The organism is Saccharothrix sp. NBAS 001, from assembly GCF_056640475.1.
Genome location: NZ_CM153251.1, coordinates 8,442,454 through 8,662,638, shown reverse-complemented (window position 1 = coordinate 8,662,638; position 220,185 = coordinate 8,442,454). Strand labels below are relative to the sequence as shown.

Annotated in this window: 236 protein-coding genes, 2 tRNA genes and 1 pseudogene (1 of these 239 only partly in view); 114 read left to right on the top strand and 125 right to left on the bottom strand. The window is 71.7% G+C overall.

The annotated features are described in order from the left end of the window. The 4 genes and pseudogenes from AC0HI0_RS38590 to AC0HI0_RS38575 form a co-directional block, all read left to right on the top strand. Positions 1–182, top strand: the final stretch of a protein-coding gene (locus AC0HI0_RS38590) for a hypothetical protein (protein ID WP_480928402.1). The gene continues 229 nt to the left of window position 1, outside the view; the window shows 182 of its 411 coding nt (coding positions 230–411); the start codon falls outside the window, past its left edge; its stop codon occupies positions 180–182. A 53-nt stretch (positions 183–235) separates the two neighbouring features. Beyond that, complete coding sequence (locus AC0HI0_RS38585) at positions 236–949, top strand: GP88 family protein (RefSeq protein ID WP_480928401.1); 714 nt, start codon at positions 236–238, stop codon at positions 947–949. 366 nt (positions 950–1,315) lie between these two features. Further along, a complete protein-coding gene (locus AC0HI0_RS38580; RefSeq protein WP_480928400.1) occupies positions 1,316–1,711 on the top strand; it encodes a recombinase family protein in 396 nt (131 codons plus the stop codon). 67 nt (positions 1,712–1,778) lie between these two features. Then, positions 1,779–2,705: pseudogene (locus AC0HI0_RS38575) on the top strand (recombinase family protein); the annotation flags it as partial. 592 nt (positions 2,706–3,297) lie between these two features. On the opposite strand, the gene AC0HI0_RS38570 reads toward AC0HI0_RS38575, so the two are convergent. The 5 genes from AC0HI0_RS38570 to AC0HI0_RS38550 all read right to left on the bottom strand — a co-directional run bounded on the left by AC0HI0_RS38570 (position 3,298) and on the right by AC0HI0_RS38550 (position 7,137). Continuing rightward, positions 3,298–3,373 (bottom strand) — tRNA-Ala (locus AC0HI0_RS38570). A gap of 74 nt (positions 3,374–3,447) precedes the next feature. Then, positions 3,448–4,113 carry a divisome protein SepX/GlpR gene (gene sepX, locus AC0HI0_RS38565; protein WP_480928399.1) on the bottom strand — a complete coding sequence of 222 codons (666 nt, stop codon included), beginning with the start codon at positions 4,111–4,113 and terminating at the stop codon, positions 3,448–3,450. A 158-nt stretch (positions 4,114–4,271) separates the two neighbouring features. After that, on the bottom strand, positions 4,272–4,934 hold the full coding sequence (locus AC0HI0_RS38560) for a GNAT family N-acetyltransferase (protein ID WP_480928398.1): 663 nt from the start codon (positions 4,932–4,934) through the stop codon (positions 4,272–4,274). An 83-nt stretch (positions 4,935–5,017) separates the two neighbouring features. Next, entirely contained in the window at positions 5,018–6,241 is a 1,224-nt protein-coding gene (glp, locus tag AC0HI0_RS38555) for a molybdotransferase-like divisome protein Glp (RefSeq protein WP_480928397.1), read from the bottom strand. 14 nt (positions 6,242–6,255) lie between these two features. Continuing rightward, the gene (locus tag AC0HI0_RS38550) at positions 6,256–7,137 is read right to left on the bottom strand and encodes a UTP--glucose-1-phosphate uridylyltransferase (protein ID WP_480928396.1); all 882 of its coding nucleotides are present in this window, start codon (positions 7,135–7,137) and stop codon (positions 6,256–6,258) included. A gap of 38 nt (positions 7,138–7,175) precedes the next feature. Between AC0HI0_RS38550 and AC0HI0_RS38545 the strand changes: the two genes are divergently transcribed. The 6 genes from AC0HI0_RS38545 (at position 7,176) to mscL (ending at position 11,517) form a co-directional block, all read left to right on the top strand. Continuing rightward, positions 7,176–7,742 (top strand): 5-formyltetrahydrofolate cyclo-ligase, encoded by a 567-nt coding sequence (locus tag AC0HI0_RS38545; RefSeq protein ID WP_480928395.1) that lies wholly within the window; start codon positions 7,176–7,178, stop codon positions 7,740–7,742. A 104-nt stretch (positions 7,743–7,846) separates the two neighbouring features. Continuing rightward, positions 7,847–8,158: an FmdB family zinc ribbon protein gene (locus AC0HI0_RS38540; RefSeq protein WP_480928394.1), complete on the top strand. Its 312-nt coding sequence runs from the start codon at positions 7,847–7,849 to the stop codon at positions 8,156–8,158. Positions 8,159–8,247: 89 nt separating this feature from the next. Then, positions 8,248–8,754 (top strand): SAF domain-containing protein, encoded by a 507-nt coding sequence (locus AC0HI0_RS38535; RefSeq protein ID WP_480928393.1) that lies wholly within the window; start codon positions 8,248–8,250, stop codon positions 8,752–8,754. A gap of 881 nt (positions 8,755–9,635) precedes the next feature. Next, positions 9,636–10,052 (top strand): glyoxalase superfamily protein, encoded by a 417-nt coding sequence (locus AC0HI0_RS38530; RefSeq protein WP_480928392.1) that lies wholly within the window; start codon positions 9,636–9,638, stop codon positions 10,050–10,052. Then, on the top strand, positions 10,052–10,996 hold the full coding sequence (locus AC0HI0_RS38525) for an RNA polymerase subunit sigma-70 (RefSeq protein WP_480928391.1): 945 nt from the start codon (positions 10,052–10,054) through the stop codon (positions 10,994–10,996). The genes AC0HI0_RS38530 and AC0HI0_RS38525 overlap by 1 nt, the downstream gene beginning before the upstream one ends. A gap of 125 nt (positions 10,997–11,121) precedes the next feature. After that, positions 11,122–11,517, top strand: coding sequence for a large-conductance mechanosensitive channel protein MscL (mscL, locus tag AC0HI0_RS38520; RefSeq protein WP_480934486.1), 396 nt, complete (start codon positions 11,122–11,124; stop codon positions 11,515–11,517). A gap of 102 nt (positions 11,518–11,619) precedes the next feature. On the opposite strand, the gene AC0HI0_RS38515 is transcribed toward mscL, so the two are convergent. The 15 genes from AC0HI0_RS38515 to AC0HI0_RS38445 form a co-directional block, all read right to left on the bottom strand. Beyond that, entirely contained in the window at positions 11,620–11,802 is a 183-nt protein-coding gene (locus tag AC0HI0_RS38515; RefSeq protein ID WP_480928390.1) for a hypothetical protein, read from the bottom strand. Next, on the bottom strand, positions 11,799–12,299 hold the full coding sequence (locus AC0HI0_RS38510; RefSeq protein WP_480928389.1) for a MogA/MoaB family molybdenum cofactor biosynthesis protein: 501 nt from the start codon (positions 12,297–12,299) through the stop codon (positions 11,799–11,801). Before AC0HI0_RS38510 ends, AC0HI0_RS38515 begins: the two co-directional genes overlap by 4 nt. A gap of 233 nt (positions 12,300–12,532) precedes the next feature. Beyond that, a complete protein-coding gene (locus AC0HI0_RS38505; protein ID WP_480928388.1) occupies positions 12,533–13,273 on the bottom strand; it encodes an OmpA family protein in 741 nt (246 codons plus the stop codon). Next, positions 13,270–13,767: an RNA polymerase sigma factor gene (locus AC0HI0_RS38500; RefSeq protein WP_480928387.1), complete on the bottom strand. Its 498-nt coding sequence runs from the start codon at positions 13,765–13,767 to the stop codon at positions 13,270–13,272. The genes AC0HI0_RS38505 and AC0HI0_RS38500 overlap by 4 nt, the downstream gene beginning before the upstream one ends. Before the next feature lie 70 nt (positions 13,768–13,837). Beyond that, the gene (locus tag AC0HI0_RS38495; protein ID WP_480928386.1) at positions 13,838–14,014 is read right to left on the bottom strand and encodes a hypothetical protein; all 177 of its coding nucleotides are present in this window, start codon (positions 14,012–14,014) and stop codon (positions 13,838–13,840) included. Between the two features lie 213 nt (positions 14,015–14,227). Beyond that, complete coding sequence (locus AC0HI0_RS38490; protein ID WP_480928385.1) at positions 14,228–15,256, bottom strand: S1C family serine protease; 1,029 nt, start codon at positions 15,254–15,256, stop codon at positions 14,228–14,230. Positions 15,257–15,839: 583 nt separating this feature from the next. Next, complete coding sequence (gene galT, locus AC0HI0_RS38485; protein WP_480928384.1) at positions 15,840–16,928, bottom strand: galactose-1-phosphate uridylyltransferase; 1,089 nt, start codon at positions 16,926–16,928, stop codon at positions 15,840–15,842. Then, positions 16,925–17,722 (bottom strand): DeoR/GlpR family DNA-binding transcription regulator, encoded by a 798-nt coding sequence (locus tag AC0HI0_RS38480; protein ID WP_480928383.1) that lies wholly within the window; start codon positions 17,720–17,722, stop codon positions 16,925–16,927. The genes galT and AC0HI0_RS38480 overlap by 4 nt, the downstream gene beginning before the upstream one ends. 400 nt (positions 17,723–18,122) lie before the next feature. Continuing rightward, positions 18,123–18,974, bottom strand: coding sequence for a GNAT family N-acetyltransferase (locus tag AC0HI0_RS38475; protein ID WP_480928382.1), 852 nt, complete (start codon positions 18,972–18,974; stop codon positions 18,123–18,125). 64 nt (positions 18,975–19,038) lie between these two features. Beyond that, a complete protein-coding gene (locus AC0HI0_RS38470; RefSeq protein ID WP_480928381.1) occupies positions 19,039–20,433 on the bottom strand; it encodes an ATP-binding protein in 1,395 nt (464 codons plus the stop codon). After that, on the bottom strand, positions 20,430–21,119 hold the full coding sequence (locus tag AC0HI0_RS38465; RefSeq protein WP_041311805.1) for a response regulator transcription factor: 690 nt from the start codon (positions 21,117–21,119) through the stop codon (positions 20,430–20,432). The genes AC0HI0_RS38470 and AC0HI0_RS38465 overlap by 4 nt, the downstream gene beginning before the upstream one ends. 52 nt (positions 21,120–21,171) lie before the next feature. Then, the gene (locus tag AC0HI0_RS38460; RefSeq protein ID WP_480928380.1) at positions 21,172–21,780 is read right to left on the bottom strand and encodes a trimeric intracellular cation channel family protein; all 609 of its coding nucleotides are present in this window, start codon (positions 21,778–21,780) and stop codon (positions 21,172–21,174) included. Between the two features lie 54 nt (positions 21,781–21,834). Beyond that, on the bottom strand, positions 21,835–22,968 hold the full coding sequence (locus AC0HI0_RS38455) for a GNAT family N-acetyltransferase (RefSeq protein WP_480928379.1): 1,134 nt from the start codon (positions 22,966–22,968) through the stop codon (positions 21,835–21,837). A 10-nt stretch (positions 22,969–22,978) separates the two neighbouring features. After that, entirely contained in the window at positions 22,979–23,803 is an 825-nt protein-coding gene (locus AC0HI0_RS38450) for a 3-hydroxyacyl-CoA dehydrogenase family protein (RefSeq protein WP_480928378.1), read from the bottom strand. Beyond that, a complete protein-coding gene (locus tag AC0HI0_RS38445; RefSeq protein ID WP_480928377.1) occupies positions 23,800–24,120 on the bottom strand; it encodes an EthD family reductase in 321 nt (106 codons plus the stop codon). Before AC0HI0_RS38445 ends, AC0HI0_RS38450 begins: the two co-directional genes overlap by 4 nt. Positions 24,121–24,175: 55 nt before the next feature. Between AC0HI0_RS38445 and AC0HI0_RS38440 the strand changes: the two genes are divergently transcribed. Then, positions 24,176–24,820 carry a histidine phosphatase family protein gene (locus tag AC0HI0_RS38440; RefSeq protein WP_480928376.1) on the top strand — a complete coding sequence of 215 codons (645 nt, stop codon included), beginning with the start codon at positions 24,176–24,178 and terminating at the stop codon, positions 24,818–24,820. A 94-nt stretch (positions 24,821–24,914) separates the two neighbouring features. On the opposite strand, the gene AC0HI0_RS38435 is transcribed toward AC0HI0_RS38440, so the two are convergent. Both AC0HI0_RS38435 and mrf read right to left on the bottom strand, forming a co-directional pair. Next, entirely contained in the window at positions 24,915–25,160 is a 246-nt protein-coding gene (locus tag AC0HI0_RS38435; protein ID WP_480928375.1) for a type B 50S ribosomal protein L31, read from the bottom strand. Beyond that, a complete protein-coding gene (gene mrf, locus AC0HI0_RS38430) occupies positions 25,157–26,209 on the bottom strand; it encodes a ribosome hibernation factor-recruiting GTPase MRF (protein ID WP_480928374.1) in 1,053 nt (350 codons plus the stop codon). The genes AC0HI0_RS38435 and mrf overlap by 4 nt, the downstream gene beginning before the upstream one ends. Positions 26,210–26,258: 49 nt before the next feature. Here mrf and rpmB point away from each other — a divergent pair, with 49 nt between their 5' ends. Genes rpmB through rpsR form a run of 4 tightly spaced genes read left to right on the top strand, consistent with a single transcriptional unit; the run spans position 26,259 to position 27,204 of the window. Next, on the top strand, positions 26,259–26,498 hold the full coding sequence (rpmB, locus tag AC0HI0_RS38425) for a 50S ribosomal protein L28 (RefSeq protein ID WP_480928373.1): 240 nt from the start codon (positions 26,259–26,261) through the stop codon (positions 26,496–26,498). After that, positions 26,498–26,665 carry a 50S ribosomal protein L33 gene (gene rpmG / locus AC0HI0_RS38420; RefSeq protein ID WP_480928372.1) on the top strand — a complete coding sequence of 56 codons (168 nt, stop codon included), beginning with the start codon at positions 26,498–26,500 and terminating at the stop codon, positions 26,663–26,665. The genes rpmB and rpmG overlap by 1 nt, the downstream gene beginning before the upstream one ends. After that, a complete protein-coding gene (gene rpsN, locus AC0HI0_RS38415; protein WP_480928371.1) occupies positions 26,665–26,961 on the top strand; it encodes a 30S ribosomal protein S14 in 297 nt (98 codons plus the stop codon). Before rpmG ends, rpsN begins: the two co-directional genes overlap by 1 nt. Positions 26,962–26,970: 9 nt before the next feature. Beyond that, entirely contained in the window at positions 26,971–27,204 is a 234-nt protein-coding gene (gene rpsR, locus AC0HI0_RS38410) for a 30S ribosomal protein S18 (protein WP_480928370.1), read from the top strand. Here rpsR and AC0HI0_RS38405 read toward each other — a convergent pair. After that, on the bottom strand, positions 27,152–27,475 hold the full coding sequence (locus tag AC0HI0_RS38405; RefSeq protein WP_480928369.1) for a hypothetical protein: 324 nt from the start codon (positions 27,473–27,475) through the stop codon (positions 27,152–27,154). The two genes, rpsR and AC0HI0_RS38405, sit on opposite strands and share 53 nt — an antisense overlap. 84 nt (positions 27,476–27,559) lie before the next feature. Here AC0HI0_RS38405 and bluB point away from each other — a divergent pair, with 84 nt between their 5' ends. Next, a complete protein-coding gene (gene bluB / locus AC0HI0_RS38400) occupies positions 27,560–28,192 on the top strand; it encodes a 5,6-dimethylbenzimidazole synthase (protein WP_480928368.1) in 633 nt (210 codons plus the stop codon). A 101-nt stretch (positions 28,193–28,293) separates the two neighbouring features. Further along, positions 28,294–29,760: a GGDEF domain-containing protein gene (locus AC0HI0_RS38395; protein WP_480928367.1), complete on the top strand. Its 1,467-nt coding sequence runs from the start codon at positions 28,294–28,296 to the stop codon at positions 29,758–29,760. 266 nt (positions 29,761–30,026) lie between these two features. Here the strand turns inward: AC0HI0_RS38395 and AC0HI0_RS38390 are convergent, their stop codons facing one another. Continuing rightward, positions 30,027–30,620 carry a response regulator gene (locus AC0HI0_RS38390; protein ID WP_480934485.1) on the bottom strand — a complete coding sequence of 198 codons (594 nt, stop codon included), beginning with the start codon at positions 30,618–30,620 and terminating at the stop codon, positions 30,027–30,029. On the opposite strand from AC0HI0_RS38390, the gene AC0HI0_RS38385 reads away from it, so the two are divergent. Together AC0HI0_RS38385 and AC0HI0_RS38380 are read left to right on the top strand one after the other, a co-directional pair. Continuing rightward, positions 30,528–31,058 (top strand): hypothetical protein, encoded by a 531-nt coding sequence (locus tag AC0HI0_RS38385; RefSeq protein WP_480934562.1) that lies wholly within the window; start codon positions 30,528–30,530, stop codon positions 31,056–31,058. The two genes, AC0HI0_RS38390 and AC0HI0_RS38385, sit on opposite strands and share 93 nt — an antisense overlap. A 166-nt stretch (positions 31,059–31,224) precedes the next feature. After that, positions 31,225–34,434 (top strand): penicillin acylase family protein, encoded by a 3,210-nt coding sequence (locus AC0HI0_RS38380; RefSeq protein WP_480928366.1) that lies wholly within the window; start codon positions 31,225–31,227, stop codon positions 34,432–34,434. Between the two features lie 195 nt (positions 34,435–34,629). Here the strand turns inward: AC0HI0_RS38380 and AC0HI0_RS38375 are convergent, their stop codons facing one another. Then, positions 34,630–35,466 carry a hypothetical protein gene (locus AC0HI0_RS38375; RefSeq protein WP_480928365.1) on the bottom strand — a complete coding sequence of 279 codons (837 nt, stop codon included), beginning with the start codon at positions 35,464–35,466 and terminating at the stop codon, positions 34,630–34,632. Between the two features lie 209 nt (positions 35,467–35,675). On the opposite strand from AC0HI0_RS38375, the gene AC0HI0_RS38370 reads away from it, so the two are divergent. Next, positions 35,676–35,748 (top strand) — tRNA-Arg (locus AC0HI0_RS38370). Positions 35,749–35,887: 139 nt separating this feature from the next. Further along, on the top strand, positions 35,888–37,453 hold the full coding sequence (locus AC0HI0_RS38365) for a tyrosine-type recombinase/integrase (RefSeq protein WP_480928364.1): 1,566 nt from the start codon (positions 35,888–35,890) through the stop codon (positions 37,451–37,453). Positions 37,454–37,460: 7 nt separating this feature from the next. Here the strand turns inward: AC0HI0_RS38365 and AC0HI0_RS38360 are convergent, their stop codons facing one another. Next, a complete protein-coding gene (locus tag AC0HI0_RS38360; RefSeq protein WP_480934484.1) occupies positions 37,461–38,156 on the bottom strand; it encodes an NUDIX hydrolase in 696 nt (231 codons plus the stop codon). 203 nt (positions 38,157–38,359) lie between these two features. On the opposite strand from AC0HI0_RS38360, the gene AC0HI0_RS38355 reads away from it, so the two are divergent. From AC0HI0_RS38355 to AC0HI0_RS38340, 4 genes are read left to right on the top strand one after another with little or no spacing between them, the layout of a single operon-like run. Next, positions 38,360–38,737 (top strand): recombinase family protein, encoded by a 378-nt coding sequence (locus tag AC0HI0_RS38355; RefSeq protein ID WP_480928363.1) that lies wholly within the window; start codon positions 38,360–38,362, stop codon positions 38,735–38,737. A gap of 30 nt (positions 38,738–38,767) precedes the next feature. Then, on the top strand, positions 38,768–39,004 hold the full coding sequence (locus AC0HI0_RS38350) for a hypothetical protein (protein WP_480928362.1): 237 nt from the start codon (positions 38,768–38,770) through the stop codon (positions 39,002–39,004). Between the two features lie 54 nt (positions 39,005–39,058). Further along, entirely contained in the window at positions 39,059–39,394 is a 336-nt protein-coding gene (locus tag AC0HI0_RS38345) for a hypothetical protein (RefSeq protein ID WP_480928361.1), read from the top strand. Continuing rightward, positions 39,391–39,909, top strand: a complete 519-nt coding sequence (locus AC0HI0_RS38340) for a bifunctional DNA primase/polymerase (RefSeq protein ID WP_480928360.1) — start codon at positions 39,391–39,393, stop codon at positions 39,907–39,909. Before AC0HI0_RS38345 ends, AC0HI0_RS38340 begins: the two co-directional genes overlap by 4 nt. 207 nt (positions 39,910–40,116) lie before the next feature. Here the strand turns inward: AC0HI0_RS38340 and AC0HI0_RS38335 are convergent, their stop codons facing one another. From AC0HI0_RS38335 to AC0HI0_RS38320, 4 genes are all read right to left on the bottom strand, one after another. Further along, complete coding sequence (locus tag AC0HI0_RS38335; RefSeq protein ID WP_480934483.1) at positions 40,117–42,231, bottom strand: cell division protein FtsK; 2,115 nt, start codon at positions 42,229–42,231, stop codon at positions 40,117–40,119. A gap of 35 nt (positions 42,232–42,266) precedes the next feature. After that, positions 42,267–43,088 (bottom strand): hypothetical protein, encoded by an 822-nt coding sequence (locus AC0HI0_RS38330; RefSeq protein WP_480934482.1) that lies wholly within the window; start codon positions 43,086–43,088, stop codon positions 42,267–42,269. A 14-nt stretch (positions 43,089–43,102) separates the two neighbouring features. Further along, positions 43,103–43,429, bottom strand: coding sequence for a hypothetical protein (locus AC0HI0_RS38325; RefSeq protein ID WP_480928359.1), 327 nt, complete (start codon positions 43,427–43,429; stop codon positions 43,103–43,105). Positions 43,430–43,757: 328 nt separating this feature from the next. Next, a complete protein-coding gene (locus tag AC0HI0_RS38320) occupies positions 43,758–44,027 on the bottom strand; it encodes a helix-turn-helix domain-containing protein (RefSeq protein ID WP_480934481.1) in 270 nt (89 codons plus the stop codon). A 182-nt stretch (positions 44,028–44,209) separates the two neighbouring features. Between AC0HI0_RS38320 and AC0HI0_RS38315 the strand changes: the two genes are divergently transcribed. From AC0HI0_RS38315 to AC0HI0_RS38305, 3 genes are all read left to right on the top strand, one after another. Beyond that, positions 44,210–44,638, top strand: coding sequence for a helix-turn-helix domain-containing protein (locus tag AC0HI0_RS38315; RefSeq protein WP_480928358.1), 429 nt, complete (start codon positions 44,210–44,212; stop codon positions 44,636–44,638). 138 nt (positions 44,639–44,776) lie between these two features. After that, positions 44,777–45,451 (top strand): NUDIX hydrolase, encoded by a 675-nt coding sequence (locus AC0HI0_RS38310; RefSeq protein ID WP_480928357.1) that lies wholly within the window; start codon positions 44,777–44,779, stop codon positions 45,449–45,451. Next, on the top strand, positions 45,444–45,866 hold the full coding sequence (locus AC0HI0_RS38305) for an NUDIX hydrolase (RefSeq protein ID WP_480928356.1): 423 nt from the start codon (positions 45,444–45,446) through the stop codon (positions 45,864–45,866). Before AC0HI0_RS38310 ends, AC0HI0_RS38305 begins: the two co-directional genes overlap by 8 nt. A 31-nt stretch (positions 45,867–45,897) precedes the next feature. Here AC0HI0_RS38305 and AC0HI0_RS38300 read toward each other — a convergent pair whose 3' ends face one another. Then, positions 45,898–46,206: a hypothetical protein gene (locus tag AC0HI0_RS38300; RefSeq protein ID WP_480928355.1), complete on the bottom strand. Its 309-nt coding sequence runs from the start codon at positions 46,204–46,206 to the stop codon at positions 45,898–45,900. Between the two features lie 26 nt (positions 46,207–46,232). Next, on the bottom strand, positions 46,233–46,742 hold the full coding sequence (locus AC0HI0_RS38295) for a nucleoside-diphosphate kinase (RefSeq protein WP_480928354.1): 510 nt from the start codon (positions 46,740–46,742) through the stop codon (positions 46,233–46,235). A gap of 1,236 nt (positions 46,743–47,978) precedes the next feature. On the opposite strand from AC0HI0_RS38295, the gene AC0HI0_RS38290 reads away from it, so the two are divergent. The 4 genes from AC0HI0_RS38290 (at position 47,979) to AC0HI0_RS38275 (ending at position 50,949) form a co-directional block, all read left to right on the top strand. Continuing rightward, positions 47,979–48,254 (top strand): hypothetical protein, encoded by a 276-nt coding sequence (locus tag AC0HI0_RS38290; protein ID WP_480928353.1) that lies wholly within the window; start codon positions 47,979–47,981, stop codon positions 48,252–48,254. A gap of 90 nt (positions 48,255–48,344) precedes the next feature. Beyond that, positions 48,345–49,061 (top strand): ATP-binding cassette domain-containing protein, encoded by a 717-nt coding sequence (locus AC0HI0_RS38285; protein ID WP_480928352.1) that lies wholly within the window; start codon positions 48,345–48,347, stop codon positions 49,059–49,061. Next, positions 49,058–50,341, top strand: coding sequence for a hypothetical protein (locus AC0HI0_RS38280; RefSeq protein WP_480928351.1), 1,284 nt, complete (start codon positions 49,058–49,060; stop codon positions 50,339–50,341). The genes AC0HI0_RS38285 and AC0HI0_RS38280 overlap by 4 nt, the downstream gene beginning before the upstream one ends. Next, on the top strand, positions 50,341–50,949 hold the full coding sequence (locus AC0HI0_RS38275; protein ID WP_480928350.1) for a hypothetical protein: 609 nt from the start codon (positions 50,341–50,343) through the stop codon (positions 50,947–50,949). The genes AC0HI0_RS38280 and AC0HI0_RS38275 overlap by 1 nt, the downstream gene beginning before the upstream one ends. 153 nt (positions 50,950–51,102) lie before the next feature. Here AC0HI0_RS38275 and AC0HI0_RS38270 read toward each other — a convergent pair whose 3' ends face one another. The 4 genes from AC0HI0_RS38270 to AC0HI0_RS38255 all read right to left on the bottom strand — a co-directional run bounded on the left by AC0HI0_RS38270 (position 51,103) and on the right by AC0HI0_RS38255 (position 54,925). Beyond that, the gene (locus AC0HI0_RS38270; RefSeq protein ID WP_480928349.1) at positions 51,103–52,062 is read right to left on the bottom strand and encodes a hypothetical protein; all 960 of its coding nucleotides are present in this window, start codon (positions 52,060–52,062) and stop codon (positions 51,103–51,105) included. Between the two features lie 399 nt (positions 52,063–52,461). Next, positions 52,462–53,364 (bottom strand): dioxygenase family protein, encoded by a 903-nt coding sequence (locus AC0HI0_RS38265; RefSeq protein WP_480928348.1) that lies wholly within the window; start codon positions 53,362–53,364, stop codon positions 52,462–52,464. 36 nt (positions 53,365–53,400) lie between these two features. Then, positions 53,401–54,402: a helix-turn-helix transcriptional regulator gene (locus tag AC0HI0_RS38260; RefSeq protein ID WP_480928347.1), complete on the bottom strand. Its 1,002-nt coding sequence runs from the start codon at positions 54,400–54,402 to the stop codon at positions 53,401–53,403. A gap of 199 nt (positions 54,403–54,601) precedes the next feature. Further along, positions 54,602–54,925, bottom strand: coding sequence for an XRE family transcriptional regulator (locus AC0HI0_RS38255; RefSeq protein ID WP_480928346.1), 324 nt, complete (start codon positions 54,923–54,925; stop codon positions 54,602–54,604). A gap of 160 nt (positions 54,926–55,085) precedes the next feature. Between AC0HI0_RS38255 and AC0HI0_RS38250 the strand changes: the two genes are divergently transcribed. Together AC0HI0_RS38250 and AC0HI0_RS38245 are read left to right on the top strand one after the other, a co-directional pair. Then, a complete protein-coding gene (locus AC0HI0_RS38250; RefSeq protein ID WP_480928345.1) occupies positions 55,086–55,325 on the top strand; it encodes a transcriptional regulator in 240 nt (79 codons plus the stop codon). A 139-nt stretch (positions 55,326–55,464) separates the two neighbouring features. Further along, the gene (locus tag AC0HI0_RS38245) at positions 55,465–56,358 is read left to right on the top strand and encodes a tetratricopeptide repeat protein (RefSeq protein ID WP_480928344.1); all 894 of its coding nucleotides are present in this window, start codon (positions 55,465–55,467) and stop codon (positions 56,356–56,358) included. 66 nt (positions 56,359–56,424) lie between these two features. Here AC0HI0_RS38245 and AC0HI0_RS38240 read toward each other — a convergent pair whose 3' ends face one another. Further along, entirely contained in the window at positions 56,425–57,612 is a 1,188-nt protein-coding gene (locus AC0HI0_RS38240) for a Fic family protein (RefSeq protein ID WP_480928343.1), read from the bottom strand. Positions 57,613–58,121: 509 nt separating this feature from the next. Beyond that, positions 58,122–59,084: a trypsin-like serine protease gene (locus AC0HI0_RS38235; protein WP_480928342.1), complete on the bottom strand. Its 963-nt coding sequence runs from the start codon at positions 59,082–59,084 to the stop codon at positions 58,122–58,124. Between the two features lie 123 nt (positions 59,085–59,207). Between AC0HI0_RS38235 and AC0HI0_RS38230 the strand changes: the two genes are divergently transcribed. Next, the gene (locus AC0HI0_RS38230) at positions 59,208–60,188 is read left to right on the top strand and encodes a LysR family transcriptional regulator (protein ID WP_480928341.1); all 981 of its coding nucleotides are present in this window, start codon (positions 59,208–59,210) and stop codon (positions 60,186–60,188) included. Between the two features lie 40 nt (positions 60,189–60,228). Here the strand turns inward: AC0HI0_RS38230 and AC0HI0_RS38225 are convergent, their stop codons facing one another. Further along, positions 60,229–61,182, bottom strand: a complete 954-nt coding sequence (locus AC0HI0_RS38225) for a LysR family transcriptional regulator (RefSeq protein ID WP_480928340.1) — start codon at positions 61,180–61,182, stop codon at positions 60,229–60,231. 297 nt (positions 61,183–61,479) lie between these two features. Between AC0HI0_RS38225 and AC0HI0_RS38220 the strand changes: the two genes are divergently transcribed. Further along, positions 61,480–61,851 (top strand): hypothetical protein, encoded by a 372-nt coding sequence (locus AC0HI0_RS38220; RefSeq protein WP_480928339.1) that lies wholly within the window; start codon positions 61,480–61,482, stop codon positions 61,849–61,851. 275 nt (positions 61,852–62,126) lie between these two features. On the opposite strand, the gene AC0HI0_RS38215 is transcribed toward AC0HI0_RS38220, so the two are convergent. After that, positions 62,127–62,648 (bottom strand): peroxiredoxin-like family protein, encoded by a 522-nt coding sequence (locus tag AC0HI0_RS38215; RefSeq protein WP_480928338.1) that lies wholly within the window; start codon positions 62,646–62,648, stop codon positions 62,127–62,129. A gap of 73 nt (positions 62,649–62,721) precedes the next feature. Between AC0HI0_RS38215 and AC0HI0_RS38210 the strand changes: the two genes are divergently transcribed. Next, complete coding sequence (locus AC0HI0_RS38210) at positions 62,722–63,387, top strand: TetR/AcrR family transcriptional regulator C-terminal domain-containing protein (RefSeq protein ID WP_480928337.1); 666 nt, start codon at positions 62,722–62,724, stop codon at positions 63,385–63,387. Positions 63,388–63,504: 117 nt separating this feature from the next. Here AC0HI0_RS38210 and AC0HI0_RS38205 read toward each other — a convergent pair whose 3' ends face one another. The 3 genes from AC0HI0_RS38205 to AC0HI0_RS38195 all read right to left on the bottom strand — a co-directional run bounded on the left by AC0HI0_RS38205 (position 63,505) and on the right by AC0HI0_RS38195 (position 65,051). Next, on the bottom strand, positions 63,505–63,810 hold the full coding sequence (locus AC0HI0_RS38205; RefSeq protein WP_480928336.1) for a hypothetical protein: 306 nt from the start codon (positions 63,808–63,810) through the stop codon (positions 63,505–63,507). Beyond that, positions 63,794–64,039 (bottom strand): DUF397 domain-containing protein, encoded by a 246-nt coding sequence (locus AC0HI0_RS38200; protein WP_480934480.1) that lies wholly within the window; start codon positions 64,037–64,039, stop codon positions 63,794–63,796. The genes AC0HI0_RS38205 and AC0HI0_RS38200 overlap by 17 nt, the downstream gene beginning before the upstream one ends. Positions 64,040–64,166: 127 nt before the next feature. Continuing rightward, positions 64,167–65,051, bottom strand: a complete 885-nt coding sequence (locus AC0HI0_RS38195; protein WP_480928335.1) for a helix-turn-helix domain-containing protein — start codon at positions 65,049–65,051, stop codon at positions 64,167–64,169. Positions 65,052–65,272: 221 nt separating this feature from the next. Here AC0HI0_RS38195 and AC0HI0_RS38190 point away from each other — a divergent pair, with 221 nt between their 5' ends. After that, positions 65,273–66,106, top strand: coding sequence for an SAM-dependent methyltransferase (locus AC0HI0_RS38190; protein WP_480928334.1), 834 nt, complete (start codon positions 65,273–65,275; stop codon positions 66,104–66,106). A 156-nt stretch (positions 66,107–66,262) separates the two neighbouring features. On the opposite strand, the gene AC0HI0_RS38185 is transcribed toward AC0HI0_RS38190, so the two are convergent. The 4 genes from AC0HI0_RS38185 to AC0HI0_RS38170 are packed head-to-tail and all read right to left on the bottom strand — an operon-like array spanning position 66,263 to position 69,040. Beyond that, on the bottom strand, positions 66,263–67,057 hold the full coding sequence (locus tag AC0HI0_RS38185) for an alpha/beta fold hydrolase (RefSeq protein WP_480928333.1): 795 nt from the start codon (positions 67,055–67,057) through the stop codon (positions 66,263–66,265). 14 nt (positions 67,058–67,071) lie between these two features. Next, a complete protein-coding gene (locus AC0HI0_RS38180; RefSeq protein WP_480928332.1) occupies positions 67,072–67,743 on the bottom strand; it encodes a DUF998 domain-containing protein in 672 nt (223 codons plus the stop codon). Beyond that, the gene (locus AC0HI0_RS38175) at positions 67,740–68,453 is read right to left on the bottom strand and encodes an SRPBCC family protein (RefSeq protein WP_480928331.1); all 714 of its coding nucleotides are present in this window, start codon (positions 68,451–68,453) and stop codon (positions 67,740–67,742) included. The genes AC0HI0_RS38180 and AC0HI0_RS38175 overlap by 4 nt, the downstream gene beginning before the upstream one ends. Next, the gene (locus tag AC0HI0_RS38170) at positions 68,453–69,040 is read right to left on the bottom strand and encodes an ArsR/SmtB family transcription factor (protein WP_480928330.1); all 588 of its coding nucleotides are present in this window, start codon (positions 69,038–69,040) and stop codon (positions 68,453–68,455) included. The genes AC0HI0_RS38175 and AC0HI0_RS38170 overlap by 1 nt, the downstream gene beginning before the upstream one ends. 146 nt (positions 69,041–69,186) lie before the next feature. Here AC0HI0_RS38170 and AC0HI0_RS38165 point away from each other — a divergent pair, with 146 nt between their 5' ends. Continuing rightward, entirely contained in the window at positions 69,187–69,900 is a 714-nt protein-coding gene (locus tag AC0HI0_RS38165) for a DUF2306 domain-containing protein (RefSeq protein ID WP_480928329.1), read from the top strand. Here AC0HI0_RS38165 and AC0HI0_RS38160 read toward each other — a convergent pair. From AC0HI0_RS38160 to AC0HI0_RS38150, 3 genes are all read right to left on the bottom strand, one after another. Then, positions 69,858–70,364 (bottom strand): methylated-DNA--[protein]-cysteine S-methyltransferase, encoded by a 507-nt coding sequence (locus AC0HI0_RS38160; protein ID WP_480928328.1) that lies wholly within the window; start codon positions 70,362–70,364, stop codon positions 69,858–69,860. The genes AC0HI0_RS38165 and AC0HI0_RS38160 overlap by 43 nt on opposite strands. 14 nt (positions 70,365–70,378) lie before the next feature. After that, on the bottom strand, positions 70,379–71,836 hold the full coding sequence (locus AC0HI0_RS38155) for a DNA-3-methyladenine glycosylase 2 family protein (protein ID WP_480934479.1): 1,458 nt from the start codon (positions 71,834–71,836) through the stop codon (positions 70,379–70,381). 67 nt (positions 71,837–71,903) lie between these two features. Next, positions 71,904–72,110 (bottom strand): hypothetical protein, encoded by a 207-nt coding sequence (locus AC0HI0_RS38150; protein WP_480928327.1) that lies wholly within the window; start codon positions 72,108–72,110, stop codon positions 71,904–71,906. A 301-nt stretch (positions 72,111–72,411) separates the two neighbouring features. Here AC0HI0_RS38150 and AC0HI0_RS38145 point away from each other — a divergent pair, with 301 nt between their 5' ends. From AC0HI0_RS38145 to AC0HI0_RS38130, 4 genes are all read left to right on the top strand, one after another. After that, positions 72,412–76,464, top strand: coding sequence for an nSTAND1 domain-containing NTPase (locus AC0HI0_RS38145; protein WP_480928326.1), 4,053 nt, complete (start codon positions 72,412–72,414; stop codon positions 76,462–76,464). Positions 76,465–76,560: 96 nt separating this feature from the next. Continuing rightward, complete coding sequence (locus AC0HI0_RS38140) at positions 76,561–77,058, top strand: DUF2165 domain-containing protein (RefSeq protein ID WP_480928325.1); 498 nt, start codon at positions 76,561–76,563, stop codon at positions 77,056–77,058. 88 nt (positions 77,059–77,146) lie between these two features. Next, complete coding sequence (locus tag AC0HI0_RS38135) at positions 77,147–77,656, top strand: RNA polymerase sigma factor (protein WP_480928324.1); 510 nt, start codon at positions 77,147–77,149, stop codon at positions 77,654–77,656. Further along, complete coding sequence (locus AC0HI0_RS38130; RefSeq protein ID WP_480928323.1) at positions 77,649–78,566, top strand: VOC family protein; 918 nt, start codon at positions 77,649–77,651, stop codon at positions 78,564–78,566. The genes AC0HI0_RS38135 and AC0HI0_RS38130 overlap by 8 nt, the downstream gene beginning before the upstream one ends. Before the next feature lie 22 nt (positions 78,567–78,588). On the opposite strand, the gene AC0HI0_RS38125 is transcribed toward AC0HI0_RS38130, so the two are convergent. Further along, positions 78,589–80,994: a helix-turn-helix transcriptional regulator gene (locus AC0HI0_RS38125; protein WP_480928322.1), complete on the bottom strand. Its 2,406-nt coding sequence runs from the start codon at positions 80,992–80,994 to the stop codon at positions 78,589–78,591. Between the two features lie 8 nt (positions 80,995–81,002). Beyond that, complete coding sequence (locus AC0HI0_RS38120; RefSeq protein ID WP_480928321.1) at positions 81,003–82,253, bottom strand: Hsp70 family protein; 1,251 nt, start codon at positions 82,251–82,253, stop codon at positions 81,003–81,005. A gap of 269 nt (positions 82,254–82,522) precedes the next feature. Here AC0HI0_RS38120 and AC0HI0_RS38115 point away from each other — a divergent pair, with 269 nt between their 5' ends. The 4 genes from AC0HI0_RS38115 to AC0HI0_RS38100 all read left to right on the top strand — a co-directional run bounded on the left by AC0HI0_RS38115 (position 82,523) and on the right by AC0HI0_RS38100 (position 87,115). Then, entirely contained in the window at positions 82,523–83,464 is a 942-nt protein-coding gene (locus AC0HI0_RS38115; RefSeq protein ID WP_480928320.1) for an IniB N-terminal domain-containing protein, read from the top strand. A 107-nt stretch (positions 83,465–83,571) separates the two neighbouring features. Further along, positions 83,572–85,359, top strand: a complete 1,788-nt coding sequence (locus AC0HI0_RS38110) for a dynamin family protein (RefSeq protein WP_480928319.1) — start codon at positions 83,572–83,574, stop codon at positions 85,357–85,359. A 41-nt stretch (positions 85,360–85,400) separates the two neighbouring features. After that, positions 85,401–85,748, top strand: a complete 348-nt coding sequence (locus tag AC0HI0_RS38105; protein WP_480928318.1) for a hypothetical protein — start codon at positions 85,401–85,403, stop codon at positions 85,746–85,748. Continuing rightward, positions 85,745–87,115: a P-loop NTPase family protein gene (locus AC0HI0_RS38100; protein WP_480928317.1), complete on the top strand. Its 1,371-nt coding sequence runs from the start codon at positions 85,745–85,747 to the stop codon at positions 87,113–87,115. Before AC0HI0_RS38105 ends, AC0HI0_RS38100 begins: the two co-directional genes overlap by 4 nt. A gap of 336 nt (positions 87,116–87,451) precedes the next feature. Here AC0HI0_RS38100 and AC0HI0_RS38095 read toward each other — a convergent pair whose 3' ends face one another. Beyond that, on the bottom strand, positions 87,452–88,267 hold the full coding sequence (locus AC0HI0_RS38095; RefSeq protein ID WP_480928316.1) for a LysR family transcriptional regulator: 816 nt from the start codon (positions 88,265–88,267) through the stop codon (positions 87,452–87,454). A gap of 75 nt (positions 88,268–88,342) precedes the next feature. Here AC0HI0_RS38095 and AC0HI0_RS38090 point away from each other — a divergent pair, with 75 nt between their 5' ends. Continuing rightward, on the top strand, positions 88,343–89,167 hold the full coding sequence (locus AC0HI0_RS38090; protein ID WP_480928315.1) for a PhzF family phenazine biosynthesis protein: 825 nt from the start codon (positions 88,343–88,345) through the stop codon (positions 89,165–89,167). A 126-nt stretch (positions 89,168–89,293) separates the two neighbouring features. Here AC0HI0_RS38090 and AC0HI0_RS38085 read toward each other — a convergent pair whose 3' ends face one another. Beyond that, entirely contained in the window at positions 89,294–89,728 is a 435-nt protein-coding gene (locus AC0HI0_RS38085) for a nitroreductase family deazaflavin-dependent oxidoreductase (RefSeq protein WP_480928314.1), read from the bottom strand. Positions 89,729–90,069: 341 nt separating this feature from the next. Between AC0HI0_RS38085 and AC0HI0_RS38080 the strand changes: the two genes are divergently transcribed. Continuing rightward, entirely contained in the window at positions 90,070–91,062 is a 993-nt protein-coding gene (locus AC0HI0_RS38080; RefSeq protein WP_480928313.1) for a LysR family transcriptional regulator, read from the top strand. A 226-nt stretch (positions 91,063–91,288) separates the two neighbouring features. Here AC0HI0_RS38080 and AC0HI0_RS38075 read toward each other — a convergent pair whose 3' ends face one another. Continuing rightward, positions 91,289–92,104 carry an NAD(P)H-binding protein gene (locus AC0HI0_RS38075; RefSeq protein ID WP_480928312.1) on the bottom strand — a complete coding sequence of 272 codons (816 nt, stop codon included), beginning with the start codon at positions 92,102–92,104 and terminating at the stop codon, positions 91,289–91,291. A 95-nt stretch (positions 92,105–92,199) separates the two neighbouring features. On the opposite strand from AC0HI0_RS38075, the gene AC0HI0_RS38070 reads away from it, so the two are divergent. The 5 genes from AC0HI0_RS38070 (at position 92,200) to AC0HI0_RS38050 (ending at position 96,235) form a co-directional block, all read left to right on the top strand. Continuing rightward, positions 92,200–92,574, top strand: coding sequence for a winged helix-turn-helix transcriptional regulator (locus AC0HI0_RS38070; protein WP_480928311.1), 375 nt, complete (start codon positions 92,200–92,202; stop codon positions 92,572–92,574). Between the two features lie 151 nt (positions 92,575–92,725). After that, positions 92,726–93,787 carry a gamma-glutamylcyclotransferase gene (locus AC0HI0_RS38065; RefSeq protein ID WP_480928310.1) on the top strand — a complete coding sequence of 354 codons (1,062 nt, stop codon included), beginning with the start codon at positions 92,726–92,728 and terminating at the stop codon, positions 93,785–93,787. Between the two features lie 92 nt (positions 93,788–93,879). Next, positions 93,880–94,479, top strand: coding sequence for a DUF4232 domain-containing protein (locus AC0HI0_RS38060; RefSeq protein ID WP_480928309.1), 600 nt, complete (start codon positions 93,880–93,882; stop codon positions 94,477–94,479). Continuing rightward, a complete protein-coding gene (locus tag AC0HI0_RS38055; RefSeq protein WP_480928308.1) occupies positions 94,480–95,262 on the top strand; it encodes an alpha/beta hydrolase in 783 nt (260 codons plus the stop codon). Positions 95,263–95,392: 130 nt separating this feature from the next. Then, positions 95,393–96,235 (top strand): helix-turn-helix domain-containing protein, encoded by an 843-nt coding sequence (locus tag AC0HI0_RS38050; protein ID WP_480928307.1) that lies wholly within the window; start codon positions 95,393–95,395, stop codon positions 96,233–96,235. Between the two features lie 23 nt (positions 96,236–96,258). Here AC0HI0_RS38050 and AC0HI0_RS38045 read toward each other — a convergent pair whose 3' ends face one another. After that, on the bottom strand, positions 96,259–97,005 hold the full coding sequence (locus AC0HI0_RS38045; RefSeq protein ID WP_480928306.1) for an SDR family NAD(P)-dependent oxidoreductase: 747 nt from the start codon (positions 97,003–97,005) through the stop codon (positions 96,259–96,261). 127 nt (positions 97,006–97,132) lie between these two features. Here AC0HI0_RS38045 and AC0HI0_RS38040 point away from each other — a divergent pair, with 127 nt between their 5' ends. The 5 genes from AC0HI0_RS38040 (at position 97,133) to AC0HI0_RS38020 (ending at position 101,767) form a co-directional block, all read left to right on the top strand. Further along, positions 97,133–97,927, top strand: coding sequence for a hypothetical protein (locus AC0HI0_RS38040; protein ID WP_480928305.1), 795 nt, complete (start codon positions 97,133–97,135; stop codon positions 97,925–97,927). Positions 97,928–98,061: 134 nt separating this feature from the next. Then, positions 98,062–98,322 carry a hypothetical protein gene (locus AC0HI0_RS38035; protein WP_480928304.1) on the top strand — a complete coding sequence of 87 codons (261 nt, stop codon included), beginning with the start codon at positions 98,062–98,064 and terminating at the stop codon, positions 98,320–98,322. A gap of 4 nt (positions 98,323–98,326) precedes the next feature. Next, the gene (locus AC0HI0_RS38030) at positions 98,327–98,578 is read left to right on the top strand and encodes a hypothetical protein (protein WP_480928303.1); all 252 of its coding nucleotides are present in this window, start codon (positions 98,327–98,329) and stop codon (positions 98,576–98,578) included. A gap of 1 nt (position 98,579) precedes the next feature. After that, positions 98,580–101,342, top strand: a complete 2,763-nt coding sequence (locus AC0HI0_RS38025; RefSeq protein WP_480928302.1) for an FtsK/SpoIIIE domain-containing protein — start codon at positions 98,580–98,582, stop codon at positions 101,340–101,342. Further along, the gene (locus tag AC0HI0_RS38020) at positions 101,339–101,767 is read left to right on the top strand and encodes a hypothetical protein (RefSeq protein ID WP_480928301.1); all 429 of its coding nucleotides are present in this window, start codon (positions 101,339–101,341) and stop codon (positions 101,765–101,767) included. Before AC0HI0_RS38025 ends, AC0HI0_RS38020 begins: the two co-directional genes overlap by 4 nt. Before the next feature lie 239 nt (positions 101,768–102,006). Here the strand turns inward: AC0HI0_RS38020 and AC0HI0_RS38015 are convergent, their stop codons facing one another. Beyond that, on the bottom strand, positions 102,007–102,411 hold the full coding sequence (locus tag AC0HI0_RS38015; RefSeq protein ID WP_480928300.1) for a GNAT family N-acetyltransferase: 405 nt from the start codon (positions 102,409–102,411) through the stop codon (positions 102,007–102,009). A gap of 35 nt (positions 102,412–102,446) precedes the next feature. Here AC0HI0_RS38015 and AC0HI0_RS38010 point away from each other — a divergent pair, with 35 nt between their 5' ends. The 3 genes from AC0HI0_RS38010 to AC0HI0_RS38000 are packed head-to-tail and all read left to right on the top strand — an operon-like array spanning position 102,447 to position 104,774. Then, positions 102,447–103,208 carry a GNAT family N-acetyltransferase gene (locus AC0HI0_RS38010; RefSeq protein ID WP_480928299.1) on the top strand — a complete coding sequence of 254 codons (762 nt, stop codon included), beginning with the start codon at positions 102,447–102,449 and terminating at the stop codon, positions 103,206–103,208. Next, complete coding sequence (locus AC0HI0_RS38005) at positions 103,205–104,224, top strand: NADP-dependent oxidoreductase (protein WP_480928298.1); 1,020 nt, start codon at positions 103,205–103,207, stop codon at positions 104,222–104,224. Before AC0HI0_RS38010 ends, AC0HI0_RS38005 begins: the two co-directional genes overlap by 4 nt. A gap of 31 nt (positions 104,225–104,255) precedes the next feature. Further along, positions 104,256–104,774, top strand: coding sequence for a hypothetical protein (locus AC0HI0_RS38000; RefSeq protein WP_480928297.1), 519 nt, complete (start codon positions 104,256–104,258; stop codon positions 104,772–104,774). Here AC0HI0_RS38000 and AC0HI0_RS37995 read toward each other — a convergent pair. Both AC0HI0_RS37995 and AC0HI0_RS37990 read right to left on the bottom strand, forming a co-directional pair. Continuing rightward, on the bottom strand, positions 104,771–105,967 hold the full coding sequence (locus AC0HI0_RS37995; RefSeq protein WP_480928296.1) for an amidohydrolase: 1,197 nt from the start codon (positions 105,965–105,967) through the stop codon (positions 104,771–104,773). The two genes, AC0HI0_RS38000 and AC0HI0_RS37995, sit on opposite strands and share 4 nt — an antisense overlap. Beyond that, positions 105,964–107,580 carry an FAD-binding protein gene (locus tag AC0HI0_RS37990; RefSeq protein WP_480928295.1) on the bottom strand — a complete coding sequence of 539 codons (1,617 nt, stop codon included), beginning with the start codon at positions 107,578–107,580 and terminating at the stop codon, positions 105,964–105,966. Before AC0HI0_RS37990 ends, AC0HI0_RS37995 begins: the two co-directional genes overlap by 4 nt. 16 nt (positions 107,581–107,596) lie before the next feature. Here AC0HI0_RS37990 and AC0HI0_RS37985 point away from each other — a divergent pair, with 16 nt between their 5' ends. After that, the gene (locus AC0HI0_RS37985; protein ID WP_480928294.1) at positions 107,597–108,172 is read left to right on the top strand and encodes a TetR/AcrR family transcriptional regulator; all 576 of its coding nucleotides are present in this window, start codon (positions 107,597–107,599) and stop codon (positions 108,170–108,172) included. Beyond that, positions 108,169–109,602 (top strand): glycerol-3-phosphate dehydrogenase/oxidase, encoded by a 1,434-nt coding sequence (locus tag AC0HI0_RS37980; RefSeq protein ID WP_480928293.1) that lies wholly within the window; start codon positions 108,169–108,171, stop codon positions 109,600–109,602. Before AC0HI0_RS37985 ends, AC0HI0_RS37980 begins: the two co-directional genes overlap by 4 nt. A 61-nt stretch (positions 109,603–109,663) precedes the next feature. Here the strand turns inward: AC0HI0_RS37980 and AC0HI0_RS37975 are convergent, their stop codons facing one another. From AC0HI0_RS37975 to AC0HI0_RS37965, 3 genes are read right to left on the bottom strand one after another with little or no spacing between them, the layout of a single operon-like run. After that, positions 109,664–111,316: a WXG100 family type VII secretion target gene (locus tag AC0HI0_RS37975; RefSeq protein WP_480928292.1), complete on the bottom strand. Its 1,653-nt coding sequence runs from the start codon at positions 111,314–111,316 to the stop codon at positions 109,664–109,666. Further along, positions 111,313–111,627: a type VII secretion target gene (locus tag AC0HI0_RS37970; protein WP_360938166.1), complete on the bottom strand. Its 315-nt coding sequence runs from the start codon at positions 111,625–111,627 to the stop codon at positions 111,313–111,315. The genes AC0HI0_RS37975 and AC0HI0_RS37970 overlap by 4 nt, the downstream gene beginning before the upstream one ends. 11 nt (positions 111,628–111,638) lie before the next feature. Beyond that, positions 111,639–112,091, bottom strand: coding sequence for a YbaB/EbfC family nucleoid-associated protein (locus tag AC0HI0_RS37965; RefSeq protein ID WP_480928291.1), 453 nt, complete (start codon positions 112,089–112,091; stop codon positions 111,639–111,641). Positions 112,092–112,286: 195 nt separating this feature from the next. Here AC0HI0_RS37965 and AC0HI0_RS37960 point away from each other — a divergent pair, with 195 nt between their 5' ends. The 3 genes from AC0HI0_RS37960 to AC0HI0_RS37950 are packed head-to-tail and all read left to right on the top strand — an operon-like array spanning position 112,287 to position 114,690. Beyond that, positions 112,287–112,547, top strand: a complete 261-nt coding sequence (locus tag AC0HI0_RS37960; protein ID WP_480928290.1) for a helix-turn-helix transcriptional regulator — start codon at positions 112,287–112,289, stop codon at positions 112,545–112,547. Between the two features lie 47 nt (positions 112,548–112,594). Then, positions 112,595–113,506, top strand: a complete 912-nt coding sequence (locus AC0HI0_RS37955; RefSeq protein WP_480928289.1) for an ABC transporter ATP-binding protein — start codon at positions 112,595–112,597, stop codon at positions 113,504–113,506. Continuing rightward, on the top strand, positions 113,503–114,690 hold the full coding sequence (locus AC0HI0_RS37950) for an ABC transporter permease (protein WP_480928288.1): 1,188 nt from the start codon (positions 113,503–113,505) through the stop codon (positions 114,688–114,690). The genes AC0HI0_RS37955 and AC0HI0_RS37950 overlap by 4 nt, the downstream gene beginning before the upstream one ends. Before the next feature lie 1,335 nt (positions 114,691–116,025). Here the strand turns inward: AC0HI0_RS37950 and AC0HI0_RS37945 are convergent. The 4 genes from AC0HI0_RS37945 to AC0HI0_RS37930 all read right to left on the bottom strand — a co-directional run bounded on the left by AC0HI0_RS37945 (position 116,026) and on the right by AC0HI0_RS37930 (position 120,662). Continuing rightward, positions 116,026–117,321, bottom strand: a complete 1,296-nt coding sequence (locus AC0HI0_RS37945; RefSeq protein ID WP_480928287.1) for a cryptochrome/photolyase family protein — start codon at positions 117,319–117,321, stop codon at positions 116,026–116,028. Positions 117,322–117,545: 224 nt separating this feature from the next. Continuing rightward, positions 117,546–118,859, bottom strand: a complete 1,314-nt coding sequence (locus tag AC0HI0_RS37940; protein WP_360938187.1) for a citrate synthase — start codon at positions 118,857–118,859, stop codon at positions 117,546–117,548. Positions 118,860–119,130: 271 nt separating this feature from the next. Next, the gene (locus AC0HI0_RS37935) at positions 119,131–120,069 is read right to left on the bottom strand and encodes a carbohydrate kinase family protein (RefSeq protein WP_480928286.1); all 939 of its coding nucleotides are present in this window, start codon (positions 120,067–120,069) and stop codon (positions 119,131–119,133) included. Further along, positions 120,066–120,662, bottom strand: a complete 597-nt coding sequence (locus tag AC0HI0_RS37930) for a TetR/AcrR family transcriptional regulator (RefSeq protein ID WP_480928285.1) — start codon at positions 120,660–120,662, stop codon at positions 120,066–120,068. The genes AC0HI0_RS37935 and AC0HI0_RS37930 overlap by 4 nt, the downstream gene beginning before the upstream one ends. 91 nt (positions 120,663–120,753) lie before the next feature. Between AC0HI0_RS37930 and AC0HI0_RS37925 the strand changes: the two genes are divergently transcribed. Both AC0HI0_RS37925 and AC0HI0_RS37920 read left to right on the top strand, forming a co-directional pair. Further along, positions 120,754–121,896, top strand: coding sequence for an acyl-CoA dehydrogenase family protein (locus tag AC0HI0_RS37925; protein ID WP_480928284.1), 1,143 nt, complete (start codon positions 120,754–120,756; stop codon positions 121,894–121,896). Further along, a complete protein-coding gene (locus AC0HI0_RS37920; RefSeq protein ID WP_480928283.1) occupies positions 121,893–122,030 on the top strand; it encodes a hypothetical protein in 138 nt (45 codons plus the stop codon). The genes AC0HI0_RS37925 and AC0HI0_RS37920 overlap by 4 nt, the downstream gene beginning before the upstream one ends. On the opposite strand, the gene AC0HI0_RS37915 is transcribed toward AC0HI0_RS37920, so the two are convergent. Further along, positions 122,027–123,217 (bottom strand): amidohydrolase, encoded by a 1,191-nt coding sequence (locus AC0HI0_RS37915; protein WP_480928282.1) that lies wholly within the window; start codon positions 123,215–123,217, stop codon positions 122,027–122,029. The genes AC0HI0_RS37920 and AC0HI0_RS37915 overlap by 4 nt on opposite strands. 19 nt (positions 123,218–123,236) lie before the next feature. Continuing rightward, positions 123,237–124,109, bottom strand: a complete 873-nt coding sequence (locus AC0HI0_RS37910; RefSeq protein ID WP_480928281.1) for an aldose 1-epimerase family protein — start codon at positions 124,107–124,109, stop codon at positions 123,237–123,239. Between the two features lie 83 nt (positions 124,110–124,192). On the opposite strand from AC0HI0_RS37910, the gene AC0HI0_RS37905 reads away from it, so the two are divergent. The 3 genes from AC0HI0_RS37905 to AC0HI0_RS37895 are packed head-to-tail and all read left to right on the top strand — an operon-like array spanning position 124,193 to position 126,389. After that, a complete protein-coding gene (locus AC0HI0_RS37905; protein WP_480928280.1) occupies positions 124,193–124,762 on the top strand; it encodes a TetR/AcrR family transcriptional regulator in 570 nt (189 codons plus the stop codon). Then, on the top strand, positions 124,759–125,556 hold the full coding sequence (locus AC0HI0_RS37900; protein WP_480928279.1) for an MBL fold metallo-hydrolase: 798 nt from the start codon (positions 124,759–124,761) through the stop codon (positions 125,554–125,556). Before AC0HI0_RS37905 ends, AC0HI0_RS37900 begins: the two co-directional genes overlap by 4 nt. Then, positions 125,553–126,389, top strand: a complete 837-nt coding sequence (locus AC0HI0_RS37895) for an MBL fold metallo-hydrolase (RefSeq protein ID WP_480928278.1) — start codon at positions 125,553–125,555, stop codon at positions 126,387–126,389. The genes AC0HI0_RS37900 and AC0HI0_RS37895 overlap by 4 nt, the downstream gene beginning before the upstream one ends. Here the strand turns inward: AC0HI0_RS37895 and AC0HI0_RS37890 are convergent. Both AC0HI0_RS37890 and AC0HI0_RS37885 read right to left on the bottom strand, forming a co-directional pair. Continuing rightward, positions 126,386–127,768, bottom strand: coding sequence for an APC family permease (locus AC0HI0_RS37890; RefSeq protein WP_480928277.1), 1,383 nt, complete (start codon positions 127,766–127,768; stop codon positions 126,386–126,388). The genes AC0HI0_RS37895 and AC0HI0_RS37890 overlap by 4 nt on opposite strands. A 19-nt stretch (positions 127,769–127,787) precedes the next feature. Next, positions 127,788–128,024 (bottom strand): hypothetical protein, encoded by a 237-nt coding sequence (locus tag AC0HI0_RS37885; RefSeq protein ID WP_480928276.1) that lies wholly within the window; start codon positions 128,022–128,024, stop codon positions 127,788–127,790. Between AC0HI0_RS37885 and AC0HI0_RS37880 the strand changes: the two genes are divergently transcribed. The 3 genes from AC0HI0_RS37880 to AC0HI0_RS37870 are packed head-to-tail and all read left to right on the top strand — an operon-like array spanning position 128,017 to position 129,056. Beyond that, positions 128,017–128,706 (top strand): DUF5753 domain-containing protein, encoded by a 690-nt coding sequence (locus AC0HI0_RS37880; RefSeq protein WP_480928275.1) that lies wholly within the window; start codon positions 128,017–128,019, stop codon positions 128,704–128,706. The genes AC0HI0_RS37885 and AC0HI0_RS37880 overlap by 8 nt on opposite strands. Positions 128,707–128,718: 12 nt before the next feature. Beyond that, positions 128,719–128,883, top strand: coding sequence for a DUF397 domain-containing protein (locus AC0HI0_RS37875; RefSeq protein ID WP_480928274.1), 165 nt, complete (start codon positions 128,719–128,721; stop codon positions 128,881–128,883). Next, positions 128,850–129,056: a DUF397 domain-containing protein gene (locus AC0HI0_RS37870; RefSeq protein WP_480928273.1), complete on the top strand. Its 207-nt coding sequence runs from the start codon at positions 128,850–128,852 to the stop codon at positions 129,054–129,056. Before AC0HI0_RS37875 ends, AC0HI0_RS37870 begins: the two co-directional genes overlap by 34 nt. Here AC0HI0_RS37870 and AC0HI0_RS37865 read toward each other — a convergent pair. From AC0HI0_RS37865 to AC0HI0_RS37855, 3 genes are all read right to left on the bottom strand, one after another. Further along, positions 129,016–130,290: an MFS transporter gene (locus tag AC0HI0_RS37865; protein WP_480928272.1), complete on the bottom strand. Its 1,275-nt coding sequence runs from the start codon at positions 130,288–130,290 to the stop codon at positions 129,016–129,018. The genes AC0HI0_RS37870 and AC0HI0_RS37865 overlap by 41 nt on opposite strands. 420 nt (positions 130,291–130,710) lie before the next feature. Continuing rightward, entirely contained in the window at positions 130,711–131,367 is a 657-nt protein-coding gene (gene pdxH / locus AC0HI0_RS37860) for a pyridoxamine 5'-phosphate oxidase (RefSeq protein WP_480928271.1), read from the bottom strand. Between the two features lie 45 nt (positions 131,368–131,412). Next, entirely contained in the window at positions 131,413–132,267 is an 855-nt protein-coding gene (locus AC0HI0_RS37855) for an urease accessory protein UreD (protein ID WP_480928270.1), read from the bottom strand. Between the two features lie 77 nt (positions 132,268–132,344). On the opposite strand from AC0HI0_RS37855, the gene AC0HI0_RS37850 reads away from it, so the two are divergent. Next, positions 132,345–132,878 carry a DUF4232 domain-containing protein gene (locus AC0HI0_RS37850; protein ID WP_480928269.1) on the top strand — a complete coding sequence of 178 codons (534 nt, stop codon included), beginning with the start codon at positions 132,345–132,347 and terminating at the stop codon, positions 132,876–132,878. On the opposite strand, the gene ureG is transcribed toward AC0HI0_RS37850, so the two are convergent. The 5 genes from ureG to AC0HI0_RS37825 form a co-directional block, all read right to left on the bottom strand. Next, positions 132,851–133,567 carry an urease accessory protein UreG gene (gene ureG, locus AC0HI0_RS37845; protein WP_480928268.1) on the bottom strand — a complete coding sequence of 239 codons (717 nt, stop codon included), beginning with the start codon at positions 133,565–133,567 and terminating at the stop codon, positions 132,851–132,853. The genes AC0HI0_RS37850 and ureG overlap by 28 nt on opposite strands. Next, positions 133,557–134,207, bottom strand: coding sequence for an urease accessory protein UreF (locus AC0HI0_RS37840; protein ID WP_480928267.1), 651 nt, complete (start codon positions 134,205–134,207; stop codon positions 133,557–133,559). Before AC0HI0_RS37840 ends, ureG begins: the two co-directional genes overlap by 11 nt. After that, positions 134,207–135,895 (bottom strand): urease subunit alpha, encoded by a 1,689-nt coding sequence (locus AC0HI0_RS37835; RefSeq protein ID WP_480934478.1) that lies wholly within the window; start codon positions 135,893–135,895, stop codon positions 134,207–134,209. The genes AC0HI0_RS37840 and AC0HI0_RS37835 overlap by 1 nt, the downstream gene beginning before the upstream one ends. After that, the gene (locus AC0HI0_RS37830; RefSeq protein WP_480928266.1) at positions 135,895–136,200 is read right to left on the bottom strand and encodes an urease subunit beta; all 306 of its coding nucleotides are present in this window, start codon (positions 136,198–136,200) and stop codon (positions 135,895–135,897) included. Before AC0HI0_RS37830 ends, AC0HI0_RS37835 begins: the two co-directional genes overlap by 1 nt. Positions 136,201–136,264: 64 nt before the next feature. After that, on the bottom strand, positions 136,265–136,567 hold the full coding sequence (locus tag AC0HI0_RS37825) for an urease subunit gamma (RefSeq protein WP_480928265.1): 303 nt from the start codon (positions 136,565–136,567) through the stop codon (positions 136,265–136,267). A gap of 185 nt (positions 136,568–136,752) precedes the next feature. On the opposite strand from AC0HI0_RS37825, the gene AC0HI0_RS37820 reads away from it, so the two are divergent. The 9 genes from AC0HI0_RS37820 (at position 136,753) to AC0HI0_RS37780 (ending at position 144,574) form a co-directional block, all read left to right on the top strand. Further along, positions 136,753–137,868, top strand: a complete 1,116-nt coding sequence (locus AC0HI0_RS37820) for a citrate synthase 2 (protein ID WP_480928264.1) — start codon at positions 136,753–136,755, stop codon at positions 137,866–137,868. 95 nt (positions 137,869–137,963) lie between these two features. Further along, the gene (locus tag AC0HI0_RS37815; RefSeq protein ID WP_480928263.1) at positions 137,964–138,782 is read left to right on the top strand and encodes an ABC transporter ATP-binding protein; all 819 of its coding nucleotides are present in this window, start codon (positions 137,964–137,966) and stop codon (positions 138,780–138,782) included. Continuing rightward, positions 138,779–139,576 (top strand): ABC transporter permease, encoded by a 798-nt coding sequence (locus tag AC0HI0_RS37810; RefSeq protein ID WP_480928262.1) that lies wholly within the window; start codon positions 138,779–138,781, stop codon positions 139,574–139,576. Before AC0HI0_RS37815 ends, AC0HI0_RS37810 begins: the two co-directional genes overlap by 4 nt. Further along, positions 139,531–140,571, top strand: a complete 1,041-nt coding sequence (locus AC0HI0_RS37805; RefSeq protein ID WP_480928261.1) for a sensor histidine kinase — start codon at positions 139,531–139,533, stop codon at positions 140,569–140,571. Before AC0HI0_RS37810 ends, AC0HI0_RS37805 begins: the two co-directional genes overlap by 46 nt. Positions 140,572–140,597: 26 nt before the next feature. After that, positions 140,598–141,197, top strand: coding sequence for a response regulator (locus AC0HI0_RS37800; protein ID WP_480934477.1), 600 nt, complete (start codon positions 140,598–140,600; stop codon positions 141,195–141,197). Between the two features lie 154 nt (positions 141,198–141,351). Then, positions 141,352–142,485 carry a phosphoserine transaminase gene (gene serC, locus AC0HI0_RS37795; protein WP_480928260.1) on the top strand — a complete coding sequence of 378 codons (1,134 nt, stop codon included), beginning with the start codon at positions 141,352–141,354 and terminating at the stop codon, positions 142,483–142,485. A 255-nt stretch (positions 142,486–142,740) separates the two neighbouring features. Next, on the top strand, positions 142,741–143,643 hold the full coding sequence (sepH, locus tag AC0HI0_RS37790; RefSeq protein ID WP_480934476.1) for a septation protein SepH: 903 nt from the start codon (positions 142,741–142,743) through the stop codon (positions 143,641–143,643). 138 nt (positions 143,644–143,781) lie between these two features. Next, entirely contained in the window at positions 143,782–144,153 is a 372-nt protein-coding gene (locus AC0HI0_RS37785; protein ID WP_480928259.1) for a hypothetical protein, read from the top strand. Then, a complete protein-coding gene (locus AC0HI0_RS37780) occupies positions 144,146–144,574 on the top strand; it encodes a hypothetical protein (protein ID WP_480928258.1) in 429 nt (142 codons plus the stop codon). Before AC0HI0_RS37785 ends, AC0HI0_RS37780 begins: the two co-directional genes overlap by 8 nt. Before the next feature lie 22 nt (positions 144,575–144,596). Here AC0HI0_RS37780 and AC0HI0_RS37775 read toward each other — a convergent pair whose 3' ends face one another. After that, positions 144,597–144,830, bottom strand: coding sequence for a hypothetical protein (locus tag AC0HI0_RS37775; RefSeq protein WP_480928257.1), 234 nt, complete (start codon positions 144,828–144,830; stop codon positions 144,597–144,599). Between the two features lie 158 nt (positions 144,831–144,988). Between AC0HI0_RS37775 and AC0HI0_RS37770 the strand changes: the two genes are divergently transcribed. Then, the gene (locus AC0HI0_RS37770; RefSeq protein ID WP_480928256.1) at positions 144,989–146,719 is read left to right on the top strand and encodes an ABC transporter ATP-binding protein; all 1,731 of its coding nucleotides are present in this window, start codon (positions 144,989–144,991) and stop codon (positions 146,717–146,719) included. Beyond that, on the top strand, positions 146,716–148,683 hold the full coding sequence (locus AC0HI0_RS37765) for an ABC transporter ATP-binding protein (RefSeq protein WP_480928255.1): 1,968 nt from the start codon (positions 146,716–146,718) through the stop codon (positions 148,681–148,683). Before AC0HI0_RS37770 ends, AC0HI0_RS37765 begins: the two co-directional genes overlap by 4 nt. Before the next feature lie 72 nt (positions 148,684–148,755). Here the strand turns inward: AC0HI0_RS37765 and AC0HI0_RS37760 are convergent, their stop codons facing one another. Both AC0HI0_RS37760 and AC0HI0_RS37755 read right to left on the bottom strand, forming a co-directional pair. Next, positions 148,756–149,367: a DUF2537 domain-containing protein gene (locus tag AC0HI0_RS37760; protein WP_480928254.1), complete on the bottom strand. Its 612-nt coding sequence runs from the start codon at positions 149,365–149,367 to the stop codon at positions 148,756–148,758. Between the two features lie 97 nt (positions 149,368–149,464). Then, complete coding sequence (locus AC0HI0_RS37755) at positions 149,465–150,241, bottom strand: TrmH family RNA methyltransferase (protein WP_480928253.1); 777 nt, start codon at positions 150,239–150,241, stop codon at positions 149,465–149,467. Between the two features lie 204 nt (positions 150,242–150,445). On the opposite strand from AC0HI0_RS37755, the gene AC0HI0_RS37750 reads away from it, so the two are divergent. Further along, complete coding sequence (locus AC0HI0_RS37750; RefSeq protein ID WP_480928252.1) at positions 150,446–151,945, top strand: glutamate-cysteine ligase family protein; 1,500 nt, start codon at positions 150,446–150,448, stop codon at positions 151,943–151,945. Between the two features lie 435 nt (positions 151,946–152,380). Here AC0HI0_RS37750 and AC0HI0_RS37745 read toward each other — a convergent pair whose 3' ends face one another. After that, positions 152,381–152,791 carry a hypothetical protein gene (locus AC0HI0_RS37745; RefSeq protein WP_015097984.1) on the bottom strand — a complete coding sequence of 137 codons (411 nt, stop codon included), beginning with the start codon at positions 152,789–152,791 and terminating at the stop codon, positions 152,381–152,383. 4 nt (positions 152,792–152,795) lie between these two features. Further along, a complete protein-coding gene (locus AC0HI0_RS37740; protein ID WP_480928251.1) occupies positions 152,796–154,406 on the bottom strand; it encodes an ABC-F family ATP-binding cassette domain-containing protein in 1,611 nt (536 codons plus the stop codon). Positions 154,407–154,510: 104 nt separating this feature from the next. Between AC0HI0_RS37740 and AC0HI0_RS37735 the strand changes: the two genes are divergently transcribed. After that, positions 154,511–155,140 carry a superoxide dismutase gene (locus AC0HI0_RS37735; RefSeq protein ID WP_480928250.1) on the top strand — a complete coding sequence of 210 codons (630 nt, stop codon included), beginning with the start codon at positions 154,511–154,513 and terminating at the stop codon, positions 155,138–155,140. Between the two features lie 144 nt (positions 155,141–155,284). On the opposite strand, the gene AC0HI0_RS37730 is transcribed toward AC0HI0_RS37735, so the two are convergent. The 4 genes from AC0HI0_RS37730 to AC0HI0_RS37715 are packed head-to-tail and all read right to left on the bottom strand — an operon-like array spanning position 155,285 to position 159,341. Next, on the bottom strand, positions 155,285–156,049 hold the full coding sequence (locus AC0HI0_RS37730; RefSeq protein WP_480928249.1) for an ABC transporter permease: 765 nt from the start codon (positions 156,047–156,049) through the stop codon (positions 155,285–155,287). A gap of 35 nt (positions 156,050–156,084) precedes the next feature. After that, the gene (locus AC0HI0_RS37725) at positions 156,085–157,410 is read right to left on the bottom strand and encodes an MFS transporter (RefSeq protein ID WP_480928248.1); all 1,326 of its coding nucleotides are present in this window, start codon (positions 157,408–157,410) and stop codon (positions 156,085–156,087) included. Positions 157,411–157,413: 3 nt separating this feature from the next. Continuing rightward, the gene (locus tag AC0HI0_RS37720) at positions 157,414–157,878 is read right to left on the bottom strand and encodes a MarR family winged helix-turn-helix transcriptional regulator (protein ID WP_480928247.1); all 465 of its coding nucleotides are present in this window, start codon (positions 157,876–157,878) and stop codon (positions 157,414–157,416) included. 17 nt (positions 157,879–157,895) lie between these two features. Then, positions 157,896–159,341: an NCS2 family permease gene (locus AC0HI0_RS37715; protein ID WP_480934475.1), complete on the bottom strand. Its 1,446-nt coding sequence runs from the start codon at positions 159,339–159,341 to the stop codon at positions 157,896–157,898. Positions 159,342–159,419: 78 nt separating this feature from the next. On the opposite strand from AC0HI0_RS37715, the gene AC0HI0_RS37710 reads away from it, so the two are divergent. Next, positions 159,420–159,683 (top strand): DUF2530 domain-containing protein, encoded by a 264-nt coding sequence (locus AC0HI0_RS37710; RefSeq protein ID WP_480928246.1) that lies wholly within the window; start codon positions 159,420–159,422, stop codon positions 159,681–159,683. Between the two features lie 17 nt (positions 159,684–159,700). Here AC0HI0_RS37710 and AC0HI0_RS37705 read toward each other — a convergent pair whose 3' ends face one another. Then, positions 159,701–160,174: a hypothetical protein gene (locus AC0HI0_RS37705; protein ID WP_480928245.1), complete on the bottom strand. Its 474-nt coding sequence runs from the start codon at positions 160,172–160,174 to the stop codon at positions 159,701–159,703. Between the two features lie 45 nt (positions 160,175–160,219). Then, a complete protein-coding gene (locus AC0HI0_RS37700; RefSeq protein ID WP_480928244.1) occupies positions 160,220–161,347 on the bottom strand; it encodes a helix-turn-helix domain-containing protein in 1,128 nt (375 codons plus the stop codon). A 14-nt stretch (positions 161,348–161,361) separates the two neighbouring features. On the opposite strand from AC0HI0_RS37700, the gene AC0HI0_RS37695 reads away from it, so the two are divergent. Then, on the top strand, positions 161,362–162,066 hold the full coding sequence (locus AC0HI0_RS37695; protein WP_480928243.1) for a tetratricopeptide repeat protein: 705 nt from the start codon (positions 161,362–161,364) through the stop codon (positions 162,064–162,066). A gap of 62 nt (positions 162,067–162,128) precedes the next feature. Here the strand turns inward: AC0HI0_RS37695 and AC0HI0_RS37690 are convergent, their stop codons facing one another. Next, positions 162,129–164,957: a sacsin N-terminal ATP-binding-like domain-containing protein gene (locus AC0HI0_RS37690; protein WP_480928242.1), complete on the bottom strand. Its 2,829-nt coding sequence runs from the start codon at positions 164,955–164,957 to the stop codon at positions 162,129–162,131. Beyond that, on the bottom strand, positions 164,954–165,754 hold the full coding sequence (locus AC0HI0_RS37685; protein WP_480928241.1) for a DUF3027 domain-containing protein: 801 nt from the start codon (positions 165,752–165,754) through the stop codon (positions 164,954–164,956). The genes AC0HI0_RS37690 and AC0HI0_RS37685 overlap by 4 nt, the downstream gene beginning before the upstream one ends. A 57-nt stretch (positions 165,755–165,811) precedes the next feature. Between AC0HI0_RS37685 and AC0HI0_RS37680 the strand changes: the two genes are divergently transcribed. Beyond that, a complete protein-coding gene (locus AC0HI0_RS37680; RefSeq protein WP_480928240.1) occupies positions 165,812–166,582 on the top strand; it encodes a glutaminyl-peptide cyclotransferase in 771 nt (256 codons plus the stop codon). Here AC0HI0_RS37680 and AC0HI0_RS37675 read toward each other — a convergent pair. Further along, the gene (locus AC0HI0_RS37675) at positions 166,569–167,021 is read right to left on the bottom strand and encodes an Lrp/AsnC family transcriptional regulator (protein ID WP_480928239.1); all 453 of its coding nucleotides are present in this window, start codon (positions 167,019–167,021) and stop codon (positions 166,569–166,571) included. The genes AC0HI0_RS37680 and AC0HI0_RS37675 overlap by 14 nt on opposite strands. 69 nt (positions 167,022–167,090) lie before the next feature. Between AC0HI0_RS37675 and AC0HI0_RS37670 the strand changes: the two genes are divergently transcribed. The 5 genes from AC0HI0_RS37670 to AC0HI0_RS37650 all read left to right on the top strand — a co-directional run bounded on the left by AC0HI0_RS37670 (position 167,091) and on the right by AC0HI0_RS37650 (position 172,020). Beyond that, positions 167,091–167,993 carry a threonine ammonia-lyase gene (locus AC0HI0_RS37670; RefSeq protein ID WP_480928238.1) on the top strand — a complete coding sequence of 301 codons (903 nt, stop codon included), beginning with the start codon at positions 167,091–167,093 and terminating at the stop codon, positions 167,991–167,993. Between the two features lie 252 nt (positions 167,994–168,245). After that, positions 168,246–169,559, top strand: a complete 1,314-nt coding sequence (locus AC0HI0_RS37665) for an MFS transporter (RefSeq protein WP_480928237.1) — start codon at positions 168,246–168,248, stop codon at positions 169,557–169,559. Positions 169,560–169,570: 11 nt separating this feature from the next. Next, entirely contained in the window at positions 169,571–170,044 is a 474-nt protein-coding gene (locus AC0HI0_RS37660) for a DUF2771 family protein (RefSeq protein ID WP_480928236.1), read from the top strand. Between the two features lie 360 nt (positions 170,045–170,404). Next, complete coding sequence (locus AC0HI0_RS37655; protein WP_480934474.1) at positions 170,405–170,812, top strand: YciI family protein; 408 nt, start codon at positions 170,405–170,407, stop codon at positions 170,810–170,812. A 68-nt stretch (positions 170,813–170,880) separates the two neighbouring features. Next, entirely contained in the window at positions 170,881–172,020 is a 1,140-nt protein-coding gene (locus AC0HI0_RS37650) for an RNA polymerase sigma factor (RefSeq protein ID WP_480928235.1), read from the top strand. 139 nt (positions 172,021–172,159) lie between these two features. On the opposite strand, the gene AC0HI0_RS37645 is transcribed toward AC0HI0_RS37650, so the two are convergent. After that, positions 172,160–172,546: a cold-shock protein gene (locus AC0HI0_RS37645; RefSeq protein WP_433843757.1), complete on the bottom strand. Its 387-nt coding sequence runs from the start codon at positions 172,544–172,546 to the stop codon at positions 172,160–172,162. A 137-nt stretch (positions 172,547–172,683) separates the two neighbouring features. On the opposite strand from AC0HI0_RS37645, the gene AC0HI0_RS37640 reads away from it, so the two are divergent. Next, positions 172,684–172,875 carry a hypothetical protein gene (locus AC0HI0_RS37640; protein WP_480928234.1) on the top strand — a complete coding sequence of 64 codons (192 nt, stop codon included), beginning with the start codon at positions 172,684–172,686 and terminating at the stop codon, positions 172,873–172,875. On the opposite strand, the gene AC0HI0_RS37635 is transcribed toward AC0HI0_RS37640, so the two are convergent. Further along, complete coding sequence (locus tag AC0HI0_RS37635; RefSeq protein ID WP_480928233.1) at positions 172,841–173,479, bottom strand: HAD family hydrolase; 639 nt, start codon at positions 173,477–173,479, stop codon at positions 172,841–172,843. The genes AC0HI0_RS37640 and AC0HI0_RS37635 overlap by 35 nt on opposite strands. A gap of 60 nt (positions 173,480–173,539) precedes the next feature. Between AC0HI0_RS37635 and AC0HI0_RS37630 the strand changes: the two genes are divergently transcribed. From AC0HI0_RS37630 to AC0HI0_RS37620, 3 genes are all read left to right on the top strand, one after another. Then, complete coding sequence (locus tag AC0HI0_RS37630; RefSeq protein ID WP_480928232.1) at positions 173,540–174,088, top strand: TetR/AcrR family transcriptional regulator; 549 nt, start codon at positions 173,540–173,542, stop codon at positions 174,086–174,088. 37 nt (positions 174,089–174,125) lie between these two features. After that, entirely contained in the window at positions 174,126–175,319 is a 1,194-nt protein-coding gene (locus AC0HI0_RS37625; protein ID WP_480928231.1) for an Nramp family divalent metal transporter, read from the top strand. A gap of 81 nt (positions 175,320–175,400) precedes the next feature. Then, positions 175,401–175,772 (top strand): YccF domain-containing protein, encoded by a 372-nt coding sequence (locus AC0HI0_RS37620; protein WP_480928230.1) that lies wholly within the window; start codon positions 175,401–175,403, stop codon positions 175,770–175,772. 57 nt (positions 175,773–175,829) lie between these two features. On the opposite strand, the gene AC0HI0_RS37615 is transcribed toward AC0HI0_RS37620, so the two are convergent. Next, on the bottom strand, positions 175,830–176,621 hold the full coding sequence (locus AC0HI0_RS37615; RefSeq protein WP_480928229.1) for a metallophosphoesterase: 792 nt from the start codon (positions 176,619–176,621) through the stop codon (positions 175,830–175,832). A 176-nt stretch (positions 176,622–176,797) separates the two neighbouring features. On the opposite strand from AC0HI0_RS37615, the gene AC0HI0_RS37610 reads away from it, so the two are divergent. Continuing rightward, positions 176,798–177,121, top strand: a complete 324-nt coding sequence (locus AC0HI0_RS37610; protein WP_480928228.1) for a hypothetical protein — start codon at positions 176,798–176,800, stop codon at positions 177,119–177,121. Here AC0HI0_RS37610 and AC0HI0_RS37605 read toward each other — a convergent pair. The 3 genes from AC0HI0_RS37605 to AC0HI0_RS37595 all read right to left on the bottom strand — a co-directional run bounded on the left by AC0HI0_RS37605 (position 177,026) and on the right by AC0HI0_RS37595 (position 179,157). After that, complete coding sequence (locus tag AC0HI0_RS37605; protein WP_480928227.1) at positions 177,026–177,745, bottom strand: maleylpyruvate isomerase family mycothiol-dependent enzyme; 720 nt, start codon at positions 177,743–177,745, stop codon at positions 177,026–177,028. The two genes, AC0HI0_RS37610 and AC0HI0_RS37605, sit on opposite strands and share 96 nt — an antisense overlap. A gap of 73 nt (positions 177,746–177,818) precedes the next feature. Next, positions 177,819–178,607, bottom strand: a complete 789-nt coding sequence (locus AC0HI0_RS37600; protein WP_480928226.1) for an HAD-IIA family hydrolase — start codon at positions 178,605–178,607, stop codon at positions 177,819–177,821. Between the two features lie 88 nt (positions 178,608–178,695). Beyond that, positions 178,696–179,157 carry a MarR family winged helix-turn-helix transcriptional regulator gene (locus AC0HI0_RS37595; protein WP_480928225.1) on the bottom strand — a complete coding sequence of 154 codons (462 nt, stop codon included), beginning with the start codon at positions 179,155–179,157 and terminating at the stop codon, positions 178,696–178,698. A gap of 116 nt (positions 179,158–179,273) precedes the next feature. Here AC0HI0_RS37595 and moaA point away from each other — a divergent pair, with 116 nt between their 5' ends. The 3 genes from moaA (at position 179,274) to AC0HI0_RS37580 (ending at position 181,729) form a co-directional block, all read left to right on the top strand. Beyond that, complete coding sequence (moaA, locus tag AC0HI0_RS37590) at positions 179,274–180,332, top strand: GTP 3',8-cyclase MoaA (RefSeq protein ID WP_480928224.1); 1,059 nt, start codon at positions 179,274–179,276, stop codon at positions 180,330–180,332. A 90-nt stretch (positions 180,333–180,422) separates the two neighbouring features. After that, positions 180,423–180,674 carry a MoaD/ThiS family protein gene (locus AC0HI0_RS37585; protein ID WP_480928223.1) on the top strand — a complete coding sequence of 84 codons (252 nt, stop codon included), beginning with the start codon at positions 180,423–180,425 and terminating at the stop codon, positions 180,672–180,674. Between the two features lie 377 nt (positions 180,675–181,051). Next, a complete protein-coding gene (locus AC0HI0_RS37580) occupies positions 181,052–181,729 on the top strand; it encodes a transglycosylase family protein (protein ID WP_480928222.1) in 678 nt (225 codons plus the stop codon). 162 nt (positions 181,730–181,891) lie between these two features. On the opposite strand, the gene AC0HI0_RS37575 is transcribed toward AC0HI0_RS37580, so the two are convergent. The 5 genes from AC0HI0_RS37575 to AC0HI0_RS37555 form a co-directional block, all read right to left on the bottom strand. Continuing rightward, positions 181,892–182,317, bottom strand: a complete 426-nt coding sequence (locus AC0HI0_RS37575) for a molybdenum cofactor biosynthesis protein MoaE (protein WP_480928221.1) — start codon at positions 182,315–182,317, stop codon at positions 181,892–181,894. Further along, the gene (locus tag AC0HI0_RS37570; RefSeq protein WP_480928220.1) at positions 182,314–182,769 is read right to left on the bottom strand and encodes a MogA/MoaB family molybdenum cofactor biosynthesis protein; all 456 of its coding nucleotides are present in this window, start codon (positions 182,767–182,769) and stop codon (positions 182,314–182,316) included. Before AC0HI0_RS37570 ends, AC0HI0_RS37575 begins: the two co-directional genes overlap by 4 nt. Before the next feature lie 86 nt (positions 182,770–182,855). Next, positions 182,856–183,329, bottom strand: coding sequence for a cyclic pyranopterin monophosphate synthase MoaC (gene moaC, locus AC0HI0_RS37565; RefSeq protein ID WP_480928219.1), 474 nt, complete (start codon positions 183,327–183,329; stop codon positions 182,856–182,858). A gap of 83 nt (positions 183,330–183,412) precedes the next feature. Beyond that, positions 183,413–184,801 carry an NAD-dependent malic enzyme gene (locus AC0HI0_RS37560; protein ID WP_480928218.1) on the bottom strand — a complete coding sequence of 463 codons (1,389 nt, stop codon included), beginning with the start codon at positions 184,799–184,801 and terminating at the stop codon, positions 183,413–183,415. 184 nt (positions 184,802–184,985) lie between these two features. Beyond that, positions 184,986–185,171: a hypothetical protein gene (locus tag AC0HI0_RS37555; protein WP_480928217.1), complete on the bottom strand. Its 186-nt coding sequence runs from the start codon at positions 185,169–185,171 to the stop codon at positions 184,986–184,988. An 85-nt stretch (positions 185,172–185,256) separates the two neighbouring features. Here AC0HI0_RS37555 and AC0HI0_RS37550 point away from each other — a divergent pair, with 85 nt between their 5' ends. Beyond that, positions 185,257–187,500 carry a helicase-associated domain-containing protein gene (locus tag AC0HI0_RS37550; protein ID WP_480928216.1) on the top strand — a complete coding sequence of 748 codons (2,244 nt, stop codon included), beginning with the start codon at positions 185,257–185,259 and terminating at the stop codon, positions 187,498–187,500. Between the two features lie 101 nt (positions 187,501–187,601). Next, positions 187,602–187,859: a hypothetical protein gene (locus AC0HI0_RS37545; protein WP_480928215.1), complete on the top strand. Its 258-nt coding sequence runs from the start codon at positions 187,602–187,604 to the stop codon at positions 187,857–187,859. Between the two features lie 888 nt (positions 187,860–188,747). Here AC0HI0_RS37545 and AC0HI0_RS37540 read toward each other — a convergent pair. The 4 genes from AC0HI0_RS37540 to AC0HI0_RS37525 are packed head-to-tail and all read right to left on the bottom strand — an operon-like array spanning position 188,748 to position 193,917. Next, entirely contained in the window at positions 188,748–189,353 is a 606-nt protein-coding gene (locus tag AC0HI0_RS37540) for a GTP-binding protein (RefSeq protein ID WP_015097948.1), read from the bottom strand. Next, positions 189,334–190,086 (bottom strand): DUF742 domain-containing protein, encoded by a 753-nt coding sequence (locus AC0HI0_RS37535; RefSeq protein WP_480928214.1) that lies wholly within the window; start codon positions 190,084–190,086, stop codon positions 189,334–189,336. Before AC0HI0_RS37535 ends, AC0HI0_RS37540 begins: the two co-directional genes overlap by 20 nt. A 31-nt stretch (positions 190,087–190,117) precedes the next feature. Next, positions 190,118–190,537, bottom strand: a complete 420-nt coding sequence (locus AC0HI0_RS37530; RefSeq protein WP_033442969.1) for a roadblock/LC7 domain-containing protein — start codon at positions 190,535–190,537, stop codon at positions 190,118–190,120. Next, positions 190,534–193,917 carry a nitrate- and nitrite sensing domain-containing protein gene (locus AC0HI0_RS37525; protein ID WP_480928213.1) on the bottom strand — a complete coding sequence of 1,128 codons (3,384 nt, stop codon included), beginning with the start codon at positions 193,915–193,917 and terminating at the stop codon, positions 190,534–190,536. Before AC0HI0_RS37525 ends, AC0HI0_RS37530 begins: the two co-directional genes overlap by 4 nt. Positions 193,918–194,367: 450 nt before the next feature. Here AC0HI0_RS37525 and AC0HI0_RS37520 point away from each other — a divergent pair, with 450 nt between their 5' ends. Further along, the gene (locus AC0HI0_RS37520; protein WP_480928212.1) at positions 194,368–195,306 is read left to right on the top strand and encodes an ABC transporter substrate-binding protein; all 939 of its coding nucleotides are present in this window, start codon (positions 194,368–194,370) and stop codon (positions 195,304–195,306) included. A gap of 129 nt (positions 195,307–195,435) precedes the next feature. On the opposite strand, the gene AC0HI0_RS37515 is transcribed toward AC0HI0_RS37520, so the two are convergent. The 4 genes from AC0HI0_RS37515 to AC0HI0_RS37500 form a co-directional block, all read right to left on the bottom strand. Further along, a complete protein-coding gene (locus tag AC0HI0_RS37515; RefSeq protein ID WP_480928211.1) occupies positions 195,436–196,185 on the bottom strand; it encodes an LppU/SCO3897 family protein in 750 nt (249 codons plus the stop codon). A gap of 108 nt (positions 196,186–196,293) precedes the next feature. Then, on the bottom strand, positions 196,294–196,761 hold the full coding sequence (locus tag AC0HI0_RS37510) for an LppU/SCO3897 family protein (protein ID WP_480928210.1): 468 nt from the start codon (positions 196,759–196,761) through the stop codon (positions 196,294–196,296). A 108-nt stretch (positions 196,762–196,869) separates the two neighbouring features. Then, on the bottom strand, positions 196,870–197,637 hold the full coding sequence (locus AC0HI0_RS37505; protein WP_480928209.1) for an LppU/SCO3897 family protein: 768 nt from the start codon (positions 197,635–197,637) through the stop codon (positions 196,870–196,872). Positions 197,638–197,800: 163 nt separating this feature from the next. Next, positions 197,801–198,391, bottom strand: a complete 591-nt coding sequence (locus AC0HI0_RS37500) for an LppU/SCO3897 family protein (RefSeq protein ID WP_480928208.1) — start codon at positions 198,389–198,391, stop codon at positions 197,801–197,803. Positions 198,392–198,603: 212 nt separating this feature from the next. Between AC0HI0_RS37500 and AC0HI0_RS37495 the strand changes: the two genes are divergently transcribed. The 3 genes from AC0HI0_RS37495 (at position 198,604) to AC0HI0_RS37485 (ending at position 201,992) form a co-directional block, all read left to right on the top strand. Then, positions 198,604–200,265: a DNA repair helicase XPB gene (locus tag AC0HI0_RS37495; RefSeq protein ID WP_480928207.1), complete on the top strand. Its 1,662-nt coding sequence runs from the start codon at positions 198,604–198,606 to the stop codon at positions 200,263–200,265. Positions 200,266–200,332: 67 nt separating this feature from the next. Continuing rightward, positions 200,333–200,962 carry a hypothetical protein gene (locus AC0HI0_RS37490; protein WP_480928206.1) on the top strand — a complete coding sequence of 210 codons (630 nt, stop codon included), beginning with the start codon at positions 200,333–200,335 and terminating at the stop codon, positions 200,960–200,962. 79 nt (positions 200,963–201,041) lie between these two features. Then, positions 201,042–201,992, top strand: a complete 951-nt coding sequence (locus tag AC0HI0_RS37485) for an o-succinylbenzoate synthase (RefSeq protein ID WP_480928205.1) — start codon at positions 201,042–201,044, stop codon at positions 201,990–201,992. Between the two features lie 37 nt (positions 201,993–202,029). Here AC0HI0_RS37485 and AC0HI0_RS37480 read toward each other — a convergent pair whose 3' ends face one another. Genes AC0HI0_RS37480 through AC0HI0_RS37445 form a run of 8 tightly spaced genes read right to left on the bottom strand, consistent with a single transcriptional unit; the run spans position 202,030 to position 211,586 of the window. Continuing rightward, the gene (locus AC0HI0_RS37480; protein WP_480928204.1) at positions 202,030–203,103 is read right to left on the bottom strand and encodes a CapA family protein; all 1,074 of its coding nucleotides are present in this window, start codon (positions 203,101–203,103) and stop codon (positions 202,030–202,032) included. A 26-nt stretch (positions 203,104–203,129) separates the two neighbouring features. Further along, entirely contained in the window at positions 203,130–204,644 is a 1,515-nt protein-coding gene (locus AC0HI0_RS37475) for an SRPBCC family protein (protein WP_480928203.1), read from the bottom strand. Beyond that, positions 204,641–205,495: an FAD binding domain-containing protein gene (locus AC0HI0_RS37470; protein ID WP_480928202.1), complete on the bottom strand. Its 855-nt coding sequence runs from the start codon at positions 205,493–205,495 to the stop codon at positions 204,641–204,643. Before AC0HI0_RS37470 ends, AC0HI0_RS37475 begins: the two co-directional genes overlap by 4 nt. Continuing rightward, positions 205,492–207,924 carry a xanthine dehydrogenase family protein molybdopterin-binding subunit gene (locus tag AC0HI0_RS37465; RefSeq protein WP_480928201.1) on the bottom strand — a complete coding sequence of 811 codons (2,433 nt, stop codon included), beginning with the start codon at positions 207,922–207,924 and terminating at the stop codon, positions 205,492–205,494. Before AC0HI0_RS37465 ends, AC0HI0_RS37470 begins: the two co-directional genes overlap by 4 nt. Continuing rightward, a complete protein-coding gene (locus AC0HI0_RS37460) occupies positions 207,921–208,454 on the bottom strand; it encodes a (2Fe-2S)-binding protein (RefSeq protein WP_480928200.1) in 534 nt (177 codons plus the stop codon). The genes AC0HI0_RS37465 and AC0HI0_RS37460 overlap by 4 nt, the downstream gene beginning before the upstream one ends. A gap of 60 nt (positions 208,455–208,514) precedes the next feature. After that, on the bottom strand, positions 208,515–209,636 hold the full coding sequence (locus AC0HI0_RS37455; RefSeq protein ID WP_480928199.1) for an XdhC family protein: 1,122 nt from the start codon (positions 209,634–209,636) through the stop codon (positions 208,515–208,517). Continuing rightward, a complete protein-coding gene (locus tag AC0HI0_RS37450; RefSeq protein WP_480928198.1) occupies positions 209,629–210,711 on the bottom strand; it encodes a vWA domain-containing protein in 1,083 nt (360 codons plus the stop codon). Before AC0HI0_RS37450 ends, AC0HI0_RS37455 begins: the two co-directional genes overlap by 8 nt. Then, positions 210,708–211,586 (bottom strand): AAA family ATPase, encoded by an 879-nt coding sequence (locus tag AC0HI0_RS37445; protein WP_480928197.1) that lies wholly within the window; start codon positions 211,584–211,586, stop codon positions 210,708–210,710. Before AC0HI0_RS37445 ends, AC0HI0_RS37450 begins: the two co-directional genes overlap by 4 nt. A gap of 113 nt (positions 211,587–211,699) precedes the next feature. Between AC0HI0_RS37445 and AC0HI0_RS37440 the strand changes: the two genes are divergently transcribed. Continuing rightward, positions 211,700–211,942 (top strand): PspC domain-containing protein, encoded by a 243-nt coding sequence (locus tag AC0HI0_RS37440; protein ID WP_480928196.1) that lies wholly within the window; start codon positions 211,700–211,702, stop codon positions 211,940–211,942. A 3-nt stretch (positions 211,943–211,945) separates the two neighbouring features. Here the strand turns inward: AC0HI0_RS37440 and AC0HI0_RS37435 are convergent, their stop codons facing one another. The 6 genes from AC0HI0_RS37435 to AC0HI0_RS37410 all read right to left on the bottom strand — a co-directional run bounded on the left by AC0HI0_RS37435 (position 211,946) and on the right by AC0HI0_RS37410 (position 218,402). After that, entirely contained in the window at positions 211,946–213,283 is a 1,338-nt protein-coding gene (locus tag AC0HI0_RS37435; RefSeq protein WP_480928195.1) for a beta-N-acetylhexosaminidase, read from the bottom strand. Positions 213,284–213,297: 14 nt separating this feature from the next. After that, positions 213,298–214,131, bottom strand: a complete 834-nt coding sequence (locus AC0HI0_RS37430; RefSeq protein ID WP_480928194.1) for a carbohydrate ABC transporter permease — start codon at positions 214,129–214,131, stop codon at positions 213,298–213,300. Further along, positions 214,128–215,018, bottom strand: a complete 891-nt coding sequence (locus AC0HI0_RS37425) for a carbohydrate ABC transporter permease (protein WP_480928193.1) — start codon at positions 215,016–215,018, stop codon at positions 214,128–214,130. The genes AC0HI0_RS37430 and AC0HI0_RS37425 overlap by 4 nt, the downstream gene beginning before the upstream one ends. Continuing rightward, the gene (locus tag AC0HI0_RS37420) at positions 215,015–216,307 is read right to left on the bottom strand and encodes an extracellular solute-binding protein (protein WP_480928192.1); all 1,293 of its coding nucleotides are present in this window, start codon (positions 216,305–216,307) and stop codon (positions 215,015–215,017) included. Before AC0HI0_RS37420 ends, AC0HI0_RS37425 begins: the two co-directional genes overlap by 4 nt. A 90-nt stretch (positions 216,308–216,397) precedes the next feature. Then, positions 216,398–217,051 carry a copper homeostasis protein CutC gene (locus AC0HI0_RS37415; protein ID WP_480928191.1) on the bottom strand — a complete coding sequence of 218 codons (654 nt, stop codon included), beginning with the start codon at positions 217,049–217,051 and terminating at the stop codon, positions 216,398–216,400. A 133-nt stretch (positions 217,052–217,184) separates the two neighbouring features. After that, positions 217,185–218,402 carry a low temperature requirement protein A gene (locus AC0HI0_RS37410; protein WP_480928190.1) on the bottom strand — a complete coding sequence of 406 codons (1,218 nt, stop codon included), beginning with the start codon at positions 218,400–218,402 and terminating at the stop codon, positions 217,185–217,187. Between the two features lie 369 nt (positions 218,403–218,771). On the opposite strand from AC0HI0_RS37410, the gene AC0HI0_RS37405 reads away from it, so the two are divergent. Both AC0HI0_RS37405 and AC0HI0_RS37400 read left to right on the top strand, forming a co-directional pair. After that, positions 218,772–219,377 carry an RNA polymerase sigma factor gene (locus tag AC0HI0_RS37405; protein WP_480928189.1) on the top strand — a complete coding sequence of 202 codons (606 nt, stop codon included), beginning with the start codon at positions 218,772–218,774 and terminating at the stop codon, positions 219,375–219,377. Positions 219,378–219,436: 59 nt separating this feature from the next. Beyond that, a complete protein-coding gene (locus AC0HI0_RS37400; protein ID WP_408005329.1) occupies positions 219,437–219,859 on the top strand; it encodes a carboxypeptidase regulatory-like domain-containing protein in 423 nt (140 codons plus the stop codon). Positions 219,860–220,185: the final 326 nt, after the last annotated feature.

Sequence of the window (220,185 nt, the reverse complement as noted above, 5' to 3'; positions counted from 1 at the left end):
GACTGGTCGGCTCCGGCCTGCTGACCGGCGGCCAGGGCGACGCCCTGACCGGCGCCGTGAGCGCCGTCTTGGCGCTGCTCGCCTCGTTCGGCGTCGTGGTCACCACCGAGCACCGCGTGACCCCGCTGTCCGACCCGCGCGACGTCAACGGCCGCCCCCTCGTTCCAACCCACACCGACTGACGGAGCACACCACCACGACCACCACCCACGACGGGCGCAGGCGACCGGAACGGATGATCACCCAGAACCGGTACCTGCGCCCGCACAACATCCACGGCTTCTCCCTGCCCGCCCTCGCCGGACGGCTTCCGGACGGCCGCGCCTACGTCACGTGTCCGGCGGCCGGGGTGTGCGCGGCGGTCTGCTACGCCCGCCACGGGAGCTACCGGTTCCCGGCGGTGCTCGCCAAGCACGAACGCACCCTCGCCCGGGTCCTGGACGACCTCCCGCAGTGGGAGGCGGACATGCTCGCGGAGTTGGCCCACCCGAAGTTTCGGGGCGCAGCGCTGCGCGTGCACGACTCCGGCGACTACTTCAGCGACGCCTATCTGTCCGCCTGGCTGCGGATAGCCCGCGCCGTCCCCGACACCCTCGTCTACTCCTACACGAAGGAAATCGAAAGGTTCCAAAGACTGGTCGAACCCGACCCGCCGGACAATTTCAAATGGGTCTACAGCTACGGCGGCAAGCAGGACCACCTGCTCGACCCGGACACCGATCGCGTGGCCGATGTCTTCCCCGACGAAACCGCCATCGCAGAGGCGGGATGGCACAGCAACGCCGCCACCGACCTGGACGCCGTCCTCGGACCCAGCCCGGTCGGCATGACGCAGAACAACCACCCGCACCTGCAACGCAAGATCGGCCGACGCACCTTCCGCGAGTGGCAGGCGGCCCACACCGCACGCATCCACCGCACCATCACACGCGCCGCCGAACATCGGTGACCTAAGCGAACTGCCGGGGAGCCACGCCCGACAGGGACGAGGCTCCCCGGCCATCCAGGGGGACTCGTGGGCAGCACCGAACCGCACACCACCACATGGGTGATCGACCACGTCGAGACCGTGCCGCTGGGCGACGACGCACGCACGGCAGCCGTGGACACTCTCGCCAATTTGATTTCCGCATGGAACGAAACACGGAACGACCGGCAAATACAGCCGCTTTTCAATACTCCCGGGAATGGGTAAATTGAGTTCATGCAACATCCCATTCCAGGGCAGGGCAGAGCCTTGCCGGATTCCGCGTGCAAAAGAACTCTTTCCGGCGATTTCAAGGGAGATCCCCGAATGGGAAGCGTCACGCCCGAAATGACTACGCGCGTCGCCGTGTACGTGCGCAACGGCACTCCCGCCCACCGGGTGGAAGACCTCGTGGCCGGCAGCCCGGACTGGACTGTCGTCCACAGGTTCGGCTCCTGGGGCACCGACCGTGCCACGACCGACCCCACGCTGCGGCAGGTCATCCGGTGTGCCAAGCAGGGGCGGATCGATGTACTGGTGGTGGACGAGCTGCGCCGGTTGTCCGACCGTCTGCCCGTCGTGCTGGACGTGCTCCGGGAACTGGAGGCCGCCGGGGTCGCCGTCCGGTCCGTCGCCGAACAGTTGGACACCTCCACCCCGCTCGGCCGGCTGATGGTCCACATGCTGGCCACGGTCACCCACTGGGAGCAGGAAGCCCGGGAACGGAGCGGCGACCTTGGCTAGACGTGCCACCACGAAACGGGTCGCCAAGGCCGCGCTGGACCTGGACACCGTCCGGGTCGGCATCTACGTGCGCCGCTCGACCGACGACGAGAACCAGCCGTTCTCCATCGAGGTGCAGGACAGCCGGCTCGCCGCATACGTCCACTCCCAGCCCGCCTGGCAGATCGTCAAGCGGTTCGCCGACGACGCGTCCGGAAAGGACACCGAACGACCCGGCTTGCAAAAGGCGCTCAAGTGGGTACGCGGCGGTCTGATCGACGTGCTGTTGGTCTACCGGGTGGACAGGTTCTCCCGGAACCTGCGCGACACCGTGACCCTGCTGGAAGTGCTGGAGGAGCACGGCGTGGCCTTCCGGTCCGCGACCGAGCCCTTCGACACCTCCACCCCGATCGGCCGGATGCTCTTCCAGATCCTCGCCATGTTCGCCCAGTTCGAGCGGGACATGATCGTGGACCGGGTCACCTCAGGCATGGAGAGCAAGGCCGCGAAGGGCCAATGGAAGGGCGGACCGCCGCCACCCGGCTACGACGTCGACCCCACCACCAACCTGCTCGTCGTCAACGAGACCGAAGCCGTCCTCATCCGACTGGTCTTCGACCTCTACACCCTGGACCGGTTCGGCTCCAAAACCATCTCCAACACCCTCAACGAACGCGGCCACCGCACCCGCCGAGGCGCGCTCTGGGCGTTCAAACGCATCCTCACCATCCTGGAGAACCGGGTCTACCTCGGCGAGATGCACTTCCGGGGCGTCGTCAAGACCGACGCGCACCCCCCGATCATCACCGAGAAGCAGTTCGCCGAAGCCCAACGGCTCATGGAGAAGCGCGGCGAAGCCGCCACCACCCACGCGGCCAACGGCTCGGACTACATGGCCACCGGCCACCTGCCCTGCCCACAATGTGGCGCGGCCATGATCGGCACCCGCGCCACCGGTAAGACCAAGAAGGTCTACCGCTACTACACCTGCAACAACCGGATCAAGTACGGCACCGACAAGTGCGACATGGACCGGCTCAACGCCGACGAGGTCGACGCCGCGCTGCTCGGCGCGATGGCCACCTTCTACGGCAGCCACCACGACCTCATGCACGACGCCGTCACAGCAGCACAACAGGTCTACGAGTCCAGCCACGACACCGTCACCGCCGAACTCACGACCGTCCGCGCGGAACTCGCCAAGGTCACCGCCAAGATCAACAAGTACCTCGACGCTTTCGAGGCCGACACCTTCGACGCCGACGACGACAACGTCAAGGCCCGACTCCTCCAGCACCGCAACACCCAACGCGCCCTCCGCGAACGGGAAGCCGAACTCGCCGAGGAACTGGAGACCGAACCCGCCATGCCCGACGCGGCCACACTGGACGACGTCCAACAGCACATCACCCAAGTACTCCACGCAGGCAACCTCAACCAACGCAAAGCCCTCGTGGAAACCTTCGTCGTCAAGATCAACATAACCGGGCCGGGCCGCATGGTCCCCGTCTTCCGGGTACCCCAGCCGACCAGTGCCCCACAAACCCAAGGGGCGGAACCCGGCTTACCGGATTCCGCCCCTTGGAGGGTTCGTGCAAGTAGTCATTTGGTGGAGCTGAGGGGAATCGAACCCCTGACCTACTCGATGCGAACGAGTCGCGCTACCAACTGCGCTACAGCCCCGTGTTCAGTTGTCGTTCCCGTCGTGCGGGGAGAAGCATATCAGTAGTGCGGGGGTGGTTTTGCCACCCCCCCCACTACTCGCCCGAGGCGCGCCGGTACGGGAGGGCCTCCGGGCCGTCCAGCTCGACGAACATCGGGTCCTCGTCGTCCGCGTCGACCACCACGGTGCCGGGGCGGACCTGGTGCTGGAAGCGCGGCTGCGGGGCCAGGCCGGTGTCCTCGACCTCCTCCGCCGCCTCCTGCCGGGCGGCGGGGCGCGCGGACGTGCGGCGGCGGGCCTGGGCGAGCCGGGCCAGCCGGCGGGCGCGGATGTCCTCTTCGATGCGGACCTGGCGGCGCAGGTACACCAGGTACCCGACCAGGGACAGGTCGACGGCCGCGTGGCCCCACCACACGAGCGGGTACAGCACGCCCGCGACGACACCGGTGACCAGCGCGGTCAGCAGGAGCGCGGCGACGACGCGGCGGCGGAAGGCGTACTTCGCCTGCGCCACGATGGCCGCCGTCTCCGCGTCGTAGCCGCCGCGACCGGGCCGGTACGGCCGGTGGGCGTGCTCCTCCTCGAAGTCGTCGACCTGGTCGGCGAACTCCTCGTAGTCCTCGTCGAACTCGGCATCAGGCATGGCGTCGTACTCCTCCTCCATGCTGTTCCGCGCATCGGCGCGCTTGCGCACGACCATGGGGACGAGGACGACCAGCCAGGCCACGACCAGCCCCACGACGATCAGCGAACTCGGCATCCCCGTCACCTCCCCCTACCCCGCGGCACGCGAACTGCGTACGCCACGCTAGTCACAACAGTCACACCTGTGTCGGAGGCTCGCCGACCGGCGTACGTACCAAAGTGTGGTCTATCACCCACTTTCGGGTGATCCGAATAAGCCGGACGGCCCGGTGATCAGGCGGTTCGGACGTGCCCCTGCGCCGCCAAACGGCGTACCAGGCCCTCCGGCGAGGCTTCCTCGGAGGTCATCGCGAAACAGAGGTGGTCCCGCCAGTCCCCGGCCACGTCGAGGTAGCGCCGGAACAGGCCCTCCTCGCGGAAACCGGCCTTCGCGAGCACCCGGAGGCTGGCGACGTTCTCCGGCCGCACGGTGGCCTCCAGCCGGTGCAGCCCGGCATCGCCGAAGCAGTGGTCCACGACCAGCGCGAGGGCCGCCGTGGCGACCCCGCCGCGCGCCCGGTCGGCGGCCACCCAGTAGCCGACCCACGCCGACCGCAGGGACCCGCGCACGATGTTGCCGACGGTGATCTGCCCGGCCAGGTCGCCGTCGACGGTGATCACGAACGGCAGCGCCTGCCCGCGCCGGGCCAGCGACTTCAGCGACGACCACTGCGCGGGCCAGGCCATGGCGGCGTTGCGCTCGGGCCAGCCGTCGACCGCCGTCGGCTCCCAGTTCTCCAGGTAGGACTGGTCGCGCAGCCGGATCCGGGACCACGCGGTGGCGTCGAACAGCTTGGGCGGGCGCAGCGCGACCAGCCCGGCCTCCACCCGCAGCGGTCCGAGCCGCGCGGGCCAGCCGGGGCGTCGGCCGCCCTCCCACCCCAGACCCGCGCTCATCCGTTCCCTCTGCGTGTCGACGCCTCGCGACGCCCGGTCCGACTCTTCCGGGCCCGACTCTGCCGGGTTCAACTCTTCCGGGTTCAACTCTTTTGGGCGAGGAAGCTGACCAGCACTTCCTCGCCCACGACGACGTCGGTGACGTCCTCGTCGACCATGATCAGGCAGTTCGCCTCGGCCAACGACGCCAGCAGGTGCGACCCGGAGGTACCCAGCGGCTGCACCAGGTACTCGCCGTTGTCCGCGTCCCGCAGCAGCTGGCCGCGCAGGTAGCCGCGCCGGCCCTTGGTCGAGGTCAGCGGCGACAGCAGCCGCGCGTTCACCGCCCGCCGGTACGGGTTGCGCTTGCCCAGCGCGGCCCGGATCAGCGGACGGACCAGCACCTCGAAGACGACCAGGGCGCTCATCGGGTTCGCGGGCAGCAGGAACGTGGGCACCGCGTCCGGCCCGAGCCGGCCGAAGCCCTGCACCGAGCCGGGGTGCATGGCCACCCGGGTCGAGTCGACGTCGCCGAGGTCGGCCAGCGCGGCGCGCACCTCGTCGCCGATCACCCCGCCGACCCCGCCCGCGATCACCACGATCTCGGACAGCAGCAGCCGGCCCTCGACCACCTCGCGCAGCCGGCGCGGGTCGGCGGACTGGATGCCGACCCGGCTGACCTCGGCGCCCGCGTCCCGCGCGGCGGCGGCCAGCGCGTAGGAGTTGACGTCGTAGACCTGCCCCTGACCGGGGGTGCGGTCGACGTCGACCAGCTCCTCGCCGACCGAGATGACCGACACCCTCGGCCGGGGGTGGACGAGCACCTTGTTGCGCCCGACCGCGGCGAGCAGACCCACCTGGGCGGCCCCGATGGTCGCGCCGCGGCGCACCGCGACGTCACCGGTCTGCACGTCCTCGCCGGTCCGCCGGACGTACCCGGCGGACGGCACGGGGCGTCGCACGGTCACCTTCGCCGGGTGCCCGTCGGTGTACCCGAGCGGCACCACGGCGTCGGCCAGCGTCGGCAGCGGCGAGCCCGTGGCCACCCGGACCGCCTGGCCCGGTTGCAGCCGTCTGGGCTGGCGCGACCCGGCCGTGATCTCACCGACCACGGGTAGCTGCACCGGTTCGTCGTTGGCGGCCTGCACGTCCACGCTGCGCACCGCGTAGCCGTCCACCGCCGCCTGGTCGAAACCGGGCAGGGCGCGTTCCGCGACGACCTCCTCCGCGCAGAGCAGGCCCTGCGACTCGGAGATCGCCACGCGCACCGGGGCGGGCCGCACGGCGGCGGCGATCACCCTGGCGAGCTGCTCGTCCACTGACCTCATGTGTTGACCCTCGTTCAAGAGTTGCCGAGGCGTTCCCGCAACCACTCCCCCAGCTCGGGCCCGTAGTCCGGGTGCTCAAGTGCGAAGTCAACCGCAGCTTTGAGGAATCCTCCCGGATTGCCCAGGTCGTGTCGCCCACCCCGGTGGACCACGACGTGCACCGGGTGGCCCTCTTCGATCAGCAGCGCGATGGCGTCGGTGAGCTGGAGTTCGCCGCCCGCGCCGGGCGTGATCCGCTTGAGCGCGTCGAACACCGCCCGGTCGAGCAGGTACCGGCCGGCCGCCGCGAACGTCGACGGGGCGTCCTCCGACCTGGGCTTCTCGACCATGCCGACGACCCGCTTGACGTCGTCCTCGCCGATCTCGCGGACGTCGAACACGCCGTACGCGGAGATCTGCTCCTTGGGGATGTCGAACGCGCAGAGCACGCTCCCGCCGAACCGCTCGCGCACCGCGGCCATCCGGGACAGCACGCCGGTCGGCAGCACGAGGTCGTCCGGCAGCAGCACGGCCACCGCCTCGTCGTCGGCGGTCAGGTTGCCCTCGGCGCAGCCGACCGCGTGGCCGAGGCCGAGGGCCTTGTCCTGGAGCGCGGTCTCCACGTGCAGCAGGTTGGGCGCGCGCCGGACCTTCTCGACCAGGTCGGTCTTGCCGCGCGCTTCGAGCGTCTGTTCCAGTTCGGGCTGCGGCCGGAAGTACTCGGCGACCGCGTCCTTGCCGGGTGAGGTGACGATCACGAGCTTCGTCGCGCCGGCCTGTGCGGCCTCGGCGGCGACCAGCTCGATGCCTGGGGTGTCGACGACCGGCAGCAGCTCCTTGGGCACCGCTTTGGTGGTCGGGAGAAAGCGCGTGCCCAACCCCGCAGCGGGCACGATTGCTGTCTGGAAGGCGCTCATGAGGAGCGAGCGTAACGGCGCGCCTAGGGTGACCTGCCATGACGTCCGATCTACGTAACCGCAAGGCGACTCTGCGCACACAGTTGCGGGCCGCTCGGCGTACCGCGGCGGCCGCCCCCCTGTCGTCCGAGGTGCTGAAGGCGGTTGCGGCATTTGATGTCGTGCCTGGTCAGACGGTGTGCGCGTACCTCGCGATCGGGGGTGAACCGGGGTCGCTGGAGATGATCGACACGCTTCGTTCCGGCGGGTACCGGGTACTGCTGCCGATCGTCGTCGGGGACGCTGCGCTGGAGTGGGCTTTGTACGACGGTTCGCTGCGTCCCGGCCCCCATGGGCTGCGTGAGCCGGCCGGCGCCCCGTTGGGCGCGTCGGCGATCGCGTCGGCGGCGTTGGTGCTGGTGCCGGCGTTGGCGGTGGACCACCAGGGCGTGCGGTTGGGCAAGGGCGGCGGGCACTACGACCGGTCGCTGCCGTCGGCCACGGGATCGCTGGTCGCTTTGGTGCGCGACGAGGAGTTCGTCCCGGTTCTGCCCGCGGAACCGCACGATGTCCGGATGAACGCCGTCCTGACGCCCGGAGCGGGCGTGATCCGCCTGCCGCTGTGACGTTGACCTGTGATGTTTGCGCCGCGTATGCCGGCCGGCGCATCATCGTTGTTGGCACTCGTGACGGCGGAGTGCCAATTCATGGACCCGTGGAGGGGCGAACCGTGCCGACCTACCAGTACGCCTGCACCGAGTGCGACCACCGGTTCGAAGAGGTGCAGTCCTTCTCCGACGCGGCGCTGACCGAGTGCCCGCAGTGCGGGGGCAGGCTGCGCAAGCTCTACGGAGCGGTCGGCGTGGTGTTCAAGGGCAGCGGCTTCTACCGCAACGACAACCGCTCGGCGGCGTCCTCGTCGTCGGCGAAGAGCGAGTCGAAGAGTGACACGTCCTCCTCGACCACCAAGAGCGAGACGTCCACGTCGTCGTCCTCTTCGTCGTCGAAGAGCGATTCGGCCCCGGCTGCGGCGGCCTCCTAGTACCCAAGTTATCCACAGGCCCCCGAGTTAATCCACAACTCGGGGGTTCCTGCTTTCCACACCCCGCCAAGATCCCTACCGTCGTCCCCATGAACCTCCTGCGAAAGATCTTGGCAACGGTGTTGGCGCTGCTGGCGGCCCTGGTAGCGGCCTGGCCGGCCCCGGCGGGCACCCCCGTCCTGGTGGCCGCGCGCGACCTGGCGCCGGACGTCCCGCTGACCCCCGGCGACGTGCGGACCATCCACGTTCCGCCCGAGTTATCCCCAGCCGGTCCGGTCACCGAGGCCGAGGCGACCGGGCGCACCCTGCTCTCGGCGGCACGCGCCGGCGAGCCGCTGACCGATGCCCGCCTGGCGAACCGCGACCCGGACACGGCGTCGGTGGCCGTGCGCCTGGCAGACCCGGCCGTGGCGTCGCTGCTGCGCACGGGCAGCCGCGTGGACGTGGTGGGCGCGGAGTCGCACGTGCTGGCCGAACACGCGTCGGTGAGCGCCGTCCGCGACGGCGAGGTCGTGGTCCTGACCGTGGACCGGGAAGCCGCGACCAAGGTGGCCGCCGAATCCCTGACCCAACCCGTGACCGTGACCCTCCGCTGACCCTCCCGCCCCCTCCCGCCCTCCTGCCCCGCCCTCCTGCCCCGCCCTCCTGCCCTGCCCGCCGCCTGGCCCGCCCTCCTCAGCCGCCCTCGCGCCAGCCGCCCTCGCCCGCAGAGGCTCCACAGTGGCCAGCAAGGCGGCTCTGCGCCCACCACACCTCACCCCACTCACCTCGGCTCGCCACACGTCCCGATTGGGCGCGTCCGGCCCACCCAGGTCCGGCCCACCCAGGTCCAGTGGACCCAGGCCAGGCGGACCCAGGCCCAATGGAACGTGGCCCAATGAAACGTGGCCCGGTGAGCCGGTCGCCGCGCGGGCTCACGGTGAGCTGGGCAACCTCGGGGTTGGTGGGAGCACGACTCCGGCCGAGCACCTGTCCAGCCGTGGGCAGGACGGTGATCGCGGTATCGCCGGACCCTCGGCCGAAGTCGAGCAGCGCAGAGGGCACCTTGCCGCCGTCCGCGCCGGCGGCACCCTGGGCGAACGGCCAGACGGCGGCCGTCCGGTCAGGTGTGGGTCCGGTGCGAGCAGTGCCCGGGGCAGGTGGGATCGAGGTCGGCGGCTGGGCGAGGTCTGCCGAGATGGGCGGCATGCGGGGGTTCCGGGCGGTGTCTGGGACAGCGCGGCCTGCCGCACAGCCGGGCTAGGTGGTCATGCCCTCGGCGGGCGGGCGGGCGTGGGCGGGGCAGGCAGGCGGGTGGGGTGGGTGGGGCAGGAGGGCGGGTGGGGTGGGTGGGCTATTGGGTGTCGTCGGGCTGCGGGGACGGCGATCTCAAAAGATCTTGGAAAAAGTCATCGCTGGACCGATGAGTGGTCGATCGGACCGACGTTTCACAGGATGTACGACGACAGCGCCACCCCACCGCACCGAGGAGAACACAATGGACTGGAAGCTCGAAGTCGTGGTCGTCCCCGTCACCGACGTCGACCGCGCCAAGGAGTTCTACGTCGACAAGCTCGGTTTCCGGGTCGACACCGACCACCGCGCCGGCGACTCGTTCCGCGTCGTGCAGGTCACCCCGCCCGGCTCGGCGTGCTCGATCGTCTTCGGCAAGGGTCTGGGCGACGGCGAGCCCGGCTCGGTGAAGGGCAACCACCTGGTGGTCGCCGACATCGAGGCGGCCGCCGCGCACCTCGACGCGAACAGCGTCAAGCACTCCGGCATCCAGCACTTCGAGGAGGGCGTCATGACCCCCGGCCCGGACCCGCAGCTCCAGGACTACGCGAGCTTCATCTTCTTCGAGGACCCGGACGGCAACACGTGGGCCGTCCAGCACATCCAGAACCACCTCCGCTGATGGACCTCGACGGCGCGATCCGCAGCCACCGGCGGGAGCTGCACGTCCACTGCTACCGGATGCTGGCCTCGTACGACGAGGCCGAGGACGCGGTCCAGGAGACGCTGCTGCGCGCGTGGAAGGGGTGGGGCACCTTCGACGGGGCCAACGTCCGGGCGTGGCTGTACCGGATCGCGACCACCACCTGCCTCGACCTGATCCGGGCGAAAGGGCGCAAACCGGCCACCGCGCGGCAGGAGGTCGGCTGGCTCACCCCGTACCCGGACGACCTGCTCGCGCCCGCCGAGGACGAGCCGGACGTGGTGGCCGTGGCGCGGGAGACCGTCGAACTGGCCTTCCTCACCACCCTCCAGGTCCTGCCGCCCCGGCAGCGGGCCGCGCTGCTGGCCAAGGAGGTGCTCGACATGTCCGCGAAGGAGACCGCCGAACTGCTCGACATCACCGTGGCCGCCACCAACAGCGCCCTCCAGCGGGCACGGGCGACCATGAGGGAGCACCTGCCGTCGCACCGCAACGACTGGTCGGCGCACGAGCCGAGCCCGGCGGAGCGCGACCTGCTGGACAAGTTCATCGACGCCCACCAGCGCTGCGACGCCCGTGCCGCGCTGGCGGTGGCCGCCGAGGACCTGCGGATCACCATGCCGCCCGCGCCGCTGTGCTACGACGGCCGCGACACGATCCAGCCGCTGCTGGACCGCGCGCTCGGGCCCGAGCGGGAGGGCGACTGGCGACTGGTGCCCACGTGGGCGAACCGGATGCCGACCGCCGCGAGCTACCTGCGCCGGCACGGCGACACCGTGTTCCGCGCGTTCAAGTTCGACGTGCTGCGAGTGGAGGGTGACCGGATCGTGGAGATCACCACGTTCGGGCCGCACCTGTTCCCGGCGTTCGGCCTCCCGGCGACCTGGGACGCCGACGCCCCGGAGGCCGCCGCCACGCGCTGATCCGCACCGGCCCGGGGCCGTGACCTGAACGAGAGCAGACACGCGTACCGCTGTGTCACGGGAAGTCGACCAACCGGTTACCCTCCGCTAGCACCCCAATGTCCCCCCGAATGGAGGAACCGGCTGTGATCAAGGGCTTCAAAGACTTCCTGATGCGCGGGAACGTGGTCGACCTCGCGGTCGCCGTCGTGATCGGCGCGGCGTTCGGCGCGATCGTCACCGCGTTCACCAACAACCTGATCAACCCGATCGTCGCGCTGCTCGGCGGCAACAACGTCGACGGCCTCGCGGTCAAGCTCGGCGAGAGCGACAAGACCATCATGGACTTCGGCGCGATCATCACGGCGGTGATCAACTTCGTGATCGTGGCGGCCGTCGTCTACTTCATCTTCGTGCTGCCGATGAACAAGATCAAGGAGCGCCGCGAGCGCGGCCAGGAGCCCGGCCCGTCGGAGCCGACCGACGTCGAACTGCTCAAGGAGATCCGCGACCTGCTCGCCGCGCAGCAGCGCAACCGCTGATCGCGCGCACGCCGATCACACCGCAGTGGGGCCGGTCACCGACGTCGGCGGCCGAGCCTCACCCGCGTGACCGCGAACCCCGCCACCGGGTGCCGAACCCCGCTACCCGTGGTGGGGAGGCCGGTTGTCCAGGTACCACTGCTCGTCACGACCCCGGGCGGCCGGCTCGTCCGGCGCTTCGGGCAGGACGTCGCCGAACACCTCCGCCAGCCGACGACGCCGCGCCGCCTCCTTCGCCACCTCTTCGGCAGCGGCGGCCGCGGCGTCGTCAACGGGCTCGCTCATGACTCGTCGAGCCCGGAAAGCTGCTCGATGACGTAAGGCACCAGTGCGGAGAGGGTCGCCATGCCGTCCCGCACCGCCGAACGCGAACCCGCGAGGTTCACCACGAGGGTGCTCCCGGACACCCCGACGAGGCCGCGCGAGATCCCCGCGTCGACCGCGCCGGCGGCCAGCCCCGAAGCCCGCAGGGCCTCGGCGATGCCCGCGATGGGCCGGTCCAGCACACCCTGCGTGGCGTCGGGCGTGACGTCGCGCGGCGACACTCCGGTGCCGCCGACGGTGACCACCAGGTCGACGCCACCGATGACCGCGGTGTTGAGCGCGGCGCGGATGCCCACGACCTCGCCCTCCACCGCGACGGTGCCGTCGACGATGAATCCAGCTTCCTCCAGCAGCTCGGTGACCAGGGGTCCCGTGCTGTCGTCGTGCTCACCGTGCGCCACCCGGTCGTCCACGATCACGACAAGGGCGCGTCCCAGGCGCTGCGCGCTGCGTTCCATGCGGATCACCGTAGCCAATGGGCGGATCCGGCGGTTCCGTGACGTCGGCCTGTCGCCGCCTGCTGCTCGCCGCCGCCTCCCCTGACGGCGGTGACGTGCGGGTTCTTCCGGCCGGCCGAGCCGGGTTCGTCGGGTCACACAGCGGCGCCTGGCCGATGGCACCGGACATCTGGGACGTAACAGACTCATGGCCTCCGGGGCCGAGTTCGAGCGCCTTCGCGCACGGGCGCTGTTCACAGCCACGACACGACGACCTCCACGGACCGGTTGCGCTGCGCCGCATCGAGGATGAGACCGCCGTTCCCGTCCCGGTCCGGGACGAGCGGCCGGCTGTAACCGAACGCCTCGGACCGGATCCGGTCCGGGCGGACACCGTTGTCCACGAGCCAGTCCCGGACCACGATGGTGCGGTCGGAACTCAGGCGGAGCGCGGAGTCGGCCGGCCCGATCGACGCGGTACGTCCGTAGAGGCGGAACTCCACGTCCCTGTACCGCTGGTACACCACCACGTGCCTTCGCAGGTACAAGTCGCCATCGGACGTCAGCTGCGCGGAGTCGGGTGCGAACTCGATCGTCCCGAGCGCCGTCTCGATCCTGGGCGAACCGTCCTGCGATTGCACGCTCTGCCCGGCAGTCGGTGTGCCGGCCGGCGCGGTCCGCAGGTCGGTCGGCGCGGGCCCGCCCGAGGTCGGCATGGCGACTCGCGTCCCGGTGATGGGGCCGCGCGCCATCACGTCGACGCCGGACACCGCGACGACCACCACAGCGACGATCAGGCACACGCCGGCGAGGACAGGACGCCGTGACCACACCACGACTCGTGGGGCCACCCGGGCGGCCAGCGCGGCCACCAGGACCGTCAACCGCTCCCGGCGGGGCACCCGGCGCGGCGGCGCCGGCGCGTGGACGGACAGCTCGCGGACGAACGACCGGTGGCGTTCTCGCAGCAGCCGGTCGAACTCGTCGTCGTTCATCGGGTTCCCTCCCCCTGGTTGGTCGTGAGCACCGACCTCAGGTGCACGCGGGCCTTGTTGAGCAGGTCGTACGTGGTCCGATCGGGTATCCGGAGCCGTTTGGCGATCTCCTTCGGCGGCAGGTCGTCGAGGAACAGCGCCATCACCGCGCGCTGGTTCTCGGGCAGTGAGCGCATGGCGTCGACGAGTTCGTCGTGCTGTTCCACGGCCCGGTACCCGTCCGTGCCGTCGCGGTCGGCCCCCGGCGGCAGGTACCCCTTGGCCCGCAACCGGCGCGGCGGGTCGTCCTTGACCTTCCGCACGGCGGCGTGCTTGGCGGCGACGCGGACCCACCCGTCCCGGCGGTCGTCCTCGATCTTCTTCTCCCACGCCTCGGTCATCGCCTCGGCTGCCGCGTCCTCGGCGACGTGCCGGGCGAAACCCTGGTAGCACAGGTAGGCCACGACCCGGCCGTACTCGGCGCGGAACCCGGGTAAGTCGGGATCGTCAGGCATGGCACCCCGCTGTCGGCGGTCGGGAACACGCGTGTCCGCACACGGGGGATCGGTTCGCAGCACCATGACGTCACCGCCGCGTCTTGTTGCCACGCCTCGACAACAGCACCGCCGCGGCCACGGCGAGCGCGGTGACCACCGCGGTGACGAGACCGGAACCGGTGATCGAGTAGAAGGTGCCCGCACCGACTAGGACGCTCGCGACCACGGAGGACGCTTTCTCGCCCGGAGGTGTTCTGGAGGTCATGCGAGACAGGGGAACGAGGGCCGCGCGTTGTGCGGGCACCGCCCGGATTTCACCCGTTCGGAGCTACCGATTCCACGCCGCAGAGCCATTTCGGCCGCACGGGCGCGGCCCGGGAATGCACGAATAGAGGCCGCACACCGGCAGGTGAGGGGGCAGCCTGCCGGAATGCGGCCTCAGCACCGGCTCGGGGCACGCGAGCCGGAGATCTGGGATCTACCTGGTTTCGACGGGCTGGCTGCCCAGGGTCACCTCGACCGTGCGGCCGGCGTCGAGGGTGAGCTGGACCTTCTCGCCCGGGGCCCGGGACCGGACCGCGGCCACCACGGCGTCCGAGCTGTCGATGGCGCGGTCGCCGAACTTGGTGATCACGTCACCGGCCTTGAGGCCCGCCTGCTCGGCCGGGCCGCCGGCGGTCACCTCGCGGACCTGCGCGCCGCCGTCGCGGTTGTCGGTCACCTGGATGCCGAGCACGGTCTGGGTCGCCTTGCCGGTCTCGCTGAGCTCCTTGGCGGTGCGCCGGGCCTGGTCGATGGGGATGGCGAAGCCGATGCCCACCGAGCCGCCCTGCGCCGACTGGGTCGTGTTGGGGCTGTAGATCGCCGAGTTGATGCCGACGACCTGCCCCTTCATGTTGACCAGCGGCCCGCCGGAGTTGCCGGGGTTGATCGCCGCGTCGGTCTGGATCGCGTTGAGCACGGTCGCCTGGCTGCCGCCCTCGCCGCCGGCGCGCACCGGGCGGTTGAGCGAGCTGACGATGCCCGAGGTCACCGTGCCGTTGAGGTCGAACGGCGAGCCCACGGCCACGACCTGCTGGCCGATCTTCAGGTCGCCGGAGTTGCCGAGTTCCGCGGTGGTCAGGCCGGACACGCCGTCCGCCTTCACCACGGCCACGTCGGAGGACGGGTCGCGGCCGACGATCTTGGCGCTCGCCGAGCGGCCGTCCTGGAACTGGACCTTGATGGCGCCGCCCTTCGCGGCCGACTCGACCACGTGGTTGTTGGTCACCACCAGGCCGTCCGAGCTGATCACGAACCCGGACCCGGCACCGCCGTCGACCTGCACCTGGACCACCGTGGGCAGCACCTTCTGGGCCACCTGCTCGATGGAACCGTCGGCCGCGTTGGCGGTCTGCCGGGCGGGCGGGGCCGCGTTCAGCGCGTTGGTCACCGGCCCGGACCTGTCGGCCGCCTGGTAGCCGAGGTAGCCGCCGACGCCACCCGCGACGCCGCCGACGGCGAGCACGAGCGCGGCGACTCCCGCGACGACTTTCCCGCGGCCCCGATTCCGCGGCAGGACGACCGGAGGTCCGGGCGGTGCGTAGTAGTGCCCCGGCTGACCAGGCGTCCCCTGCAGAACGCCTGGCCCACCCGGAGCGTCCGGCTGGGCACTCCCCCAGCCGGTAAGAGGTGCGCCGGAGCTGCCCTGCACAGCTCCGTGCGCACCGTGATCCGATGGCGCGGCGCTCCCCTGCGAAGCGCTCGGCGCACCGGCGGCCGGTGTCGTGGGGCTCCCCTGCGAAGCACCCGCGACACCTTCGTGCGGCACGGCGTCTCCCTGCGAAACGCCCTGCGCGCTGCCCGGCGGAACGGGGCTGCCCTGCACAGTCCCGTGCTCGCCGGAAACCGGCTGACCAGCACCCTGCTGCTGGAAGCCGGCGTATCCGTGACCGGAGTCGGCGCTGTCGCGTGCCCAGGGGTTGGGCTGCTGCGGCTGGGGCTGCTGCGGCGGCTGCGGCTCGTTCTCGGTCATGTCCACCACTCTGGGGTGCGCGCCTGAGAGGAGCCTTAAACAGACCTGGGGATCACTTATGAGAGTGCGAGGGTGATCAGAGCGCGGTGCCGCGCAGGCGTTCGGCGATCTGCTCGGGGGTCGCGTCGTTGACCCAGACGCCCATGCCGGACTCGGAACCGGCCAGGTACTTGAGCTTGTCCGGCGCGCGCAGCACGGAGAACACCTCCAGGTGCAGCCACGCCAGGTCGCGCCCGGTCCGCACCGGGGCCTGGTGCCACGCGGCGATGTAGGGCAGCGGACGCCCGTAGAGCGCGTCCAGGCGGCCCAGCACCTCAAGGTAGAGGCGCGCGAAGTCGTCCCGCTCGGCGTCGGTGAGCGCGGGCAGGTCGGGCACCTGGCGGTGCGGCACGACGTGCACCTCGACCGGCCAGCGGGCGGCGGCGGGCACGTACGCGGTCCAGTGCTCCGACGTGCCGACGAGCCGGGTGCCGGCGGCGCGTTCGGCGGCCAGCACGTCGCCCAGCAGCGCGCGGCCGTGCGCGGCCCGGTACTCGGCGGCCACGGCCAGCATCCGCTCGGTCTTGGGCGTGACGAACGGGTAGCCGTAGATCTGCCCGTGCGGGTGCGACAGCGTCACCCCGATCTCCTCGCCCCGGTTCTCGAACGGGAAGACCTGCGCCACGCCCGGCACCGCGCTCAGCGCCGCCGTGCGGTCGGCCCACACGTCCACCACGGTGCGCACCCGCGCGGGCGTCAGCTCACCGAACGACGTGGTGTGGTCGGAGGTGAAGCAGACCACCTCGCACCGGCCGCGCCCGGCCGCGCGGGCCACCGTCGGCATACCATCCACAGTGGACGGAAGGTCCGGGGTTCCCTCGGCGAACGAGGGGAACCGGTTCTCGAACACCACCACGTCGTAGTCCGCCTCCGGCACCTCGGTCGGCTTGTCCGGAGTGGACGGGCACAGCGGGCACAGGTCGGCCGGCGGCTTGTACGTCCGGGTCTGCCGGTGGGCCGCCATCGCGACCCACTCGCCGGTCAGCGGGTCGCGGCGCACCTCGGACAGGGGCTGCGACCGCGGCAGGTCCCTGGTGTCCACCGCGGTGCGCGGCGGCGCGTCGGGGCCGTCGTCGAAGTAGATGATCTCCCGACCATCGGCGAGCCTGCCCGCCGTGCGCTTCACGCGAACTCCTCTCCCCGTCCCGGCACGGGCGCCAGGACCAGCTCCCCGACCTGCTCCCCCAGCACGGCGCGGGCCTGGTCGGGCAGGCCCTCGTCGGTCACCAGCACGTCCGCCTCGTCGAGGTCGGCGATGGTCGAGATGCCGACCGTGCCCCACTTGGTGTGGTCGGCCAGCACGACCACCCGGCCGGCGGCGTCGACCAGTGCCCGGTCGGTCTCGCTCTCGTCGAGGTTGGGCGTGGTGAAGCCGGAGCGCTCGGCCATGCCGTGCACGCCCAGGAACACCACGTCCAGGTGCAGCGACCGCAGGGCCTGCACGGCGACCGGCCCGACCAGCGCGTCCGACGGGGTGCGCACGCCGCCGGTGAGCACCACGGTCCGGTCGGTGCGCCCGCCCTGCTGGAGCACGTCGGCGACCCGGGTGGAGTTGGTGACCACGGTCAGGTCCGGGATGTCGTCGAGGAACCGGGCCAGCGTCCACGTCGTGGTGCCGGCCGAGAGCCCGATCGCGGTGCCGGACCGGACCAGGCCCGCCGCCAGCGCGGCGATGGCCTCCTTCTCCGGCAGCTGGCGCACCGACTTGGCCTCGAACCCGGGCTCGTCGGTGCTGCGGCCGACCACGGAGGTGGCCCCGCCGTAGACCTTCTCCACCAGGCCGCGCGCGGCCAGCACGTCGAGGTCGCGGCGCACGGTCATGTCCGAGACGCCCAGCCGCACCACGAGGTCGCTCACCCGCACCGCGCCGGTCCGCCGGACCTCTTCCACGATCACCGCTTGTCGTTGCCGCGCCAGCACGTCACACCTCTCCCCTGAGGACCACCACAACGGCTCGACGTCGCCGTCCCCCGTGGTCGATCGCGACCCGCCAGGGTACGGGCCCGCAGGTGCGGCTGTTCGTCCATCGCGGACTCCGGGAGGCGCGGTCGGCGAACCGGCCGCGCCGCCCGATCCGCCGACTGGTCATGACCGCAAGCCTGACCGACCAAACCCGACGAAGTCAACACAGTCGAACAGAACCGATCGGTCGGGGTCGCACGACGGTACCGATCGTGAACAGCGTGACCATCCGCACTTCAGCGTCTTTCACAGCAGCCGCGCAGGTTCGGCGCAGCAGCGTCGGAGCCGTGACCACGGGCGCGTTTCGGGGCACCTGCTGTTCGACTTTGTTGGATACGCGGCACCTACGCGAACCCGGTCAGCGCCCGGCGAACCCCAACTCGACCTGGGCCTCCACCTCCTGGAAGCCGAGACGTCGGTAGAGGGCGTTCGAGGTCGGGTTGGTCTGGTCGGTGTTGAGCACCACCTGCTCGGCACCGGCCCCGGTCGCCCACCGGACCGCCGCCGCCGTGGCCGCCGACCCGTACCCGCGACCGCGCGCACCCGGCGGCGTGTAGACCACGGAGATCCGGCTCACCCCGGACGCCGGGACCCGGACCACCGCGACCGACACCGGTTCGCCGCCCACCTCCCACAGCACGAACCCGTACCCGAGGTCGAGCCACTCGGCGACGTCGGCGCGCAGCTGCTCTGCGGTGCGGCCCGGCCAGGAACCCGTGTCCCGCGCGAACCCCTGCCAGTACCCGGTGAGCAGCTCCAGGTCGCCGGAATCCGCGACCCGCGAGCGGCCGGGCACGGCCGTCGGCGGCACGAGTTCGCCGAGCCGGTAGTACAGCAGCTCGTAGTTCGTCCGGACCGACGCGCCGGTCACCCGCGCCCACTCGGCGGCGAACGCCTCGGCGAGCGGGCGCGTGCCGGTCACCCCGCCGAGCCCGGGGTCCTCGGCGTGCCACCGGGACGCGAACCCCGGGACGTGCTCCGGCGGGACGGCCCCGATGTGCACCGGCCGGTCGTGGTTGCGGAACGCGGCACCGACCACCGCCCCGGCCGCGTCGTGCAGCGTGCAGAGCCGGGCGACCCGGTCGACCGCCTTCGCCCGCTCGCCCACCAGGTAGGCGAGGGCGAAGCTGTGGCGCACCGGGTCGGCCCGGTAGAGCGGGCCCGCCAGCCGCCAGAAATCGTCGAAGTCGTCGTGGAAAGTCCCTTGCATGGCAGGCAATCCTGCCGGCGGCCGACCTGCGGGGCGACCGGTTCGGCCGAGCCCGTCCGGGCGGTCAGGGGCGGCCGAGGTCGGGCCGCCCGGGCAGCCGCAGGGTGAACAGCGCGCCGCCCTCGGGGGCCCGGCCCGCGTAGGCCGCGCCGCCGTGCCGCTCGGCGGCCTGCTTGACGATCGCCAGGCCCAGCCCCGAACCGGGCAGGGTGCGCGCCTCCGACGACCGGTAGAACCGCTCGAAGACGTGCGGCAGGTCGTCGTCGGCGATGCCGGGCCCGGAATCCGCTACCTCCAGCGCCACGCTGCCGTCGCCGACCTGCTTGAGCTCCAGCCGCACCACGCCGCCGTTCGGGCTGAACTTCACCGCGTTGTCCAGCAGGTTGAGCACCGCGCGCTCCAGCGCGCTGGAGTCGCCGAGCAGCGACCACGGCTGCAACCGCACGTCGAACCGCACGTCGGCGGGTGCCCGGCGGCGGGCCCGGTCCAGCGCCCGCTCCACGACCTCGACCAGGTCCACCGGCTCGTGCACGACCTGCGGCGCGTCCTCGCGGGCCAGTTCCACCAGGTCGCCGATCAGCGTGGTCAGCTCGTCGAGCTGGGCCCGCACGTCGGCGTTGATCTCCGCCTTGTCCTCGTCGGACAGCGTCGGCAGGTCCGGCCGCTCGGAGGCCAGCAGCAGCTCCAGGTTGGTGCGCATGGAGGTCAGCGGGGTGCGCAGCTCGTGGCCGGCGTCGGCGACCAGCCTGCGCTGGCGCTCCTGCGAGTCCGCCACCGCGACCAGCATCGCGTTGAACCGCTGGGTGAGCCGGGCCAGCTCGTCGTCACCGGTCACCGGGATCGGCCGCAGGTCGCCGGTCAGCGCCACCCGCTCGGTGGCCTCGGTCAGCCGCTGCACGGGCCGCAGGCCGGTGCGCGCGACCGCCGTGCCCGCCGCCGCGGCGACCAGCACGCCGATGCCGCTGATCACGAACAGCACCACGGACAGCTTGCCCAGGGTGGTGTCCAGCGGCTTCATCGACTGGGCGATCACCATCGCCCGGCCGTCCTCGTAGGGCACCGAGATCACCCGGAACCCGCTGCGCGTGTCGTTCCACAGGTTCTCGGTCTTCTGGCCGCGCGCCACCTCCAGGTCGCCCGAGGACGACGGCGGCGCGACGGTGCCCTTGGGGTAGAGCATCTGGCCCTCGTTGGTGAGCAGGCCGATCCGCACGTCGCCGGCGGCCAGGAACGCGCCCGGGATCTCGGTGACGTCGGTGTTCACCCTGGGCGCGTTCACCGCGGCGTCCGCGCGCTGGCGCAGGCCGAGGTTGAGCTGCTCGTCGAGGTTGCTGCTGACGGTCATGTACGCGCCCAGCGACACCACGCCCACCACCCCGGCGACGCAGAACGCCGCCAGGAGGGTGACCCGGGCCCGAAGGGAGACGCGCTGGAACCGCCCGTTGGCGGTGTTGATCACGGAGGGGTCTCCCGCAGCACGTAGCCGACGCCCCGGACGGTGTGCAGCAGCCGGGGCTCGCCCTCGGCCTCGGTCTTGCGGCGCAGGTAGCCCACGTAGACCTCCAGCGCGTTGCCGGAGGTCGGGAAGTCGTAGCCCCACACGTCCTCCAGGATCCGGCCCCGGGTCAGCACCTGCTTGGGGTGCGCCAGGAACAGCTCCAGCAGGGCGAACTCGGTGCGGGTCAGGCTGATCGGCCGCTCGCCCCGGCGGACGTCGCGGGTGCCGGGGTCAAGCTCCAGGTCGGCGAACCGGAGCACCGCGCCGGCGGGCTCCTCGGCGTCGCTCACGGCCCGCCGCAGCAGCGCGCGCAACCGGGCCAGCAGCTCCTCCAGCGCGAACGGCTTGGGCAGGTAGTCGTCCGCCCCGGCGTCCAACCCGGACACCCGGTCGGAGACCGCGTCGCGCGCGGTGAGCACCAGGATGGGCAGGTCGTCGCCGGTGCTGCGCAGCCGGCGGCACACCTCCAGCCCGTCCAGCCGGGGCATCATCACGTCGAGCACCATGGCGTCGGGACGTTGCGAGACGACCGATTCGAGGGCCTGCTGGCCGTCGCCGGCCAGATCCACCTGGTAGCCGTTGAACTGCAGTGAGCGGCGAAGCGACTCACGCACGGCCCGGTCGTCGTCGACAACGAGGATGCGCATGGGGATCAGTGTTGCTCCTGGTCCTGAGAGCCGCCTGAGAAGGCGGTGTGAGCTAGCCGTCAAGTTTCCGGGCGATCGGGGCGTTCCACTTCCGCCACAGTGCCAGTATCCGCACGCCCGCGATCAGCACCGAGCCGGTCAGCGTCACGAGCCCTTCGGGGAACCCCAGCCAGTTACCCACCGCGACGATCATCGCGCCGCCCAGCGCCGCCACCGCGTAGATCTCCCGGCGCAGCACCAGCGGGATCTCCCGCAGCAGCACGTCGCGCAGCGCGCCGCCGCCGATCCCGGTGGTCATGCCGACCAGGCAGGCGGCGTACGGGGGCGCGCCCAGGGCGAGCGCGGTGGACGTGCCGGCGGTCACGAACACGCCGAGCCCGACCGCGTCCAAGAGCAACACGGCCCGGCGAAGTTTCGACACCGTCGGGTGAAACCAGAAGACGACCAGCCCGGTGCCCGCCGCGACCGCCAGGTACGGCCAGTTCACCAGCGCCGCCGGCGGGTGCACGCCGAGCAGCACGTCCCTCATGGTGCCGCCGCCCAGCGCCGTGGTCAGCGCGAGCACGATCACGCCGAACAGGTCCAGCCGGGCGCGCACCGCCGCCAGCGCACCGGACGCGGCGAACGCGGCGATGCCGATCAGGTCGAGGACGGTCAGCACGGCCGGTCCGGCCGCGACGGGTGCGGAACACCGGCGGAGGTCACGGCAGGCAGGCTAGAAGAAATCCGCCAGCCGGGGCACGCCCGGCGCGCCGGTCAGCCGGTCGAGGAGCGCGGCGTCACCGTCGAGCAGGCCGGCGCGGCGCAGCGCGTGGCTGTCCTGCATCCCGCTGAACCAGGGCCCGAGCGCCCGCGCGTGCAGCCGGACCGCGCCGGTCCCGCCCGGCTCGACGCGCACCGCCCCGTCCTCCACGACCAGCCGCTGCCGGCCCGCGTGCCACGGGGCGTGCTCGTCCACCACGTCCAGGTCGACGGCGGCGGGCTTGAGCCACCGGGCGGCGGGCCAGCCGCGCGCGGCCACGGCGGCGGGCAGGTCGACCACCCGCAGCAGCCACACGGAGGTGTTGGTGGTGAACCGGATGCCCTGGTTGGTGAGCAGCCCGGTGACCGCCGGGTCGACCACCCGCAGCGAGAGCCGGTCCAGCAGCCCGCCCCAGGACGCGAGACCGCCCAGCAGGCCCAGCTGGGTCGGCGCGTCCCGGCCGATCAGGTCGAGCACCCGCAGGCCCTCGCGGTCGCGCTCGGCGGTCAGGTAGCCGCGCACCTCGCCGTCGTGGCCGGGGACGACCGACGCGATGTCCAGCCCGCGCACGTCGGCCGGGTCGATCGCGGGCGCCGACCGGTCCAGCAGGCCGTTCACCGTGGCCGCCACGTCGTTGTAGCAGGCGTGCAGGCCGGCCAGGTCGTCGTCGCGGACCGGGCGCACGTCGAGCTTCGGACCGGTGGTCAGCCGGTCGAGGGTGAAGTCCACCCACTCGAACACGCCGGCCCGCTCCCAGCCGCGCGACCGGTAGAGCGCGGGAACCGTGGCGTAGAGCACGGACAGCGGCTGCCCGTGGGCGCGCAGGTCGGCCAGGGTCCGGTCGAGCAGGCCGGTGGCCACGCCCCGGCCGCGCGCGTACGGGTCGACGGCGACGCCGCCGACGCCGCCCATGGGCACCGGCAGGCCGCCGTAGTACTGGTGGAACTCGCTGATGGCCAGCGCCCCGGCCGGGCGGCCGTCGAGTTCCGCGACGAGCCCGCGCCGGCCGGGCCGCAGCGGGTCGCCCTCGGGCGTGCGGCCGAACGCCACCTTTCGCAGCGCGCGGACGTCGTCGGCGTCGTGGTCGGTCTGCTCCCTGATCAGCACGACGTCCTGCTTACCAGGTGAAGAAGCCCTGCCCGGTCTTGCGGCCGAGTTCGCCCCGGGCGACCTTGGCCCGCAGCAGCGCGGGCGGCTCGAAGCGCGGGCCGAGTTCGGCGGCCAGGTGCTCGGCGATGGCCAGCCGCACGTCCAGGCCGACCAGGTCGGTGAGCCGCAGCGGGCCCATCGGCCAGCCGTAGCCCAGGCGCATCCCGGTGTCGATGTCCTCGGCGGAGGCGACGCCCTCGTCGAGCATCCGGATGGCCTCCATGCCCACCGCGACGCCCAGCCGCGAGGTGGCGAAGCCGGGCGCGTCCCGGACCTCGATCACGGTCTTGCCCAGCTGCTCGGCCCAGGTCCGGGCCTTGGCCAGGACGGCGGGGTCGAGCCGGTCGTGGTGCACGAGTTCGACCAGCTTCTGCACCGGGACGGGGTTGAAGAAGTGCATGCCGACCACCCGCTCGGCGGGCAGGCCGGCAGCGAGTTCGGAGATCGACAGGGAGGAGGTGTTGGACGCCAGCACGGCGTCCGGGCAAGCGCTTGCGGCGGCGGCCAGCACCCGGCGCTTGAGGTCGACGTCCTCGGGCACGGCCTCGACCACCAGCTCGGCGGGCACGTCGGCGAGCTGCTCCACCACGGTCAGCGCGCGCAGCAGCTCGGCCGGGTCCCGGTCGAGCTTGCCCCGCTCGACCGCGACCGCGAGCGACTTGGCCACGGCGTCGCGCGCGGCGGCGGCCCGCTGCGCGCCGGACTCGGCCAGCACCACCTCGTGCCCGCCCGCGAGCAGCAGGTGCGCGATCCCCGCGCCCATCGTGCCGCCGCCGATCACCACCGCGATCATCCCTCGACGACCTCCGCCGCGAACATGGCGACCAGGTCCAGGCCGCCGATCTCGTTGAGGTTCGCGCCCGCGGCCTGCCACTCCGGGGAGGCGAAGGCGGCTTTGAGGGCCTGCTCGGACTCGAAGTACATCTCGGCCACCAGGTGCGGCTCGTGCTCGCCGAGGAAGCCCGGCACGAACACCCGGCCGACCTTGGCCACCTCGGCCCGCAGCAGGCCGGGGGTCTTGGCGACGATCGGCAGGTGGGAGGCGAAGTACGCCTCGTCGAACGCGTCGGCGTCCTCGGGTTTCCGGTACAGCGCGATGTACTTGATCATGTGACACCTTCCGTCCGGTTTCGCCGCCGGACTGTAACACCGGCACGATGGCGGGGTGCGGATCATCCTGCTGCGCCACGGGCAGAGCCTGGGCAACATCGACGAACTCGCGTACTGCCGGGTACCCGACCACGCCCTCCCCCTCACCCCTCGCGGCGAACAAGAGGCGGCCGAAGCCGGCCCCCGGGTGAAAGCCCTGCTCGGCGACCGCCCGGTGGCCGTCTACGTGAGTCCTTACGTGCGGACGCGGGCCACGTTGAAGGGCCTGGCGCTGGGTGGGCAGGCGGAGCGGGTGGTCGCCGAGCCCCGCCTGCGCGAGCAGGACTGGGGCAACCTCCAGGACCCGGTGCAGCAGGAGGTGCTCAAGCACCAGCGGCACGCGTTCGGCCACTTCTTCTTCCGGCTGCCCAACGGCGAGTCGGGGGCCGACGTGGACGACCGGCTCGCCGGCTTCCTGGTCGATTTGGAGTCCCGGATGGCCCACGACGGCCACCCGTCCACAGCCCTGGTGGTGTCGCACGGCCTGACGATCCGGCTGCTGTGCCGGCGGTTGTTCGGGTGGAGCATCGAGCTGTTCGAGTCGCTGTCCAACCTGGAGACCTGCGAGCACCGCGTGCTCACCCACGACGGCACCCGCTGGCGCCTGGACCGGCCGTTCGACCAGTGGCGCGACTCCCCGGACGGCGACACCCAGACCTGACCTGCCCAGACCTGACCTGCCCAGACCCGAACTGCCCTGACCCGGCCGGCCCGGCCCCGACCGGACTCGACCGGCCGGGGCCCGACCGCCTGGTTCAGCGCTTGCCGTAGCGCCGGTGGAACTTCTCGACGCGGCCGGCCGTGTCCACGACCCGGCGGTCCCCGGTCCAGAACGGGTGCGAGTCGGCCGTCACGTCCACCGCGATCAGCGGGTAGGTGTTGCCGTCCGACCACGCCACGGTCCGTTCGGAGGTCGCGGTCGACCGGGTCAGGAACGACCGCCCGGTGGACGCGTCCTGGAACACCACCGGGTGGTAGTCGGGGTGGATGCCGTGCTTCACAGTTCCTCCATCTCGTGCCACTGGGCGAACGGGTCGGCGAAGTCCAGTTCGTCCGCCAGGGTCAACTCCTCGTCGGTCACCAGCGCGGCGCGCAACCGGGACACGATCTCGTCGGGGGACGCGCGGTGGGTGATCACGACCAACTCCTGCGAGCGGTCGCCGAAGCGCGGGTGCCAGTCGACGGCGGCGGACGCGCGCCGCTCACCGTCCACATCGGACCAGTCGGCCGACGCCGCGAGCCACGGGCCGGCCGCGCCGACGTGCAGCCCGCCGCCGGCGGATTCCAACCATAGGGCCGAATCCGGTTGGCTCACCACCCAAATACGGCCGCGCGCCCGCACCACGCCGTCGAGCAGCACGTCCACCGCGTCGTGCAGGCGCATCGGGTGGAACGGCCGCCGCGCGACGAAGTGCACCAGCGCCACCCCGCCCACCGCCTCCAGCGGCGGCTGCCCGCGCAGCAGCGGCCCGAACGCCCGGTCGTGCCGGCGGACGGCCGGCGGCAGGTCCCGGCCGACCGACGACACCCTCGGCACGCCGGGGGAAAGCCGGTCCAGCACCGCTTCCACGACGGGGTCGCGCGGCCCGCGCAGCACCAGCAGGTCTGCGAACTCGGCGCGCCCCACGACGACCTGCGCCACGGTCCGCCCGTCGTCGGGCAGGCCGATCCCGCGCTCGCCGACCGTCTCGTCGCCGGAGACGTCGGCCAGCCAGGTCGCGGTGTCGACGGCGGTCACCACGCACTCGACCCGGATCCCGTGCGGCGCGAGCGCCAGGCACACCGCCTCCGGCTCCAGCGCCGGGTCGAGGTCCACGACCACCCGCCCGGTCAGGGTCCGCAGCAGCGGCACTAGGTCGAGCCGCAGCGTGCACGACACGCACCCGTGGGCGAGTTCCAGCACGGCCAGGGTCCCGTCGACCCACCGCCGCACGACGCCTTGCCCCAGGTCACGCAGGTCGTGGCGGACCAGCACGGCCCCCGGCGACGCGCGCCACAGCTCCTCGGCGACGCCCTGCCCACCCGCCACCAGAACGACAACGGTTTCCATGTGGGTTACAGTAGATGAAAACGGTTGTCGTTTCAAAAAGGAGGTACCCGTGTCCGCACGCCACTGCCGGCTGACCGGGCGCGAGCCCGGCTTCGGCAAGCGCGTCTCGCACTCGAACCGCCGCACGCCCCGGCGCTGGCTGCCCAACACCCAGCGCCGCCGCTACTGGCTGCCGAGCGAGCGCCGATTCGTGGTCCTGACGCTGTCCACCAAGGCGATCAGGACCGTCGACCGCCGGGGTGTCGAATCCGTCGTCGCCGAGCTGCGCGCCCGGGGGGAGGAGGTCTGATGGGCAAGGCGAACGACGTCCGCCCGGTGATCAAGCTGCGGTCCACCGCGGGCACCGGCTTCACCTACGTGACCCGCAAGAACCGCCGCAACGACCCGGACCGCCTGGTGCTGCGCAAGTTCGACCCCGTAATCCGCCGGCACGTCGACTTCCGCGAGGAGCGCTGATGGCCAAGAAGTCCAAGGTCGCCAAGGACCGGCGACGCCGCGAGGTGGTCGCCCGGTACGCCGAGCGCCGGGCCGTGCTCAAGGAGACCGTCCGCACCGACCCGGACAACCGCGCCGACGCCCAGCGCGCGCTGCGACGCCTGCCGCGCGACGCGAGCCCGACCCGCCTGCGCAACCGGGACGCCGTGGACGGACGGCCGCGCGGCTACTTCCGCGCGTTCGGGCTCTCGCGCCTGAGGCTGCGGGAACTCGCGCACCGGGGCGAACTGCCCGGCGTCCGCAAGTCGAGCTGGTAGGAGGTGCGCGTGCCCAGACCCGAACGCCCGCCCAAGCGCCGGGCGAACCTCCTGCACAAGGCGGGTGTGACCACTGTGGACTGGAAGGACGTCGCGCTGCTGCGCGAGTTCGTCTCCGACCGCGGCAAGATCCGCTCCCGCCGCGTCACCGGGTTGACGCCGCGGCAGCAGCGCGAGGTCGCCACCGCGATCAAGAACGCACGGGAGATGGCGCTGCTGCCCTACCCCGCGCAAGCCCGCTGAGCGAGGCGGTGCCGGCCGCCGCCAGCACCGCCAGCGCGGGCCAGTCCAGCACGAGGTAACCCTGCGAGGACACCACGAAGCTGGCGTACAGGCCCCAGCACTGCACGACCGTGAGCGCTGCGCCCAGCGGTGTCGTCACCAGCGACACGGCCAGCACCACGAGGGTGAGCAGGGCGAGCGCCACCAGCGGCCAGTGACCGGACACGACGGTCGCGGCCACCCCCGCGGCGAAACCCGACGCGGATCCGGCTGCGGTTCCGATCCTCGGCATGGCGGACCATTCAACGCCCGGTTGAGACGGACGCCACCGCACAACGGCGGAGTTCACCGGATCGCGTGAGGCACGATCGTCCGAATGAGCTTCTACGACGTGCTGCACCGCCGCCGGGACACCAGGGGCGAGTTCACCGGCGCCCCGATCCCGGCGGACGTGCTGCACCGGGTGCTCGCCGCCGCGCACGCGGCCCCGAGCGTGGGCCTGTCCCAGCCGTGGGACTTCATCGTCGTGCGCGACGAGCACACCCGCCGCGCGTTCCGCGACCACGTGCTGGCCGAGCGCAGCGTGTTCGCCTCCGAACTGGACGCCGAGCGCGCCGGCACGTTCGCCCGGATCAAGGTGGAGGGCATCCTCGAATCCACCCTGGGTGTGGTCGTCACCTACGACCCGGAGCGCGGCGCGCCCGCCGTGCTGGGCCGGCACGCCATCGCCGACGCGGGCCTGTACTCGGTGTGCCTGGCGATCGAGAACCTCTGGCTGGCGGCCACCGCCGAGGGGCTGGGCGTGGGCTGGGTCAGCTTCTACCGCGAGGACGCCCTGCGCCGCCTGCTGGACATCCCGGCCCCGGTGCGCCCGGTGGCGTGGCTGTGCGTGGGGCCGGTCGAGGCCCTCCCGGACACCCCCGACCTGGAGCGGCACGGCTGGCGCAATCGGATCCCGCTCGAAGACGTGCTGCACCAGGAGCGGTACACGCGGCGCCCGTCCCGGTAGCCTGTGAAGGCCGTGCCGCTGGCGGGCGGGCCCGCGTACCCGTCCCGCCGAGTCGGAATGGAGTGTCAGCACGAGTGGAGCAGCGAGATCCGCTGGTAGCGGTGCCCCGACCGGACCTTGAGGTCAAGGCGTTGTTGAACGCCGGCCGCCTGGCGGAGGCGAACGCGCTGTTCGACCAGGTGGTGAGCCGGACCCCGCCCGGCGGGGACCGCTGGGTGCGCTCGGCGGTGCTGGTCGACCGGGCGAAGCTGGCCTGGCGGCTGGGCCGCATCCCGCTGGCGCTGGAACTGGCCGCCGAGGGCTGGACCGACCTCGACGCCGAGCACGCCGACAGCGCGGCCGCCGCGCAGGCCATGCACGCGCTGGCCTACCTGCTGGAGGGCATCGGCAACCGGCGGGCGGCGGTGGACATGCTGCGGCTGTCGGTCCAGGTCGCCCGGCGGGCGGACGTCCCCGAGGTGCTCGGCCACTGCCTGCAGGGGCTGGGCGGCACGCTGAACTTCCGCGCGATCTCCTCGCCGCCGGACCTCGCGCCGGGCATCTTCGCCGAGGCCCGCGACCACCTGCGGGAGGGCTTGGAGCTGGCCCGCGACCCGCGGATGCGGCTGGCGCTGATGGGCGCGTACAGCCGGTCGCTGGCCGGCGTCGGCGACCTGGCCGCCGCCGAGCGGGCCGCGACCGAGACGCTGCACCAGGCCACCGAGGCGGACGACAAGTGGGCCATCGCGGTGGCGGACTGGGTGCTCGCGGTGGTCCGCCGGGACCAGGGCGACCTGGTCGAGGCGCGCACCCTGGCCAGCCGCGCGGTGGCCGCCGCCGAGGCGATCAACGACACGTCGCTGCTGCTGCGGTTCTCGCTGGACCTGGCCGACATCTGCGCCCGGATGAACGACCCGGTGGGCGAGTCGACGGCGCTGCGCTGCTCGGTCGCCGCCGGCCAGACCGCCACCGAGACCCTGCAGGAAGGACTCGCGCAGGCGTTGGAGCAGCGCCGGGTCGCGGTGCAGGCGCAGCGGATGGCGGTGGCGGCGCAGGAGGCCGCCGCGCGCGACCCGTTGACGGGCCTGGCGAACCGGCTCGGCCTGGAGCGGGCGGCGGCGGGCCTGCTGGAGAGCACCGCCGCGCGCGGCCGGGTGCCGTGGCTGGTGCTGGTCGACGTGGACTGGTTCAAGGGCGTCAACGACGACGCCGGGCACGCGGCGGGCGACGCGGCGCTGCGCGAGATCGCCCAGCTGCTGCGCCGGGAGTGCCGGGCGGACGACCTGGTGGCGCGGTGGGCGGGCGACGAGTTCGTGGTGCTGCTCGGCGACGCCGGGGGCGGCGCGCACGACGTCGGCCCGACCGTGGCCGAGCGGATCCGCGCGGCCGTGGACGGGCACGACTGGACCATGGTGCTGGGCACGATCCGCCGGCCGACGGTGAGCATCGGCGTGGCGGCCGGCCCGGCCAAGCTGGACCAGCTCTTCGCCGCCGCCGACATGGCGCTCTACCGGGCCAAGCGGCACGGCCGCAACCGGGTCGAGGTCGAGCCGGCCGTGGAGATCCCGGAAATCGTCAGCGGCGGCTGACCTCGACCCGAAAACGACCACCGTCCGTGGTCGCGAACCCGTGACGGCGGGGAGCCACGAATGCGACCACGTTCCATAACGGCGAAATAGTTGCGGCGAGTAACCGAAATCCGAAGAACCGCCGCAACCCGACGACTTTCCGAAATACTTTCAGGTTCACCTCGTGGACATTGTCCCACCGAGGACCGACATTCCGATCGAAGCGCCCCCGGGGCTCATCGTCCCACGAGGTACCGACAATTCCCGGGAGCGCTCCGACCGACGACTCAGGCGATCAAACCGCCCCGGAACGCGACCAGCGCCGCCTGGACCCGGTTGACCGCACCGATCTTGCCCAGCACCGAGGACACGTAACCCTTCACGGTGGCCTCGGACAGGTGCAGCGTGCCGCCGATCTCGGCGTTGGACATGCCCTGTCCGATGAGGACGAGCACCTCGCGCTCACGCTCGGACAGCGACGCCAGCAGCCGCCGGGCGGGCTCCGCCGCCCGCTCGCCGTCCGCCACCGCCGCCAGCACCCGTGCCGCCACGCCGGGGTCCAGCACGGCCCCGCCGACGGCCAGGTCGCGCACCGCGCGCACCAGCTGTTCCGGCTCGGTGTCCTTCAACAGGAAGCCCGACGCGCCCAGCCGCAGCGCCTCGGACACGTATTCGTCCACGTCGAACGTGGTGAGCATGGCGATCTTCGGCGGGTCCGGTATGGCGCGCAACCTGCGCAGCGCCATCAACCCGTCCGAGGAACGCATCCGGATGTCGAGCAGCACGACGTGCGGGCGGTGCTGGCGGGCCAAGTCGGCCACCAGGTGCCCGTCGTCGCATTCGGCCACCACTTCGATGTCGCCGGTGCTGCTGAGGATCATGCGAAGGCCGGACCGGACGAGGTCTTCGTCGTCGGCCAGCATCACCTTGATCACGACGCCTCCCCGCGTTGGCGTTTCGTGTTCGTACCCGCCCAGCATCGCGCACGAACACGCAAGCTGACGTTAATTCACCGTTATCTCACCATGGAACAGCTCCGGAACAGCCTGTTCACAGTTGCCAGGAAATACCGGCAGCGGGTGGTGGACCCGCGCAACTTCCTGGCGCGTATGCGGCATCAGGGCGCAGGGCTTGTCGTCCGGACAGGGCTCGGCGCGCTGGTCGTCGCGGCCCAAGCCGGCCATCGGCGGGATGCCGTACTGGGCGCGGTCGTTTGCGTTCACGTTCGGCGCGCGCGTTCACCGGTGAACGTGAACGGGCGGACCTGGCGGCACGGTCGCGGACCGATCGGCACAGCCGCGGATGGACAGGACGGGTGATCGAACCGGCCTGGTTCGGCGGCGGTGCGTCACCGATCCGGGACACACGGTCAACAGGCAACGCCCGGCGGGACCGCTCCCCGAGGCTAACGCGAAGGTCTTTCGCGAATCTGTACTTGTGAGTAACGTGCGTCACACGAACCCTGCCCGGAAGGAGCTTCGCGTCATGCGGAGAGCCGCCCACCGCAAGCCGACCCCGCGCGCGTCCGCCGCGTTCCTGGCCGTGGTCACCCTGATCGCCACGGCCGTCGCCGTCCCCGCCGCCGACGCCGCGCCCAAGACCACCGCGTTCACCCCGGACGACTACTGCCTGGGCCAGTGCCACGACGTGGTGCCGCCCGGCCAGAACGGCAACGCCACGCTCGCCGAGATCCTCGCCCACAAGGCGCTGGGCACCCGCCCGGCGCACTCCGCCGACCAGCTCGGCAAGTACGACGCCCTGGTCGCCGGCTACCCCGGCCTGACCAACGACCAGCTCGGCGCGTTCTTCGACGACGCCTCCTTCGGCGTGCCCGCGAACCAGGTGGAGAGCACGATCAAGCCGCGCGCGGACGTGACGATCATCCGCGACAAGACCCTGGGCATGCCGCACGTCTACGGCACCACCAGGTCGGGCACCGAGTTCGGCGCGGGCTACGCCGCCGCGCAGGACCGGCTGTGGCTGATGGACCTGTTCCGCCACCTCGGGCGCGGGCAGCTCAGCGGCTTCGCCGGCGGCGCCGAGGGCAACCGCGCGCTGGAGCAGAGCTTCTTCGACCAGATCCCCTACACCGAGGCCGACCTCCAGCGGCAGATCGACCAGGTCGCCGCGCAGGGGCCGCGCGGGCGGCAGGCGTCGCAGGACGTGACGGACTACGTGGCCGGCATCAACGCCTACCTGACCGCGTCGGTGAACGGCCGGTACTTCCCCGGCGAGTACGTGCTGACCGGGCACGCCGACGCCATCACCAACCGGAACGACATCCAGCCGTTCAAGACCACCGACCTGGTCGCCATCGCGGCCGTGGTCGGCGGGCTGTTCGGCGCGGGCGGCGGCGGCGAGGTGCAGAACGCCCTGGTGAAGCTGGCCGCGCAGAACAAGTACGGCGCGGAGGTCGGCGACCGGGTGTGGCGGTCGTTCCGGGAGCAGAACGACCCGGAGTCCGTGCTCACCCTGCACGACGGGCAGCGCTTCCCGTACGCGTCGACGCCCGCGTCCCCGCAGGGCGTGGCGTTGCCGGACGGTGGTGTCGTGACGCCGGAGAAGATGGTCTACGACCAGACCGCCTCCAGTCAGTCCTCTGTGGACGTACCGGCGGACCTCCGTGCGGTGCAGGGGATCTTCAAGGACGGCGTGCTGCCTCCTGACCTGCTGACCAAGAAGCACGGGATGTCGAACGCGCTGGCGGTGTCCGGTGCGCACACCGACACCGGCAACCCGATCGCCGTGTGGGGCCCGCAGACCGGCTACTTCGCGCCGCAGCTGCTGATGTTGCAGGAACTCAACGGTCCCGGCATCCGGGCGCGCGGGGTGTCGTTCGCGGGCGTGAGCATGTACGTGCAGCTCGGGCGTGGCCTGGACTACTCGTGGAGCGCGACCTCCGCCGGCCAGGACATCACCGACACCTACGCCGTCGAGCTGTGCGAACCCGACGGCAAGCCCGCGTCGGCCGCGTCGCTGCACTACCGGTTCCGCTCGGAATGCCGCGCCATGGAACGGATCGAGCGCAAGAACGCGTGGAAGTCGACGGTTGCCGACCCGACACCCGCCGGGTCGTACACGCTGGTCATGTACCGCACCGCGTACGGGCTCGTGCAGAGCCGCGCGCAGGTCGGCGGCAAGCACGTGGCGTACACGTCGCTGCGGTCGACGTACATGCACGAGGTGGACTCGATCGTCGGGTTCCAGGAGTTCAACGACCCGGACCTGATCCGCTCGGCGCAGGACTTCCAGCGCGCCGCCGAACACGTCGGGTACGCGTTCAACTGGTTCTACGCCGACGCCGCGGACACCGCGTACTTCAACTCCGGCGCGAACCCGGTGCGCGAGCCGCACGTCGACCCGAACCTGCCGATCAAGGCGGAGCAGGCCAACGAGTGGCAGGGCTGGAACCCGGACGGCAACACCGCGTCGTACGCGCCGTTCGCGCAGCACCCGAACTCGGTGAACCAGGACTACTACATCTCGTGGAACAACAAGCAGGCGCTGGACTACTCGTCGTCGGGCTACGGCAACGGATCCGTGCACCGCGGCGACCTGCTCGACGACCGGGTGCGCGCGCTGGTGACCAGCGGGCGCAAGGTGACCCGGACGTCGTTGACCCAGGCGATGGCGTCGGCCGCCGTCGCCGACCTGCGAGCCGAACAGGTGCTGCCCGAGCTGTTGCGGGTCATCGACACCGCGGCGGTGACCGACCCGGCGTTGGCGTCGGCCGTGGCGAAACTGCGTGACTGGCGGAGTTCCGGGTCGCTGCGGAAGGAGACTTCCCGTGGCAGCAAGGCATACGCGCACGCCGACGCGATCCGCCTGCTCGACGCGTGGTGGCCGTCGCTGGTGCGCGCCCAGTTCCAGCCCGGCCTGGGCGACGCGCTGTACGCGGAACTGACGCACGCCGTGCAGGTGGACGAACCGCCGTCGGACAAGCACGGAGCCGCGCCGCACAAGGGTTCTTCGTTCCAGTACGGCTGGTGGAGCTACGTCGACAAGGACCTGCGCTCGGTGCTCGGCGAGAACGTCGCCGGCCCGTTGGGCGCGAAGTACTGCGGCGGCGGGAACGTCGGCACGTGCCGCCAAGTCCTGCTGGACAGCCTCGCCCAAGCCGCGGCCGTGCCCGCGACCACCGTGTACCCGGCCGACGCGGACTGCGCGGCAGGTGACCAGTGGTGCGCCGACACCATCATCCACCGGGCCATGGGCGGCATCACCCAGGACAAGGTGCACTGGCAGAACCGCCCCACCTACCAGCAGGTCGTCCAGTTCCCGTCCCGGCGCGGGACGAGCCTGGCCAACCTCGCGTCCGGCGCGACGGCGAGCGCGAGCAGCCACGAACGCGGCTGGTACGACTCGCCGCCCGCCAACGCCGTGGACGGCAGGCCGGACACCAGGTGGGCCAGCGACTGGAGCGATGCCCAGTGGATCCAGGTCGACCTCGGCTCGTCGCGGACCGTCGGCCGGGTGGTGCTGAGCTGGGAAGCGGCCCACGCCAAGGCATACCGGATCGAAGTGTCGCCCGACGGCGCGAACTGGCGTGAAGTTTTCACGACAACCGCGGGCGACGGCGGCCAGGACGTGGTTTCCTTCACTCCAACCGCCGCGCGATTCGTACGAATGACCGGTATCCAACGCGCCACGAGTTACGGATACTCGCTGTACGAGCTTGAGGTCTACGGGACGTAGACCGGTCCGCAGGAAGACCCCGATCCACCCCCAGGGATCGGGGTCTTCCGCTTTTTCGCGCGGTTTCCCGTTTCCCCAGAAGAAGTTTCGGCGGAAACCTTTGAACGGTGGCCATTCCGCACCGTCCCCTGTGGACTCCGGCCGGGGGTGCGACCGCGCGCCCCGACCGAAGTCCAACCGACAGCGGAACTCCCGTCAGGGCAGCGGCTTGGCCCCGTTCTGGTGCGGCAACCCGACCTGCTCGGCGAACTCCGTGGCGACCGAGGCACCGCCGTAGATGCCCAGCGCCTTGGCCAGGTGCAGGCGCAGGTCCGTGCGGTGGCCGTCGGACAGGCGCGGCAGGGCGCTCTCGAAACTGGTCACCAGCGTCTCGGCCCAGTGCTGGTCGCGGCGCAGCGAGGCGATCCGGACGAGTTCGGCGAGCTGCTGCGCCAGCCCGATCGCCTGCTCGACCTGGTAGCCGTTGCGGTGCAACCACCAGATGGTCGCCGTGGAGAGGTCGGTCAGCACCTCGTCGCGCAGGTACCGGATCTCCGCGCGCTCGGCGTCCCGTTCCGCTTGGCGGACCGTGGTCGTCTGGAGCAGCTCGATGTGCTTGCGCGCCATCTCGAGTTCGGTGTCGTCCACCGAGATCTCGACCCCTTCGGCCCGCGCCCAGACGTGCGTGCCCTCCACCTGCCGCTCGGCCGCCAGCTCGTCGCCGAGCTGGTGCTGCAACGGCGCGTGGTGCACCAGCATGGCCCGCTCGGTGACCGCTTTGGCGCGCCGGACGATGTCGTTGATGGCGGCGCTGCGCGGCACGTTGTGCCGGGCGCCGGTGGTCAGGTCCAGCCGCCAGTGCACGGTGAACCGGGCCCGGAAGTCCAGCCCGTACACGGCGCTGGGCAAGGGTGTCTCGAACGCCTGCTGGTGCGACGAGGAAGGCGGCTCGAAGGTGAACTCCTCCGCCCGCCGCACCCACCGACGCCGCCACCAGGCCCCCATCGCACCCAGGGGTCCGGGCCGGAAGTCCGGCCAAGGTCTACCGCTCATGGAAAGTCTTCCGCCGAGTTCGGGACAGGTGCCTCCCTCACTACCCGAACCCCCAACGAGTGTGAAGGTGACCCACACCACTTCCCCCAACAGCGCAAACCCAACCCCCCACCCACCCCGAAAAAGCGACGCACCGCAACCACACCCGCCCACCAGGTAACCCACCCACCCCACCCCCGGCGCGCCGGACCCGGTAGTCTCCCCGGAGCGCCCTCGTAGCTCAGGGGATAGAGCATCGGTTTCCTAAACCGTGTGTCGCAGGTTCGAATCCTGCCGGGGGCACTCACCTTTCGCCGGGTGATGCAGAGCCTCTGACCTCGTAAAACAGGTCAGAGGCTCTTGCTTTTAGTCGCCGCTGAGGTCGATCACCCGCCGTGGTCGTGGGGCTACACGTGGTGCGAGTCCGGCGTAGCTTGGCCCCATGAGCACCGCGAAGGCAGGCAAGAAGCCCCGCGAGCGGGGCGAGATCGAGGAACTTCCCAGCGGCTCCCTGCGAGTCAAGGTCTACGCGGGCATTGACCCACTGTCCGGCCGCAGGCACTACCTGACCGAAACCGTCCCTCCCGGCAAGAGCGCCCGGAAGACAGCAGAGAAGGTGCGCACAAGGTTCATCAACCAGGTTGACGAGCAACGGAATCCGAAGACCAAGGCCAACGTCAACCGGCTCATGGACCGGTACTTGGAACTGCTGGACGTCGGCACCAACACCCGCAAGAGCTACACCGGGTACATCAACAACCACGTGCGACCGCTGCTCGGTGAGCTACAGGTCGGCAGACTCGACGGCGAAATCCTGGACTCGTTCTATGCAGCGCTCCGCAGGTGTCGGGCGCACTGCGATGGCACGCCATACATCCAACACAGGGTGAAGCGCGAACACATGTGCACCGAGAAGTGCCGGCCCCACAAGTGCAAGGGGCTGGCCACGTCGTCCATTCGTCAAGTGCACTGGTGCCTGAGCGGAGCACTGAAACGAGCGGTCCGCTGGCACTGGATCAGCGTCAATCCTCTGGATCAGGCAGAGTCCCCCAAGGCCGTGCAGTCCAACCCCAACCCACCGACACCGGCGCAGGCTGCCGAGATCATCAACAAGTCGTTCAGCGACCTGTCGTGGGGCGTGATGCTCTGGGTTGCAATGGTCACCGGTGTGCGACGTGGAGAGCTATGCGCGTTGCGATGGGACTTCCTCGACCTCGACTCTGCCGTTCTTTCGATCAAGACCAGCATCGGCCAGGATGGCAAGACGACTTGGGAGAAGGACACCAAGACCCACCAGCAGCGGCGCATCGCACTGGATGATGCGACCGTGACTCTGTTGAGGGCCTATCGGCGGAACTGCGAGGAAACCGCAGCGGAGTTGGGCAAGCGGGTACGCGTCGACGGGAGGATCTTCTCACCAGATGTGGACCATGGCACCTGGCGCAAGCCCGACTCCGTGTCGCAGCGCTACCGCCGCATGTGCGCCAAACTCGGCTGGGACATGAGCATCCAAGAACTCCGGCACTACTCGGCCACCGAACTCATCTCCAGCGGCGCTGACGTGCGCACCGTGGCCGGACGCCTAGGACACGGCGGCGGTGGCTCAACGACCCTGCGGGTCTACTCGGCTTGGGTGTCCGAAGCCGACCAGCGAGCCGCAGGGAACTTGAGCGCCCGGATGCCGGATCTGCCAATCGCCATCACCAAGGATGGAACGACCACTACAACAATCGAGGCCGAGACGAACAACCCCTATCAGCAGATCGCCGCCGATCTGCGCGGTGCTATCTCATGTGGAGCGCTGCGGAAGGGCGATCCACTGCCGACCGTCAAAGAACTCGCAGCCCGGTACGCCGTGGTTGTCAGCACCGCCCACCGCGCAATTTCTGAACTGAAGTCAGAGAAGCTTGTCGTAGCAAGCCGAGGCAGGCGCACGGTCGTGGCGGACCCGACAAAATCCGGTGCCGACGGTGCGGAGGTTGTCGAACTCCACCCGAAACACGCCTGATCCACAGTCAAGCAATGGATAGTTCGAGCGCATCCAACACTGGAGGGTAGATCCGACCGGCCGGAATCAGCCTTGCCAACTCGACCTTGCCCACCCAGGCGACGTCCACGTTCTCATACACGTCGACGTTCTTCGCGATACCGCCGACGTAGTCGCACAGAACGTAGTCACATAGCACATTGGTTGCCGGATGCAGCCGACTGCCCAATATGCCGCGCACTACGCACTGAACGTCCGTCTCCCCCATCGTCTCGCGAACGGCCACGACTTCCGAGGTTGCTCCAGGCTTGACCATTCCGGCCGGAAACTGCCAAGCGGTGTCCGCACCGACTCCCGAGTCTCCTCTGCGTCGCACTACGAGCACATCCGTGCCCCTGAGAACTACGGCAATGGCCACTCGCAATGTATGCCCTTCACCCGACTGTTCCGGAATGGGCGGGGACAGCAAATCGTTGATGTTCATCCGAAAGATGCTCTCCAACAGTCGCGCCGTAGCCGGCAGAACGCGAACCGGCCTACCGTCCTTGAAACGGCCCGCCACCAACCGCTGAAGGTTCCGCACGCTCAGCGTGCCGGACTGCTGATGCTGTCGCGAGAACTCTTCCGCATACTCTGCGAACTCCTCGAAGGTCATCCGACGCGCACGGATCTGTTGCTCCAACACCGTGCGGCCGAGCGAGTTCGCGGCACTCGTCCCGTACATCACCAAGCCTCCCTGCCCGCCCGTGTCGCCTCCGTGGCGTCTCCGTGGCGTGTCCCTGTCCTGGTCACCGCAGCCGGATCAATATCAGACTTGATTTCATTCTGACACAGGCCACCAAGCAGGTGGCCATCCGCACTGCTGGTGGTGGGCACTGCTACGTGATCGCGCACCGCCAACGACCTCCCCAGACCTAGGGAGTTGATGTGACCACGACGGCAGGCTCTATAGATCATCCGACAACGTCGCCCGACTCACCGATTGTGGTGGTGTACGGCTACGTCAGCGCCTCAGTGCCAGACGAAGACCTGTTGTCCGACCAACACGGGCGGTTGGCACAGTTCTGCGCCGACAACGGTTACCTGCTCGGTGGGACGTTCACCGATCGAGGAGTTCGGGCCGATCAGGCGAAGCGTCCGGGCCTTGGCGGCCTGCTGGACGTCCTCACTCTCGCCGGCTCATACGGCGTTGTGGTGCTCGATCTCGACCACTTCCCGAGCGAGAAACCTGCTCAGGCCGTTGTGCAGCAGGCGATCCGACGCATCGGCTCCGAAGTGATCGTTATCGGCGAGGTCGTTGCGTAGCCCCGCTGCTCACAGCCGAAGGGGATCACGGTGGACACGGACGATGCTTCCGGCTTCGCGGCCGAACTGATCGAAGCCAACACCGACTTGACGAACTACCTCGTCGCTTCCCTCGCCGCAGGCAATCGCTGGCCTGATCGGACGTTCACCCCGGCTGACGAAGAACGGATCGGCGGTCGGTTGATCAGGCTCGGCGTGACGTTGCGTAGACGCGCCCGGAGCCGCAGCAGCCGAACTCAACCTCCAGGTGAGCCCAACTCGTCCTAGTTCGTGGCTGATACAGGCCGCCCGAAGTCTGTCCAAATAGGAAGGAAGGCAACCATGACATCGGTAATCGCCGATGAGATGCCCGAGCCCGACGGTTCACCCCCGTTCTCCGAGGCAGAGTTCGAGGTGTTGATTCGGGAACTGCTGACGGACGATCCGCCTCGGTTGTTCGCAGTCGTAGAGGAGTTCGGGGAGCGCGAGGATGCCCATGTGGGTGCGTGGGGCTTGGCGTTCCCGGACCACGCGGAGGTGGTCACCGTCGAAGGCACGCTCCGCATGGGGGTGCAGTCACCGGACAGTGCCTTGCGCTACTTCATGGCCCCAGACGTCACCGCCCGCGTGGTGTGGGTCGATAGCTCGGGTGACAACTCGACCGGGGTGCCCCGATGACCAGCGGGCTGGAGTGCGCGCTGGCCTGTGTCGAGCGTGGGTGGCCTGTGGTCCCCGGTGCCCTGTGGCACAACGACAACTACATGGACCCGGTGTTCGGCCGTGAGCGCGAGTCGTTGGCGTTGTGCCCGGCGGACATGGCTGTCAACGATGAGGAGTCGGTGCGTCGATGGTGGCCGGTGCTGCCCAGTCGACTGATGCGTTCGACTCTGGTTGTGACTGCGGCGAACCTGGTTGCCGTGGCGCTGGAGTTGAAACGCGCGCAACGCATCGTCCTGCGCGAGGCGTTCCAGGCTGACCCGACGCCGGTCGTGACGGTTCCGGCCTTCGAGCACCAAGCCGTGTTCCTGCTGTCCTCATCGCGCGGGTTGAGCGGTGAGGAGGTGCTACCGATCGGTTCCACGGTGCCGCTGCCACCATCGGTGATCGAGGGCCGCGAGGTGTCGTGGTTGTCGCCGATGGCCAAGTGTGAGGCGTTGATGGCCGGTGAGCAGTTGGCGCTCCTGATGACGTGAGCACGCCGGCCGGTGCCGTGACGGCTTCGTGTGGGCCACACCTCGCTCAGAGGTGCGGCCCACACGAGTTTCAAGCCCCCGTGAGACGGGCTACCCGTCACCCGTCACACCCGTCACAATAGGACGTTCCCGCAGGTAGAACCCAACTTCAAGGTTGTCACACCCGGTGTGACGGGTCGGAGTCGATGGGACGGGTGCGGTGACGGGTCAACGATCATCCTCGACAGCTACGTCCGGGGTCGTCCGGTACCTCGTGACTGCCTCTCGAATCTCGGCCACGAGGTAGCCGCGCACCTGCCTGACGCCTACCTCCGTCGTCACCCGGTCACGTGTTGGCCTGCATCCCAGTTCGCCCATCTGCAAGCCGAACGCGGTCACCTCTGCATCCAACTCCGCGACCAGTTCTGAGGTCGGGACGAAGTCACGTCCACCGGGCTGAAGATCCTCTCCGAGGTAGGCCACGACGGATGCCAGTGGTTCGGGCAACTCTGGTTCCGCTGCCCGTTCGGCTACCGCACCGATCACCCGCGCCGCCGTCGTACGGTCGATCACGGGCAGAGTTGCGTAGCCGGCCGCGTTCCCGGTGAGGGTCCCTTCTGCCTGACGAAGTGCCCGGCCTCGGCGACAGATCACGCGCCAATCCTCGTTCGGCATGTAGTAGGTGCGCACGGTCGTCGCGAGCACATCGGAGCCGGCGGCGCTTTCCCCGTCAGGGCGGAGGATGCCAACCCCCTTGTGAGAGGCCAACAGTCGGCTGCTGTCGTAGCCTCGCGTGTTCATCTGTTCGCCCAGGACGATGTTGCTGTCCCTCCAGTCCATGACGCGCAGGGCGAAGCGGGAGCCCATCACAGCCCGCAGGCCACTGGGGATGGTCTTGCTGTCCGGGCGCTGGGTAGCGAGCACAAGCACGATGCCGGCGGCAGGCCCCTTGCGGGCAAGCCAGGTCAGCAACTCGCCCACGTACTCCCCCGCCGTGATCCGCTTGCCTTGGACCTCCAACGCCGTCCGATCTTCCAGAGGTACCTGCACCTCATCAATGACAACGGCTGTCACCGGCATGTCCAGGTTCGGATCACGGGCCATGCTCGGCGTGATCTTCGACTCCGGACAGACCTCGTCGTCCAACTCCTGCATCCGTCGATATCTGCCTTGGACCTCACCGACCAGTTCCACCAACCAGTCCACAAGCGCCAAGACGTGTTCGGGTTCGTCGCCGGACATGAACCGGTGCGCAACCTGTCCCGAGGCGTACCAGTCCTTACCGGCCTTGAAGTCCGCGATGTACAGCCGGGTGAACGGGTCGAGGATCAGCCCCGCAACCGCCAGGCGAGCAGCGAAAGTCTTGCCCTGCCTCGGAATCGCGCCTACGAGCAACGACGTCCACACCAACGGCAGGTCCACTGGGCGCTGACGTGCATCACGCCCGAACGGCACCGGCTGCCACGCATCCCAACGCTGCGCTGTCAGCAGTGGTGTCCGCTGCGGAGCAGCGCCGTACGGGTCATCGTCGGCCACCCACAGCGCGACTCGTCCAGCGTGGCCACCGCGCCCACGTACCCGTTCAACGATGAGCTGGACCTCATCGACGGCCAACGCAGAGGCCAACGCCTCACGGTTCTTGACTACGTCGGTCGCCTTCCGCGTCGCCGGTAGGTCGACCGTCACCGCCCAGCCGTCCCCCTGCCTGGTCGTCCGCTCGACCAGTCGCAGGACCTCGTCCTTCCCGATCAGCTTCGCGTCCCGGAACGCGTCCACGAGCACCTGCGGGTCCATCGTCCACGTGAGCGCGCGCGGGCCGGCCAGCACCGCCTTTCGACCAGGCGAACCGTCCTTGCGGCGGCCAAGTACCGCCAACCCGACAGCCGCGACACCACCCGCGAACCACAGCACCTGATGCCCGTACACGAGATCGAGCATGGACACCACCACGCCGGTACCAGTGCCGGTGGCTCCAGTGACCTTCCACCGGAACAAGGTCAGCTCCCGGATGTCACGGAATTTGTCCGCCAACTTCTCGGATGCCTCGGCGGCCTGGCGGTAATCGGCTACTCGCACCCACGACCGCCACCACCGGAGCGCAACCATCAACCCACGGACGACAGCCCTCAGAAGCCGGAACGGAGAACGTGCCGCACCTACGATCAGATCCTTGGTCGCCCGGCCAGCAGCTCGCCGCGACTTCAACGCCGCTGGCACACGCGGTGAACGGGTCCACCAACCCATGGCACGCGCCCACCTCCCAGTCTGTGAACGTGCCGGTAGGTCGTTCACGAGTTCACCCTCAAGAACGGCGTTCGCCACCCCTCCCGACGTCACCGGCACCGGCCACGAGGCGCGCTCGGCCTCTCCCGACTCGCTCACGGCTCACCCCCGCCGTTATCCACCTGACGAGCCAACGTGGACGCCAGGCGAGAAGACAGGCCACGTGAGCAGCCAGTGACCTCACGGACCCACGCTGGGGTCACCTCGACCGAAGGTGCCCACGCGGAGCGCGCAGCTTCCAAGTACTCAGCGAACGACGTCCGGCTGCGGGCCGGTACCCGCCTGGTGGCCTTGGAGCGTGGTCGTTCATGAACCTGTCCGCTTACCCTCGGCACCTCCGCAACTTCCTGCGGCTCCTCCGGGCCTGCCTCGGTGAACGCTGCGGCCACAGCTTCCGTCAGCTTGTCCCGCAGATCAGTGACCGCTTCCGCAGCCACGAACACGACCAGCGGCGGCACGGAGTGCAGAACGATCCCGGACAGCGACCCGGCCGCGTACGACGCCCAGGTGTTCATGACGTACGTGGCCGCCAGCGTGAACCACTTCGCCCGACGCACCCACGGTCCTGTCCGCACCTGATACCGGGCCGTCACCTGTTCCGCCCGCAGGATCGCCAACAGCACGAGCGACACCGTCGGATCGAGCAACCACGCGGCCAACCACGGCAGCGACCAAGCCACCGAGTCTCCGGCCGCGAAGTGCTGAACGTTAGTCATCGTGAACCCAAGCCCAAGGACGATGCCGGCCCAGCACAGCCGGTCGACCTGAGTCCGCACCCGTTCGACCCTGAACGCCACCACGTCCGGCCGCGCCTGGTGCTCACGCAGCACCGCCGCTGTAGCGGCCTCCCGCGCCAACCGCTTCACGTCGTCCGCGTGGGTGGCGGGTGGCTGCCCGAAGGCGACCACCCTTCCCACACCCTTCGGGGTGTTCACCGTCGACCACCCCTGCGACCTGTGTTGGACACTGCCGTCACGGTCAGCGCCCGGGCAAGGGCGTAGGCCGCGAACAGCGCAGGCAGCCCCAACGCCACCCACAACCAGGTGGACTCCTGGCCATAGATGATCACGATCCACTGCGCACCCACGATGCCTGCGGCCATTGCCAGCACCCGCCCGGTCAACAACAGGCCAGCGCCTGACCGTGCCGCATCCCTCGTGGCCTTGGCACGACGCGAACCACCACGCCAAACGATCACCAAGACCACCAGCGCACCCACACCCGCCAACACATGGGTGGCGTTCAGCTCGACCGTCATGTCAACGGCCCCTTCTCCCCACCCATCCGTCCACGACGGGCCAACCACATCCGGTGCAGCTCTTGGAAGTCCTCATCGGACAACCCACTGCACACCCCACCGCTGTACGGACCTGGCGTGCGCAACTCCAACTCCAGGCACGCCCGCCACGCCGGGCACCTAACCTCCGACGGCACCAACTCGTCTTGCACGGGTTCCGGTTCGACCACCGGTCCGTAGAGCCACAAGCACTCAGCACCCCGGACGACGATCTCCAAGACAACGTCATCCGGTACCAGCGCCAAACGATCCAGGTCAGCGGCCAACGCCTCAAAGCGATCGGGCAGGTTCACCACGACGCACCGCCGGTCACCTGGTCGAACTCACGAGTCGCGCGACGCTCGGCAGCGATCCGGGCAGGGTCGACCAACCCGCCGGTCTCGGCCGCCTGCTCAAGCAACCTGTCGAGCGCGATGGCGGGTACGACGTAACGGGTCCGCAGTCGGATCGCCGGGAACTCGCCATCGCGGATCACTCGGTAGAGCGTGGATGGAGCGACACGGAGAATCCGTGCGGCTTCCCTGACTGTGTAGAACGCCGGTTTTGCGTTCTCAGGCATGTCATTCATGGCTGTTGGGGTCCTAACCGTGCGACCGAAGGTCTAATTTCAGGCGACTATTTGGGCTGATTTCATCCCAACTCGGCACGCGAAAGGCCAAAACCGCTGCATGCTGCGTGTTCCCAGGTCAGCGGAAATGCGCCGCGCTACGCTCGACATTCAGGCGGAGCGCGGAGGAGCACGTGACCGGAGACTGGGCGGCGGTCGCACAGGCGATCAACCAGCGCATGGCCGAACTGGACATCAGCCAGCGCGAACTCACCGACCGGTCCGGCGTGTCCAAGGCCATCGTCGGAGAACTCCAGAACAACAGCACTCAGCGCCGAAGAAGCCGGCGAACACTTGAGGCGCTGTCGACTGCACTCGACTGGCACGCAGGCCATCTGTCCGCAGTACTCGCGGGCCACCTGCCACCCAGGCAGGGCGAACCGACACCACGGAGCACGGACGATCTCCCCGGCCGCCTGGCCGTGGTCGAACACCAGCTCCGCGAGATCCGCCAGAAGCTCGAAGGCTTGGACGCGATGAGCGATCGAGTCGACCAGCTCAACGAAAACGTCGCCAAAATGCTTGCCTACGTCGAGTCGAATCTCAACCGGCCGAGCCGCTGAGGGGTTCTGATGGCTGCTGCTTCTCATGCCAAGAAGTCAACGCCGAGCAGCCCGAACCAACCATGCACTTCTGATGCAGGTCCAGTGCACCACCAATGCACTTCCACTGCATGTCACGCCTTCGAGAGGGCGTGACCCATGGACATGGCGCAAGGGTGGACCGGCCGCACCGCCTGCGCACTCCAGGCCGCACTACGCGAGAGCAACGAATCGTTTGCAAGCCGCCTGGGCGTTTCCGCACGTGCGGTCGCGAACTGGCATGAGAAGCCTGCTCTTACCCCCAGAGCGGAGATGCAGCAACTCCTTGACCGCACGCTAGAGACCGCCACAGAGGCCGAACGATCAAGGTTCGCAGCGTTGATTGCCACCGTCCACCAAACTCTAGCCGGACCGACTTCGCACGCGGGGTCGAGTTATGCGCTTCGGGTTGCAGTAGCGGTAGTACTCAAGGACAACGAAGTCCTGATTGTCCAACGTCGGGGCGAAGATGGGCGCGGCATTCTCTGGCAGTTCCCCGCAGGAATGGTGAAGCCAGGAAGTTCGCCGGAAGCCGTCGCAATCCAAGAAACTCTCGGCGAGACAGGCGTCCACTGTGCAATCGTCCGCAACCTCGGGAGCCGACTTCATCCCATCACCCACGTGTACTGTGACTACTTGCTCTGCGAGTACCTGGGTGGCGATGCACAGAACTTGGACGTAGTGGAGAACGTCAGCGTCACTTGGACCACAAGCGACCGACTGACTCGCTTCATCCCAACCGAACGAATCTACCCACCAATATTGCAAGCTATAGAGGAGTTGACCAATGAGTGACCAAACGCCCGATACTTCACGCCCGTCCATCGCCGCCGCCATCATCACGCAGAATGGCCGCGTGCTCATGGTCCGGCGTCGTGTTTCAGAGGGCAGTCTCTCGTGGCAATTCCCGGCAGGCGAGGTCGAACCGGGCGAATCAGGTGTCGAGGCTGCGGCCCGAGAAGCCCACGAAGAGACCGGCGTAACAGTGGATGGCGGAACCCTGCTCGGCGAACGAGTTCACCCGAAGACTGGCCGAAAGATGATCTATGCAGCTTTCGCCCAGGTTACCGGTGACGCGCGAGTCGTCGACGATGAAGAACTCGACTCCCTAGCATGGGTAGCCAGCGATGAACTGACGAAGTACGTTCCCTACGGCCTCTTCGAGCCTGTACAGGAGCACCTGAACCGCACACTCCAGTCACAGCAGTAGCATCGAGCCGCGCATAAAGCTGGGAACCTAGTCACGTCAAAACATCAGAGAGGCGCTGGCGCACAACATCCGAGTGGAGCAGTTCAGGCAGCGGTACGCCACCGACTGAACTTCGCGTGCTTACCACCTCATCGACTGCTGCTGACGAAAGCGCGTCCAGTAGTTCAATCGAGACGACTGCCCACGCCTTCGCGAGGTCGAATCTCCGGACGCCGGACACATCGTTGTTCCGATAGCAAAAGGCCAACGCATAGGCAGTTTCAGCAGCGACACGCTTGTCGGCTCTCAACTCCAGCGAGAACGCTGCCTGCAACTCCTCGACCAAGACGGCAGCGTTCACCGGTTCACCCACGGCAACTGACTCGATCAGTATGCATACCCTTCCACAAGAGTTGAATAGTCGAACTGCTCGGGGCCATCGAACCAGAGTGCTACTTCGTATGCAGCCTCATCAGGGTTGCCGGAGGCATGAACGAGGTTCATCACGGCCTTACCGGCCGCTTCGGAGGAAGCCTTGGTTTGATGGGCAAACGTCCCTCGGATTGTGCCGGGCTCGGCCACTCCAGGAAAGGTTCCACCGATCAACTTACGCACTTCTGCCACAGCATCTACACCTTCGAGTACCAGTGCAATCACCGGGCCGCTCTGCATGAAGTCAGCCGTGACCCTGTAGACCTCTTCGCCTGCCCGCTCCGCCAGGTCGAAGTAGTGCTTCTTCGTGAACTCTGCGTCCAGAAGTCTCATCTTGATTCCGACAATCTTCAAAGCAGAGTCCTCGAAGCGGGCAATAATGCGGCCCGTGAGCCCACGGGCGACCGCGTCGGGCTTCAGCAGGACAAGAGTCCGCTCAATACCGAAACCTGGCACCTCAGCCACAACCCACCCCTTCCGCAATCTGCCGTTGCCGACACTGCCGACGATCTTCCGCCAACAACCGGAAGGTATCCGGTACGTGGCTGCCCGCAACTTGAGTGCACTGTGGACAGTCCAGCGACCGGGCAAGATCATTTGATGGGTGTGGTGCGGTTCGTGGTGCGAACTGTGGCGCAACCGTGACCACAGGCGTCATGGTGCGAACGGATGACGACCTATACACGCAGGTAGACGCCTTGCAGACGGCGGATAGAAGCATTCCTAAACCGTGTGTCGCAGGTTCGAATCCTGCCGGGGGCACTCACCTTTCGCCGGGTGAATCAGGCCCTGAGCAGCGGAAACGCGCTCAGGGCCTGTACTTTTCCACGTCCGGCTGCGGCCGACCGTGACGCGGCTGGTGGCGGGCGTTCCCGCCCACCGGCTGCCCGAGTCCCGCCCCGTGCCCGGGGCTGCCGCACGGCCTCCACGATCTTGCGCTCGCAGCACGATCCACGCCGCGTCGATCAGCGGACCACCCGCGCGGGCGGGGAAGACACTTCGCCGGTGGGGACGCCACCCGCCGGAGGATGCGAAACGGCCGGGCGCGCCCGCCCGGGGTCGAGGGCGGAGGCCGCGAAGGGGTCGCGTCGGTGACCAGCGAGGTGCCCGACGCGCCACGACCGGCTGTCGCCGCCGCGATCATCGCGCGGGACGTCCGCGTCCTGGCCGGCAGATCATCAGCGCGGGCGAGAAGCTCGGGATACCTCTTACCTGCGTGGAGTCCGATGTGGACCCTGCGCGTCGAAGATCGCTATTCCACGTCGGTCGATATCGCTCGTGATCACGGGTCGACCTACCGGTGGGTGGCGCAATCCGGTGGGCGGTGGGGACTTCTGCGGGCGTGGGGGCGAGTGGGGTCTAAAGAGGACAATTGACAGATTCGCGGCGTGCTGGTTCAGTGATTGACGTACTGGGGTGGGGGGTGAAAGGCCACTCGCGGCGCGATGAGGGGCGCGTGCGCGATTGATCTGCTGTGTCGCGTCTCGGCATGTGCCGCGTGCTACGGCTTCTTACCTCTTCGCCGTTAACCCGCTTGGGTGAATTTTCGGAGGGGGCACCGGAAAAATGGCACTACGTTCGCTGTCCAGGTCTTTCGCGTCGCGGAAGGCGCTGGGCTGGATCGGGGTTCTCGGGCTTACCGTGGGCGGCCTGGCCGTGTCGGTCGCGCCTGGTTGGTCGGCTGAGGCGCAGGCTTGCGGCGTGTCCGCCAATGCGCCTTACCAGGAGTTCGGATTCGTCAAGGGGCAGGTCAACCGCGGTGGCTGCGGGGACAACGTCGACCTCCAGTCCTGGCTTTTCGCGGACATCTCCTTCTGGCCGGACCCCAATATCGGCTACGGCTCGGCCCGGCTGGTCAACGGGTCGGTGACCGGCGCCGGTCCGTGTGACCGGGAAGGCCGGGAGAACTACTACAACCAGGCTCGCACCGACACCGGGCAGCAGTCCGGGGAGAGCCAGCGCCGGTTGTTGTGCTGATCTGCCGGAACAGGTGGTGGCGAGTGCTCCGGCACTCCCACCACTAGGCTGTCACGGGGGAGAAAAACCCAAGTGGAGGATCGCGGGCACGTGATTGTCGCTTTCGAGGACGTTTCCTACTCCTACCGGCGCAAATCCGCGCTGGCCGGGCTGAACTGGACGGTGTCCGCGGGCATCGCCGGGCTGGTCGGGCCGAACGGGGCGGGCAAGTCCACCATGTTGGCGCTGCTGGTCGGGCTGCGCACACCTCGGACCGGCCGGGTCACCGTGGGCGGTGTGGACGGGGATTCCGCCCGACGTCGCGTCGGTTACCTGCCGCAGCGGTTCTCCCTCGTGCCGTCGATGACGGTGCGCGACACCGTCGCCTATTCGGCTTGGCTCAACGGGCTGGACCGGTCCGCGGCGGACTCCGCCGCGGACCGGGCGCTCGAACTGGTCGACCTCTCGGAACGGGCGGGCGCGGCGGTGCGCACGCTCTCCGGCGGGCTGCGGCAGCGGGTCGGGATCGCCGCGGCGGTCGCGCACGAGCCCGACATCGTCGTGCTGGACGAGCCGACCGTGGGGCTCGATCCCGGTCAGCGCGTGCGGATCCGGCGGGTCATCGAGCGGATCGGCGCGGACCGCACGGTCGTGCTCGCCACGCACCTGGTGGAGGACGTGGTGAACCTGTGCTCGACGGTGTCCGTGCTGGACGCCGGGGCGCTGCGGTTCCACGGGCCGCTCACCGAACTGGTCGACGGCGGCGAGGTCACCGCCGCCAACCTCGAACAGGCCTACGAACGCCTGCTGGGCCGGGAGGACACGTGATCCGCCGCGTCGCCTGGCCGCTGCACCCGCTCACCGTCCTGGTCCCGGCCGGACTGGTGGCGCTGGTGGCGTTCGGGCTCTCGCTGGAGAACTTCGGGTGGCGGCCGGAGTGGCCCGCCACGTCGGCGCTGGCGCACGAGCACCTGAGCATCGTCGGGCCGGTGGCCGCCGCCGCCGCGTTCCACCGCTGGGCGACGCTGGCCCGGCCCGCGAACCTGTTCGCCGCCGCCCGGCTGGACGGCACCGACAAACCCGAGCACTGGCTGAACTTCCTGCGCGTCTGGGCGTTGTTCGCGGTGGCGTACACGGTCGGGCTGCTGCCGATCTTCGTGCACACGGCGGTTTCGGCGACGTACGGCGGGCCGGCGCTCGGCTCGATCGCGCTGGGCTACCTCGGGCTCGGGTTCGCGGTGGCGGTCGGGCAGTTCGCCGCCGCCGCCGCGCCGGTGCCGGTGTTGACGGTTTTCGTGGCGGTGCTGGTTTTCCTGCTCTGCCAACTGCCGCAGGTGGTGTTCGAACGGTTCGGCGCGGTGCTGCCGGTCCAGTGGGACACCTTGGCGGCCAACGAGTACGAGACGACGAACGCGTTGTTGTTCCGCGCGTTCGCGTTGACGGCGATCGGTGGTGCGATGGTGTTGGCGTCACGGCTGGGGCGCTCGCCGGACCGGCCCGGACGCACCGCGCTGCCGATGGTCGGCGCGGTCCTCGTGCTGGGGGTCTTCCTCGCCGTGGCGGCGGCGAACCCGGTCGGCCGGGTGGCGGCGGTGGCCGACCCGCCGCGGCTGTGCGAGGCGGTGAGCGGGATCGAGGTGTGCGTGCACTCCGCGCACCAGGCCGACTTGCCCGTGCTGACGGAGACGGTCTCCGGGTTGGCCAAGGCGTACGGCGGCAAACCCGTTGCGGTGGCGGGGGTCTACGACCGGGCGGCGGTGCCGGCGGGCAAGCTGCCGGACGACTACGTGGTGCTCGGCCTGATCCTCGACCAGACCACGCTCGACACCGCCGGCGAGGACGTGGCCGCCGCGATGGCCGGGTTCGACGGGTGCCTGCGCGGGATCCGCGCGACCGGCGACCGGGCGACGTTCGAGGCGGGGCTCGCGCGGGCGAACGAGCTGGCGCGGTGGCTGCGCGGCCAGGCGGGGATCGTGGTGTCGTCGGACGTGCCGTACGAGCCGCCGTCGTCCGGGTTCTTCGCCAAGCCGCCGGACGAGATCCGGGCGTGGCTGGCGGCGAACAACGACCGCGTGGCGCAGTGCCGGTACGGGACGGAGTTCGCTTAGTGCTGTTCCTCTCGGCGCACAACGCGCGGGCGGTCGCGGCGTTGTGCGTGGTGGCGGCGGTGTTGTCGGCGTTGGCCGCGCGCATCGCGATCCCGGTCGACCTCGCGACGTTCCTGCCGCCCCGGGACGTCCCGGTGATCGAGCTGCTGGCCGTGGCGTTCGGCGGCGCGGCGGCCGGGCTGACCGCGCCCAGGTTGGTGGAGTGGGAGAAGCTCGGCACGCGGCGGGTCTCGGTGTGGGCGGCGGCGGTGGTGCCGGTGGTGGCGGTGGGCGCGCTGGTCGTGGTGGCGGCGGGGGTGCTGGCGCTGCCGGGCGAGGCTCCGTGGCGGTACATCCCGGCGAACGTCGTGGTGTGCACGGCGGTGGCGTTCCTGGGGCGCACGCTGCTGGGGCCGGTGACGGCTCCGGTGGTGACGGTGTTGCTGTTCCTGGCTTGCTGCGTGCTCCAGAACACCGTGCCGGCGGCCGATCCGTGGCTTCCGCTGTCCCGCCCGAACGGTGAGCCCCTGCCGGTGGCGGTCCCGCTGGTCGCGCTCGGACTCGCGGTGGTCGCGACCGCGTACACGCGCGGCCTGACGATGTGGGCGCACGCCCGTACCCGCGACTGAGACCGCGATCGCGCTGCGACGGCGTACCGGCCTTCGTAGCAGCGGCTGGTGTGGGGGCGAACTGTCCGCGCGCACGGGGTCCGTCGCCCGCCTGATCGTCGCTGGGCGGCAACTTTCCGAGTGGTGCGGCGCGTCACGACCGCCGCCGACGGGTCACTCGCAGGCGATGCCGTCCTTGTCGTTGTCGAGGCGGTAGACGTCCGGGCCGAGCACCTGGATCGGGCCGCGCACGTACGCGGGGCCGTCGCCGCTGCCACCGGCGCAGTCGACGTCGGACGCGATCGGCACGCAGCCGCTGTAGTTGGGGTGGCACGCGGGCTCGGCGGGCGGCGGCGCGACCGGCTCGGTCGTCGGCTTCGCGGCCGGCGGCTGCGCCACGGGCGCTTGGGTGACCGGTGCCTGGGTGATCTGGGGCGGCGCGGCGGGCACGGCCGTCGTCGGCGTCGGCGTGGTGGTCGTCGTCGTCGGCCGGGCGGTCGTGGTGGTGGTCGTGGTGGTCGGGGCGGTGGTGGTCAGGTTCGCGGCGGGGGTCTTCGAGGTGCCCGCGTTGGCGATCGCCGCGATGAACACGACCGCCGCCACGGCGGCCCCGGCGATCCACGCGGGACGGTTCCTCGCGAACCGCGACCTGCGGGGCGGCGCGGGATGGGACGTCGGCTGCGCGACGGCTGCCATCGGAACGGCCGAGGCGATCGGAACGGCCGTGGCGACCGGGGGGAACGTGGCGGTGGGAGCGGGCGGGAGCGCCAGGTTGTCCTCGCGGGGCAGGCGGAGGACGACCTCGGCACCCCGGACACCGGCCTGGATCACGGCTTCGCAGCCGGCTCGGCCGCCCCGGGCGGAGAGCAGGTCCAGCAGCGGCGCGTACCGCTGGGACATCAGGTGGGTCAGCTCGCCGACGCGCCGACCGTCCAGTCGGACCTCGATCGCGCGCTCGCCCTGGTACTTGCCGGTCGAGATGGTGCACCAGGCTAACTCGACCGCCACGTGCCTGCGCAGCCCCGGCGCGACCGGGTACCGGGACAGCTCGGCCTGGTGGTCGTCCTCGCGGGTCACCGTGACCGCGGTTTCGGCACCCAGCATCACCAGCCCATGGGACGAGTTCTCGATCACGGCACGCTCCAGACGCTCAGGACCTTTGGTCTGAGCATCGGCGCGACCGGGGACGGCTGTTACGCGCCTGGAAACAGCACGGTAACGGCGGGCGCGGCACGTGGACCGCGTCGGCGGGCACCGCAGCCCGGTGAGCAGCAGGGACCACCCGGGGCCCGGAGGGCAGCGCCGGACAGTCCACAATGGACTGAGAGGGCGCTCGACTCGCGGGGAGTGCGGTCGCGGGGTGGCTTGCCCGCCCGGAACAGGCCGGAAAAGCCAGAAGGCCCCCGGACGTCTCCGGGGGCCTTCCGAGACTGGAGGGGACGGCCGTCGCCGTCTCCCGTTGGCGCGACGCCGGGACTGCTGCCGATGGCAGGGTCAGGCGCGATCGGTTACCGGGCCGCGCGGGCAGTCAGATCAGCCGACGCGCCACAGCGCGGGCACGTTCGGCGGCTCCCAGCCGGCCTGGGCGGTGTGCGCCTGGAGGCACACGTAGCTGACGCCGCCGTAGGTCACCTTGGTGCCGGCGGTGTAGCCCGTGCCCGGCGTCCACGTGCCACCCGGGGGAACCGTGGTGGTCGAGGTCGGACCGGTGGGGCTGGTCGGCTGGGTGGTGGACGTGGTGGACGTCGGCCGGGTGGTGGTCGGCGTCTGCTGGATGTTCAGCACGAAGTCGTACTGACCTTCGCGGCCGGTTCCGACGTTGCGCATCGTCATGAGGAGGCGCGGGTCGTAGATGGTGTCGGTGTTGTTGCGCGGCTCACCGGGGAAGTACAGCTGCGTGGTGAGCACGCGGCCGCCGGGGGCCTGGACCTTGACGTGGATGTGCCGGGTGCGGCCGGGGTACAGGCCGGGCACGATCGTGGTCAGGGTGAACTTGCCCGACGCGTCGGTGAACTGGTGGCCGCGGAACTTGAAGCCGGTGTTGTCGTACACACCGTTGTTGTCCGCCTGCCAGAAGTCCATCAGCACGTTCGCGATCGGCTGGCAGCGCAGCCCGAACACGAAGCCGGTGACGGTGAGGCGGGTGCCGACCGTGCCCGCGTCGACCAGGGACGAGCGCAGCGGCGAGTTGGGCTTGAAGTACGGACCCTCGGTCTGCGCCGGGGTCGGGTCGTCGCCGTCGTCGCACTGCGGCGTCGGTTCGAGCTGTCCGCCCGTGCTGGGGATCGTGCGAGCCAGAGCGGGCACACCCATCAGCGCTGCGGGCACCGCGACGCCGGCCGCGAGGGCGGCGCGCAGGACCGGCCTGCGGCTGAAGTTCCGGGAATCAGGCGATTCCTCGGTCGTGCTCTGGTCGCCGTCCGTAGGCGTGTCCATGCCTGCTCCTCGTGGGGGATGGGCGGTCTCGGGAATTCATAACGAACCTATGGAGACGCTCCGGCGCGGACGATGGACTGGGGCGGTAGGTCGTGGTGTATCTCGTGGTCGGTCATAACTGTGAACGGCGTCACCCGTTGCGGCGCGGCGGACATCGCCCGTGCGGCGGAAGTCGCCGGGGCTCACGCCGGTCTCCCGTCGGAAGAACCGGCAGAAGTACGCCGGGTCGGCGAAGCCCACCCGGCCCGCGATCTGCCGCACGGTGAGGTCCGTTCGGGCCAGCAGCCGCTTGGCCTCGCTGGCCCGCGCCTCGCGCACGAGTTCCGAGGGCGTGCGGCCGGTCGCCGCCTTCACCGCCTCGGTGAGGTACCCCGGGGTGACGCCGATCCGCTCCGCGTACGCCCGCACGGACCACAGGTCCACGTCGGGCCGGCCCGCGAGGCGGGCGAACTCCTCGGCCACCGCGCCGGTCCGGGCGGGCGGCGCCGCGCTGGGCGTCTCCGGCAGCCGGGCGGCGCGCACGATCAGCACGTGCAGCAGCGACCGCAGCACCGACTCGACGCCCTCGGCGCGCTCCCGGTACTCCTGGTCCAGCTCTCGGACCAGCGCGGACAGCCCCGCGTGGGTGTCGTCGTCGAGGGTGAGCCAGGGCCGTTCGCTCAGCCGCCGCAGCAGTTCCCGATCGCCCGGGTGGTCGATCAGGAAGTCGTCGGTGAACAGGATCACGAACCCTTCCAACGCCCGCGTGTCGGCCCAGTGGTGCACCTGCCCCGGCGCGATGGCGCACAGGTGGGGCGGGCGCAGCTCCCAGCGGGCCAGGTCCACGACATGGGTGCCGACGCCTCCGGTGACGAGCACGATCTCGTGAAACGTGTGCCGGTGCGGGAAGTTCGCGCTCGACATCGGCCCGATGGAGTCGAACGTGCCGATGGCGAACGGCAGGGCGTTGGGCACCGGCACCTCCAACCGGTGCATCGGCAGCTCACCCACCCGCGGCGTCTGGCAGGGCGTCCCCGGTAACACGGTGGTGCCACGCATTTTTCGTCCTTTCGCCACCGGACCGAAGGTCCAGACCAATCGTTGGTGAAAACACGATGGCATGACCGAGGCCAACGGGGAACACAACACGGGTCGCGGGTATCTCCGTGCCTGGTGGGGCGTCCGGCTGCCGGACGAGGACCGTCTCGAACCGCGCCCCGCAGGCGTGAAACATCTTCGGGTCAACCCGGTCGACGGGTCATTTCGTCATCCGCCGGCGCAGTTCGGCGATCAGCTCCTCGTCGCCGAGCAGGGACGGGTCCGGCCGCGCCGAGCGCAGCGCCGCCTCCTCGCGGGTGATCAGGCCCGCCGCCACCATCACCTCCAACGGGCTGGCCCCGAACCAGGCCGCGACCGCCCGCGCCGAGTCCAGCGACGCCTTGCCGCCGTGCCGCCAGTCGGACAGCCGGCTGCGGTCGATCCCCGCGCCGCGGGCCAGTTCGCCGGTCGTGCCGCCCCGCCTCGCCAGGTTCTCCTCCAGGTACCGCCACCACTCGGACGTGCCGTTCTCGGATTCGCTCATGCGGCCCGATGTTAGGCGCGTGCACGCAACGTCCGCAACGCACCCCCGACCACCTTCACCTCATCAGATGTCGACCGCGCCCGCTGCGCCGGCGCAACCGGACTACAGTTCGGTGCACCGGACGTACGTCCGGTGCGCACACGGGACACCGGAGGCGGCGATGCCGAAGACCATCAGGCTGCGCTCGCGGGCCTTCGCCAAGGCCGCGCTGCTGGCGGGCTTCACCTCGGACTACGCGCTGGCCAAGGCCATGGAGGTGAACCGCTCGACGGTCGCCCGGGTGCTCAACGGGGAACTGCGGCCGGGGCCCGCGTTCATCGGCGGCGCGCTCGCCGCGCTGGCCCCGATGCAGTTCGACGACCTGTTCGAGGTGGTGTCCCGGACCGACCTGGATGACTGAGCGTCACGTCGAAGTGGCATTTTGGCGGTGTCCACAGCTCACCCGATTGGTTGACACTAATGATCATTCGGAGACGGACGGGCGGCTCGACCCGATGTGACCAGTGGCCGGCGCGGCGGACCGGGAAGGACGGCGGCAGGTGAGCGAGCAGGGCAGGCGGTTGCTGGAGGACGTGCTGCGCGCGCGCCGCGCCCTCGGCCACGACGTACCGGACCCCGGGCCGCCGAACGGACCACCGCCCCCGCAGGACGCCGACGACGTGCGGCGGTGGTTCGCCGAGCACCGCGACGAGGTGGTGGCCGCGGTGCGGGTCGGCGACGACACGGCCGTCGACCTGCTGGCCCACGTGTGGCGCGCGCTGCCCGCCGACGTCGACGGGCGCTGGCCGCTGGAGCTGTACGACCTCGCCGCGCCGCTGGCCGACGCCCGACCGCCCTCCGGCCCGCTCGCCGAGGCGTTCCGGGCCGGTGCGGACGCGCTGCGGGCCCGGGGGGCGCTGCGCCCGGCCGCCGCGCTGGGGATGCGCGAGCTGGCCGTGCGGCGGCTGCTGGACGACCCGGAGCCCACTGCGGACGCCCTGAGCGCCCTGGCCGCCACCTACCGCGCCCAGGGCCGGCTGCACCGGGTCATCGGCTGCGCGGACGAGGTGCTCGAACTGCGCATCCGGCACGGCGACCGGCACGACGTGGCCCGCGCGCTGGCCCACCTCGGCGAGCTGATGGTCGAGGCGGGCCGGCTGGACACCGCGGTCAACTACCTGACCCGCGCGGACAAGGCGTTCGACGACGGGCGGCCGGTGCCCGACCGGGCCCGCGCGCAGGTGCTGCTCGGGCGCGCGCTGTGGCTGTCCGGCGACGAGGGCGCGGGTCGGCGGTGGTTGCGCCGGGTGCTGCCCGACCTGTCCGACGACGACGCGCGCGCCGTGCGGGCGCTGCTCGAACTGCCCGCCGGCTCAGTCCCGGAGCAGGGCGACCAGCAGCTGGATCAGCAGGCCGGAGGCCAACCTCGCCCAGGACGTGTACCGGGGGCGTGACTCGCGGCGGTGCCGGCCACGACGGGGTGGTGTGCTCATGCGGGTTCTCCCGGAGGGGGTCGTCGGTCAGGGCAGGGCCGTGGTGTCCGGGTTGTCCACGAGCAGGTGCAGCACGTCCCGGCAGACGAACACCCGCCGGTAGTCGCGGGAGTCCCACGGGACGAGGATCCCGCGCTGCACCAGCCGGCGGGTCAGGTCGGTGGCGGCCTTGGTGGTGATCCCGTGCCGTTCGCGAAGCGTCCGGTGGTCGACCACCGGGAAGCCGACCAGGTTCGCCGCCACCTCGGGCAGCACGCCGGTGCGCGGCAGCAGCCGGGCGTACCGCTCGGCGAGGTCTTCCAGCCGGCCGATCAGCCGCAGCTGGGCCAGGGCCTGGTCGCGGACCGCGCACGCGAAGAACTCCACCCAGTGGTGCACCAGCCCGGTGTCGACCACCGCGCGGATCTCCTCCTGGTACTCGGGCAGCGTGTCGTCCAGCCACACCGACAGCGGCAGCAACTGGTCGCGCAGCAGGCCCGCGCGCATCATCTCCAGCACCGAGAACGCGCGCGCGACGTGCCCGTTGGCGGCCGGGAACGGTTGCAGCACTTCGAGTTGGTAGTGCGCGAGGGCGATCTTGGCGAGCCGCGGCTGCTCGCGCTCCTCGCGCACCCACGTGGACCACTGCTCCAGCAGCGCCACGAGGTGCGCGCCGGTCGCGGTGAGCAGGTACGCGCGGCCGAGACCGAGCACGCCGGGTTCGCGGCGCAGCACCTCGCGCGGCTCCGCCCCGGGCCGGCCGACCATGATCGCGGCCAGCGCGCCGATCAGCCCGGCGTCCACCGCGTCGCCCTGCCGGACGCGCTCGACGCCGTGGTCGTAGGCGGCCAGGTGGGGTGCGAGGAGCTGGGCCGGCGCGGACCGGTCGGTCGGCGGATCCCCTTGGGAGGCGAGGAGATCCGCGGCGAGCGCCTCGCGCAGCCCGATGGCCGTCCCGGTCAGCCCGGCCGACGCCTGCGCGTCGCGGACGCGGGTCGCCCGGACCAGGCCGGCCCGCAGCGGGCCCGCGCGGCCGCGCAACCGGTCGGCGGCCTCGTCCAGCCGGCCCAGGGCGTGCTCGGCCTCGGCGACCAGGCGGTAGGTCGCCACGGGCAGCGGCAGGTGGGACGGCAACGGGGGCGGCAGGTACGCGCCTTCGCTCCGGAGGTGCTCGGGGATGCCCGGGATCACGGGGACCGGCGCCCACTGCCCTGGAGGCAGGGGTGGGACGTTCATGGGGAGCAGCATCCACCAAGTGAAGTAAATGCGCAATACGCTTCAACTGTGCAATCCGCCGATCAATGACCGGAATCCGGGCATTCCCCGGCGGACCGGTCCCGACGATTCACCGGCCACCCCGGTTATAGCACCGCCGCCGGTCGGACGTACTGCGGGGAATATTCCGCAGATCTGCGGACGACCGCCCGGAGCTGCGCTTATTCCAATCCGAGGTGCCGGCCCGACTATTCCAGGTAATGACGCATCGACCATCGCGGGGTCGGGGTCGGGGTCTCGGTGAGCGGGCCGGACTGACGAGCGGTCCGGTAATTGCGCACGACAACGCCCGGCGGCGGACCGCGCCCTCGTGTAATTCTTTCGTGTTCGCTCGGCCGAACCCGGCCGTGAACGACCCGAAGGCCCCGCCTGTCCGGCGGGGCCTTCGTCCGTGCTGTGAACCTGGTGGGCCCGTCGCTCCCTGCGGCCCGGAGCCCACCCGGCTCCCCTCGTGGTGCGGGGTCTCCAGATCAGCACTCGCCGATCTGCTGCCACGCGTAGCTCTGGCCCGGCGCCTCGCCGTAGGTCCAGTACTGGTTGCGCCACTCGTAGCCCTGGTACGAGACGGTCGAGCCCGGCGGGTAGTACTGGGCCGGGTTCCACTCGGCCGTCGAGCAGCCGGGCGGGTTGGGCGTGCCGCCGCCACCGCCGGTGGTCGACTGGACCCACTGCTTGAACGCGACCACGTCGGTGTAGATCGTGGCCTGACCCGAGCCGCAGGTCTGGTTGTTGATTCCGGCCCGGCTGGTCGCGCCGACCAGCCGCCACTCCGCGCCGACCTTCTGGACCATCGGGCCGCCCGAGTCGCCGTAGCACGCGGTCTGCGAGGTGGTGCTGTACACGCACAGCTCGTGGCTGCCGTTGAACTCGTTGGTGCACATGTTGTCCGGGTTGATCCGGGTGTCGAGCTGCTTGAGGTTCGTCGGCGGCTGGCCGCACTGCGGGGTGTTGCAGGTCTGGCCCCAGCCGATGAGCCGCACGTTGGTGTTCGCGGCGGGCGAGGTGTCGCCGAGGCTGATCGGAGCCTGGGACACCGCGCTCGACAGGCGCAGCAGGGCGATGTCGTACTGCTGGCTGCCGCCGGGCCGGTAGTTCGGGTGCCGCACGATCTGCGAGACGCCCGACAGCGTGCCGCCCGAACTCCACTGGGTGGAGCCGATCCGCACCCGCATCTGCGAGGGCTGGATCGGGGACTGCTGGTTGTAGGTGCAGTGCCCGGCCGTCACCATCCACTGGGCGCTGACCAAGGACGCGCCGCAGCCGTGCCGGCCGTTGAGCTGGATCGAGCCCATGAACGAGTAGGTCTCGGTCGCGTTGCCGCCGCCCACGATGTACGGCGTGACGGGGTCGGCGTTCGCCACCGGCGTGGCCGCGAAGGCCGCAGCGGCGGCCACCGGCACGAGGGCAGCGCGCAGCAAGGTACGCAATGACATGGGTTTTCCTTCTGGTGCAGGGTGATGGTGCTCCAGCGGCCGAAGTGCAGGCATCGACCGTGAACACATGATGAACGGGCCGTTGTCTGGCCGAACAATCCCAACGTTGCATAAGGTCCGCCTATGGAGCTGGAGTTCCGGCACCTCCGGGTGGTGCGCGCGGTGGCCGACGCGGGCACCCTCACCGCCGCTGCGGCCGAGCTGCGGATGACGCAGCCTTCGGTCAGCGAGGCGTTGGCCCGCGCCGAGCGGATCGTCGGCGGGGCGCTGTTCCGGCGGGGTGCGCGGGGCGCGACCCCGACGGCGCTGGGCGAGGTGGTGGCCGCGCACGCGCGGGCCGTGCTGGAGGCGCTGGACCGGTTCGAGGCGGCCGTGGGCCGGACTTCGCCGGGCGCGGCCCGATTCGGCTGCACGCCGTCGATGCTGCTGGCGAGCCTGTCCGAGCTGGTGCCGCAGGTGCTCGGGGTGCAGGCCGAGGTGCGCACCGAGCTGGACGGCGTGGCGCACCTGGAGTTGTTGGCGGACAACCGGATCGAGGGCGCGCTGATCGCCGAGTTCCCCGGCCTGGAGTACCCGCTGCCCTCCGGTGTGGAGCGTGCCTCGGTGGCCGTGGAGCCGATGTTCGTCGCGCTGGCCGACGGGCACCGGCTGGCCCGGCGCGCCGAGGTCGACCTGGCGGACCTGGCCGGCGAGACCTGGGGCGCGGCGTCGACCGCGCGCGACCACTTCGGCGACCACCTCACCGGGGTGTGCCTGCGGGCCGGGTTCACGCCGGACATCCGGATCATGGACGTCACGGAAGCGTTGCAGGCGGCCGAACTCGGGCGCGCGGTGCTGCCCGTGATGCCGGGCAGCAGGCGGCGGTCGGGGGTGACGTTCGTGCCGCTGGCGGGTGCGCCGCTGTGCATGGCGACGACGTTGTTCTGGCGGGCCGACGGGGTGCTGCGGCCGGCCGACGTGGAGCGGCTGTGGGCGGGGCTGGTCGAGGCGCAGCACCAGGTCGTGCAACGGCCGCCGGTCTACCGCGCCTGGCTGCACCGGCACCCGGAGTGGACCACCACCCCGGCCCGCCCGGTCCCCCGGCACGACCCGCTCGGCCGCTGACCGCGTCCGGTGCCCGTCGAGGGGTTCGCGCGCCGCCCCGTCACGCGCGGCCGGGTCCGGCGGAGCCGAGCCAGCCGGGGTTGCGCCCGAACCAGCCGGGGATGCGGCAGTGCGCGGCGGCGGCCCGGCGGTAGGCGGCGACCAGCCCGGCGCGGATCCGGTCGACCACGGCCGGGTCCAGGTCCGCCGACCAGAGCAGGAGGTGCCGGACCCGCAGCGGCGAGCCCTTGATCGCGCGGATCCGGCCGGGCAGCTCGACGCCGGTGTCCAGGGCCTGCAACGGCACGACGACGTCCTCACCGCGGCGGACGAGCTGGGCGACCACGAGTTCCTCCACCGCCCGCACGGCGACCGGCCCACAGCGGTCCACCAGGTGGCGGTGGAACCCGGCGTCCCCGTGCGGCGAGGTCAGCCAGGTCGAACCCGCCAGATCGGCGAGTTCGGGCTCCTCCCGCCGGACCGCCGGATGCGTGTCCGGCAGGAGCACGAAGAACGGTTCCGCGCCCAGCGGCGTGATCCCCACGCCGGCCGGCGCGACGCACTCCCGGTCGGGGAAGTCGACGTGCAGGGCGAGGTCCAGCCCGCCGTCGCGCAGGGCCTCCAGGGCTTCGGCCCGGTTGTCCACCACCGACAGGTCCACCACCCGGTCCGGCACGGCGGCGGCGGCCGTGTCGCCGAGCAGGCGGGCCGGCGCGGCGGGCAGCACGCCCACCCTCAGCAGCGGTTCGCCGGGCCGCCGGTCGACCGCGCGGCGCAGGTCGTCCAGCGCGGCGAGGACCTCGCGGGCGTGGGTCAGCACGACCGCGCCGAGCGCGGTGGGGCGTGCGCCGTGCCGGCCCCGGTCGAACAGCGGGCCGCCCACGGCGTGCTCGATGCGGTGCAGCTGGGAGGTCAGCGCGGGCTGGGACAGCCCGAGCGCCGCCGCCGCCCGGGTGAGGCTGCCCGCCGTGCCGATGGCCTCGACAAAGCGCAAGTGCCGCACCTCCAGCTCCATTCGGCCGAGTATGACCGATACGGCGGAAAGGTCAACCCGTACGACGAACGCCTTTCAACGATAGCCCGGACAGCACCTCTCTATACTGTTACACGGTTGCGTGACCGAGGTCACATATTACTTCTGGGTACGACCGTTACCAGCGCGGGCACGCGGTCCGGCGGCGACTTCCGAAGTTCTTTATTCACAGTCGACGAGAAATGTTCGAGAGCCCCAGGTAATCGGCTGTTAACGTCTTTTCCGGTGCCGTCACATGGCACCGACACGGTCGAATCCGACATTCTGGGGAGAACCGACATGACGAAGCTCGCACGCGTCCTGACCACCACCGCGGCGGCGGCCACGGCCGCCCTCGCGCTCGGCGGCGGCGTCGCCCAGGCCACCCCGAACACCGTTTACCTGTACACCAGCACCAACGCGACCTGCACCCAGATCGGCAGCACCGGTGTCGCGAACGGCGTGTTCGACTCCTACGAGTGCAAGAGCGGTGTCGCGGGCTACAGCACCCTGGTCGACCCGACCAGCGGTTCGCTGACCAACGCCCCGGTGTGGACCGCTCCGCTGTCGGAGTGCACGACGGTGGGCAACAACGGCGTGACCAACGGCGCCTGGACGTCTTACTACTGCCAGCTCGGCATTGCCGGCTACACGCTCCTGGTGAGCCGCTAGAAAATCGGTTCCGCCCCGGGCGCCAGGTGCGTCCGGGGCGGACCCGCGCGGCCACCCGAAGTCGACCGGCGCATATCCGGCAGCGGTCGACGGAATCGGACAACGCGCCCGACCGACGCCGTCGCAGATTCGTGCGACGGCCATTTCGGCATTCCCGGGAACCGGGCGGACCAATTGTCCGGTCGACCCGGACCGGATCGCGCCGCCGGTCGTCGCCGACCGCTGGTCGAACAGACGTTCGAGCCGTCCACAGCTGTGGACAACCCTGTGGACAACTAGCCGGCCAGGCTCAGCAGCTCGTCCACGGACCACTGGTCGTCGGCGTGCTCACCGCGCTTCTCGGCGAGCACCCGCCCGTCCGGCGCGATGAGGAAGTCGGCGGGCAGGCCCAACCGCCCGCCGGTCGGCTTCGGCAACGGCCGCCGGCCCCGCAACACCGGGCCGAGGTCCCGCGCCACCCCGCGGACGATCGCTCCCCAGGCCCGCGGATCGAGCACCGAGCGCGGCGAGGACTCCACGCCGAACTCGACGTAGAGCGCCTTCCCCGGATCACCGACCACGGCGAACGGCAGGTCCGCCACGTGCGGGCGCAACTCCTCCGGCGTCGAGTGGAACACCACGACCTCGCGGATGCCGCGCGCCTCGATCTCGGCGTGCCGGCGGACGACCGACCGCAGGTGCAGGTTGCACACCGGACACCCGGCGAAGCGCCGGAATTGCAGGTGCACCAACCGTTCCGGGTCCGGCACCCGGACCGTCCCGCCCTGCACCGCTTGCCACTCCCGTGCCTTCGACACCGTGACCCCCTCGTAGGCGTGCGCTGTACGCCTACGCCACGGTATGAGCGTATGACGTACGCTGTCAACCGCCATGCCACGACCCAGGTCACTGACCCCCGACGACCTCGCCGCCGCCGCGCTCGCCGTGATCGACCGCGCCGGACTGGCCGAGCTGTCCATGCGCGCCGTCGCGCAGGAACTCGGCATGGGCACCATGTCGCTCTACCGGTACGTCCCGGACAAGTCCGCGCTGGAAGAGCTGGTGGTCGACCACGTTCTGTCCACAGTGGACACGAGCCTGCCGGGAACGGCCTGGCAGAGCCAAGTCACCACCCTGGTCGTCCGGGTTCGGGACGCGATCGCCGAGCACCCGAACGCGGTGCCGCTGACGATGACCCACCGGCACCGCTCGCCCGCACTGCTGCGCTGGTCCGAGGCCGTGCTGGAAGTGCTGGCGCACAACGGTTTCCACGGCGAACGACGGGTGGTCGCGCTGCGCGCGCTGCTGGGCTACCTGATCGGCGCGGTGCAGCTGGAGCACCTCGGGCCGCTGTCCGGGCCCGGAACCGCCGCCATGGCGGGACAATCGGAGTTCCCGCTGCTCGCCGAGACGGCCACGGCGGCGGGCGGAGTCGCGGACGGGTTCCGCCAGGGCCTGGCCGTGGTGCTGCGCGGCCTCGAAGGGCAGTTGCCGGCGCGAAGGTCGGGTGCGGCCGACCTTCGCGCCAGAGGCGACGAACACGGAGTACCGCTTTGAGCGTCACGGAACCGGGCATCGGGCGCGGAGCCGGTTCCCGCTGCGTCTCCAGGTCAGGTTCGTCGGCGAGGGACACGTGCCGCCCCTCATCCCGTTCCGGGTGGAACGGGCCGTCTGTCAGGCGATCCGGTCGTCGGGCAGTTCGAGCAGCTCGTCCAGCACGCTCGTCGCCGGCCCACGCCGCCGCCAGGAAAATCTGGTGGGGGACAACACGTTCACTTCATCCGCGGGCATCCTGATCGCCACCACGTCGTCCTCGGTGTGCAGGCGGACCACGTCGATCACCGCGTCGTGCGCGCGAACGCCGACCACTGCGGCGAGTTCGCCGCGGGCGTCACGGGGGTGCAGGAACTGGAAACCTCGCTCGATCAGCTGTCGCAGCTGGAGGGACGTCCGCACCGCGGCGTCAGCCGGCAAGGTCATCGAATTCCCCGTCCCTGGCACCGGCCACGAAGGCCGCGATCTCGGCTCGGGTGTAGACGAGCGCGGGACCGTCCGGGAACCGGGAGTTGCGCATCGCGATCTCGCCGTTGTCCAGCGCGGCGAGTTCGACACAATTGCCATACGCTCCACTACGTGCGCTCTTGCGCCAAGTCACATCCGGCAGCTCGGCCGCGGACATGCCGTTGTGGGCCTTGAGGGCCATCGACATCACCTACCCCACGCGACGGGATGCATCTGCACGTGCATCTGGCTGTGCACGGACCGTAGCACTCCGTGAAGCACGGGTAAATGCACGTGCAGATGCAGAGAACGAATCTCCCCCGGACGGAGGAGCGCTACAGGTCCGCTCGGATCTTCATCAGCATCTGCCTGCTGCGGTCGGGCGTCTCCGCGTCGACGGTCAACCGGTCGAAAACCCTGCTGTAGACCTCAAGTTCTTCGAGTTTGTCGAGGTAGAGCGCGCCCGCCAGGTGCTCCAGGTAGACGATGTCGGGCAGATCCGGCTCGCCGAACCGGAGCATGGTGAACGGGCCCTCCGCTGCGTAGCCGCTCAGCTGGTACGGAACGATCTGAAGAGTGATCGGGGCGTCTTTGGTCACGGAGAGCAAGTGCTCGATCTGGTCGAGCAGCACCTGGCGGCCCCCGATCGGGCGATGCAGCACCGATTCGTCGATGACCGCCCACAGCCTCGGGGCACCCGGCCGGAACATCACCTTCTGCCGCTGCATCCGCAGCGAGACCCGGCGCTTCACCGGCGGACCGGCCAGTTCCGGCCGACCGTGGCTGGCGATCGCCATCGCGTACGCCTCGGTCTGGAGCAGCCCCGGCACGAACTGCGTCTCGTAGGTCAGGATCCGGGACGCCGCCTCCTCCAGGCCGACGTAGTCCTGGAACCAGTCCGGCATCAGGTCGGTGTAGCGGTGCCACCAGCCCGGCGCGTTCGACCGGCGGACCATCGCCAGGAACTTGTCCCGCGCGTCCGCGTCCGTCATCCCGTACATGGTCAGCAGATCCGCGACGTCGCGCTCCTTGAGCCCGACCCGGCCCAGCTCCATGCGGCTGATCTTCGACTCGGACCCGCGGATCGCGTAGCCCGCGTCCGCACGGCTGATCTCCGCGCCCTCGCGCAGCCTGCGCAGCTGCGAGCCGAGCACGATGCGCAGCGCGGTGGGCCCGCCGTCCCGCTCGGCCGACGAGCCCTCGGGGTCACCAGTGGCCATCGCTGATCCTCCCGATCGTCCTCACTCGTGCGAAGCCCGTCCACCCGAACAGCGGTTGCGCCCGGACGGCGCGAAATCGCATCGTCACTGAACGTACACCGCTGATCTTCCTCCGTCCGCCGCACACTGCCCACTCACGCGTTGAGCCCAAACGCTTACGCTGAGTGGGCTGTGACGCGGTGCACAACCACCGCACTCCCATCCCCACTGCGAGGTCACCAATGCCGGGACCGTCCTCGGACACCGCCGCCCCCGTCTACATCGACACCACCAAGGCCAGTATCGCCAGGGTCTACGACGCTTTCCTCAACGGCAAGGACAACTACGAGATCGACCGGGAAGTGTTGCGGCGCGTCCAGCAGGTCGCGCCGGAAGCCGCCACCCTGGCCGTGGACAACCGCTCGTTCCTGATCCGCGCGACCCGGTTCGTGGCCAGCCAGACCGGCATCACCCAGTTCCTGGACTGCGGTTCGGGCCTGCCCACCGCCGAGAACACCCACCAGGTGGCGCAACGGATTCAGCCGGACGCACGAGTCGTCTACGTCGACAACGACCCGGTGGTGCTGGCCCACGGCCGCGCACTGCTGGAGGAGAACGACCAGACGCACTTCTCCGCCGCCGACATCTTCTCGCCGCAGGACATCCTCCAGGACCCCGTGGTGCGCAAGCACATCGACTTCTCCCAGCCGCTCGCGCTGTTCCAACTCGGCACGCTGCACCACTACAACGGCACGTCGCCGACGTCGGCGGAGATCATGGCCGAGTACATCGAGGCGCTGCCGTCGGGCTCCTACGTGGCGATCAGCCACTTCCTCGACCCGGAAACCGAGGAGCACTCGGCGATCGCGCGCCGGATGGAGGAGACGTTCCTGCACTCCCCCATGGGTTCGGGCCGGTTCGCCACCCGCTCGGAGCTGCTCGGCCTGTTCGAGGGGCTGGAGATGGTCGACCCGGGTCTGGTCATCTGCGCGGACTGGTGGCCGGACGGGCCTCGGCTGCGCAAGCTCGACGCGGTGTCGTACTGCATCGCGGGAGCGGTCGCACGCAAACCGTAGCGGTCGCCCCGAGGTGACTCCGCGTCGAGCGTCGTGCCATGTGCGGATGGCACGACGCATTCGCCGTCACAACAGCACTTCCGGCGTTTCATCCACAATGGACAGACGCAACGCCGAGGGCGCCACCGCGTCGCGGCAGCGCCCGGGGCCCGGGGTTCAGCGGGAGAAGAAGTCGACCAGGACCGGTGCGGTGACGTCGGCCTTGACCATGTGCGTCTGGCCGTCGAGCACCTTCAGCTCCCCGTCCGGCAGCGCCGAGGCCAGCACCTGCTGGGCGTTGCGCATCCACGCCGGGCTCTTGCCGCCGGCGATGACCAGGCCGGGCGCCTTCGCCCCGGACCACCGGTCGGCGGCCGGCGCGACACCGCGCTGGTGCTCGCCCACCACCGCCAGGTCGGCGGGCAGCGTGTGCGCCACCGCCTTGAGCTTCTTCCACATCGGCATGACCTGCATCAGCACCACGAAGAACCCGGGCGTGCCGACGAACTTCATGAACATCTTCACCGCGTCGCCCGGCCGGCCCTCGGCCAGCGCCCGATCCATCCGCGCCGGGTAGTCGGGCGGCAGCGGGTCGCGGGTGCCGTCCACGATCATCGGCGACTCGTAGACCGCGAACCGGTCCGCCGCGACGCCCCGGTGCACCGCCTCGGCGACCAGCGCGCCACCGGAGGACATGCCGAACAGGTGCGCCCGGCCACCCGCCTCCTCGATCAGCGCGGCGATGTCCTCGACCTCCCGCGCCACGTCGCGCGGCCCGGTGCTCCCGCTCCCGCCGCGACCGCGCCGGTCGTAGGTGTAGACGGTGAAGTGCGGCGCGAGCGCCCCGGCCAACTTCGTGGCGGGACCGAACTCCCGGTAGCACAGCGCGCCGTCCACGATGATCAGCGCGGGCCCCGACCCGGTCCTGCTGTACTCGATCCTGGTGCCGTCCGCGGACGTGACCTGACCCATTTCCCCGCACTCCCTCAGATCTCGGCGCGCAGCTTCAGCGCGACCGCGGACACCCAGAGCCAACTCACCACTGCCACCACGTACAGCAGCACGGTTCCCCACTCGGAACCCATGAACGCCATGGGCACCAGCGAGATCACGCCCGTCGCCGCGCAGTACCACGACCACCCGCCCCGGAACCGCCGGGCGAACACGAAGCACGCCGCGACCAGCGCCGGGAACGCCGCGAAGAACGCCACCCCGTGCAGGGTCCCGTGCCACGAGAGGACTTCGGGCCGGCCGTCGGGTGCGCCGACCGGGAACCCGAACGCCGGGTCGGCCACGAACACGCCGCCGCCGACCATGCCCAGCGCGAAGATCGCCAGCAGGACCGGGCCCCACGTGCCGCCGCGCTGCCCGCCGATCGCCCGCCGCACGCCGAACGCCATGGCCAGGAACAGCAGTCCGGTGAGGACGAAGTTGGCGATCTGCACCCAGCCGCCCTCGCCCAGCGAGAGGAAGCTGAACGGGTGCCGCTTGAGGTCGAAGCCGTCCCGGGTGGCGGCCAGGGCGAACCCGGTGACCAGGTAGAGCGGCCCGGCGAGCACGCCGCAGCCCAGCAGCAGGGCGGTGGCGCGGTCGCGGGGTCCGTTGCGCGGCCCGGTTTCCGGTCTGGTGGCCGGAAGCGTCGTACTCGGTGCGGTCATGACAGCGAACCCATCCAGGAAGACCACGTGCGCTCGTCGCGCCCGTCGTCGGTGAAGACGTGGTGCATCGCGATCAGCACCCCGTTGAAGCCTTCGAAGAACCGGTACATCGCGTCGGGCGTGCGGATCCCGACCGTCTGGCCGTTGGCGTAGTAGACGACACCGGGGATGCCGTCGACCTCGACCGCGTCCCCGCGTTCGGGCGCTTTTTCCAAGCCGATCCTGTGGTTCAGCGCCGCCCACAGCGCGGGCCAGTCGGCGACCGGCGGGCCGAGCACGGTCACCGGGCGGGCGGTGCGGCCCGCGAAGTGCTCCAGGTACTCGATCAGCGTGCGCCAGAACATCGCGCCACCGGCCAGCATGGCCTCGAACTCGTCCTGCCAGTCGTCGCCGGGCAGGAACCCGCTCGCGACCATCCGCAGCACGGTGCTGCCCTGGTCCCGGCCCTCGACCAGGAACTCGTAGGCCAGGAACCGGCCGTCCGGCTCCCGCTGCGCGCCGTAGGCCAGGTGCTTGCCCGGCTCCCACGCGGTGATCTCGTGCTTCGGCTCGTAGCCGCCGAACGCGCCCGTCACCGCGACGCCGGCCTCGACCTCGTTGTTGCCCATGAACCACGAGTCGATGCCCGGCCCGGTGGCGATGGCCTCCCAGACCTGCTCCGGCGTGACCGCCAGCTCGACCTCGTTGGTCTCCTCGTACGCGTGCCCCATCAGGACTCCTTCGCAACGCTGGGGTGCACGGCGACGACGACGCGATGCGCCCGCCCACCCTCGGTCGTCTCGTCGTGGTACTTCGCGACCAGCCCGGTCACCGCCGCGGCCAGTTCCTCGGCGAACGCCGCCCGGTCGCCCGCCGTGGCGAACCGGACCTCGCCGTCGACGGCGAAGGTCGCCACCCTCTTGCCCGCCTTCGCGGACCCGGTGAGCAGGTTGCCCACGTCGCGCACCAGCCGCGCCGCCACCGCGAGCAGCCACCGCGCGGACAGCCGGTCGGGCGAGCGCTCCGGGTCGGGCTGCACGGCGGCCAGCGCCATCGGCGAGATCACGTAGGACGCCGCCGTGGCGCGCATGACCCGCTCGGTCATGTTGCCCTTGCGGCGCTCCTCGGCCAGCTCGACCAGGCCGTGCTGCTCCAGCGTGCGCAGGTGGTAGTTGACCTTCTGCCGGGGCAGCCCCACCTTGGCCGCCAGCATGGTCGCCGAACCCGGCTCGACCAGTTCGGCCAGCAGCCGGGCCCGCACCGGGTCCAGCGAGACCTCGGCCGTAGCCGCGTCCTCGATCACCGCCACTTCAAGCATGGGAGAACCTTCGCACCGACAACTCAGTTTGTCAAGACAACTCGACTTGTCGGTGACGGCCCGCTGTGCCCCGTGACGGGGGCCGTGCGCGGCGCGGTCAGCGTTCGGTGCGGGGTTCGTCAGCGGGGGTGGCCAGAGTCGGCGGCATGGTGGACACACAGGTCAAGCGGAGTTGGTGGCGGCGGCACTGGGTGGCGCCGCTGGGGGTGCTGGTCGCCGCGTTCGTGGCGTTCTCGCTGCCGAGGTACCTGACGTTCGACCCCGCGCAGTCCCGGGTCCCGCAGCCCGGCGACCACACCTGGCACTACCCGTTCCTGGCCGGGCACGTGGTGTTCGGGTCGATCGCGATCCTGGCGTGCGTGCTCCAGATCTGGCCGTGGCTGCGCCACAACCACCCCGCCTGGCACCGCCGGGCGGGCCGCGTCTACGTGTTCGCGGGCGTGCTGCCCGGCGGCGTGCTGGCCGTGGCGATCGGCGCGGTCAGCCCGTTCGGCCCGGTGAACCAGGTCGGCAACGTCCTGATGGGGTCGCTGTGGCTCGGCTGCACGATCGCCGGCTACCGGATGGCGCGGCAGCGCCGCCACGCCGACCACCGGCGCTGGATGCTGCGCAGCACCGCGCTCACCCTGTCGATCATCAGCAACCGGTTCTGGGCCGCCGCACTGGGGATGATCCTGCCCGGCCAGTTGGGCACCACGTTCGGCGGCAGCGAGGTCGCCCTGGTGCAGGCCATCGCGGGCATCTCCGCGTGGCTGGGCTGGGTGCTGCCGTTCCTGTTCGTGGAGTGGTGGCTGGACCGGGGCAGGACGCGCCGACGTCAGCCGGCGAAGACCCCGGACAGGTCCAAGGTCGGTGTCTGAGCCTCGAAGTCGAGCAACTGCCGCTTGCGGGCGATGCCGCCGCCGTACCCGGTCAGGTCGCCGCCGGAGCCGACCACCCGGTGGCACGGCACGATGATGCCGATCGGGTTGTGCCCGTTGGCCAGGCCGACCGCCCGCGCGGCGGTCGGCCGCCCCAGCACCTTGGCCAGCTCGCCGTAGGACGTCGTCTCGCCGAACGGGATCGAGCGCAGCGCCGTCCACACCGCACGCTGGAACGGCGTGCCGACCAGGTCCAGCGGCACGTCGAACTCCGTGCGCGAGCCGGCGAAGTACTCCGCCAGCTGCTCGACCACGTCGCCGAACAGCGAGGCGTCCCGCGCCCCGAAGCTGTCCTCGGCGGGCCGGTACCTCTGCTCGGTCATGTACAGCCCGGACAGCACGCCGTCCCGGGCCACCAACGTCAACGGCCCCACCGGGCTGTCGACCACCGTGTGCGCTACCACCGCGAAGCTTCCTCTCAGGCCGGCAACCGGTTGACCGCGTGGTCACCGGTCGCCCACAGGTATTGGACCGCGTAGGCCCGCCAAGGGCGCCACGCCTGTGCACGTGCGATCAGCGCGCCCGGTGTGTCCGGCATCCCCAGCGCCCGCGCCGCGACCCGCACGCCCAGGTCGCCCGGGATGAACGCGTCCGGGTCGCCCAGCGCGCGCATCGCGATCACCTCGATCGTCCACGGCCCGAACCCCGGCAGCGCCGACAGCCCGGCGCGCGCCTCGCCCCAGTCCGCGCCGACCCCGAGGTCGACCGCACCGGACGCCAGCGCCTCGACCAGCGCCGAGAACGCGACCTTACGCGCCTTCGGCATGGCCAGCACCGCCGGGTCCAGGGACAGCAGCTCCTCGGGGGTCGGGAACAGGTGGGTCAGGCCGACGTCGGTGATCGGCGTGCCCGCCGCCGCCACGATCCGCCCGGCGTGCGTGCGCGCCGCCGCCGTCGACACCTGCTGGCCGAGCACCGCCCGCACGGCGAACTCCGCCGGGTCGGTGGTGCCCGGCACCCGCCGGCCGGGGGCCTGGTCCACCAGCGGGCGCAGGTCCGGGTCGGCGCGCAGCTGGTCGTCCACCGCGACCGGGTCGGCGTCCAGGTCGAGCATCCGCCGGCACCGGGCGATCGCGATCGACAGGTCCCGCAGGTCGGTCAGCGCGAGTTGGCACGCCACGTGGTCGGGCTGCGGCCGCAACGTCGCCACGGCGTGCCCGTGCGGCAGCCGCAGCGTCCGCCGGTACGCGCCGTCCCGCCACTCCTCCACGCCCGGCACCGCGGTCGCCGCGAGGTGCCCGAACAGGTTGTCCGGGCACAGCGGCGCGCGGAACGGCAGGCGCAGCGAGAGCACGCCGGGCGTGTCCGGGACGGCCCGCCGCCGGGTCCGCAGGTCGGTGGGCGAGAGGTCGAACACCGAGCGCACGGTCTCGTTGAACGCCCGGATGCTGGCGAACCCGGCCGCCAGGGCGACCTCGGCCATCGGCAGGGCGGTCGTCTCGATCAGCAGCCGCGCGGTCTGCGCCCGCTGGGCGCGGGCCAGCGCGAGGGGGCCCGCGCCGAGTTCGGCGAGCAGCTGGCGCTCGACCTGGCGGACGCTGTAGCCCAGCCGCGCGGCCAGCCCCGGCACGCCGTCGCGGTCCACCACGCCGTCCGCGATCAACCGCATGGCCTTGGCCACCGAGTCCGCGCGGTGGTTCCACAGCGGAGAGCCCGGACTCGCGTCGGGCCGACACCGTTTGCACGCCCGGAATCCGGCTTGTTGGGCCGCCGCCGCACTCGGGTAGAACCGCATGTTCTCGACCTTGGGCGGCACCACCGGACAACTCGGCCGGCAATAGATGCGAGTGGTCGACACCGCTGTGAAGAACCACCCGTCGAACCGCGCGTCCTTGGACCGCACGGCCCGCACGCACCGTTCCGCGTCTTCGTGCACGTGATCCAGCATCGGTCAACGCCAGGCCGTCGGCCGGCGGAAATTCGACATCGAGGTGGCGGCCCGGTCAGGTCGCACGGCGCTGTGCGGACCCGGACCGGGCGGGCAGTGGCGCGGTGAGCCCGGCCGGCGGCACCAGCCCCACCTCGGCCCGATCCCGGGCGTGCCCGTCGAGCACGGTCCGCAGGATCGGGCGGACCCGGGCCGCACCGGGACCGCCCCGGTGCTCACGGGCCGTGACCGGCACCGGGCCGGTCGCACCACCGTCAGTCACGGCCGACATGACAGGTCGCCGCGCCGTTCCACCGGCCGGGCCGGCTGGGCGCGCACCGCTGAGAAGACCCCCAGGACCCCTCAGCGGCGAACGCCGCGACACTCGCGGTAGTTGCTGGCGAAACCACTTCGACCGGTCCCTTCGCCCAACCTGACGACGTCGGCGCAACGTCCCGGGCAGCTTGGCAGCGCAAGTCGTTAGGGTGGACTGCCTGGTGCCACACCGGTCCACAAACGACCTGTTCACGCGCTCACATCCGGTTTTCCGGTCCGGAAGAACGGACCAGAGGAGGTCGCCGCGGATGGCTGGTTCTGCTCAGGGGTCGGGGCCCCGCGCCGTTTTCGCGGAGCGGTTCGCGCTGCTCTACGCGGAGGCGGGAGACCCTCCCCTGAAGCGGGTGACCGAGTCGGTCGCGCGCGCCCGGCGCGCCGACGAACGGGGCCGCCCGGTCCGGGCGACCGCCCAGCGGGTCAGCGACTGGCGGCGCGGCCGCAACGTACCGGCCCGGTTCTCGGCACTCTCGGTAGTCCTGGAAGTGCTCATCGGCGAGGCCCGCAAGTCCCGTCCGCAGCCCCCGGCGGCGGGCCTGTACGACCTGGAGGCGTGGCGCGCGCTGTGGGAGGAGGCGCTGGCCAGCCCGGCCACCGCGCCCGACGACGAGGAGCCGCCCAGCTCCGACGAGATCGGCGTCTGCCCGTACCGGGGGCTGGCCGCCTTCCAGCCGGAGGATTCCTCGTGGTTCTTCGGCCGGGAACGCAGCACGGCCGCGTTGGTGTCCCGACTGGGTGCCGCCGCGGAAACCGGCGGAATCGTCATGCTGGTCGGCGCGTCGGGCGCCGGTAAATCGTCACTGGTGCGCGCCGGGGTTATTCCGGCGGTCCGCGCCGGCGCTTTGGAGGTGCCCGGTTCGGCGAATTGGCCGACCATTGTCGTGACGCCCGGCGCGGATCCGGTGAAAGAACTCGTCCGGCAGGTACCGGAATTGTCCGACGTGCTCGCGATGGCGGTGGAGAGGGTCGAGGAGCAGCACCCGGCGGACGGCCCGGAGACGTTCCTCGGGCAGACCCTGCTGGGCGTGCTGCGGTTCGCGGCGCAGATCCGGGCCGCGTTCGCCGCCTACGCCGAGCGGCACGGCGCCGAGCGCGCGGTGGTCGTCGTGGACCAGTTCGAAGAGGCGTTCACGCTCAGCGGCGACGAGCACCTGGTGCAGGTGTTCGTGCAGGCCCTGCACGTGGCGTGCACGCCCGCGGCACCCGGCGGCGTCCCGCCCGCGGTGGTCGTGCTCGGGGTGCGGGCCGACTTCTACGGCCGCTGCCTGGCGTTCCCGGAGCTGGCCGACGCGCTCCAGGAGCGCCAGATGGTGCTCGGCCCGATGACCTCCGCCGAGCTGCGCGAGGCCGTGTCCCGCCCGGCCAAGGCCGCCGGCCTGCAACTGGAGCCGGGCCTGATCGAGCTGATGCTGCGCGACCTCGGCGTGCGCAGCGGACGGGCCCCGGGGCGGGCCGGCCAGGGCGCGTACGACGCGGGCGCGCTGCCGCTGCTCTCGCACGCCCTGCTGGCCACCTGGCAGCGCCGCACCGGCGGCAAGCTCACCATCTCCGGCTACCGCGCGGCGGGCGGCATCCAGGGCGCGGTCGCGGCGACCGCCGAGCGCGCGTGGGCCGACCTCGCCCCGGACGCCCAGCTCGCCGCCCGCCCGCTGCTGCTGCGCCTGGTCCGGGTCGGCGAGGACACCCAGGACACCCGCCGCCGGTCCACCCGGCACGAGCTGGTCGACCAGGCCGCCAACCGGGCGGCCGGCGAGGAGGCGCTGGAGGTGCTGGCCCGCGCCCGGCTGGTCACCCTCGACGCCGGGTCGGTGGAGATCACCCACGAGGCGCTGCTCCAGGCGTGGCCCCGGCTGCGCAGCTGGATCGACCAGGACCGGGAGGGCCAGCTGCTGCGCCAGCGGCTGGAGGAGGACGCGGCGACCTGGGCCCACCAGGACCGCGACTCGTCGCTGCTGTACCGGGGCGCGCGGCTGGAGACCGCCCGGCACTGGGCGGACGCGGCCGGTCCGGGCGGCCTGACCGGGGTGGCGCAGGACTTCCTGTCGGTGTCCACCCAGTCCCGCCGACGTGCGACGTGGGGCCGGCGCAGCGCGGTGGTGGTCGTGGTGGTGCTGGCGATCATCGCCGTCACGGCGGCCGTGCTGGCCGTGCGGCAGCGCGACGACGCGGTGTTCCGGCAGGTCGTGGCGGAGGCCGACCGGCTGCTGGAGACCGACCCGTCGCTGTCCGCGCAGCTCGACCTGGTCGCGCACCGGATGCGCCCGGACGACCAGGAGGTCTACACCCGCATCCTGTCCACCCAGGGCACGCCGCTGGCCACCCAGCTCGTCGGCCACGAGGGCGCGGTCTACCTCACCTCGTTCTCCCGCGACGGCAACACCCTGGCGACCGCGTCCTACGACTCGACCGTGCGGTTGTGGGACCTGCGCGACCGGGACAACCCCAAACCGCTCGGCCCGCCGCTGCGCGGGCACCGCAGCTGGGTGAGTTCGGCGGTGTTCAGCCCGGACGGCACCACCCTGGCCACGGCCGGCGACGACGGCACCGTCCGGCTCTGGGACGTCACCGACCCGAGCCGGCCGCGCGCCCTGGGCCAGCCGCTGGTCGGCGACCACGGCACGATCTACCTGGTCGCGTTCGCGCCGGACAGCCGGACCCTGGTCACCGCCAACGAGGACCGCACCGCGCAGCTCTGGGACGTCGCCGACCCGGCCGCGCCGACCGCGCTGGGCGCGCCGCTGGGCCTGCACTCCGGCCAGGTGCGCTCGGTGGCGTTCAGCCCGGACGGCCGGCTGCTCGCGGTCGGCGGCGACGACAAGACCGTGGTCCTGTGGAACGTCGAGGACCGCACCCGGCCGGTCCCGCTGGGCGCGCCGCTGGCCGGGTACGACGGGATCGTCCGCTCGGTGGCGTTCAGCCCGGACAGCCGGGTGCTGGCCACCGGCAGCGACGACAAGTCGATCCGGCTGTGGGACGTGTCCGACCCGGCCCGCGCGCAGCTGCTCGGCCGGCCGCTGACCGACCACACCGGGGCGGTCTGGTCGGTGGCGTTCAACCGGGACGGCCGGGTGCTGGCCAGCGGCGGCGGCGACGGCACCGCGCGGCTGTGGAACGTCACCGACCCGGCCCACCCGTTGATCATCGGCCAGCCGCTGACCGGCCGCAACGGCACGATCTACGCGGTCGCGTTCAGCCCGGACGGCTACCGGTTGGCCACCGGCAGCCAGGACACCGCGGTGCGGCTGTGGTCGCTGCCCAAGACGGTGCTCGTCGGCCACTCCGGGCGGACCGTCGGCCCGGTGTTCACCCCGGACGGCAAGCGCATGGTGACCGGCAGCCGCGACCAGAGCATCCGGGTGTGGGACCTGACCGACCAGCACGAGCCGCACAGCGCCGCGCTGGCGGTGAACGGGGACGAGGCGGGCGTCTGGGGGCTGGCGATCAGCTCGGACGGCGGCACGCTGGCGAGCGTCAGCGACAAGGCGGTCCGGCTGTGGGACCTGTCCGACCCGGGCGTGGTGCGCCCGCTCGGCGGCCCGCTGGAGCTGAACACCCGCTACAGCGCGCCGGTCGCGTTCAGCCCGAACGGGAAGGTGCTGGTCACCGGCTCGAACGACGATTCGGTGCAGCTGTGGGACATCACCGAGCGGGAACGGCCGCGCGCGCTGGGCAGACCGCTGGTCGGGCACAGCGGGTACGTGCACTTCGCGCTGTTCACGCCGGACGGCCGGACGTTGATCACCGGCAGCGCCGACCAGACCCTGCGGCTGTGGAACGTGACCGACCCGGCGGCCGCGCAGCCGCTCGGCCGGCCGCTGACCGGGCACGCGGGCGCGGTCCGGGCGGGCGCGGTGAGCCCGGACGGCCGGGTGCTGGCCACCGCCGGCGACGACAAGTCGATCCGGCTGTGGGACCTGTCCGCGCCGACCCGGGTCCGGCCGATCGGCCCGCCGCTGACCGGGCACGTGGAGGCGGCCGTGACGATCGCGTTCAGCCCGGACGGCAAGACCCTGGCCAGCGGCGGCGACGACCGGACCATCCGGCTGTGGGACGTGCGCGACCTGCTCCGCCCGCGTCCGCTGGGCCAGGCGCTGACCGGCCACGACGCCGGGTTGCAGGACGTCCGGTTCACCCCGGACGGCCGGATGCTCGCCTCCACCAGCCTGGACACCACGGTCCGGTTGTGGGACCTCGACCAGCAGCGCACGATCGGCCGGGTCTGCGCCAAGACCAAGGGCGTGCTGCCCGAGGACCTGTGGCGCAAGCACCTGCCGCAGCTGGACTACGAACCCCCGTGCCCGTAGCCGGCCCGAACCGTTGACGGCGGCCGACGGCCCCGATCGTCTCAATCGGCACTCTTCGTCATGGACTTCGCACAGATCGTGGATAAGTTTCAGGCCATGCGTCTACTCGGCCGGGTGGGGAGCCCGCAGGCGGCGGTCGTGGTGCTCACCGCGATCACCGGCGTCTACATGGTGCTCGTGGTGCTGGGCAACGTCACCGACTACGAGACCAACCGCGCGTTCGTGCAGCACGTGTTCGCGATGGACACCACGTTCCAGACGCCCGGCACGGCGTACCGCGCCATCACCAGCCCGGCCGCCGTGACCGTCGCGTACGTCCTGATCATCGCCTGGGAGGCGTTGACCGCCGCCGTGCTGCTGACCGCGCTGGTGGCGTGGCTGCGCGGCCTGCCGGCGGCCCGGCGGCTGTCCACGGCCGGCTGGGTCATGCAGGTGCTGCTGTTCGGCGGCGGGTTCATCGTGGTCGGCGGCGAGTGGTTCCTGATGTGGCAGTCGAAGGACTGGAACGGGCTGTCCCCCGCGTTCCAGAACTTCGTGATCGCCTCGGTGGGGCTCGTCCTGGCCCGGCTCTCCACAAAGGATGAACCGGCCTGAGCCCCGGTCGCGCGGCCCCGGCGAATTGGTACGCACGAGTGACGACTTCACCCGTCGGAGATGGGCCCTCCCGAACGACTATGGAGGTGTGAGCCCACCCCGCGCCCACCCGGATCCGGCGTTCGCGCTGCTGGACGTCTACGACGCCGCGCTGCCGCAGGTGTACGGCTACCTGCTGGCCCGGTGCGGCGACCGGGCGCACGCGGAGGAACTCACGTCCGAGACGTTCCTGGCCGCCGTGCAGTCGGCCCGCGCGGGCGGCCCGGTCAGCCCGGCGTGGCTGATCGGCATCGCCCGGCACAAGCTGGTCGACCACTGGCGGCGGCGGGAGCGGGAGGAGCGCGGGCTGCGCCTGGCGCACCGCGAGCCCGAGGTGGAGGACCCGTGGGACGAGCACCTCGACGCGTTCCAGGCCCGGCAGGTGCTGGCCGGGCTGGGCCCGCACCACCGCGCCGCGCTCACCCTGCGCTACCTCGACGGGCTGTCCGTGCCGGAGGTGGCGGAGCTGCTCGGGCGGACCGTGCACGCGACGGAGGCGCTGCTGGTGCGCGCCCGTGCCGCGTTCCGCCACGCGTATCCCGGAGGCCGGGATGAGTGACCCGTTCGACGCCCTCTACCAGCCGACGCGGCCGGTCGACCCCGACGAGGGGTTCGCCGAGCGGTTGCGGGAACGGCTGGAGCGGGCCGTGCTCCTTGGAGGAGAGATGACCACGACCGCAGCTCCGACGGCCGCGACCTACTCGACCGTGACGCCGTACCTGGCGGTGCGCGACACCCGGGCCGCGATCGAGTTCTACCGGGACGTCTTCGGGGCGGTGCCGCGCGGCGAGCCGGTCGTCATGCCGGACGGGTCGGTCGGGCACGCCGAGATCGCGCTGGGCGGGTCGGTGCTGATGCTGGCCGACGAGTCCGCCGAGCACGACCACCTCGCCCCGACCGGCACCGGCGTGCGGCCGATGCACCGGGTCGAAGTGTCCGATGTGGACGGTGTGGTGGCGCGGGCGGTCGAGCGGGGTGCGCGGGTGCTGCGCGCGGCGGCCGACACCGGGCACGGGTACGGGGGGACGGTGCTGGACCCGTTCGGCTACCGGTGGATGGTCGCCGCGAGCACCGACGCGGGTGCGGCGGAGGGTCCCGACGCGGGTCCCGGCGCGGTTGCAGCGGAGGAGCGCACGCCGCAGGGGCACATCGGCTACCACACGTTCCAGGTGCCCGACGAGGAAGCGGCGAAGCGCTTCTACGGCGCGGTGCTCGGTTGGACGTTCACGCCCGGCCGGGTCGAGCGCGCTTGGCGCATCGAGGGCACCGGCCTGCCGATGGCGGGTCTGTGGGGCGGGCAGCCGTGGACCGGGTGGAAGCTGATGTTCGCCGTGGACGACCTGGGCTCGGCGCTCGCGCGGGTGCGGGAGCGGGGCGGCACCGCCGGCGAGCCCGAGCAGCAGGGCTACGGGCGGGCCGCCGAGTGCGTGGACGACCAGGGCGTGGAGTTCTGGCTCTGGCAGCAGTGAGCCGGGCGGGGGTGGTCCGGGGTCAGCCGAGGATCTGGCGGAGTTGGTCGAGCAGTTCGGCGCGGCTGGTGCAGCCCAGGCGCTGGCGGATCCGCGCCATGTGGTGCTCGACGGTCTTCGCCGAGATGAACAGCCGGTCGCCGACCTGCTTGTAGGTCAGCCCGCCGACGACGAGTTCGGCGACCTCGCGCTCCCGGTCGCTGAGCTTGCCGGAGTCGCCGAGCTTGCCGGGGTCGGCGGGCTCGGCGGCCGGTTCGGCGGGTTTGCGGGCCGCGCCGGGCGGACGGCCCTGCAACAGCCGGGCGCAGTCCAGCAGGCGCACCATGGCCTGCCGGTCGGAGGTCCTTATCGCCGCCTGGCCGGCCAGCCGGGCGGCGTCCCACCACTGGCCGGCGGCGTGCAGTCCGCGCGCGGCGTGCTCCACCCGGTCGGCGTCGACCTTGCCCGCCACCACGTCCAGCCAGCTCTCCGCCGCCGTCGACAGCAGCGCGCTGTAGCGGTCGCGGTGCGCGCACGCGGCCAGCGCCGCCGCGTGCTCCTCGGCGGCCGGCGCCTCCTCGGCGATGATCGCCGCGTGCAGCAGGCTCCAGTGCAGCGGCACGCCCCACAGCGGCGGATCTCCCAACTGCCGCAACAGGTCCCGCGCGGCGGTCAGGTGCGGCGCGAGCCGGTGCTGGTCGCGCAGCCGGGCGGCGGCCGCGGCGAACTCGCCCAGCGGCAGGAACGTGTAGAGGTCCACCGGGTGCCGCAGCACCGCCTCGCACGCCTGTTCCCAGGTGCGCTTCAACGTGGCCAGGTCGCTGTTGCGCCGGGCCACGCCGACCTCCAGCGCCACCGCGAAGATCCAGTCCCGGGGTTCCAGCGGACGGCCGGTCTTGCGCAGCGCGATCAGGGTTTCCCTGGCCTGCACGAGGTTTCCGCGCACCATCGCGACCCAGGCCAGCAGCAGCCGGTGCCGGACGGTCATCAGCGCGCCGCCCAGCGCCGTGGCCAGCGCGCGTTCCAGCACCGACTCGGCCACCGCGAGTTCGCCGCTGTGCAGCGCGACCAGCCCGGCCAGCGCGGCGGGCGTGTCCGGCAGCAGCAGCGCGCGCCCGGCGGGTTCGAGCAGGCCGACCGCGCGGACCAGGGTGGACAGCGCGGTGGCCGGCGCGTCGCCGATCGACTCCAGCACGCCGTGCGCCATCAGCGACGCGCCGCCGTCGAGCATGGTGGGCGGCGCGACCGGCAGCGGCCCGGCGGGCACCCGGCCGGTGCCGACCTGGCCGACCACCGCGAACGCCGTCGACGTGGCGCTGGGCGACCAGCGGTGCAGTTCGGTGCTGCGGGCGAGTTGGCCGCGGTGCGCCAGGGCGATCGCGGCGACCTCCGCCGCCGCGCCCCGGTGCCCCCGGTCGCCGGCCGTGCCGACCTGGGCCGAGATCACCTGGTCGGCGAGCCGCAGCGCGGCGTCCAGGTCGCCGGACATGGCCGACGCGGCGGCCTGCCGGACGGCCACCTCGGCGTCCGGCGTGCCCACGGCGGCCAGCAGCCGGGCGGACAGCGCCGGGTCGGTGGGCAGCGCCTCCTTCGCGGCGGCCTGGAACGCCTCGGCCACCGCGGGCCCGCCGACGCCCGTGCCCAGCAACGGCCGCACCAGGTCCAGCACCGGGCCGCCGGAGCGCAGTTGCAGCTCGGCCAGGCGCTGCCGCACGGCGATCCGCCGGTCGGTGCGGCTCAGCGCCGCCACGGCGGTCCGCGCCACCGGCAGCAGGGTGCCGTCCGGGGCGAGCAGCCCGGTGGCCCGGCCCGCCTCGATCACCTCGCCGACCGCGTCGGAGTCCTTGTCCAGCAACGCTCCCAGCAGGTCCAGCCGGAGCGCCGCGCCGGCCTCGGCGGCGAGCAGGAACTTCTGCACGTCCGGTTCCAGCCAGTCCAGGTCGGCCCGGAACGCGGCGACCGCCTCGGCCGGCACCTCGGCGGAGGTCAGGCCCGCCAGCCGCATCACGAACCGGGGCACGCCGCCGGTCTGCTGGTGCACGAAGTCCGCCAGGGCGCGCCCGGCAGCGGGCAGCACGGCCCGCACCTGCTCGCGGGTGAACGCGCCGGGCATCAGCGGCGGGCGCACCCGGCCCAGCGCCTCGGCGAGCGCGGCCAGCGCCCGGGACCGGGGCCACGGCCGGTAGGCGACGACGATCCGGGCATCGCCCCGTTCGACCACCGCGCGCAGGGAGCGCAGTTCGGCGTCGCCGAGCAGGTGGGCGTCGTCCACGATCTCGGCTTCCACGCCGGCGTCCCGGTAGGCCCGCTCCACCTCGCGCAGCAGGGTGGTCTTCCCGTACCCGCCGGGCGCGAGCACGCCCAGCCGCAGCGCCGCCTCGGGCGCGGCGGCGATCTCGGCCAGCACCTGGCGGGCCGGGTCGGACAGCAGCGGGCGTTCGGAAGTCATGCGCAGGCTCAACGGCCGTCCTCGGCTGGGTCGCGGTCGCGGGACCGCCCGGTGGCCGCCAGCCCGCGCACGACGCGCTTCACGGAACGCCGTTCCGGCAGGTCCAGCGGCGTGATGTCGATCGGCGGGCGGGGCGGCGGGGCGGTGAACTCCTCGTCGGCGGCGGGCGTGGACCCGCCGACCGGGAACCTCAGCAGCGGGTCGTCGTCGCGCACCAGCACGGACGTCTCGATCGGCTCGGGGTCGTCGGGGCCGAGCAGCAGGTGCCGCCCGGCCAGCGCCGCGCCCTTGGCCACGGCCGTCTCCGGCGCGGCCTCGAACACCACCCGGCCGGGCAGCAGCGAGGAGATGAGCGGGATCCGCGCGCTGCCGCCGACCAGCGCGGTGGTCTCCGGCGGCGTGCCGCGCACGACCCGTTCGAACACCGCGACGGCGTGCTCCACGTCGGGCCGGATCAGCTCCTCGAAGCGGGCGCGGGTCAGCGGCACCTCGACCACGCCGGAGGGCAGGTGCACCGGGATCGCGGTCTCGAACGTCCCGGACAGCACCCGCTTGGCGGCCTCGCAGTCCCGGCGCAGCCGGCCGTGCAGGCCGCGGGTGCGCGGGTCGTCCGGGTCGAGTTCGGCGAACCGCCGGCCGAGCGCGGCGCGCACGTGCCCGAAGACCAGGTCGTCGAAGTCCGCGCCGGCCGCCTGGTCCACCCCGTCCGCCCAGGACACCAGGTCGAACGGGGGCCGCACGACGGCCGCGCCGAACGCGTGGCTGCCCAGGCTGAACACGCCGACCGGGCCGCGCCCGAAGGACGCCGCGGCGGCCAGCGGTTCGGCCAGCAGGGTGACGTCGGGCAGGCCGACCGCGTGCAGAGCGCGGTGCACGAGGTTCTTGGCGTGCGGTCCCCAGCCCGGCGGGTGCGCCAGCACGATCCGTGAAGCGGATTCACCTTCACGGTCGGCGACCTGACCCGCCACCCACATCACCAGCAGCGCGGTCAGCTCCTCGGCCGGGTAGTGCGCGGACCCGAGCACGACCGGCACGTCGTCGCCGACCCGGCGGGCGAAGCCGGTGGCCGTCCAGCGCGGGTCACCCGGCTCACCCACGGCGAACGCGCCGTCCGAGGTGAGCTGCAGGGACGACGCGACCCCGCCGCCGGGGCCGCCGAGCCCGACCGGTTCCGGTTCGGCGCGACCGGCCCCGCCGAGCCGGCACACGGCGGCGGCGGTGCGGGTGGTGCCCACGTCGACCCCGAGGACGTACGGCAACTCGGAGCCTCCTCAACTCGGCCGGTCGCGGTAACGGGTCCCAGTACGTACACGGGGCTACCGGGGAGTCACAAGCAGATCCCCTAACCCCCTAGGGAGTGAACGAGAACCACCCCATCGTGGTTGCGGGATCTACTGGGAGTAATCCCCGATGGCGGCGAGTCCCCCGGTCCCTAACTTGATCGTCGTGGCCGGACCCACCCCTGCCGGTCCCGCCGCACTCGCGAAGCGATTCGACCCGCGACCGATTCGACCAGGAGACACCCATCATGGGCACCAGCCCCAACACGCTGCACGACTTCGTCCTCGACCTGCTGAGCAACCCCGCCCGGTTGGCCGACTTCCAGGCCGACGCCGAGGGGGCCTTGGCCGACGCGGGCCTGAGCGACATCAGCGCTCTGGACGTGCAGGAGGTCCTGCCGCTGGTCCTCGACTACGTGCCCGCCGGGAGCCTGCCCGCTCTCGACGGCACCGCGCTCAACGACCTCCCGCTGGACGCGGTGGACGCCTCGGGCGCCATCGGCCAGTTGCAGGCCGTGGCCCAGCAGCTGTCCCTCTCGGGCGTGCCCGGCACGTCCGACGTGAACCTCGCGGCGGCGGGCGCGCTGAGCGCCGACGCCAACGGGCTGAACCTCTTCAGCGGGGTCTCCAGCTGGGGATTGGCGGACACCGTCGGCTCCGTCGACGCGTCCGTGGCGGGTGACTTCTCGGCGGTCGGCGACGTGACGCACACCCTGGACGGCACGTTGCCCACCGCCACCGGCCCGGTCCACGACCTGGCCGGCACGGCGACCGGCTCCTTCGACGTCGCCCACGCGGGCGGGGTCACCGGCGCGCTGCCGGGCACGGACGGCCTGACCAGCCCCGTGTTCGGCGCGGTCGACACGCTCTCCGGCGTGGTCGACGGCGTGACCGGTGGCCTCGCCGGCAACCTGACCCACGACCTGCCCGGCAACCTGACCGGCGCGCTCGCCCCGGACCACCTGGCCAACACGCTCAACGTGGACGGCCTGTCCGCGCTGCCCGAGCGCGAGCTGGGCCCGGAGACCGTGGTCGACACGGTCGAGGACACGGCGGGCCGGCTGTCCCACGGCACCGGCGTGAGCGACATCACCGACCACGTCGGCGCGATCGACGTGCCGCTGCTGGGCGCGGGCCTCGACGACGTGCCGCTGATCGGCGGCGGCGACATCAGCGACGCCCTGTTCTAGACCCGCTGTCCGGATCCGGGTTGTCGAGGAGGAGGGCTGGTGCCGGCGAAGGTCGGGACCGGCCCTCTTTCACCTCACTGAGTGAATACAGCACACTCTTCCGGGTGATGTCCGCACCCTGGCTCGACGTGCTCGACGACACGATCCGGTCCTGCGCCGCCCACAACCGGCCGGACCTGGCCGAACGGCTGCGCGAGACGCGGAGCCGGCAGCTCGACCCGAAAGTGCGGGTGCTCGTCCTCGGCGAGCCCAAGCAGGGCAAGAGCCAACTGGTCAACGCCATGGTCAACGCGCCGGTGTGCGCGGTCGGCGACGACGTGACCACCACCGTGCCGACGTTCGTGCAACACGCCGAGACCCCCAACGCCACCCTGGTCCGCACCATCGCGAACACGCCCACCGAACGCATCCCGGTGCCCATCGACCAGCTCGCCGACCAGGTCAGCGCCGGCCACAGCGGTGAGCTGCTCAGAGCCGAGGTCGGCATCCCGCGAGCGCTGCTCACCTCCGGCCTGGTGCTCATCGACACGCCCGGCGTCGGCGACCTGCGCCCCGCGCACACCGCCAGCACGTTCGCCGCGCTGCTCCAGGCGGACGCGGTGCTGATGGTCTCCGACGCCACCGCCGAGCTGACCACGTCCGAGATCGAGCTGCTCAAGCAGGTCATGACGTCCTGCCCGAACGTCACCGTGGTGCTCACCAAGATCGACATCGCGGCGCAGTGGCGGCGGGTGGTCGAGCGCAACCGGGCCCACCTGGCCCGCGCGGGCGTGGCCGCCAAGCTGATCCCGGTGTCCGCCGCGCTGCGCCTGCGCGCCGCCAAGACCGGCGACAAGGCGCTCAACGCCGAATCCGGCTTCCCGGACCTGCTGGCGTGCGTGCAGCAGGACATCGTCGCCGCCGCCGACCTGCTGGCCCGGCGGACGGTCGCGGTGACCGCCGGGTCCGCGATCAAGCAGCTGGTCGCGCCGGTCCGCGAGGAGCTGACCGTCCAGGGTCCGCAGACCACCATCGCCAAGCTCAACGAGGCCCAGCGCCGGATCGACGAGCTGCGCCGGCGGTCCGCGCGCTGGCAGACCGTGCTGGCCGACGAGATGGCCGACCTGGTGTCGGACCTGGAGTACGACCTGCGCGACCGGACCCGGCGGATCCTGCGCGAGGTGGACAAGACGTTCGAGACGGCCGACCCGGCGCGCGGCTGGGAGGCGTTCGAGGACTGGCTGGAGGACAACCTCACCGAGGCCGCGGCGACCAACTTCACCTGGCTGCTGGACCGGTCGGAGTGGGTGGCCGAGAAGGTGGCCCGCAGCTTCCCGGTGCACCGCGACGACCTGCTGCCGGAGTCGGTGTTCCCGGCGGACGTGCTGGACCGGGTGTCCAAGATGGACAAACCGGTGATCGAGCGGTTCACGGTGAGCCAGAAGTTGTTCACCGGGCTGCGCGGGTCCTACGGCGGGGTGCTGATGCTCGGGCTGGTGACCAGCCTCGCCGGCATGCCGCTGATCAACGTGATTTCGCTGGGCGCGGGTGCGCTGTTCGGCGGGAAGTCGATCATGGACGAGAGCGACCAGCGGCTCAAGCGGCGGCAGGCGGCGGCCCGGGTGGCCGCGCAGCGGCACGTGGACGACTTCTTCATCAAGTTCAGCAAGGATTTCCGGGACGCGGCGCGCAACATCCAGCGCAGTCTGCGCAGCCACTTCAGCACGCTCGCCGACGATCTCCAGGAGACGTTGCTGGAATCGGCCCGCAGCGCGCGTCGAGCCGTGCAGGACGACGCGACCGAGCGCGAGCGCCGGGCCCGGGAGGCCAAGCGTGAGTTGGACCGGCTCGTGCAGCTCTACCAGCGGGTGCAGGCGGTCGCGGGCGGGACACCGCCGTTGGGGATCAGCGCATGACGGACCGGTGTGGGGTGGGTCGGCGCGGAGTCGGGCTGCCTGTGGAGCGTCGGCGTGCGGTCGGGCCGTTCATCGAGCGTCGGCGCGAAGCCGGACTGCTCGCGGAGCATCTGCGCGGGGCCAAGCTGCTCACAGAGCATCCGCGTGATGCCGGGCTGGTCGTGGAGCGTCCGCGTGATGCCGGGCTGGTCGTGGAGCGTCCGCGTGATGCCGGGCTGGTCGTGGAGCGTCCGCGTGATGCCGGGCTGGTCGTGGAGCGTCCGCGTGATGCCGGGCTGGTCGTGGAGCGTCCGCGTGATGCCGGGCTGGTCGTGGAGCGTCCGCGTGATGCCGGGCTGGTCGTGGAGCGTCGGGGCGGGGCGGGTCGGTGGGTGGAGGTCGGCGCGTGACGCTCGTCGACGAGGTGTGGGTGTTGTTGGAAGAGGCGCTGGCGGTCTACCGGGACAGCCCGCGCGCGGTGGCGTGGCTGCGTGCGCAGCAGGCCAGGTTCGCCGAGCCGGTTCGGGTGGCGGTGGCGGGTGCGCCGCGTAGTGGCAAGTCGACTGTGGCGAACGCGTTGATCGGCGAGGAGTTCGTGCCTACCGGGGCGTTCACCTGGTATCGGGACGGCGAGCGCCCTCGGGCGGCGGTCGGGCCGCATGAGGTGCCGATCGCGCGGCGGGACGGGCGGGCGTTCGTGGACGCGGGAGAGGCCGAGAGGGTCGACGTGCAGTGGCCGTCGCGGTCGTTGCGGGACGTGACGCTGATCGACACGCCGGGTGGTGCGCCTGTCGAGCAGGTTTACGGCGAGGCGGACGCGGTGCTGTACCTGACGCGGCACGTGCACAGCACTGATTTGCGGTACCTGCGGACCGCGCACGACCACCCGGTGGCGCGGGCCGCGCCGGTGAACACGGTGTTGGTGCTGGCGCGGGCGGACGAAATTGGTGGGGGGCGGATCGACGCGTTGTCGTCGGCGAAGCAGATCGCTCGCCGGTACCGTCGTGAAGCGCAGGTAAAACCGTTGTGCCAGAACGTGATCGCGGTGGCCGGGTTGTTGGCGGTGGCGGCTCGGACGTTGCAGGCGGACGAGTTCGCGGCGTTGGCGTCGCTGGCGTCGTTGGCGCGCGTGGAGTTGGACGATCACCTGTTGTCGGCGGATCGGTTCGTGGGTGAGGACTTCCCGGTGCGGCTGGACCCGGCGGTCCGGCGGGCGCTGGTGGACCGGTTCGGGATTTTCGGGGTTCGGCTGACCACCACGTTGATCCGCCAGGGTTTCGACACCCCGGTGCGGTTGACGGGGCAGTTGGTGCAGCGCAGCGGGTTGGGCGAGTTGAGGGAGTCGATCGGGGCGTACTTCACCGAGCGCCAGGACGTGTTGAAGGCGCGGTCTGCGTTGTTGGGGTTGGATGTGGTGCTGCGCAACGAACCTCGGGCCGGGTCGGTGGGGTTGGTGGCTGGGGTGGAGCGGATTTTGGCTTCGGCGCACGATTTTCGTGAGTTGCGGTTGTTGGCGGCGTTGCAGAGCGGGCGTACGAAGCTGCCGGGTGGGTTGGACGACGAAGCGTCCCGGTTGGTGGGTGGGATGGGGACGAACGTGGTGGCGCGGCTGGGGATGGAGTACCAGCCGGAGGATGCGGAGCTGCGGCACGTGGTGCTGGACGCGGTGGGGCGGTGGCGGGAGCAGGCCGCCAATCCGGCTTACGACCAGGGGCAGCGACGGGCGGCGGCCGTGGTGGTTCGCAGTTGTGAGGCGATGTTGACCGGGCTCGGGTGACCGGGGCGATCAGGCGGGGAAAGCGGAAAGAGTCCTCGCCGGACGGGCAGGCCGCCAAGGATGACGAAAAGCCCATGGCGTCGTGTCATCCCCGTATGGCCTGGTCGGAGACAACCACATGCGTCAAGGGGATCGGGCCGGCGTCGGGGTTGGTGGTGCGGTCGATCCCCTTGACACATGCGGTTCCCTGCGGGCAGGCCATACGGGGATGACACGCAGCCGGCGGAGTGGTGTGCGCGCTGCGCGCGCCATTGCTGGGTGTGGGTCTGAGGGGGTGTGGGGTGTGGGTCTGAGGGGGGTGGGGGTGGGGGTGGGGGTGTGAGGGGTGAGGGGGTGTCAGCTCAGGGCGTCGGCGACTGTTCGTACTGCTGCCGAAGGGGTTCGGCGGGGGTCGGTTACCAGGAAGAGGGTGCTGTCGGGCAGTTCTCGCACGCGGTGCAGGGTGCCCGCGTCCAGTTGTTCGGTGACGGCCACGCGGGGCAGGACGGTCCAGCCCAGGCCCGCCACGACGCACGACCGGACCGCTTCGATGCTGCCGAACCTGGTGATGTTCGGGGTGGCGGTCAGTTCGCGGACGAAGCGGTCGGTGTAGGAGCAGCCTTCCTCCAGCAGGAAGTAGCGCTCGTCCAGCGGTACGCCGGGGGCCGCCACCAGTTCGATCGGCTCCACCGCGATCGCGTTGACCTTCAGGCCGGGGGCCATCACGGCGTCCTCCAGGACCAGGCCCAGGTCGAGGCCGCCGCTGCGCACGCCCGCGATCGCCTCCCGCGTGCCGACCGGGCTGAGGTGCACGGTGATGCCCGGCCAGCGCAGCGCCACGTCCGCGATCCGTTGCGGTAACCGGTACGCGCAGACGGACTCCGGCGCGCCGATCCGGACGTCGCCCTCCACCGCCGTGCTGCCCCGCACCGCGTCGCGCAGGCGTTGTTCGGCGGCCAGCACCTCGCGCGCGTGCTCGACCGCCCGCCGGCCCGCCTCGGTCAGCCTGGCCCCGCTCGGCAGGCGGTCGAACAGGCGCGCGCCGAGGTGTCGCTCCAGGGCCTTGACCTGGCTCGTCACCGTCGACTGCACGAGGTGCAGCTGGGCCGCCGTCGCGGTGAAGCTGCCCGTGCGCGCGAGCACCAGGAGTGTGCGCAGGAGACGGGTGTCCATGTCATCGACAATACCGATGGAACCCATCGCAGAGAATCGTTGGATTCGATGTCGGGTATGACGGAGGCTGGAACCATGACAGACGTGCTGCGCTACACCGCCTTCACCACCGACCCGAAGGGCGGCAACCCGGCGGGCGTGGTCCTCGACGCCACGGGGCTGGACGACGCCGGGATGCTGGCGATCGCGGCGGAAGTCGGCTACTCGGAGACGGCGTTCGTCTTCCCGCACGACGACCCCGACGCGTACCGCGTGCGGTACTACAGCCCGGAGGTCGAGGTCCCGTTCTGCGGTCACGCCACGGTCGCCACGGCCGTCGCGATGAACCACGTCGGCACGCTGGTGTTCCACACCCGGGCGGGCGAGGTCGTGGTGGACACCGACGGGCGGACCGCCACGCTGACCAGCGTCCCGACCTCGTCCACGCCGGTGGTTCCCGGTGATCTGGACCGGGCGTTGGCGGTGCTGGGTTGGCGGCACGACGAGTTGGACCCGCGCTTTCCGCCGCACTGGGCGTTCGGCGGCGCGCGGCACCTGGTGCTGGCGACGAGGACCCGGGAACGGCTCGCCGACCTGGATTACGACTTCCACGGCCTGCGCGACCTGCTGGTCCGCCACGACGCCGTCACCGCGCACCTGGTCCATCGGCGCGAGGAGGACGTGTTCGACGCCCGCGACCCGTTCCCGGTGGGAGGTGTCGTGAAGGACGCGGCGACCGGGGCTGCGGCGTTGGCGTTCGGCGGGTACCTGCGGACGCTCGGCCTGGTGACGACGCCGCGCACGCTCACCATCCACCAGGGCGAGGACATGGGCCGGCCTAGCGTGCTGAGCGTCGACGTGCGGCCTGAACTGGACCGCGTGCGGGTCACGGGAGCGGCGGTCCGCCTCGTCCGCCCCTGAGATGACGTCTCCGAGAAGACGTCCGAGAAGACATTTGAGAGGGCTCGGAGCCGCGTCGGGGGTCCCGGCGCGGCTTCGAGGCGTCCTGAGGGGTGGTGAGGGTGCCCCGGGGGGGTGGTGCGGCTGTCAGGGGCGGTCGGTGCGGTCCAGGACGACTACGGGGATCTCGCGGGAGGTCTTCTTCTGGTAGCCCTCGTAGTCGGGCCAGACCTCGTTCATCAGTTTCCACAGTTCCGCGCGCTCGTCGCCGGAGGTGGTGCGCGCGGTGGCGGTGAACTCGTCCGCACCCACCCTGACCTCGACCGTCGGGTTCGCCACGAGGTTCTTGTACCAGGCCGGGTGGTCCGGCGCGCCGCCGTTGGAGGCGACGATCACGTACGCCTCGCCGTGGGGCTGGTAGATCAGCGCGGTGCGGCGGGGTTGTCCGGACTTTCGGCCGATCGTCGTAAGGAGCAGCGTGTAGACGCCGGAGCGCCACTCGTGGCCCTTCGAGCCATCGGATTCGATGTAGTTGCGGATGTGCTTGTTCACCCAGCCGACGGGGCTGTCCACTACTGCCATGGTCACGAAGCTACCGAGAACGCGGCGGGGCCGCCGGTCGCTACTCCGCAGTCACGACCGGCGGCCCGCAACGGGGTGGGGACGTCCGCCTCGCACCCCCTTGGCCTGTCACCGGCTCCCCGGCGTTTCCCGACACTTCCGCCCGCGTAAACGGTGTTCGGGTCGCACGACCACGTCTGTGATGGGACGTGGCATGGGACGGGACGGCCACAGCTGTGTGGCATCCACACTCAGTAGATCTGGCTGGCGCGCATGGCTTCCTCTCCACTTCACGGGGACTTCGCCAACTATGGCGGCCACGAGGGGTGGCGGCTCATTCAAAAGGGGGATAGAAGAGCGTTATGCCCGAGCTTGAACTCCGCCACCTCCGCGCGGTGTGCGCCATCGCCGAAGAGGGAAGTCTCACCAAGGCCGCGATCAGGCTGGGCCTGACGCAGCCCGCGATGAGCGCCCAGCTCCGGACGGTCGAACGCATCGTGGGCGGACAGCTGTTCGATCGCACACCGGGTGGCAGTGTGCCCACCGACCTGGGCAAACAGGTCGTCGGCACGGCCCGGTTGGTGCTCGACGAAGTGGAACAACTGATCAGTCTGGCGAAGGAGAAGACCCGCGACGGAACGCCCGGACCGCTCATAGTCGGCGGTGTACCCACCCTGTTCTTCGGCCACTTCGTGGAGGAGTTGCGCCGCACCATCCCGTGTTCGGAGATCCGCACCGAGATCGCCCCCGGGGGCTCGGACCTGCTGGAACTGCTGGTCAGCGGCCAGGTCCACCTGGGGCTGATCGACCGGTTCGAGGGCATGGAACGCCGCGAGCTGCGCGGCCTGGAGATCCGCCGGCTGATCGCCGAGCCGCAGTTCGTCGCCCTGCCCGACTGGGACCCGCTGGGTGAGCAGGACGACGTCGACCTGGCCCAGCTCGGCGACCGGGACTGGGTCGCGCCGCCGGACGAACTGGTCGGCAACCGCCTGCAGATCTTCAGCGTGTGCGCCGAGGCGGGGTTCACGCCCCGGCTGACGCACCACGTCAACGAGGCGTCCAGTGCCCGCAGCCTGGTCGCCAAGGGTGCGGTGTCGTTCGCGCTGCCGCAGTCGCGCAGCGGCGACGGGATCGTCATCAAGCCGCTGCGCGGGGCCCCGCTCGTGGTGGACCTGATGTTGGCCACCCGCCGGGAGGGGCCGGCCGCCGGGCGGGCGCACGACGTGTTCGCCTGCGCGGCCCGCGCGTACCACGCCGTGCTGCCCCGCAACCCCGGCTACGCCAAATGGTGGGCGGAAAACCCCCAGGCCCATCCGGAAATCGACGCCGCGCTGATCCTGGTGGGCGACCGATAGGACCGGCGGTCGGCCGCCGCGTGGCTGACCGATAACCGACATCTTCCGGAATGGGAAACTCCGAGGTCCGTTTTTCCGGACCTCGGAGTTTTCTTTCGAGGGGGTGGGAGGGGCTGGGACTGGGGGTGGGGGGGACTGGGGACTGGGGTGGGGACTGGGGTGGGGACTGGGGTGGGGACTGGGGTGGGGACTGGGAGGTGGGGGTGGAGGGTGTCAGCGGTCGGGGTCAGGCGAGGGCGGCGCGGACGGCGTCCTCCACGGGGGTGGCCGGGCGGCCGATGATCTTCTCCAGGTCGGGGCGGACCTCGGTGAGGGCGCCCGCCTCGATGTTGACCTCGATGTCGGTCAGCAGTTCGGCCACGAACGCGGGCAGGCCGAAGCCTTGCAGCGCGGTCGTGCGCTCGTGGGCGGTGACGCGCTGGTGGGTGGTGCCGGCGAGGGCGGCCAGTTCGTCGAAGTTCCACGCTCGCGGACCGGTGAACTCGTAGACCGCGTTCTCGTGGCCGTCGGCGGTCAGGGCGATCGCTGCGGCCAGGGCCAGGTCGTCACGGGACACGCTGGCGATGCGGCCGTCGCCGGCGGCGGTGACGACGGGGCCGTGGCCGAGGTTCTGCGTGTAGTTCTCGTGGTACATGCCGTTGCGGAGGAACGTGTAGGGCAGGCCGGTGGCGCGGATGAGTTCCTCGGTCGCCTTGTGCACCTTGGCGAGGCCCAACGGGGACGTGTCGGCGTCGGACACCGACGTGTAGAGGATGTGCCGCACGCCCGCGTCGACCGCTGCCGCGACGGCTGCGCGGTGCAGGCCGATCCGCACCTCGTCGGGGCCGTCCGCCGACACCAGCAGGAGCTTGTCGACGCCGGCGAACGCGGTGGCCAGGGTCTGCGGGTCGGCGAAGTCGCCGTGCCGGACCTCGACCGGCAGGTCGGCCTTCGCGGGCACGCGGACGGAGACGGCCAGGTCGGCGGCGGGCAGCCGGTCCAGGGCGTGCTTGACGATGAGGGAGCCGAGGTGGCCGGTCGCGCCGGTGATCAACGTGGTCATGCCGGGAACGCTAGGGCGGTCGCTAACTATTCGTAAGTACCTACCTTGGCGTGGGGTACTTACACGTGGGAAAGTGTCCAGGTAAGGTCGCTGCCATGGGTATGCGAGGTGACGTGTACGACCGCAACTGCCCGTCCCGCGAGATCGCGAACCACGCGACCAGCCACTGGGGCAGCCTGGTGCTGGGCAAGCTGCTGGACGGCACCAGGCGGTTCAGCGAGTTGCGGCGCGCGGTGCCGGGGGTCAGCGAGAAGATGCTCGCGCAGACCCTCCAGGCGCTGGAGCGCGACGGGCTGGTGCTGCGCGAGGTGCGGCCGGTCATCCCGCCGCACGTCGACTACACGCTCACCGCGCTGGGTACCCAGGTCGCGGAACAGATCCGAGGACTGTTCGTGTGGATCGAGGACAACCTGCCCAGCCTCATGGCCGCCCAGGACGCCTACGACGTGCGGCGCGCCGAGAACGTGTGACAGGTCACGTCGACCCCTCCGATCTGGATCGGTCCACCGGAAGGGAGCGGGCGTTGCAGGTCAGTGAAGTCGAGGTAGAGATCGGATGTCTGGCCCGTCAAGGAATCCCAACATGACGTGAATTCCAGGTGAGCTTTGTCAGAATGGGCTCATGACGCAGCCCTTCACGGACGATACCCACCCGGCCGAGCCCTATCCGGGCGCTCGGCCGGGACACTGCTTCGTGCACCTCGACGGGGCGGGCTGGCCGGTCACACCGGACGCCGGCACCGACTCCGGGTGGCGGGTCGCGCCCGACGGCCGAGATCTCGACGACTGGCTCGCCGACCACGGCGAGCCCCCGCTGGCGGACCGGATGCCGGTGCTCGCCTACGGCTCCAACGCCAACCCCGCCAAGGTCACCTGGCTGCGCGAGGAACTCGGCCTCACCGGCCCCGCCGTCGTGCTGCGGGCCCGCTGCGAGGGCCTCTCGGCGGTCTGGGCCGCCGGACTCCGCAAGACCGACGGCCAGCGCCCGGCCACGCTCGCCGGCGCGCCCGGCGTCGAGGAAGAGCACGCCGTGTGGTTCGCCACCGCCGACCAACTGCGCGTCCTGGACCGCTGCGAGGGCCGCGGCCTGCGCTACCGCCTGGTCCGCGTGCACACCGGCAAGGTCACCCTGTTCGACGGTGCCGTGGTGGACTCCGTGCTCGCCTACACCGGCGCGGGCACCCGCCGGATGCCGCTGCTGTCCGCCGGACGCCCGGTGCGCTGCTCCGAGGTCGACCAGCGCGGCGCGCGCACCCTGGGCGGCCGGGCCGCCGAGACCGACGGCCTCGACGTCACGCCCGTGCACGGCGACCCATCGCCGGACGACTGGCCGGACCGCCTGTTCGTCTACGGCACCCTCCAGCCCGGCATGGGCGCGTGGCACCTCGTGCGGCCTTACGTGACCGGCGAGCCGGAGGCCGCGAAGCTGCCCGGCACCCTGCTCGACACCGGCAAGGGCTACCCCGCGCTGCGCCCCGGCGACGGCCCCGGCGTGCCGGGCCACGTGCTGCGCCTGGAATCGCCCGAGGACGCGCTGCCCGCGCTGGACGAGTACGAGGGCCCGGAGTACCGCCGGACCCGGGTCACCATGCCGGACGGCCGGGTGTGCTGGACCTACCTGTGGACCGCCGCCGTGGACGGGCTGGCGGCGCTCCCGGACGGCTGGGTCGAAAAGCGACTGTGACGCGCCCGATACGGTGAATTCCTGCCGAAGCGACCCAACCGTCCACCGAATGGGTACGTCCTCCTGGTAGGACCACGACCCAGGAGGTGGACATGAGGCGACTTGTCGTGTGCGGTGCCCTGGTGCTGCTCGGTTCCGCGTGCGGTAGCCCCGAGCAGGCCGCGGACACTTCGACGATCTCGACCGCACCTTCCGCGACCACCACCGCGTCGTCGCCCGGCGGCAGCGTCGCGCCCGTGCCGCCGACGACGTCCGCGCCCGCCACGCCGGCGTCCACCCGGTGCACGTCGGCGTCGCTGGCCGGCGAGGTCGGCTCGGTGGACCCGGGCGCGGGCAACCGGTACGCCAAGTTCGTGGTGACCAACAACGGCTCGGCGACGTGCACCCTGAACGGCTACAGCGGCTTCCAGCTGCTCGACGGCTCCGGGCAGCCGGTGCCGACGGACCTCCAGCGCAACGAGGACCCCGGCCCGTCGCCGGTCACGCTGAACCCCGGCGCGTCGGCCGCGGCGAACCTGCGCTGGACCGTCGTGCCGACCGGCAACGAGCCCGTGGAGGGCGCGTGCGAGCCGGCCCCGGCCAAGGCTGCGGCCATCCCGCCGGACGAGACCCAGCCGATGAGCGTGGCGTGGGCCTACGGGCCGGTGTGCGGCGGCGGGAAGATCGAGATCAGCGCGTTCTACCCTGCCTAGGTGATCCAGTCGAACGTGCCCGGCCACGCCGGGGAGATCGCCGTGCGGACCTGGCCCAACCTGGAGGCGACCTGGCTCGCCGTCCTGGTGCACGGGTACGGGGAGCACAGCGGCCGGTACGGGCACGTCGCCGAGCGCCTGGTCGCCGCGGGCGCGCTGGTGGTCGCGCCGGACCACGTCGGGCACGGGGAGTCGGCGGGCGAGCGCGCGCTGATCCCGTCGTTCGACGGCCTGGTGGCCGACGTCGGCGCGGCGGTCGGGTCGGCGGCGGTCGACCTGCCCGTGGTGCTGGTCGGGCACTCGTTCGGCGGTCTGGTGGCGACCCGGTACGCCCAGCAGCACCCGGTCGCGGCGCTGGTGCTGTCCGCGCCCGTGCTGGGCACCTGGGAGGGCCTGGACGCGCTCGGCCTGGCCGAGATCCCGGACGCGCCGGTCGACCCGTCCGCGCTGTCCCGCGACTCCGAGGTGGGCCAGGCGTACGCGGCCGACCCGCTGGTCTGGCACGGGCCGTTCAAGCGGCCGACGCTGGAGGCGCTGGAGCGGGCGCTGGACGAGGCGAACTACGGGCCGACGCTGGAGAGCCTGCCGACGCTGTGGCTGCACGGCGACGCGGACGAGCTGGTCCCGCTCGCCGACACCAGGACGGGCACCGACCGGATCCGCGGCCTGCTGTTCGAGGAGCGGGTGTACCCCGGCGCGCGGCACGAGGTGTTCAACGAGACCAACCGGGACGAGGTGCTCGACGACGTGGTCGCGTTCGTGCGACGGGTGCTCGACCGGTAGCACCCGATTTCATCCGATTGAGGCACGCTCACAACCTTGGTCCGGTGTGCACAACGTGGCACGCTGGTGTCGTGAGTCGGCCGTTGTTGCTGCAACACGGCTTCCCCGACAGCCCGGCGGAGGTCCACCCATGCCCAGGAAGGCGGCCGGCGCGCACGAGCGCGCGCTGGGGGCCGAGCTGCGCGGCATCCGCGAGGCGACCACGCCCCGGCTGACCGTGACGGCCGCCGCCGAGCGGCTCGGGTGGAGCAAGTCGATGCTGTCCAACCTGGAGAACGGCAAGCGCAAGATCTCCGCCGCCGAGGTCGAGGCGCTGCTGGCGGTCTACGCGGTCGTCGGCGACCGGCGGGCCGCCCTGGTGCGCCGCGCCGAGCACGGCCGGGGGCCCGGCCTGTGGGGTCCCGGCCTGCCGGGCCTGCCGCCGGAGACCAACGCGCTCGCGGGCTACGAGCACGAGGCCAACCGGATCGTCTGCTGGGAGCCGCTGCTGGTGCCGGACCTGTTGCAGACCATGGAGTACAGCCGGGCCTTCCTCACCGGTGACGGCGTCGAGCCGCGCGACGTGGAGGTCCGGCTGATGGCCCGGCTGCGCCGCCAGCAGGTGCTGCGCGGCGAGGTCGAGTACGTGGCGCTGGTCGGCGAGGCCGCGCTGCGCACCGCAGTGGGCGGGCGCCGGGTGATGGCCGAGCAGTGGCGGCACGTGCTGCGCGCGACGGAGATCCCCGGCGTCCGGTTCGGGGTGGTGCCCTCGGCGGCCGTGCACCCCGGCCTGATCGGCCCGTTCCGGCTGCTGGAGTTCCCCGCCGCGACCCCGGTCGCGCACGTCGAGCTGCGGCGCTCGGCGGTGTTCCTGGAACGCACCGAGGCGACCCCCTACGTGACGGCGGCGGCCCGGGTCGAGGCGGTGACCCTGGGCCTGGGCGACTCGTTCCGCCTGGTGTCCAACCGGATCGCCGAACTCGAAGGCCGCTGAGCCGCCTCAGGCGCGCGCGGGGTTCACCAGCTCTGGCCGGTGGGGCGGACCAGGATCTCGTTGACGACGACGTGGTCGGGCTGCTCGACCGCGTACCGGACGGCGTTGGCCACGTCCTGCGGGCTCAGCTGGCGCAGCCCGGCGATCCGCTGCTCGACCGCCGCCCGGCCCGCCGGGTCGGTGATGTGCTCGCGCAGCTCGGTCTCCACCACGCCCGGCTCGACCACGACCACCCGCACGCCGCGCTCGGTGACCTCCTGGCGCAGCGACTCGCTGAACGCGTTGAGCCCGACCTTGGTGGCGCTGTAGACGCCGATCCCGGCCCGCACCACCCGCGCCGCCGTGGACGACACCTGGACCACCGTGCCGCGCCGCTCCAGCAGGTGCGGGAGGGCCGCGTGGGTCAGGAACATGACGCCGAGGAGGTTGGTCGACACCATCCGCGTCCAGTCGGTGGTGTCCGCGCCCTCGATGTCGCCCAGCAGCATCACGCCCGCGTTGTTCACCAGGACGTCGAGACCGCCGAACTCGGCGACGGTCCGCTCGACCGCCGCCCGGCAGGCGGCCTCGTCGGTCACGTCGAGTTCCAGCGCGAGCGCCTTGACGCCCTCACCGGCCAACCGCTCCTCCAGCGCCGCCAACCGGTCCACCCGCCGCGCGGCCACCACGACCGACGCGCCCGCGCGCCCCAGCGCGAGGGCGGTCGCCTCGCCGATGCCCGACGACGCCCCGGTGACCAGCGCGATCCTGCCTTGAAGGTTGTTCGCCATGGCTCCAGCAAACACGCTGGAGCGGGCTCCGGGTCAAGTCGGGACCCGCACGACTCCACTCGGACCTCGGCACTGGGCCAAGCCGGGGAAGACTCGGCGCGGACGTTCGTGGACAATTTCCCCTGCGATGGTGGGAGAAGACCTGGAGCTGCTGATCACGGTGGTGGTCGCGGCCGACGACGAGAGGCAGGCACGGGCGGCCTGTGCCGGCCTGCTTCGGCGCGTCGGCGGTCAGGTGGTGCAGGCGGGCGATTGCTCCGACGAGGAGCCCGGCTGCTGGTCGGTGACCGTCAGCCGGTCCAGCGGCGAGCGCGCGACGCAGAACGTGGCGGGTGCCCTGGCCAGGGCGGTCCGCACGTTCGTGCGGTCGCTGGGCGAGCAGTTCCCGATGCCCCGGGTGGCCTGCGAGCCGCCGACCGCGTGGACCGTGCTGGACGACCCGGGCCTGCTGGACGGGCTCGTGCCGGGTGCGGAGCGGCTGCTCGTCGAGGCGTGGGCGGGTGGCGACCCGCAGCGCCGCGACGCCGCGCCCGAACCCGAGACGGGGGTTGCCGCACCGCCCGAAGCGGGTACCCGGTTGCTGTTGCGGGTGGATGTCGCGACGGACCGGTCCGCCGGGGCGGAGTGGCAGGCGCGGGCGGTAGCCAGCCGGGTCGCGCGAAGTGGCAAGATCACCCGAGTGGCTCCACATGGGCATCTACTGAGCGTGCACGTCGATCTCGGATCGAGTGTCAATTCGCCCACGGTCGCGCTACTCGACGCGGTGTCGTCGTTGGGCCGTTCGGGGTGGACGCCGGTGGAGTGGGCCGGCGAGTCCGCGACAACGCGCTGGTCGGCCGCACCCGTCCCATCAGCCGGGATCACCGAGTTGGAACTCACCGCGACACCGGCCTCGGCATTCGTGTGGACGGTGCCCGACTGAGAGCAGGATGACTAATCCGATCGAGTGGATTTCGATTACCACCCGGTCAGCCGATCTTGCTTGTGAAATGAACGACTTTCGGTACTACTTTCAACTATAGGAACTCCAGCGTCACAGGAGGGGTCGGGACCGACATGGCCAGCATCGAAGACGTTCGCACCGCGATCGCCCAGGCCGTCGAAAAGGCCACCCAGAGCCAACAGGCGTTGCAGCAGGCAGCCGACCTGGCGGAGGACGCCCAGGCCCTGCTCAGCACCGCCACCCAGGGCAGCGTCCAGGGCGACGTGGAACAGGCCAACGGGCAATTCGCCGAAGTGGTGAACGGGGTGTCCGACCTCCAGAAGTTCCTCGCCTCGGGCATTTCGCAGGCCGAAAGCATCAACGGCCGGCTGTGAACACGTGACGTCGGTCGGCGAGGTCAAGCTCGCGCTCGAACAGAGCTGCGAGTTCCTCCGTGATGCCTACCGCAGCGTCCGGGAGGCGCAGGCCGCCCTCGACGAGGCGGTCGACCTGCTCGTCGAGGCGGGCGCCAACCACCACGAGTCCCTGGTCCCCGCCGGGTTCGTCAAGGCCAGGGAGCGGTTCGCCGACGAACTCGACCTGATCGTCGGCAGCCTGGACCTGGTCCAGCGGCTGGCCGTGGAGCTGTGACGTGATCAAGCGCGACGAGCGCCGGCGGCGGATCGAGGACTCCTTCGAGGAGTTCCGCAGAGCCGTGGCCGCCGCGCTCGGCAACGCCTCGCGCGAGCTGCGCCAACTCGCGGACGACCGCGCGCGCGACATGTTCGAGGTGATGCTGCGGGGCGAGGGCGTCGACCGGGCGCTGGACGACCCGCTGCTGGCCAGGGCGTTGAAGAAGGAGAAGTTCGAGCAGCAGCTCGCGCGGACCCTGATCGACCGGGTCGAGGCGTTCCGGGAGTGGTCGGAGACCGGCCCGCCGCGGCTGACCGCGCTGGTGAACGCGGTCGCGCCGGGCCCGGCGTCGTGGCCGCCGGAGTCGTGGCTGGGCCGGCCCGGCACGGCGGACGGCAGCGACGGCGTGCCGGAGCTGTGGCGGATCGGCACCGGCCTGGTGCGCGGCGCGCCGGAACCGCAGTCGTTCCCGGTCGCGGTGCCGATGCTGGACCACTCGCACCTGCACGTGTCGTCGGTCCCGGACAGCCGGGTCGCGGCGGACGCGCTGGTGGAGAACCTGCTGCTGCGGCTGGTCAGCTACTTCCAGCCGGGGCTGGTGCACATCCACGTCTGGGACGTCAACCAGCTCACCGGCTCGCTGCCCGGCCTGTACCCGCTGACCCGGGCGGGCCTGCTGACCGTGCACGACCCGGCCCGGCTGCACGAGCTGCTCGACGAGCTGTCCGACCACATCCGCCGGGTGCACACCGGCGTGCTGGTCGAGGGCCACCAGTCGGTGCGCGCGGTCGGCGGCCGGCGGACCGAGCCGTGGCGGGTGGCGGTGCTGTTCGGCAACCGGCAGGCGCTCAAGGAGGAGCACCAGCAGCAGTTGCAGCGGGTGGCGCGCAACGGCTTGGCGTGCGGCGTGCAGCTGATCATCGTGGACATCCCGGTCACCGTGAACTCGCCGATCGAGACCGTGACGATCGCCGCCGACCAGACCGCGACCTGCACGATGACCGGCAAGCACGTGACGGTGGCGCTGGACGCGCAGTTCCCGCAGAACCAGGTGCCGCACGCGTGCGCGGAGATCGCCAAGAAGCGCGAGGAACGCCGCACCCGGCTGAGCACGTTCGCCGACCTGCTGCCGGAATCGCTGTGGCGGGAGAGTTCGGCGTCCGGCGTCCTGGCCCCGGTCGGCTACGACGAGGGCGAGCCGGTGCACGTGGCGCTGGGCGACACCTCGCCGCACGCGCTGATCGGCGGCCCGAGCGGGTCGGGCAAGACGAACTTCCTCTACGCGATGCTGGGCAGCCTGGCCGCCCGCTACCACCCCGACGAGCTGGAGCTGTACCTGCTCGACTTCAAGGAGGGCGTGTCGTTCGCGCAGTTCGCGCCGGGCCGCAAGGACCCGACGTGGCTGCCGCACGCCCGGCTGGTCGGCGTGAACGTGAACACCGACCGCGAGTTCGGCGTGGCGCTGCTGCGGTTCCTGGCCGACGAGATGCGCCGCCGCGCGGACGCGGCCAAGCGGCACGAGGTCACCAAGCTGGAGCAGCTGCGCGAGGAGGACCCGGACGGCCACTGGCCGAGGATCGTCGCCGTGGTGGACGAGTTCCAGTACCTGTTCGGCGAGCGCGACCAGGTCACCCAGCAGGCCACCCAGCTGCTGGAGGACGTGGCGCGGCGCGGCCGGTCGCAGGGCATCCACCTGGTGCTGTCCAGCCAGGACGTCTCGGGCATCGAGGGCTTCTGGGGCAAGTCGGCGATCTTCGAGCAGTTCACCGTGCGGATCGCGCTGCCCAAGGCCCGCCGGGTGCTGGCCGAGCCCGCCAACGACGCCGCGGTGGAGCTGCCGCGCTGGCACGCCGTGGTCAACCACGAGTCGGGCGTGCGGCCGGGCAACGAGATCGCCCGCGTGCCGGACGCGACCGGCCGGGGCACGTTCGACCGGCTCCAGGCGGAGCTGCACGGCCGCCGCCCGGCCGAGCTGGCCGAGCCGATCCTGTTCGACGGCAGCAAGGTGCCCAGCCTCCAGGCGCTGCCGGACTTCCAGGCCCTCAAGCCCGCGGACAACCCGACCGTGCTGCTCGGCCAGGTGATCGACGTGGCGGGCAGCGCGGCCAAGGTCCGCTTCGCCCGCACGCCCGGCCGCAACATCGCGGTGATCGGCTCGCTGGCCGAGGACGCCGCCGGCGTGCTGGGCGGCGCGGCGCTCTCGCTGGCCCGCCAGCACGAACCCGGCCACGTGGAGTTCAGCCTGGCCTGCCTGGCCGAGGACGCCTGGCCGTACGCGGACAAGCTGTGCAAGCAGCTCCAGAACGCGGGCCACACGGCGAGCCTGTCGGGCCTGGACAACATCCGCGTGCTGCTCGACAAGACCGCCGCGCGGCTCACCGCGTCCGTCAAGGGCGAGACGGGCATCGCGCTCGCCCCCCACTACCTGGTGGTGTACGCCGTCGACGGCGCGCACACCCTGCTGGAGAACAAGGATCAGACCACCCGGATGTCCGGAGTGGACAGCCTGCGCACGGTGCTCAAGCACGGTCCGGAGAACCGCACCCACCTGCTCGGCTGGTGGCGCGGTCCGCAGCGGCTGAAGAACAGCCTGCCGCCCGGCGTGTACGACGACATCGGCGCGTGGCTGGCCTTCGACGTCCAGGGCAAGGAACTGCTGTCGTTCGGACCGGAGCAGGTCATGGCGTGGTCACCCCGACCGCGCCGGGGTTTGTTCTTCGACCGGTTCGAGCATTCCCGTCCGCAGGTGGTCATTCCGTTCGACACCGGGGAGGAATCATGATCAGCCACGCATCGGTAGTGCCCGCCCAGCGCAGTGGCGACGCCGAGTCGGAGGTGGTCGCGGTCTCCGCGGTGGAGCGGTACAAGGAGATCGTCGGCCAGGCCGGGGCCGCGGTGGAGAAGATGCGCGACCAGGACCGCGACCGGGTGCGCGAGCTGCTGGAGCGGCTGGCCGCCTCCCAGGACCGGGTGGCCGAGCTGATCGAGCAGGAGAAGCTGACCCACGTCGGCGTGCGCCTGCTGTGGGAGGCGGCCGTCGAGGCGCTCTGGGAGGAGCGCTGGATGACGATGAAGCCGATCCCGGAGCCGGACGAGTCGGTGCCGGCCCGCGACCAGCGCGACTACTTCACCGCGATGGACGTCGCCTACCACACGCTGGAGGACACCCTCCAGAAGCGCGGTCTGTTGCGGCGCAAGAGTTCCTAGGGCTCGCCGACGTCGGTGGCGGCGGGTGTGGCGGCCCGGTCATCCGGTGCCCGGCCGCCACACCCGCCTACCGACACGGTGCTGGACCGCACAAGCCCAGTCAAAGCCCACCGCCCGCACAGCGCACTCCGGTTGGGCCGCCCGCGCGCCCGCGCGCCGCGTCGGGGACGCTGCGTGAGCGCCGGAGCGGTCCGCCTGCGCCGCGACGGTGAACGCGCAGCCGGGTGGGCGTGCGCCGGTCAGAACGTCCAGGACAGCGACACGGTCGGCTCGGCGTCCGCGCGCACCCGGGCGTAGGTCGCCAGCGCCGCCGCGTTGTCCGGCTCGGTGGCGGTGAACGCGCCGAAGCACCCGCGTTGGCGGGCCAGCAGCAGCAACGCCTCGACCAGCGCCGTCGCGATCCCGCGCCGCTGGAACTCCTCCTCGACGCCGAGTTCGTAGACGAACATCTCGGTGCCCTTGTCCGGGTGCGTGGTCTCCACGCCCGTCACGAACCCCGCGGCCCGCCCGTGCAGGTACGCCACCAGCAGGTGGTTGCCCTCCTCGGCGAGGAACCTCCGGGTGGCGGCCTCGCGTGGCGGCTCGTCGAACAGGGACCCGGCGGCCACCACGGCGTCGTACGAGGTCACCCGCCGGATCTCCATGCCGGGGAGGGTAGACCGTCGGCGATGATGCGGTCATGCGTGTTTTGCGGAACCCGGACGAGGTGGCGGCGGCGAACCCGGACCCCCTGGTCCGCTGGGCGGCCCAGTGCGTGCGACCGGGCCGGGGCGGGCTGGCGTGGGCGCACGGCGGCGCGGTGGGCGTGCTCGCGCCGAGGCTCAACCGGCACGACCGGCTGGTGCTCGCCGGGCCGGTGGACGACATCGCGGCGATCCTGCGCGCCCGCGCGCGTCCCGGCGTGCGGCCCCTGGTCACCGCGGCGGTGGCGGCCGAGCTGCCGGAGTTCCCGGCGCTGGCCACGTTCGGCTGGATGGAGCGCACCGGCACCCTGGACGCCCCCGACGACCTGCCGTGGCTGGACGAGACCGCGTGGGACGACGTGGAGTCGTTGCTGCGCAAGGCCAACCCGGACTCCTACGTCTGGCCGTACGAGCCGGGCGCGCGCCGCTGGGCCGGCGTCCACGCCGACGACGGCACGTTGGCCGCCGTCGGCGCGGACGCGTGGTCGGCCCCCGGTGTCGGGTTCGTCGCCGGTGTCGCCACCCACCCCGACCACCGGGGGCGCGGCCTGTCCAGCCGGGTCTGCGCGTTCCTGACCGCCGCCCTGCTGCGCGAGGAGGGCACCTGCGCGTTGATGGTGGACGCGGGCAACCCGGCGGCGATCAAGGTCTACCAACGGCTCGGCTACACCTACCGGAGCGTGTCCGCGCTACGCGACGCAGGTCACACCGACTGGCCGGAACACCTCGCCGACGGGTCGGGGTTGACGAAGTCATGACCGTCCCGAGCACCGCGCACGAGATCCGGCTGGCGTCGCGCCCCGAGGGCTTCCCGACCCCGGAGAACTTCGAGCTGGCCGAGGTGCCGGTGCCCGCGCCGGGCCCCGGCCAACTCCTGGTGCGCACCCGGGTGATGAGCGTCGACCCGTACATGCGCGGCCGGATGAACGACGTCAAGTCGTACGTGGCGCCCTACGAGGTCGGCAAGGCGTTGGAGGGCGGCGCGGTCGGCGAGGTCGTCGCGTCCGACGCGCCCGGCTTCGCGGTCGGCGACACGGTCCTGCACGGCCTGGGCTGGCGCGAGTACGCCGTGGTCGACGCCGGGAACGCCACGAAGGTGGACCCGGAGCGCGCGCCGCTGGGCGCGTACCTGGGCGTGCTGGGGATGCCGGGGCTGACCGCGTACGCGGGCTTGGTGGACGTGGCGGGCCTCAAGGAGGGCGACGTCGTGTTCGTGTCCGGCGCGGCGGGCGCGGTCGGCCAGGTCGCCGGGCAGGTGGCGAAGCTGCGCGGTGCGGCGCGGGTGGTCGGCAGCGCGGGCACCGACGCGAAGGTGCGATACCTGATCGACGAACTGGGCTTCGACGCGGCGTTCAACTACAAGGACGCCCCGGTGGCCGAGCAGCTGGCGGCGGCCGCGCCGGACGGCGTCGACGTGTTCTTCGACAACGTCGGCGGCGAGCACCTCGAAGCCGCGATCGCCTCGTTCAACCCGCACGGCCGCGCGGCGCTGTGCGGCTCGATCTCGGGCTACAACGCCACCGAGTCGACCCGCCCGCCCGGCCCGCGCAACCTCGGTCTGGCCGTGGGCAAGCGGCTGACCCTGCGCGGCTTCCTGGTGTGGGACCACGCGCACCTGCGCGACCAGTTCGAGCGCGAGGTGGGCGGCTGGATCGCCGAGGGGCGGCTCCGCTACCGCGAGACGATCACCGAGGGCGGTCTGGCGAAGGCGCCGGAGGCGTTCCTGGGCATGCTGCGCGGCGAGAACACCGGCAAGGCCCTCGTCACGTTCTGACCCGCGGGGGTGGCGGGCTAGATTCGCGCACGTGGAAACGCTGCTGCACGCCTACGGGCCCGCCACCGACACCCCGGCCCACCTGGCCGCGCTCACCGGGGACGACGACCAGGCACGTCAGGCCGCCCTCACGCACCTGAAGTCGGCGATCATCCACCAGGGCACGCCGTGGAGCGCCACACCGGCCGCGGTCGCCGAGGTCGTGGGCCTGCTGGACGACCCCCGGGCGCGGCCGGCGGTCCCCGGCCTGCTGGAGTTCCTCGCCGAGGTGGTCGAGGCCGTCGCCCCGGAGCACCGCGCCGAGTTCGCCACGATGGCGGACCCGGGCCGCGACGTCGACGCCGAGGTCGCCGCGCTGCTCGAAGACGACGACGAGGGCGACTCGGTCTACGAGGACGAGGGGCTGGCCAACGCCCTGTTCGCGCGGTCCATGCTGGCCCTGGAGGACCTGGTGCCCCGCATCCTGGCCGCGCTCGAACCGCTGTCGGCCAGGCCCGAGGTCGCGGCGCAGGCCGCCGAACTCGCCGACCTCTGCCGGCTCAAGGGCTAGACCAGCTCGCCCTCCGCCGCGACCACCCGGCCCGCGTGCACGACCAGCGTGCGCGGCGCGCGGTCCATCACGGCCGCCGTCACGGTGTCGCCCGGCACCACGACCAGGTCGGCGGGCGAGCCCTCGGTCAGGCCGTGCGGCCGGCCGACGACCGCCGCGCCGCCCCGGGTCGCGATGTCCACGCACATCTCGACCAGCGCGTCCTGCCGGAACCCGCTGCGGAAGGACAGCTGCCACGCCCGGTCGAGCATGTCGCCGTTGCCGTAGGGGGACCAGTAGTCCCGCATCCCGTCCTGCCCCAGCCCGAGCCGCACGCCCGCCCACCGCAACTGCCGCAGCGGCAACGGTTCCCGCACGCCGGGCGCGACCGTGGTCACCGCCACGTCGTGCTCGGCGAGCAGGTCGACCAGCTCGCGCTGCCGCTCGGCGTCCACCGAGGACAGCGCGAAGGCGTGGCTGACGGTCACCTTGCCGCGCATGTCCAGCGCGGCGACCCGCTCGCAGATGAGTTCGACCTGGAACGCGCCCAGCGAGCCGGCGTCGTGCAGGTGCACGTCGACCCCGCGCTGGTGCTTCTCGGCCAGCCCGAACACGACGTCGAGGTGCCGCACCGGGTCGCGGTCGTAGCCCGCCGGGTCGAGGCCGCCGACCAGGTCGGCACCGGCCCGCAGCGCGGCTTCGAGCAGGTCGGCGGTCCCCTTCTCGCGCAGGATGCCGCACTGCGGGAACGCCACCACCTCGACGGTCGCCCGCCCGGCGTGCGCCTCGCGCGCGGCCAGCACGCCCTCCAGCTTGTCGAGCCCGGAGTCCACGTCGACCTGCGCGTGGCTGCGCACGATCGTCGCGCCGGCGGCGATGGTCAGCCCGAGGGTGTGGGTGGCGCGCTCGGACACCCCGCGCTCGGCCGAGCGCCAGTTGCGCCGGTCGTTGTCGATCAGCTCGGCCAGGCCGGTGCCGGCGCTGTGCGGCCGGAACGGCAGGCCGAGCCGGGTCGAGTCGAGGTGCGCGTGGACGTCCGCGAAGGACGGCAGCAGCACCCCGCCCCTCCCGTCCACCACGGGCACGCCCGGTGGCGCGTCCAGGTCCGCGCCGAACGACGCCACCAGCCCGTCAGTACACAGAACGTCCACCGCGGGCGCGTCAAGGCTGTTGGGCCACGGCCGCACGGAACGGATCAGCAGATCACCGGTCACGACCGTGAAGCTAGCCCGGTCGGGAGTAGCTTGCCAGGGTTGAGCACCCCGGTCGGGTCGAGTGTCCGCTTGACGGACGCCAGCACGTCCAGGCCCAGCCCGCCGATCTCGGCCTCCAGGTAGCGGGCGTGGTCGCGGCCGACGGCGTGGTGGTGGCTGATCGTGCCGAGCCCGGCGATGGCCTCGCTCGCGGCGGCCTTGGCCACCTGCCACTGGCCGACCGGGTCGGCGACCGACCGCGCGGCCAGCACCGTGAAGTAGAGCGACGCCCCGGTCTCGTAGGCGTGCGAGATGTGGCACATCACCACGCAGTCGCCGAGCGCGTCGCGCAGCGCGTCCCGCACGGCGGCCCGGAGTTCGGCCACCCGGGACCAGTGCGTCGCGGTCTCCAGGGTCTCCACGCACACGCCGACCTCCACCAGAGCGTCGCGCTGGCGCGGGCCGTTGAACCGGCCGTGCCGCCACGCCTCGCCGAGCGGGCGGCCCAGCGGCACCAGCCGCAGGCCCCGCGTGGTCTCCCGGCGGCGACGCCGGACCTCGTCCTCGGACGCGCCGTGCCAGCCGAGCACCAGCAGGCACGGCCGGGCGACGCCCCGGGCCCGCAGGTACGCCTTGAGGGCGGCGGTCTTCCAGCCGCCGGCCAGCGACAGCGACACCTCGGTCTCGTCCTCGTCGGACAGCCTGGTCACGTCGGCGAGCGCCCGGCGCTGCGCGAGCGCGCGGACCACGTCCGAACCGTGCGCCCAGCCGTCGACCGCGAAACCCTCGTAGCGCTCGACCACCGGTCGCGGCCGGACCCGCAGCGCCACCTCGGTGATGACGCCGAACACGCCTTCGCTGCCGATCACCAGCTGCTTGAGGTCGGGGCCGGCGGCCGACGCGGGCGCGGCACCGAGCCGCCACTCCCCGACCGGCGCGGCCAGCCGGACGCCCTCCACCATGTCCTCGAACCGGCCGTAGCCGGAGGACGCCTGGCCCGCCGACCGGGTCGCGGCGAACCCGCCGATGGTGGCGCGCTCGTAGGACTGCGGCACGTGCCCGATGGTGAAACCGTGCGGTGCCAACAGCTTCTCCGCCTCGGGCGCGGGCAGGCCGGCCTGGAGCACGGCGATCCGGGACACCGGGTCGACCGACACCAGCCGGTCCAGCCGGGCGAGGTCGAGCGCGACCACCGCCGCCTTGTCGCCGCGCAGCGCCGCGACACCGCCCACCACCGACGTGCCGCCGCCGAACGGCACCACGGCCACGTCGTGGTCGGCGCAGGTCCGCAGCACCTCGACCACCTGCTCCGGCGTGCCGGGCAGCACCACGGCGTCGGGCACCGCGAGCGCGCCCTCGCCGCGCTGCTCCAGGATGTCCACATAGGACAGACCGCCGGCCCGGCCGAGCCGCGAATCCCGGTCGACCCGGACGAAACCGGGGCCCACCACCGCGTCCAGCGCGCGGTGCGCGGCGTCGGACAGCGCCGAGCCGGGCACGACGGGCGTGCGCGCGGGCGTGCGGACCTCGGCCAGGCCGGTCCGCTGCCGGAGCCACCGCAGGGCGTGCGGCGGCAGTTCGGCCGTCGTCGGGGTCCACCTGCCCCGGAGGGTGTGGTCGATGCGCTCGGTCACCGCTACAGTGTGACACATGACGTCCCAACGTCACAGTGATGACGCGCTCCTCGACGCGGCCCGCGATTGCGTGGTCGAGGTCGGTGTCCGCCGCACCACGCTGACGGACATCGCCAAACGCGCCGGCGTGAGCCGGATGACCCTCTACCGCCGGTTCCCGGACGTCCGGACCCTGGTCAGGGCCCTGATGACCAGGGAGTTCGGCGCGCTGCTGCGGCGCGTGGAGGAACCCGGCCCGGACGGCGCGAACGCCCGCGAGTGCCTGGTCGGCCGGGCCGTCGCGGGCATCCGGCTGCTCGCCGCCGACCCGCTGATGCGCCGCGTGCTCGACCTCGACGCCGAACTGATGCTGCCCTACCTGGTGCAGCGGCTGGGCAGCACGCAGCGGCTGGTCGAGGCGTTCCTGCTCAGCCAGGTCGAGGCGGGCCACGCGGACGGGTCGATCCGGCCCGGCGACTCCGCCGCCCAGGCCCGCCTGGTGCTGCTGACCACCCAGTCGATGGTGCTCTCGATCCGCCCCGCGACCACCGACCTGGACTTCGAGGTGCTGCTCGCCGAACTGGCGGTCTTCCTCGACGCGGCCCTGTCGTGAGCACGTCGCTGCACGCCGCCCGCCGCCGCCGCGACCTCGACGAGGTGGCCGGGCGGACGGTGGACCTGCTGGTCGTCGGCGGCGGCGTGACCGGGGCCGGGGTCGCGCTGGACGCCGCCGCGCGCGGCCTCGACGTGTGCTTGGTGGAGGCGCACGACCTGGCGTTCGGCACGTCGCGCTGGTCCTCCAAGCTGGTCCACGGCGGCCTGCGCTACCTGGCCCAGGGCGAGGTGGGGCTGGCGTTCGAGAGCGCGGTGGAGCGCGGCGTGCTGATGACCCGCACCGCGCCGCACCTGGTCCGCGCCCTGCCACAACTGGTCCCGTTGCACGACAAGGCGAACGACCCGCTCGTGCGGGCCGGGTTGCACGCGGGCGACGTGCTGCGCCGGCTCGCGGGCACCCCGTCGCGGGTGCTGCCCGGACCGCGCCGGGTGCCCGCCGCCGAGGCCCTCGCGCTCGCGCCCGGCCTGCGCCGCCGGGGTCTGCGCGGCGGCCTGCTGAGCTTCGACGGGCAGCTGGTCGACGACGCCCGCCTGGTCGTCGCGCTGGCCCGCACCGCCGCCGGCCTCGGCGCGCGCATCGTCACCAGGGCCAAGGTCACCGCCCTCGACGGCCGCGCCGCGCACGTCGTGGACGGCCTCACCGGCGAATCCCTCACCATCCGGGCCAACGCCGTGGTGAACGCGGCCGGCGTGTGGGCCGGGCAGCTGGTGGACGTGCCGCTGCGCCCGTCGCGCGGGTCGCACCTGGTGCTCGACGCCGGGGCGCTGGGCGTGGGCCGGACCGCGCTGACCGTGCCGGTGCCCGGCGGGCACAACCGGTTCGCGCTGGTCCTGCCGCAGCACGACGGCCGGGTCTACGTGGGGTTGACCGACGAGCCGGTGGACGGCCCGATCCCGGACGTGCCGGCGGTGCCGCAGTCCGATGTGGACTTCCTGCTCGACGTCGCTTCTTCCGTGCTGGAGCGGAAGTTGACGCCGGCCGACGTGCTGGGCAGCTACGCCGGCCTGCGCCCGCTGCTGGACACCGGCGACGGGCCCAGCGCCGACCTGTCGCGCCGGCACGCCGTGCTCACCGAGGGCGGCGTGACCACGGTCGTCGGCGGCAAGCTCACCACCTACCGGCGGATGGCGGCGGACGCGGTGGACGCGACCGGCCTCACCGCCGTGAAATCGCGCACGAAGTCGTTGCCGCTGGTGGGTTCCGGGCCCGCGACCGGTCCGGCGGACCTGGTCGCGCGGTACGGCTCGGAGGCGTGCCGGGTCGCCGAGATCGGCGAGTTCGCCTGGGCCGTGCGGCACGAGGGTGCGCTGGACGCGGACGACGTGCTCGACCGCCGGACCCGGATCGGCCTGGTGCCCGCCGACCGCCGGGCCCGCGAAGCCGAGGCCCGACGAGTGGTGGCCGACGAACTCGCCGCCCTCGCCTGACCCCGCACGGCGAAAAGGGGACCCCCGAGCCGGGAGGTCCCCTTTTCGCCGTACTAGTACCTCACTCGCCGATGATCGGCTTGGCCGCCTTGGGCGGCTCCTCGATCAGCGGCTCGCCTTCCAGCCGCACCTTGCGCTGGTGGTCCTTGCCGTCGCCCTGGCCGGGCTGGCCCGCCATCGGGGCCATCATGCCGCCGCCGCCCATGCCGCCACCGGCCCGGCCCGCGCCGCCACCGGCACCGCCGACGCCGCCGGCCGCGGCGCCCGCCGCACCCGCGCCCGCCGCCAGCACACCGGACGACCCGCCCGCCTGCAGCGTCTGGCCGGAACTCGCGCCGCCGGCACCGCCGCCGCCCGCGAACCCGCCGCCACCACCGGCGAAACCGCCACCGCCACCACCGACGCCACCACCGCCACCGCCCGAGTGCGGCAGGTCGCTCGCCGCGAACGGCTTGACCGTCGGGGTGTACGGGGTGGTCGTGCCGGTCGCGTGCGTGGTGTCACGCGACGCCGCCGGGTACGTGATCGGCGCGACCTTCGGCGGGAGCTGCGAGGACCCGCCACCGGCCGGCACCCACCGGCCCGGCTCCCAGTGGCCGCCCGTGCCCGCGCCGCCGGTGCCCGAACCACCGCTGCCGCCGCTGCTGCCGGCCGGCGTCGGCGGCCGGCTCACCACGGGACCACCCGTCGCGCCGCCCGGGTACGTGCCGCCACCGGGGTAGGTGCCGCCGCCCGTGCCGCCGCCGCTGCCCGCGGGCGTCGGCGGCCGGCTGACCACCGGGCCCGCGTTCGGCGAACCGCTGGTGTTGGTGTTGCCGCCGCCACCGCTCGCGCCGCTGCCCGGCGTGTACCGGTCGCGCGAGTTGCGGTCCATGTTCGCCAGCTGGTCCTCGGTGAGCCCCAGGCCGCCGGCCGAGTTGCGCGGACCCGCGCCGCCGCCCGAGCCGCCCTTGTTGGAGTGCGTCATCGAGGTGATCGCCTGGAGGATCTGCTTGGCGGTCGAGGCGATCGACTGCACCGACTTCACCAGGTCGATCAGCTTCTTGAGCGAGTCGCCGAGCTTCTTGAGGAAGTCCATCAGCTTCTTCGCGTAGTTCACGGCCATCGTGATGATGTCCGAGATCGCCGCCGCGATGGCCGCGCCGAAGGTCAGGAACGAGGCCGCCAGCCACTGGATGATCTTCATGACCATGTCCGACACGGCCTGGCTGATCAGGTCCATGATGGTCTTGCGGACCGTGGCGACCAGCTCGCCCGCGCCCTTGGCCGCGCCGGAGATGCCCTTCACGGCCTTGGCCAGGGTCTCCAGGCCGCTGGAGTGCTTCTTGCTCGCCTCGCGGTAGCCGTCGGCCGAACGGCCCTTCCAGCCCTTGGTCTCCTGCTCGGAGGTGCGCCGGTAGTCCGCGACGATGCCCTCGATCTGCTTGGCCGCCGAGGCCCAGCTGTCGGACATCTTCTGGATCTGCTCCGGGCTGCCCAGCAGCGCGTCGAACGGCTCCTTGAGGAAGCTGACGTGCTGGATGGCCCAGCTGAAGCCCGCGGACAGGAAGCCGGACAGCGGGTTCGTGGACAGGCCGACGATGCTCATGGCCGTGTTGGCGATGCCGAGGCCCGCCTGCACCCAGTCGCCGCGCTCGACCGCCGAGACGGTCCCCTGCACGTCGGTGATCAGGAACGACGGGTCACGCTGCTGGGTGCTCGCCTGCGTGCTCATCCGCGCGCCTTTCCGGTGAACCCGAACGCGTTGTCCAGGTCGACGTTCTCGTAGAGGTCGGCGACCTCCTTGAGACCCTGGGCCATGTCGGCGATGGTCTCGGTGGCCTGGCCGAGGATGTCCTGCGAGACACCGGCGGTCTTGAGCAGGAAGGAGGCCAGGAACGACGCGAACGCGCCGAACGCGTCGGTCGACAGCGACGGGTCGGCGGTGTTGGTCGCCGAGAGCATCCGCTGCGTCAACTGGTCGACCGTGCCGGCGTGCGCCCGGATCTCCTCCGGGCTCACGTTGAACGACACGAACATGGACATCTACCCCCTGCTCAGGCCATCACGTCTGGTGGGTTGGTGAAGTAATCGTCATCGGGCCTGGTGTCTCGACGCTGGATCTCCGGCTCCGGTTCCACCGGGTCGGTCCCGTCACCCGAATAGCCGTTGGGCATGTTCGACTTGACGAAGTCCAGCGCCGGGCCGTCCCCGACGAAGTCGGTCATGATCTGCACGACCTGGCCGGCCGCCGCGCGCTGCGCGGTGCCGATGGCCGTCATGATCGCCCCGGAGACGCGCTCCGGGTCCTCCCCCCGCAGCGCGGGCCGCAGGATCAGGTTGGTCAACGCGCCCGAGGCGTTGACCGTGACGGTGATCAGGCCGTCCGGGGACGTGGCGCTGCCACCGACCTCACCGAGTTGGTTCTTCGCCTGCTCGGCGTTCTGCTTGGCCTGCTCGATCTTCTGGCCGTACTGCGCGAGCCACTCGTCGGGCTCCTTCGGCTCCATAGAGTCACCCCTCCAGGCAACGGGGCTTTGCGGCCCACGACACATTCGACCGGTCGACGTTCGATTCGGTTCCCGGCTGCGTATCGTTTCACCGAATCGTGATTTCCGGGCAAGTCGGGCGTGGATACCGCCGTTCGGCTCATTGTGTGAAATGTTTACTTGCCGTTCTGTTGGGTTTTCGCAACACTTCGTAACATGAGTCCGGCACGCCGGGGGCCCGAGCAGCGGATCCACAACCGGATCCAGGTGCTGCGGGTCGAGCGGGGTATGAGCAGAGTGGGTCTGGCACAGGCGGTGGAGGTCAACCCGCAGACGATCGGTGCGCTGGAGCGGGGCGACCACTACCCGAGCCTCGACCTGGCGATGCGGATCTGCGAGGTGTTCGGGCTGCCGGTGGAGGCGGTGTTCAGCCGGCAGCCGTTCGAGCCGCTGTCGGCGCAGGTCTACCGCGGCTGACGCCGGGGTGCACGCAGGTCCGGGTGAGGCGACAGGAAGGAACGACCGTGGCACAGGGGGTGCTGGAGATCGACCGGATCTCCAAGCGCTATGGCGAGGTCGTCGCGCTGCACGAGATGGCGTTCGAGGTGCGCGCGGGCGAGCTGTTCGGGTTCGTCGGCAGCAACGGCGCGGGCAAGACCACGACCATGCGGATCGCCCTCGGGGTGCTCGCGGCCGACTCGGGCGAGGTGCGCTGGAACGGCTCGCCGATCACGCTGGAGACCCGCAGGCGCATCGGCTACATGCCCGAGGAGCGCGGGCTGTACCCGAAGATGAAGGTGCTCGAACAGCTCGTGTACCTGGCCGAGCTGCACGGCATGGCCACCAACGCCGCGCACCGCTCGGCGGAGAACTGGATCGCCCGGCTCGGCCTGCGCGACCGGCGCGGCGACGAGGTGCAGAAGCTCAGCCTGGGCAACCAGCAGCGCGTGCAGCTCGCCGCGGCGCTGGTGCACGAACCGGACGTGCTGGTGCTCGACGAGCCGTTCTCCGGCCTCGACCCGGTCGCGGTCGACGTGATGAGCCAGGTGTTGCGGGAGAAGGCGTCGGCGGGCGTGCCCGTGGTGTTCTCCAGCCACCAGCTCGACCTGGTGGAGCGGCTGTGCGACCGGGTCGGCATCGTGCGCAACGGATCGCTGGTCGCGTCCGGCACGGTCGACGAACTGCGCGCCGGAGGTGCCGTGCAACTGGTCGTGGACGCGCCGGCGGCCGGCGCGGGCTGGGCGGCGGACGTGCCCGGCGTGCGGGTGGTGGCCGTCGAGGGCACCCGCACCGTGCTGGAACTCGCGCCGGGAACCGACGACCAGGCCGTGCTGCACGCCGCCCTGGCCACCGGCCCGGTGCACGAGTTCACCCGGCGGCGGCCGTCGCTGACCGAACTGTTCCGCAGCGTGGTGACCGAGGAGCGCGTGGCATGAGCAGCCTGACCCCGAGCCGGGCGGTGTTCCTGGTCGCCCGCCGGGAGTTCCTGACCAAGGTGCGCGCCAAGTCGTTCGTCATCGGGACGTTGGCGATCATCGCCGTGATGGCGGGCTACGCGCTGTTCCAGACCGTCCTGCTGGACCGGTCCAACAGCGACACGGTCGCGCTGGCCGGCCAGGCCACGGTGCTGGCCGAACCGCTGAAGCAGACGGCCAAGTCGTTCGGCCGCGAGATCGAGATCATCGACGCCACCGACGCGGCCGCCGCCGAGCAGCGGGTGCGGGCGGGCGAGGTCGACGTGCTGGTGACCGGCGCGCCGGACGCGCTGCGGGTCGTGGTGAAGGAGCAGTTGAACGACGCGCTGCGCAACTCGATCGACTTGATCGTGAAGCAGCAGGTGCTCAACGCCCAGCTGGCCGAAGCGGGCCTGGACCCGGTGGCCGTGGCGAAGACCGTCGACGCGGCGAAGGTCGACGTCGTGGCGCTGGAGCCGAGCGACCAGCAGCGCGGGCAGCGGATGGTGATCGGGTTGGTGATCGCGGCGCTGCTGTACTACTCGCTGCTGGTGTACGGGACGATGGTCGCGCAAGGCGTGGTGGAGGAGAAGTCCAGCCGCGTGGTGGAAATCCTCCTGTCCACCCTGCGCCCGTGGCAACTGCTGCTGGGCAAGGTGATCGGCCTGGGCCTGGTGGGGTTGCTGCAACTGCTGATCATCGGCGGGATCGGCGTGGCGGTGTCGTCCGCGACGGGCCTGGTCGACGTGACCGGTTTGGCGGGCGGAGCCCTGGCCGTCGGCGTGCTGTGGTACCTGCTCGGATTCTTCTTGTACGCCACGGTGTACGCGGCGGCGGCGTCGCTGGTGCCACGTCAGGAAGAACTCCAGTCCGTGATGGCCCCGATCAGCATGGTGATCGTCATCGTGTTCGTGGTCGGGATCAACCTGATGATCCAGGACGGTTCGAGCACCGTCGTGGCGGTCCTGTCGATGCTCCCCCCGTTCGCCCCGATCCTCATGCCGGGCCGAATGGCCATGGGCGTCGCGCCGCTGTGGCAAGTGGCGGTCGCGATCGTGCTGGCGATCGGCGCGGTGGCCGCGATCACGTGGCTGGGCGGCAAGGTCTACGCGAACGCCGTCCTCCACACAGGCTCCCGCGTCAAACTCCGCGACGTCCTCCGCTAACCCCACCCGTCCCCCATCCCCCGTCCCACCACCCCCCGCCGCCACGCCGAACCGCCACGCCAGCCGGTCACCGCCACCCACGCCGATCCCACCGACATCAGGTGGCCCATGGCCCCAAACGCAGCCCGCTACGACAGACCCGAATTCGGCAGCAGCCGGACTGCGAGGGTCGCTGGATCTCCGATGGCGGCCAGATCTGCAAGAGTGGCCAGATCTGCGACGACGGCCAGATTTGCGACGACGGCCAGATTTGCGATGGCCAGGACTTGGCGCGCGCCAGCCCCAACCCCGCGCCAGCCCAAGGGACGCAATGGGCACCGGACAACATGGGCACCGGACAACCCGCAACGGCACCAAAGCAACCAGCGACACACGCACTCCAGAACCACAGGCGCGACACGCGGGTTCGGCGAAGGTGCGGCGCACAGGCTCAGAGGCGGCGCGGCAACGCGAAGCCGAAGCAGCAACACGGAGGCCGCGCAGAACCTTCGGGCGACGCAGGCATGCCCGCTCGCTCAGGCCACAAGCCGCGATCCGCGACTGCGGGCCACTCACCGCCGCTGCCAGCGACAGTCGGTTGCCAGCCGGGGACGTCCTCTCGCAAGCGGCAGGCCAGTGGCTGGTAGCCGGTGATCAAGCGAGTCGGCGGCGATCGGTGGTCAGTCGGTCGGTCATCAGGCGGCCAGCGGTCAGCCAGTGGTCGGTCGATCGGCTGCCAGCCAGCCGGTCATCGGCCAGCCGGTCATCGTTGATCGGTCGTCGGTTGGTCGGACATCGGCCACCCGGTCGCCCAAGCAGTCGATCGCCCAAGCAGTCGATCGCCCAGGCAGTCGATCGCCTGCCGGCCGGTCAGCGGCTGGTCATCGGCCAGCCGGTCGCCAGGCGGCCCGGTCGCCAGGCGGCCGGTCAGTGGCTGGCCAACTGTCAGGCGGCCGGACATCAGGCGGCCGGTCGGACATCAGGCGGCCGGTCCGGCGTCGGCCGGTCCGGCGTCGGGCGGGCGATCGCCGGCTGGTCGTTCAGCGGCCGGCCGGCGCCGGTCGGTGGTGGTCGCGGGTGGCAGTGGGTGACGGGCGGGGTCAGCGGGCTGGTGGGGTGGCGTTCATGGGTGGAGGGTGGGGGCGGGTTCGGGAAGGGTCTGGTGGGGTTCGCGGGCTCGGTCTATTCAAACCGAGGTACGAGAACAGCGTTATCGTACGTTTTTCGGGGTTTTCACCCGGTCGTGTGGCGTCTGGCGCGTACGACGCGATCCGGTGGGATCCGACACCGTCCAGCGCCGTGCGATTCGGTGGGATCCGGTGCGGTGCACCGGGATCTGGCACGCGGCTCGCCCGCCTACGACTTGATCGCAGCGTACCGGGCCAGGGCGACTTCGCGTTCGTGTGCGTGATCCACGATCGGGTTGTGCGGCTGGTGCACCGCCTTCCCCTCAACGTCCCGCAACTCCGCCACGTACCGACGCACGTACGCGCCCTCCGGGTCGAACTTCTCCCCCTGCGTCACCGGGTTGAAGACCCTGAAGTACGGGGCCGCGTCGGTCCCCGTCCCGGCCGCCCACTGCCACCCGTGCTGGTTCGACGCCAGGTCGCCGTCGACCAGGTGCTTCATGAAGTGCCGCGCCCCCCACCACCACGGCAGGTGCAGGTCCTTCACCAGGAAGCTCGCCACCACCATCCGCACCCGGTTGTGCATCCAGCCCTCTCGGAGGAGCTGGCGCATCCCGGCGTCCACGAACGGGTACCCGGTCTCCCCCGCGCACCACGCCTCGAACCGCGAACGGTCGTGGTCGAGTTCCATCTTGTCGAACTTGCGGTCCAGGTTCTGGCGGGCCGATTCCGGTTGGTGCCACAGGACGTCCGCGTAGAAGTCCCGCCACGCCAGCTCGTTGCGGTACGCCCGCGAGCCCTCGTCGTCGCCCAGCTCGGCCAGCAGGGTCCGGGGGTGCACCACGCCCCACCTCAGGTACGCCGACATCCGGCTGGTCCGGTCCAGGTCCGGGCGGTCGCGGTCGCGGTGGTAGTCGGGCAGGCGCTCGTCGCGGAACTTCTCCCAATCCGGCACGAAGTCCAGCGGGTCGACGCCCGGCTGATCGCCCGTCGGGTCCGCCTCGGGCAGTTGCTCGGACTTCTCCGGCTCCAACCAGTCCACAGTGGACTCGTCGGTGTCCGCCGGTGCGCGCCAGCCGTGTTCGCGCCACACCTTGGAGAACGGCGTGAAAACCCGGTACGGCGTCCCGTCCGCCTTCAGCACCCGGCCCGGCGTCACGGCGTACGGCGAGCCGGCCGGCACCAGCTCTACCTTCCGCGCCACGGCCGCGTCCCGCTCGCGCCCGTACGGTCCCGCGTCCGCCGACACGTGAACCGCAGACGCCCCAACGGATTTCGCCACCTTCGGCACCACGTCGACCGGGTCGCCGGACACGACCATGAGCCGCCCGCCGAGCTTCTCGTCCAACGCCCGCAGGCAGCGGAACATGAATTGCACGCGCGGCTGTCCGGCGACCGACAGCAGACGCGGGTCGAGCACGTACAGGGCCAGTCCGCGCCGGGCGCGTTCCGCAGCGGCCAGCAACGCCGGGTGGTCGTGCACCCGGAGGTCACGACGGAACCAGACAACGGTCGAGGAATCCACGTTCCGAACCCTAGGAGCGCACCGACCGCTCCGCATGACAGAGGACGGGGCTGAGGACGCGGGGACCGAGGACGCGGGGGCTGAGGACGCGGGACGGCGAGGGCGACGGGGAAGACGTGCAAGAACGTGGAACGGCGAAGGCCCGCACCCCTCTACGGGCACGGGCCTCGGCTCTGTCGGACGTGTCGGTCGGATGCGTCGGTGCGACGCGTCGGTGGGACGTGTCAGCGCTGGTCGAGCGGCACGAAGTCGCGCTCGGGGGAGCCGACGTAGATCTGCCGCGGGCGGCCGATCTTGGTGGCCGGGTCCTGGATCATCTCGCGCCAGTGGGCGATCCAGCCGGGCAGCCGGCCGAGCGCGAACAGCACCGTGAAGAACTTCGTCGGGAAGCCCATCGCGCGGTAGATCAGGCCGGTGTAGAAGTCGACGTTCGGGTAGAGCTTGCGCTCGACGAAGTAGTCGTCGGCGAGGGCCGTCTCCTCCAGCTTCTTGGCGATGTCCAGGAGCTGGTCGTCGGCGCCGAGCTTGCCGAGGATCTCGTCGGCGGTCTTCTTGATGATCGCCGCGCGCGGGTCGTAGTTCTTGTAGACCCGGTGGCCGAAGCCCATCAGGCGGACGCCGTCTTCCTTGTTCTTCACCTTGCGCACGAACGACTCGACGTCGCCGCCCTCGTTCTTGATCTTCTCCAGCATCTCCAGCACCGCGCTGTTCGCGCCGCCGTGCAGCGGGCCGAACAGGGCGTTGATGCCGGCGGAGATGGAGGCGAACAGGTTGGCCTCGGACGAGCCGACCAGGCGCACGGTGGAGGTGGAGCAGTTCTGCTCGTGGTCGGCGTGCAGCACGAACAGCAGGTCGAGCGCGCGGACCAGGTCCGGGTCGACGTCGTAGGGCTCGGCCGGGAAGCCGAACGTCATCCGCAGGAAGTTCTCCACCAGGCCGAGGGAGTTGTCCGGGTAGAGGAACGGCTGGCCGACCGACTTCTTGTACGCGTAGGCCGCGATGGTCGGCACCTTCGCCAGCAGGCGGATCGTGGAGATCTCGACCTGGTTGGCGTCGAACGGGCTGAGGCTGTCCTGGTAGAACGTGGACAGCGCGGACACCGCGGAGGACAGCACCGGCATCGGGTGCGCGTCGCGCGGGAAGCCGTCGAAGAACCGTTTCAGGTCTTCGTGCAGCAGGGTGTGTCGGCTGATCTTGGACGAGAACTCGTCCAGTTGCGCCTGCGTCGGCAGCTCGCCGTAGATGAGCAGGTAGCTGACCTCGATGAAGTTCGAGCGCTGGGCGAGCTGTTCGATCGGGTAGCCGCGGTAGCGCAGGATCCCCGCGTCACCGTCGATGTAGGTGATCTCGGACGAGCAGGACGCGGTGTTGACGAAACCGCTGTCCAGGGTGACCAGGCCGGTGGTGGCCAGGAGCTTGCCGAGATCGATACCGGGCGCACCTTCGGTGGCCGGTACTACCTTCATCTCGTGCTCTCCGCCCTGATGGCGCAGCGCGACGGTACGGGTGTCGTTCGGCGCAGTCGTCGCGTCGGGCATTCAGAGTCCCTCTCACGCTAGGGCGGGGTGGCCTCGTGCGGGTTCTCGCACGCGCGGGCACGCGGACGCGGGGCGTCCGGGACCGCAGCACCACCCCGTTGGGGTCCTGTCAGTTGTGCCACGCTAGTCGGCGGCCAACCCGCCTCCACAGTCGCGGCGTGAACCGATTCTGCGAGATGGGACCGGCATCACAAGGGATGCACGGATGGCTAGCGTGCATCCCCCACCGTAGCCGTTTTGCCGCGTTTCTCCACCTCAACGGGGGTGAGAGCTAGGTCATCCCCAGTTCGCGTTTGAACGGCGGTTCCGCTCCGGCCCGGGAACAGGTAATAGCGGCCGCCGCACCCGCGAAGGTCAGTGCCTCGCGCCATTTCCCGGCGTCCATGCCGCGCACGGCCTCGGTGGACAGTGCGTCGTGCTCGTGCAGCCACGCCAACAACGATCCCTGCACGGTGTCGCCCGCCCCGATCGTGTCAACGACGTTCACCGGGGTGGGTGGGACGCTAATCACCTCGCCGGAACCGGTCAGCACGGCCAACCCGTCGCCGCCTCGGGTCAGCACGACGGCCGCGGGGCCCGAGGCGCGCCAGTCCCGGAGGACGTCGAGCACGTCGGTCTCCGGCGCGTCCTCGGGGAGTTCGGCGAGCCACCGGGCGTCGTCCGCGGACACCTTCAGCAGCCCCACGTGCGCCAGCCACGAGTCGTAGCGGTCGCGGTAGGCGGACGGGTCGTGGATGAGGCCGGCGCGGATGTTGGGGTCCAGCACGGTGAGCGCGCCGCGTTCGGCTTCGCGCCACAGCACCCGCTCGTAGGTGCTCGCGCCCGGTTCGAGGACCAGCGACAGCGTGCCGAAGGACACCGCGCGCACGTCGGCGGGCAGCGGGCCGGGGTCGGTGACCTGCCGGTCGGCGGTGCCCTCGACGTAGAACGAGTACCGCGCGGAACCGTCGTCGGCGAGGCCCACGACGGCGAGCGTGGTGGGTTCGGGTCCGCGCTGCACGAGGTCGGTGCGCACGTTCGCGGCGTGCAGCCGGTCCAGCAGGCGGTCGCCGAACAGGTCGGTGGACACCCGGGACAGGAAGCCCGTCGGTGCGCCGAGCCGGCCGGCGGCGACGGCGACGTTGTACGGCCCGCCGCCCAGCCTGGGCGCGAGCGCGCCCTGGGCCGTGGGCACGAGGTCGACCAGCGATTCCCCGGCGACGACGATCACGCCTGGCTCCGTTCCCTGCGCAGCCCGTCGAGCAGCAGTTCGCCGAGCGCGGTGAACGCCTCCGCGTCGGACACCCCGGCGCGGCGGGTCAGCACGCCGGTCTGGATGCCCTCGATGAGCAGTCCGGCCATTTCCGCGATGAGGGTCGCATGGACTTCCCGGAAAACGCCGTCCTTCACGCCTTCCTGGATGAACGAGCGGATCCGCTCGGCGGCGGCCCGCGCGTTGCGCTCGTAGGTGGACCGGGTGGGCGCGAAGGCGGACACGTCGGCGATGAACTGCGCGGACGCCCGGCGCAGTTCCTCGGCCGCGCCCGCGAGGTAGGTCCCGACCCGGGCGCGCACGTCCTTGGTCTCGGACACGCGCTGCTCGATCCGCTGGGCGGCCCCTTTGAAGTACCGGCCGACGACGCGCACGGCGAGTTGTTCCTTGCTGGCCGCGAGCGTGTACAGGGTGGATTTGGAGCAGTGCAGCCGGGCCGCGAGGTCGTCCAGCGTGAAGTGCGCGAACCCCTCGGCGAGCACCAGCGACTCCAGCCGGCCGAGCAGGTCGACCTGCCGGGGCGTGAGCGGTCTGCGCGCGATCGGGGTCATGGAAACGACTCTGTCACACTCCCTGGCGGCAGTACTGGCGTACGTCCTACAGTACTGTTCCCAGTACTGACCGACGTCGCGGAGGTCGAAGATGCCCGCCGAGCGCCTGTTGCCCACCACCGAGGCCGAGGACCTGCTCGCGCTGGTCCGGGAGATCTCCCGGGACGAACTGGTCCCGCACGCCGCGCAGGCCGAGGAGCAGGCGCGCTTCCCGCGCGAGGAGTTCCGGCTGCTGGGCAAGAGCGGCCTGCTGGGCCTGCCCTACCCCGAGGAGTTCGGCGGCGGCGGGCAGCCCTACGAGGTGTACCTCCAGGCGCTGGAGGAGATCGCGTCGGCGTGGATGTCGGTCGGTGTCGGGCTTTCCGTGCACGTGATGTCGACCTACGCGCTGGCGACCTACGGCACGCAGGAGCAGAAGGAGCGCCTGCTGCCGGACATCCTCGAAGGCGACCTGCTCGGCGGCTACGCGCTGTCCGAGTCGCACGCGGGTTCCGACGCGGCGGCGTTGTCCACGCGGGCCGTGCGCTCCGGCGACGACTACATCGTCAACGGCACCAAGGCGTGGATCACGCACGCCGGCGCAGCGGACTTCTACACGCTGATGGCGCGCACCTCGGACACCGGCGGCAAGGGCGTGAGCTGCTTCCTCGCGCCCGGCCACGTGGAGGGGCTGACGGCCGCGTCGCCGGAGCGCAAGATGGGCCTCACCGGCTCGATCACCGCGCAGCTGCGCTTCGAGGACGTGCGGGTCGAGGGCGACCGGCTGATCGCCGAGGAGGGCGACGGCCTGAAGATCGCGCTGTCCGCGCTGGACTCCGGCCGGCTCGGGATCTCGGCCTGCGCGGTGGGCCTGGCGCAGGCGGCGCTGGACGAGGCGGTGGCGTACGCGAAGCAGCGCACCCAGTTCGGCCGCGCGATCATCGACTTCCAGGGGCTGGAGTTCCTGCTGGCGGACATGGCGGCGGCGGTCGAGTCGGCGCGCGCCACCTACCTGTCGGCGGCCCGCCGGCGGGACCGGGGGCTGCCGTTCACCCGGCAGGCGGCGATCGCGAAGCTGGTGTGCACGGACGCGGCGATGAAGGTCACCACGGACGCGGTGCAGGTGCTCGGCGGCGCGGGCTACACCCGTGACTTCCCGGTGGAGCGGTACATGCGCGAGGCCAAGGTGTTGCAGATCTTCGAGGGCACGAACCAGATCCAGCGCGTCGTGATCGGTCGCGAACTGCGCCGGTGACGCGCGGCGGGATCGACCGCCACTTGGCGTCCGCGCTGCGGTGCGCGCACGCGAAACCGGTGGCGGACCCGGCGTTCTTCGGATGGACGGACGCCGGGCCGCACCGTGAGGAGTCGGACGAGGACGTCGGCTAGGACGTCCGGTACGGGTTCGTGACGACGCCTTCGCCGTCCTCGAACCGGTACACCTCGCGCCCCTCGACGAACACCCGCAGCGCGCGGCTCATCACGTCCAGCGGGTCGCCGGACCAGATCACCACGTCGCCGTCGAGGCCGGGCGCCAGCGACCCGACCCGGTCGTCCAGGCCCATCATCCGGGCCGGGTTGGTGGTGATCGACTTGAGCGCGACGTCCCGGTCCAGCCCCTCCTTCACGGCCAAGGTCGCCTGGTGCACCAGGAAGTTGATCGGCACCACCGGGTGGTCGGTGGTGATCGCGATCTCCACGCCCGCGCGCGCCAGCACACCGGGCGTGCGCAGCGTCCGCTGCCGAAGCTCCACTTTGGACCGGGTGGTGAACAGCGGTCCGACGACGACCGGGATGTTCTTCTCCGCCAGCAGGTCCGCGATCAGGTGGCCTTCGGTGCCGTGGTTGACCACGAGCCGGTAGCCGAACTCCTCGGCCAGCCGCAGCGCGGTCGCGATGTCGTCGGCGCGGTGGCAGTGCTGGCACCAGGGCAGCGTGCCGTCGAGCACCTTGGTCAGCACTTCCATCGTGTTGTCCCGGTCGAACGGGCCTTCCGCGGCGGCCTTCTTCGCCGCGTAGTCCTGGGCCTTGGTGAAGGCGTCGCGGATGACGGCGGCGACGCCCTGGCGGGTGGACGGCAGCTTCTTCTGGTCGCCGTAGACCCGCTTGGGGTTCTCGCCGAGCGCGCTCTTGACGCTCACCGGATCGCGGACGAGCATCTCGTCGACGGTGCGGCCCCAGCACTTCACCGCGACGGTCTGGCCGCCGATCACGTTGCCCGAGCCGGGTTTGATCACGGCCGTGGTGACGCCGCCGGACAGCGCGTCGGCGAACCCGATGTCGGCCGGGTTGATGGCGTCGAGCGCCTTGAGCCGCGCGCCGTTCGGGTCGGTCATCTCGTTGGTGTCCTGGCCGGCCCAGCCCTCGCCCTCCTCGTGCACGCCGAGGTGGCCGTGGGCCTCGACGAAGCCGGGCAGCACCCAGCCGCCCGCCGCGTCCACCACCGGCACGCCGTCCGGGACGGCGACGTCCGCGCCGACCGCGACGATCTTGCCGTCCTGGACCAGCACGGTCCCGTTCTCGATCGGGTCCCCGGACACCGGGACGACGTGGCCACCCGTGATCGCGACATTCATGTTTAGCGACGCTAACAACCTACCCCAGGGGCCGCAAACCCCAGTCCCCCGACCAGGTGCCGCCCGGCTCCAGCCAGAGCAGGTCGACGCCCGAGTTCAGCGCGTCCGGCGGGCACGTCATGGGCTCGACCGCGACCGCGCGCCCCCGGCCGGGGAAGGCGGCGGGCGTGTAGACCTGCACCCACTTGAAGTCCGGGTCCGCCCACAGCTCGACGCCCCCGCCCGGCCCGCGCAGCACGTGCCGCACCAGCCCGTCGACCGGTTCGCACCCGCCGAACGGCGTGTCCAGCCGCACCCCTTCGAGCAGCCGCGCGGTCCGGAAGTCGGTGTCGCCCTCGACGGGCACGGCCGGCCCGGACGGGATCATCGTGTCGGGGTCCAGCGGCAGCACGGTCGTCGCCGCCAGCGACAGCGACGTCTCGTCGGTCTCGGACGTGCCGGCACGCGGGTAGGGGTGCGTGCCCACGCCGAACGGGGTGCGCGCCGCGCCGACGTTGCGCACGGTGTGGGTGACGGTGAGCCCGTCGTCGTGCACCTCGTAGGTGATGCCCGTGCGCAGTTCCACGGGCCACCCGGGGCCGCTGACCGGGACTTCCAGCGTCACCGACGACTCGGTCTGCGCCACCACGGCCCACGCCACCCGCCGCACCAGCCCGTGGATCGCGTTGCCGCGCGCGGGCTCGGTGATGTCGAGCCGCTGCGGCTCGCCGTCGAGGGTCCACCGGCCGCCCGCCGTCCGGTTGGGCCAGGGCACCAGCACCGCGCCGCTGCCCATGGGCGGCTCGTCGTCGTACTTCTCCACGTACGGCACGCCGCCGACCTCGAACGACCGGAGACCCGCCCCCTGCGGGGTGATGACAGCACGCACCGCGCCGCGGACGATTTCGACCATGGTCGCCATCCTCGCACCGCTCGCGGGGGTCACGCCGGGCGAACCCCCTTGTTCTAACTAGACCAGTCTGTATAGTTCGGGCCATGCCACGTCGCACCGACACCCGCGAGCGCATGGTCCGCACCGCGTCCCGGCTGTTCCAGGCGCAGGGCTACCACGCCACCGGCCTCAACCAGGTGCTCGCCGAGGGCGGCGCGCCGAAGGGCTCGCTCTACTTCCACTTCCCCGGCGGCAAGGAGCAGCTCGCCGCCGAGGCGGTGGCGCTGGCCGGCGCGGAGCTGTGCGCCGCGCTGCGGGCGGTCCTGGACGCCGCACCGGACCCGGTCGACGCGCTGGGCAACGTGCTGCGGCTGCTCGGCGACCGGCTGGTGGACTCGGATTTCACCTGCGGCTGCCCGATTTCCACCGTCGCGCTGGACGCGAGCGCGCAGAGCGAGCCGATCCGCGAGGCGTGCGTGGCGGTGTACGACTCGTGGCAGCGGGTCATCACCGACCACCTCGACCGGTCCGGCGACCGGGCCGACGAACTCGCGGTGGTCGTGCTGGCCGCCATCGAAGGCGCGGTGCTGCTCGCCCGCACCCGCCGCGACCTGTCCCCGCTCCACGCCGTCGGCGCACGCCTCGGCGTCCTCCTGGGAAGGCGGCCCGGATGAAGGTCCACCACCTCAACTGCGGCACCATGCGACCCTTCGGCGGCAAGCTGGTCGACGGCAAGGGCGGCGTCTTCCGCCGCGCCGAACTCGTCTGCCACTGCCTGCTGGTCGAGACCGACGACGAGCTGGTGCTGGTCGACACCGGCCTGGGCACGCACGACGTGCGCGACCCGGGCGCGACCCTCCCGAAGCAGTTCCGCCAGGCGTGCCAACCGGTGCTCGACCCCACCGAGACGGCGGTCCACCAGGTCACCGGCCTGGGGTTCGCACCCGAGGACGTCCGGCGGATCGTGCTCACCCACCTCGACGTCGACCACGCCGGCGGCCTGCGCGACTTCCCGGACGCCGAGGTGCACGTCCTGCGGGAGGAACTGGACGACGCCGCCAACCCGCGCTTCTCCCGCGCGCAGTGGGGGCACGCGCGGTGGTCGCCGCACGAACCGACCGGCGAGGAGTGGTTCGGCTTGCGGGGCGTGCGCGAACTGCGCCCCGACGTCCTGCTGGTCCCGCTGATCGGGCACACCAGGGGCCACACCGGCGTCGCCGTGAAGACCGGCGACCGCTGGTTGCTGCACGCGGGCGACGCGTACTTCTTCCACGGCGAGATGCGCCTGCCGCCGGCCGGCACCCCGGCGCTGAACCTGTTGCAGGAGAAGGTCGAAGCCGTCCGCGAACTGCGTCTGTCCAATCAGGACAGACTGCGTGAACTGGTCCGCGACCACAGCGACCGGGTGGACGTGTTCTGCGCCCACGACTCGGTCGAACTGCACCGCCACCTGGAGGGACGGCCATGAGGGTGCACCACCTGAACTGCGGCACCATGCGACCGTTGGGCGGAAGACTGGTCGACGGCCGGGGATCCGTCTTCCGACCCGCGACCATGGTCTGCCACGTCCTGCTGCTGGAGACCGACGACGGACTGGTCTTGGTCGACAGCGGGATGGGCGTGGACGACGTCCGCGACCCCGGCCCCACCCTGGCGCGGCACTGGCGGCTGATGTCCCGCCCGGTCCTGGACGAGGCGGAAACCGCGCTGCGCCAGGTGGAAGCGCTCGGCCACCGGGCGGCCGACGTGCGGCACGTCGTGCTCACCCACCTGGACCTCGACCACGGCGGCGGCCTGCGGGACTTCCCGCACGCCGAAGTGCACGTCGTCGCGGAGGAACTGCGGGCGGCCCTGCGCCCCGGCAAGAAGGGCAACGACCACACCCGCTACCCGGACCGGCAGTGGTCGCACGGGCCCAAGTGGGTCACCCACGAACCGCGCGGCGAGAAGTGGTTCGGCTTCGACGGCGTCCGGCAGTTCCGCCCGGACATCCTGCTCGTGCCGCTGGTCGGGCACACCGCGGGGCACACGGGCGTGGCCGTGGACACCGGGGACGGCTGGCTCCTGCACGCGGGCGACGCGTACTTCCACCACCGCGAGATGGCGGCGGACCCGTACTGCACGCCGGGCCTGAGGTTCACCCAGAACCGCATGGACACCGTGCCGGAACTGCGACGGTCCAATCAGGACAGACTGCGCGAACTCGTCGCCGAGAACGGTGACCAGGTCGACGTGTTCTGCGCCCACGACGCGGTGGAACTGGAACGCCACCAACTCCACCACGCCGCGCACCGGCCCTAGTCGGCCGGCTTCTCCGCGTCGAACTCGACCTTGCCGTGCACGAACCGGTTGATCACCCACAGCACCAGGCCGGCGGCCAGCAGGTAGAGGGCGATCAGGTAGTCGTCACCCGGCCGACCGGACAGCGGACTGGCCAGGTACGCGCAGGTGAGCGCGCCCAGCACGGGCACCCAGGTGGGCGCGCGGAAGTGCTTGTGGTCGACCTTCTCCTTGCGCAGCACCAGAACCGCGATGTTGACGATGGTGAACACGACGAGCAGCAGCAGCGCGGTGGTGCCGCCGAGCTTCGCGATGTCGGCGGTGGACACCAGGATGACCGCGATCCCGCTGGTGAAGATGATCGATATCCACGGCGTGCGCCGGAACGGGTGCACCGTGCCGAACACCTTCGGGATGATCCGCTCCCGTGACATGCCGTAGATCAGGCGGCTCGCCATCAGCATGTTGATCAGCGCGGAGTTGATCACGGCGAACAGGCCGATCAGCGAGAAGACCCACAGCGGGAACCCGGGCGCGCCCACCTGGACCACGCGCAGCAGGGCGGAACTGCCGGACTCGGCCAGGTCGTCGGCCGGGATCAGCAGCGACGACGTGACCGCCACCAGCACGTAGATCACGGCCGCGACGACCATGCCCCACAGCATGGCGCGCGGGAAGATGCGGACCGGGTCGCGGCACTCCTCGGCCATGTTGACGGAGTCCTCGAACCCGACCATCGCGAAGAACGCCAGCGCCGTCGCGGAGGTGATGGCGACGAGCGCCGACTGGCCGGGCGCGGGATCGACCTGGGTGAGCCGGCTCGCGTCGCCGTCACCGGCCGCGACCGCGTACACGCCGATCCCGATGATGATCACCAGGCCGGAGAGTTCGATGCAGGTCAGGACGACGTTGGCCTTGACCGACTCGGACACGCCCCGGAAGTTGATCGCCGCGAGGCCGAGGATGAACAGGATCGCGACGAGCGTCGCGGAGACCGTGAACGTGTCGGAGAAGAACTCCTTGATGACCGACTGGAGGTAGGTCCGTCCGAACGCGAGCGCGGCGGAGGACGCGGAGGTGATGCCCGAACTCATCACGGCGAAGGCCACCATGAAGGTCAGGAACTGGATCTTGAAAGCGCGGTTGGTGTAGAGGGCGGCACCCGCCGCGCGGGGGTACTTGCCGACGAGTTCGAGGTAGCTGAAGGCCGTCAGGAAGGCCACCACGAACGCGATCAGGAACGGCAGCCACAGCGCGCCGCCGATCTTGTCGGCGACGTTGCCGGTCAGTGCGTAGATGCCGGTGCCGAGGATGTCACCGACCACGAAGAACAGCAGCAGCTTCGGACCGATGGCCCGTTTCAGTTCCGGTTGCTCCGGTGCGCTCGTCGCTTCCGCCATGCCGGTTGAGTGTGCCGGATCACACTTGGTCCGGATAGTCGGCGGCTGCGGGCTTGGGCAAGCCTTGAGGTTGCGCGGGTCCGAGCAGTGCCCACCCGGCGGCGGCGGCCCGCAGATCGGCTTCGGCGCAGGTGATGACTTCGTCCAAGGCGGACCGGAGCGCGTGCACCTGCTGGAGTTTGAGGCGGATGCAGTCGGCGTCGACGGGCAGGTGGAGTTCGGCGGTCCCGAGCATCGAGACCTCCGACGTGGGCATCTACCTGGACGACCTGGAGAAACTGCTCGATTTCTACAAGGTCACCAGGAAGCAACGGGCAGAATTGCTCGACCTCGCCCGACACGCCGGACAACGAAATCTGTTGCGGTTGAACAACGCCCACCGGCACGAGGACTGGAATACCTGGGCAGACTTCGAGGAGGAGGCCAGTGCGCTGCTGTTCTACGAACCGCTGGTCATTCCCGGTCTGCTCCAGACCGCCGAATACGCGCGGGCGCTGATCACCGCCACCGGCCACGACCTGTCCGCCTCCGAGGTCGACGCGCTGGTCGCGAGCCGGATGGCCCGCCAGCGCCTGCTCACCCGCCCCGAACCGCTGCGGTTGCACGTGATCATCGAGCACGGAGTGCTGGAACGACCGTTCGCCGAGCCCGATGCCCACGCCCGCCAGGTCCGACGCCTCGCCGAGGCCGCCGAACAGGCCAACATCACCGTTCAGGTCGTGCCCACCGACGTCGGGCTCCACACGGGGTTGAGCGGGCCGTTCGTGATCCTGGAGTACGACGACGACCCGAGCCTGGCCCTGCTGCAGCACAAAATCGCCAGCGTGTACCTGGACGAGGTCGCCCGGATCGAGCTGTTCGAGGCGACGTGGGCCAGCCTGCGCGCCTTGGCGCTCGACACCGCCAAAACGGCGGATTTCCTGAAGCGCCTGGCGTGAAAACATGTCCGTATGACCCTGTGGCGCAAGAGTTCCCGTAGTGCCAGCACCGCGAACTGCGTCGAAGTCGCCTACGACGCCGAACGCGTGCTCGCACGCGACTCCCAGAACCCGTCACCCACGATCACCTTGCCCGCCAGGTCGTGGGAGACGTTCGTTCGACAAGCCAGGCAGTGACCCGACACGTGATCGTGTGGCGCAAGAGTTCCCGCAGCAACAGCACCGCGAACTGCGTCGAAGTCGCCTATGACGCCGAACGCGTGCTCGCACGCGACTCGAAGAACCCCGCTCCCACCATCGCCATCCCTGTCAGGTCGTGGGAGACGTTTGTTCGGCGGTCCCGAGGTTGACGCGGTAGCGCCACACCGCCGGGAGCGCGATCGCGGCGACCACCGTCCCGATCACCACCAGCACGCCGCCCCACGCGGTCGCCGCGCCGGGGCCGATCAGGGCTCCCGTGGTGCCGTGCAGGAGGTCCGCCACGCGCGGCCCGCCCGCCACCACCACGACGAACACGCCCTGCATCCGGCCGCGCATCTCGTCCGGCGCGGCGGTCTGGAGGATCGACGTCCGGAACACCATGCTGATCATGTCCGCCGCGCCGCCGATCGCCAGGAACACCACGGCCCACCACAGCGCGTTCGACATCCCGAACCCGACCATCGCCACGCCCCACACGATGATCGACACGACGACCCCGACCCCGTGCCGCGACACCCGCGACGTCCACCCCGACACCAGCCCGCACACCATCGCGCCCAGCGGGATCGCGGCGAACAGCCACCCCAGCGCCAGGCCGCCGCCGGGCGGGTCGCCGAACGTCACCTCGGCCATCTCCGGGAACAGCGCGCGCGGCATCCCGAACACCATGGCGATGATGTCGAGCAGGAACGACGCCAGCACGATCTTCTGCACCGACAGGTACTTGAACCCGTCGATCACGTCCCGCAGCCCGGCCCGGCGCACCACCCCGTCCAACGGCGGCATCGGCGGCAGCTTCCACACCGCCCAGATGGTCGCCGTCAACGCGATCGAGTCGACCAGGTACAGGGTCGACAGCCCGACCACGGGCATCAGCGCGCCGGCGAGCATCGGCCCGAACACGCCGCCGAACACCATCACCGTCGACCCGAGGGCGACCGCGCCGGGCAGCTGGTCCTCCGGCACGAGCCGGGCGATCGACGCCGAGCGCGCCGGGGCGTTGGCCGCGAAGAACACCTGTTGCAGCCCGAGCAGCACGATGACCAGCCACACGTTGCGCGCGTCCAGCGCGGCCTGCACCCACAGCAGGACGGACGTGATGGCGATCCCGATGTTCGTGACGACCATCAGCTTGCGCCGGTCGACGACGTCGGCGATCGCGCCGCCCCACAGCCCGAACACCAGCAGCGGCACCAGCGCCACACCCGCGGACACGCCGACCCACCCGGACGAGCCGGTGATGTCGTAGACCTGCTTGGGCACCGCGACCGCGGTCAGCTGGCTGCCGATGGCCGTGACCACGGTCGACAGCCAAAGCCGCCGGAACGCGGGTATGCGCAGAGGACGGGTGTCGATCGCGACCTTGCCCAGCAGACGCTTCACTCTCGTTAGCGTACGACAACTAACAACCGCTTTACCGAGACGTGGACCACTCGTCCACCCCTCGGACGGTGAGCACGTCCGAGGCGGCGCGGGCGGGACCGGTCGACTCGCCGGTCCTGCCGGCCGTCGGTCGGCGTGGTGTACGTGGTGCGACGGATGGAGGACCAGCGTCGGGCCGGGTGCTGGAGCGGGCACGGGCTTTACTGCTCGCGCTGTCCACCGACTTCCACGAAGCGCGTTTCGCGGTGCCGCTGCTCGCGTTCGCGGTCAAGGCGGTGGTGGCCGAACGGCGGCGCGGCAGTGCTGTGGACACTGCCGCTCGTGCCGGTGAAGGAGTACCGCAGGCAGTACCGGCGCGGCGACTGTGGCGTTCGGTGCGGTGTCGTTCGCGGCAGCCGGGCGGCTCGTCCTGTCGCGGTGCTAGGGGGCCACCCGCTGGAGGTCCCAGCCGTCACGGCCGAGGCGGAAGCGGAGGCGGTCGTGCATGCGGTCGCGGCGGCCCTGCCAGAACTCGACCTCTTCGGGCCGGATGCGCCAGCCGCCCCAGTGCGGCGGGACCGGTACCCGGTCCGAGTCGGCGAACTGGCGCTCGATCTTGTTCAGCGCGCTCTCCAGCGTCGAGCGGCCGGTCACCACGCGGGACTGCGGGGACGCCCACGCGCCGATCTGCGAGCCGCGCGGGCGGCTCTCCCAGTAGCGGGCGGTCTCCTCCGCGCCGACCTTCTCCACCGTGCCGCGCACGTGCGCTTGGCGCTGCATCGCGAACCACGGGAACGTCGCGGACGCGTAGCGGGTGGCCATCAGGTCGTGGCTCTTGGCGGAGGTGTAGTTGGTGAAGAACACCAGCCCGCGCGCGTCCAGGCCCTTGGCCAGAACGGTCCGGGACGACGGCCGGCCCTCGGGGTCCGAGGTCGCCAGCACCATCGCGTTCGGCTCGGGCAGGCCGGCGCCGGCCGCCTGGTCGAGCCACAGCTGCAACTGCTCGTGCCAGGACGCCGCCAGGTCGCCCTCAGTGAGCGAACCCTGTTCGTAGGACACGCGCATCGACGGCAACGCGATGTTCGTCGTCTCCGACATCCAGACCTCCCGAGCAGGTTTTACCTGGCAAGGCACTTGTGGCACCTAACGATCCAGCGACCGTACGGGTTTCCGGGCGTGCGCGAAACCGCCTGCGTGGTGATGAGGACCACCCGGCTCGTGACTGTCGGTGTGAGGCTGATTTCGGAATCGAGCACGAGATCGAGTCAGAAGGTCACCCGATCCGGGATGGTTTCGCCGCGCTTGGTCCAGAGCGCGCTCCACCGTCACCGCGTCGTCGGCCAGAGCGGTGGCCAGGCTGCCCCCGGATGCCAGCGGAACGAGGGACCACCAGTCGTGTGAAATCGGTTCGGCCGGATCCTCGCCCCAGCACAGGAGTTCGGTGCCCAGGACGCGCTTGCCCGCCAGCCCGGCGGGGCTTTTGTCCACTTCCGGCACGCCGATCCGGGTGGTCTGCCGCAGCACGGGACCACCGCGCCGGACGTCGAGCGCGCTGACCAGCGCGCCCGGCCGTTCGCCGGTGCGACCCAGCACCAGCACCTCCCGGGTGCGCAACCGGGCGTCGTCGGCCAATTCCGCGGTGAACACCGACTCGTGGCACGCGCGCGAGGTCACCACGGTCGGCTCCGGCAGGTATTCCACGTCACCGCCCTCGCCGACTTCGACGTGGACCGCCGAACGGCTGCCGCCGGGCCGGTGCCCGGGCAGCGCGAGCGCGGCCGCGACGCCGCGCAACTCCAGGCGCGCTCCCGGACCGACCCGCACGGTCAATTCGAGGTCGTCGCCGCCCAGCGGCGCGGTGACCGCGCTCACCAGGTGCACCAATGCGTGTGAGCTGCGCCGATGCGGTACCAGGCGGAGCGGGGCCATCGACTTCAGCTCCCGGATTACACTGCGCGCGCCGGATTTCTCGATCACGAGGAGCGCTCGTGCCTTCACCGGAGCAACCCCTGCGGTGTGTGACACGTCTCAGGGGTGGACGGGATTTCCGTCCGCGATTCTCGGGGGAGATCGTGATGAAGAGAATTATCGGAATGGCCGCGATCGGCGCGGCATTGTTGTGCACCTCCGGCGTGGCCTCGGCGCAGGCCGACGTGCACACCCGGGGCGGATCCGCGGGGGTCCAGGCGGCCACGTGCAAGTCGGTGGACCTGGACATCGCGGTCGTGCGGGCGGAGCCCGCGGCCGGGACCCTGTACCGGGAGGTGCGGTTCACCAACCGCGGCATCGCGACCTGCGTGCTGCAGGGGTTCCCCGGAGTGTCCTATGTGGACTCCTCGGGCAACCAGGTCGGTGCGGCGGCGACGCGTGACGGTGGCCCCGGGCCGCTGGTCACCTTGGCCAACGGGGTGGGCACCACGGCGGTCGTGGGGTCGGCGAACGCCGACAACTACGACCCGGCGGTGTGCCGGAAGACCTTGGTGTGGGGCCTGAAGGTGTTCCCGCCGGACGAGACCGCGCCGCTGTACCTGCGGCTCGACGGCCAGTACGGGTGCGCCGGGGACGTGAGCCGGTTCGGCAGTCACCTGAAGGTCACCAGCGTCAGCTGAGCGCGGACCCAGTCCGCGACGGCGGGGGCGTCCGGTGTCTCCACCAGCGATTGGCTGATCACCGGGAGGTCCCCGCGCACCCGGTGGGCGTCGCCCGTCATGACGACGAGGTCGGCGCCCACCATCGGCGCGAGGTCGGTCTTGTTGATCACCAGCAGGTCCGCGGTGGTCACGCCCGGCCCGCCCTTGCGCGGCACCTTGTCACCGCCCGCCACGTCGACCACGAAGATCTGCCGCTCCACCAGACCCCGGCTGAACACCGCGGTCAGGTTGTCGCCGCCGCTCTCGATGATCACCAGTTCCAGACCGGGGAACCGGTGCTCCAGCCGTTCCACGGCGTCGAGGTTGGCGGTGATGTCGTCGCGGATCGCGGTGTGCGGGCACGCGCCGGTCTGCACCGCCTCGATCCGGTCGGTGGCCAGCACGCCCGCCGCGCGCAGGAAGTCCGCGTCCTCGGTGGTGTAGATGTCGTTGGTGACGACGGCCAGGTCGACCTCGTCGCCCAGCGCCCGGCACAGCGCGGCGGTCAGCGCGGTCTTGCCGCTGCCCACCGGTCCGCCGATCCCGAGCCGCACCGCCCGGTGCCCGTGCCCGGCGGCGGACGGGCCGCGCCCCGCGCCGGGCAGGTGGGGGTCGTGGCCGGCGTCGGCGGGGTCGAAGTTGACTGGGTGCACGTGGTCAGCTGACAAAGAGACGCACCTCTTCCCGGTGGTGGCGGTCGTGGGCCTCGGCCAGCAGGTCGAGGCCGGGGGCGCTGGGCGCGGGCAGGTCGCGCGGCGGGGACCGGTGGTGGCGCACGGCGTGCGCGACGACCTCGGCCAGGTCGGCGGCCAGCCCGGCGATGATCGCGTTGACCCCGAACGGGTCCAGGCCCAGCAGCCGGATCGCGCCGGTCGCCGGGCCGGTCACCGCGTGGTAGGCCGCCACCTGCGCGGCGGCGCGCGGGTCGGCCACCAGCGCGCCGACGATGATCGGGTGGTGCGGCTCGGGGGTGAGCCGCAGCAGTTCGTCCAGGCGGTCGGACGGCCACGCCGCGCGCGCCGCACGGGCGATCCCGCGCCCCTGCACCCGGGACGCGGCGCGCTGCGCGGGCGACGGCGTGCGGGCGTCGAGTTCGGCGTCCAGCTCGGCGAACCGGCCCAGCGTCGCGGCGGCGGCGAAGACCGCGCCCAGCGCACCGGCCGTGCGCAACCGCCCGACCAGGAACGACTCCAGGCCCGCCAGGTCCGTGACGAGCTTGCGCGCCACGGCCTCCTCCACCCCGCCGGAGTGCGCGTGCCCACCGCCCGGGAACCGGGAGTCCGCGATCATCAGCGCCGCGAGGTCCATCAGAACAGGAAGTAGCGCTGGGCCATCGGCAGCTCCGCCACCGGGTGGGGTTCGACCAGGTCGCCGTCGACGTGCACGGCGAAGCTGTCCGGGTCGACCCGGACGTCCGGCATCGCGTCGTTGAGCACCATGTCGGCCTTGCCGATCCGCCGGGTGTCGCGGACCGGGAGCAGCGGCCGGGACAGCCGCAGCACGTCGGCCAGGTCGTGCCGCACGGCTTCCTCGGACACGAAGTGCACGCTGCTCAACGCACCCGAGTGCGCGCCGAACATCGGCCGGGCCAGCACCGGCTGCGGGGTCGGGATGGACGCGTTCGCGTCGCCCATCGCGGCCCACGCGACGAACCCGCCCTTGAGCACCACCGCCGGGCGCACGCCGAAGAACTTCGGCTCCCACAGCACGAGGTCGGCGAGCTTGCCGACCTCGACCGAGCCGACCTCGTGGTCGATGCCGTGCGCGATGGCCGGGTTGATCGTGTACTTGGCGACGTACCGGCGGGCCCGCAGGTTGTCCGGCAGCGCGCCGCGCAGGCGCTGCATCACGTGCGCGGTCTGCCAGGTCCGGATGACCACCTCGCCGACCCGGCCCATGGCCTGCGAGTCCGAGCTGATCATGGAGATCGCGCCCAGGTCGTGCAGGAGGTCCTCGGCGGCGATGGTGGTCGGCCGGATGCGGCTCTCCGCGAACGCCAGGTCCTCCGGCACGGCCGGGTTGAGGTGGTGGCACACCATCAGCATGTCCAGGTGCTCTTCGAGCGTGTTCACGGTGTGCGGGCGGGTCGGGTTCGTGGACGACGGCAGCACGTTCGGCTCGGACACCACCCGGATGATGTCCGGCGCGTGCCCGCCGCCCGCGCCCTCGGAGTGGTAGGCGTTGATCGAGCGGCCCGCGATGGCGTCCACAGTGGACTCGACGAACCCGGCTTCGTTCAACGTGTCGGTGTGGATGGCGACCTGCACGCCGGACTCGTCGGCGATCCGCAGGCACGCGTCGATCGCGGCGGGCGTGCTGCCCCAGTCCTCGTGCAGCTTGAACCCGCCCGCGCCGGCCCGCAGCTGCTCGCGCAGCGCCTCCTCGCGGACCGTGTTCCCCTTGCCCAGCAGCAGGACGTTGACCGGCATGTGGTCCATCGAGGCGAGCATCCGGCCCAGGTTCCACGCGCCGGGCGTGACCGTGGTGGCCTTGGTGCCCTCGGCCGGGCCGGTGCCGCCGCCGATCAGCGTGGTCAGGCCGGACGCGATCGCCTGGTCCACGATCTGCGGGCAGATGAAGTGCACGTGGCAGTCGATGCCGCCGGCGGTGAGGATCTTCCCGTTGCCGGACAGCACCTCCGTGGACGGGCCGATCACCAGCGCCGGGTCGACGCCGGCCATGATGTCGGGGTTGCCCGCCTTGCCGATGCCGACGATCCGGCCGTCCCGCACGCCGACGTCGGCCTTCACCACGCCCCAGTGGTCCAGCACGACCGCGCCGGTGATCACCAGGTCGGGCGCGCCCTCGGCGCGGGTGGCCGTGCCCTGGCCCATCGACTCGCGGATCACCTTGCCGCCGCCGAAGATCACCTCGTCGCCCGCGTGCGGGCCCCGGCTGCGGTCCTCGGTGACCTCGACGGTCAGGTCGGTGTCGGCCAGCCGGATCCGGTCGCCGGTGGTCGGCCCGTACAGCTCGGCGTAGCGCTCGCGGTCGATCACAGCTCACCGGCCCACTCCGGGCGCAGGCCCGGCACCACCCGGCGGCCGGCCAGCGGCACCAGCACCACCTCGCGCTCCACGCCCGGCTCGAACCGGACGGCGGTGCCCGCCGGCACGTCCAGCCGCTTGCCCCACGCGGCCTCCCGGTCGAACTCCAGACCGGGGTTGACCGCCGCGAAGTGGTAGTGCGACCCGACCTGGACCGGCCGGTCGGCGGTGTTGACCACGACCAGGGTGGTGCGCGGCCGGCCCGGGTTCAGCTCCACGGGCTCGTCGCCGGTGATGATCTCGCCTGGTCGCATGGCCGCTCCGGTCCTGGAGGTGGGTTCGCGGTGGGGAGACGGCCGAAGTTCAGCCGTTCGGGGGTCAGACGATCGGGTCGTGCACGGTGACCAGCTTGGTGCCGTCCGGGAACGTCGCCTCGACCTGGACCGACTCGATCATCTCCGGGACGCCGGGCAGCACCTGGCGGCGGCCGAGCACGTGCCGGCCGCTCTGCATCAGCTCGCTGACCGTCCGGCCGTCCCGGGCACCTTCCAGCACGTGGTCGGTGATGAGCGCCACGGCCTCGGGGTGGTTGAGCACGACACCGCGCTGCAACCGGCGGCGCGCGACGTCGGCCGCCACGTGGACCAGGAGTTTGTCCCGTTCGTGGGGCGTCAGGTGCATGTTCTGAGGTCTACCACGCGAAATGCCGCTACCGCAGAGTGGAAACTTGGCGTTAACACGGCCCGTGCTTTCTGAATCGGTTCCTGAATCGTGACCGACGCCACCGATTGCCGTCGTTGCCAGGGGGTCTGCGGGGGAGCAAGGTTTTCCCAACTCTTGAGCCTCGCGGACAAGGAGCGCACAGCGTGGTGCAGCAGACCGAACAGGACGGGTTCCGGCCGGGCCTGGAAGGCGTGGTCGCCTTCCGCACCGAGATCGCCGAGCCCGATCGCGACGGTGGCGCGCTGCGCTACCGCGGGGTCGACATCGAGGACTTGGCGGGCAAGGTCACCTTCGGCAACGTGTGGGCGCTGCTGGTGGACGGCCGCTTCGGCCCGGGTCTGCCGCCCGCCGAGCCGTTCCCGATCCCGGTGCACACCGGCGACGTGCGGGTGGACGTGCAGGCCGCGCTCGCCATGGTCGCGCCGATCTGGGGCTACCAGCCGCTGCTCGACATCAGCGACGAGGACGCCCGCGCGCAGCTCGCCCGCGCCTCGGTGATGGCGCTGTCCTACGCGGCGCAGTCCGCGCGCGGCATCGGCCGGGCCGCGGTCCCGCAGCGGCGCATCGACGAGTGCCGCACGATCACCGAGCGGTTCCTCACCCGGTGGCGCGGCGAACCCGACCCGGCGCACGTCAAGGCCCTCGACGCCTACTGGGTGTCGGCCGCCGAGCACGGCCTCAACGCCTCCACCTTCACCGCCCGGGTGATCGCCTCGACCGGCGCGGACGTCGCGGCGGCCATGTCCGGCGCGATCGGCGCGATGTCCGGCCCGCTGCACGGCGGCGCACCCGCGCGGGTGCTGCCGATGATCGAGGAGGTCGAGCGGACCGGCGACGCGCGGGCCGTGGTGTCCGGCATCCTCGACCGGGGCGAGCGGCTGATGGGCTTCGGGCACCGGGTGTACCGGGCCGAGGACCCGCGCGCCCGCGTGCTGCGGCGCACCTGCCAGGAGCTGGGCGCGGCCCGCTACGAGGTCGCGGCGGCGCTGGAGCAGGCGGCGCTGGCCGAGCTGCGGGAGCGCCGCCCGGACCGGGCGATCGAGACCAACGTGGAGTTCTGGGCCGCGGTGATCCTGGACTTCGCCCAGGTCCCGCCGCACATGATGCCCGCGATGTTCACCTGCGCCCGGACCGCCGGCTGGTCGGCGCACATCCTGGAGCAGAAGCGCACCGGGCGGCTGGTGCGGCCGTCCGCGTCCTACATCGGCCCCGGCCCGCGCGTGCCGTCCGAGGTCGAGGGCTGGGAGGAGATCGCCTGACCGGTCGGCGGGCCCGTGTCCACCGGTCGGTGGACAACCGGTGTCCGTCGACGGGTCGTTACGCACGACCCCCGTGCCGCTGAACGATTCACGGCATGAACGCGATCCGAGTCAGGGACTTGCGCAAGTCCTACGGCGGGCGGCCCGCCGTGGCCGGTGTCGACCTCGACGTCGACACCGGCGAGGTGTTCGCGCTGCTCGGCCCGAACGGGGCGGGCAAGAGCACCACCGTGGAGATCCTCGAAGGGCTGCGCCGCCGGGACGCGGGCGAGGTGTCGGTGCTCGGCGTCGACCCGGCCGACGCGCCCCGCCCGTGGCGTCGCGCCATCGGGATCGTGCAGCAGTCCGCCACCGACCTGGCCGAGAGCACGGTCGCCGAGGCGGTCCGGCACTTCGCCCGCTACTACCCCGACCCGCGCGACCCGGACGAGGTGGTCGAACTCGTCGGCCTGACCGCCCGACGCGACGTGTGGGCGAGCCGGCTGTCCGGCGGTCAGCGGCGGCGGCTGGACGTGGCGCTCGGCATCGTCGGCCGGCCCCGGCTGCTGTTCCTGGACGAGCCCACCACCGGCTTCGACCCGGAGGCCCGCCGCGCGTTCTGGGAGCTGGTCCGGCGGCTCGCCGGCGAGGGCACCACGATCCTGCTCACCACCCACTACCTCGACGAGGTCGAGGCGCTGGCCGACCGGCTCGCGGTGATCGACGCCGGCCGGGTCGTCGCCGAGGGCACGCCCGCCACGCTGGGCGGCCGTGACCGCGCCGAGGCCGTCGTGAGCTGGGTCGACGCGGCCGGCCCGCAGATGCGCCGCACGTCCCGGCCCGCCGCGCTGGTCCGCGAGATCGGCGAGGCGCCCGAGCTGACCGTCACCCGTCCCTCGCTGGAGGACGTCTACCTGGAGTTGATCGGACGATGAGCACCCTGGACATCGGTCTCGCGCGTGGCCGCTTCGAGCTGCGCCAGTTCTTCCGCGACCGGGGCGGCGTGGTGTTCACCTTCGCGCTGCCCGCGTTCATCCTGCTGCTGCTCGGCAACATCTTCAGCGGCGACCTGCCCGGCACCGGCGTCACCATGGGCCAGGTGTACGCGGCCGGCCTGATCGGCGCGGGCATCATCTCCACCTCGTTCATCACCCTCGGCGTGGGCGTCGCGGAGGACCGGGCGAACGGGACGCTCAAGCGCCTCCAGGGCACGCCCATGGCCCCCGCCGCGTACTTCGTCGGCAAGATCGGGCTGGTCCTGGTGCTGAGCCTGGCCGAGGTGGTGCTGATGCTCGCGGTGGGCGTCGCGCTGTTCGACGTCGAGCTGCCGACCGACCCGGCCCGCTGGGTGACGTTCTCGTGGGTGTTCGTGCTCGGCGTGGTGTCGTGCTCGCTGCTGGGCATCGCGGCCAGTTCGCTGGCCCGCACGGCGGGCAGCGCCCCGGCCGTGATGAACCTCCCCTACATCGGGCTCCAGTTCATCTCCGGGGTGTTCATCCACCTGCCGCTGCTGCCCGACGCGATGGTGGTGGTCAGTTCGTTCTTCCCGCTCAAGTGGGTGGCGCAGGGGTTCCGCTCGGTGTTCCTGCCCGACGGCATGGCGATCCAGGAGGCGGCGGGGACGTGGGAGCACGGGAAGATCGCGCTGGTGCTGGGCGCGTGGTGCGTGATCGGCTTTGTGCTGTGCCTGGTCGGTTTCCGCTGGACGAGCGAGCGCAGTGGCGGCTGATCGCCCTCGCCGCGCTGCTCGTCGCGTGCGCGATGGTGGTGTTCAACGGCGGCCCGCTGCGGTTCTGGGCGGTCGGGCTGCTGGTGGCGGGCGCGGTGTGGACGTGGCTGCGCCCGCCGCTGCACTACCCCGTCCTGCTGGTGCTGTTCGTGGCCGCCGAGTGGTGCACGCCCGAGGCGACCTACGCGCTGTTCGCGATCCTGCCGCAGGTCTACCGCGAACAGCGGCTGTGGCCGGCGTTCTGGCTGACCGGGGCGTTCGCGCTGACGCCGTGGCTGGTCTGGTTCGCGAAGACCGGCGACCCGACCCGGATGCTCGCGGTCTCCCTGATGACCCTGCTGTTCTCGCAGCTGTTCGCCTGGGTGACCGGCTCCCTCGCGGACAAGAACGCCCGGATCGCGGAGCTGTCCCGGGAGGCGGGCGTGGCGGCCGAGCGGGAACGGCTCGCCGCCGAGATCCACGACACCCTGGCGCAGGGGTTCACCAGCATCGTCACCCTCGTGCAGGCGGCGCAGGCCGACCCCGCGTCGGCGACCACGCACCTGGACCTGGCGGTCCGCACGGCGCGGGAGAACCTGGCCGAGGCGCGGGCGCTGGTCGCCGCGCTCGCCCCGGCGTCGCTGGACGGGTCGCTCGCGTCGGCCGTGCAGCGGCTCGTGTCGCGGATGGTCGAGGTCGGCATCACGGGTACGTTCCGGCAGGTCGGTGACGGTGCCGTGGACACCTCCGTCGAGGTGGTGCTGCTGCGGGCGGCGCAGGAGGCGTTGACGAACGTGCGCAAGCACTCGGGGGCTCGGGCGGTGGACGTGTCGCTGGAGTTCGGCGACGACGTGGTGCGGCTGGTGGTGCGCGACGACGGGCGCGGGTTCGGCGGGCGCGGGGCCGGGGAGGGGTTCGGGTTGCGCGGGATGCGGGCACGGGTCGAGCAGGTCGGCGGCACGATGAAGGTGTCCGACGCGGGCGGGGCGCGGCTGGTCGTGGAGGTGCCCCGGTGAGCGCCGGCCCGGCCGGTGGCGACGCGGTGATCCGGGTGGTGCTGGTGGACGACCACCCGGTCGTGCGGCAGGGCGTGCGGGGGATGCTCGCGGCGGAGGCCGACATCGAGGTGGTCGGCGAGGCCGGGTCCGGGGCGGACGCCGTGGCGCTGGTCGGCGACCTGCGGCCGGACGTGGTGCTGATGGACCTGCGCATGCCCGGCATGGACGGCGTCGCGGCCACCGCGCGGATCGCCGGCACCAGCCGGGTGGTGGTGCTGACCACCTACGAGACCGACGCCGACATCCTGCGCGCGGTCGAGGCCGGCGCGGCCGGGTACCTGCTCAAGGACTCGTCCCGGGACGAGCTGGTGGAGGCGGTGCGGGCGGCGGCGCGCGGGGAGACGGTGCTCGCGCCGTCGATGGTGCGCAAGCTGGTCCGGCGCGGGCCGGCGCTGTCGCCGCGCGAGGTCGAGGTGCTGCGGCTGGTCGCACGAGGACTGTCCAATGTGGAGATCGGGCGGGAGCTGTTCATCGGCGAGGCGACGGTGAAGACCCACCTGCTGCGGGTGTTCACCAAGCTCGGCGTTTCGGACCGGACGGCGGCGGTCACCACGGCGCTGGAGCGAGGACTGCTCGGCCGGTGAGTTTCACCTGGTCGGGGCGGGTATAGCCGGAATTGATGGCCGGATGGACGTGAGCAGCGACACCCGGCCGTCACTGTTAGGCCACGCGGCTGCAACACTGTTGCCCCCGGCAACGGCGCCGGTCACCCCTCCCCCGGTACCCGGAGGCTCCGCGATGACCCAGACCGCCGACCCGACCACCCTGGTCCTGCCCGCCGAACTCCGGCCGTCCGACGGCCGCTTCGGGTGCGGCCCGTCCAAGGTCCGCCCGGAGGCCCTCGCGGCCCTGGCGTCCGAGGGCGCGAAGCTGATGGGCACCTCCCACCGCCAGAAGCCGGTGAAGTCCCTGGTCGGCTCGGTCCGCTCGGGTCTGCGCGAGCTGTTCTCGCTGCCCGAGGGCTACGAGGTCGTGCTGGGCAACGGCGGCACCACCGCGTTCTGGGACGCCGCGGCGTTCGGCCTGGTCCGGGAGCGCGCGCAGCACTTCACCTACGGCGAGTTCTCCTCGAAGTTCGCCAAGGTCACCTCCGACGCCCCGTTCCTGGGTGACTCGATCGTGGTCAAGGCCGACCCCGGCTCGGCCCCGGAGATCGCCTACGCCGAGGGCGCGGACCTGGTCGGCTGGGCGCACAACGAGACGTCCACGGGCGTGGCCGTCCCGGTGTCGCGGCCCGCGGGGTCCGAGGGCGCCCTGGTCGCGATCGACGCCACGTCCGGCGCGGGCGGCCTGCCGGTGAACGCCGAGGACTGCGACGTCTACTACTTCGCGCCGCAGAAGTCGTTCGCCTCGGACGGCGGCCTGTGGATCGCCCTGATGTCGCCCGCCGCGCTGGAGCGGGTCGCCGAGATCGGCGCGTCCGGCCGCTGGGTGCCGGAGTTCCTGTCGCTGACCACCGCGCTGGACAACTCCACCAAGGACCAGACCTACAACACGCCGTCGCTGGCCACGCTGTTCCTGCTGGACGACCAGATCAAGTGGATCCTGGGCAACGGCGGCCTGCCGTGGGCCGTGGAGCGCACCGCCGACTCGTCGTCGCGGCTGTACTCGTGGGCCGAGTCGACCTCCTACACCTCGCCCTACGTGGCGGACCCGGCGTACCGGTCGCAGGTCGTCGGCACGGTCGACTTCGACGACTCCGTGGACGCGGCGGTCGTGGCCAAGGTGCTGCGGGCCAACGGCGTCGTGGACGTCGAGCCGTACCGCAAGCTCGGCCGCAACCAGCTGCGGGTGGCGATGTTCCCGGCGATCGAGCCGGCCGACGTGACCGCGCTGACCAAGGCCGTCGACTGGGTGGTCTCCCAGCTCTGACGCGCGCGCTGCCCGACACGGGGGCTTCCCGCCCGGCTCCGGCCGGCGACGGGAGGCCCCCGTTCGCGTTTCCGAAGTGGTAGAGGTGGAGGGGTGGCCGCCGAGGTGAACCTTGCGGTAACAGAAGTGCGAACACGAGCGACATACGGCAAGATCACATGAAGATATCGATAGACGCGGCGAGCCTCCCCCGTCAAGGCGGCGCGCCGGATTAACGTCGGCACCTGGCGAGGTGAAGTCATACGGGAGGCCATGATGCGAGCGCTGCGGGTCATCGGGCTCGAAGACGACGGCAAGTCCGTCATCCTCGAAGACCCGGATCGCGGCGAGCGCTTCGTGCTCCCCGCCGACGAACGGCTGCGCGCGGCGGCGCGGGGCGACCTCACCCGACTCGGCCAAATCGAGATCGAGGTGGAGAGCCAGATGCGTCCCCGGGAGATCCAGGCGCGGATCCGCGCCGGCGAGTCCGTAGACCAGGTCGCCTCGGCGGCCGGCATCCCGACCCACCGGGTCGAGCGGTACGCCTACCCCGTCCTGCTGGAGCGGTCCCGCACCGCCGACCTGGCCCAGCGCGCCCACCCGGTGCGCGAGGACGGGCCGGACGTGCAGACCCTCGGCGAGGTGGTGGCGCACTCGTTCGGCCTGCGCGGCCAGGAGTACGCCGACGTGAGCTGGGACTCGTGGCGCGGTGAGGACGGCCGCTGGGTGGTGCAGCTGCACTGGACGGCGGGCCGCTCGGACAACCGGGCGCACTGGGCGTTCCACCCGGGCGCGCAGGGCGGCACGGTGACCGCGCTGGACGACGGGGCCGTCGAGCTGATGGACCCGAACCCCAACCGCACGCTGCGCACCGTCCGGCCGGTCACCCAGCTGGCGCGGCAGGCCCTGAACCTGGAGAAGGAGGCGGAGCCGGAGATCCTCGCCCGCGAGGAGCCGACCCCGCAGCCCGCCCCGGTGCAGGTCCCGGTCGTGGAGGCCAAGCCCGAGCCGGAACCCGAGCCCGCGCCGGTCGCGGAGGAGCCGCCGGCACCGCCCGCCGCGCAGCAGAACCCGGCTGCGGCGAAGAAGGAGCCGCCGCCCAAGCGCGGCAAGAAGAACCACCCGATCGTCCCGTCGTGGGAAGACGTCCTGCTGGGCGTCCGCTCGAACCGCGGCTGACCGCTCGGACGTGTGCAGGGCCCCCGCCGGGTCGGCGGGGGCCCTTCGCGTTGGGGCCTTCGCGTTGGGGGCCCTTCGCGTTGGGGGGCCTTCGCGTTGGGGCCGTTTGTCGTGGGGGTGCGGCGGGTAACCGGGAGCATGCTGCGAGTGGTGGTGGGAGCGGTGCTGGGGGCCGTGCTCGGAGCGGCCTGGTGGGCGGTGCGGGAGTTCATCGCCGCCGGCGCGGTGTGTTCCAAGGACAACTGGAACTGCCTGGCCATGGGCCTGTTCGCGATCCCGGTCAGCCTGGTGGTCGGCGTGCTGCTCGGGTGGTTCGCGCTCACGCTGCTGCGGGTGCAGCGGCCGCTGGGCATGGCCGCGGTGGGGATGACGTTCGCCGCGGTGCTGACCTTGACCACGGTGTGGATCTCGATCCCGGCGAGCGGCGTGCTGGCGGGCGCGCTGGGATTCGCGCTGGCCGCACCGGTGACAGCACGGCACCCGGTCAGCCACAATGCCGGCCGTGACTGACATCCCGCGCCCCACGGCGGGCGGCTTCGCGTTCAGGGTGCTGTTGCGCGTCGTCGTGTCCGCGGCGGTCGGCGCGGTGCTGCTCATCGCGTGGATCTGGGCGTACCAGAGCGGCGTGCTGGACCGGGTGGTCAACGAGACGTCGCTGGGCGGGTTCCTGCTGCTCGTCGTGATCGGGCTGCCGGTCGCGCTGCTGCTCAGCGCGCTGCTGGCCGGACCGGTGCTGTGGGTGCTGAAGGTCCGGCCGGTGTGGCCGATCGTGCTGATCGGACCGGTCCTGCTGGGTCTGGCCCACTACTTCAAGCTGCCCGACCAGTTCTCCTGGCTCGGTGACAAGTGGACCGTGCTCACCCTGCTGGCCGGCGCCTCCTACGGACTCGCCGGGCTGCTCACCGCGCCCGCGATGCTGCGCAAGAAGTAGCTCACGGGCACTCCCGCGCAGGTCAGGGGGCGGGGACCGCGTCGAGCAGGTCCAGCGGCACGCCCTCGTACTCGCACCACTGCTCGGCTTCCGCACGGGAGAGCGGCCGGGCGTGGTCCGCCCGCCCGCCGACGGCGTCCCACCCGTCGGGAGCCAGCACGTTCAGTCGACCGCCGCGCACGGCGAGCAACCGGCCGCGCGGGAAAGCCATGGTAGGCGCGGTGCGCAGGTACTGCACGTCCATCTTGACCTCCACCTGGGTCGAGCATGCATCGTGGGTGGCGGGAAATACGGATGCTTGCGGGGGGTGAGGTTCGTACGGTGGAAGCGGACCTGAGGGGGACGACAGAAGTGACTGAGCAGGCGGAGTCACCATCCAACACCGTTGCTCGACGCGTATCCACCGCCGCCACCGTGCGCCGACTCTGGCCGTACTTCCGGCCGGTGCGCTTCCAGATGGCCGCGAGCATGACCGCGGCGCTGCTGGCCATGCTGTGCGGCCTGGGCATACCGCTCATCACCCAACGCATCGTGGACGGCCCGATCGCCGGCCGCGACCTGGGAGCCCTGCCACCCATGGTGGGACTGGTCCTGCTGCTGGGGCTCGCCGAGGCGGGCTTCTTCTTCGCGCGGCGGCGGTTCATCGCCCGACCGGCCTCCGACGTCGAAGCGCGGATGCGCGCGGACATGTACCACCACCTGCAGCGACTGCCGGTCTCGTTCCACGACCGCTGGCAGTCCGGGCAACTGCTGTCGCGGGCCACGCAGGACCTGAACACGGTCCGCCGGTTCGTGGCGTTCGTCATCACGTTCCTGGTGGTCAACACGCTGGTCGTGCTGACCGGGCTGGCCGTGCTGTTCTGGCTCTCGCCGGTGCTGGGCACGATCGTGCTGGCCTGCACGCTGCCGCTGGTGGTGCTGTCCTACCTGTTCGAGTCGAAGTTCAAGGTGGTCGCGCGGCGGGCGCAGGACCAGGCCGGCGACCTGACCACGGTGGTCGAGGAGTCGGTGCTGGGCATCCGGGTGCTCAAGGCGTTCGGCCGGGGCCCGCACCTGACCCGGCGGTTCCTGCGGCAGGCCCGCGACCTGCGGGAGACCGAGCTGGCCAAGGTGCGGATCTTCGCGATGCTGTGGGCGGTGCTGATCGTGCTGCCGGAACTGGCCATCGCCGGGCAGCTCGCGTTCGGCGCGGTCGGCATCGCGGACGGCACGGTCAGCGCGGGCACGCTGGTCGCGGCGGTCGCGGTCAGCGCCTACCTGCGCTGGCCCATCGACTCGATCGGCTGGCTGCTGGCGGAGACGAACCAGACCGCGTCGGCGTCCGAGCGGTACTTCGAGGTGCTGGACGCGGAGGTGACGGTCACCTCGCCCGCGACGGCGGTGGCGCTGCCCGGGCAGGTGCGCGGGCACGTGCGGTTCGAGGACGTGCACTTCGCGCACTCGGTCGGCGGTCACGAGGTGCTGCGCGGCGTCGACCTGGACATCCGGCCGGGCGAGACGGTCGCGCTGGTCGGCGCGACCGGGTCCGGCAAGACGACGGTGACCGCGCTGGTGCCGCGCCTGGCGGACGTGACCTCCGGGCGGGTCACCGTGGACGGGGTGGACGTGCGGGACCTGGACCTGGCGGAACTGCGCCGGGTGGTCGGCATGGCGTTCGAGGAGCCGATCCTGTTCTCGGCGAGCGTGACCGAGAACATCGCGCTGGGCAGCGCCGAGGTCGGCGAGGAGCGGGTGCGCGAGGCGTTGCGGGTGGCGCGGGCCGAGGAGTTCGTGGACGCGCTGCCGTGGGGCCTGGACACCCGGATCGGCGAGCAGGGGTTGTCGCTGTCCGGCGGCCAGCGGCAGCGGCTGGCGCTGGCGCGGGCGGTCGTGGGGCACCCGGCGGTGCTGGTCCTGGACGACCCGCTGTCCGCGTTGGACGTGCACACCGAGGCCGAGGTGGAGGCCGCGCTGCGCCGCGTGCTGCACGGGGTGACGGCGCTGGTCGTCGCGCACCGGCCGAGCACGGTGCAGTTGGCGGACCGGGTGGCGATGCTCGTGGACGGTCGGATCGCGGCGATCGGCACGCATCGGGAACTGCTGGCGGACAACGAGGAGTACCGGCACCTTCTGTCCACCATGGAGGATGAGGGGGTGGCGGCGTGAGCACCGGGACGGTGGGGTCCGCAGGGGCCGGTCCGGGTGGACCGGGTCCGGGTGGGCCGGGTTCGGACGGGGCGGGTACGGGTGGGCCGGGTTCGGACGGGGCGGGTACGGGTGGGCCGGGTTCGGACGGGGCGGGTTCGGACGGGGCGGGTGAGGAGAGGTGGCGCGGTGTCGCCGCCGAAGAGGTCGAGGAGATCGACTACTCGACCGGCGTGAAGCTCAAGGCCCGGTCGCGCAAGCTGCTCGGGTCGTTGCTGCGGCCCCACTCGCGGGCGGCGGTCCTGGCGCTGGTCATCGTGATCGCGGAGAACGTGGTCAACCTGGCCGGGCCGCTGCTGATCGCGGCGGCGATCGACCGGGGCGTGCCGGCGGCCCTGGAGGGTCGGCCCGGGGTGCTCACGTGGTGCGTCGGCGGGTACGTCGCCTGCGCGTTGAGCGCGACGGTGCTGCGGTGGGCGTTCGTCCGGCTGTCCGGGCGGATCGGCCAGGACCTGCTGCTCGACCTGCGGGAACGGATCTTCCGGCACGCGCAGCGGCTGTCCGTCTCGTTCCACGAGAAGTACACGTCGGGCAAGGTCATCTCGCGGCTGACCAGTGACGTGGACTCGTTGCAGGACCTGCTGGAGCAGGGCCTGGACGGGTTCTTCACCTCGATGCTGTCGGTGATCGGCATCTCGATCGTGATGCTCACCCTCGACCCGCCGCTGGCGCTGGCGGTGCTGTTCGGGTTCGTGCCGCTGCTGTTGCTGATCCGGTGGTTCCAGCGCCGCTCGATGCGGGCCTACCGGGGCACGCGGGGCGCGATCGCGAAGATCATCGTGCAGTTCGTGGAGACCATGAACGGCATCCGCGCGGTGCAGGCGTTCCGCCGCGAAGGCCGCAACGAGCACATCATGGGCGAGCTGAACGCCAAGTTCCGCGACGCGAACACCGACGCGTTCAAGGTGGTGGCGACGTTCACCTCGCTGGTGCGGGTGATCGGCAACGTGTCGCTCGCGGTGATCGTGGCGTGGGGCGCGTTCCGGGTCGCGGACGGGCAGTTGGAACTGGGTGTGCTGGCGGCGTTCACGCTGTACGTGCGGCGGTTCTACGACCCGTTCGACGAGATCGCGATGTTCGCCAACTCCTACGCGTCGGCCACGGCGGCGCTGGAGAAGATCTCCGGGCTGCTGGAGGAGGAGCCGACCGTGCCGGAGCCGGAGGACCCGGTGCCGCTGGGCGAGGTGCGCGGGCGGGTGGCGTTCGACGGCGTGGAGTTCCGGTACTCGGCGGCCACGCCGGTGGTGCTGCCGCCGTTCGACCTGAACGTGCCGGCCGGGCAGACCGTGGCGCTGGTGGGCGCGACGGGCGCGGGCAAGTCGACGTTGGCGAAGCTGGTCGGCCGGTTCTACGACCCGTCGCGCGGGTCGGTGCTGCTGGACGGGGTCGACCTGCGGTCGGTGGCCGACGTCGACCTGCGGCGGGCCGTGGTGATGGTGACGCAGGAGAACTTCCTGTTCGACGGCTCGGTCGCGGACAACATCGCGCTGGGCCGGCCGGCCGCGTCGAGGGCCGAGGTCGAGGACGCGGCGCGGGCGGTCGGCGCGCACGAGTTCATCGCGGCGTTGCCGGACGGCTACGACACGGACGTGCGCAAGCGCGGCGGGCGGTTGTCCGCCGGGCAGCGGCAGATGGTGGCGTTCGCGCGGGCGTTCCTGGCGGATCCGGCGGTGCTGGTGCTGGACGAGGCGACGTCGAGCCTGGACGTGCCCTCGGAGCGGCTGGTGCAGGGCGCGCTGGAGACGGTGCTGGCGTCGCGGACGGCGTTCATCATCGCGCACCGGCTGTCGACCGTGATGATCGCGGACCGGGTGCTGGTGCTCGACGGTGGCCGGGTGGTGGAGGACGGGACGCCCGAGGAGCTGATCGACGGGCGTGGGCGTTTCGCCGCGTTGCACACGGCGTGGCGGGAGTCGTTGGCGTAGCGGTGGGTGGCGTTGGGCGTTGGGCGTTGGGCGTTGGGCGTTGGTGGTGGCGGTGAGGGGTGTGGTGGTTCTTTACAAGAGGGTCGTGATCAGCGCGAACCACGCGATGAGGACGCCGGCCACCACGCCGTAGGCCACCCAGCGCCACACCAGCACTTTGCGCGCCAGCCAGACGGACGGGGCGATGCCGCCGACCACGAGGACGTTCGCCAGCAGGGCTAGCCACTGGCTGGTCTCGCCCAGCCCGAGCGACAGCGTGACCACCATGAACGTCACGACGGCGGCGGTGAACACGCTGACCGTCAGACCGGTGCCCCAGGGGGTCTCCTCCTGGGGCACTTCGGCGTCCGGAGCTTCGTCCGGAGCTTCGTCCGGCGCTTCCTCCGGTTCGGGGGCTTCCACGACGTGCTGCTCCCCGGTCACCGGGTCGGTGTACGCGACGGGCGCGCCCATGTCGGCGGCCACCCGGCCCGCCAGTTGCCGCCCGCGCATCGCCACCAGCGCGCCCGCGCTGCCGTCCGGCGAGGTGTCCGCGCGGCCCACGGCCGCGGCGACCTTCGCCCACTCGTGCAGCGCGTCGGCCAGACCGGCGCCGAGCGGCAGCGTGTGGGGGTCCACCTCCCGCTCGCCCACGTCGTCGTGGCCCGCCAGCACGGCGCGGCCGTCCTGGACCCGCAGTTCCACGAATCTCCTCCTCAAGGGTGCTGTGTCGACCGTAGTCGGTCGGGCGATCGGGCAGAAGCTTTCGGAAAGCCGATGCGGGATCGGTTCGGTGGGCCGGTCAGGAGATCGCGTAGAAGGCGATGGCACCGGCGGTGGCGACGTTGAGCGAGTCGACGCCCGACGCCATCGGGATGCGCACGGCCACGTCGGCGGCCCGGATGGCCTCCTCGGTGAGGCCGGGGCCCTCGGAGCCGAGCAGGACGGCGGTCTTCGAGGATCTCAGGTCGAGGTCGGCGAGGTTTCGCGCCGATTCGCGGGGAGTCAGTGCGGCAACGGTGAAACCGTTGTGGCGCAACATGTCCAAGCCTGAGGTGAGGTCGGGCAGATGGGCGAACGGGACGCGGAGCACGTGGCCCATCGAGACTCGGACGCTTCGCCGGTACAGCGGGTCGCTGCACCCCGGGCCCAGCAGGATGCCGCCGATGCCCAGGGCGGCGGCGTTGCGGAACAGCGAACCGAGGTTCTCGTGGTCGCCCACGCCCTCCAGCACGGCCAGCGTGGTGGCCTCCCGGGCGAGGCGCTCGGGAGCGGGCTGCGGCGCGCGGTCCGCGACGGCGAGCACGCCGCGGTTGAGGTGGAAGCCGACCACCTCGGCCATGACCTCGGCGGACGTGACGTACGCGGGAGCGGGCAGCGCCCCGAGGGCTTCGATCCGGCGGCGCACGCCGAGCAGGCTGCGGATCGGGTAGGGCGACGCCAGGAGCCGTTCGACCACGACGACGCCCTCGGCGATCACCAGGCCCCGGCCACCGGGGCGGTCGGGGCGGCGGTCGGCGGTCGACAGGTCCCGGAAGTCGTCCAGGCGCGGGTCGGCCGGGTCGTCGATCTCGATCACCCGGGCAGTGTCCCATTCTCGACAGGTGAACACCCCTCGTAGTCCAGAGGGCCGAACGCTGAGGCTTCCACCTGCATGTTCTCGCTGATTGTTACCTGAAGGTGACAGAGAGCACCGATTTGGGCGCTGGCGGGAGGGTGCCCGCTGTGTCACGGTTGGCCTCCGCTGAGCCCGCCGGAGCAGCCCGACCGATTGGGAGGCGGCATGGGTAGCAATGTGTCCAGTCGGACGTTCACCAGGGAGGACCGCCAGCGCTACCGCGAGCGGGTCCAGCGTTGCTTGGACGCCCTGGGGACGATGTTGGCCGAGGACAGCTTTTCCTTCCCCCGTCAGCAGATGGGGCTGGAGATTGAGCTGAACCTGGTCGACGACGACTGTCGGCCCGCGATGGCCAACGCCGAGGTGCTGGAGAAGATCGGCGACCCGTCGTTCACGCTGGAATTGGGGCAGCACAACCTGGAGGTCAACGTCCCGCCCCGGGAACTGGCCGGGGACGAGACGCTGGACCTGGAGAAGGAACTGCGCGAGACGCTGTCGTCCGCGGACGACAAGGCGCACGACGCCGGCGCGTCGATCGTGATGATCGGGGTGCTGCCGACGTTGCGGCACGAGCACTTCGACCGGCGGTGGCTGTCCAACACCCCCCGCTACGGCCTGCTCAACGACCAGATCTTCGCCGAGCGCGGCGAGGAGACGGTGCTGTCGATGGAGGGCTCGCCGATGCCGGGCTCCTCCGCCGAGAAGTTGTTGAGCTACTCGGAGTCCATCGTGCCGGAGGCGGCCTGCACGTCGGTGCAGCTGCACCTGCAGGTGGCACCGGACGATTTCGCGGCGCACTGGAACGCGGCCCAGGCGCTGGCCGGGGTGCAGGTGGCGATCGCGGCCAACTCGCCGTTCCTGCTGGGGCGGGCGTTGTGGCACGAGACGCGGATCCCGTTGTTCCTCCAGGCGACCGACACGCGGACGATCGAGTTGAAGAACCAGGGCGTGCGGCCGCGGGTGTGGTTCGGGGAGCGGTGGATCACGTCGATCTTCGACCTGTTCGAGGAGAACGTGCGGTACTTCCCCGCGTTGCTGCCGGAGACCGGTGACGAAGATCCGCTGGACGTGCTGGGCGCGGGCGGCACGCCCTCGTTGAACGAGTTGCGGCTGCACAACGGGACCGTGTGGCGGTGGAACCGGCCCGTCTACGACGTGGTGGACGGGGTGCCCCACCTGCGGGTGGAGAACCGGGTGCTGCCGGCCGGGCCGACGGTGCTGGACACGATGGCGAACGCGGCGTTCTTCTACGGGGCGCAGCGGGCGTTGACCACGCTTGAACGTCCACTGTGGACTCAGATGTCGTTCCACGCGGCGGAGGAGAACCTCTACGCCGGGTCGCGGCACGGGATGGGCGCGCAGCTGTACTGGCCCGGGATCGGGTGGGTGCCGCCGGACGAGTTGGTGCTGCGGCGGTTGCTGCCGTTGGCGCACGAGGGGTTGCGGGCGTGCGGGGTGTCGGATTCCGCGCGGGAGAGGTACCTCGGGGTGATCGAGGCCCGGTGCCTGTCCCGGCGGACGGGGTCGCAGTGGCAGCGGGACACGGTGTCGTTGCTCGAAGCTCGCGGGGCTTCCCGGGAAGTGGCGTTGAGCGTGATGCTGGCCCGGTACGTGGAGTTGATGCACGGTGGCGAGCCGGTGCACACGTGGCCGGTCGGGGGTTGAAACGTTGAAACGTTGAAACGTCGGGACGGTTGGGGCGTGGGGCGTTGGGACGCGGAAAACGAGAAGGGTTCGGATTTGAGAGGGTTGGGCGTTGGAAGATAAAAGCGTCCTCGCCGGACGGGCAGGCCGCCGGGGATGAAATAGGGCGAAGAGGTCTGCGTTTCATCCCCGCATGGCCTGGTCGAAGACAACCACCCTTGGGTGGGGAGCGCAAGCGAAAAGCGTGCTTGCGCTCCCCACCCAAGCGCGGTTCGCTGGCGCGCAGGCCATACGGGGATGAAACGCAGACTGGGTGGGGGGTGAGCTGGGTGGACTGGGTGGGGTGAGCTGCGCGCGGACACGTTCATCTTCACGTCGCCGGGCAGTTGCCCACCCGCGCCGGCCGGTGATGGCGGTGGGGCGGAGCCTTGGCGCCTTGGTGTTGGCGCCTGGGTGTTAGCGCCTGCGGCCGGATTTGAGAGGGGCGACGTCTGCTCCGTCGTGGGAGCTTCGGCATTCCTCCGGGGTCACGGCTTCCACGGCCAGGGTGAGCATTCCCTTGACGCCGGTGTAGATGGATTCGCCGGCGGAGGCCAGGGAGGTGTGCACGCGGTTGGAATCGGAGAAGTCGCGTTCGTCCTTGGTGCGCTTCTTGCCCGCCTCCTCGGGCTTCGTGGCGCTGCGGAGGTTGACCTCCAGCCAGGCCGCCACTTCCGCCGGGGTGGTCAGGACCTCTTCCGGGGTGCGTTCGAGGCGTTCCTGCCTTGGCGAGGCGTGGTCCAGGGACGTGTGCTCGACATAGGCGTGCCAGTGCGTGTTGCGCAGTGACCACGTCTGCTCGACCGGCCAGTCCTCCTCGGTGCCCATGGGGTCATCTTGCCAGGGTCCGCACGTCGAGCGTGTGGTCAACCCCCACCGCGTCGGCCATCCGCCGGTCGTGGGTCACCAGGAGGAGGGTTCCCTCGTAGGTTTCCAGGGCTTGTTCCAGTTGTTCGATGGCCGCCAAGTCCAGGTGGTTGGTGGGTTCGTCGAGGACCAGGCAGGTGGTTCCGGTGGCTTGCAGGACGGCCAGGCCCGCCCTGGTCCGCTCGCCCGGGGACAGGGAGTCGGCCGGCCTCAGGACGGCGTCCGCGCCCACCCGGAACTTGGCCAGCAGGGTTCTGACCTCGACCTCTTCCAGACCGGTGGCGTTGCGCACGACCTCGATGACCGGGGTCGTCGTGGCGAAGGTGGCCCGGACCTGGTCTATCTCGCCGACCACGGTGGACCGGCCTTGGCTGCGGTCGCCCCTGGTCAGGGGCAGGCGGCCGAGGATCGCCGCCAGGAGGGTGGACTTGCCGGAGCCGTTGGGGCCGGTGATGCGCCAGCGCTCGCCCGCGCCGATGGTCAGGTCGATCGGGCCCAGGGTCACCTCGCCGCGGCTGATTTCGGCGTCGCGCAAGGTGAAGGCTATTTGGCTTCCCCGGCCCGCCGTGGGCAGGGTGAGGCGCAGTTCCCATGGGTCCCGGGGCTCCTCCACCTCTTCCAGGCGGGCGAGCGCTCTGTCCACTGTGGACGCCTTCGCGGTCAGGTTCTCCGCGCCCTCCTTGCGGGCCGCCTTGATGTTGCGGTCGTTCTCCTTCGACTTGGCGTTGCGGCGGACGCCCGCCCTCGACCACTCGCGGGTCTGCCGGGAGCGCTGGACGAGGGTGTCGCGCTTGGCGGCGTACTGCTCGTAGTCCTCCTGCGCCCGCGCCCTGGCGTTGGCCTGTTCCGCCACGTAGGCGTCCCAGCCGCCGCCGTAGACGGAGATCGAGTGGGTGAACTCGTCCAGTTCGGCGATCCTGGTGGCGGTCCTGGCCAGGAACTCGCGGTCGTGGCTGACGATGACCATGGCGGCCCCGCTGCCCAGGACGTGCTCCTCCAACTGGGCCAGGCCGGTGTCGTCCAGGTCGTTGGTGGGCTCGTCAAGCAGCAGGACGTCCGCCCTGGTCAGCAGGATGCCGGCCAGCCTGAGGCGGGCCGACTGGCCGCCGGAGAGCGGGCGCTGCTCGTCCAGCAGGGTGGCGGGGAGGCCGAGCTTGTCGCAGGTCTCGGCCGCGCGCTCGTCGAAGTCGGCCGCACCGGTCGCGGTCCAGTGGTCGAACGCTTCGGCGTAGGCGGTTTCGGCTCCCGGGCGGCCGGCCGCGAGGGCCTCGGTGGCGGCCTCGAAGCGGCGGGTGGCTTCGGCCACGCCGGTTCGTCCCGCCAGGTGGTCGCGGAGCGACTCTCCCGGGTGGACGGTCGCCTCCTGGGTCAGGTGGGCGACCTGCCCGGTGGCGGTGACGGTGCCCCCGTCCGGCTTGACCTCACCGGCCAGGACGCGCAGCAGGGTGCTCTTGCCCACGCCGTTGGGTGCCACCAGACCTACGCGCTGACCTGCCGGAACATCGAGATCGACCTCCTGGAGCACGGTCCTGGGACCGAACGACAGCGTCAGGTTGCGGGCTGTCAGAGCGGACACATTCCCGATCGTCGCAAAAAACCTTGTGATCAGCACCCCAGTTTCGGGCCGGGGCTGTTGCAAGTAGATTGCAGGTACTAGAGAGTTGCAACGAGGGGATTGTCATGGCCCAGTACGTGCTGCCGGATCTCGACTACGACTACGCCGCCCTCGAACCCGCGATCATCGGCGAGATCAACGAGCTGCACCACAGCAAGCACCACGCCGCCTACGTCAAGGGCGCCAACGACACGATCGAGCAGATCGCCGAGGCGCGGGACAAGGACTCCTTCGGCTCCATCGTGGGCCTGGAGACGACGCTGGCGTTCCACCTGGCCGGCCACGCGCTGCACCAGGTGTGGTGGAAGAACCTGTCGCCCAACGGCGGCGACAAGCCGGTCGGCGAGCTGGCCGCCGCGGTGGACGAGCACTTCGGCTCGTTCGACAAGCTGCGCGCGCAGCTCGGTGCCGCCGCGTCGACCATCCAGGGCTCCGGGTGGGGCATCCTCGCGTGGGAGCCGGTCGGCCAGCGGCTGATCACCCAGCAGCTGAAGGACCACCACTCGAACCTGTCGATCGCGACGACGCCGCTGCTCGTGTTCGACATCTGGGAGCACGCGTACTACCTCCAGTACCGCAACCTCAAGGCGGACTACATCTCCGCCCTGTGGAACGTCGTGAACTGGGACGACGTGAACGCGCGCTTCGAGGCGGCCCGCGCGGGCCAGAACGGGCTCCAGCTGCCCGCGCAGTGAGCCGTTCCCCACGCTCGGCGGTGGATGCTCCGACAAGCCCTCACCGCTGACACGACGAGGCCCCGCTGCCCGGCGGTACGACCGGGAGGCGGGGCCTCGTCTGTTCCCGAACTGACTGCCGCTCCCACCACGAAGCGACGAGACTTAGGTTAGCCTAACTTCGCCTGGTTGGGAAGTCCGGCGCACCAAGCCCCGTGCGACGAGTTCCACGACCGTGGCGATCGCGGCTGCTTCCACCGCCAGCAGGCCCAGGAGCACGACCAGCTGGAGCGCCCCGGCCTGCCAGACCGGCGCGCCGCCGAGCAGCATCCCGACGAACGCGCCGGGCAGCGTCACCAGGCCGACGGTCCGGGTCTGGTCGAGGGCGGGCAGGATCGCCTCGGCGGCCGGCCGCCTGATCAGCTCCCTGATCGCGTCGGGTTCGGTGAAGCCCAGCGCCAGCGCCGCCTCGTACTCGCCGTGGCGGTCGTGGAGGGTGTCCAGCGCCCGGCGGACGGAGAGGGTCGTCGCGGTCATCGCGCCGCCGATGAGGATGCCGCCCACGGGGACCAGGGCGATGCCGGTCGGCGGGACCAGGCCGGAGAGCATCAGCGCGGCGATGGCGGGGACCGTGCCCACGAGGATGGCCACGCCCACCCAGACGCCCCGTCGGCCGGTCTTGGTGCGGCCCGCCGACGTCGCGGTCGCCACCGTGGCCATGAGGACCAGGAAACCGACGGTCAGGGGCAGCCGGGACAGCACGACCGTGATGACGGCCGACACGGCGGCCAGCTGGGCGGTGGCCCGCAGCGCCGCCTTGACCACGGGTTTCGGCGACGCCAGGCCGCCCCAGTGCAGCACGGCGGCGGCTGCGGCGGTGAACAGCAGGCAGACGACCAGCAGGCGCACCCAGTCCGTTGCGATGACCACGTCGCCATCTGATCACGGAGGTCGGGGGCGGTCGTTCAGAGGCGCGCCCTGCGGCGCAGGCCCAGGCGGTAGGTCGGGAGGGTCAGGCCGCCCCGTTTGGCCAGGACCAGGCCGCCGACGAGGGCCGCGACGATGGAGACGATGCCGCCCACCACCAGGGGGGCGCGGGCGGTGAAGTGCTCCGCCAGCCAGCCCATCACCGGGCCGCCCACCGGGTTCCCGCCCAGGAAGACCAGCATGTAGAGGCCCATCACGCGGCCTCGCATGGCCGGGGTGACGGCGAGTTGGACGGTGGCGTTCGCGGTGGTCGTGAAGGTCATCATGGCGATGCCCACCGGGATCAGCACCGCGCCCACCAGCAGCAGCGAGGGCATCAGGCCGGCGGCGATCTCCAGGACGCCGAACGCCAGGGCGCCCACGATCAGCAGGCGCAGGCGGGGTTTGCCCTTGGCGCTGCGGCGGGCGGCCAGGGTCGCGCCGGCCAGCGTGCCCACCGCGAGCATGGTGGACAGCAGGCCGTAGGCGTCCGCGTCGCCGCCGAAGGTGTTGCGGGCGATGACGGCCAGGGTCACGTAGAAGTTCAGGCCGAACGTGCTGATGAAGAAGACCAGGCAGAGCAGGATCACCAGGTCCGGACGGCCCCGCACGTAGCGCAGGCCCTCGCGGAGCTGGCCCTTCTCCCTCGGCACCGGCTCGCCCCGGTGCAGCTCGGCGGGGCGCATGAGGAACAGGCCGACGATCACGCCGACGAAGCTGACGGCGTTGACGAGGAAAACCCAACCGGTGCCGACGACGATGATCAGGCCGCCGGCGACCGCCGGGCCGACCATCCGGGCCAGGTTGAACGTCATGGAGTTCAGCGCGACGGCGTTGGTCAGCTGGTCACGGCCGACCATCTCGACCACGAACGACTGGCGCACCGGGGTCTCCACCGCCGACACCGCGCCCAGGAGCAGGCAGAGCAGGTAGACGTGCCACAGCTCGGCCACGCCGGTGACGTCGAGCAGGCCCAGCACCAGGGCGCACAGCCCCAGGCCGGTTTCCAGGACCAGCAGCAGCCTGCGCTTGTCCAGGCGGTCGGCGAGGACGCCGGCCCACAGGGACAGCAGGAGGGTCGGTGCGAACTGGAGGGCGGCGGCGATGCCCAGGGCGACCGGGGAGCCGTCGGACAGTTCGAGGACCAGCCAGTCCTGCGCGACGCGCTGCATCCACAGGCCCACCAGGGAGACGACCTGGCCGGACGCGTAGAGGCGGTAGTTGCGCACGCGCAGCGAACCGAACATGCGCCGCTTGGCCGGCGGGGGTAGCGCTTTGCCACGATCGGTCTGATCGGTCTCCGCACCACCCGCGTACGCCGGCACCCGTTACTGCCCCGCCATCCTGTCGATTATCCCGGCGGCGCGCGACAGCACGCCCCGTTCCTCCGGTGTCAGCTCGGCCAGCCGCTTGTCCAGCCACGCCTCGCGCGCCGACACCTCTTCGTTGATGTAGCTGTTGCCCGACTCGCTCAGCTCCACGATGGCCTGCCGGCCGTCGGTGGGGTGCGGTCGCCGGGTGGCGAAGCCGAACTCCTCCAGCGCCGCGATCACCCTCGTCATGGACGGGGGCTGGACGCCTTCCTTCGCGGCCAGCTCGCCCGGCGTCAGCGGTCCGCACTTGTGCAACGTGGACAGCGCGGACACCTGGGTGAGCGAGATCGCAGAGTTGACCCGCTGGGCGCGCAGCCGGCGGGTGAGCCGGACCACGGCCAGCCGCAACCGGCTCGCCAGTCCGTCCTCCGCGTCGACTTCCGCCACGTAGTTAGCATACCTCACGATCTCTGCACCCATCGTGTGAACTTGCCCATTCAGTTGCCCAGAGCTGCCTGGATGGGTCCGATGGCGAAGTAGACGACGAACGCCGCGGACACCACCCACATCAACGGGTGCACGCTGCGGGCCCGGCCGGTCATGGCCCTCAGCAGCACGTAACTCACGAAACCCGCGCCGATCCCGTTCGCGATCGAGTAGGTGAACGGCATGACCACGATGGTCAGGAACGCGGGCAGCGCCACCGAGAAGTCCGCGAAGTCGATCTCCCGGACCTGCACGATCATCAGCGCGCCCACGATCACCAGCGCCGGGGCCGCCGCCTCGACCGGCACCACCTCGTACAGCGGCGTCAGGAACATCGCGGCCAGGAACAGCAGGCCGGTCACCACGTTGGCCAGCCCCGTCCGCGCGCCCTCGGCGATGCCCGACGCCGATTCGACGAAGACGGTGTTGGACGACGACGAGGCGGCACCACCCGCGACCGCGCCCAGGCCGTCCACGAACAGCGCCTTGCTCACGCCGGGCAGCTGACCGTCCTCGCCGATCAGGCCGGCTTCCTTGCCGAGGCCGGTCATCGTGCCGACGGTGTCGAAGAAGTCCGTGAGGACCAGGGTGAACACCACGAGCGCGGCGGTCAGCGCGGGCACCCGCGTCCACGCGCCGAACGACACCTCGCCCAGCAGCGACAGGTCCGGCAGCCCGAACACCTGGTCCGGCAGGGCGGGGTAGCCCAGGTTCCAGCCCTGCGGGTCGACGCCCTTGGACGGGCCGGCGTGCACCAGGGCCTCGATCGCGACCGACAGCGCGGTCGCGCCCAGCACGCCGATCAGGATCGCGCCCTTCACCTTGCGCGCCACCAGGATCCCGGTGACCACCAGGCCGACCACGAACACCAGCGTCGGCCAGGACGCGATGGACCCGTTGATGCCCAGTCCGACCGGGACGGTGGTGCCGGCGGCGTCCGGGACCCGCCGCACGAACCCGGCGTCGACCAGGCCGATGAAGCAGATGAACAACCCGATGCCGACCGCGATCGCCGCCTTCAGCTCCCTGGGGACCGCGTTGAACACCGCCGTGCGCACACCCGTGACCACGAGCAGCAGGACCACCAGGCCGTTCACCACGACCAGGCCCATCGCCTCCGGCCAGGTCATCTTCGGCACGATCGACACGGCCACGAACGAGTTGATGCCCAGGCCGGTGGCCAGCGCGAACGGGTAGTTGGCGACGAGTCCGAACAGGATGGTCAGCACGCCCGCGCACAGCGCGGTGACGGCGGCGACCTGCGAGACCGGCAGGATCGCGCCGAGCACGTCCTTCTTGGCCGACGGGTCGTCCGCCGCGAAGCTGCCCAGGATCAGCGGGTTGAGCACCACGATGTAGGCCATGGTCACGAACGTGACCAGCCCGCCGCGGACCTCCCGCCCGACCGTGGAGCCGCGTTCGGAGATCTTGAAGAATCCGTCGAGCCCGGTGGCCATGCCGCGCTCCCCCTTCCGTGGGTGTGTCACCAGGGCGAGCGTGCCTCACCCGTGTTTCCGGCAGGTAGCCTGCCTGACGTGGCCGAACAGACCCAATCGCCGCCCGCCCCGCCCCCGCTGCCGGCGCGCCTGGCCGACCCGGTGCCGGCGATCGCGGGCGGCACCGCCCTCTGGCTCCTCGCGTTCCTGGTGGTGCTGGTGTTCTTCCGGGAGCAGACCACCCTGCTGTGGACCTGCCTGTCGGGCGCCGCGCTCGGCTGCATCGGCTACGGCGTCTTCCGATGGCAACGATCAGCCGCCCGCCGGGGTTCGCGCACCGCCCAGCAGGGCCTGATCGACTGACCGGAGCCGGTCGTTCGTCAGTGGACGACGGCCCAGGTGCGGGTGGTCGGGTCCACGATCAGGGGCCGGGCGGTCGCCTGCTCTCGCGTCGCGGCGGCGCAGGTGTAGTGGCTACAGCGGTGCTCGACGTCGAAGGCGGTGCCGTCGGGCAGCGGAACGCGGAGCACGGTCGCGTAGACGACGTCGTCCGCCGTCTCGACGCGCTCAACCGTCACGACCTCCGCCTGGACGCGCACCCCGGAGGCTTCCAACTCGGCGGTCTGCCGAGCGTCCCGCGAGACGGCGGCCGTCATGCCCACCAGGACGAGCACCGCCAACGCCCCGCACCCGACGATGATCAGACCCAGCCACCACGAACCGGCCTCGACGACCCCGTACGCGGTCAGCCCGGCAGTGCCGAGCGCCGTCAGCACGCCGATGGCCCTCCCCGCCCCCGCCGACCGGCGACTGGTGCGCGACACCTCGGGCGCGGTCTCCGGGGTGTCGGTCATGCCGTGATCGTAAGGCGATTCCACGGCGGCCGGGCCGGTTCGCCCTCAAGCAGCCGAGACCCGTTGCCGCAAGGTCCTCAAGGACGCGGCGGACCGCGCCGAGCGGACGTCGGCCAGGACGGCACCGGCCCGGTCGGCCAAGTCGCGGGCCTCGTCCAACCGGCCGGTCCGCGCGTAGAGGTCGGCAAGGTCGATCATCCGCCCAGCACGGCCCCGCGACCGGTCCGCACCCAGCCTCGGCACCAGGCTCTCCAACCGCCGGATCGCCTCGCGGTCCTCCCCGGCTGCGGACAACGACCGGGTGACGATCGAATCCAGGTGCGCCTCCGTGACGAAACTCAGCCACGCGGGCGTTTCGCCGCCCCTCGCGGCGAGCGCTTCCGCCTTGGCGATGTGCCGTAGGGCCCCGCGCTTGTCGCCGCTGTTCGCCAGGTGCCGGCCCAGCACGCCGTGCAGGTTCGCGCGCTCGGGGCCGCAGACCTTCTTGTCGACCAGAGCGGACTCCACCAGGTCGGCCGCGTCTTGGGGTTGGTCGTCGCCCACCTGCGCGGCCATGTTGAGCACCACGTGGGCCCTGAGGTCCGGATCGGCTCCGGCGTCCGCCGTGCGCAACGCGAGCGTGGACAACCGGCGCGCGGAGTAGCCGTGGCCCGAGTCGAAGTGCGTCCACGCCGTCCGGTCGGCGAGCGCACCGACCGCCGCCGACAACTCGACCCTGGTTTCGTCCCGCATCGGGGCGTCGAGGAGACCGACCGCCCAGCGCAGCGCCCCGCTGGAGACGTCGGCGGCGACACCGCCGCCGTAGCGGAGGTCCATGGTGGTGTAGACGGTCGTGGCGTGCCGGACCGCCTCGACCTCGGACCGGCCGACCCTGCCGGGCACCGCTGCGGACGTGAGCCCGTCCAGCAGCCGGCCCAACGGCTCCCCCGAGTTCGCCCCGGCGAGCACGGCGGCAGCCGCCGCCAACAACTCCCGTCTGTTCACTTCCTCACCCAGCCCTCGCGCGTCCAACGCACTTTCGCAGGCGGCTACCAGCTCGGGCGTCGCGGTCCGCTGCCCGTTCTCCACCATACCCAGCAGTGACTTGCTGTAGTGGGTCCGTTGCGCCATGACAGCCAGGCTCACTCCCGCCGCCACCCTGGCCGCACGCAGCGCCTTTGCTGTCCCGGACATGACGGCCGCTCCCCGTGACTGTGGACTGCTGTGGACGCGGCGGGGAAGGCGTCGACGTCTCGGGACTGCACAGCACCAGCATCGAACCGGCCGACCGGTTCCCGCTCTCGGAAACCGTGTCGGAACTCCTCCACCACGCCACGGTCGCGTACGCGCGAACCGGCAACCTGCCGTCCGCCACTGCGACAGCCATGCGGATGGTCTCGGTCTGGCGTGCCAGGTGTCAGGCGGACCCGGACGACCACGCTCTCGCGCAACACGCCCACGCGCTCGACACGCTCGCCGGCACCTACCGGGCACGCGGGATGGACCGTCAGGTCGCCGGTTGTCTGGTGGAACTGGTCGAGTGGCACCTCACGTGCGGAAACAACGTCGGGGTGGCCTGGGCACTGCGCGAACTGGGTGCGATTGCCTTCTGCTCGGGCGATCTGGACAACGCCGCCGCAAAATTCGCCCGCGCCGACGAGATGTACGCCGAAGACGCCGGCCACGTCGAAATCGCCCGCGAACGGGCGGAGTGCCATGTGCTGATCGGCCGGTTGTCCCACCGCCGAAACGAGCCCGAGGCGGCCATGCGGTGGTTCGGCAGAGCGTTGGCCCACCTCACCGACGACGCTGCCGAAGAGGTCCGGGGCTTCATCCGGGCAGTGGACGCAGGGGCACCGCTCCCGGAGACCGCACTGTTCCCGATCCGTGCGTTCGGATCACCGATGGGGTGAAGAAAACAGGGCCCTCGGGCGGGGACCCTGTGCAGGCTCGACCGACTCCCTACTCCCTCACCTCAGCCGAGCAGGACGGTGGGGGTCGGGTTGGTGATCAGGGCGGCGAAGGTGTGGCGGTCGGCCCACCTTCCCGTCGACCAGGCCAGTGCCCGCGCCAGCCCTTCCGGCGTGTCCGCCGCGTGCGGGACCTCGCCCGCCACCCACCACGACACCTCGTGGCGCTCGCCCTCGAAGGTCACCACCAGTTCGTCGTGCACGATCACCGGCGTCGTCGGCAGCTCCACGCCCAGCAGGTCGCACGCCAGGCGCACCGCGCCCAGTTCCGACCACACCACCTCGTCGCCGTCGCCGTCGACCTCGCCCGCGATCTCCTCGGACGCCAGCGGCAGCGCCAGCAGTTCGGCCAGCACCTCCGCCGAACCCTCGGCGGCCAGCACCTGGTCACCGGGCAGCACGCCGAGCAGCCACGGCAGGTCCAGCACCACGACGTCGTCGGCCACCACGGCCTCGCCGGTCAGCACCCGCACCCGGTCCGGCGGCTCGACGCCGACCGAGTCGGCGACCTCCGCCAACGCCGCGTGCACCCGCAGCACCAAGGCGTCCGCGAGCTTGCGCGCCGGGTCGCCCAGCCGCGCCAGCAGGTCGTTGACGTCGTCCTCGTCCACGACCTCCAGCGACGTCCGCACCCCGGCCGCCGCCAGCACGTGCACCGGCAGGCCGACGTCCGGCACCACGTCGTACAGGCCGTCGAGGCCCTCCGCGTCGGGCAGCCGCCACGAGCCGAGCGGCACGCCGTCGAAGGTCGCGTAGCGGGCCAGCCACCAGCCGGTGTACCCGTCGGGTTCGGTCACCGCGCGCCACGTCACCGGGTCGCCGGCCATCAGGCGCAGGGCGTCGGGCCACTTGTCGCGCGCCACGAGGTCCAGGTCCCGGATGCCGCGCAGCCGGGACGGCGGCTCGTCCGACCCGTCCCACCAGTAGCCCTCGTCCGCGAGGTCGTGGTCCGGTTCGGTCGGCGCGTCGTCCTCGACCACGGTGAACCCGTCCAGCACGCCGACGCCCGCCAGCACCTCGCGCGGCCACGACGCGGCCAGCTCGGCGGACAGCGTGCCGATCGGCGCGTCGTCCTCCAGCACCGACAGCAGCGCCGAGTCCGGGAACGCCAACTCGTCGGCCCGCCGCCACTGGCCGGACGCGTCCGGCAACGCCAACTCGCCCAGCCACGGACGTCCGCCGGCTTGCGCGACCAGCGACAACACCGTCCGGACCAGCTCGGGGCCGGACATCGCGGGGTCGTCGAGGCTGCGGTGCACGGACTCGCGCACGGCGTCGGAGTCGAGCAGCTCGGCCGGGCCCGCCTCGGTCGCGCCCAGGCGCAGCAGCAACGGGTGCGCGGCGTCGGGGTGCACGATCCGCAGCCCGGACAGGTCCGGCGGCACGTCCGAGGACAGCACCAGCACGCCGCGCGGAGAACTCACCAGCCGCCCGTCGGCCAGCGGCACGGGCAGCGCGGCCATCTCCTCGCGCGCGGTGGAGTCGACGTCCGCCAGCGGCGAGAGCGCCTGGTAGACCTGCCGCCACCAGTCCGGGTCGCCGCCGACGCCCGCCAGGGCCTCGACCACCTCGCCCGCGGACATCCGGGGCACCTCCAGCGCCGCCAGCGCCTTCGCGTGCTCGGGCAGGGTCAGCTCGGCGTCCAGCAGACCGGGGACGACGTCCTCCAGCAGCTCGACCAGTTCCTCCGACGGCGCGTCGAGCACCTTGGCCGACGCGGGCGCGGTCCACTCGCCGCTGGCCAGCGGCAGCCAGGACGCCTCGCGCAGCGCGGCCAGCACGCCCTCGCGCAGCCGTCCATCCACTTCGGACAGCGGGAAGCCGGGCAGCGGCACCAGCGAGGTGCGCTCGACGGCGGGCAGCGCGGTCACCAGGTCCGGGTACGCGGCGGCGGCCCGCTCCAGCACGAACGACGCGGCAGGCCCCACCAGCACCCGGCGCCGGGACGGCTCCACCGGCAGCGTGGCGATCAGCCGCGCGGGCAGCGACATCTTCTCGTCGGTCGGCGTCGGCGCGTGCAGGACGTCGCCGGACAGCGGCTCGTCCATCGGCCACGCCCAGCACACGTGCCACTGCGGGCGCGCCTCGACGCCCTGGACCAGCGACGACGGCAGCTCGCCGCCCGCGCGCAGCACCCGCCAGCGCGCCGAGCCGGAGGGGCCGGTGAGCACCACGACGCCGTCGTCCTCGGCGCGCTCCCACACGTCGGACCCGACCTCGACCCGCCGCAGTCCGGGCAGCGCCAGCAGCAGGTCGGGCACCTGCTCGGCGAACTCCGCGAGCAGCGAGGACCCGTCGACCTTCAGCGGCAGCCGGACCTCGGTGTCGAACCCCTCGGGCAGGTCGGCCTCGTCGGTCGGCCACACCATCCGCAGCACGGGCACGTCGCCACCGCGCGCGGAGGCCAGTTCCGGCACCGCCTGCCGGGTGCGGGCGGCCGAGAACAGCACGCCGCCGGAGGTGGACACGACGCGCGGGGCGTCGGTCACCGCAAGCACGGCGGCGAACCCGACGCCGAACTGGCCGACCGTGTCGGCGGACTTGGCCGACGCGCGCAGCGACGCCAGGGCCGCGACCCCGGCCGAGGTCAGCGGCGCGCCGGTGTTCGCCGCCCGCAGTTCACCGTCCACGACGGACAGCCGGAGCACGCCGGGCGCGGACCCGGCCGCGTCGGACGCGTTCTGCGCCAGCTCCACCAGCAGCCGGTCGCGGTAGCCGCCCAGCCGCAGGTCCTCCTCGGCGTTGGCGTCCTCGCGGAACCGGGTGGGCGAACCGCGCCACGCGGCGAGCACCGAGTCGCGCAGCGCCTCGGTGCCGAACGGGTCCCGGCTCACCGAGAGGATTCCGGCGCTGTCCCCGGCGCGTTCGCTTCGACGTCCAGCACGGCGTCGTCGTAGACCAGGTCGGCCACCGGCACCGCGGGGATGTTCTCCACCTCGACCTCGGAGTGCGCGCCGCAGCCGTACTCGACGTGCACGACGTGGCCGTCGGCCGGCGTCAGCTCGTTCGCGCAGACCCCGAACGCCGCGCCCAGCGAGCCCGCCACCCGCAGGTAGAAGCCGCACGTGCCGCAGCGCGCGGGCGCGCTGCGGGCCATGTCGCTGCGCGGGCCGAAGTCGCCGCCGTGCCAGCGCGAGGCGGCGTCCAGCACGCCTTCGCGGGAGAGCACGCGCACCCGGCCGAGCCCGACCTCCAGCGCGACCTCCTCGACCGCCGGGTCCTCGGACTCGACGTAGCCGGGGACCAGGCGCGGGTCGTCCTCGCGCGGCGGCAGCAGGTCGCCCACCCCGAGGTCGCCGGCCCGGACGCGCTCGTGCCACGGCACCCAGTCCGGCGCGACCAGCGCGTCGTTGCCGGGCAGCAGCACGACCTCGGACACCGACACGGGGGTGTCCCCGCCGGCGTGGGCGACCGTCACCGCCCACGACCAGCCCCGGTAACCCGCGCGTTCGGCTTCGAACAGGTGGGTGACCGACACGTCGTCCTCGGCGAGCACCCCGACGTGGGCACCCACGGGTTCGTCGCCCGCTTCCTCCTGCGCGGCGGCACGGGCGAGGTCAACCGTCCCCGAGTCGACGAGCACCGGGTCGGCGAGCACTGGTTCGGGCTGCTGGGTCGGCGTGGCGGTCACAGGTGAATTGTGCCGCACGTCTGCGCAGCCCCGTGCACACGTGCCACCCTTTCGGACGTGCGGTGGCTCCCGGTGGTCGTGGTGTTCGTCCTGTCGGCGGCGTGCACGGGTGCCCCGAGCGCGCCCGAACAGCCCGAAAAGCCCAAAACGGGCGTCGAGGTGCTGGGCGCGATCCCGCACGACCCGGAGGCGTTCACCCAGGGCCTGGAGCTGGTCGACGGCGTCCTCTACGAGGGCACGGGCCTCGAAGGGCAGTCCACGATCCGCCGCCTCGACCCGGCGAACGGCCAGGTCACCAAGCAGGTCGACCTCGCACCCGAGCTGTTCGGCGAGGGCATCACCGTCGTCGGCGACAAGCTCTGGCAGATCACCTGGCAGAACGGCCTGGCGATCCAGCGGAACCGGGAGACCCTCGACGAGGTGAAGCGCGTCACGTACGACGGCGAGGGCTGGGGCCTGTGCCGCGACGACAAGCGCCTGGTGATGAGCAACGGCACCGAGGAGCTGAGCTTCCGCGACCCGGAGACGTTCGCCGAGACCGGCAAGGTCACCGTGAAGCGCAACGGCGTCCCCCTGGTGCGGATCAACGAGCTGGAGTGCGTCGACGGCCAGGTGTGGGCCAACCTCTGGCAGCAGGACCAGATCGTGAAGATCGACCCGACCAGCGGGAACGTCACCGCGACCGTCGACCTCGGCCCCATCCGCCCGAAGGACGTGCCCGCCACCGACGTGCTCAACGGCATCGCCAAGGTGCCCGGCACCGACGAGTTCCTGGTCACCGGCAAGAACTGGCCGACGATCTTCCGGGTGAAGCTCACGACAGGCTGATGGCCAGGCCCGTCTTGACCGCGTCGAACACCGGCATCGTCTCGTAGCGCTTCACGTTCTCGTCCCGCTGGAACAGCGAGTCGCCCAGCTCCCGGCAGCGCGCCATGTCCGAGGTGGACAGGACCACCAGGTAGTCCCAGCGGCCCGCGAGTTCGTAGCACTGCTGCACCTCGGGCGTGGCCCGCATCCGCTCGGCGAACCGCCGGTGGTGGGCGTTGGACTCGCGTTCCAGCACGACCAGCACGATCGCCAGCATCCCGCCCAGCCGAGCCCCGTCCAGGACGGCGACCTGCCTGGTCAGCAGCCCCGACGAGCGGTAGCGGTTGATCCTGCGCTGCACCGCGCTGGGCGAGAGCCCGACCAGTTCGCCCAGTTCGTGCAAGGTCAAGCCGGCATCGAGCTGGAGCTGGTCGAGCAGCCTCCGGTCCACGTCGTCCACGCAAAAATATTGCGCCAACGCGGGAAAACTTTCAATCGCGATCACACCCTCCCGCCCTACGGTTCAGGCATGGACCTCGACCTGGAGAACATCGCCAGAGCAGCCAAAACCATCGACCCGGTGTTCCGCGACAGCCCGCAGTACGTGGACGAGCAGCTGTGCGCCGAACTCGCCCGCCGGGTCCTGATCAAGGTCGAGACGACCAACCCGCTGCGCAGCTTCAAGGGCCGGGGAGCGGACTTCTTCGCGTCCACCCTCCTCACCGCCCAGCCGGTCGTCTGCGCCTCGGCGGGCAACTTCGGCCAGGCCCTCGCCTACGCCGGCCGCATCCACGGCTTCCCGGTCGAGGTCTTCGTCTCCACCCAGGCCGTCCCCGCCAAGATCACCCGGATGCGCTCGCTGGGCGCGACCGTCCACCAGGCGGAAGGCGACTTCACCCAGGCCAAGGAGGTGGCCCGCCGACACGCCGAGCGGACCGACGCGATCTTCGTGGAGGACGGCAAGGACCCCGCCATCTCCGAAGGAGCGGGCAGCATCGCCGTGGAACTGCTCACCGCCGGCCTCGAACTGGACGCAGCCGTGATCCCGGTCGGCGACGGAGCCCTGATCACCGGCATGGCCAGGTGGCTCAAGGAGCACTCCCCGACCACCCGGATCATCGGCGTCTGCGCCCAGGGCGCACCGGCCGTGGCACACGCCTGGGCGGGCACGACCCACGCCGGCCCGGTGGACACGATCGCCGACGGCATCGCCGTCCGCGTCCCCGTAGCCGAAGCCGTCCCCCGCCTCAAGGCCCTGGTGGACGAGATAGTCCTGGTGGACGACCAGGCCATCCGCCACGCGGCGGACACCGCCCTGCGCACCCTGGGCCTGCTCCTGGAGCCGGCCGGTGCCGCCGGCCTGGCCGCCATCGCCACCCACGACATCCCCGGCGAGACCATCGCCACCGTCCTAACCGGGAGCAATGTCTGAGACAGGGCGGTTCACGTGAGGCAGGATTGCCCTCGTGACGCGTCCACGGCCGGAAGACCAGTCGCGGCGGTACCCGTGGGAAGACGACGAGTACAAGCCGCGCACCCGGCCGTACCCGCAGCCGGACCCCCAACAGGTGCCGGACCCCCACACCCACCAGCCCCCTACCGCACCCCCTCACACGCCCTCAACTCCTCCCTCAACTCCCCCTCAGCCCCTCCCCCCACGCCAAAGAAGCTGACAGTCACTCGCGTGGCCCTGTGGCGAACGCGGCAGCTGAGCGGTCAGGCAGTGGCGGCGTTCCGCAAGGCGGCCCACGCCGACGGCGCGAAACAATCCGGCCTCTCCTCACTCACCTACGCCGTGATGATGAACTACGCCGCCGACGCCGCAATGGCCGTCGCCTTGGCCAACACCTTGTTCTTCTCCGCCGCGACGGGGGAGAGCAAGGGCAAGGTGGCCCTCTACCTGCTCATCACCGTGGCCCCGTTCGCCCTGGTCGCCCCGGTGATCGGCCCGGCGCTGGACAAACTCCAGCACGGTCGCAGGTTCGCCCTGGCGGCGTCCTGCGTCCTGCGGGTCGTGCTCTCCGTCGTGATGGCGATGAACTTCGACAACTGGGGCCTCTACCCGGCCGCGCTGGGCAGCATGGTCCTGTCGAAATCGTTCACCGTGCTCAAATCCGCCATCACGCCACGGGTGCTGCCCAGCGAGATCACCCTGTCGAAGACCAACGCCCGGATGACCGTCTTCGGCCTGGCCGCAGGTGGTGTTTTCGGCCTGTTCGCCGCCGGGTTCGCCAACATCTTCGGCTCCCCCGGCGCGCTCTGGTTCACGGCGGTGCTCTGCCTGGCCAACGCGTGGCTGTGCCTGCGCATCCCGTCGTGGGTCGAGGTGACCGAGGGCGAAGTGCCCACGTCCCTGCGCGCCCAACCGCAGAAACCCAAACGCCAACCACTGGGCCGCACGGTCGTGGTGAGCCTGTGGGGCAACGGCGCGATCCGAATGCTCACCGGCTTCCTGATGCTGTTCGCCGCGTTCGTCGTCCGCGCCCAGACCGAAGGCGACGCCTTCATGCAACTGCTCCTGCTAGGCGCGATCGCCGGCGCGGCGGGCGTGGGCAGCTTCCTGGGCAACGCGGTAGGCGCACGACTCCACTTCGGCCAACCCGACCAGGTCGTCATCGGCTGCCTGAGCGCGACCCTGGTCTCCACGATCGTCGCCGCCCTCCTCCCCGGCCTGATCACCGCCGCCACCGTGGGCCTGGTCGGCGCGACGGCGAGTTCGCTGGCCAAGGTGAGCCTCGACGCCGTGATCCAGGACGACCTGCCCGAGCAGTCCCGCGCCTCGGCGTTCGGCCGCTCGGAAACCATCCTCCAACTGGGCTGGGTCTTCGGCGGCGCATTGGGCGTCCTGCTGCCCACCGAGTACTGGGTGGGCTTCACCGTCCTGTCGGCCCTGCTGGCCGGCGGCCTGGCCCAGACCATCCTCTCCAGGCAGGGCAGCTCCCTGATCCCGGGCTTGGGCGGCGACCGCCCCATCCGACCGACCCCGGTGACACCGTAGGCTGCTGGCCCGTGCGCCGAGTACTGCCGATCCTGCCGCTCCTGGTCATCGCGGGCTGCGCCACGCCGCAGAACCCCGAGGTGACGTTCTACGCCGACGGCAAGACCGTCAACGTCCAGCCGACCCAGTACTGCGACGTGAAGTCGGAGGACTGCGACGTAGACGCACAGGCAACCGGCGTGCTCAGGATCCGCCCGGGAAAACCGGTCCAGATCTCGGTACCGGGAGACCTCGCCACCACCGCCTGGTCGGTCAAGTTCACCTACCGCAACGCGCAAGGCGAGCCCCAAGAGCCCCTGCGCAGCAAACTCTTCACAAAAAACGACCCCAAATACGCCTACACCCTGGTCCTCCCGAACCACGACGACCAACTGGAAAGCGTAGAGGTCCAACAATACGGCTCACGAATCGAAGCCAGCACCACCGGCACTTTCGACTTCGTAGCCAGGGGAACCTGGGTCCTCTCGGTAGACGACCGAAAATAACCCACACACACACCCACACACCCCCACCCCCACCCCCACACCGCTCAACCCTCCCACACCCCCGGCTACAAGTCGTGTCATCCCCGTATGGCCCGCGCGCAGCGAACCGCGCTTGAGTTGGGAATGCAAGCACGCTTTTCGCTTGCATTCCCAACTCAAGGGTGGTTGTCTCCGACCGGGCCATGCGGGGATGACACGACGCCCCGCTTTTCGTGTCATCCTCGGCGGCTCGCCCGTCCGGCGAGGACTCCTCCACCCCGCCCAAAAGATCTTGGGCCGCCGTGTCGAGAACCCGCCCCCGGCTCCGTCCCAGCCGTGAACGCGACCAGAATGGGCCGCACCACCACCAAGGGGAACCCCATGGCCAAGTACCTGCTCCTCAAGCACTACCGCGGCGCTCCGACCTCGGCCAACGACGTCCCCATGGCCGAGTGGACGCCCGAGGAGGTCACCGCACACCTCCAGTACATGAACGACTTCGCCGCCCGCATCGAGCAGACCGGCGAGTTCGTCGGCTCCCAGGCCCTGTCCCCCGACGGCGTGTGGGTCCGCTACGACGGCGAGGGCCGCCCGCCGGTCACCGACGGCCCGTTCGCCGAGACCAAGGACCTCATCGCCGGCTGGATGGTGATCGACGTCGACAACTACGAACGCGCCCTCGAACTCGCAGCGGAACTCTCCGCCGCACCCGGCGCAGGCGGCCGCCCCATCCACGAGTGGCTCGAACTGCGCCCGTTCTACACCGAGGCTCCGACCATCACAGACTGACGCCCCACACCAACACCACCCAACACCAACACCCACCACGCACAAACGCCCACAGCAAACAGACACCCATGAACGAAACCCTGCTCCGGAGCCTCACTCCGGCCGTACTCGGAATCCTCGTCCGCCGCGGTGCCGACTTCGCGGCGGCCGAGGACGCCGTGCAGGACGCCCTGGTCGAGGCCGTCCGCACCTGGCCCGACGACCCGCCACGAGACCCCAAGGGCTGGCTGGTCACCGTCGCCTGGCGCAAGTTCCTGGACGCGACCCGCGCCGACACCGCCCGCCGCCGACGCGAAGACCGCGTGGACGAGGAACCCACCCCCGGCCCGACCCCCACCGTGGACGACACGCTCCAGCTCTACTTCCTGTGCGCCCACCCGTCGCTGACACCCGCATCCGCGGTCGCGCTGACGCTACGCGCCGTCGGCGGCCTCACCACCCGCCAGATCGCGCACGCGTACCTCGTCCCCGAGGCGACCATGGCGCAACGCATCAGCCGCGCCAAGCGCACCGTCTCGAACGTCCGGTTCGACCAGCCGGGTGACGTCGCCACCGTGCTGCGCGTCCTCTACCTCGTCTTCAACGAGGGCTACTCCGGCGACGTCGACCTCGCCGCCGAGGCCATCCGACTCACCCGGCAGCTGTCCACCGCGATCGACCACCCCGAGGTGGCCGGCCTGCTCGCCCTCATGCTCCTGCACCACGCCCGGCGCGCCACCCGCACCGCCCCGGACGGCAGCCTCATCCCGCTCGCCGACCAGGACCGCACCAGGTGGGACACCACGTCGATCGCCGAGGGCGTCGACCTCCTCCAAGCGGCACTCGCCCGCGACCGGCTGGGCGAGTTCCAAGCGCAAGCCGCCATAGCGGCGCTGCACGCCGACGCACCCACAGCCGCAGAGACCGACTGGGTTCAGATCGTCGAGTGGTACGACGAACTGGCACGCCTGACCGACAGCCCCGTAGTCCAGCTCAACCGCGCGGTCGCGATAGGCGAGGCCGACGGCCCACGCGCCGGACTCGCGGCCCTCGCCGCCGTGGACGACTCGCTACCCCGCCACACCGCCGTGGCCGCGTACCTCCACGAGCGCGACGGCGACCTGACCACCGCAGCACGCCTGTACGCCGAGGCAGCGCACAAAGCGTCCAACCTGGCCGAACGCAGCCACCTCACCCGCCAAGCCGCACGCCTCAACACCCACAGCTGACACGCACCCCACCAGCCGCCCAGCCGGCCAAGCCCGCCCAGCCGCCCAGCCGCCCAGCCGACCAAGCCTCACCAGCCGCCCCGCCGAACCAGCCCGACCAACCACCCACCACAACGCCGCAACCTCCGGCGAACACCGCTTACGGGTCCAACTCCCGCGCCACCGCCCGAACCACGTCGGCGATCAGCTTGGTGTTCTTGCGCTCCGGGTACCGCCCCCGCCGCAACTCCGGCTGGACCTTCAACTCCAACAGCTTGATCATGTCCTCGATCAACCCGTGCAGCTCCTCGGCCGGACGGCGTCGAGCCTCGGCGACCGAGGGCGCGGGATCGATCAGCCGCACGGACAGGGCCTGCGGCCCGCGCCGCCCCTCCGCCATGCCGAACTCGATGCGCTGTCCGGCCTTGAGGCCCTCGACGCCCGGAGGCAGCGCGGATTTCCGCACATACACGTCCTCGCCACCGTCCTGCGTGACGAAGCCGAAGCCCTTTTCCGAGTCGTACCACTTGACCTTGCCGGTCGGCACCGTGCTCACCAATCCCTTTGACAACCACACGACGAACGCGCCCCAGGCGTGCCCAGGACGCGTCCCACCAGACTATCCAGAACTGCCCGGCCAGGGCACCTCCGATTGCGCGACAACCCCGGACTACGCTCACCCGCATGACGTCTCAGAAGCTGATGCCGGTGGCAGTGGCCCTGTTCGCACTGGGCGTCGTCGCGATCATCGCGATGTTCGTCGCCGGCCGGCAGGGCCTGCCCGCCTGGGTCTTCGCCGCCGGCTGGCTGCTGGCCCCCGCCGGTCTGGCGCTGGGCGTGCTCAGCGCCGTGCGCGGCTCCCGCCGGCGAGCGTAGCGGCGTTCTCCCGCAGCCACCCGGGGAACAGTTCCAGCGAGGGCAGGACCACGTCCGCGCCCTCGTCCGCCAGCTCGGCCCGGGAGCACGGCCCGGTGGTCACCCCGACCGCCACCGCACCCGCCGCACGGGCCCCGCGCACGTCACCCACGTGGTCGCCCACGTAGACCGCCGCTCCCGCACCCCGCAGGGCCTCGGCCTTCCCGGTGGACCACAGCTCGCCGAACAGCTCGTCCACCGCCCAACCCAGCGCGGCCAGGTGCAGCGCCGCGTTGGCCCGGTACTTCCCGGTCACCACCAGCGCGCGTCCGCCCAGCTCGCGCACCGCCGCAAGCGATTGCGCCGCGCCGGGCAGCGCGACCGTGGCCGGGATGACGATCTCCGGGTACAGCGCGCGGAACCGCGCCACCAACCCCGGGATCTCCTCCTCGGGCACGCCGCGATCGCGGTAGACCATGTCCAGCGGCGGGCCGAGGTTCGCCGCGAAGTGCGCCCCGTCCAGCGGGTACCCGCATTCGGCCGCCACCGCGTCCATCACCGCGGCCATGCCCGGCCTGGGGTCGATCAGCGTCATGTCCAGGTCGAATCCCACGGTCAACGGCACATTCGCACTCTACGGGCCGCGGACCTTTACAAAAAGCCGCGCTGTGTAAAGGTGGACGTCGTGACGGAACTCACCCGCGCGTTGCTCGAAGCCGCCGCCGATCTGCTGGCCGCGCGAGGCGTGCAGGGCCTCCGAATGGCGGACGTCGCGACAAAAGCCGGCGTCAGCAGGCAGTCCGTCTACAACGAGTTCGGCAACAAGGAACGGATCGTGCACGCCGTCGCGCTCTACAAGACCGAGGAATTCCTGCACGGCGTCCGCTCCCGGCTGCACGCCGCCGAGGACCCGGTCGAGGGCCTGCGCGACTCCGTCGCCTTCGTGTTCGACCGCGCCTCCCGGGACCCGCTCACCCGGTCGGTGTTCAGCGGGGCGAACGCCGAGGACATGCTGCCGCTGGTGACCACCCGGGGCCACGCGATCATGGCCGCCGCGACCGAGGTGTACTTCCTGCACTTGCGGCTGCACTACCCGTCGCTGCCGCGAGAACGCGCCGCGATGGTCGCCGAGCACGTCGTCCGCCTGGTGATCAGCCACCTGCTCACCCCCGGCCGCGACCCCGTGCGCGCCGTAGTGGACATCACCTCCGCCTTGTTGCGGTCGCCTCCGTAGCCGGCCCTAACGCCAACATCTGGCAACATGCTCGGACGTGAGCGTTCTGGAGCGCGTCCGGACCGGTGCCGCGCTGCTGGGCCCGGCCTTCGTCGCCGCCATCGCCTACGTCGACCCCGGCAACGTGGCCACCAACACCGCCGCCGGCGCGCGCTACGGCTACCTCCTGGTCTGGGTGCTCGTGGTCGCCAACGTCATGGCCGGCCTGGTCCAGTACCTGTCCGCGAAGCTCGGCCTGGTCACCGGCAAGTCCCTGCCCGAAGCCGTCCGCGACCGGATGCCCGCGCCCGTCCGCCTCGCCTACTGGGGACAGGCCGAGGTGGTCGCGATGGCCACCGACCTGGCCGAGGTGCTCGGCGGCGCGATCGCGCTGCACCTGCTGTTCGACCTGCCCCTGCTGCTGGGCGGCCTGATCACCGGCGTGGTCTCCACCGTCCTGCTGCTCGTCCAGGACCGGCGGGGGCAGCGCCCGTTCGAGCGGGTCATCACCACCCTGCTGGTGGTGATCGCGGTCGGGTTCGCCGCCGGGCTGGTCGTGTCGCCGCCGTCGACCGACGCGGTGACCGGCCTGGTCCCGCGCTTCGACGGCCCGGACAGCGTGCTGCTGGCCGCCGGGATGCTCGGCGCGACCGTCATGCCGCACGCCGTCTACCTGCACTCCGCGCTCGCCCGCGACCGGCACGGCAGAGCGCCCCACCTGCTGCGCGCCACCAAGGTCGACGTGGTCACCGCGATGGTGCTCGCGGGCGCGGTGAACCTCGCCATGCTGCTGCTCGCCGCGTCCGCGCTGCGCGGCGCGGACGACGTGGACAGCCTCGAAGGGGTCCACCGCGCCATCGGCACCCAGCTCGGCGACGGCGTCGCGCTGCTGTTCGCGGTGGGTCTGCTCGCGTCCGGTTTCGCGTCGACCGCCGTGGGCTGCTACTCCGGTGCCGTGGTGCTGGACGGCCTGCTCAAGGTCCGCGTCCCGATCCTGGCCCGGCGCGCGGTGACGCTCGTCCCGGCGCTCGTCGTGCTCGCCCTCGGCGTCGACCCGACCTGGGCGTTGGTGCTCTCGCAGGTCGTCCTGTCGTTCGGCATCCCGTTCGCGCTGGTCCCGCTCGTGTGGCTGACCGCGCGGCGCTCCGTCATGGGCGTCCACGCGAACCACCGCGCGGTCACCGGGGCCGCCGTCCTCGTCGCGGTCGCGGTGATCGCGCTCAACGGCGCACTGATCTACCTGACCCTCTGACCAACTCGACCCGCACCGCCGGCGCACCCCGCACCCACAACACTTCGGCACGGCACCCCCCGCGTCCGGCAAGATGGTGGGGTGCGGATCATCTTGAACCTCATCTGGCTGGTGCTGAGCGGGTTCTGGCTCGCGATCGGGTACGTGGTGACCGGGATCATCTGCTGCATCCTGATCATCACCATCCCCTGGGGGCTGGCCTCGTTCCGCATCGCCAACTACGCGCTGTGGCCGTTCGGCCGGACCGTCGTGGACCGGCCCGGCGCGGGCGCCCCGTCCCTGCTCGGCAACATCATCTGGATCGTCGTGGCCGGCATCTGGCTGGCGATCGGTCACGCGCTCAGCGGCATCGCGCTGTGCGTCACGATCATCGGCATCCCGCTCGGGATCGCGAACTTCAAGATGATCCCGGTGTCCCTCATGCCCCTGGGCAAGGAGATCGTGCCCGCGTAACGGGGAGCGCGCCCGCGCGACGACCCGGGCCAGCCAACCCTGGCCAGCCGACCCGGGCTAGCCGACCACCTGCTCGTCGAGCTGGACCACCAGGCAGGGCCCGCCGCTGTAGAGCCCGGCGTCGATGGCCAGCACCTTGTCGTCCGCGTACCGCAGCGGCCCGTCGATCTCCTCCGGCGGCACGCCCAGCTGGTCGGCGATGACGCTGTGCCCGTGCACCACCTCGGCCCCGCCCAGCACCTCCAGCAGGTCGGCGGCCACCGTCCCGCCGTCCGGGCCGCGGAACGCGTACCGGGTGGTCATCTTGCGCCAGCACTCCCACCACGCGTCCAGGTCGTGCCCGTCGAGCACCTCGTGCACCGCCGCGTTGACCTCGTCGATCGAGTCGCCCCACTCCAAGTAGGCGAGCGTGTCGGAGTGCATCAGCAGGTGGCCGTCCACCCGGTGCAGCACCGGGCGTGACGTGAGCCACCCGATGTGCCGGTCGGTCAGCCGGTCCTGGTCGCTGCGCAGGCCGCCGTTGAGCAGCCAGCTGCGCGCGAAGCTGCGCGGCGTCGGCGCGTTCGGCACGTGCTCGTCGCCGAACCGGTGCATCCCCAGCAGCAGGATCTCGTGGTTGCCGATGAGGGCGTCCACCTGGCCGCCGCTCTGCTCGGACAGCCTCATCACGAACTCGATGACGCCGATGCCGTCCGGCCCCCGGTCCACGAAGTCGCCGAGGAACCACAGCTCGGCGTCCCCGCCGGCCCAGTCGCCCGCCTCGTCCACGAGGTCTTGGGCGTGCAGGGCGCGGGTCAGCTCGGCGAGGTGCCCGTGCACGTCGCCTACCACGAAGAGCGGTCGGTCCACACAGCGACGATAAGCGACGCCGCTGCGCGGTGCGCAAAAGTGGATCAACCGGCCGCCCGGTTGGTCCGGATGGCGACCCCCGATCCGACCTCCGCCGGCCCGACCGGCCTCCCCCACCGGGGTGAACTCCGCACCGCCACCGTGACGTGCCGGCCGGTATGCCCGTCATCACGGTCATGAGGGAGCACCTGGAGCGGGTCGCGGTGGTGTTGGACGAGGTGATGGCGGAGACCGCCGCGACGGGCGTGCTGACGCCCTGGGAGCACGTCGACTGGCTGCGGCTGCACGCCGACCTGCTCGACCGGCTGGGCGCGGCGGCCGGCGACGACAGCGGCGTGTCCGGGCGCGGCGAACTCGTCCGCGACCGCGCCGAGCGGATGGCGGACCGGCTCAACCGGCTGCCGTCAGTCGCCGGCGGGCCAGGTCAGGACGCGGTCGAGCACCTCGCGGTCTCCGGCGACCTGCATTCGGGCCGCCGGGAGCCGGCCCCAGAGCAGTAGGTACAGCTGCTCGGCGGTGCCGGTCACCGTCGTGGTGGCCACGCCCCCGTCCACCCGGCGCAGCGCCCCCGCGCCGTCCGGCGAACCGACCGCCCAGCTCCGCTCCGGCGCGACCAGCGAGACCACGACCGGCTGCCCGTCCCAGGTCCGGGCGCCGAGGAAGTGGTCCACGAACTCGTCCACGCCGTCGGCCGCCAGCCCCGCCGGGATCGGCTCGGGCCCGCCCACCGCGTTCTGCGCGTCCCAGCAGTGCACCACCAGCTCGTGCGCCTGCCGCCAGGCCACCGCCGCCGCCGTGTCCCGCCCCTCCCGCCACGGCACCCACACCGCCGGCTCGGCCGCGTACTCGCGCTGCACCGCCTGGTACCGGGCGGTGATCTCCCGCCACCCGGCGACCCGGTCCGGCCCGGTCTCCGCCGCCCGCCGGGCGACCACCGGGTCCGGAGCCGGGCCCTTGGCCAGCAGCACCGACATCCACCACGCCTGCACCACGGCCAGGTGCGCCACGAGGTCGTCCACCACCCACCCCGGGCAGCTCGGCACCGGCCGGTCCAGGTTGCCGTCGACCGCTTCGGTGAACGCCTCGCCGTAGCGGCGCAGGACCGCCAGGTAGTCGATGCCCATGCCGCGGACACTAGCCGCCGGGTACGACAAAACACCTGTTTCCGCAGGTGGAGCCCTCCGTCGGAGGCGCGGACTAGGCGGGGAACGGGTCGGCCGAGTTCCCGACCAGGTCCGCGATCGACTTGAGCACCCGGGTCGGCCGGTACGGGTACAGCTCCGCCGTCGACTCCGCCGAGATCCCGGTCAGCACCAGGATCGTGCGCAGCCCGGCCTCCAGCCCGGCCCGCACGTCGGTGTCCATCCGGTCGCCGATCATCAGGGTGTTCTCCGAGTGCGTGCCCAGCGCCCGCAACGCCGACCTCATCATCAACGGGTTCGGCTTGCCCACGTAGTACGGCTCGCGCCCGGTGGCCCGCTCGATCAGCGCCGCGATCGACCCGGTGGCCGGCAGCGAGCCCTCCCGCGACGGCCCGGTCGCGTCCGGGTTGGTCGCGATGAACTTCGCACCCTCCTCCACCAGCCGGATCGCCTTGGTGATCGCGGTGAAGCTGTAGGTGCGGGTCTCGCCGAGCACGACGTAGTCCGGGTCGCGGTCGGTCAGCACGTACCCGATCTCGTGCAGCGCGGTGGTCAGCCCCGCCTCGCCGATCACGTACGCCGAGCCGCCCGGCCGCTGGGAGTCCAGGAACCGGGCGGTGGCCAGCGCCGAGGTCCAGATCGCCGACTCCGGCACCTCCAGCCCGGTGCGCGAGAGCCGGGCGCGCAGGTCGCGCGGGGTGTAGATGGAGTTGTTGGTGAGCACGAGGAACGGGATGCCGTTCGCGGTCAGCTCCGCCACGAACTCGCTCGACCCCGGGATCGGGTGCTCCTCGTGCACGAGCACGCCGTCCATGTCCATCAGGTAGTTCCACCGCTCGGCCATGCCGCCATGCTGCCGGCTCGACCGCTCCCCAGCCTCCGACCAGGCGCGGACCGGCGTCACCGGGACCGCGCGCACCCCCGGACAGGGGTCAGCCGTCGATCACCCGCCGCCGGAAGATGTCGATCACGGCCTTGTTGTACCGCTCCAGCACCGCCCACTCCTCCGGCGTGAACCGGGCCAGCACCTCCCGCAACGTCTCCTGCGCGCCGACGAACAGGTGCCCGAACCGCTCCTCCGCGACCGTCACCTCCACCAGCACCTTGCGCCGGTCGTGCGGGTCGCGCACCCGGCGCACGTACCCGGCCTTCTCCAGCCGGTCGATCACGCCGGTCACCGCGCCCGTGGACAGCCCGGACAGCTCGGCGATCTTGCCGGCGGTGATCGGCTCGTCCGCGCGCAGCGCCAGGTCGAGGCACTTCTCGTCGGTCGGCGAGAGCCCCATCTGCTCGGCCACGCGGCTGTGGAACAGGATGGTGAGCGTGCTCGTCTCGCGGGCGTAGAACCCGAACCGCTCCAACACCTCGGCGGGGACGTCGTGCTCGCTCGTCATGTCAAATAATTTAGCTGGTGAGAGACCCGGCTTGGCATGGTCCTCCAAGCCGTCCCACCACACCGACCCCTGTTTGCGGCGATACCCACAAGTGTGGGAGCAGTACCCTGGTATGGGTGACGGCTGTCGACTTGGGACTACCCGGTGTACGTGGCACGCCCGCGACGTCGGCCCGGCCGGAGTCCCCGCTGCTGGTCGACCGGTTCGGCCGGGTCGCGACGGACCTGCGGGTCTCGCTGACCGACCGGTGCAACCTCCGGTGCACCTACTGCATGCCCGCCGAGGGGCTGGACTGGCTGCCCAAGCCCGAGCTGCTCACCGACGACGAACTCGCCCGGCTGATCGGCGTGGCGGTGACCCGGCTGGGCGTGACCGACATCCGGTTCACCGGCGGCGAGCCGCTGCTGCGGCCCGGCCTGGAGCGGGTGATCGCCGCGACCGCCGCCCTCGCGCCCCGGCCCCGGATGTCCATGACGACCAACGGCCTGAGCCTGGCGCGCCGCGCCCGTGCGCTGGTCGACGCGGGCCTGGACCGGGTCAACATCTCGCTGGACACCCTCGACCGTGCCCGGTTCCACGCGCTGACCAGGCGCGACCGGCTGTCCGACGTGTTCGACGGGCTGGCCGCCGCGCGGGACGCCGGGCTCACCCCGGTCAAGGTCAACACCGTGCTGATGCGCGGGGTGAACGAGGACGAGGCCGTGCCGCTGCTGCGGTTCTGCCTGGCGCAGGGCTACCAGCTGCGGTTCATCGAGCAGATGCCGCTGGACCCGCAGCACGGCTGGAACCGGGACGACATGGTGACCGCCGAGGAGATCCTGGCGGCGCTGCGCGGCGCGTTCGACCTGACCCCGGAGCCCGGTGAGCGCGGCGGCGCGCCCGCCGAGCGGTGGCTGGTCGACGGCGGCCCCGCGACGGTGGGCGTGATCGCGTCGGTGACCAGGCCGTTCTGCGCGGCGTGCGACCGGACCCGGCTGACCGCCGACGGCCAGGTGCGCAACTGCCTGTTCAGCCAGAGCGAGACGGACCTGCGGGCGCTGCTGCGCGCCGGGGCCTCCGACGAGGAGATCGCCGCGCGGTGGCGGGCCAACTCGTGGGCGAAGGCGGCCGGTCACGGCATCAACGACGACGGGTTCCACCAGCCCGACCGCCCGATGAGCGCGATCGGCGGCTGAACCCGCACCTCCCACCACCACCGGGTAGGAACAGCGCAGACCGGGTGTCCGGCACGATCGGGCACCGCAGGATTTTCGGAGGAGGACGCGGTGCGGCTGACGGTGCGGTACTTCGCCGGCGCGCGGGCGGCGGCCGGCGTGCCGGACGAGCACGTGGAGCTGCCCGGGACGCCCACGGTGGCCGAGGTGCTCGACGCGGTCCGCGTGCGGCACGGCGACGGCCTCGGGCAGGTGCTGGCGGCGTGCAGCTTCCTGCTCGACGGCGTGGCCGTGCGGGACCGCCGCACACCGGTCGGCCCGGGGGCCCAGTTGGACGTGCTGCCGCCCTTCGCCGGTGGCTGACCGGCGTTCCCCGGGGGGCGGAACGACGTGAGCCAGACCTCACTTAGGGTGATCCATCTCGACAGATCTCAGAACGGAAACGAGACGGTAACGGTGACCTGACCAGGTCAAACACCCATCTCGCACGATCACCCCAAACCGTTACAGTGATGCCCATCACACCCCGGAACGTTTGGACGTGCGCTCCCCGGTTACGTACGGTCGCTCTTCGGTTGGCCCCGACCAACCACGAGCACCACCGGGACGCCACACGCCGAACCCTGTCCAGTGGCCCCGGCACCAAACCCCGAGCGAGGAATACCGCCGGACAGGGACTGATCGACAAGCCGGGCCCCGAACCCGCGTCGGTCGTGCAGGTGTGGTGGGCCGAGAGGGAAATGGCTTCTTACCGAGGCAAGCACCGCCCGACCATCAGTGCCACCGCCCGCACCGTCGCGAAGGTCGCCGTCGCCGGCGTCATCGTGGGTGCTCCCCTGGGCCTGGCCGCCAGCACCGCGAACGCGCAGGGCTCCGGCGTCAACTGGGACACGGTCGCCGCGTGCGAGAGTGGCGGCGACTGGGGCATCAGCACCGGCAACGGCTACTACGGCGGGCTCCAGTTCGTGCCCAGCACGTGGACGGCCAACGGTGGCACCGGCATGCCCCACCAGGCTTCCCGCGAGGAGCAGATCCGCGTCGCGGAGAACGTGCTTCAGACCCAGGGCATCGGCGCCTGGCCGGTGTGCGGCCCGAAGGGCCTCGGCGGCGGTGCCGCCCCGGCCCCGCAGCGGACCGCGCCGGCTCCGGCGCAGCAGCGCCAGGCCACCCCGCAGCCCCAGCAGCAGCAGGTGGAGGAGCAGGAAGCTCCCGTGCAGCAGCAGGCCGCGCCCGTGACCGTGGCGCTGCCGAGCACCAACCCCAACGGCGACTACGAGATCAAGGAGGGCGACAGCCTCTCCAAGATCGCGTCGGAGCTGAAGGTCGAGGGCGGCTGGGCCAAGCTGCACGAGCTGAACAAGGAGTTCATCCCGAACCCCGACCTGATCATGGTGGGTCACAAGATCGCCACCAAGTGACCCGGCGCCGGCGACTGCCGGCTCCAGACCGGAGACCCTGCCGTTCCCCCCGGCGGCAGGGTCTCCGTTTTCCTCCGTCCGGCGCTGCCCAGGCCGGCGCTGCCCAGATCGGCGCTGTCCAGGACGGGGGCCATCCGGGACCGCGCTGCCGGGACCGCGTGATCAGGGGCAGTTGACCCACTCGTCGGTGCCGTCGGCGAAGACCTGGCGCTTCCACACCGGGAGCCGGCGCTTCACCTCGTCCACCAGCTCCGAGCACATCCCGAACGCCTCGGCCCGGTGCTCGGCGGCCACCGCGCACACCAGCGCCACGTCGCCGATGGCCAGCTCGCCGACCCGGTGCGTCACGGCCACCGCGCGCACCCCGGCGAACTTGCCCACCACGTCCGCGACGACCTCCGCCACCACGTCCGCCGCCGACGGGTGCCCGACGTACTCCAGCTCCCGGACGGACCGGCCGTGGTCGTGGTCGCGCACCACCCCGGAGAACGTCACCACCGCGCCCGCCGCCGCGTTCTCGACCAGCTTCGCGTGCTCCTCCACCGACAGCGGCTGGTCGCTGACGGTCGCGCGCAGGACCTCGGTCATGCGTGGTCACCTCCGGCCAACTGGTCCACCGCGTGCTCCAGCAGCGTGCCGAGCACGTCCAACCCGTCCCGCACCCCGCCGGTGGACCCCGGCAGGTTCACCACGAACGTCCGCCCCGCCACCCCGGCCACCCCGCGCGAGAGCACGGCGGTCGGCACGCGCGGCCAGCCGGACCGGCGGATCGCGTCCGCCACGCCCGGCACCTCGTAGTCCACCACCGCGCGGGTCGCCTCGGGCGTCCGGTCGGTCGGGCTGATGCCCGTGCCGCCGGTGGTGATCACGACCGCCGCCCCGTCCGCCACGGCCGCCCGCAGCGCCGCCGCGACCGGCTCGCCGTCCGGCACGACCGCCGCGTCGGGCACCTCGTACCCGCGCTCCCGCAGCCACGCGACGATGATCGGCCCGCCCCGGTCCTCGTACACCCCGGCCGAGGCCCGGTTGGACGCCGTCACGACCCTCGCCGCCCGCCGAACCGGACCGCTCCCCGCCGGCCCGCCGCCCGCCGCGCCCGTCGGCGGCCCGGAAGCTCCCCCGGCGGTCACGGGCGGACCCACAGGCCGGTCTTGCCGCCCTCTTTCCGCTCCACCCGCACCCCGTCGAGGGTCGCGGCCGGGTCGACCGACTTCACCATGTCGTGCAGCGTCAAACCGGCCACCGACACGGCGGTCAGCGCCTCCATCTCCACACCGGTGCGGTCGGTGGTGCGGACGGTCGCGGTGATGTGCACCTCCGCGCCGGCCAGCGCCAGGTCCACCGCGACGCCGGAGAGCGCGATCGGGTGGCACAGCGGCACGAGTTCCCAGGTCCGCTTGGCCGCCATGATCCCGGCGATCCGCGCCGTCGCCAGCGCGTCGCCCTTGGGCAGGCCGTCGGTGCCGAGCAGCGCCACCACCTCGTCGGTGGTCCGCAGCACGCCGGACGCGACCGCCGTGCGGGTCGTCTGCTCCTTGGCCGACACGTCGACCATGCGGGCCGCGCCGCTTCCGTCGAGGTGGGTGAACTGCTTGCTCATGCGAACGATGCTATGCCCCGCACCCGCCGGGCACGACGTCCCGCGCCACCCGGGACGGCGGGACCCGCGACCGGCGGCACCGGTCACGACTGCCCGGCGGCGGCCTTCCGGACGGCTTCGGCCACGGCCGGCGCCACGGAGGTGTCGAACACGCTCGGCACGATGAACGAGGCGTTCAGCTTCTCCCCGTCCACCACGTCCGCGATCGCGTTCGCGGCGGCGAGCAGCATCTCGTCGTTGATCGTGCGGGCGTTGGCGTCCAGCAGGCCCCGGAACACGCCCGGGAACGCGAGCACGTTGTTGATCTGGTTCGGGAAGTCCGACCGGCCGGTCGCGACCACGGCGGCGTGCTTCTGCGCCTCCATCGGGTCGATCTCCGGGTCCGGGTTGGCCAGCGCGAACACGATCGCGTCCTGGTTCATGGTGGCCACCTGCTCGGCCCCGAACAGGTTGGGGGCCGACACGCCGATGAACACGTCCGCGCCGACCAGCGCGTCGTGCAGCCGCCCGGTCACGCCGTCCTTGTTCGTCACGGCCGCGATGGACTTGAGGTTCTCGTCCAGGCCGGGCCGGTCGCGGTGCACGATGCCGTCCACGTCGACCGCGACCACGTCGCCGGGCTCCTGCTTGAGCAGCAGCCGGATGATCGCCGAACCCGCCGCGCCGACGCCGCAGACCACGAGCTTGCAGTCGGAGATCTTCTTGCCGACCACCCGCAGCGCGTTGCGCAGCGCGCCGACCACGACGATCGCCGTGCCGTGCTGGTCGTCGTGGAACACCGGGATGTCGAGCTTCTCGCGCAGCCGGGCCTCGATCTCGAAGCAGCGCGGCGCGGCGATGTCCTCCAGGTTGATGCCGCCGTAGACCGGCGCGATCAGCTCGACCGCGCGGATGATCTCCTCGGTGTCCTGGGTGTCCAGGCACACCGGCCAGGCGTCGACGCCCGCGAACTTCTTGAACAGCGCCGCCTTGCCCTCCATCACCGGCAGCGCGGCGGCCGGGCCGAGGTTGCCCAGGCCCAGCACGGCGGAGCCGTCGGTCACCACCGCGACGGTGTTGCGCTTGATGGTGAGGCGGCGGGCGTCGTCGGGGTTCTCCGCGATCGCCTGGCACACCCGCGCCACGCCGGGCGTGTACGCGCGGGACAGGTCGTCGCGGTTGCGCAGCGGGACCTTGGAGGAGATCTCGATCTTGCCGCCGAGGTGGACCAGGAACGTCCGGTCGGACACCTTGCGGACCACGATCCCGGGCAGCTGCCCCAGGGTGTCGGTGATGTCCTTGGCGTGGTTGGCCGACAGCGCGTTGCAGGTGAGGTCGATGACGACCCGGTCGTTGTGCGACTCGACGACGTCGAACGCCGTGATCACGCCGCCCGCGCGGCCGACCGCCGAGGTCAGGTCGCCCGCGGCGCTCGCCGACGGCGGCGCTTCCAGACGGACGGTGATCGAATACCCAGGGCCGGGGACCGGCATCGAATCCTCCCAGAACAGCACTGCTCAAGGGAGCCGAGCGTAGTCCGCACGGATTAACGGAACGCGCGCGGCTCGCCCCGGGCAGTAAACCTTCCGGCCGCACGCCCCGTTGAACGCCGAAGTTCCCGAGCACGCGGACCGCCCCACGGCCGATGTACGGCCGCGGGGCAGCGGGAGCCGTGGCTCAGCGGTTGATCTCGGTCACCGGGTGGTGGTAGCCGAGGTCCTCCACCGGCAGCGGGAAGGTGATCCCGCCGAACGGGGAGAGCGCGCCCTGCACGTCGCTGGCGAGTTCGCTGACCGCGTACTTGCCGTCCGCGGGCGGCTCCGGCCAGTGCGGGTCGATGCGCTCGGGGCGGGCCTTGGCCACGGGTTCCTCCTCGGTGGTGCTGCACGTCGTGGACAAGTGTGCCTCACCGGCTCGGGATCCCGCGCGGCCCTATACCGTGGTGGGGATGTCCGGCACCACACTCTCCGAGTGGCTGCGGGCGCAGGACGACACCGCGCTCGTGGCGCTGCTGCGCGCCCGCCCAGACCTGGCCACGCCGCCACCGGCCGACACCACGGTGCTCGCCACCCGGGTCGGGTCGCGGGCGTCGGTCGCGCGGGCGTGCGAAGACCTCGACACGCTGACCCTGACCGTGCTGGAAGCGCTGCTGGTGCTCGACGCCGACCAGCGCCCGGTGCGGCTGGCCGACGTCGAAGACCTGTTCGACGTGGACGTCCGCGCGGCGACGGACCTGCTGCGCGCCCGCGTCCTGGTGTGGGGCGAGGACGACGCGCTGAGCACGCCCCCGGCGACCCGCGACGCGGTCAACGCGTTCCCGTGCGGGCTGGGCCGCTCGGTGCCCTCGCTGGCGGGCGCGGACCTGTCCGCGCTCGGCGAGGACGAGCGGCGGGTGCTGACCGCGCTGGCCGCCGGCCCGCCGGTCGGCCAGACCAAGGACGCCGCGCACGTGGTCTCGCTGGCCAACGCCCGCACCCCGATCCAGAAGCTGCTGGCCCGGGGCCTGCTGGTGCGCCGGGACGCGCTGACCGTGGAGCTGCCGCGCGAGATCGGGCTGGTCGTGCGCGGTGACCGGCCGCTGGGCGAGGTGCGCACCGCCGAACCGCCGCTGACCACGCTCGGGCGCGACCCGGTGACCGTGGACAGCACCGGCGGCGGCGAGGCGCTGGAGCTGTCGCGGCACGTCGAGGGCCTGCTGACCGCGTGGTCGGCGGAGCCGCCGGCGGTGCTGCGCTCGGGCGGCGTGGGCGTGCGCGAGCTGCGCAGGCTCGCCAAGGACCTCGACGTCGACGAGCGGCGCGCGGCCCTGCTGGTGGAACTGGTGGTCAACGCGAACCTGGTGGCGGACAGCGAGGGCGCGGAACCGGAGTGGGTGCCCACCACCCAGGCCGACACCTGGTTGACCGCCGCTCCCGAGCACCGGTGGGCGACGCTCGCCCAGGCGTGGCTCGACCTGCCCCGGCTGCCCGGCCTGATCGGCCGCCGCGACGAGCGCGACCGCCTGCTCAACCCGCTGGCCCCCGAACTCAACCGGCCGGCCGCGCCGCGCGACCGCAAGCGGGTGCTGGAGGCGCTGGCCGCGCTCCCGCCGGGCACCGCCGCGACCGACCCCGACGAGCTGGCCGCCGTGCTGGCCTGGCGGGCTCCGCGCCGGGGCGGGCGGCTGCGCGACGAACTCGTGCGGTGGACGGTCGAGGAGGGCACGGCGGTGGGCGTGCTCGCCCTGGACGCGCTGACCTCGCAGGGCCGCACCCTGCTCACCGAGGGCCCCGGCCCGGCCGCCAAGCGGCTGGGCGACGCGCTGCCCGCGCCGGTCGACCACGTGCTGGTGCAGGCGGACCTGACGGTGGTCGCGCCGGGGCGCCTGGAGCCGGAGCTGGCCGAGGAGATCGCGCTGGTCGCCGACGTCGAGTCGGCCGGCGGCGCGACCGTCTACCGGGTGCGCGAGGAGTCCGTCCGGCGCGCGTTCGACGCCGGGCGCACCGCCTCCGACCTGCACGAGCTGTTCCGCGGCAAATCGCGCACGCCGGTGCCGCAGTCGTTGACCTACCTGATCGACGACGCGGCCCGCAAGCACGGCCGGCTGCGCGGCGGCTCGGCCGGGTCGTTCCTGCGCTGCGACGACCCGGTGCTGGTCACCGAGGTGGCCGCGCACCCCGCCGCGGAGCGCCTGGAGCTGCGCAAGATCGCGCCCACCGTGCTGGTCAGCCCGTACCCGCTGGCCGAGGTGCTCGACGGGCTGCGCGCGGCCGGGTTCGCGCCGGCCGCCGAGGGGCCCGACGGCCGGGTGCTGGACCTGCGGGCGGGCGGTCGGCGGATCCCCGGCCGGGGCCGCCGGCGGTCCCCCGCGCCGACCCCGCCGTCCGACGAGCAGCTGGGCGAGCTGGTCCGGTTGGTGCGGGCCGGCGACCAGGCGGCGACGACTACGGGCGGTGCCCGGGTGTCCGTCCCCGGTCACCTGGGCGCGGGACCCAGCGCCACCCTCGCGTTGCTGCAACAGGCGGCGCGGGAGGGGCGCGGCGTACTGGTGGATTTCGTGGACGGCCACGGCACCGCCGCCCGCCGCGTGATCAAACCGCAGGTCGTGGGCGGTGGAGTGCTGGAGGGCGTGGACGTCAGCTACGGCGAGGTCCGGCGTTTCCCGCTGCACCGGATCACCTCCGCGGCCCTCGTCGAAGACGACTCCGAGTGACCCCCCGGACGGGGAACCGCCATACCGGATAGTGCTCGATTCGCGGCATAGCGTCGATGCCAGGCGCTGGTAAGGCGCCCCGACGTTACGAGGAGCACAGCATGTCGATCTTCCGACGAGCACTGCTGATCGTCACGGCATCCGTCGCAGCTTTCGGAGTGTCCGGACTACCGGCACAGGCCGACACCACCATCATCCTCGGTGATGACAACACGGTGACGAACAACCACACGACCAACAACCTGACCTGGATCGACGACTCGTTCAACACGATCAGCACGGTCGACGTGGAAGTGGACGTGCAGGGCAACCCGGAGTGGTGGAACCACCATGCGAGTGCGCTCGGGCTCGGGGGCTGACAGCCCGGTCGGGACTGCGCCGCGACCGGGCTGACACCGCCCGGCACAGCGGCCTGAAGGGCGGCTTCCCCACGAGGGAGGCCGCCCTTCCTCGTGTTCGGCGCTCCCCGTTCGACGCCCCCGACTCGACGCCCCCCGGTTCGATGCCCCCGGCTCGACGCGCGGACCGGGCGCGACTCCACGTGATCCCCGTTCGGGAGCCATGATCACCCGACAGTGGCGGCGAGGCGACTTAACTTCGAGGCAGGGCGTGGCCAACGCGCCTCGACCACCTGAGGAGCCCGGCATGTCGAGCACCCGATCCGACGGGGTGGTGGCGGCCACCGCGCGGAGAGCCGCCGGAGCGGCGGCCTCGGCCCGAGCGGACCCGCCCGTCGGCGACCACCGCTGACCACCTGAGCGCGGGCAGCCGTGCGGTGGGCGTCACCCCGCCTGTCGGAGCGGCCCGGCGGGGCGGCCTCCCACGAGGAGGTCGCCCCCGAACCGGGCGGACGCCACGCCGGGGTCGGGCCGCGACGAGCACGCCGCAGCCCAGGAAGCACGCTGTGAAGGCTCGCCCGGAGAAGACGTCCGGAGAACGCCTCCGGAGAGCACGCCCGGAGAAGACGTCCGGCAAGGCACGCCCGCAAGACCCGGTGCCGGGAGGTCGGCACCCCAGAGCCCCGCGCCCGAGGTCGGGCACCGACGGTCCGCGCCGTTGCCCGGTGCCGAGGACCCGCGTCGCGCGCCGAGGTGCCCCACCCGGCGGCCCGAAGCCGCCGGAGAGCGCGAACGCGGTCCACGACCGGCCGGGCACGGGCTGCCCGCTCCCGGCGAGGAAGCGCGAGCGGGCAGCGGGGAGGGGCGGCACCCGCACCCGGGAGCCGCCCCTCCGCCGAAACCCCGGGCTCAGCCCGCGCGCACCGACATCCACTGCCGCATGGCGTGCTCCACCAGCGTGATCAGCGTCTGCTTGGTCGACTGCCGGTTGCGCGCGTCGCACGTCACCATCGGCACCGACTGGTCGATGGTCAGCGCTTCCCGCACGTCCTCGATGCGGTGGTGCAGCAGACCGTCGAAGCAGTTCACGCCGACCACGTACGGCAGCTGCCGGTCGTCGAAGAAGTCGATGGACGCGAACGCGTCCGCCAGCCGCCGCGTGTCGACCAGCACGATCGCGCCGATCGCACCCCGGACCAGGTCGTCCCACATGAACCAGAACCGGTGCTGACCCGGTGTACCGAACAGGTACAGGATCAGGTCCTGGTCCAGGGACACCCGTCCGAAGTCCATCGCGACCGTGGTGGTGACCTTGTTCGGCGTCGCCGACAGGTCGTCGACCCCGGCGCTCGCCTCGGTCATCACCGCTTCGGTGGTCAGCGGAACGATCTCCGACACGGAACCGACGAACGTAGTCTTGCCCACGCCGAAGCCACCGGCCACCACGATCTTCGCGGAGGTCGTCGGCTTCCTTTCGCCATCGGCCGCGTTGGGGCTAGAGCCTGCGAAGCCCACTGAGCACCCTCTCAAGGAATTCGATGGACGGCCTGTCCCCCACGACCAAGCCACCCTGGTGAATCAATACCAAACCCATGCTCGCCATGTCGCCGATCAACACCCGCACGACACCGAGCGGCAGCCGCAGGTGGGCCGCCACCTCCGCCACCGACCTGGTGTCGGTGCACAGTCCACAGATCGACCGGTGTTCGGGCAACACCGCCGCGTCCCGCTCCAGGCCCCGCTCGCTGGTCGACACCAGCGCCTCGATGGCCAGGTCGTAGTCCGGCCGGGTGCGACCGCCCGTCCGGGTGTACGGGCGGACCAGCGAGCCCGACTCCGCCGCCAGGTCCTCTTCGTGCCGCACGACCGGCTGCGGCCCGGTCGGGTAGGGCAACTGCTCGGGCACGCTGTCCGGCAGACCGTGGGCACCGAACAGGTCGGCACCCGGACCCCCGAACAGCCCGCTGCCGTACCCGTCGATGTCGAACCGGTTGGGGACGTCGTCGTAGTCGTACGACGAGTCGTCAACCTCACGCTGAGACATATCGCCTAGCCCCTGCCCTGTGCCTTCGACCCGAGGAGGTTCGGCCGCCCGACCGGCCCTCGTCGAGTTGGGTGCGTCCTCGGCTTCCTCGTCTGCTGAGGGGTCGGCATCCGGCTCTTCGAATTGGAACCCGCCGGCGGCCCACTCCTGGTAGTTGAAGTTCCTACCGAAGCGGCGTCCACCGGCGCCAGATCGTTCAGCCATTTACCGCTCACCCCCACGATCTCATGAGGATCTACCGCCGAACCACACCCTGGAGCTGCGCGCGCAGCTCCGGGGTGAGCTGTTGGCCGACGCGCTCGACCAACAAGGTCATCTCGTAGGCCACGAGGCCGATGTCGCAGTTCGGGGCCGCGAGCACCGCGAGGCACGACCCGTCGCTGATCGACATCAGGAACAGGTAGCCCCGTTCCATCTCGACCACGGTCTGGTTCACGGTGCCCGCCTCGAAGCACCTGGCCGCGCCGGCCGTGAGGCTGACCAGCCCGGAAGCCACGGCGGAGAGCTGCTCGGCGCGGTCGCGGGGAAGGCCCTGCGAGCCGGCGAGCAGCAGCCCGTCCGCCGACACCACAACGGAATGGGCCACACCGGGAACCCGACGCACGAAGTCGGTGATAAGCCAACCAAAGCTGCCTGGCTGAGCTGCGGTCGTCACTCCTGCTCCTCGTCTTGCCGGCTCGACATGTCACCAGCGTAAGCGTCGATCAAAGCGTGTCGCCCTCGACGGACGCCCTGCTGAAGACTCGACATGCGTCCACGGATCGCGTCAGCCGATCGTGGTGGCAGCGGGGGCCGCTGCGGTTGCCGCTCCGCGGCCTGGGGCTTGGGAGCGGCCGATCCCGGCACAAGCTGAGCCTTGGGCACCCGCTTGGGCAACCCCGCCTGTGTCGTGGTCTCTGGGGCCTTGCTGAGCAGCGCCTGGGCCGCCTGCCAACCTTCGTCGGCGGGCGAGTGCCAGGCTTGCTCGGCCGACGGCTCGGTGCCGTCGTCCTGGTGTTCGTGTTCACCGCGGTCGTGATCACCGGGCGCGTGATCATTGTGCACTGGATCGGCGTGCGCGTGGGCACCGCGCACGAGGCCGCCTGCCAAGAGGTCGCCGGGCGGGACGACCGGTTCCGATTCGGCGACCGGCTCGGCCTCGGTCACGCGGGGCACCTCCGCAGCGCGCTTGGGCTGGTTGTCGGGCGAGCCGGGCCGCCGCTTGGGCAGTCCGCCCTCGGTGAACGGCCGGCCCTTGTCGACCTCGCGCGGCGGGATCGGCGGGTGCGCCGGGCCTGCCTCGGTGGTCGGCGCGACCGGCGGCACCGGCTGCGGCCGGCGGGTCGGCAGCGACGACTCGACCGCCGGTTCCGGCTCGGGCTCCGGGGCGGGCTTGGGCGCGGGCGGCACGTCCTGGGCGGTCGCCGCCGAGGTCTCGCTGCCCACGGCCTGGAACCACTGGGACAGCACCGCCTCGTAGATCGGCAGCCGCTCGGTCGGCGCGTCCAGGTCGTGCGCCTCGCGGGCGGTCTCCGGCGGGTGCGGGGTGGACCCGTTGCGGCGCGCGGGCTCGGGCTCCTCGACCGGCGGGGCCTGCGCGAACGCGGGGGCGTCGGCGAACGGCTCGGCGAAGGGCTCGCCGTCCGGGCCGCTGTCGATCGCGGGCGCGAACTGGGTGGTCTCGAAGCCGTGCGCGTCCAGGTCGTCTTCGGGCCGGTCCTCGTAGGCGGTGAAGAGGGTCGGCTCGCCGAACGAACCCGCGGGCTCGTGCTCGACGTCGCGCTCGGTGAACTCGTCGCCCAGCGGCAGCCACGGCTGGGAGATCTCGCCGGAACTCTCCGCCGGGCTCTCGCCGAAGTTCGGCAGCCCGGCGGCGTCCGGCTCGCTGTCGCTGCGCACGAAGCTGACCGGGAAGGCCGGTTCGTCGTCCAGGCGCGGCATGGAGCCGGTGAACGCGCCGGCGATGCCGCTGGCCCGTTCCGCCGGGTTCTGCACGGCCGGTGCGGGCGTGCCGAACACCGACTCCTGGGGCGCGTTGGGCGCTCCGGGCGAGGCGACCAGCGTCTCCGGCACCACGACGAGCGCGGTGGTGCCGCCCTCGATGTCCTCGTTGGCGCGCAGCCGGACCTTGATGTCGTGCCGCTTGGCCAGCCGCGCGACCACGTACAGGCCCATCCGGCGCGACACCGCGACGTCGACGTCCGGCGGGTCGGCCAGCCGGTCGTTGGCGTCGAGGATCTCCTGCTCGGCCATGCCGACGCCGCGGTCCTGGATCTCGATCGCCAGCTCGCCCTTGCGGGTGCGTGCGGTGCGCACGGTGACCTTGGTGACCGGGTCGGAGAACGCGGTGGCGTTGTCCAGCAGCTCGGCGATCAGGTGCACGAGGTCGTTGACCGCGCGGCCCTGGACGGTCAGCTCCGGGGTCTGGCCGACCTGCACGCGGGCGTACTGCTCGACCTCGGACACCGCCGCGCCGAGCACTTCGGCGGCCGGCACCGGGCGGGTGAGCCGGCGGGACAGGTCGGTGCCGGAGAGCACCAGCAGGTTCTCCGAGTTGCGCCGCATCCGGGTGGCCAGGTGGTCCAGCTCGAACAGGCTGGCCAGCTGGTCCGGGTCCTGCTCGTCCTGCTCCAGCCGGTCGATCAGGTTGAGCTGGCGTTCCACCAGGGCCTGCGAGCGGCGGGACAGGTTGACGAACATCGCGTTGACGTTGTCGCGCAGCAGCGCCTGCTCGGCGGCCAGCCGGACCGCTTCGCCGTGCACCGCGTCGAAGGCGCGGGCGACCTGCCCGACCTCCTCCTTGGTGGTGATCGGCACCGGGGCGATGGCGGTCTTGGCCGCTTCCTGCGGGTTCGGGTCCGCGAGGATCCGGGTGACCGCGTCCGGCAGGCCGTGGTCGGCCACGTCCAGGGCGGTGCGGCGCAGCGTGCGCAGCGGGTTGAGGATCGAGCGGGCCACGAACAGCGCCATGATCAACGCCAGCAGCAGCGCGCCGAGCACGATGCCGGAGTCGCGCAGGGCGGCGGCGCGGGCCTCGCCGGTCAGCTCGGCGGTGCGGTTCTGCAGCTGCTCCAGGAGCAGGTTCTCCACGTCGCGGGTCAGGTTCACGGTCAGCGTGGACGCGATGTCCCACTTCTCCGGCCGCAGCGAGGACAGGCTCTTGTTGCCGGCCGCCAGGTTCAGCGCCGATTCCTGCATGTCGTTCGCGGTGTCGACGATCAGACCGGTGACGGTGTCGTCGTAGATCTTGGCCTGGTCCGGCGTCGCCGACTTGCGGAAGTCGTTGCGCGCCGCGTCCAGCTCCGCGTTGGCGGCCAGCAGGGCGCGTTCCTGGCCGGGGCCGAAGCCGCCGCGCTGGAACACGTCGAGCATGATGCCGCGCTTGCGGGACTCCTGCTCCTTGATGCGGCCGATGGCGTTGGTCGCCAGGTGCAGCCGCACCAGTTCGGGGTGGTTGATGCCCGCGATGGCCTGCTCGCCGAGGTCGAGGAGGCTCTCCACGGACTCGGAGTAGGTGCGCAGCACGGCGTCGGACGGGTACGCGGTGTCCCGCACGGCGTTGCGCAGGCTGTTGAGCCTCTTGAGCTGCTCGGCGGCCCGGCGGAACCGGGTGACCACCTCTTCGTCCAGGTCGCCGCTGAGTTCCTGGATCTTGTTGTTCAGCGCGTCCGTGGTGTCGTTCACGCGGCGCAGCTGCCGGTCGAGCACGACGCGGTCGAGGGTCTTGCCCGACGCCACGTGGCTCGCGCTCAGGTCGCGCTCGCGCTGGAGCTGCTGGACGACGTCCGCGACCGCGGTCTCCAGCTCGATCTGGTTGGCCAACCGGTTGAACTCGGTGGCGTCGCCGAGGTCCGACTGCACCCGCAGCCCGCCGAGGGCGAGCGCGGCGACGGTCGGGATCAGCAGCACCGCGGCCAGCTTGGTGGGCAGCCGCCAGTTGCGCAGCCGCCACGGGGCGGTGCCCGCGTTCCGCGTCGCGCGCTGCTCGGTCGTCGGCCCGGCGCCCGTGGACTCGGTCGCAGTACCATCACGCAGCGCAGCCAGTCCGTCACCCATTCCGGGGCTATCGGAGCGTGGTGGATTCTCCACGCCTGACTGGCTGGGACCTCTCTCTCGTCGGGCCACCCTGGGCTTCCTCTTCCGGCAGCAGTGTTCCCCGGCCTCTCCCCACGGACCGAAGCATGGACACGAATTCGGGCCGAATTGCAGCACAGGAGCGGTGGTGCCGGCTAGGCACCCCACCCCGCACGGGGACGCAAGGCACCACGTGGACCTTGAGTCACCCGGCCGGCAGCGTAGTGCCGGACCCCGGCCGCAGGGAAGACTCTGGCGAAGCACTCAGCGTATCGACCGGGACTGTCGTTTCACACCTCCGGGTGGTTACCATCCCCGGCATCGACAACAGGCGTCGAAAATACGGTTGATCAAATAGACCCCGCTCAAGAGGTCATCGCGGCGAGAGGTGCCATGCCTACCCCAGCGCGTGTTCTGCGACGTGCGGCAGCGTTGTTCGCGTGTGCCGCGACCTTGACGGCGTGCGGTCTGCTGCCCGGTGCCGACAACGGCGCCAAGCCCGAGGTGGAGCGCAACACGCTGCGCATCGGCGTGATGCCGGTGGTCGACGTCGCACCGCTGAAGCTGGCCCTCAACGACAAGCTGTTCGAGAAGGCCGGCCTGTCCGTGCAACTGGTGACGTTGAGCAGCGAGGCCGAGGGCATCAAGCAGCTCGACACCACGCTGGACGTGACCTGGGCCAGCCACGTCAACCTGTTCCGCACCGTCGCCGAGGGCACCCAGCTCCAGCTCCAGGGCGAGGCGTACCAGGCGGGCGCGAACACGATGGCGCTGGTCACGCTCGACGCCGACTACGACAGCCCGGCCAGGTTCGCCTCGCCGCGGATCGCGGTGAACAGCGAGACCGACGTCGGCGCGCTGACCACCAAGGCCGTGCTGGACACCGCGGGCGTGGAGAAGCAGCGGATCAACCTCAAGGTCATGCCGTTCGAGCAGATGGTCGACGCGATGAAGGCGGGCCAGGTCGACGCGGCCTGGATGACCGAGCCGTTCATCACCAAGGCGCAGAAGGACGTCGGCGCGCGGATCGTGACCGACACGGCGATCGGCCCGACCAAGGACTTCCCGATGTCCGGGTACGCGTCGAGCAAGAAGTTCGCCGACGCCAACCCGCGCACGCTGACCCTGTTCCGCCAGGTCCTGCGCGACGCCCAGCAGCTCGCGACGAACAACAAGCTGTCCGTGCAGGACGCCCTGACCGGGTACGTGGACGTCGACCAGCAGACCGCCGCCCTGGTCTCGGTCGGCACGTTCCCGCTGTCGCTCAACCAGATCCGGCTCCAGCGGGTGGCCGACATGATGGACACCGAGGACGTCCTGCCGGGCCGGCTGGACGTGCAGGCGCTGCTGCCGCCGGGCACGACGAACTGACGCCGTGCGCCCTGGTGCCGGCGCCAGGGCGCTGAGGAACAAGTCGCGGCGACCGTTCACCGAGCGCGTTGAAGAAAGATGATGTTTGTAGGGGCCTTCCGCGTTCTCGTGGAAGGCCCCTCGTTTTTGTTATTCAGTCTTGACCATGCAGATGGTGGTAGCGGGCTGTGAGTAAACGAACACGGTCTCGCCACTCTCGCACTGGTTCTCGTCCTCGGTGTCCGACACCTTGCGCACCTTGTGGGTGGCCGACGAATCGCAGGTCACCTTGGTGGTTTTGCCCGCGACAATCGTGCCCTCCTGCTTGAAGCAGTCGCCCTCCCGGGCGTTGAACACCAGGCAGAGCTTGAAGCCGTCGCTGCGCCGGCCACCGCGGTCGCTGTACTCGGAGTAGTCCCCCGACGGGCACGCGTCGGTGCCGCTGTCGAGGTTGGCGGCCACCTTGAACGCCGCCTCCGGCGAGGAGCAGTCGATGGTCTCGACGTCCGCGTCGGTCACGCTCACCGAGTTGACCTTGATGCAGTCGCCCGCGGCGGCCCGGCCGGGGCTGCCGATGCTCGCGATGATCCCGGCCACCACGATCCCGACCACGCCCAGCACCACCACGCCCACCAGGGCTTTCGCCCCCGTGGAGGTGCCCTTCTCCGGGGACGGCGGGAAGTTCTGCTGCCCCGGGTAGCCGGGCGGCGGGTACCCCGGCGGCGGGTAGCCGGGTGCCGGGTAGCCGGGCTGCTGCGGGTAGGGCTGCTGCGGGTGGCCCTGGGCCGGGGGCGGCGCGGCCGGGAAGCCCGGCGGGGGCGTCTGGCCCCAGCCCGGCGGCGGGGGCGGGTAGCCGCCCGGCGGCGGGCCGTGCGGCGGCTGGTTCGGGGGCGTGGTCACGCGGTGTTCCTCTCGGATCGGACGAGCGGAACGTACCGCCGGGTACCCGGCGTGCGCAGCGGTTTCCGATCAGGGCGCGAGGTCCGCCCGATCACCCCGGCCGGCGGGTCAGCGCAGGTCGCCGACGCGGGCCAGGCAGTAGGTGACGGCGGGCTCGGGGTAGCTCAGCGCGCGGTTGTCGCCGCAGGTCGTCGTGCCCCGGTCGGCCTTGACGACCTTGATCGCGTCGGCCGAGCCGCAGTCGGCCTTGCGCACGCCGGAGTCGGCGTCCTGCTCGTAGCAGGAGCCCTCGACCAGGTTCGGGATCAGGCACAGGGTGAACGGGCCGGTGTAGGTCGAGTACGGCGCGCCGCCGGTGGGGCACTGCCCGGCCTGGTCGACTACCTTCGCGACCTTCACGTTGGCCCGCTCGGCGGCGCAGTCCGCGACCTCGTAGCGGGGCCGGTCGGCCTGCCCGGAGACGTTCGCGCAGTCGCCCGGCACCGGGCGCGGCCCCTCGTCCCCGGTCGCGACCAGCGCGTAGACGCCCGCCAGCACGACGACGGCCGCGCCGATGCCCCACCCGAGTTTCCGCATGGTCTGGGACATCGGCACGGCCGCGCGCCGGGTTGAGCGGGTTCACCGCATGTGGTTACCCCCCGAGGTCGATTCCGGGGCGGCTCCGGGGGCCCGGTTCCGGGCCGGCTAGACCTCGGCGGGTGCCAGGCAGTAGGTGACGGCGGGCTCGGGGTAGGACATGCCGGCGCTGTCCGGGCACTGGGTCAGGTCGGTGGAGTCCTTGATGACCTTCGTCACCTTGATCGTCTCCGGGCCGGTGCACTCGCCCTTGACGAACCCGGTGCCGTCGTCCGGCTTGTAGCAGGAGCCCTCGGTCATGTTGGGCAGCAGGCACAGCTTGTAGCCGTCGCCGACGTTGCCGGTCGGGGACACCTCGGTGTACAGGCCCTCCTCGGGGCACACCGCGTCGGCCGCTTCGAGGACCTTGCCGACCTTGTAGGACGCCTTGTCCTCGCCGCAGTCGAGGTTCTTCACGTCGGCCCGGTTGTCGGACTGCCCGGTGAGGCTCACGCAGTCGCCCGCCGAGGCGACCGCGTTGTTGTTCACGAAGTACCGGATGCCGAAGAAGCCGACCACGAGCAGCAGCACGACCCCGGCCGCGATGAGGATCTTCGTGGTGTGCCCGCCACCGCCGGTCGAGGGCAGCTCGCGCTCCTCGCCGTCCGGCGCGATCAGGTACCGCTCGGGACCGGGGGCCGTCTCGCCGGGCGGGGTCTCGACCGGCGCGGCCGGCACCGGGTCGGGCACCGACCCCTCGCCGGGCGTCGCGGCGGCCTGGTCGGCGGGCTGCGCCGCGTCGGTCGCTCCGGGCTTGGCGTCCGGCCCGGCCTGACCGGCGGCCGCGGACTCCGGCTTCGGCGCGTCCTCGGCGGGCTGGTTCGGCTCGTTGCTCATGATCATCCTCGCTGGACGGGGTGCGCGTGACGCCCCAGAAGGTAGCGGCCCGCGTACCCGGCTCCGTGTGAAGGCGCACAACGGCGAAGCCCCCGCGGCGGAGACGATCACCGGATCGTCTCCGCCACGGGGGCTGATCAGCGCGAGGAGCCGCTGTCCGAGGTCAGGAGCCCTCGGCGGGCGCGAAGCAGTAGGTCAGCTTCGGCTCGGAGAACGTCATCGGCACGCCCTCGGTGCACGACGCCTCGTCGTCGGAGCCCTTGACCGTCTTGGTCAGCTTGAGCACGCCCGACTTGCCGCAGTCGACCGCCGGGTACCCGACGTTCGTGGGGTTGTCCAGCTCGTAGCAGGAGCCCTCGGCGTAGTTCGGCACCAGGCACAGCTTCGAGTCCGGGCCCCGGCGAGCGGTCTCGGTGTACTCGTCGTAGTACTGGCCGCCGCACTGCTCGGACACGCCGCCGAGCACCTTGCCGACGGTGTAGTTGGCCTCGGCCGCGCCGCAGGCCACGGTCTTGAACTCCGGCTTGGTGCGCGTGCCGGACAGGCTCGCGCAGTCGCCCGCCTTGGTCTGCGCGGCGTCGCTGGTGAAGTAGTTGAAGCCGTACACGACCAGGCCGACCACGATCAGGCCCGCGATGTAGGTGAGGATCCGGACCGCGATGTTCTTCTTCTTCGGCGGTGCCGCCTGCTCCTGCTGCGGCGGGGCCGGCGGGAAGTTCGGGTTCGGGGTGGGCGCGGGCGCGTCCGTGCTCATGATGACCTTCGTTCGAATCGGGAACCCGCTCTGATTCCACGCGATGTCGCGCAAGCGGGAGGCAAGGCAACGTAACCACTGCGCCAACCGGGTGTACACGGGTTTATCGAACCGAGTCCAAGCGCTTTGGGTGCCCTTCCGGGCACGCTCCGCAGTCGACTTGCACCCGGTTGGAACACTGGTGGTACGCCAAGCGACAGGAGTGCGTTCCCGTGACCGACGGCCCCTTGATCGTCCAGTCGGACAAGACCCTGCTGCTGGAGGTCGACCACCCCCTTTCCCAGGACGCGCGCACCGCCATCGCGCCGTTCGCCGAGCTGGAACGCGCCCCCGAGCACGTCCACACCTACCGGGTCACGCCGCTCGCGCTGTGGAACGCGCGCGCCGCCGGGCACGACGCCGAACAGGTCGTCGACGCCCTGGTGCGGTTCTCCCGCTACCCCGTGCCGCAGCCGCTGCTGGTGGACGTGGTGGACACGATGGGCCGGTTCGGCCGGCTCCAGCTCGCCAACCACCCCGCGCACGGCCTGGTGCTCAACTCGCTGGACCGCGCCGTGCTGGAGGAGGTGCTGCGGCACAAGAAGATCAAGCCGATGCTCGGTGAGCGGGTCGACGACGACACGGTGGTCGTGCACCCCAGCGAGCGCGGCCGGCTCAAGCAGATCCTGCTCAAGGTCGGCTGGCCGGCCGAGGACCTGGCGGGCTACGTCGACGGCGAGGCGCACCCGATCGACCTGGTCGAGGACGGCTGGCAGCTGCGCGACTACCAGCGGCTGGCCGCGCAGGCGTTCTGGGCGGGCGGCTCGGGCGTCGTGGTGCTGCCGTGCGGCGCGGGCAAGACCCTGGTCGGCGCGGCGGCGATGGCCGAGGCCGGCGCGACCACGCTGATCCTGGTGACCAACACCGTCGCGGGCCGGCAGTGGAAGCGCGAGCTGGTCGCCCGCACCTCGCTGACCGAGGACGAGATCGGCGAGTACTCCGGCGAGCGCAAGGAGATCCGCCCGGTCACCATCGCGACCTACCAGGTGATCACCCGCAAGTCCAAGGGCGAGTACAAGCACCTGGAGCTGTTCGACTCGCGTGACTGGGGCCTGATCGTCTACGACGAGGTGCACCTGCTGCCCGCGCCGGTGTTCCGGATGACCGCCGACCTCCAGTCCCGCCGCCGGCTCGGCCTGACCGCGACCCTGGTCCGCGAGGACGGCCAGGAGGGCGACGTGTTCTCGCTGATCGGGCCCAAGCGGTACGACGTGCCGTGGCGCGACATCGAGGCGCAGGGCTGGATCGCGCCCGCCGAGTGCACCGAGGTCCGGGTGACGCTGACCGACAACGAGCGGCTGGAGTACGCCACCGCCGAGGCCGAGGAGCGCTACAAGCTGTGCTCCACGGCCCGCACCAAGCTGCCCGTGGTGCGCGCGATCCTCGACCGGCACCCCGAGGAGCCGACCCTGGTGATCGGCGCGTACCTCGACCAGCTGGAGTCGCTGGGCGAGGCGCTGGACGCGCCGGTCATCCAGGGGTCGACCAAGAACAAGGAGCGCGAGCAGCTGTTCGACGCGTTCCGGCGCGGCGAGCTGCGGGTGCTGGTGGTGTCGAAGGTGGCGAACTTCTCCATCGACCTGCCCGAGGCGTCGGTGGCGGTGCAGGTGTCCGGCACGTTCGGGTCGCGCCAGGAGGAGGCGCAGCGGCTGGGCCGGCTGCTGCGGCCCAAGGGCGACGGGCGGCAGGCGCACTTCTACTCGGTGGTCTCGCGGGACACCCTGGACACCGACTACGCCGCCCACCGCCAGCGGTTCCTCGCCGAGCAGGGGTACGCGTACAAGATCGTCGACGCGGACGACCTGCTCGGGCCGAAGCTGCCGGAGGTCGGCTGACCTTCTCCCGCGCCGGGCCTGCCACTAGGTTGATCCACCTCATTGCGGCCCGAGGATCGGGTGGGACATGACGGTGGTCGTGCGGATCGGACCGGACCCGCGCTGGTGGATGTGGCGGCCCGGCGCGGACCCGGAGCCGGCCGCGCGGGCGGCGCGGACCCGGTCCCGGCGCGCCCGCGCCCGGGTCCTGCTGCCGGCAGCCGTGCTGCTCGCGGCGGTGCTCCTGGCGCTCGTGCCCGCGCCGTGGGCCGTGCTGCCGTTCGTGCCGGCGGGCGCGCTCCTGCTGTTACCCCGCCGGGTCGACGGCTGGGAGGTGGCGCGGGCCGCGCGCGAGCGGGACGTGGTGCACTGCGGGCAGTTCGCCGACGTGGCGCAGCGGCGGCGGGCCCGGCGGTTGTGCGAGGACTTCCTGGCGCTGCGGGAGGACGCCGACCCGGCGCGGCTGGCGCACGTGGAGAACCTGCTGTGGCAGGCGTTGACGGCGTTGCGGGGCAGCCTGGCGGTGCGCGCCGACCTGGCCCGCGCGGACAACCGCCCCGGCCTGGCCGCCGCGATCGCCGAATCGACCCGGGAGCTGGCCGGGCTCGACGACCGGGTGGACCGGTTCGCGGCGGCGCTGCGGATCGCGGTGGAGGAGCCCGACCCGGGCCTGGCGGCGGGCGCCCTCCGCCGCGCCGCCGCGCTCGACCCCCTCTGACCCGCGCACACGGCTGCGCTGCGCGCGCGGGCGGGGCTCGTGCGCGGGGCTCGGGCGGCGGAGGTTCTAGGCTTCCGGGGTGTTCGTCTACTCGATCCCCCTGCGCAACCGGTTCCGCGGCATCACCGTCCGGGAGGGCGTGCTGCTGGAGGGTCCGCGGGGGTGGGGCGAGTTCTGCGCCTTCCTCGACTACTCGGACGTGGAGTGCGCGCCGTGGCTGGCGTGCGCCGTCGAGTCGGCGGTGGACGAGTGGCCCGCGCCGGTCCGGTCGCGGATCCCGGTGAACTGCACGGTGCCCGTGGTGTCGCCGCAGCGGGCGCACGAGATCGTCGCGGCGTCCGGGTGCCGCACCGCGAAGGTGAAGGTGGCCGACCCCGGCGCGGACCTGGCCGAGGACCTGGCCCGGGTCGAGGCGGTGCGCGACGCGCTCGGACCCTCCGGCCGGGTCCGGGTGGACGCGAACACCGCGTGGGACGTCGACACGGCGGTGCGCGCGATCCGCGAGCTGGACCGGGCGGCGGGCGGGCTGGAGTACGTGGAGCAGCCGTGCCCGTCGATCGAGGAGCTGGCCGCCGTGCGGCGGCGGGTCGACGTGCGGATCGCGGCCGACGAGTCGATCCGGCGGGCCGAGGACCCGATGCGGGTGGCCGTCGCCGGGGCGGCGGACCTCGCGGTGATCAAGGTCGCGCCGCTGGGCGGGGTGCGGCGGGCGCTGGAGGTGGCCGAGGCGTGCGGGCTGCCGTGCGTGGTGTCCTCGGCGGTGGAGACCTCGGTCGGGATGGCCGCCGGGCTGGCGCTGGCCGGTGCCCTGCCGGAACTGGACTTCGCGTGCGGGCTGGGCACGTTGTCACTGCTGGACGGGGACGTGGCGGGCGACTCGCTGCGCCCGGTCGACGGCTGGCTGCCGGTGCCCGGGAAGGCACCCGAACCCGACCTCCGCGACGGGTTCGCCGCCGACCCGGAGACCACCCGGCGCTGGGAGCGGCGGCTGGCCCGGGTCGCCGACGCGGCCGGGCTCGCCCTGCCCTGACCCCGCGTGGCCGCCCGCCCCGGGACGGGCGCGCGGCTCAGCGGCCGGCGGGCCGGCCGATGGTGCTGCCCAGGCTCTTGACCACGCCGTCGGTGCGGGTCAGCGCCTCCGCGCGGCGCGGGGTCGCCGGGGACCTGGTCAGGTCGACGACGCGGATCGGCGGGCCGAACTCGACCATCGTCGGCACGTACTCGGCGTGCCGCACCGCCCAGCCGTCCGGGCCCTTCACGAACTCGAAGCGGGTGACGATGCCCTCCTCGGTGATCCCGCGCGGCTCGGAGTGGCGGGCCACCTCGTTGCCCATGCCGTAGACCACCCACTTGCCGTTGACCTGCTCGATCGGCTGGACCGCGTGCACGTGCGTGCCGATGATCAGGTCCACCGCCGGGTCGGCCAGGATCACCCGCGCCAGCTCGCGCTGCTCGGGCGTCGGCTCGTGCTCGTACTCGGCACCCCAGTGCAGGCTGGCGACCACGACCTCCGCGCCGGCCGCCTTGGCCGCGCGGGCGGCGGACAGCACGCCCTCGGCGGAGAGCTGGTTCGCCATCCACGGCTGCGGCAGCGGGATGCCGTTGAAGCCGTAGGTGAAGGAGAGCTGCGCGACCTTCACGCCACGCGCGTCGAGCAGCAGCGGTGTCGCGGACTCCTCGGGCGTGCGGAACGACCCGGTGTGCTTCAGGCCGGCCGCGTCGAGCACGTCGAGGGTGGTCTTGATCGCGTCGGAGCCCCGGTCGAGGGTGTGGTTGGAGGCCGTCGAGCAGCTGTCGTAGCCGAGGGCCTTCAGCGCGGTGGCGACCTCGGGCGGGGCGCTGAACGCCGGGTAGCCGTAGGTGGGGTCGCCGGGCGCGGACAGCGGGGTCTCCAGGTGGCAGATCGACAGGTCGGCGTCGATCGCCTGGCGCAGCCCGTCCAGGATCGGCCCGAAGTTGCGGCCGCCGTCCTGGTCGGCCTGCTCGGTGAGCAGCGGGTGGACCAGGATGTCGCCGCCCGCGGCGAGCGTGAACGACGGCGGCGGGGGTGGCGTGGTCGTGGTCGGCGGTGGCGGCTGGGACGAGGTGATGACGACCGGCGACCCGGTGCACGCGGCGGCGAGGCAGGCGACCAGCGACACCGTCGCCAGCCGCCCGCCCGTCCGCTTCAGCGGTGCCGCCTGCGGCGCAGCAGGAACACCAGCACGACCAGCGCGGCCACCACGGGCAGCACTCGCTTGAGCACCGGCCCGCCGGCCGTCTCCAGCAGGTCGATCGGCTCGCTCGGCTCGTTCGGCACGGCGCGCAGGTGCGGCCGGGCCGGCACCTCGTCCCGCGAGCCGACCGACGCTTCCGGCGAGTCGTGGGGCGCTTCGCCGCGCGGTGCGGCCTCCGCCTCGTCCGGCGATTCGTCCGGCGATTCGCGGGCAGGCTCGACCTTCGCCACGGCCGGGGTGTCGGCCGGGGTGTCGGCCTCGGACCCTGCGGGCTCGTCCGCGGCCCCGGTCGTGCGGGCGGTGCCGGGCTCGTCGGCGGTCCTGGGCTGGGACGCGGCCCCGTGCTCGGCGGCGGACCCCCGGGTCGACGCCGCCTCAGGCTTCGCCACCGGGTCGGACTTGGCGGCCGGATCGGACTTGGCCGCCGGGTCAGGCTCCGCTGCCGGGTCGGACTTCGCCGCCTCGGGTTTGGCCACCAAGCGGGGCTTCGCCACCGGATCGGGCGTGGCCGGAGCGGACTTCGCAGCCAGGTCGGCCTTGGCAGCCGCATCGGGCTCAGCCGCCGGATCGGACGTGGCAGCCGGACCGGACTTCGCAGCCGGCTGGGGCTTCGCCGCCGTCTCAGGCTTGGCGGCCGAGTCGGACTTGGCAGCCGAGGCGGGCTTGAACACCGCTTCCGGCTGACCCGCTCGATCGGGCGTAGCCGCCGGGTCGGGCTTGGCAACCGCGTCGGGCTTCGCAACCGGGTCGGATTTTGCCGCCGGGTCGGGCTTCGCAGCAGTCCTGGGCTTTGCCGCCGGATCGGGCGCGGGTACCGGGGCGGGCTTGGGGACCGCTTTGGGCTTGGCTGCGGATCCCGGGGTGGGCGTGGGGCCGGGGACGGTCTGCGGTTTCGCGGTGGACGCCGGTTCCGCCGCCGCAGTGGGTCCGGGGGCCGCCGGTTTCGGGCGGGCGCGGGGTTTGGGCGGGGTGGGCGGGTCCTGGGTCGTTTCGGGGTCGGGGTCGGTCACCCGTCCAGCCTCCCCCGTCGTGAGGCGGGTCGCCAGGCAATCGGCGAACTGGGCCACGATCCGGCCGCTGACCTCGCTGATCAACCCGCGCCCGAGCTGCGCCGGACGTCCGGTGATCGCCAGGTCGGTGACCACGGACACAGCCGTCCCGGCCGGTGTCCCCACCAGGCCCAACCGGACGGTGGCGGACGCCGTCCCGTTGCCCCGGGAGTCCTTGCCGGACGCCTTGAGCACGGCCGTGCGCGACTCCTCCACCACGGACGTGAACTCGCCGGTCCCCTTGTACAGCAACGTGACCGGGCCGAGCTTCACCTTGACCGTGCCGGTGAACTCCCGCCCGTCGACCCTGGTGAGGGCCGCGCCCGGCATGCAGGGCGCGACCGTCTCCGGGTCGAGCAGCGCCGCCCACACCTCCGGCACGGAGGCGGGGACGGTGAACCCGTGCTCCAGCTTCATGCGCCCACCGCGGCCGTCACGGCCCGCGCGGTCAGCACGCGGGCCAGGTGGGTCCGGTACTCGGCGTCGGCGTTGCCGTCGGTCGCCGGGTCCGCGCCCTCGGCGGCACGGGCCGCGGCGGCGCGGATGGCCTCCGCCGTCGCCGGTTGCCCGACCAGCGCCTCCTCGACGCCGCGCGCCCGGACCGGGGTCGGGCCCATGTTGGTCAGGCCGACCCGGGCCTGCCGGACGACCCCGTCGGCCACGTCGACCGCCGCCGCGACCGCCACGATCGACCACGCCTGGGCCACCCGGTTGAACTTCTCGTAGTGCGCGCCCCACCCGGTCAGCTTCGGCACCCGCACGTGGGTGAGCAGCTCGGCCGGCCCGAGGCTGGTGGTGAAGTAGTCGGCGAAGAACTCGGCCGCCGGCACCTCGCGGCTGCCGCCCGGCCCCCGGCACACCAGCACCGCGTCCAGCGCCAGCACGGGCGCGAGCAGGTCGCCCGCCGGGTCGGCGTGCGCGAGCGCGCCGCCCAGCGTGCCCCGGTGGCGGATCTGCGGGTCGCCGACGGTGTCGGTGGCCAGCCGCAGCAACGCCGCGTGCTCCCGGATCAGGTGGTCGCGCTGCACCTCGTAGTGCGTGGTCAGCGCGCCGATCAGCAGCGAGTCTCCGTCGTCGTGCACGCCGGTCAGCTCGGTGAGCCCGGACAGGTCCACCACCAGGGTGGGCGCGGCGAGCCGCATCCGCAGCACCGGCAGCAGGCTCTGCCCGCCGGCCAGCACCTTGGCGTCCTCGCCGCCCTCGGCCAGGACGCGCACCGCTTCGTCCACTGTGGATGGTGCGACGTAGTCGAACGCGGCCGGGATCATTCGGCACCTCCACGCGCGTCGAGGGAACCCAGCCCGCCGCCCGCACCCGGGTTCGCCGGCAGGTCGGTGTCCTTGCCCTGCAACGCCTTCCACACCCGCATCGGCGTGCACGGCATCTCCACGTCACGAACTCCCCTGTGCCGCAACGCGTCCACGACCGCGTTCACCACGGCCGGGGTGGACGCGATGGTGCCCGCCTCGCCGACTCCCTTGACCCCCAGCGGGTTGGAGTCCGCCGGGGTCTCGGTGCGGTCGGTGGTGAAGGTCGGCAGGTCGACCGCCGACGGCAGCAGGTAGTCGGCCAGGGTCGCGGTGGTGAGGGTACCGCCCTCGTCGTGCACGGCCTCCTCGTACAGCGCCTGGGCGATGCCCTGCGCCAGCCCGCCGTGCACCTGGCCCTCCACGATCAGCGGGTTGACCACCTTGCCGACGTCGTCCACGCACACGTACGACCGGATGCGCACCCGCCCGGTCTCGGTGTCCACCTCGGTCGCGCACAGGTGCGTGCCGTGCGGGTAGGAGAAGTTCTCCGGGTCGAACGTGGCGTCCGCGTCCAGCCCGGGTTCCATGCCGTCGGGCAGGTTGTGCGCCACGTGCGCGGCCACCACCACGTCGCCCAGCGACATCGTGGTGGACGTGCCGCGCACGGCGAACGTGCCCGAGGCGAACTCGACGTCGTCGGCCGAGCACTCCATCAGGTGCGCGGCCACGGTCCGGGCCTTGGCGAGCACCTTGTCCGCCGCCAGCACGACCGCCGTGCCGCCCACGGCCAGCGACCGCGAGCCGTAGCTGTCCATGCCTCGGTGCGCGACCTGGGTGTCGCCGTGCAGCACCTCGACGTCCTCGAACGCGACGCCGAGCCGGTCGGCGACGATCTGGCTCCACGCCGTCTCGTGCCCCTGCCCGTGCGGCGAGGTGCCGGTGACCACCTCGACCTTGCCGGTGGGCAGCATCCGGATCGCCGCGTGCTCCCAGCCGCCCGCGGCGTAGCGCAGCGCGCCGAGCACGCGGGACGGGGCGAGCCCGCACATCTCGGTGTAGGTGGAGATCCCGATGCCGAGCTGCACCGGGTCGCCGTTCGCCCGCCGCCCGGCCTGCTCGGCGCGCAGCGCGTGGTAGCCGAACAGCTCGACGGCCCGGTCGGTGGCCGCCTCGTAGTTGCCGCTGTCGTAGGTGAGCCCGGCGACCGTGGTGAACGGGAACTCCTCGTGCCGGATCCAGTTGCGGCGGCGCAGCTCCAGCGGGTCCACGCCGAGTTCGGCGGCCAGTTCGTCCATGATCCGCTCGATCGCGAACGTGGCCTCCGGCCGGCCGGCGCCCCGGTAGGCGTCCGTGGGCACCTTGTTGGTGAACACGTTCGTGCAGGTGAACCGGTACGCGGGGAACTTGTAGATGGCGTTGAACATGAACGCGCCGAGGATCGGCACGCCCGGCGTGACCAGCCGCAGGTACGCGCCCATGTCGGCGAGCAGGTCGACCTTGAGCCCGGTGACCGTGCCGTCCGCACGCGCCGACACGGTGATCTTCTGGAGCTGGTCGCGGCCGTGGTGCGCGCACAGCATCGACTCGGTGCGCGTCTCGGTCCACTTCACCGGCTTGCCCAGCCGCCGGGCGACCAGCAGGGTCAGCACCTCCTCGGGCGTGACCTGGAGCTTGCCGCCGAACCCGCCGCCGACGTCCGGCGCGATCACCCGCAGCTTGTGCTCGGGGATGCCGAGCACGGCGGACAGCATCCAGCGCAGGATGTGCGGCACCTGGGTGGCCGACCACATGGTGGCCGAGTCCGGCCCCGGGTCGACCACGACCGAGCGCGGCTCCATGAACGCCGGGATGAGCCGCTGCTGGCGGAAGGTCCGCTCGACGACCACCGCCGAGTCGGCCAGGGCGGCGTCCACGTCGGTGCCGGTGCCCGCCTGCGCGGAGTCGAACACCCAGGTCGCGGACTTGTTGGTGCCCAGGTCGGGGTGCACCAGGGCGGACCCGTCGGCGATCGCGGCGGTCAGGTCGAGCACCACCGGCAGTTCCTCGTACTCGACGTCGACGGCGGCCAGCGCGTCGTGCGCCTCGGCCGCGCTGCGGGCCACCACCAGGGCGACGGCCTCGCCGGCGAAGTTCACCTCGTCCACCGCGAGCGACGGCGCGGGCGGGGCGAGCATGTCCTCGGTGATCGGCCACGCGCACGGCAGGCTGCCCTGCTCGTCGGCGAGGTCGGTACCGGTCAGCACGGTGAGCACGCCGGGCATCTCCACGGCCGCCTCGGCGTCGACCGAGACGATCCGGGCGTGCGCGAACGGGCTGCGCAGCACGGCCAGGTGCAGCATCCCGGGCAGCTGGATGTTGTCGGTCCACTTCGTCGCGCCGGTGATCAGCCGGGCGTCCTCCTTGCGCCGCCGCGCCCGGCCGACCTCGGGTTCGGCGGTGGCGGTCATTCCCCGCCCCCGGTGTGCTGCGGGGCGCGGACCTCGTCCTGGACCCGTTCGACGTCGGGGCCCGCGCCGGGGCTCATCCGCCGGGCCGCGTCGCGGACCGCGCGCACGATGTTCTGGTAGCCGGTGCAGCGGCAGAGGTTGCCCTCCAGGCCGTGCCGCACCGCGTCGTCGTCCGGGTCGGGGTCGTCCGCGAGCAGGTCGATGGCCTGCATGATCATGCCGGGGGTGCAGAAGCCGCACTGGAGCGCGTGGTTCTCGTGGAACGCCTGCTGCACGGGGTGCAACCGCCCGTCGCGGGCGAGCCCCTCGACGGTGGTGACCTCGCGGCCGTCGGCCTGCACCGCGAGCACCGAGCACGATTTCACGCTGTGGCCGTCGAGGTGGACGGTGCACGCGCCGCAGTTGCTCGTGTCGCAACCCACGACCGTTCCGGTCTTGCCGAGTCGTTCGCGGAGGTGGTGGACGAGCAGCGTGCGGGGTTCGACCTCGTCGCTGTAGTTCACCCCGTCCACGGTGACGGTGATCCGCATGAACCCTCCAAGCATGTGGTGGTGATGGGGGTCACGACGAGCCTGCTACCGGTTGCCTCGTCAAACAACCCCCGGTGCGCGGTGGATGGCGCCGTCGGTCCGGGTGAGGCGATCACCTCCCCCGCCCCAGCGCAGGGCGATGATCTCGGCGGCGATCGACACCGCGGTCTCCTCGGGCGTGCGCGCGCCCAGGTCCAGCCCGATCGGGGACGCCAGGCCCGCCAGCTCGTCCTCGGCCAGGCCCGCCGCGCGCAGCCGGCGCAGCCGGTCCTCGTGGGTGCGCCGGGAACCCATCGCGCCCACGTAGCCGAGCTTGAGCCGCAGCGCGACCTCCAGCAGCGGGACGTCGAACTTCGGGTCGTGGGTCAGCACCGCGATCACCGTGCGGCCGTCCAGCCGGCCCGCCTCGGCCTGCTCCGCCAGGTAGCGGTGCGGCCAGTCCACGACGACCTCGTCCGCCTCGGGGAACCGGCTCCTCGTCGCGAACACCGGGCGCGCGTCGCACACCGTGACCCGGTAGCCGAGGAACGCGCCCAACCGGGCCATCGCGGCGGCGAAGTCGATCGCGCCGAACACCAGCAGCCGGGGCGGCGGTTCGAACGAGTTCACGAACACCGCCATGCCCTCGCCCCGGCGCTGCCCGTCCGGCCCGTAGTGCAGGGTCGCGCTGCGGCCGGTGGCGAGCAGGCCGCGCGCGTCGTCGGTGATCGCGTCCCGGGCCCGCGCGGACGGCACGTCGCCCGCGACCCGGTCCGGCCAGACCACCAGCCGGCGGCCCGCCCACCTCGGGTGCTCGACGACGGTGGCGATGGCGACCGGCTCCTCCGCGCGGACCGTGGCCAGCACGTCGGGCAGTTGCGGGAACGACCCGGCCGACACCGCCTCCACGTACACGTCGATGATCCCGCCGCAGGTCAGCCCGACGGCGAAGGCGTCGTCGTCGGTCACGCCGTAGCGCCGCAGCGCCGGGGGCCCGGCCGCCACGACCTCGCGCGCCAGTTCGTAGACCGCGCCCTCGACGCACCCGCCGGACACCGAGCCGACCACCTCGCCGTCCGCGCCGACCAGCATCGCCGCGCCGGGCGGGCGGGGCGCGGAGCTGAACGTGGCGACCACCGTGCCGACGCCCACGGTCTCGCCGGCCGCGACCCGGCGGGCGAGTTCGGCCAGGACGTCACGCACGGCCGACCTCCGCCAGCAGGGCGCGCAGGGTGTCCAGGCTGTGCCCGGCGAGCAGCCGGTCCACGTGCGGCAGCACCGCCGCGATCCCGGACTGGACCGGCGCGTAGCCGTCCTGCCCGGCGTGCGGGTTGACCCAGAAGACCCGGTGCGCCAGGCGCGCCAGCCGGGCGGCCTGCTCGGCGAGCAGCGCCGGGTCGCCGCGCTCCCAGCCGTCGGAGAAGACCACCACGACGGCCCGCCGCGCCGCGCCCCGCTGCCCCCACCGGTCCAGGAACGCGCGCAGCACCTCGCCGAGCCGGGTGCCGCCGTCGAAGTCGGGCACCGCGCGCCCGGCCGCCGCGAGCGCCTGCTCGGGGTCGCGCCCGCGCAACTGCCGGGTGACCCTGGTCAGCCGGGTGCCGACGGTGAACACCTCGACCGGCATCCGCCGCGCGACGACGTGCGCGAACCGCAGCAGCGCGTCCGCGTAGGGCCTCATCGACCCGGAGACGTCCACCAGCAGCACGACCTTGCGCGGTCGCACGGTCCGCCGCCGGTACCGGGGCCGCACCACCTCGCCGGACGCGAGCATGGCCCGCACCGTCCGCCGGGCGTCCACCTCGCCGCGCCGCGCGGGCCGCCGCCGCACCGAACGCCGCACCGGCGGCACCGGCCGCAGCAACGCCATCAGCTCCCGCAGGTGGGCCCGCTCCCCCGACGTCAACGAGGCGATGTCCTTGCGCCGCAGCACTTCCACGTCACTGGCCGCCACCGCCAAGCGCTCCGACCGGCCGTTGCCCGACGTGCCGCCGCCCAGCGCGGCCAGCGCGGACACCCGGCTGCCCCGGCTGCGCGGCGCCCGCACCTCGACACCGCCGAACCACGCGGCGAACGCCAGGTCGTAGCGGGCCAGGTCGTCGGGCTCGGCGCACAGCGCCACCCGCCCCGCCCAGTACACCGAGGACGCCGAGGCGACCCCGAGTTCCTCCACCGCCCGCAGGAACGCCGCGACCCGCTCCGGCCCGCACGCCACCCCAGCCCGGCGCAGCACGTGGGCGAAACCCACGAGCCCCGTCAGCGACCCGGCGGCGGTCATCCCCCGATTGTGCTCCCGGAAGGTGCGGTCAGCACACCGGCCGATAGGGCGCGCCGGGCGTCCTCCCGGTACTTCAGCACGGCACCGAGCGTGGCCGCCGCCGTTTCCGCGTCCAACTCGGTCCGGCCCAGGGTGACCAGGGCCTGCGCCCAGTCCAGCGACTCCGCGACGCCCGGCGGTTTGATCAGGTCCAGCTCGCGCAACCGCCGCACGGCTGACGCCACCTGGTGCGCGAGCCGGTCGTCCACGCCGGGCAGCCGGCGCTTCAGGATCGCCACCTCGCGCGCCAGGTCGGGGTGCTCCAGCCAGTGGTAGAGGCAGCGGCGCTTGAGGGCGTCGTGCACCTCGCGGGTGCGGTTGGAGGTGAGCACGACCAGCGGCGGGGTCTCGGCGGTGACCACGCCCAACTCGGGGATGGTCACCGAGTTCTCGCCCAGGACTTCCAGCAGGAACGCCTCGAACTCGTCGTCGGCGCGGTCCACCTCGTCCACCAGCAGCACGCACGGCGCCTCCTCCAGCGCCCGCAGCAGCGGCCGGGCCAGCAGGAACCGGCGCGTGTAGAGCGACGCCTCGGCCTGGTCGACGTCCACCGGGCCGGCCGCCTCCAGCGCGCGCAGGTGCAGCACCTGGCGCGGGAAGTCCCAGTCGTAGAGGGCCTGGGTGGCGTCGATGCCCTCGTGGCACTGCAACCGGATCAGCGGCAGGTCCAGGGCGCGCGCCAGCGCGAGCGCGAGCGAGGTCTTGCCGGTGCCCGGTTCGCCCTCGCAGAACAGCGGCCGGCGCATCCGCCACGCCAGGAACGCCGCCGTCGCGACGCCCGCGTCCGGCAGGTAGCCGACGCGGTCCAGGGCTGCGGCGAGGTCATCGGGCGTCACGGCTCGACGGTAGCCCTCGACCGGCCTCGGGGACGGATCCAGGTTCACCCCTGAGGGAGACTTCAGGGTCCGCCCCCGATGTGTCAGGACCCGCTGACCAGCACTATTGAGCCATGACGAACGACGCGGTCAACGAAGCCAACGCCAAGATCAACGAAGCCACCGCCAAGATCAAGCAGCTGCGCCGCAGCCGCGACGACCGGATGGTCGCCGGCGTGTGCGGCGGCGTCGCCGAGATGATCGGCGTGGACGCCGCCCTGCTGCGCATCCTGCTGGTCGCCGCGACGCTGTTCGGCTTCGGCGCCGGCGCCGTCCTCTACCTCGCCGCCTGGATCCTGGTCCCCGAGGCCGACTGACCCCTACCGGGGGAAGCCGGGGACGCCGGGGAGCGTCTGCCACGGCTTCGGCCCGGTCAGCGGGCGGTACTCGACGCCCAGGGCGTCCAGGCGCGGCAGGTGGTGCTCGGCGAGCCTGGTCCGGAACTCCTCGACGTCCCGGTCCGGCGTGCTCCACACCACCTCGGCGAACGCGCACAGCCGGGGGAAGACGGCGTAGTCGACGCGCCGGGGGGAGTCGAGGTGCTCGGTCCACACGTTCGTCTGGGCACCGAGCACCCGATCCGCCGCCGCGGGCTCGTAGGCGTAGACGTCCTCCCAGGTCAGCAGGGTGCCGACCGGGATGGGCTCGTCCTCGCCGGGGCCCTGGCGGTAGTCCAGGTAGACGTGCGCCTCGGGGCACATGACCACGTCGTGGCCCCGGTCCAGCGCCTTGAGCCCGGCCTGCTCGCCCCGCCAGGACGCGACGACCGTCGTCGTGGGCAGCGGACCGACCTCCAGCACCTCGTCCCAGCCGTGCGGGCGGCGCCCGCGCCGCGCCAGGTGCTGGGCGATGCGCCGGACGAACCGCCCGTCGCCGCCTTCCGCCTCGTCCCCGCCGAGTCCGATGATCTCGCTCGGGAACACGTCCAGCAGCTCGTCGAACACCTGCCGGTAGAAGTCCACTGTGGACTCGTCGGCCTTGAGCACGTTGGGGTTCACGCCCCAGTCGGTCCACACCCCGCCGGCCGCGACGCCGAGTTCGGGGTAGGCCGCGATCGCCGCCTGGCTGTGGCCGGGCACGTCGATCTCGGGCACGACGGTGATGTGCCGGCGCGCCGCGTACGCCACGACCTCGCGCAGGTCGTCCTGGGTGTAGTAGCCGCCGTGCGGCCGGCCGGTCTGGCCGCCGCTGCGCCGGTCCCCGTACCGCGAGGACGGCCGCCAGCCGCCGACCTCGTGCAGCAGCGGGAACTTCTTGGACTCGAAGCGCCAGCCCTGGTCGTCGGTGAGGTGCAGGTGCAGCACGTTGAGCTTGTGCGCGGCCATCAGGTCCACGTACCGCAGCAGGTCGTGCTTGGGCAGGAAGTGCCGCGCCACGTCGAGCATCACGCCGCGCCACGCGAACCGCGGCGCGTCCTCGACCACGCACACCGGCAGCCGCACGGGCTCCGCCGAGATCGGCGCGGCGCGGAAGGAATCCGGCCCCGCCAACTGCTTGAGGGTCTGCCGCGCGTAGAACAGCCCCGCTTCGTCGGCCGCCTGGACGGTCACGCCCGGCCCGATCACCAGCCGGTACGCGCCGGACGGCCCGTCGAGGGTCAGGCTGCTGTCCACCGAGCCGTCCCAGACGACGTCGCCATCGCCGTGGGTGATCGACACCGGTCGAGGAAGAATCACGACTTCACCGCTCCCGCCAGTCCCGCGACCAGTCGTCGCTGCACCACTATGAAGAAGATCAGCACCGGGATCGTCATCAGCGTCGACCCGGCCATGATCGCGCCCCAGTCGTTCTGGTCCGGTTTGAGGAACACCTGCAGCGCCAGCGGCAGCGTCTGGTTCTCCGCCGCCGAGATGATGAACGTCTTGGCGAACAGGAAGTCGTTCCAGGCGTGGATGAACGACAGCACGCTGGTGGCCACCAGGCCCGGTGCGACCAGCGGGAACAGCACCTGCCACAGGAACCGGAAGCGGGACGCGCCGTCGAGCGTCGCGGCCTCCTCCAGCTCCACCGGCACGGCGGCCACGAACCCGCGCAGCATCCAGATCGCGAAGGGCAGGCTGAACGCCAGGTGCACCAGCACCAGCGAGCCCAGGTGGTTGAGGCCGAACGCCGGGGCCACGTCCCGCACCGACTTCATCATGAAGAACAGCGGGATGGTCAGCGCCTCGACCGGCACCATCTGCACGACCAGCAGCATCACCAGCAGCGTGGTCCGGCTGCGGAACCGGAACCGGGTCAGCGCGGTGGCCGCCAGGAACGAGATGAGCAGGCTCAGCAGCACCACGGCGAAGGCCACCACGAGGCTGTTGAACAGGTAGCGCCCGAAGCTCTGCACGGTCAGCGCGCGCACGAAGCTGTCCAGCGTCGGCGCGAGCGTCCACGGCCGGGGGTCCGCGGAGATCACCTCGGACTCGGGCTTGAGCGCCGTGAGCACCATCCAGTACAGCGGGAACGCCACCACACCGGCGATCAGCACGGTGACGCCCTCGGCGATGCGCCGCCTCACAGCGTCTCCCCCGACTTCTTCAACGCCCGCAGGTAGCCGAGCGTGACCAGCAGCAGCAACACCGTCATGACCACGCCGATGCTCGCGCCCAGGCCGTACTCGGAGGCGGCGAACGCCTGCTGGTAGGCGTAGACGTTGAGCACCAGGTTGCGCCCGGCGATGCCGCCGCCGTTGGTCATGATGTAGATCTGGGTGAACAGCTTGAAGTCCCAGATGATCGACTGGATCGTCACCACGATCAGCAACGGCCGCAGCAGCGGAAGGATCACCGACCGCGCGGTCCGCAGCGCCGACGCGCCGTCGAGCGCGGCGGCCTCCAGCACCTCGCCCGGGATCGACTTGATGCCCGCGTAGAGCGTCACCATGACGAACGGGAACGAGCACCACACCACCTGGGCGGCGACCAGCCCGAAGGCCAGCCACTTGTCGTAGTTCCAGGAGAACCCGGTGGTGCCCAGCACCTCGTTGACGAAGCCGAAGTTCGCGTCGAACAGGAACAGCCAGATGGTCGACCCGGCCACCGCCGGGGTCGCCCACGCGCCGAGCGCGGCCAGGAACAGCGTCATCCGGGCCCAGGTGCGGACCCTGGTGGCCAGCACGGCGAGCGCCGCGCCGACCACCAGCGTCCCGAGCACGCACACCGCCGCGAACCCGACCGTCTGCCCGAGCACCGACCAGAACTTGGCGTCCGACAGCAGGTTCGCGTAGTTCTCCAGGCCCAGGAAGGTCAGCGGCGCGCCGCCGCTGACCTGCTCCTGGCCGTAGTCGAACAGCGAGATCAGCACGAGCTGGTAGATCGGGTAGCCGAGCAACCCGGCCAGCAGGAGCAGCGCCGGGGCGAGGTAGGCGAACGCGATCCGCCCGTCGCCCCGGTGGGCGCGCATCATGAACCGAACGCCGCATTCATGGCGTCGGCGGCCTTCTTCGCGGCGGTGTCCAGGTCGCTGCCGCCGGTCGCGACCTCTTGCAGGAGGGTCGGCAGCACGGCCTGCGCGTCGATCGTGGCCCACTTCGCGGTCACCGGCACGAACCTGGTGCCCGCGTTGAGGGTCTTGATGAACGGCTCGACCGCCGGGTTGGCCTTGGCGACGTCGTTCTGCACGTCGCCGAAGGTCGGCATGTTGCCCATCGCGTCGAACATCTTGCGCTGGTACTGCTTGCCGCCGAGCAGCTGGAGGAACTGGGTGGCCAGCGTCTTGCGCTCGGAGCCCTTCATCACGCCCAGCAGGTTGCCGCCCGCGAACGCCGGCGCGACGGAGCCCGAGGTCTTGCCGGGCAGCGGCACGACGGCGTACTTGCCGGCGGCCGAGGACGCGTCGACGGACTTGCGGTTGAAGTCGCCGCCGACCACCATCGCCGCCTTGCCGGCGCGGAACGCCTCGACGCTCGCGTCACCGCCGTTGCCGGCGCACTGGGACGGCGGGCAGATGTCCTCGGCGATCAGCTCGGTGTACTGGCGCAGGCCGGTCTTGGCGTCCGCGCCGTCGATCGCGGCGACGTACTTGTCGCCGTCCTTGCGGGCGATCTCGCCGCCGTTGGCCCACACGAACGGCATCGCGCCGTAGGTGTACTTGCCGCCGGCCGAGATGCCCAGCAGGTCGGGCTTGGCGGCGCGGATCTGCCGGGCCAGCGGCGCGATCTCGTCGAGCTTGGTCGGCGGCTTGAGGCCCAGCTCGGTGAACACGTCCGTGCGGTAGTACAGCGCGCGGACGCCGACGTACCAGGGGATGCCGTAGACCTTGCCCTCCACCTTGCCGGTGTCCAGGACGGCGGGCAGCAGGTCCTTCGAGTCGGCCCACGAGCCGAGGTCGATCTCGGAGAACCCGCCGCCGGCGACGTAGCCCGCGAGGTCGGTGTTGCCGAACTCGGCGACGTCCGGCGCGCTCTTGGGGTCGCTGAACGCGGCCTTGAAGCGCTCGGCGCGCGACTGGACCTGGATGTACTGCACGTCGACGGTGACGCCCTGGTGGGCGTTCTGGAACTCGGTCACCGCCTCCTTGACCACGGCTTCCTTCGGGCCCCGGTTGACCTCGTCGAACAGCCAGACCCGCAGTTGCCCGGTCTGCTGGTCGGAACTCGACGTGGTCGAACCGGACTGCACCGGGGCGCACCCGGCCAACACCGTGACGGCAAGGCCGGCCGCCACCGCGGCCCACCTCTTCGTTACCCGCATCATCCGAAACCCCCTCCAGCACGTGTTGCGTCTTATGCAACGACCATTTCATGGGAAGCAACGGAGATGCTAGTGTCCGAATCGGCAATGGGTCTAGACCAGATTTGCCCAGGTCCGGACGGCGTCGGCGGAGAGTGGAGCGTCCCACCCGCCGGGTCGAACCGCGCTCCCGACGTGGAAGCCGGACGCCCCGACGGCCTTGAGCGCGGCCACCTGCTCCGGCCGGAGACCGCCCCCGACGAGCAGCGCCACCTCGTCCTGGCGGGCGGCGAGCCGTTCCAGCACCGCGAACCCGTCCGCGACACCGCGCGGCGAACCGGACGCGAGCACCGTGTCGCAGCCCAGCCCCGCGACCACGCCCCAGGCGGCCTCGGGGTCGGCGGAGTTGTCCAGGGCGCGGTGGAAGGTCCAGCGGCAGCCGTCGAGTTCGGCCAGGACCGCGCGGCACGCGTCCTCGTCCACCCAGCCGTTGGCGTCCAGGAAGCCGAGCACGAACTCGGTCGCGCCCGCCTCGCGCAGGGCCGCGGCGTCCCGGCGCAGGCCGGCCACGGAGCCGGGCGCGAACCCGGCGGCGTCGCGCAGCATCACCCGGACCGGCAGGTCGGTGGCGGCGAGCACGCTGCGGACCAGGTCGGGTGACGGGGTCAGGCCGTCGGCGGCCATGTCGGTGACGAGTTCGAGCCGGTGCGCTCCACCGGCCTGGGCGGCGACGGCGTCGGCCGCGTCGAGAGCGATTACCTCAAGCATGGTCTGGACCATAACGGCCACCGGACCCGCTCAGGTCGGCCGCCCGGACGCGCCCGCGCCCACCCTCCGGCCGAGCCGCGCGGGACGACCGGGCCGCCGGGTCGAGCCGGGCGGGCCGGCGTCGACCTCGTCGTCAGTGGGCGGGGTGCGGGGTGTGGGCGTGCTCGCGGATCTCCCGGCGGGCGCCGCCGTAGCGCCACACCTCGACCGCGATCCACCCCACGCAGGCCAGGGTCAGCAGGCCGAGCGCCGCCCACGCGGGCACCAGCAGCGCGACCGGCGTCAGCAGCACCAGCACCACCGCCACCCCGACCCGCACCTTGTTCACCGTGCCCAGGTTGCGCAGCCGGAACCCGAGGTGCCCCAGCACGTACAGCAGCACCCCGCCGTACAGCGCGTGCGGCCCGACCCCGTGCAGGTGCTCGTCCGGGCGGTGCCCGTCCGCCCCGCCCAGGTAGTTCATGGTCTTCTTCAGCCCCAGCGCCATCAGCACGATGCCCGCGATCATCGGCAGGTGCAGGTAGGTGAACGAGTCCCGGGCCAGCGCCGCCCGCTTCGCGCCCGTCGCCTCGTGCAGCACCCGCTCCGCCACCGGCGCGACCACGTCGAAGTACGCCCACCACAGCGCCGCCGCGATCACCAGCCCGCACACGATCCCGTAGATGATCGGCCACGACACCGGCAGCTTCGCCACCCCCAGGCCCACCGCCACGATCGACTCGCCCAGCGCGATCAGCACGATCAGCGAGTACCGCTCGGCGAAGTGCACCGCCGACTGCACCCGCCACCCGGACACCCCGCTCGCCAGCACGCCGCCGTAGTCCACGAGCAGCGCCAGCGCCCACAGCCCGGTCTGCACCGCGCCGGAGGTGAACGACGCCGCGACCAGGATCGCGGTGCCGCCGAGCATCGGCGCGGCGGTCACCGCGAGCTGCCGGCGCAGGCTCGCGTCACCCCCGGAGAACCGCCAGTACGACACCAGGTGCAGCACCCGCACCACCAGGTAGCAGGCGGCGAACACCAGCGGACCGGGCAGGCCGCCCGCCATGTCCACGAACGCCTCCGGGATGGTCACCGCCGCGACCAGCATCACGGCCATCGCCGCGAACAGCACGACCCGCGCGCCGTCGTCGTCGGCGTGCACCCGGTTGCCCAGCCACGAGTAGCAGCACCAGCACCACCACAGGATCGCCAGCAGCAGCATCCCGCGCAGCACGCCCCGCGCGGTCGGGTCGTCGGCCATCAGCTGGGTCACCTGGGTGATCGCGTAGACGAAGACCAGATCGAAGAACAGTTCGAGCGGTGTCACCCGCGCGCCTTCGTGGACCACCCGGGCCCGACCTGAGGACATGGCCGGAAGTGTGCCACCCACCTGCGACGACGTGCCCGCGCTTCGCTAACGGTGAACTGTTAACGACGCAGTGTGTATCCACCGTAGAACTACTCACTCCTTATCTGATGACCGACCTTCGACCCACCAGGAGGCGTCTCATGGACCACCCGCACGACGGCCGCCGCGCAGAGCCGTCCCGCTGACCACTCGGGGGAGGAGGGCGGTGTTCGGTCGGCTTCGAGGGGTGCCGACCGGTCGCCGCCCGCGGTGAGGAAGAGGAGTGGCGGTCCGCGGTGCGAGGGGGGCATCGCGGACCGCCGCCGCAGGCCGCGGCGGGGTGTGTGACGATCAGCTACGGCTGGGGGATGTCGAGGAGGAGGTGACGACGTGGGAGATCTGCGCACGGCCGGTGAGCGCCCACCGTGGGAAGGTCTGGACGGGACGGACCGGCACGCCGCCTGCGTCATCGCCGCACGCGACGGCGACCGCAGGGCGCTGGACGTGCTGGTGGCCGACCTGACCCCGCTCGTGTGGCACGTCGCACGCGGGCACGGCCTGGACCGCAGCACCGCCGAGGACGTCGTGCAGACGGTCTGGCTCGCGCTGCTGCGCCACCTGGACCGGTTGATCGAACCCCGCGCGCTGGCGGGGTGGCTCGTCGTGGCGACGCGCCGGGAAGCCCAGCGCACGTGGACCCCCGCACGTCGGGAATCGGCACTGTCCGACGAGTTGGCGGAGCAGTTGGAGAGCGAATACGGGTTGCCGGAAGACGCCGCCCTGGTAGACGACCGGGACCTCCGGTTGTGGCGGGCTTTCGGGCGTTTGTCGCAGAAGTGCCAGGAACTCCTGCGACTCACCGTGCTGGCCGGGCGGGCGGAGTACCGCGCGGTCGCGGAAGCACTGGCCATGCCACGTGGCAGCATCGGTCCAACCAGAGGCCGCTGCCTGACCACGCTGCGCACACATCTTGACGCGGAAGGAGGATCGCGGTGAACGACATCGACCCGCGCGATGACCGCAGAGGCCAAGAGGACACCGCTGTCCTCACCGAGCTGAACCGGTTGGTGTACGAACTCGACGCGCCACCGGTGGGACTGGTCGAACGGATCCAGTTCGCGGTGGCGCTGGAGAACCTGGACGTGGAGGTCGCCCGCTGGGAGCGGGCCGGCTCGTTCGCCGGCGTGCGCGGCGGCAACCCGGGGACCATCACGTTCACGGTCGACAACCTGACCCTGATGGTCAACTTCACCCCGAGCGGCGCCCGGCACCGGATCGACGGCTGGTTGGTGCCCGCGGGTGAGCACACCGTCGAGGTGCGGGTGGCCGAGCACGAGTCGAGCACCACCAAGGCCGACGACGGCGGCCGTTTCGTGCTGTCCGACGTCCCGACCGGCACGACCCAGATCGTGGTGCACCTGGTGAACTCCAGGGGCGAGCCGGGCCGCACGGTGGTGACACCGACGATCATGCTGTAGACCTCGGCGCCCGACCGCGCCGACCGAACACTCCGCAGGGCCTCGTGCACCCCTTCCGCCGGGGGCACGGGGCCTGTTCCACGCCTGCCCCCGGACGGCACCCGGTTCCGCCACGTGGGTCGCCGCCACGCGGGCCTCCGCTCGCGGCCCACGCCGTCGGCCGGGCACGCCGCAGGCACCTCCGCCGACCAGGCCGGTCGGGGCGCGCCCGCCCACCGGGCCGTCCGGCTGCCCGGGTCGAGCACGGCCGCGGCGACCTCGTCGTGCTCGCCCACGACCGGGGAGCGCCCCGGCGGGCAGCGCCCGCCGCCCGGCGTGGTCGCGGT

Excerpts from the sequence above, each read along its gene's own strand:
- AC0HI0_RS37970 (WP_360938166.1), bottom strand. The coding sequence starts at position 111,627 with ATGTCCATGTTCGTGTCGTTCAACGTGAGCCCGGAGGAGATCCGGGCG.
- AC0HI0_RS37420 (WP_480928192.1), bottom strand. The coding sequence starts at position 216,307 with ATGATGCGGGTAACGAAGAGGTGGGCCGCGGTGGCGGCCGGCCTTGCC.
- AC0HI0_RS37415 (WP_480928191.1), bottom strand. The coding sequence starts at position 217,051 with ATGCTTGAGGTAATCGCTCTCGACGCGGCCGACGCCGTCGCCGCCCAG.
- AC0HI0_RS38035 (WP_480928304.1), top strand. The coding sequence starts at position 98,062 with ATGGCCAGCATCGAAGACGTTCGCACCGCGATCGCCCAGGCCGTCGAA.
- AC0HI0_RS38375 (WP_480928365.1), bottom strand. The coding sequence starts at position 35,466 with ATGAGCGGTAGACCTTGGCCGGACTTCCGGCCCGGACCCCTGGGTGCG.
- AC0HI0_RS37705 (WP_480928245.1), bottom strand. The coding sequence starts at position 160,174 with ATGACCGACACCCCGGAGACCGCGCCCGAGGTGTCGCGCACCAGTCGC.
- AC0HI0_RS38320 (WP_480934481.1), bottom strand. The coding sequence starts at position 44,027 with ATGCCTGAGAACGCAAAACCGGCGTTCTACACAGTCAGGGAAGCCGCA.
- AC0HI0_RS38090 (WP_480928315.1), top strand. The coding sequence starts at position 88,343 with ATGACAGACGTGCTGCGCTACACCGCCTTCACCACCGACCCGAAGGGC.
- AC0HI0_RS38545 (WP_480928395.1), top strand. The coding sequence starts at position 7,176 with ATGACGTCCGATCTACGTAACCGCAAGGCGACTCTGCGCACACAGTTG.
- AC0HI0_RS38465 (WP_041311805.1), bottom strand. The coding sequence starts at position 21,119 with ATGCGCATCCTCGTTGTCGACGACGACCGGGCCGTGCGTGAGTCGCTT.
- AC0HI0_RS38125 (WP_480928322.1), bottom strand. The coding sequence starts at position 80,994 with ATGACTTCCGAACGCCCGCTGCTGTCCGACCCGGCCCGCCAGGTGCTG.
- AC0HI0_RS37700 (WP_480928244.1), bottom strand. The coding sequence starts at position 161,347 with ATGTCCGGGACAGCAAAGGCGCTGCGTGCGGCCAGGGTGGCGGCGGGA.
- AC0HI0_RS38095 (WP_480928316.1), bottom strand. The coding sequence starts at position 88,267 with ATGGACACCCGTCTCCTGCGCACACTCCTGGTGCTCGCGCGCACGGGC.
- AC0HI0_RS37830 (WP_480928266.1), bottom strand. The coding sequence starts at position 136,200 with ATGCGACCAGGCGAGATCATCACCGGCGACGAGCCCGTGGAGCTGAAC.
- AC0HI0_RS38210 (WP_480928337.1), top strand. The coding sequence starts at position 62,722 with ATGCCACGACCCAGGTCACTGACCCCCGACGACCTCGCCGCCGCCGCG.
- AC0HI0_RS38360 (WP_480934484.1), bottom strand. The coding sequence starts at position 38,156 with ATGTACGGGACGAGTGCCGCGAACTCGCTCGGCCGCACGGTGTTGGAG.
- AC0HI0_RS37670 (WP_480928238.1), top strand. The coding sequence starts at position 167,091 with ATGGACCTCGACCTGGAGAACATCGCCAGAGCAGCCAAAACCATCGAC.
- AC0HI0_RS37965 (WP_480928291.1), bottom strand. The coding sequence starts at position 112,091 with ATGGAGCCGAAGGAGCCCGACGAGTGGCTCGCGCAGTACGGCCAGAAG.
- sepX (WP_480928399.1), bottom strand. The coding sequence starts at position 4,113 with ATGCCGAGTTCGCTGATCGTCGTGGGGCTGGTCGTGGCCTGGCTGGTC.
- AC0HI0_RS37425 (WP_480928193.1), bottom strand. The coding sequence starts at position 215,018 with ATGATGCGCGCCCACCGGGGCGACGGGCGGATCGCGTTCGCCTACCTC.
- AC0HI0_RS38235 (WP_480928342.1), bottom strand. The coding sequence starts at position 59,084 with ATGTCATTGCGTACCTTGCTGCGCGCTGCCCTCGTGCCGGTGGCCGCC.
- AC0HI0_RS37650 (WP_480928235.1), top strand. The coding sequence starts at position 170,881 with ATGAACGAAACCCTGCTCCGGAGCCTCACTCCGGCCGTACTCGGAATC.
- AC0HI0_RS37785 (WP_480928259.1), top strand. The coding sequence starts at position 143,782 with ATGCTGCGAGTGGTGGTGGGAGCGGTGCTGGGGGCCGTGCTCGGAGCG.
- AC0HI0_RS38510 (WP_480928389.1), bottom strand. The coding sequence starts at position 12,299 with ATGGAACGCAGCGCGCAGCGCCTGGGACGCGCCCTTGTCGTGATCGTG.
- AC0HI0_RS38185 (WP_480928333.1), bottom strand. The coding sequence starts at position 67,057 with ATGGGTCAGGTCACGTCCGCGGACGGCACCAGGATCGAGTACAGCAGG.
- AC0HI0_RS38010 (WP_480928299.1), top strand. The coding sequence starts at position 102,447 with ATGCGTGTTTTGCGGAACCCGGACGAGGTGGCGGCGGCGAACCCGGAC.
- AC0HI0_RS37610 (WP_480928228.1), top strand. The coding sequence starts at position 176,798 with ATGAGGGAGCACCTGGAGCGGGTCGCGGTGGTGTTGGACGAGGTGATG.
- AC0HI0_RS37595 (WP_480928225.1), bottom strand. The coding sequence starts at position 179,157 with ATGACGAGCGAGCACGACGTCCCCGCCGAGGTGTTGGAGCGGTTCGGG.
- AC0HI0_RS38535 (WP_480928393.1), top strand. The coding sequence starts at position 8,248 with ATGAACCTCCTGCGAAAGATCTTGGCAACGGTGTTGGCGCTGCTGGCG.
- AC0HI0_RS38040 (WP_480928305.1), top strand. The coding sequence starts at position 97,133 with ATGGTGGGAGAAGACCTGGAGCTGCTGATCACGGTGGTGGTCGCGGCC.
- AC0HI0_RS37510 (WP_480928210.1), bottom strand. The coding sequence starts at position 196,761 with ATGCGGAAACTCGGGTGGGGCATCGGCGCGGCCGTCGTCGTGCTGGCG.
- AC0HI0_RS38550 (WP_480928396.1), bottom strand. The coding sequence starts at position 7,137 with ATGAGCGCCTTCCAGACAGCAATCGTGCCCGCTGCGGGGTTGGGCACG.
- AC0HI0_RS38500 (WP_480928387.1), bottom strand. The coding sequence starts at position 13,767 with ATGCCTGACGATCCCGACTTACCCGGGTTCCGCGCCGAGTACGGCCGG.
- AC0HI0_RS37750 (WP_480928252.1), top strand. The coding sequence starts at position 150,446 with ATGGGTAGCAATGTGTCCAGTCGGACGTTCACCAGGGAGGACCGCCAG.
- AC0HI0_RS38445 (WP_480928377.1), bottom strand. The coding sequence starts at position 24,120 with ATGATCAAGTACATCGCGCTGTACCGGAAACCCGAGGACGCCGACGCG.
- AC0HI0_RS37470 (WP_480928202.1), bottom strand. The coding sequence starts at position 205,495 with ATGATCCCGGCCGCGTTCGACTACGTCGCACCATCCACAGTGGACGAA.
- AC0HI0_RS38260 (WP_480928347.1), bottom strand. The coding sequence starts at position 54,402 with ATGCGTGGCACCACCGTGTTACCGGGGACGCCCTGCCAGACGCCGCGG.
- AC0HI0_RS38180 (WP_480928332.1), bottom strand. The coding sequence starts at position 67,743 with ATGACCGCACCGAGTACGACGCTTCCGGCCACCAGACCGGAAACCGGG.
- AC0HI0_RS38195 (WP_480928335.1), bottom strand. The coding sequence starts at position 65,051 with ATGGCCACTGGTGACCCCGAGGGCTCGTCGGCCGAGCGGGACGGCGGG.
- AC0HI0_RS37655 (WP_480934474.1), top strand. The coding sequence starts at position 170,405 with ATGGCCAAGTACCTGCTCCTCAAGCACTACCGCGGCGCTCCGACCTCG.
- AC0HI0_RS37745 (WP_015097984.1), bottom strand. The coding sequence starts at position 152,791 with ATGGGCACCGAGGAGGACTGGCCGGTCGAGCAGACGTGGTCACTGCGC.
- AC0HI0_RS37580 (WP_480928222.1), top strand. The coding sequence starts at position 181,052 with ATGGCTTCTTACCGAGGCAAGCACCGCCCGACCATCAGTGCCACCGCC.
- AC0HI0_RS38505 (WP_480928388.1), bottom strand. The coding sequence starts at position 13,273 with ATGAACGACGACGAGTTCGACCGGCTGCTGCGAGAACGCCACCGGTCG.
- AC0HI0_RS38255 (WP_480928346.1), bottom strand. The coding sequence starts at position 54,925 with ATGAGCGAATCCGAGAACGGCACGTCCGAGTGGTGGCGGTACCTGGAG.
- AC0HI0_RS37975 (WP_480928292.1), bottom strand. The coding sequence starts at position 111,316 with ATGAGCACGCAGGCGAGCACCCAGCAGCGTGACCCGTCGTTCCTGATC.
- AC0HI0_RS37410 (WP_480928190.1), bottom strand. The coding sequence starts at position 218,402 with ATGTCCTCAGGTCGGGCCCGGGTGGTCCACGAAGGCGCGCGGGTGACA.
- AC0HI0_RS37940 (WP_360938187.1), bottom strand. The coding sequence starts at position 118,859 with ATGCCCGACGCGACGACTGCGCCGAACGACACCCGTACCGTCGCGCTG.
- AC0HI0_RS38130 (WP_480928323.1), top strand. The coding sequence starts at position 77,649 with ATGAGTGACCCGTTCGACGCCCTCTACCAGCCGACGCGGCCGGTCGAC.
- AC0HI0_RS38085 (WP_480928314.1), bottom strand. The coding sequence starts at position 89,728 with ATGGCAGTAGTGGACAGCCCCGTCGGCTGGGTGAACAAGCACATCCGC.
- AC0HI0_RS38050 (WP_480928307.1), top strand. The coding sequence starts at position 95,393 with ATGCCCAGGAAGGCGGCCGGCGCGCACGAGCGCGCGCTGGGGGCCGAG.
- AC0HI0_RS38060 (WP_480928309.1), top strand. The coding sequence starts at position 93,880 with ATGAGGCGACTTGTCGTGTGCGGTGCCCTGGTGCTGCTCGGTTCCGCG.
- AC0HI0_RS38240 (WP_480928343.1), bottom strand. The coding sequence starts at position 57,612 with ATGAACGTCCCACCCCTGCCTCCAGGGCAGTGGGCGCCGGTCCCCGTG.
- AC0HI0_RS38265 (WP_480928348.1), bottom strand. The coding sequence starts at position 53,364 with ATGGACACGCCTACGGACGGCGACCAGAGCACGACCGAGGAATCGCCT.
- AC0HI0_RS38020 (WP_480928301.1), top strand. The coding sequence starts at position 101,339 with ATGATCAGCCACGCATCGGTAGTGCCCGCCCAGCGCAGTGGCGACGCC.
- AC0HI0_RS38140 (WP_480928325.1), top strand. The coding sequence starts at position 76,561 with ATGCGTCTACTCGGCCGGGTGGGGAGCCCGCAGGCGGCGGTCGTGGTG.
- AC0HI0_RS38560 (WP_480928398.1), bottom strand. The coding sequence starts at position 4,934 with ATGAGCGCGGGTCTGGGGTGGGAGGGCGGCCGACGCCCCGGCTGGCCC.
- AC0HI0_RS38475 (WP_480928382.1), bottom strand. The coding sequence starts at position 18,974 with ATGCAAGGGACTTTCCACGACGACTTCGACGATTTCTGGCGGCTGGCG.
- AC0HI0_RS37600 (WP_480928226.1), bottom strand. The coding sequence starts at position 178,607 with ATGGCCGAGCGGTGGAACTACCTGATGGACATGGACGGCGTGCTCGTG.
- AC0HI0_RS38115 (WP_480928320.1), top strand. The coding sequence starts at position 82,523 with ATGGGCACCAGCCCCAACACGCTGCACGACTTCGTCCTCGACCTGCTG.
- AC0HI0_RS38065 (WP_480928310.1), top strand. The coding sequence starts at position 92,726 with ATGACGCAGCCCTTCACGGACGATACCCACCCGGCCGAGCCCTATCCG.
- AC0HI0_RS38390 (WP_480934485.1), bottom strand. The coding sequence starts at position 30,620 with ATGATCCTCAGCAGCACCGGCGACATCGAAGTGGTGGCCGAATGCGAC.
- AC0HI0_RS37720 (WP_480928247.1), bottom strand. The coding sequence starts at position 157,878 with ATGGGTGCAGAGATCGTGAGGTATGCTAACTACGTGGCGGAAGTCGAC.
- AC0HI0_RS37505 (WP_480928209.1), bottom strand. The coding sequence starts at position 197,637 with ATGAGCAACGAGCCGAACCAGCCCGCCGAGGACGCGCCGAAGCCGGAG.
- mrf (WP_480928374.1), bottom strand. The coding sequence starts at position 26,209 with ATGGAAACCGTTGTCGTTCTGGTGGCGGGTGGGCAGGGCGTCGCCGAG.
- rpsN (WP_480928371.1), top strand. The coding sequence starts at position 26,665 with ATGGCCAAGAAGTCCAAGGTCGCCAAGGACCGGCGACGCCGCGAGGTG.
- glp (WP_480928397.1), bottom strand. The coding sequence starts at position 6,241 with ATGAGGTCAGTGGACGAGCAGCTCGCCAGGGTGATCGCCGCCGCCGTG.
- AC0HI0_RS38070 (WP_480928311.1), top strand. The coding sequence starts at position 92,200 with ATGGGTATGCGAGGTGACGTGTACGACCGCAACTGCCCGTCCCGCGAG.
- AC0HI0_RS37930 (WP_480928285.1), bottom strand. The coding sequence starts at position 120,662 with ATGACCCCGATCGCGCGCAGACCGCTCACGCCCCGGCAGGTCGACCTG.
- AC0HI0_RS37900 (WP_480928279.1), top strand. The coding sequence starts at position 124,759 with ATGAAGGTCCACCACCTCAACTGCGGCACCATGCGACCCTTCGGCGGC.
- AC0HI0_RS38005 (WP_480928298.1), top strand. The coding sequence starts at position 103,205 with ATGACCGTCCCGAGCACCGCGCACGAGATCCGGCTGGCGTCGCGCCCC.
- AC0HI0_RS38170 (WP_480928330.1), bottom strand. The coding sequence starts at position 69,040 with ATGCTTGAAGTGGCGGTGATCGAGGACGCGGCTACGGCCGAGGTCTCG.
- AC0HI0_RS38345 (WP_480928361.1), top strand. The coding sequence starts at position 39,059 with ATGACATCGGTAATCGCCGATGAGATGCCCGAGCCCGACGGTTCACCC.
- AC0HI0_RS38200 (WP_480934480.1), bottom strand. The coding sequence starts at position 64,039 with ATGTCGATGGCCCTCAAGGCCCACAACGGCATGTCCGCGGCCGAGCTG.
- AC0HI0_RS37825 (WP_480928265.1), bottom strand. The coding sequence starts at position 136,567 with ATGCACCTGACGCCCCACGAACGGGACAAACTCCTGGTCCACGTGGCG.
- AC0HI0_RS38495 (WP_480928386.1), bottom strand. The coding sequence starts at position 14,014 with ATGACCTCCAGAACACCTCCGGGCGAGAAAGCGTCCTCCGTGGTCGCG.
- serC (WP_480928260.1), top strand. The coding sequence starts at position 141,352 with ATGACCCAGACCGCCGACCCGACCACCCTGGTCCTGCCCGCCGAACTC.
- AC0HI0_RS38015 (WP_480928300.1), bottom strand. The coding sequence starts at position 102,411 with ATGGAGATCCGGCGGGTGACCTCGTACGACGCCGTGGTGGCCGCCGGG.
- AC0HI0_RS38515 (WP_480928390.1), bottom strand. The coding sequence starts at position 11,802 with ATGAGCGAGCCCGTTGACGACGCCGCGGCCGCCGCTGCCGAAGAGGTG.
- AC0HI0_RS38225 (WP_480928340.1), bottom strand. The coding sequence starts at position 61,182 with ATGGAGCTGGAGGTGCGGCACTTGCGCTTTGTCGAGGCCATCGGCACG.
- sepH (WP_480934476.1), top strand. The coding sequence starts at position 142,741 with ATGCGAGCGCTGCGGGTCATCGGGCTCGAAGACGACGGCAAGTCCGTC.
- AC0HI0_RS38365 (WP_480928364.1), top strand. The coding sequence starts at position 35,888 with ATGAGCACCGCGAAGGCAGGCAAGAAGCCCCGCGAGCGGGGCGAGATC.
- AC0HI0_RS38145 (WP_480928326.1), top strand. The coding sequence starts at position 72,412 with ATGGCTGGTTCTGCTCAGGGGTCGGGGCCCCGCGCCGTTTTCGCGGAG.
- AC0HI0_RS37840 (WP_480928267.1), bottom strand. The coding sequence starts at position 134,207 with ATGGACCTCGCGGCGCTGATGATCGCGGACTCCCGGTTCCCGGGCGGT.
- AC0HI0_RS37875 (WP_480928274.1), top strand. The coding sequence starts at position 128,719 with ATGACCCTGTGGCGCAAGAGTTCCCGTAGTGCCAGCACCGCGAACTGC.
- AC0HI0_RS38580 (WP_480928400.1), top strand. The coding sequence starts at position 1,316 with ATGACTACGCGCGTCGCCGTGTACGTGCGCAACGGCACTCCCGCCCAC.
- AC0HI0_RS37715 (WP_480934475.1), bottom strand. The coding sequence starts at position 159,341 with ATGGCCACCGGGCTCGACGGATTCTTCAAGATCTCCGAACGCGGCTCC.
- AC0HI0_RS38530 (WP_480928392.1), top strand. The coding sequence starts at position 9,636 with ATGGACTGGAAGCTCGAAGTCGTGGTCGTCCCCGTCACCGACGTCGAC.
- moaC (WP_480928219.1), bottom strand. The coding sequence starts at position 183,329 with ATGAGCAAGCAGTTCACCCACCTCGACGGAAGCGGCGCGGCCCGCATG.
- AC0HI0_RS37460 (WP_480928200.1), bottom strand. The coding sequence starts at position 208,454 with ATGCGGATCACCGTCACCGTGGACGGGGTGAACTACAGCGACGAGGTC.
- rpmG (WP_480928372.1), top strand. The coding sequence starts at position 26,498 with ATGGGCAAGGCGAACGACGTCCGCCCGGTGATCAAGCTGCGGTCCACC.
- AC0HI0_RS38075 (WP_480928312.1), bottom strand. The coding sequence starts at position 92,104 with ATGACCACGTTGATCACCGGCGCGACCGGCCACCTCGGCTCCCTCATC.
- AC0HI0_RS38380 (WP_480928366.1), top strand. The coding sequence starts at position 31,225 with ATGCGGAGAGCCGCCCACCGCAAGCCGACCCCGCGCGCGTCCGCCGCG.
- AC0HI0_RS37605 (WP_480928227.1), bottom strand. The coding sequence starts at position 177,745 with ATGGGCATCGACTACCTGGCGGTCCTGCGCCGCTACGGCGAGGCGTTC.
- AC0HI0_RS37895 (WP_480928278.1), top strand. The coding sequence starts at position 125,553 with ATGAGGGTGCACCACCTGAACTGCGGCACCATGCGACCGTTGGGCGGA.
- AC0HI0_RS38250 (WP_480928345.1), top strand. The coding sequence starts at position 55,086 with ATGCCGAAGACCATCAGGCTGCGCTCGCGGGCCTTCGCCAAGGCCGCG.
- AC0HI0_RS37915 (WP_480928282.1), bottom strand. The coding sequence starts at position 123,217 with ATGAATGTCGCGATCACGGGTGGCCACGTCGTCCCGGTGTCCGGGGAC.
- AC0HI0_RS38340 (WP_480928360.1), top strand. The coding sequence starts at position 39,391 with ATGACCAGCGGGCTGGAGTGCGCGCTGGCCTGTGTCGAGCGTGGGTGG.
- AC0HI0_RS37550 (WP_480928216.1), top strand. The coding sequence starts at position 185,257 with ATGTCCGGCACCACACTCTCCGAGTGGCTGCGGGCGCAGGACGACACC.
- AC0HI0_RS37735 (WP_480928250.1), top strand. The coding sequence starts at position 154,511 with ATGGCCCAGTACGTGCTGCCGGATCTCGACTACGACTACGCCGCCCTC.
- AC0HI0_RS37640 (WP_480928234.1), top strand. The coding sequence starts at position 172,684 with ATGACGTCTCAGAAGCTGATGCCGGTGGCAGTGGCCCTGTTCGCACTG.
- AC0HI0_RS37885 (WP_480928276.1), bottom strand. The coding sequence starts at position 128,024 with ATGCCCACGTCGGAGGTCTCGATGCTCGGGACCGCCGAACTCCACCTG.
- AC0HI0_RS37905 (WP_480928280.1), top strand. The coding sequence starts at position 124,193 with ATGCCACGTCGCACCGACACCCGCGAGCGCATGGTCCGCACCGCGTCC.
- AC0HI0_RS37500 (WP_480928208.1), bottom strand. The coding sequence starts at position 198,391 with ATGAGCACGGACGCGCCCGCGCCCACCCCGAACCCGAACTTCCCGCCG.
- AC0HI0_RS37910 (WP_480928281.1), bottom strand. The coding sequence starts at position 124,109 with ATGGTCGAAATCGTCCGCGGCGCGGTGCGTGCTGTCATCACCCCGCAG.
- AC0HI0_RS37490 (WP_480928206.1), top strand. The coding sequence starts at position 200,333 with ATGACGGTGGTCGTGCGGATCGGACCGGACCCGCGCTGGTGGATGTGG.
- AC0HI0_RS37475 (WP_480928203.1), bottom strand. The coding sequence starts at position 204,644 with ATGAAGCTGGAGCACGGGTTCACCGTCCCCGCCTCCGTGCCGGAGGTG.
- AC0HI0_RS38110 (WP_480928319.1), top strand. The coding sequence starts at position 83,572 with ATGTCCGCACCCTGGCTCGACGTGCTCGACGACACGATCCGGTCCTGC.
- AC0HI0_RS38325 (WP_480928359.1), bottom strand. The coding sequence starts at position 43,429 with ATGACGGTCGAGCTGAACGCCACCCATGTGTTGGCGGGTGTGGGTGCG.
- AC0HI0_RS38220 (WP_480928339.1), top strand. The coding sequence starts at position 61,480 with ATGACGAAGCTCGCACGCGTCCTGACCACCACCGCGGCGGCGGCCACG.
- AC0HI0_RS38405 (WP_480928369.1), bottom strand. The coding sequence starts at position 27,475 with ATGCCGAGGATCGGAACCGCAGCCGGATCCGCGTCGGGTTTCGCCGCG.
- AC0HI0_RS37525 (WP_480928213.1), bottom strand. The coding sequence starts at position 193,917 with ATGGGTGACGGACTGGCTGCGCTGCGTGATGGTACTGCGACCGAGTCC.
- AC0HI0_RS38175 (WP_480928331.1), bottom strand. The coding sequence starts at position 68,453 with ATGGGGCACGCGTACGAGGAGACCAACGAGGTCGAGCTGGCGGTCACG.
- AC0HI0_RS38205 (WP_480928336.1), bottom strand. The coding sequence starts at position 63,810 with ATGACCTTGCCGGCTGACGCCGCGGTGCGGACGTCCCTCCAGCTGCGA.
- AC0HI0_RS38230 (WP_480928341.1), top strand. The coding sequence starts at position 59,208 with ATGGAGCTGGAGTTCCGGCACCTCCGGGTGGTGCGCGCGGTGGCCGAC.
- AC0HI0_RS38450 (WP_480928378.1), bottom strand. The coding sequence starts at position 23,803 with ATGATCGCGGTGGTGATCGGCGGCGGCACGATGGGCGCGGGGATCGCG.
- AC0HI0_RS37850 (WP_480928269.1), top strand. The coding sequence starts at position 132,345 with ATGAAGAGAATTATCGGAATGGCCGCGATCGGCGCGGCATTGTTGTGC.
- pdxH (WP_480928271.1), bottom strand. The coding sequence starts at position 131,367 with ATGTCGGAGACGACGAACATCGCGTTGCCGTCGATGCGCGTGTCCTAC.
- AC0HI0_RS37545 (WP_480928215.1), top strand. The coding sequence starts at position 187,602 with ATGTCGATCTTCCGACGAGCACTGCTGATCGTCACGGCATCCGTCGCA.
- AC0HI0_RS38045 (WP_480928306.1), bottom strand. The coding sequence starts at position 97,005 with ATGGCGAACAACCTTCAAGGCAGGATCGCGCTGGTCACCGGGGCGTCG.
- AC0HI0_RS37810 (WP_480928262.1), top strand. The coding sequence starts at position 138,779 with ATGAGCACCCTGGACATCGGTCTCGCGCGTGGCCGCTTCGAGCTGCGC.
- AC0HI0_RS37450 (WP_480928198.1), bottom strand. The coding sequence starts at position 210,711 with ATGACCGCCGCCGGGTCGCTGACGGGGCTCGTGGGTTTCGCCCACGTG.
- AC0HI0_RS38305 (WP_480928356.1), top strand. The coding sequence starts at position 45,444 with ATGAGTGACCAAACGCCCGATACTTCACGCCCGTCCATCGCCGCCGCC.
- bluB (WP_480928368.1), top strand. The coding sequence starts at position 27,560 with ATGAGCTTCTACGACGTGCTGCACCGCCGCCGGGACACCAGGGGCGAG.
- AC0HI0_RS37465 (WP_480928201.1), bottom strand. The coding sequence starts at position 207,924 with ATGACCGCCACCGCCGAACCCGAGGTCGGCCGGGCGCGGCGGCGCAAG.
- AC0HI0_RS37925 (WP_480928284.1), top strand. The coding sequence starts at position 120,754 with ATGCCCGCCGAGCGCCTGTTGCCCACCACCGAGGCCGAGGACCTGCTC.
- AC0HI0_RS38310 (WP_480928357.1), top strand. The coding sequence starts at position 44,777 with ATGGACATGGCGCAAGGGTGGACCGGCCGCACCGCCTGCGCACTCCAG.
- AC0HI0_RS37535 (WP_480928214.1), bottom strand. The coding sequence starts at position 190,086 with ATGGCTGAACGATCTGGCGCCGGTGGACGCCGCTTCGGTAGGAACTTC.
- AC0HI0_RS37815 (WP_480928263.1), top strand. The coding sequence starts at position 137,964 with ATGAACGCGATCCGAGTCAGGGACTTGCGCAAGTCCTACGGCGGGCGG.
- AC0HI0_RS37440 (WP_480928196.1), top strand. The coding sequence starts at position 211,700 with ATGACGAACGACGCGGTCAACGAAGCCAACGCCAAGATCAACGAAGCC.
- AC0HI0_RS37560 (WP_480928218.1), bottom strand. The coding sequence starts at position 184,801 with ATGCCGGTCCCCGGCCCTGGGTATTCGATCACCGTCCGTCTGGAAGCG.
- AC0HI0_RS38525 (WP_480928391.1), top strand. The coding sequence starts at position 10,052 with ATGGACCTCGACGGCGCGATCCGCAGCCACCGGCGGGAGCTGCACGTC.
- AC0HI0_RS37890 (WP_480928277.1), bottom strand. The coding sequence starts at position 127,768 with ATGGCGGAAGCGACGAGCGCACCGGAGCAACCGGAACTGAAACGGGCC.
- AC0HI0_RS38165 (WP_480928329.1), top strand. The coding sequence starts at position 69,187 with ATGGTGGACACACAGGTCAAGCGGAGTTGGTGGCGGCGGCACTGGGTG.
- AC0HI0_RS37985 (WP_480928294.1), top strand. The coding sequence starts at position 107,597 with ATGACGTCCCAACGTCACAGTGATGACGCGCTCCTCGACGCGGCCCGC.
- AC0HI0_RS38585 (WP_480928401.1), top strand. The coding sequence starts at position 236 with ATGATCACCCAGAACCGGTACCTGCGCCCGCACAACATCCACGGCTTC.
- AC0HI0_RS38190 (WP_480928334.1), top strand. The coding sequence starts at position 65,273 with ATGCCGGGACCGTCCTCGGACACCGCCGCCCCCGTCTACATCGACACC.
- AC0HI0_RS37960 (WP_480928290.1), top strand. The coding sequence starts at position 112,287 with ATGAGTCCGGCACGCCGGGGGCCCGAGCAGCGGATCCACAACCGGATC.
- AC0HI0_RS37950 (WP_480928288.1), top strand. The coding sequence starts at position 113,503 with ATGAGCAGCCTGACCCCGAGCCGGGCGGTGTTCCTGGTCGCCCGCCGG.
- AC0HI0_RS37575 (WP_480928221.1), bottom strand. The coding sequence starts at position 182,317 with ATGACCGAGGTCCTGCGCGCGACCGTCAGCGACCAGCCGCTGTCGGTG.
- AC0HI0_RS38080 (WP_480928313.1), top strand. The coding sequence starts at position 90,070 with ATGCCCGAGCTTGAACTCCGCCACCTCCGCGCGGTGTGCGCCATCGCC.